The sequence below is a fragment of the Agrobacterium sp. 5Ca39 genome (assembly GCF_055382365.1).
In genome coordinates this window covers 1,217,212-1,442,720 of sequence record NZ_AP026437.1, presented here as the reverse complement: position 1 = coordinate 1,442,720, position 225,509 = coordinate 1,217,212, and the positions used below count along the sequence as shown (strand labels likewise).

216 protein-coding genes and 1 pseudogene (2 of these 217 only partly in view) are annotated in these 225,509 nt (G+C 60.0%); 119 read left to right on the top strand and 98 right to left on the bottom strand.

Annotated elements, in window-relative coordinates; genetic code table 11:
• Both ACZ47E_RS20360 and ACZ47E_RS20355 read left to right on the top strand, forming a co-directional pair.
• A protein-coding gene (locus ACZ47E_RS20360; protein WP_278067590.1) for a GNAT family N-acetyltransferase crosses the window boundary here: on the top strand, positions 1–260 show its 3' end. Its footprint begins 433 nt before the window's first position; only the last 260 of its 693 coding nucleotides appear in the window; its start codon lies beyond the left edge, outside the window; it ends in the stop codon at positions 258–260.
• Positions 247–495 carry a hypothetical protein gene (locus tag ACZ47E_RS20355; protein WP_004445178.1) on the top strand — a complete coding sequence of 83 codons (249 nt, stop codon included), beginning with the start codon at positions 247–249 and terminating at the stop codon, positions 493–495. The genes ACZ47E_RS20360 and ACZ47E_RS20355 overlap by 14 nt, the downstream gene beginning before the upstream one ends.
• Here the strand turns inward: ACZ47E_RS20355 and ACZ47E_RS20350 are convergent.
• The 3 genes from ACZ47E_RS20350 to ACZ47E_RS20340 all read right to left on the bottom strand — a co-directional run bounded on the left by ACZ47E_RS20350 (position 486) and on the right by ACZ47E_RS20340 (position 3,455).
• Positions 486–1,535 carry a nickel/cobalt transporter gene (locus tag ACZ47E_RS20350; protein ID WP_278067589.1) on the bottom strand — a complete coding sequence of 350 codons (1,050 nt, stop codon included), beginning with the start codon at positions 1,533–1,535 and terminating at the stop codon, positions 486–488. The two genes, ACZ47E_RS20355 and ACZ47E_RS20350, sit on opposite strands and share 10 nt — an antisense overlap.
• On the bottom strand, positions 1,529–2,170 hold the full coding sequence (locus tag ACZ47E_RS20345; protein ID WP_004445173.1) for a DUF1007 family protein: 642 nt from the start codon (positions 2,168–2,170) through the stop codon (positions 1,529–1,531). Before ACZ47E_RS20345 ends, ACZ47E_RS20350 begins: the two co-directional genes overlap by 7 nt.
• Before the next feature lie 106 nt (positions 2,171–2,276).
• A complete protein-coding gene (locus tag ACZ47E_RS20340; RefSeq protein WP_278067588.1) occupies positions 2,277–3,455 on the bottom strand; it encodes a hypothetical protein in 1,179 nt (392 codons plus the stop codon).
• A gap of 271 nt (positions 3,456–3,726) precedes the next feature.
• Here ACZ47E_RS20340 and ACZ47E_RS20335 point away from each other — a divergent pair, with 271 nt between their 5' ends.
• From ACZ47E_RS20335 to ACZ47E_RS20325, 3 genes are all read left to right on the top strand, one after another.
• Positions 3,727–4,014 carry a hypothetical protein gene (locus tag ACZ47E_RS20335; RefSeq protein ID WP_004433441.1) on the top strand — a complete coding sequence of 96 codons (288 nt, stop codon included), beginning with the start codon at positions 3,727–3,729 and terminating at the stop codon, positions 4,012–4,014.
• A gap of 517 nt (positions 4,015–4,531) precedes the next feature.
• Positions 4,532–5,179, top strand: coding sequence for an outer membrane protein (locus tag ACZ47E_RS20330; protein WP_072493031.1), 648 nt, complete (start codon positions 4,532–4,534; stop codon positions 5,177–5,179).
• Positions 5,180–5,469: 290 nt separating this feature from the next.
• Positions 5,470–6,651 carry an MFS transporter gene (locus tag ACZ47E_RS20325; RefSeq protein ID WP_278067587.1) on the top strand — a complete coding sequence of 394 codons (1,182 nt, stop codon included), beginning with the start codon at positions 5,470–5,472 and terminating at the stop codon, positions 6,649–6,651.
• 221 nt (positions 6,652–6,872) lie between these two features.
• Here the strand turns inward: ACZ47E_RS20325 and ACZ47E_RS20320 are convergent, their stop codons facing one another.
• The 3 genes from ACZ47E_RS20320 to ACZ47E_RS20310 all read right to left on the bottom strand — a co-directional run bounded on the left by ACZ47E_RS20320 (position 6,873) and on the right by ACZ47E_RS20310 (position 10,373).
• Positions 6,873–7,865 (bottom strand): WD40 repeat domain-containing protein, encoded by a 993-nt coding sequence (locus ACZ47E_RS20320; RefSeq protein ID WP_034496759.1) that lies wholly within the window; start codon positions 7,863–7,865, stop codon positions 6,873–6,875.
• A 481-nt stretch (positions 7,866–8,346) separates the two neighbouring features.
• On the bottom strand, positions 8,347–9,459 hold the full coding sequence (locus tag ACZ47E_RS20315) for a CobW family GTP-binding protein (protein WP_035207166.1): 1,113 nt from the start codon (positions 9,457–9,459) through the stop codon (positions 8,347–8,349).
• 113 nt (positions 9,460–9,572) lie between these two features.
• A complete protein-coding gene (locus ACZ47E_RS20310; RefSeq protein ID WP_035207167.1) occupies positions 9,573–10,373 on the bottom strand; it encodes a creatininase family protein in 801 nt (266 codons plus the stop codon).
• A gap of 79 nt (positions 10,374–10,452) precedes the next feature.
• Between ACZ47E_RS20310 and ACZ47E_RS20305 the strand changes: the two genes are divergently transcribed.
• The 3 genes from ACZ47E_RS20305 to ACZ47E_RS20295 all read left to right on the top strand — a co-directional run bounded on the left by ACZ47E_RS20305 (position 10,453) and on the right by ACZ47E_RS20295 (position 13,478).
• Positions 10,453–10,962: a MarR family winged helix-turn-helix transcriptional regulator gene (locus ACZ47E_RS20305; protein ID WP_004445162.1), complete on the top strand. Its 510-nt coding sequence runs from the start codon at positions 10,453–10,455 to the stop codon at positions 10,960–10,962.
• Positions 10,963–11,096: 134 nt separating this feature from the next.
• A complete protein-coding gene (locus ACZ47E_RS20300) occupies positions 11,097–12,119 on the top strand; it encodes a LacI family DNA-binding transcriptional regulator (protein WP_003505469.1) in 1,023 nt (340 codons plus the stop codon).
• A gap of 396 nt (positions 12,120–12,515) precedes the next feature.
• Complete coding sequence (locus tag ACZ47E_RS20295) at positions 12,516–13,478, top strand: 2-hydroxyacid dehydrogenase (protein ID WP_142182758.1); 963 nt, start codon at positions 12,516–12,518, stop codon at positions 13,476–13,478.
• Between the two features lie 162 nt (positions 13,479–13,640).
• Here ACZ47E_RS20295 and ACZ47E_RS20290 read toward each other — a convergent pair whose 3' ends face one another.
• From ACZ47E_RS20290 to ACZ47E_RS20240, 11 genes are all read right to left on the bottom strand, one after another.
• On the bottom strand, positions 13,641–14,768 hold the full coding sequence (locus tag ACZ47E_RS20290) for a Gfo/Idh/MocA family protein (protein ID WP_125271339.1): 1,128 nt from the start codon (positions 14,766–14,768) through the stop codon (positions 13,641–13,643).
• Positions 14,769–14,920: 152 nt separating this feature from the next.
• Positions 14,921–15,733, bottom strand: a complete 813-nt coding sequence (gene iolB, locus ACZ47E_RS20285) for a 5-deoxy-glucuronate isomerase (RefSeq protein ID WP_278067586.1) — start codon at positions 15,731–15,733, stop codon at positions 14,921–14,923.
• A gap of 205 nt (positions 15,734–15,938) precedes the next feature.
• The gene (gene iolE / locus ACZ47E_RS20280; RefSeq protein ID WP_072493023.1) at positions 15,939–16,847 is read right to left on the bottom strand and encodes a myo-inosose-2 dehydratase; all 909 of its coding nucleotides are present in this window, start codon (positions 16,845–16,847) and stop codon (positions 15,939–15,941) included.
• A gap of 1 nt (position 16,848) precedes the next feature.
• Positions 16,849–18,675, bottom strand: a complete 1,827-nt coding sequence (gene iolD, locus ACZ47E_RS20275) for a 3D-(3,5/4)-trihydroxycyclohexane-1,2-dione acylhydrolase (decyclizing) (RefSeq protein ID WP_278067585.1) — start codon at positions 18,673–18,675, stop codon at positions 16,849–16,851.
• Complete coding sequence (locus ACZ47E_RS20270; protein ID WP_278067584.1) at positions 18,672–20,588, bottom strand: bifunctional 5-dehydro-2-deoxygluconokinase/5-dehydro-2-deoxyphosphogluconate aldolase; 1,917 nt, start codon at positions 20,586–20,588, stop codon at positions 18,672–18,674. Before ACZ47E_RS20270 ends, iolD begins: the two co-directional genes overlap by 4 nt.
• Positions 20,589–20,793: 205 nt before the next feature.
• Complete coding sequence (locus tag ACZ47E_RS20265; RefSeq protein WP_004445154.1) at positions 20,794–21,609, bottom strand: MurR/RpiR family transcriptional regulator; 816 nt, start codon at positions 21,607–21,609, stop codon at positions 20,794–20,796.
• A 273-nt stretch (positions 21,610–21,882) separates the two neighbouring features.
• On the bottom strand, positions 21,883–22,599 hold the full coding sequence (locus ACZ47E_RS20260) for an ABC transporter ATP-binding protein (RefSeq protein ID WP_004445152.1): 717 nt from the start codon (positions 22,597–22,599) through the stop codon (positions 21,883–21,885).
• Positions 22,580–23,344, bottom strand: coding sequence for an ABC transporter ATP-binding protein (locus tag ACZ47E_RS20255; RefSeq protein ID WP_004445150.1), 765 nt, complete (start codon positions 23,342–23,344; stop codon positions 22,580–22,582). Before ACZ47E_RS20255 ends, ACZ47E_RS20260 begins: the two co-directional genes overlap by 20 nt.
• Positions 23,341–24,348 carry a branched-chain amino acid ABC transporter permease gene (locus ACZ47E_RS20250; RefSeq protein ID WP_278067582.1) on the bottom strand — a complete coding sequence of 336 codons (1,008 nt, stop codon included), beginning with the start codon at positions 24,346–24,348 and terminating at the stop codon, positions 23,341–23,343. The genes ACZ47E_RS20255 and ACZ47E_RS20250 overlap by 4 nt, the downstream gene beginning before the upstream one ends.
• 1 nt (position 24,349) lies before the next feature.
• Entirely contained in the window at positions 24,350–25,213 is an 864-nt protein-coding gene (locus tag ACZ47E_RS20245) for a branched-chain amino acid ABC transporter permease (protein ID WP_004445147.1), read from the bottom strand.
• A gap of 90 nt (positions 25,214–25,303) precedes the next feature.
• Entirely contained in the window at positions 25,304–26,476 is a 1,173-nt protein-coding gene (locus tag ACZ47E_RS20240; protein WP_004445145.1) for an ABC transporter substrate-binding protein, read from the bottom strand.
• Positions 26,477–26,816: 340 nt separating this feature from the next.
• Between ACZ47E_RS20240 and ACZ47E_RS20235 the strand changes: the two genes are divergently transcribed.
• Positions 26,817–27,191 (top strand): hypothetical protein, encoded by a 375-nt coding sequence (locus tag ACZ47E_RS20235; protein ID WP_006700227.1) that lies wholly within the window; start codon positions 26,817–26,819, stop codon positions 27,189–27,191.
• Between the two features lie 26 nt (positions 27,192–27,217).
• Here the strand turns inward: ACZ47E_RS20235 and ACZ47E_RS20230 are convergent, their stop codons facing one another.
• The 5 genes from ACZ47E_RS20230 to ACZ47E_RS20210 form a co-directional block, all read right to left on the bottom strand.
• Complete coding sequence (locus ACZ47E_RS20230; RefSeq protein ID WP_278067581.1) at positions 27,218–28,951, bottom strand: M14 family metallopeptidase; 1,734 nt, start codon at positions 28,949–28,951, stop codon at positions 27,218–27,220.
• A gap of 5 nt (positions 28,952–28,956) precedes the next feature.
• Positions 28,957–29,805, bottom strand: a complete 849-nt coding sequence (locus ACZ47E_RS20225) for an ABC transporter permease (RefSeq protein ID WP_113382266.1) — start codon at positions 29,803–29,805, stop codon at positions 28,957–28,959.
• 6 nt (positions 29,806–29,811) lie between these two features.
• Positions 29,812–30,735 (bottom strand): ABC transporter permease, encoded by a 924-nt coding sequence (locus ACZ47E_RS20220; protein WP_172965715.1) that lies wholly within the window; start codon positions 30,733–30,735, stop codon positions 29,812–29,814.
• 76 nt (positions 30,736–30,811) lie between these two features.
• Positions 30,812–32,347: an ABC transporter substrate-binding protein gene (locus ACZ47E_RS20215; protein ID WP_037092269.1), complete on the bottom strand. Its 1,536-nt coding sequence runs from the start codon at positions 32,345–32,347 to the stop codon at positions 30,812–30,814.
• Positions 32,348–32,388: 41 nt separating this feature from the next.
• Positions 32,389–34,209, bottom strand: coding sequence for an ABC transporter ATP-binding protein (locus ACZ47E_RS20210; protein WP_004445135.1), 1,821 nt, complete (start codon positions 34,207–34,209; stop codon positions 32,389–32,391).
• Positions 34,210–34,688: 479 nt separating this feature from the next.
• Between ACZ47E_RS20210 and ACZ47E_RS20205 the strand changes: the two genes are divergently transcribed.
• A complete protein-coding gene (locus tag ACZ47E_RS20205) occupies positions 34,689–34,991 on the top strand; it encodes a putative quinol monooxygenase (protein WP_278067580.1) in 303 nt (100 codons plus the stop codon).
• 63 nt (positions 34,992–35,054) lie between these two features.
• Here the strand turns inward: ACZ47E_RS20205 and ACZ47E_RS20200 are convergent, their stop codons facing one another.
• Positions 35,055–36,956, bottom strand: coding sequence for a bifunctional sugar phosphate isomerase/epimerase/4-hydroxyphenylpyruvate dioxygenase family protein (locus ACZ47E_RS20200; protein WP_107339671.1), 1,902 nt, complete (start codon positions 36,954–36,956; stop codon positions 35,055–35,057).
• 121 nt (positions 36,957–37,077) lie between these two features.
• Between ACZ47E_RS20200 and ACZ47E_RS20195 the strand changes: the two genes are divergently transcribed.
• Complete coding sequence (locus ACZ47E_RS20195) at positions 37,078–37,773, top strand: TetR/AcrR family transcriptional regulator (protein WP_278067579.1); 696 nt, start codon at positions 37,078–37,080, stop codon at positions 37,771–37,773.
• Here the strand turns inward: ACZ47E_RS20195 and aroQ are convergent.
• The 11 genes from aroQ to pcaD form a co-directional block, all read right to left on the bottom strand.
• Positions 37,745–38,188 (bottom strand): type II 3-dehydroquinate dehydratase, encoded by a 444-nt coding sequence (gene aroQ / locus ACZ47E_RS20190; protein ID WP_004445128.1) that lies wholly within the window; start codon positions 38,186–38,188, stop codon positions 37,745–37,747. The genes ACZ47E_RS20195 and aroQ overlap by 29 nt on opposite strands.
• A complete protein-coding gene (locus ACZ47E_RS20185; RefSeq protein WP_278067578.1) occupies positions 38,185–39,054 on the bottom strand; it encodes a shikimate dehydrogenase in 870 nt (289 codons plus the stop codon). The genes aroQ and ACZ47E_RS20185 overlap by 4 nt, the downstream gene beginning before the upstream one ends.
• Positions 39,055–39,257: 203 nt before the next feature.
• Positions 39,258–40,019 (bottom strand): amino acid ABC transporter ATP-binding protein, encoded by a 762-nt coding sequence (locus ACZ47E_RS20180; protein WP_004445125.1) that lies wholly within the window; start codon positions 40,017–40,019, stop codon positions 39,258–39,260.
• Positions 40,020–40,032: 13 nt separating this feature from the next.
• Positions 40,033–40,872 (bottom strand): transporter substrate-binding domain-containing protein, encoded by an 840-nt coding sequence (locus ACZ47E_RS20175; protein WP_004445123.1) that lies wholly within the window; start codon positions 40,870–40,872, stop codon positions 40,033–40,035.
• A gap of 42 nt (positions 40,873–40,914) precedes the next feature.
• On the bottom strand, positions 40,915–41,565 hold the full coding sequence (locus tag ACZ47E_RS20170; RefSeq protein WP_174150086.1) for an amino acid ABC transporter permease: 651 nt from the start codon (positions 41,563–41,565) through the stop codon (positions 40,915–40,917).
• Between the two features lie 12 nt (positions 41,566–41,577).
• Positions 41,578–42,246: an amino acid ABC transporter permease gene (locus ACZ47E_RS20165; RefSeq protein WP_004445120.1), complete on the bottom strand. Its 669-nt coding sequence runs from the start codon at positions 42,244–42,246 to the stop codon at positions 41,578–41,580.
• A 341-nt stretch (positions 42,247–42,587) separates the two neighbouring features.
• Positions 42,588–43,676 (bottom strand): 3-carboxy-cis,cis-muconate cycloisomerase, encoded by a 1,089-nt coding sequence (locus tag ACZ47E_RS20160; protein WP_037092261.1) that lies wholly within the window; start codon positions 43,674–43,676, stop codon positions 42,588–42,590.
• A 68-nt stretch (positions 43,677–43,744) separates the two neighbouring features.
• Positions 43,745–44,365, bottom strand: a complete 621-nt coding sequence (gene pcaG, locus ACZ47E_RS20155) for a protocatechuate 3,4-dioxygenase subunit alpha (RefSeq protein ID WP_278067577.1) — start codon at positions 44,363–44,365, stop codon at positions 43,745–43,747.
• A 2-nt stretch (positions 44,366–44,367) separates the two neighbouring features.
• The gene (gene pcaH / locus ACZ47E_RS20150) at positions 44,368–45,108 is read right to left on the bottom strand and encodes a protocatechuate 3,4-dioxygenase subunit beta (protein ID WP_045531631.1); all 741 of its coding nucleotides are present in this window, start codon (positions 45,106–45,108) and stop codon (positions 44,368–44,370) included.
• Entirely contained in the window at positions 45,105–45,539 is a 435-nt protein-coding gene (gene pcaC, locus ACZ47E_RS20145) for a 4-carboxymuconolactone decarboxylase (RefSeq protein WP_004445114.1), read from the bottom strand. Before pcaC ends, pcaH begins: the two co-directional genes overlap by 4 nt.
• Positions 45,540–45,542: 3 nt before the next feature.
• Complete coding sequence (gene pcaD / locus ACZ47E_RS20140; RefSeq protein ID WP_278067576.1) at positions 45,543–46,340, bottom strand: 3-oxoadipate enol-lactonase; 798 nt, start codon at positions 46,338–46,340, stop codon at positions 45,543–45,545.
• A 93-nt stretch (positions 46,341–46,433) separates the two neighbouring features.
• Here pcaD and pcaQ point away from each other — a divergent pair, with 93 nt between their 5' ends.
• Positions 46,434–47,375: a pca operon transcription factor PcaQ gene (gene pcaQ, locus ACZ47E_RS20135; RefSeq protein WP_072493010.1), complete on the top strand. Its 942-nt coding sequence runs from the start codon at positions 46,434–46,436 to the stop codon at positions 47,373–47,375.
• Positions 47,376–47,573: 198 nt separating this feature from the next.
• Here pcaQ and pobA read toward each other — a convergent pair whose 3' ends face one another.
• A complete protein-coding gene (gene pobA, locus ACZ47E_RS20130; protein WP_278067575.1) occupies positions 47,574–48,746 on the bottom strand; it encodes a 4-hydroxybenzoate 3-monooxygenase in 1,173 nt (390 codons plus the stop codon).
• A gap of 117 nt (positions 48,747–48,863) precedes the next feature.
• On the opposite strand from pobA, the gene ACZ47E_RS20125 reads away from it, so the two are divergent.
• Entirely contained in the window at positions 48,864–49,787 is a 924-nt protein-coding gene (locus ACZ47E_RS20125) for a helix-turn-helix domain-containing protein (RefSeq protein ID WP_278067574.1), read from the top strand.
• On the opposite strand, the gene ACZ47E_RS20120 is transcribed toward ACZ47E_RS20125, so the two are convergent.
• Positions 49,757–50,518 (bottom strand): IclR family transcriptional regulator, encoded by a 762-nt coding sequence (locus ACZ47E_RS20120; RefSeq protein ID WP_077986937.1) that lies wholly within the window; start codon positions 50,516–50,518, stop codon positions 49,757–49,759. The genes ACZ47E_RS20125 and ACZ47E_RS20120 overlap by 31 nt on opposite strands.
• A 138-nt stretch (positions 50,519–50,656) precedes the next feature.
• Between ACZ47E_RS20120 and ACZ47E_RS20115 the strand changes: the two genes are divergently transcribed.
• The 11 genes from ACZ47E_RS20115 to ACZ47E_RS20065 all read left to right on the top strand — a co-directional run bounded on the left by ACZ47E_RS20115 (position 50,657) and on the right by ACZ47E_RS20065 (position 61,449).
• Positions 50,657–51,364, top strand: coding sequence for a 3-oxoacid CoA-transferase subunit A (locus tag ACZ47E_RS20115; RefSeq protein WP_278067573.1), 708 nt, complete (start codon positions 50,657–50,659; stop codon positions 51,362–51,364).
• A complete protein-coding gene (locus ACZ47E_RS20110; RefSeq protein ID WP_006700213.1) occupies positions 51,361–52,056 on the top strand; it encodes a CoA transferase subunit B in 696 nt (231 codons plus the stop codon). The genes ACZ47E_RS20115 and ACZ47E_RS20110 overlap by 4 nt, the downstream gene beginning before the upstream one ends.
• 10 nt (positions 52,057–52,066) lie before the next feature.
• The gene (gene pcaF / locus ACZ47E_RS20105; RefSeq protein WP_278067572.1) at positions 52,067–53,272 is read left to right on the top strand and encodes a 3-oxoadipyl-CoA thiolase; all 1,206 of its coding nucleotides are present in this window, start codon (positions 52,067–52,069) and stop codon (positions 53,270–53,272) included.
• A gap of 431 nt (positions 53,273–53,703) precedes the next feature.
• Complete coding sequence (locus ACZ47E_RS20100; protein ID WP_278067571.1) at positions 53,704–54,732, top strand: LacI family DNA-binding transcriptional regulator; 1,029 nt, start codon at positions 53,704–53,706, stop codon at positions 54,730–54,732.
• A 279-nt stretch (positions 54,733–55,011) separates the two neighbouring features.
• Positions 55,012–55,194, top strand: coding sequence for a hypothetical protein (locus tag ACZ47E_RS20095; RefSeq protein ID WP_155682142.1), 183 nt, complete (start codon positions 55,012–55,014; stop codon positions 55,192–55,194).
• A 152-nt stretch (positions 55,195–55,346) separates the two neighbouring features.
• A complete protein-coding gene (locus ACZ47E_RS20090) occupies positions 55,347–56,255 on the top strand; it encodes a sugar ABC transporter substrate-binding protein (RefSeq protein WP_034496704.1) in 909 nt (302 codons plus the stop codon).
• A gap of 46 nt (positions 56,256–56,301) precedes the next feature.
• Positions 56,302–57,198: a sugar phosphate isomerase/epimerase family protein gene (locus ACZ47E_RS20085; RefSeq protein WP_278067570.1), complete on the top strand. Its 897-nt coding sequence runs from the start codon at positions 56,302–56,304 to the stop codon at positions 57,196–57,198.
• Positions 57,199–57,208: 10 nt separating this feature from the next.
• Positions 57,209–58,219 carry a Gfo/Idh/MocA family protein gene (locus ACZ47E_RS20080; protein ID WP_278067569.1) on the top strand — a complete coding sequence of 337 codons (1,011 nt, stop codon included), beginning with the start codon at positions 57,209–57,211 and terminating at the stop codon, positions 58,217–58,219.
• Positions 58,220–58,227: 8 nt separating this feature from the next.
• The gene (locus ACZ47E_RS20075; protein WP_034496693.1) at positions 58,228–59,013 is read left to right on the top strand and encodes a TIM barrel protein; all 786 of its coding nucleotides are present in this window, start codon (positions 58,228–58,230) and stop codon (positions 59,011–59,013) included.
• A gap of 196 nt (positions 59,014–59,209) precedes the next feature.
• Positions 59,210–60,256, top strand: coding sequence for a LacI family DNA-binding transcriptional regulator (locus tag ACZ47E_RS20070; protein ID WP_004445099.1), 1,047 nt, complete (start codon positions 59,210–59,212; stop codon positions 60,254–60,256).
• 116 nt (positions 60,257–60,372) lie between these two features.
• On the top strand, positions 60,373–61,449 hold the full coding sequence (locus ACZ47E_RS20065) for an Ldh family oxidoreductase (protein WP_006700206.1): 1,077 nt from the start codon (positions 60,373–60,375) through the stop codon (positions 61,447–61,449).
• A gap of 26 nt (positions 61,450–61,475) precedes the next feature.
• Here the strand turns inward: ACZ47E_RS20065 and ACZ47E_RS20060 are convergent, their stop codons facing one another.
• Positions 61,476–63,470 carry a putative bifunctional diguanylate cyclase/phosphodiesterase gene (locus tag ACZ47E_RS20060; protein WP_064263419.1) on the bottom strand — a complete coding sequence of 665 codons (1,995 nt, stop codon included), beginning with the start codon at positions 63,468–63,470 and terminating at the stop codon, positions 61,476–61,478.
• A gap of 314 nt (positions 63,471–63,784) precedes the next feature.
• On the opposite strand from ACZ47E_RS20060, the gene ACZ47E_RS20055 reads away from it, so the two are divergent.
• The 9 genes from ACZ47E_RS20055 (at position 63,785) to ACZ47E_RS20015 (ending at position 76,549) form a co-directional block, all read left to right on the top strand.
• On the top strand, positions 63,785–64,831 hold the full coding sequence (locus ACZ47E_RS20055) for a class I SAM-dependent methyltransferase (RefSeq protein ID WP_006700367.1): 1,047 nt from the start codon (positions 63,785–63,787) through the stop codon (positions 64,829–64,831).
• An 89-nt stretch (positions 64,832–64,920) separates the two neighbouring features.
• On the top strand, positions 64,921–65,745 hold the full coding sequence (locus tag ACZ47E_RS20050; RefSeq protein WP_006700368.1) for a bifunctional allantoicase/(S)-ureidoglycine aminohydrolase: 825 nt from the start codon (positions 64,921–64,923) through the stop codon (positions 65,743–65,745).
• 170 nt (positions 65,746–65,915) lie between these two features.
• Positions 65,916–67,421 (top strand): sensor domain-containing diguanylate cyclase, encoded by a 1,506-nt coding sequence (locus tag ACZ47E_RS20045; protein WP_004445093.1) that lies wholly within the window; start codon positions 65,916–65,918, stop codon positions 67,419–67,421.
• Positions 67,422–67,688: 267 nt separating this feature from the next.
• Positions 67,689–68,879 (top strand): efflux RND transporter periplasmic adaptor subunit, encoded by a 1,191-nt coding sequence (locus tag ACZ47E_RS20040; RefSeq protein WP_464017135.1) that lies wholly within the window; start codon positions 67,689–67,691, stop codon positions 68,877–68,879.
• Between the two features lie 11 nt (positions 68,880–68,890).
• Positions 68,891–72,025 (top strand): efflux RND transporter permease subunit, encoded by a 3,135-nt coding sequence (locus tag ACZ47E_RS20035; RefSeq protein ID WP_278067567.1) that lies wholly within the window; start codon positions 68,891–68,893, stop codon positions 72,023–72,025.
• A 100-nt stretch (positions 72,026–72,125) separates the two neighbouring features.
• On the top strand, positions 72,126–72,749 hold the full coding sequence (locus ACZ47E_RS20030; RefSeq protein WP_077986949.1) for a TetR family transcriptional regulator: 624 nt from the start codon (positions 72,126–72,128) through the stop codon (positions 72,747–72,749).
• A gap of 198 nt (positions 72,750–72,947) precedes the next feature.
• Entirely contained in the window at positions 72,948–74,471 is a 1,524-nt protein-coding gene (locus tag ACZ47E_RS20025) for a sugar ABC transporter ATP-binding protein (protein WP_278067566.1), read from the top strand.
• 50 nt (positions 74,472–74,521) lie between these two features.
• Positions 74,522–75,523 carry an ABC transporter permease gene (locus tag ACZ47E_RS20020; protein ID WP_004445079.1) on the top strand — a complete coding sequence of 334 codons (1,002 nt, stop codon included), beginning with the start codon at positions 74,522–74,524 and terminating at the stop codon, positions 75,521–75,523.
• A gap of 72 nt (positions 75,524–75,595) precedes the next feature.
• On the top strand, positions 75,596–76,549 hold the full coding sequence (locus ACZ47E_RS20015; RefSeq protein WP_004445078.1) for a substrate-binding domain-containing protein: 954 nt from the start codon (positions 75,596–75,598) through the stop codon (positions 76,547–76,549).
• A 246-nt stretch (positions 76,550–76,795) separates the two neighbouring features.
• On the opposite strand, the gene ACZ47E_RS20010 is transcribed toward ACZ47E_RS20015, so the two are convergent.
• A complete protein-coding gene (locus ACZ47E_RS20010) occupies positions 76,796–77,689 on the bottom strand; it encodes a LysR family transcriptional regulator (RefSeq protein ID WP_004445076.1) in 894 nt (297 codons plus the stop codon).
• A gap of 537 nt (positions 77,690–78,226) precedes the next feature.
• Between ACZ47E_RS20010 and odc2 the strand changes: the two genes are divergently transcribed.
• The 8 genes from odc2 (at position 78,227) to ACZ47E_RS19970 (ending at position 86,129) form a co-directional block, all read left to right on the top strand.
• Entirely contained in the window at positions 78,227–79,360 is a 1,134-nt protein-coding gene (gene odc2 / locus ACZ47E_RS20005) for an ornithine/lysine decarboxylase (protein ID WP_004445074.1), read from the top strand.
• 191 nt (positions 79,361–79,551) lie between these two features.
• Positions 79,552–80,121, top strand: coding sequence for a GNAT family N-acetyltransferase (locus ACZ47E_RS20000; protein ID WP_174150076.1), 570 nt, complete (start codon positions 79,552–79,554; stop codon positions 80,119–80,121).
• A gap of 202 nt (positions 80,122–80,323) precedes the next feature.
• Positions 80,324–81,565 carry an MFS transporter gene (locus tag ACZ47E_RS19995; RefSeq protein ID WP_174150075.1) on the top strand — a complete coding sequence of 414 codons (1,242 nt, stop codon included), beginning with the start codon at positions 80,324–80,326 and terminating at the stop codon, positions 81,563–81,565.
• A 94-nt stretch (positions 81,566–81,659) separates the two neighbouring features.
• Complete coding sequence (locus ACZ47E_RS19990; RefSeq protein WP_004445069.1) at positions 81,660–82,061, top strand: MarR family winged helix-turn-helix transcriptional regulator; 402 nt, start codon at positions 81,660–81,662, stop codon at positions 82,059–82,061.
• Positions 82,062–82,148: 87 nt separating this feature from the next.
• Positions 82,149–83,444 carry an MFS transporter gene (locus ACZ47E_RS19985; RefSeq protein WP_034496672.1) on the top strand — a complete coding sequence of 432 codons (1,296 nt, stop codon included), beginning with the start codon at positions 82,149–82,151 and terminating at the stop codon, positions 83,442–83,444.
• 277 nt (positions 83,445–83,721) lie between these two features.
• Positions 83,722–84,420: an OmpW/AlkL family protein gene (locus ACZ47E_RS19980; protein WP_004445064.1), complete on the top strand. Its 699-nt coding sequence runs from the start codon at positions 83,722–83,724 to the stop codon at positions 84,418–84,420.
• A 208-nt stretch (positions 84,421–84,628) separates the two neighbouring features.
• Positions 84,629–85,072: a glyoxalase superfamily protein gene (locus ACZ47E_RS19975; RefSeq protein WP_004445058.1), complete on the top strand. Its 444-nt coding sequence runs from the start codon at positions 84,629–84,631 to the stop codon at positions 85,070–85,072.
• 313 nt (positions 85,073–85,385) lie between these two features.
• Positions 85,386–86,129, top strand: coding sequence for a class I SAM-dependent methyltransferase (locus tag ACZ47E_RS19970; RefSeq protein ID WP_107339594.1), 744 nt, complete (start codon positions 85,386–85,388; stop codon positions 86,127–86,129).
• Positions 86,130–86,188: 59 nt separating this feature from the next.
• On the opposite strand, the gene ACZ47E_RS19965 is transcribed toward ACZ47E_RS19970, so the two are convergent.
• From ACZ47E_RS19965 to ugpB, 4 genes are all read right to left on the bottom strand, one after another.
• On the bottom strand, positions 86,189–87,250 hold the full coding sequence (locus tag ACZ47E_RS19965; protein ID WP_004445053.1) for a sn-glycerol-3-phosphate import ATP-binding protein UgpC: 1,062 nt from the start codon (positions 87,248–87,250) through the stop codon (positions 86,189–86,191).
• Positions 87,250–88,098 carry a sn-glycerol-3-phosphate ABC transporter permease UgpE gene (ugpE, locus tag ACZ47E_RS19960; RefSeq protein ID WP_004445050.1) on the bottom strand — a complete coding sequence of 283 codons (849 nt, stop codon included), beginning with the start codon at positions 88,096–88,098 and terminating at the stop codon, positions 87,250–87,252. Before ugpE ends, ACZ47E_RS19965 begins: the two co-directional genes overlap by 1 nt.
• 10 nt (positions 88,099–88,108) lie before the next feature.
• Positions 88,109–88,990 (bottom strand): sn-glycerol-3-phosphate ABC transporter permease UgpA, encoded by an 882-nt coding sequence (gene ugpA / locus ACZ47E_RS19955; RefSeq protein WP_004445049.1) that lies wholly within the window; start codon positions 88,988–88,990, stop codon positions 88,109–88,111.
• Positions 88,991–89,059: 69 nt separating this feature from the next.
• Positions 89,060–90,370, bottom strand: coding sequence for a sn-glycerol-3-phosphate ABC transporter substrate-binding protein UgpB (gene ugpB / locus ACZ47E_RS19950; RefSeq protein ID WP_174150104.1), 1,311 nt, complete (start codon positions 90,368–90,370; stop codon positions 89,060–89,062).
• Between the two features lie 328 nt (positions 90,371–90,698).
• On the opposite strand from ugpB, the gene ACZ47E_RS19945 reads away from it, so the two are divergent.
• From ACZ47E_RS19945 to ACZ47E_RS19935, 3 genes are all read left to right on the top strand, one after another.
• Positions 90,699–91,814, top strand: coding sequence for a CobW family GTP-binding protein (locus tag ACZ47E_RS19945; protein ID WP_174150074.1), 1,116 nt, complete (start codon positions 90,699–90,701; stop codon positions 91,812–91,814).
• On the top strand, positions 91,811–92,080 hold the full coding sequence (locus ACZ47E_RS19940; protein WP_006700378.1) for a hypothetical protein: 270 nt from the start codon (positions 91,811–91,813) through the stop codon (positions 92,078–92,080). Before ACZ47E_RS19945 ends, ACZ47E_RS19940 begins: the two co-directional genes overlap by 4 nt.
• Positions 92,081–92,177: 97 nt before the next feature.
• Positions 92,178–92,615, top strand: coding sequence for a YqaA family protein (locus tag ACZ47E_RS19935; protein WP_174150073.1), 438 nt, complete (start codon positions 92,178–92,180; stop codon positions 92,613–92,615).
• Positions 92,616–92,772: 157 nt separating this feature from the next.
• Here ACZ47E_RS19935 and zigA read toward each other — a convergent pair whose 3' ends face one another.
• On the bottom strand, positions 92,773–93,978 hold the full coding sequence (gene zigA / locus ACZ47E_RS19930) for a zinc metallochaperone GTPase ZigA (protein WP_034496655.1): 1,206 nt from the start codon (positions 93,976–93,978) through the stop codon (positions 92,773–92,775).
• 339 nt (positions 93,979–94,317) lie between these two features.
• On the opposite strand from zigA, the gene aztA reads away from it, so the two are divergent.
• From aztA to ACZ47E_RS19880, 10 genes are all read left to right on the top strand, one after another.
• Positions 94,318–95,130 (top strand): zinc ABC transporter ATP-binding protein AztA, encoded by an 813-nt coding sequence (gene aztA / locus ACZ47E_RS19925; RefSeq protein ID WP_174150072.1) that lies wholly within the window; start codon positions 94,318–94,320, stop codon positions 95,128–95,130.
• Entirely contained in the window at positions 95,123–95,989 is an 867-nt protein-coding gene (gene aztB, locus ACZ47E_RS19920; protein ID WP_174150071.1) for a zinc ABC transporter permease AztB, read from the top strand. The genes aztA and aztB overlap by 8 nt, the downstream gene beginning before the upstream one ends.
• 27 nt (positions 95,990–96,016) lie before the next feature.
• Positions 96,017–97,042 (top strand): zinc ABC transporter substrate-binding protein AztC, encoded by a 1,026-nt coding sequence (gene aztC, locus ACZ47E_RS19915; protein ID WP_174150070.1) that lies wholly within the window; start codon positions 96,017–96,019, stop codon positions 97,040–97,042.
• A 357-nt stretch (positions 97,043–97,399) separates the two neighbouring features.
• On the top strand, positions 97,400–98,413 hold the full coding sequence (locus ACZ47E_RS19910) for a LacI family DNA-binding transcriptional regulator (RefSeq protein ID WP_006700382.1): 1,014 nt from the start codon (positions 97,400–97,402) through the stop codon (positions 98,411–98,413).
• A gap of 258 nt (positions 98,414–98,671) precedes the next feature.
• On the top strand, positions 98,672–100,030 hold the full coding sequence (locus ACZ47E_RS19905) for an NAD(P)H-dependent oxidoreductase (protein ID WP_006700383.1): 1,359 nt from the start codon (positions 98,672–98,674) through the stop codon (positions 100,028–100,030).
• A gap of 17 nt (positions 100,031–100,047) precedes the next feature.
• Positions 100,048–100,350: a putative quinol monooxygenase gene (locus tag ACZ47E_RS19900; protein WP_034497555.1), complete on the top strand. Its 303-nt coding sequence runs from the start codon at positions 100,048–100,050 to the stop codon at positions 100,348–100,350.
• A 12-nt stretch (positions 100,351–100,362) separates the two neighbouring features.
• The gene (locus tag ACZ47E_RS19895) at positions 100,363–101,265 is read left to right on the top strand and encodes an NAD(P)-dependent oxidoreductase (protein WP_072493415.1); all 903 of its coding nucleotides are present in this window, start codon (positions 100,363–100,365) and stop codon (positions 101,263–101,265) included.
• A gap of 22 nt (positions 101,266–101,287) precedes the next feature.
• A complete protein-coding gene (locus ACZ47E_RS19890; protein WP_035210337.1) occupies positions 101,288–102,283 on the top strand; it encodes a DctP family TRAP transporter solute-binding subunit in 996 nt (331 codons plus the stop codon).
• Between the two features lie 129 nt (positions 102,284–102,412).
• Positions 102,413–102,964 (top strand): TRAP transporter small permease, encoded by a 552-nt coding sequence (locus tag ACZ47E_RS19885; RefSeq protein ID WP_004445019.1) that lies wholly within the window; start codon positions 102,413–102,415, stop codon positions 102,962–102,964.
• A 3-nt stretch (positions 102,965–102,967) separates the two neighbouring features.
• On the top strand, positions 102,968–104,248 hold the full coding sequence (locus tag ACZ47E_RS19880) for a TRAP transporter large permease (RefSeq protein WP_004445017.1): 1,281 nt from the start codon (positions 102,968–102,970) through the stop codon (positions 104,246–104,248).
• A gap of 24 nt (positions 104,249–104,272) precedes the next feature.
• Here the strand turns inward: ACZ47E_RS19880 and ACZ47E_RS19875 are convergent, their stop codons facing one another.
• Positions 104,273–105,169, bottom strand: coding sequence for a LysR substrate-binding domain-containing protein (locus ACZ47E_RS19875; protein ID WP_006700384.1), 897 nt, complete (start codon positions 105,167–105,169; stop codon positions 104,273–104,275).
• 85 nt (positions 105,170–105,254) lie between these two features.
• Entirely contained in the window at positions 105,255–106,451 is a 1,197-nt protein-coding gene (locus ACZ47E_RS19870) for an MFS transporter (protein WP_004445010.1), read from the bottom strand.
• A 124-nt stretch (positions 106,452–106,575) separates the two neighbouring features.
• On the opposite strand from ACZ47E_RS19870, the gene ACZ47E_RS19865 reads away from it, so the two are divergent.
• The gene (locus ACZ47E_RS19865; RefSeq protein ID WP_004445008.1) at positions 106,576–107,430 is read left to right on the top strand and encodes an AraC family transcriptional regulator; all 855 of its coding nucleotides are present in this window, start codon (positions 106,576–106,578) and stop codon (positions 107,428–107,430) included.
• A 58-nt stretch (positions 107,431–107,488) separates the two neighbouring features.
• Here the strand turns inward: ACZ47E_RS19865 and ACZ47E_RS19860 are convergent, their stop codons facing one another.
• A complete protein-coding gene (locus ACZ47E_RS19860) occupies positions 107,489–108,379 on the bottom strand; it encodes a helix-turn-helix domain-containing protein (protein ID WP_034496639.1) in 891 nt (296 codons plus the stop codon).
• Positions 108,380–108,471: 92 nt separating this feature from the next.
• On the opposite strand from ACZ47E_RS19860, the gene ACZ47E_RS19855 reads away from it, so the two are divergent.
• From ACZ47E_RS19855 to ACZ47E_RS19830, 6 genes are all read left to right on the top strand, one after another.
• A complete protein-coding gene (locus ACZ47E_RS19855) occupies positions 108,472–109,743 on the top strand; it encodes an ABC transporter substrate-binding protein (protein WP_125271372.1) in 1,272 nt (423 codons plus the stop codon).
• Between the two features lie 234 nt (positions 109,744–109,977).
• A complete protein-coding gene (locus tag ACZ47E_RS19850) occupies positions 109,978–110,838 on the top strand; it encodes a carbohydrate ABC transporter permease (protein ID WP_112766341.1) in 861 nt (286 codons plus the stop codon).
• Positions 110,835–111,671: a carbohydrate ABC transporter permease gene (locus ACZ47E_RS19845; protein WP_034496635.1), complete on the top strand. Its 837-nt coding sequence runs from the start codon at positions 110,835–110,837 to the stop codon at positions 111,669–111,671. The genes ACZ47E_RS19850 and ACZ47E_RS19845 overlap by 4 nt, the downstream gene beginning before the upstream one ends.
• An 11-nt stretch (positions 111,672–111,682) precedes the next feature.
• On the top strand, positions 111,683–112,768 hold the full coding sequence (locus tag ACZ47E_RS19840) for an ABC transporter ATP-binding protein (protein WP_174150069.1): 1,086 nt from the start codon (positions 111,683–111,685) through the stop codon (positions 112,766–112,768).
• 45 nt (positions 112,769–112,813) lie between these two features.
• Positions 112,814–114,817, top strand: coding sequence for an aldo/keto reductase (locus tag ACZ47E_RS19835; RefSeq protein WP_174150068.1), 2,004 nt, complete (start codon positions 112,814–112,816; stop codon positions 114,815–114,817).
• 318 nt (positions 114,818–115,135) lie between these two features.
• Positions 115,136–116,368, top strand: coding sequence for a M24 family metallopeptidase (locus ACZ47E_RS19830; protein ID WP_278067564.1), 1,233 nt, complete (start codon positions 115,136–115,138; stop codon positions 116,366–116,368).
• Positions 116,369–116,376: 8 nt separating this feature from the next.
• Here the strand turns inward: ACZ47E_RS19830 and ACZ47E_RS19825 are convergent, their stop codons facing one another.
• The 3 genes from ACZ47E_RS19825 to ACZ47E_RS19815 all read right to left on the bottom strand — a co-directional run bounded on the left by ACZ47E_RS19825 (position 116,377) and on the right by ACZ47E_RS19815 (position 118,374).
• Positions 116,377–116,694, bottom strand: coding sequence for a cupin domain-containing protein (locus ACZ47E_RS19825; protein WP_006700391.1), 318 nt, complete (start codon positions 116,692–116,694; stop codon positions 116,377–116,379).
• Positions 116,695–116,731: 37 nt separating this feature from the next.
• Positions 116,732–117,469 carry a FadR/GntR family transcriptional regulator gene (locus ACZ47E_RS19820; protein ID WP_004444990.1) on the bottom strand — a complete coding sequence of 246 codons (738 nt, stop codon included), beginning with the start codon at positions 117,467–117,469 and terminating at the stop codon, positions 116,732–116,734.
• A gap of 107 nt (positions 117,470–117,576) precedes the next feature.
• Positions 117,577–118,374 (bottom strand): NAD-dependent epimerase/dehydratase family protein, encoded by a 798-nt coding sequence (locus tag ACZ47E_RS19815; protein WP_006700392.1) that lies wholly within the window; start codon positions 118,372–118,374, stop codon positions 117,577–117,579.
• A 137-nt stretch (positions 118,375–118,511) separates the two neighbouring features.
• Between ACZ47E_RS19815 and kduI the strand changes: the two genes are divergently transcribed.
• The 8 genes from kduI to ACZ47E_RS19775 all read left to right on the top strand — a co-directional run bounded on the left by kduI (position 118,512) and on the right by ACZ47E_RS19775 (position 126,130).
• Entirely contained in the window at positions 118,512–119,336 is an 825-nt protein-coding gene (gene kduI, locus ACZ47E_RS19810; protein ID WP_174150066.1) for a 5-dehydro-4-deoxy-D-glucuronate isomerase, read from the top strand.
• Complete coding sequence (kduD, locus tag ACZ47E_RS19805) at positions 119,333–120,076, top strand: 2-dehydro-3-deoxy-D-gluconate 5-dehydrogenase KduD (RefSeq protein WP_034496620.1); 744 nt, start codon at positions 119,333–119,335, stop codon at positions 120,074–120,076. The genes kduI and kduD overlap by 4 nt, the downstream gene beginning before the upstream one ends.
• Before the next feature lie 112 nt (positions 120,077–120,188).
• Positions 120,189–121,100: a 5-dehydro-4-deoxyglucarate dehydratase gene (kdgD, locus tag ACZ47E_RS19800; RefSeq protein WP_004444985.1), complete on the top strand. Its 912-nt coding sequence runs from the start codon at positions 120,189–120,191 to the stop codon at positions 121,098–121,100.
• Positions 121,101–121,123: 23 nt separating this feature from the next.
• Entirely contained in the window at positions 121,124–122,260 is a 1,137-nt protein-coding gene (locus tag ACZ47E_RS19795) for a D-galactarolactone cycloisomerase (protein WP_004444983.1), read from the top strand.
• Positions 122,257–123,135: a D-galactarolactone isomerase gene (locus ACZ47E_RS19790; RefSeq protein WP_278067562.1), complete on the top strand. Its 879-nt coding sequence runs from the start codon at positions 122,257–122,259 to the stop codon at positions 123,133–123,135. The genes ACZ47E_RS19795 and ACZ47E_RS19790 overlap by 4 nt, the downstream gene beginning before the upstream one ends.
• Positions 123,136–123,279: 144 nt before the next feature.
• A complete protein-coding gene (locus ACZ47E_RS19785; RefSeq protein WP_004444981.1) occupies positions 123,280–124,257 on the top strand; it encodes a TRAP transporter substrate-binding protein in 978 nt (325 codons plus the stop codon).
• A gap of 70 nt (positions 124,258–124,327) precedes the next feature.
• Positions 124,328–124,849 (top strand): TRAP transporter small permease, encoded by a 522-nt coding sequence (locus ACZ47E_RS19780; RefSeq protein ID WP_022562649.1) that lies wholly within the window; start codon positions 124,328–124,330, stop codon positions 124,847–124,849.
• Positions 124,850–126,130: a TRAP transporter large permease gene (locus ACZ47E_RS19775; RefSeq protein WP_044459266.1), complete on the top strand. Its 1,281-nt coding sequence runs from the start codon at positions 124,850–124,852 to the stop codon at positions 126,128–126,130.
• Between the two features lie 29 nt (positions 126,131–126,159).
• Here the strand turns inward: ACZ47E_RS19775 and ACZ47E_RS19770 are convergent, their stop codons facing one another.
• Positions 126,160–127,086: a helix-turn-helix domain-containing protein gene (locus tag ACZ47E_RS19770; RefSeq protein WP_004444978.1), complete on the bottom strand. Its 927-nt coding sequence runs from the start codon at positions 127,084–127,086 to the stop codon at positions 126,160–126,162.
• Between the two features lie 212 nt (positions 127,087–127,298).
• Here ACZ47E_RS19770 and ACZ47E_RS19765 point away from each other — a divergent pair, with 212 nt between their 5' ends.
• From ACZ47E_RS19765 to ACZ47E_RS19740, 6 genes are all read left to right on the top strand, one after another.
• The gene (locus tag ACZ47E_RS19765; protein ID WP_034496616.1) at positions 127,299–128,180 is read left to right on the top strand and encodes a carbohydrate ABC transporter permease; all 882 of its coding nucleotides are present in this window, start codon (positions 127,299–127,301) and stop codon (positions 128,178–128,180) included.
• Positions 128,181–128,184: 4 nt separating this feature from the next.
• Positions 128,185–129,069: a carbohydrate ABC transporter permease gene (locus ACZ47E_RS19760; RefSeq protein ID WP_278067561.1), complete on the top strand. Its 885-nt coding sequence runs from the start codon at positions 128,185–128,187 to the stop codon at positions 129,067–129,069.
• 2 nt (positions 129,070–129,071) lie between these two features.
• Positions 129,072–130,172, top strand: a complete 1,101-nt coding sequence (locus tag ACZ47E_RS19755) for an ABC transporter ATP-binding protein (RefSeq protein ID WP_004444973.1) — start codon at positions 129,072–129,074, stop codon at positions 130,170–130,172.
• Between the two features lie 43 nt (positions 130,173–130,215).
• Entirely contained in the window at positions 130,216–131,484 is a 1,269-nt protein-coding gene (locus tag ACZ47E_RS19750; protein ID WP_278067560.1) for an ABC transporter substrate-binding protein, read from the top strand.
• A gap of 114 nt (positions 131,485–131,598) precedes the next feature.
• On the top strand, positions 131,599–133,152 hold the full coding sequence (gene pglA, locus ACZ47E_RS19745) for a polygalacturonase PglA (RefSeq protein ID WP_278067559.1): 1,554 nt from the start codon (positions 131,599–131,601) through the stop codon (positions 133,150–133,152).
• A gap of 8 nt (positions 133,153–133,160) precedes the next feature.
• Positions 133,161–134,255: a glycoside hydrolase family 88/105 protein gene (locus ACZ47E_RS19740; protein WP_333900182.1), complete on the top strand. Its 1,095-nt coding sequence runs from the start codon at positions 133,161–133,163 to the stop codon at positions 134,253–134,255.
• A gap of 103 nt (positions 134,256–134,358) precedes the next feature.
• Here the strand turns inward: ACZ47E_RS19740 and ACZ47E_RS19735 are convergent, their stop codons facing one another.
• Positions 134,359–134,595, bottom strand: a complete 237-nt coding sequence (locus tag ACZ47E_RS19735) for an acyl carrier protein (RefSeq protein WP_004444965.1) — start codon at positions 134,593–134,595, stop codon at positions 134,359–134,361.
• Between the two features lie 301 nt (positions 134,596–134,896).
• Between ACZ47E_RS19735 and ACZ47E_RS19730 the strand changes: the two genes are divergently transcribed.
• On the top strand, positions 134,897–135,994 hold the full coding sequence (locus ACZ47E_RS19730) for an acyltransferase family protein (RefSeq protein ID WP_278067557.1): 1,098 nt from the start codon (positions 134,897–134,899) through the stop codon (positions 135,992–135,994).
• Between the two features lie 22 nt (positions 135,995–136,016).
• Here the strand turns inward: ACZ47E_RS19730 and ACZ47E_RS19725 are convergent, their stop codons facing one another.
• From ACZ47E_RS19725 to ACZ47E_RS19665, 13 genes are all read right to left on the bottom strand, one after another.
• Complete coding sequence (locus tag ACZ47E_RS19725; RefSeq protein WP_034496602.1) at positions 136,017–136,259, bottom strand: hypothetical protein; 243 nt, start codon at positions 136,257–136,259, stop codon at positions 136,017–136,019.
• A gap of 95 nt (positions 136,260–136,354) precedes the next feature.
• Positions 136,355–136,642, bottom strand: coding sequence for a hypothetical protein (locus ACZ47E_RS19720; protein WP_278067556.1), 288 nt, complete (start codon positions 136,640–136,642; stop codon positions 136,355–136,357).
• 551 nt (positions 136,643–137,193) lie between these two features.
• Entirely contained in the window at positions 137,194–137,331 is a 138-nt protein-coding gene (locus tag ACZ47E_RS19715; protein WP_278067555.1) for a hypothetical protein, read from the bottom strand.
• A gap of 43 nt (positions 137,332–137,374) precedes the next feature.
• The gene (locus tag ACZ47E_RS19710) at positions 137,375–137,590 is read right to left on the bottom strand and encodes a hypothetical protein (protein WP_004444958.1); all 216 of its coding nucleotides are present in this window, start codon (positions 137,588–137,590) and stop codon (positions 137,375–137,377) included.
• Positions 137,591–137,625: 35 nt separating this feature from the next.
• Positions 137,626–137,862 (bottom strand): 30S ribosomal protein S21, encoded by a 237-nt coding sequence (rpsU, locus tag ACZ47E_RS19705; protein WP_006700627.1) that lies wholly within the window; start codon positions 137,860–137,862, stop codon positions 137,626–137,628.
• Positions 137,863–137,890: 28 nt separating this feature from the next.
• Positions 137,891–138,181, bottom strand: a complete 291-nt coding sequence (locus ACZ47E_RS19700) for a hypothetical protein (RefSeq protein WP_004444954.1) — start codon at positions 138,179–138,181, stop codon at positions 137,891–137,893.
• A gap of 110 nt (positions 138,182–138,291) precedes the next feature.
• Positions 138,292–138,501, bottom strand: coding sequence for a cold-shock protein (locus ACZ47E_RS19695; protein ID WP_003508146.1), 210 nt, complete (start codon positions 138,499–138,501; stop codon positions 138,292–138,294).
• A 261-nt stretch (positions 138,502–138,762) separates the two neighbouring features.
• The gene (locus ACZ47E_RS19690; protein WP_004444952.1) at positions 138,763–138,933 is read right to left on the bottom strand and encodes a hypothetical protein; all 171 of its coding nucleotides are present in this window, start codon (positions 138,931–138,933) and stop codon (positions 138,763–138,765) included.
• A 322-nt stretch (positions 138,934–139,255) separates the two neighbouring features.
• A complete protein-coding gene (locus ACZ47E_RS19685; RefSeq protein ID WP_004444946.1) occupies positions 139,256–140,491 on the bottom strand; it encodes a Gfo/Idh/MocA family protein in 1,236 nt (411 codons plus the stop codon).
• A gap of 19 nt (positions 140,492–140,510) precedes the next feature.
• Positions 140,511–141,332, bottom strand: a complete 822-nt coding sequence (locus tag ACZ47E_RS19680) for a sugar phosphate isomerase/epimerase family protein (RefSeq protein ID WP_004444942.1) — start codon at positions 141,330–141,332, stop codon at positions 140,511–140,513.
• A 23-nt stretch (positions 141,333–141,355) separates the two neighbouring features.
• Entirely contained in the window at positions 141,356–142,519 is a 1,164-nt protein-coding gene (locus ACZ47E_RS19675; RefSeq protein ID WP_278067554.1) for a dihydrodipicolinate synthase family protein, read from the bottom strand.
• Between the two features lie 10 nt (positions 142,520–142,529).
• Entirely contained in the window at positions 142,530–143,672 is a 1,143-nt protein-coding gene (locus tag ACZ47E_RS19670; protein WP_022562634.1) for a Gfo/Idh/MocA family protein, read from the bottom strand.
• A 247-nt stretch (positions 143,673–143,919) separates the two neighbouring features.
• The gene (locus ACZ47E_RS19665) at positions 143,920–144,630 is read right to left on the bottom strand and encodes a TetR/AcrR family transcriptional regulator (protein WP_022562633.1); all 711 of its coding nucleotides are present in this window, start codon (positions 144,628–144,630) and stop codon (positions 143,920–143,922) included.
• A 117-nt stretch (positions 144,631–144,747) separates the two neighbouring features.
• Between ACZ47E_RS19665 and ACZ47E_RS19660 the strand changes: the two genes are divergently transcribed.
• The 4 genes from ACZ47E_RS19660 (at position 144,748) to ACZ47E_RS19645 (ending at position 149,025) form a co-directional block, all read left to right on the top strand.
• A complete protein-coding gene (locus tag ACZ47E_RS19660; protein WP_044459275.1) occupies positions 144,748–146,037 on the top strand; it encodes an ABC transporter substrate-binding protein in 1,290 nt (429 codons plus the stop codon).
• A 6-nt stretch (positions 146,038–146,043) separates the two neighbouring features.
• Positions 146,044–146,997: a carbohydrate ABC transporter permease gene (locus ACZ47E_RS19655; protein ID WP_004444936.1), complete on the top strand. Its 954-nt coding sequence runs from the start codon at positions 146,044–146,046 to the stop codon at positions 146,995–146,997.
• On the top strand, positions 146,990–147,865 hold the full coding sequence (locus tag ACZ47E_RS19650) for a carbohydrate ABC transporter permease (protein WP_004444935.1): 876 nt from the start codon (positions 146,990–146,992) through the stop codon (positions 147,863–147,865). Before ACZ47E_RS19655 ends, ACZ47E_RS19650 begins: the two co-directional genes overlap by 8 nt.
• A gap of 86 nt (positions 147,866–147,951) precedes the next feature.
• Positions 147,952–149,025 carry an ABC transporter ATP-binding protein gene (locus tag ACZ47E_RS19645; protein WP_004444934.1) on the top strand — a complete coding sequence of 358 codons (1,074 nt, stop codon included), beginning with the start codon at positions 147,952–147,954 and terminating at the stop codon, positions 149,023–149,025.
• A gap of 161 nt (positions 149,026–149,186) precedes the next feature.
• On the opposite strand, the gene ACZ47E_RS19640 is transcribed toward ACZ47E_RS19645, so the two are convergent.
• Genes ACZ47E_RS19640 through ACZ47E_RS19625 form a run of 4 tightly spaced genes read right to left on the bottom strand, consistent with a single transcriptional unit; the run spans position 149,187 to position 153,919 of the window.
• A complete protein-coding gene (locus ACZ47E_RS19640) occupies positions 149,187–149,975 on the bottom strand; it encodes a sugar phosphate isomerase/epimerase family protein (RefSeq protein ID WP_278067553.1) in 789 nt (262 codons plus the stop codon).
• A complete protein-coding gene (locus tag ACZ47E_RS19635) occupies positions 149,972–150,988 on the bottom strand; it encodes a hydroxyacid dehydrogenase (RefSeq protein WP_278067552.1) in 1,017 nt (338 codons plus the stop codon). Before ACZ47E_RS19635 ends, ACZ47E_RS19640 begins: the two co-directional genes overlap by 4 nt.
• Complete coding sequence (locus ACZ47E_RS19630; protein WP_064263377.1) at positions 150,985–152,862, bottom strand: DUF2264 domain-containing protein; 1,878 nt, start codon at positions 152,860–152,862, stop codon at positions 150,985–150,987. Before ACZ47E_RS19630 ends, ACZ47E_RS19635 begins: the two co-directional genes overlap by 4 nt.
• Positions 152,855–153,919 (bottom strand): LacI family DNA-binding transcriptional regulator, encoded by a 1,065-nt coding sequence (locus ACZ47E_RS19625; protein WP_278067551.1) that lies wholly within the window; start codon positions 153,917–153,919, stop codon positions 152,855–152,857. The genes ACZ47E_RS19630 and ACZ47E_RS19625 overlap by 8 nt, the downstream gene beginning before the upstream one ends.
• Positions 153,920–154,031: 112 nt before the next feature.
• On the opposite strand from ACZ47E_RS19625, the gene ACZ47E_RS19620 reads away from it, so the two are divergent.
• From ACZ47E_RS19620 to ACZ47E_RS19590, 7 genes are all read left to right on the top strand, one after another.
• Complete coding sequence (locus ACZ47E_RS19620) at positions 154,032–155,324, top strand: ABC transporter substrate-binding protein (RefSeq protein WP_022562627.1); 1,293 nt, start codon at positions 154,032–154,034, stop codon at positions 155,322–155,324.
• Between the two features lie 181 nt (positions 155,325–155,505).
• Positions 155,506–156,435 carry an ArsR/SmtB family transcription factor gene (locus tag ACZ47E_RS19615; protein ID WP_004444928.1) on the top strand — a complete coding sequence of 310 codons (930 nt, stop codon included), beginning with the start codon at positions 155,506–155,508 and terminating at the stop codon, positions 156,433–156,435.
• A gap of 122 nt (positions 156,436–156,557) precedes the next feature.
• Complete coding sequence (arfA, locus tag ACZ47E_RS19610; protein WP_004444926.1) at positions 156,558–158,069, top strand: arabinosylfuranosidase ArfA; 1,512 nt, start codon at positions 156,558–156,560, stop codon at positions 158,067–158,069.
• 7 nt (positions 158,070–158,076) lie between these two features.
• On the top strand, positions 158,077–159,150 hold the full coding sequence (locus ACZ47E_RS19605) for an ABC transporter ATP-binding protein (RefSeq protein WP_006700547.1): 1,074 nt from the start codon (positions 158,077–158,079) through the stop codon (positions 159,148–159,150).
• A 75-nt stretch (positions 159,151–159,225) separates the two neighbouring features.
• Positions 159,226–160,500 (top strand): extracellular solute-binding protein, encoded by a 1,275-nt coding sequence (locus tag ACZ47E_RS19600; RefSeq protein ID WP_022562625.1) that lies wholly within the window; start codon positions 159,226–159,228, stop codon positions 160,498–160,500.
• Positions 160,501–160,566: 66 nt separating this feature from the next.
• A complete protein-coding gene (locus ACZ47E_RS19595) occupies positions 160,567–161,451 on the top strand; it encodes a carbohydrate ABC transporter permease (protein ID WP_464017134.1) in 885 nt (294 codons plus the stop codon).
• A complete protein-coding gene (locus tag ACZ47E_RS19590) occupies positions 161,448–162,275 on the top strand; it encodes a carbohydrate ABC transporter permease (RefSeq protein ID WP_004444918.1) in 828 nt (275 codons plus the stop codon). Before ACZ47E_RS19595 ends, ACZ47E_RS19590 begins: the two co-directional genes overlap by 4 nt.
• 12 nt (positions 162,276–162,287) lie before the next feature.
• Here ACZ47E_RS19590 and ACZ47E_RS19585 read toward each other — a convergent pair whose 3' ends face one another.
• From ACZ47E_RS19585 to ACZ47E_RS19540, 10 genes are all read right to left on the bottom strand, one after another.
• On the bottom strand, positions 162,288–163,022 hold the full coding sequence (locus tag ACZ47E_RS19585; protein ID WP_004444916.1) for an ABC transporter ATP-binding protein: 735 nt from the start codon (positions 163,020–163,022) through the stop codon (positions 162,288–162,290).
• Positions 163,019–163,888, bottom strand: coding sequence for an ABC transporter permease (locus tag ACZ47E_RS19580; RefSeq protein WP_004444914.1), 870 nt, complete (start codon positions 163,886–163,888; stop codon positions 163,019–163,021). Before ACZ47E_RS19580 ends, ACZ47E_RS19585 begins: the two co-directional genes overlap by 4 nt.
• Positions 163,885–164,880 carry an aliphatic sulfonate ABC transporter substrate-binding protein gene (locus ACZ47E_RS19575; RefSeq protein ID WP_034496579.1) on the bottom strand — a complete coding sequence of 332 codons (996 nt, stop codon included), beginning with the start codon at positions 164,878–164,880 and terminating at the stop codon, positions 163,885–163,887. The genes ACZ47E_RS19580 and ACZ47E_RS19575 overlap by 4 nt, the downstream gene beginning before the upstream one ends.
• Before the next feature lie 151 nt (positions 164,881–165,031).
• The gene (locus ACZ47E_RS19570) at positions 165,032–166,357 is read right to left on the bottom strand and encodes an LLM class flavin-dependent oxidoreductase (protein WP_022562620.1); all 1,326 of its coding nucleotides are present in this window, start codon (positions 166,355–166,357) and stop codon (positions 165,032–165,034) included.
• Positions 166,358–166,673: 316 nt separating this feature from the next.
• Positions 166,674–167,795, bottom strand: a complete 1,122-nt coding sequence (locus tag ACZ47E_RS19565) for a sn-glycerol-3-phosphate import ATP-binding protein UgpC (RefSeq protein WP_045531724.1) — start codon at positions 167,793–167,795, stop codon at positions 166,674–166,676.
• A gap of 33 nt (positions 167,796–167,828) precedes the next feature.
• A complete protein-coding gene (locus ACZ47E_RS19560; protein ID WP_004444907.1) occupies positions 167,829–168,713 on the bottom strand; it encodes an ABC transporter permease subunit in 885 nt (294 codons plus the stop codon).
• A gap of 7 nt (positions 168,714–168,720) precedes the next feature.
• Positions 168,721–169,611 carry a carbohydrate ABC transporter permease gene (locus tag ACZ47E_RS19555; protein ID WP_004444905.1) on the bottom strand — a complete coding sequence of 297 codons (891 nt, stop codon included), beginning with the start codon at positions 169,609–169,611 and terminating at the stop codon, positions 168,721–168,723.
• Positions 169,612–169,691: 80 nt separating this feature from the next.
• Positions 169,692–171,035 (bottom strand): extracellular solute-binding protein, encoded by a 1,344-nt coding sequence (locus ACZ47E_RS19550; protein ID WP_278067550.1) that lies wholly within the window; start codon positions 171,033–171,035, stop codon positions 169,692–169,694.
• Positions 171,036–171,296: 261 nt separating this feature from the next.
• The gene (locus ACZ47E_RS19545; protein ID WP_072492946.1) at positions 171,297–171,770 is read right to left on the bottom strand and encodes a VOC family protein; all 474 of its coding nucleotides are present in this window, start codon (positions 171,768–171,770) and stop codon (positions 171,297–171,299) included.
• Positions 171,771–171,900: 130 nt separating this feature from the next.
• Positions 171,901–172,491, bottom strand: coding sequence for a methyltransferase family protein (locus tag ACZ47E_RS19540; RefSeq protein ID WP_278067549.1), 591 nt, complete (start codon positions 172,489–172,491; stop codon positions 171,901–171,903).
• Between the two features lie 264 nt (positions 172,492–172,755).
• Between ACZ47E_RS19540 and ACZ47E_RS19535 the strand changes: the two genes are divergently transcribed.
• The 15 genes from ACZ47E_RS19535 to chrA all read left to right on the top strand — a co-directional run bounded on the left by ACZ47E_RS19535 (position 172,756) and on the right by chrA (position 187,885).
• Positions 172,756–174,537: a methyl-accepting chemotaxis protein gene (locus tag ACZ47E_RS19535; RefSeq protein WP_278067548.1), complete on the top strand. Its 1,782-nt coding sequence runs from the start codon at positions 172,756–172,758 to the stop codon at positions 174,535–174,537.
• A gap of 167 nt (positions 174,538–174,704) precedes the next feature.
• Entirely contained in the window at positions 174,705–175,616 is a 912-nt protein-coding gene (locus ACZ47E_RS19530; RefSeq protein ID WP_045531732.1) for a lytic transglycosylase domain-containing protein, read from the top strand.
• Positions 175,617–175,758: 142 nt separating this feature from the next.
• Positions 175,759–176,172: a hypothetical protein gene (locus ACZ47E_RS19525; RefSeq protein WP_072492944.1), complete on the top strand. Its 414-nt coding sequence runs from the start codon at positions 175,759–175,761 to the stop codon at positions 176,170–176,172.
• 194 nt (positions 176,173–176,366) lie between these two features.
• Positions 176,367–177,350: a 3'-5' exonuclease gene (locus ACZ47E_RS19520; protein ID WP_044459291.1), complete on the top strand. Its 984-nt coding sequence runs from the start codon at positions 176,367–176,369 to the stop codon at positions 177,348–177,350.
• A 167-nt stretch (positions 177,351–177,517) separates the two neighbouring features.
• Positions 177,518–178,270 (top strand): GntR family transcriptional regulator, encoded by a 753-nt coding sequence (locus ACZ47E_RS19515; RefSeq protein WP_006700489.1) that lies wholly within the window; start codon positions 177,518–177,520, stop codon positions 178,268–178,270.
• The gene (locus ACZ47E_RS19510) at positions 178,267–179,052 is read left to right on the top strand and encodes a transporter substrate-binding domain-containing protein (RefSeq protein ID WP_107339627.1); all 786 of its coding nucleotides are present in this window, start codon (positions 178,267–178,269) and stop codon (positions 179,050–179,052) included. The genes ACZ47E_RS19515 and ACZ47E_RS19510 overlap by 4 nt, the downstream gene beginning before the upstream one ends.
• A 69-nt stretch (positions 179,053–179,121) precedes the next feature.
• On the top strand, positions 179,122–179,793 hold the full coding sequence (locus tag ACZ47E_RS19505) for an amino acid ABC transporter permease (protein WP_034496560.1): 672 nt from the start codon (positions 179,122–179,124) through the stop codon (positions 179,791–179,793).
• Entirely contained in the window at positions 179,790–180,449 is a 660-nt protein-coding gene (locus ACZ47E_RS19500) for an amino acid ABC transporter permease (RefSeq protein WP_022562609.1), read from the top strand. The genes ACZ47E_RS19505 and ACZ47E_RS19500 overlap by 4 nt, the downstream gene beginning before the upstream one ends.
• Positions 180,427–181,152 carry an amino acid ABC transporter ATP-binding protein gene (locus tag ACZ47E_RS19495; RefSeq protein ID WP_006700492.1) on the top strand — a complete coding sequence of 242 codons (726 nt, stop codon included), beginning with the start codon at positions 180,427–180,429 and terminating at the stop codon, positions 181,150–181,152. The genes ACZ47E_RS19500 and ACZ47E_RS19495 overlap by 23 nt, the downstream gene beginning before the upstream one ends.
• A gap of 284 nt (positions 181,153–181,436) precedes the next feature.
• The gene (locus tag ACZ47E_RS19490) at positions 181,437–182,522 is read left to right on the top strand and encodes an ABC transporter ATP-binding protein (RefSeq protein WP_278067547.1); all 1,086 of its coding nucleotides are present in this window, start codon (positions 181,437–181,439) and stop codon (positions 182,520–182,522) included.
• Positions 182,523–182,552: 30 nt separating this feature from the next.
• Positions 182,553–183,842, top strand: coding sequence for an ABC transporter substrate-binding protein (locus tag ACZ47E_RS19485; RefSeq protein ID WP_004444880.1), 1,290 nt, complete (start codon positions 182,553–182,555; stop codon positions 183,840–183,842).
• 173 nt (positions 183,843–184,015) lie between these two features.
• Positions 184,016–184,927 (top strand): ABC transporter permease, encoded by a 912-nt coding sequence (locus ACZ47E_RS19480; protein WP_278067546.1) that lies wholly within the window; start codon positions 184,016–184,018, stop codon positions 184,925–184,927.
• Positions 184,928–184,929: 2 nt separating this feature from the next.
• A complete protein-coding gene (locus tag ACZ47E_RS19475; protein WP_137069324.1) occupies positions 184,930–185,748 on the top strand; it encodes an ABC transporter permease in 819 nt (272 codons plus the stop codon).
• An 11-nt stretch (positions 185,749–185,759) separates the two neighbouring features.
• Positions 185,760–186,518 (top strand): aspartate/glutamate racemase family protein, encoded by a 759-nt coding sequence (locus ACZ47E_RS19470; protein WP_278067545.1) that lies wholly within the window; start codon positions 185,760–185,762, stop codon positions 186,516–186,518.
• Between the two features lie 137 nt (positions 186,519–186,655).
• Positions 186,656–187,885, top strand: coding sequence for a chromate efflux transporter (chrA, locus tag ACZ47E_RS19465; protein WP_278067544.1), 1,230 nt, complete (start codon positions 186,656–186,658; stop codon positions 187,883–187,885).
• 5 nt (positions 187,886–187,890) lie between these two features.
• On the opposite strand, the gene ACZ47E_RS19460 is transcribed toward chrA, so the two are convergent.
• Entirely contained in the window at positions 187,891–188,769 is an 879-nt protein-coding gene (locus ACZ47E_RS19460) for a LysR family transcriptional regulator (RefSeq protein WP_006700572.1), read from the bottom strand.
• A 131-nt stretch (positions 188,770–188,900) separates the two neighbouring features.
• On the opposite strand from ACZ47E_RS19460, the gene ampC reads away from it, so the two are divergent.
• The 6 genes from ampC to catB all read left to right on the top strand — a co-directional run bounded on the left by ampC (position 188,901) and on the right by catB (position 198,187).
• The gene (gene ampC / locus ACZ47E_RS19455) at positions 188,901–190,058 is read left to right on the top strand and encodes a class C beta-lactamase (protein ID WP_278067543.1); all 1,158 of its coding nucleotides are present in this window, start codon (positions 188,901–188,903) and stop codon (positions 190,056–190,058) included.
• 244 nt (positions 190,059–190,302) lie between these two features.
• On the top strand, positions 190,303–191,625 hold the full coding sequence (locus ACZ47E_RS19450; protein WP_278067542.1) for a solute carrier family 23 protein: 1,323 nt from the start codon (positions 190,303–190,305) through the stop codon (positions 191,623–191,625).
• A 201-nt stretch (positions 191,626–191,826) separates the two neighbouring features.
• Entirely contained in the window at positions 191,827–194,616 is a 2,790-nt protein-coding gene (locus tag ACZ47E_RS19445) for a bifunctional aconitate hydratase 2/2-methylisocitrate dehydratase (protein WP_112554208.1), read from the top strand.
• A gap of 406 nt (positions 194,617–195,022) precedes the next feature.
• Complete coding sequence (locus ACZ47E_RS19440; protein ID WP_044459298.1) at positions 195,023–196,966, top strand: methyl-accepting chemotaxis protein; 1,944 nt, start codon at positions 195,023–195,025, stop codon at positions 196,964–196,966.
• Between the two features lie 200 nt (positions 196,967–197,166).
• Positions 197,167–197,349, top strand: coding sequence for a hypothetical protein (locus ACZ47E_RS19435; protein ID WP_464017133.1), 183 nt, complete (start codon positions 197,167–197,169; stop codon positions 197,347–197,349).
• A 202-nt stretch (positions 197,350–197,551) separates the two neighbouring features.
• A complete protein-coding gene (gene catB, locus ACZ47E_RS19430) occupies positions 197,552–198,187 on the top strand; it encodes a type B chloramphenicol O-acetyltransferase (protein ID WP_278067541.1) in 636 nt (211 codons plus the stop codon).
• Positions 198,188–198,360: 173 nt separating this feature from the next.
• On the opposite strand, the gene ACZ47E_RS19425 is transcribed toward catB, so the two are convergent.
• Entirely contained in the window at positions 198,361–198,693 is a 333-nt protein-coding gene (locus ACZ47E_RS19425) for a tetratricopeptide repeat protein (RefSeq protein ID WP_034496524.1), read from the bottom strand.
• A 245-nt stretch (positions 198,694–198,938) separates the two neighbouring features.
• Here ACZ47E_RS19425 and ACZ47E_RS19420 point away from each other — a divergent pair, with 245 nt between their 5' ends.
• Positions 198,939–199,925, top strand: coding sequence for a hypothetical protein (locus tag ACZ47E_RS19420; RefSeq protein WP_278067540.1), 987 nt, complete (start codon positions 198,939–198,941; stop codon positions 199,923–199,925).
• 36 nt (positions 199,926–199,961) lie between these two features.
• Here the strand turns inward: ACZ47E_RS19420 and ACZ47E_RS19415 are convergent, their stop codons facing one another.
• The 7 genes from ACZ47E_RS19415 to ACZ47E_RS19385 all read right to left on the bottom strand — a co-directional run bounded on the left by ACZ47E_RS19415 (position 199,962) and on the right by ACZ47E_RS19385 (position 205,189).
• The gene (locus tag ACZ47E_RS19415; protein ID WP_004444852.1) at positions 199,962–200,375 is read right to left on the bottom strand and encodes a hypothetical protein; all 414 of its coding nucleotides are present in this window, start codon (positions 200,373–200,375) and stop codon (positions 199,962–199,964) included.
• A 168-nt stretch (positions 200,376–200,543) separates the two neighbouring features.
• Complete coding sequence (gene csgH / locus ACZ47E_RS19410) at positions 200,544–200,942, bottom strand: curli-like amyloid fiber formation chaperone CsgH (protein ID WP_107339638.1); 399 nt, start codon at positions 200,940–200,942, stop codon at positions 200,544–200,546.
• A gap of 60 nt (positions 200,943–201,002) precedes the next feature.
• Positions 201,003–201,440 carry a curlin gene (locus ACZ47E_RS19405; protein ID WP_004444848.1) on the bottom strand — a complete coding sequence of 146 codons (438 nt, stop codon included), beginning with the start codon at positions 201,438–201,440 and terminating at the stop codon, positions 201,003–201,005.
• Positions 201,441–201,620: 180 nt separating this feature from the next.
• A complete protein-coding gene (locus ACZ47E_RS19400; protein WP_278067539.1) occupies positions 201,621–202,109 on the bottom strand; it encodes a cupin in 489 nt (162 codons plus the stop codon).
• Between the two features lie 181 nt (positions 202,110–202,290).
• On the bottom strand, positions 202,291–204,294 hold the full coding sequence (locus ACZ47E_RS19395; protein WP_278067538.1) for a hypothetical protein: 2,004 nt from the start codon (positions 204,292–204,294) through the stop codon (positions 202,291–202,293).
• Positions 204,295–204,519: 225 nt separating this feature from the next.
• Entirely contained in the window at positions 204,520–204,924 is a 405-nt protein-coding gene (locus tag ACZ47E_RS19390; RefSeq protein WP_004444843.1) for a hypothetical protein, read from the bottom strand.
• A gap of 46 nt (positions 204,925–204,970) precedes the next feature.
• A complete protein-coding gene (locus tag ACZ47E_RS19385; RefSeq protein WP_004444840.1) occupies positions 204,971–205,189 on the bottom strand; it encodes a hypothetical protein in 219 nt (72 codons plus the stop codon).
• 187 nt (positions 205,190–205,376) lie between these two features.
• On the opposite strand from ACZ47E_RS19385, the gene ACZ47E_RS19380 reads away from it, so the two are divergent.
• The 3 genes from ACZ47E_RS19380 to ACZ47E_RS19370 all read left to right on the top strand — a co-directional run bounded on the left by ACZ47E_RS19380 (position 205,377) and on the right by ACZ47E_RS19370 (position 207,517).
• The gene (locus ACZ47E_RS19380; RefSeq protein WP_037092612.1) at positions 205,377–205,718 is read left to right on the top strand and encodes an ArsR/SmtB family transcription factor; all 342 of its coding nucleotides are present in this window, start codon (positions 205,377–205,379) and stop codon (positions 205,716–205,718) included.
• Positions 205,715–206,626 (top strand): SRPBCC family protein, encoded by a 912-nt coding sequence (locus tag ACZ47E_RS19375; protein ID WP_172873535.1) that lies wholly within the window; start codon positions 205,715–205,717, stop codon positions 206,624–206,626. The genes ACZ47E_RS19380 and ACZ47E_RS19375 overlap by 4 nt, the downstream gene beginning before the upstream one ends.
• A gap of 432 nt (positions 206,627–207,058) precedes the next feature.
• Positions 207,059–207,517, top strand: a complete 459-nt coding sequence (locus ACZ47E_RS19370; protein ID WP_107339643.1) for a LysR substrate-binding domain-containing protein — start codon at positions 207,059–207,061, stop codon at positions 207,515–207,517.
• Between the two features lie 361 nt (positions 207,518–207,878).
• On the opposite strand, the gene ACZ47E_RS19365 is transcribed toward ACZ47E_RS19370, so the two are convergent.
• The 4 genes from ACZ47E_RS19365 to ACZ47E_RS19350 form a co-directional block, all read right to left on the bottom strand.
• Positions 207,879–208,598 (bottom strand): IclR family transcriptional regulator, encoded by a 720-nt coding sequence (locus tag ACZ47E_RS19365; protein ID WP_172873534.1) that lies wholly within the window; start codon positions 208,596–208,598, stop codon positions 207,879–207,881.
• A gap of 122 nt (positions 208,599–208,720) precedes the next feature.
• Complete coding sequence (locus tag ACZ47E_RS19360; protein ID WP_107339645.1) at positions 208,721–209,125, bottom strand: PaaI family thioesterase; 405 nt, start codon at positions 209,123–209,125, stop codon at positions 208,721–208,723.
• Positions 209,122–210,426, bottom strand: coding sequence for a CitMHS family transporter (locus ACZ47E_RS19355; protein WP_278067537.1), 1,305 nt, complete (start codon positions 210,424–210,426; stop codon positions 209,122–209,124). Before ACZ47E_RS19355 ends, ACZ47E_RS19360 begins: the two co-directional genes overlap by 4 nt.
• A 96-nt stretch (positions 210,427–210,522) precedes the next feature.
• Positions 210,523–211,455, bottom strand: a complete 933-nt coding sequence (locus ACZ47E_RS19350; RefSeq protein WP_107339647.1) for a hydroxymethylglutaryl-CoA lyase — start codon at positions 211,453–211,455, stop codon at positions 210,523–210,525.
• Positions 211,456–211,782: 327 nt separating this feature from the next.
• Between ACZ47E_RS19350 and ACZ47E_RS19345 the strand changes: the two genes are divergently transcribed.
• From ACZ47E_RS19345 to ACZ47E_RS19320, 6 genes and pseudogenes are all read left to right on the top strand, one after another.
• Positions 211,783–213,027, top strand: a complete 1,245-nt coding sequence (locus ACZ47E_RS19345) for a CaiB/BaiF CoA transferase family protein (protein ID WP_234823708.1) — start codon at positions 211,783–211,785, stop codon at positions 213,025–213,027.
• A gap of 117 nt (positions 213,028–213,144) precedes the next feature.
• Positions 213,145–213,933: an ABC transporter ATP-binding protein gene (locus tag ACZ47E_RS19340; protein WP_107339681.1), complete on the top strand. Its 789-nt coding sequence runs from the start codon at positions 213,145–213,147 to the stop codon at positions 213,931–213,933.
• Positions 213,920–214,762, top strand: a complete 843-nt coding sequence (locus ACZ47E_RS19335; protein WP_107339648.1) for an ABC transporter permease — start codon at positions 213,920–213,922, stop codon at positions 214,760–214,762. Before ACZ47E_RS19340 ends, ACZ47E_RS19335 begins: the two co-directional genes overlap by 14 nt.
• 25 nt (positions 214,763–214,787) lie before the next feature.
• A complete protein-coding gene (locus tag ACZ47E_RS19330; RefSeq protein ID WP_278067536.1) occupies positions 214,788–215,822 on the top strand; it encodes an ABC transporter substrate-binding protein in 1,035 nt (344 codons plus the stop codon).
• A 57-nt stretch (positions 215,823–215,879) separates the two neighbouring features.
• Positions 215,880–216,794 (top strand): SMP-30/gluconolactonase/LRE family protein, encoded by a 915-nt coding sequence (locus ACZ47E_RS19325; RefSeq protein ID WP_107339650.1) that lies wholly within the window; start codon positions 215,880–215,882, stop codon positions 216,792–216,794.
• Positions 216,795–216,806: 12 nt separating this feature from the next.
• Positions 216,807–217,373, top strand: a pseudogene (locus tag ACZ47E_RS19320) (DUF4143 domain-containing protein); the annotation flags it as partial.
• 216 nt (positions 217,374–217,589) lie between these two features.
• Here ACZ47E_RS19320 and ACZ47E_RS19315 read toward each other — a convergent pair.
• A complete protein-coding gene (locus ACZ47E_RS19315) occupies positions 217,590–217,961 on the bottom strand; it encodes a DUF1330 domain-containing protein (protein ID WP_100911129.1) in 372 nt (123 codons plus the stop codon).
• A 110-nt stretch (positions 217,962–218,071) separates the two neighbouring features.
• Positions 218,072–218,929, bottom strand: coding sequence for an SDR family oxidoreductase (locus ACZ47E_RS19310; protein WP_107339651.1), 858 nt, complete (start codon positions 218,927–218,929; stop codon positions 218,072–218,074).
• A 72-nt stretch (positions 218,930–219,001) separates the two neighbouring features.
• Here ACZ47E_RS19310 and ACZ47E_RS19305 point away from each other — a divergent pair, with 72 nt between their 5' ends.
• On the top strand, positions 219,002–220,045 hold the full coding sequence (locus ACZ47E_RS19305) for a LysR substrate-binding domain-containing protein (protein WP_157951552.1): 1,044 nt from the start codon (positions 219,002–219,004) through the stop codon (positions 220,043–220,045).
• 181 nt (positions 220,046–220,226) lie between these two features.
• Here the strand turns inward: ACZ47E_RS19305 and ACZ47E_RS19300 are convergent, their stop codons facing one another.
• The 5 genes in view from ACZ47E_RS19300 to hisD are tightly spaced (at most 58 nt apart) and all read right to left on the bottom strand, a layout consistent with a single transcriptional unit that may run on beyond the window.
• Complete coding sequence (locus ACZ47E_RS19300; RefSeq protein WP_107339653.1) at positions 220,227–221,393, bottom strand: alpha-hydroxy acid oxidase; 1,167 nt, start codon at positions 221,391–221,393, stop codon at positions 220,227–220,229.
• Position 221,394: 1 nt separating this feature from the next.
• On the bottom strand, positions 221,395–222,687 hold the full coding sequence (locus ACZ47E_RS19295; protein ID WP_278067535.1) for a hypothetical protein: 1,293 nt from the start codon (positions 222,685–222,687) through the stop codon (positions 221,395–221,397).
• Positions 222,688–222,709: 22 nt separating this feature from the next.
• Positions 222,710–223,441 carry a histidine utilization repressor gene (gene hutC, locus ACZ47E_RS19290; RefSeq protein WP_107327326.1) on the bottom strand — a complete coding sequence of 244 codons (732 nt, stop codon included), beginning with the start codon at positions 223,439–223,441 and terminating at the stop codon, positions 222,710–222,712.
• A 58-nt stretch (positions 223,442–223,499) separates the two neighbouring features.
• A complete protein-coding gene (locus ACZ47E_RS19285) occupies positions 223,500–224,513 on the bottom strand; it encodes a zinc-dependent alcohol dehydrogenase (protein ID WP_278067534.1) in 1,014 nt (337 codons plus the stop codon).
• A gap of 3 nt (positions 224,514–224,516) precedes the next feature.
• Positions 224,517–225,509 carry the 3' portion of a histidinol dehydrogenase gene (gene hisD, locus ACZ47E_RS19280; protein ID WP_107327328.1) on the bottom strand. Its footprint extends 336 nt past the window's final position, so 993 of the gene's 1,329 nt are visible here — the last part of the coding sequence; the start codon falls outside the window, past its right edge; the stop codon is at positions 224,517–224,519.

Below are 225,509 nucleotides of genomic sequence, written 5' to 3'. Positions count from 1 at the left end.
GGAAATGCCACAACGAAAATGAGCCCTCCAAGACGACGGCGAAGCGTTATGGCTTCACCTTCGAAGGCGTCTTCCGCCAGCATATGATCTCGAAGGGGCAAAATCGCGATACGGCGTGGTTTTCCATGATCGACGGCGAATGGCCACTGATCGGCAGGGCCTTCGAGGCCTGGCTTTCACCGGACAATTTTACAGCTGACGGCACGCAGAAGCGCAAGCTTGAGGATATTCGCGCGGAGCTTGCCCATGCCAACGCCTGAAAAGCCAAAGCCCGAGACGCCAACCGCCAGAAAGGATTGGTCGCCTGCCATTGCCGCGGTGCTCATCATCCTCGGCTTCGGGCTGATATTCTTCATTATGCCTAAAATCATGTTGTGGCTCGGGGATTATTCGCCCTGGCTGGCGGCCGCCTTCGGCACGGTGGCGGTGCTCTGTTTTTTCCTGCTGTTCTGGCTGCGGGCGCGTTACCAGCGACGCCATAACGATCAGAACTGAAGCGACGCCCCGAGCAGCATCAGGCCCATCAGCAAGACGAAGAGCGCACCGGCGATTTCGATCGCGTGGCTGATGCCGGCCGCCCTGCGGCTGCCGGGGCCGGCGAAACGCACGGCCAGACCCTTGGCGGAGACGGCCATGATGGCGAGGACCGAGACCGTGATGGCGGTGCCGAGCGACATCGCAAGGACGGAGAGCACACCGCCAAGATAAAGCCCGTTCAAAAGCGCGAAGCTCATGACGATGATAGCCCCCGAGCAGGGCCTGAGCCCTACAGCGATGATGGCTGACCATGCCTCGTGAAGACTGAAGTTCTTTGCCCTCAGCAGCATCGGATCGGGCGCATGGGATTTGCCGCAGGCGGTGCAGAGGTCGCCCGGGCCGTCATGGGCGTGATCGGCAAAAACCGGTTTGCCCTGAAACCGCAGCCCCGTGCCCATGCCGGTGGTTCTTGCTGCCGGTGCCTCACCCGCCACAGCGAAAACGGTGGCCTGCTCGCGCCGGATGCGCAGCGACCAGAGTTTTCGCACCAGCAGCCATGCGCCAAACAGGGCGACCATGGCGAAACTGGCGATTTCCATCGCCTGTGTCGCTTTCGTCATGGTGATTGAGGTGCCGCGCAGCACCAGCCAGGCCGCGCCGACAAGGCCGATCGCGACAGCGCCCTGAATGAGCGCCGAGACGAAGGAGATGACGATGCCACGTCTCAGCTGCGTTTCATTGGCGATCATGTAGGAGGAGATGACCGCCTTGCCGTGGCCGGGACCGGCCGCATGGAACACGCCATAAGCAAAGGAGAGGCCGATCAGCGAACCGAGCGCCCAGCTGTCCTCGCGCATCGCCTTCAGCGCGCCGGTCAGCGCCCGGTAGAACATCTGCTGGTGCACGTTGATCCACTGCATCAACGGGGCGAAAGGCCCGCCGACGGAAAAGGACGGTTCGGCCGAGCCTATGCCGAGCGGCGATTGCGCATGGGCCGCGCCGGCCACGGCAATGAAGCCGATGACGACGGCAAGCAGGCCGACCCGGCGGCTCAGCATGTGACCTCCAGCCGCGTGGCAAAGAGCTTGGTCATGTCTGTACCGGTGGGATCGTTGAAAAAGGCATCGGTGAGCGTATTCTGGTTCTGGGAGATCACCTCGTCCGGATCAGGGCGCACCACATGCTGCTTGCAGGCCTTCAAATCCTTGCCCTCGGTGGCGATATCGCCGTCCTTGGCGAAATCGATCGCCGTATACATCGTCGGATCCCACGCGCCAAAGCTGAGCCTGCCCTTCACCGCCAGAGGTTTGAGCGGTTTCACGGAAAAGAACATCAGAATCTGCTGGTCCTTGTAATCCACATGAATGGCGTCGGGTTTACCGAACTCCACCGGTTTCCCGTCAGCGGTGATGAAGGTGTAGTAGGAATATTCGGCCAGCGATTCCAGCACGGTATTGCCGATTTCGGCCAGCTCGTCCTTGTCGAGTTTCAGATCGCTGTTCTTGTCGTAATCCATCACAACGCTTGCTGAGAACATCTCGTCGAAACGCCAGATGTTGCGCACTTCCTGGATGGTCCGGTTTGGCCCCTCGACGATTTCCATCCGGGCTTCGGCAAAGATATGCGGATGGGCGGAGGCGGCGACGGGGATGCAGGCGAGGCCGGCCGCGAGAAGCAAAAATCGTCTGTACATTATCCGGTCTGTCCTGCCGTCGAATCTGGAAGGTGTGACTCTAGCAGAAATTGGGACCGAATTTCGACCCGATGCGTCCGAACCTTCGCGCAGGTTGAGACGGAGTTCAGAAGGTGCCGCTGAAACGCGAGGTGACGCTCGAGCCATCATAGGCAAGGTCGGTATCGCGCTCGTCATGCAGCAGGCGGTTGAACTCCACCTCCAGCTTGCTGTTCTTGCCGGTATCGAAAGAGAGGGTGGCGACCAGCCGGCGCTCGCTGGTATCGTAATTGTAATAGATCCAGTCCTTGTGGACCTGCTGCAGCGCGAGGTCCAGGCCGACCTTCTCGGCCAGCCTGCTTTTCACGACGAACTGCCAGCGACGGTGAAATTCGGCGATCGGGTCGTCGGGATCGAACAGGGCGTAATCCTGCGAGAAGCCCACGCCGAAGGCGATGCTGTCCGTGGCCTTCAGCTCGGCTTCCGCCCGGAGATAAGGCCGGGTGCGCTTCACCTTGTCGCTGATCTCGTCTCCGGAAATGGAGGTCAGCCCAGCTTCGGCAAGCACCGCGAGACGGTTCGAGAACCTGTAGCCGTAAGCAAGCGAGCCGCGCAGCGTATGGGCCGGAAACCGCTCATATTTTTCCTGCTGCCCTTCCGGCACGAGAACGCGGTCATAGGCGATCGTGATGCCAGCCTCACCGCCGGCGAGTGGCCGTTCATGTTCCGCCTTCAGCGACAGGAGCGCCTCATTGGCCTCCAGACGCGTGGGGATGAAATAGGCCGGGCGGAATCGCGCCTCGCCTTTCATCAGGCTGGTAAGGCTGGCCGTCAGCTTGTTCTTGCCGCCAAGGGCGAGGATGCCAAGCTGGGAGGAGGCTTCAAGCTTGTGATCCAGTTGCCTGTATCCGATATTTTCTTCCGGCAGGTGCAGGAAAATATCGCCGGCATCGCTGCGGGTGCCGCGCAACTCAAGAGCCCATTCCAGCTTTTCGGAAAAGCGTCTGGTCAAACCCAGCGACGCGATGGTGTTATGCTCATTGGCAAAACGATAACGGGGAAGGCGAACCTCTTCCTGCTCAAGCGAGTAACGCAGTTCCGCCCCTTCAAGCGCGATCTTGCCCGTGAGCCCGAGGCCTGCGCGCAGCGAAATGGCGCTCAAGCGATTGGTGTCGGCGAAATAATTGCTGTCATAGGAGATGCCGGATTTGTAGGTGATAGTGTGCTCATCGGCCTTTTCTCCCGCCCACCCACGGCAGGCGCAGGCAAGCCCGAGAACAAGCGCGATATATCCCCCCAGCCGCATTTGCATCTCCGGTCGCTAATTAAGCAATATCTTATATTTGGATGGTTAATAAAGTTTCCTGCTCGGTTTTACTGCCTCCGCCAATTGTGCCGGCCGATATTGTTTGCAAACGGAGCGAAAGGGCGGAGGCGAGATATGTAGTATTTGATTAAAATCGCCAGTATTAGTGTTAATCGTTTATTGTAATATTAGCCTTTGCTTGAATTAGAATCCTCTAAATATACAGTTCAGTTACGCCAGATGGCGTGATCAAACAAAAGAGGAGAGAGAAATGATTGCAAAGTTCGCTTGTGTAGCCGCTATTCTTACTGTCGCTTCCGTTGGTCAGGCCAATGCGGGCGGTCTTCTGGGTGGCATCCTGTCCGGCAACAGCAACAAGGGCGGCGCCCTTGTCGTGGTTTCGCCGAGCATCGATCTCGGTGTCAGTGGCATCCTGTCCAATAACGGGATTTTGAATGGCAACAAGACCGGCATCCTGAACGGCGTGCTGAATGGCAACAAGACGTCCGTCGATGTCATCGACAACAAGAATGACGGTGGCAAGAAGCGCCGGCACTAAGGAATGAAGAAAGGGATGGCGAAACCATTGTCTTTCGCCATCCCGCTCTGACGGGACAGCTCGAAGATCATCAGGGATTTTCGACGCAGACGATGCGCGAAGCGCATAAGCCGGCGATGCACCTCGAGTTGCGTGTGTTTGACGCATGGTATTTCCGGCAAGAACAAACGGCGCATCGCATGACTGAAGGGGGCCCTCGGGCTCCCTTTTTTTGGAGGACGATCCAGCTGCGTCGTCGCGCTCGCCGATCCTTGAAGTGCCTTAGAAAGATGCGTGCATCCGGTGTATTTATGTTTGGATATTCTAATTTTACTTTAAATGAAATAAGAAGTTATAATGTAGAAATATACAATATACTTTATTATTCTCTCGTTTTGGCGTCATTGTTACTTGTTTTTAACGTTTGGATGCTTCAATTAGAACGTGTCCCCGACTCGTCGTCGTGACCGTGATTTCGGCGGCGGGTATGTTCGAGGCCCGCTTCGTGGCGGGTAGGGCAGTTTTGAAGGAGCAATTTATGTTGAAACAATCATTTCTCGTCTTCGCCGCACTTGGCGTTCTTTCCGGCGCAGCCATTGCTGCTGATGCCGTTAGCGACATTCCGGCGGCGCCTGCTGTCAGCGACGCTGCGCCTGCCTTTTCCTGGGATGGTTTTTATGCCGGTGTTTCCGGTGGCTATGGCTGGAACCGTTTGAAAGCCACGGAAGACGGTGACACCGAAAAGCATAGTTTTGATGGCGGTCGCTTCGCGGGCTTTGCCGGTTACAATGCGGAAGTGGCGCCGTCAGTCGTTCTCGGTGTCGAGGGCGACCTCGGTTACGCCTGGGGCAAAAAGACGATCGAGCTCAGCAAGGTTTCCTCGGGCTTGAACGGTTCGGCACGTCTGCGTGCCGGCTATGCCATCGACCGCGCCCTGATCTACACCGCCGGCGGTTACACCGCCACGAACAGCAAGATCAAGACGCCTTTCGGCAACACGAGCGAGACGCTGAATGGCTGGACGATTGGTGCGGGTATCGATTACGCCTTCACCGACAACATATTCGGCCGTCTCGAATATCGCTACAACGATTTCGGCAAGAAGACCTACACTATCCAGAACCTCTCTGCCGATGGAAAGCTCAGCGACCACGTCGTTAACGTCGGTCTCGGCGTGAAGTTCTGATTGGCGGTTATTCGTACCGGCGGAACGCATCGGGCGACAGTCAAGCAGTATCAATCCATAACCTGCCCGGTGGCGAGAACATCCCCGGGCGGGTGCCCTTAATCGAACGACACTTGCTTTCCGCTGAAGCAGGTCCAGCCGTGGGCGATAGACATCCTGAGTGGAGAGAAGAGGTCTCGTCTTCTTCCAGCGACGAAACGGCATGCAGTGTTGAGCTCAGGCTTGAACAGCGGAGCGTTTTGATGTGATGGTGGGTGCCACCCTCGCTTGCCAGCCTTCAGACGATTCCCATGCAACAAAAAAGCACTTTGCCGGGCGCTTTTGATCGCCAGGCCTATATGATCGCGTTGCTGGTCTTCATTGCCGGCAGCACCAATGCCGCCGTTGTGCCATTTATCGGCTTCTACATCATTCAGGTGCTTGGTCATCCGCCGGCCACCGTCGGATTTTACAGTGTGACGGCGGCGCTGGCTTCGATTGTCGCAAGCCGCGTTTATGGTGAGCGCGTTGATGCCGGGATGCGGGTGAGGCCGCTTTTGTTGCTTTCGGTGTGCGGCGCTCTTGTCGCGGCTGCGGCGGCAAGCTTTGGGCATATGGCGCTGCTGGTGGCCGTAACGGCGACCGGCATGGGGCTTTCCAACGCCGCAAGCACGCTCATTTTCAGTTACGGTCGGTATCATGGCCGGGTGAAGGGGCTGGACACGGCCGCCTATAATGCCTTCCTGCGGACGATGGTGTCGCTGGCATGGATGCTGGTCCCCGCCGCCGCCTATCTGATCTTCGACCTTGCGGGTGCGAAGGCGGTATTCGTGAATGCCATCCTGATGGCCGTCATCTGGGGCGGTCTTGCGCTCCTCGTCGTGCCGTTGAACCAGACAAGCCCGATGGAACGGCGGCCGCAGGGCGAGGGCGACACGCGGCGCAATATGCCGCTGCTTCTCGCCGCCGCGGCCAGTTTCTGCATGTCTTTCGCCCATGCGCTCTGCGCTTCGGCATTGCCGGTGTTTCTGGTGCGTGAAGTGGGGTTGCCGGACTATGCGCCGGGCTTGTCGCTCAGCGTCAAATGCGCCATGGAAGTTCTGCTTATTCTTCTTGCGCCGCGCATCATGCGCCGGATCAGCGCACGGCTGCTTCTGAGCGGCGCGGCGATAACGGCGATAATCGCCTTCAACATCATCGCTTCGGTTACGACCCTGCCCGCAATGCTGGTGGGGGCTGCGATGGAGGGTGCCTATTACGGCCTTTTCGCCGGCACCTGTCTGACCTTCGTGCAGGGCTTTGCCCGTGGACGCACGGCGCGGGCAACGGCGCTTTATATGAACTCGATTTTTCTCGCTGCGCTGTTTGCGGTGCCGCTAATGGGGTTCGTATCGCAATATGCCAGCTTCGGGGCCTCGATCCGGCTCGCCTCGGTCGGTGCGGGCGCGGCTTTGCTGCTCTTGTTCCTCACGCGGCGGCAGGTGGGAGAGTAGCGTATTGCAGGGGGCAGCAATCCTGCACAAAGGCTTGGCGGCGACATTGCGGACGACCCTCGTTCCTGTGCCTGTCACAGGATTCCGGTCGACGCGCGTCTGCGCGACGGGAGGCTCCTTTCAGCCCAGGGACTTGGGCTGGCTGGATTCCTGTGACAAGCACAGGATGAGGGAGCGAGATTGGCCGTGGGATAAGCGGCCGCCTCGCGGGCGGCCAGCCCTCAAGCCGAAATGTCGATAATCCCGCAATCGCCCGCTTCTGAAGCGAAGGCGAGCAGCTTGCCGGTGGCGCTCCAGTCCATGGATGTGATCGCACCCTTGCCGGGACGACGCAGCAGGGCTTCCTTGCCATCTGCGAGGCGCACGCCGAGGATCATGCCGTCGATGAACCCGATGGCGAGCACATCTTCCACGGGGTGGAAGGCGACATTGGTGACCATGATGTTGGCGCGGGTGCCGAGTTCCTCCGGGGCCTTGCCCATCGGACCATCCTTGCCGGAGAAGGGCCAGACGATGGCGGCCGGTGCGCCCGATGAGGCGAGCCATTTGCCCTTTGCCGACCAGGAAACGGATTTGACCTTGGCGGGATAACCCGTCATGCGCATATGGCGGGCCTCCATGCCGCCCTTAGTGGCTTCCATCTTCCAGCCGTGCAGGGCATTTTCCTGCATGGTGGTGACGAGGAACTTGCCGTCGGGCGAGAAGGTGACGCCGGTATGCGCGCCCTTCCATTCGAGATCGACCGGATCGCCTGCTGTGGCGACCCAATGCAATGTCACGCCGTTATACCGGGCAACGGCAATGCGCAGGCCCTTGGGCGCAAACGCGATCGCCTCCACCGTGCGCTCTTCCTTGAATTCCTTGACCGTACCGTCCGGCAGCCGCACGAAGCTGGATTTGCCGACACCATAAGCAACCGCCTTCTGTGGCCCGCCGGCAACGACGCCCACCCATTTGCGCGGCACGTTGGCAATTTCGCTGAGGCTGCCATCATGGCCGATGCGCAGCACACGCCCGTCTTCGCCGCCGGAAAGCAGCGTGGCGCTGTAGGGGTCGCGAATGCAGGTCAAGAGCCCGTCATGCGCCTCAGTCACCTTCTCGCCGCCATCGAGCCGGTGAATGGTGCCGGCGGCGGTGGCAAACAGGGGAATGTCGCCGAGAAAATGGGTCGAGACCACGTGGCCTTCGATATCAAGCGGGGCAACAGTCGGCATGGGGCATCGGTCTTTCGTATCTGTGTCTGATTGGCGGGGCGTCATTCCCGCCGGCTGGCATGGTTCTAGAGCATTTCCGGCAAAAGCGGAACCGCTTTTACGTTCGGACGATTCGCGAAATCAAGGAGATAGAATTCTTTGCGGTAGAGGAATCATCCCTGCACAGCGGTTGAAAATCATTGATGTTCTGCGCTCCGGGCTCACCCCCCTCTGTCCTGCCGGACATCTCCCCCTCAAGGGGGGAGATCGTTCCGTGGCGAGGTTTCGCACCTCGCGACGGTCGAGAATGAAGTGAGAAAAGCGCGTCTTGCCGATCTCCCCCCTTGAGGGGGAGATGTCCGGCAGGACAGAGGGGGGTGAGCCCGGAGCACCGGAGCGTCAATGATTTCAACTGCCGTATACGGTGTCGAAGAACGCGCGTCGGGCGGATGACGAGCGCAGCCGTACCCCGGCTCAGAACCGGGGTGACGGAGGGATAAGATCAAGCCGTGGCGAGGCAGGCGTTAAAACTCTTTTCCAGCTTCTCGCGGTCCAGCTCACGGCCGATGAAGACGAGGCGGCTTTCGCGTTTTTCATCTTCCTTCCACGGGCGCTGGTGATCGCCCTCGATGATCATGTGCACGCCCTGCACCACGTAACGCTCGGCATCGCCCTTGAAGGCAATGATGCCCTTGAGGCGAAGGATATTCGGGCCGTCGGTCTGGGTGACCTTCTGGATCCACGGGAAGAACCGCTCGGGGTTCATCTCGCCGCCGCGCAGCGAAACTGACTGGACCGTCACGTCATGGATCGGGGAGACCGCGCCATGGTGGTGATGATCGTGGCCATGGTCATGATCGTGGTGATGATGCCCGTGGTCATGGTCATGATGATGATGGTCGTGATCGTGATGATGATGATCGCAATCAGGGCCGCAGACGTGGTCGTCATGGCCGTGCTCTAGGAAATGCGGGTCGTTTTCCAGCGCGCGTTCCAGGTTGAAGGCGCCCTGATCGAGAACCCGGGCGAGATCGACGCCGGAACGGGTGGTCTTGTAGATTCGGGCGGAAGGATTGATGGCGCGCACGATATCCTCGATGCGGGCAACTTCCTCCGGCGACACGAGGTCGGTCTTGTTGACGACGACAACATCGGCAAAGGCGATCTGGTCTTCGGCCTCGCGGCTGTCCTTCAGGCGCAGTGGCAGGTGCTTGGCGTCAACGAGGGCGACGACCGCATCAAGCTCGGTCTTGGCGCGCACGTCGTCATCCATGAAGAAAGTCTGGGCGACGGGCACCGGATCGGCAAGGCCCGTCGTCTCAACGATGATACCGTCGAAGCGGCCGGGGCGGCGCATCAGGCCTTCCACGACGCGGATCAGGTCGCCGCGCACCGTGCAGCACACGCAGCCATTGTTCATTTCGTAGATTTCCTCGTCGGATTCGACGATCAGATCGTTATCGATGCCGATCTCGCCGAATTCATTGACGATGACAGCGTATTTCTTGCCGTGGTTCTCGGAGAGAATGCGGTTGAGAAGCGTCGTCTTGCCGGCGCCGAGATAACCCGTCAGGACGGTGACTGGAATGGGCTTGGCTGTTGCTGTTTCGGTCATGGAAAACCCCGCGTGGAGAGAGGCCCGATGGCCTCAGGAAGATGTGTCGTCGTCCATATAGGCGCGACGCTCCGGCAGTTCAAAGAGATTTTGGCCGAATCCGGCCATCTCACTCAAATTTTGTTATGAAATAACGTTATGTCAAAAGCGTGGATATCTTCAAGCAGTTCGACAAGGCCGTTGACGGCGTGGGAAATCAGCCTTTCGCCCTTTTCCGCTGTCGCGGCGGCGGCGTTTCCGGCAACGCCATCGGGGTTGAGGTCGCTCATCAGCCAGCCGAATGCGTGTGGGCCATAGGCGCGCAGGTGTTTGAAGCGGCTGGCGAAATCGCTCTGGCGGGAGGGGAAATTCGCGGCCTTTTCCATTGCCACGCATTCGGGGTGAAGTGCCAGCATGACCGATGTCTCGATATCGCCGCCGTGAATATCAACCGCCTTGTCCTCCGGCTTCACGATGTCTTCCGGCACGCCGAAACGGGTCCAGCTCGTGGCGACCGCCAGCATGCCGAAACGGGCGCGGGCCTCGGTGGCGACGATGGTCATCAGCGGTGAATTGCCGCCATGGGCGTTCAGCATGACGAATTTGCGCACACCTCTTTTATGTTCCAACTCGGCGATGCCGAGCCACCGCTCGATGGCCTCATCGTATCGCAGCGTCTTCGTGCCCGGCACATTCATGTGTTCGATGGAATATCCGACCGGCTCCGCTGGCAGGAAGGAGACGGGCAGATGACCGGGCAAGGCGGCGGCAAGGCGGGCGACGATGCCTTCGGCAATCAGCGTATCGGTCTCGAAGGGCAGGTGGGGGCCATGCTGTTCATGCGCGCCGAGCGGCAGCACGGAAATTGCGCCTGTTGCGTGAAGATGAGGGTCTGTTACGTTTTCGTCGTGATAATGCGTGTATGAGTTTGGCATCTGGCAGTCCGCGCGAGCATTCGGTAAGGATTTCCAGCAACATATATCGGTTCCGCCACAGGGTAAAAGGCACTCGCGTATGAGCAAGGACAAATCCGGGAACAAGGACAAAAGCGCCAAGAAGGATAAGGGCGGCAAGAAGGTCAAGGACGCCAAAAAGAGGGATGAAAACTTCAACCCGGAGGAGTTGGCGCAATCGATAACCCAGGCCGCCCGCTCCATGCGTACCGCGCTCAGCCACAGCCTCGCCGAAAGCGGGCTTTATGCCGGACAGGACGGCGTCATCCTGGCGCTGGCGCAGGAAGGCAGCCTGACGCCGGGGCAAATCGCGCAGAAGCTGGGTGTCAAGGCGCCGACCATGACGCGCACCATTGGCCGCATGGAAGCCCAGGGTTTCGTGGAACGCAGCGGTGACGACGGGGACGGCCGTGTGACGCTGGTGAAGCTGACCGAAGCGGGCCTGAAAAGCGTCGAGCACATCAACGTTTCCATCGCCAATTGTGGCGCGAAAGCTGTCGAAGGCCTTTCGGCCAAGGATATTCGCAACATTGTTAAACTCTTGAAAGCCATAGACGCCAATCTTCAATAATTTTTGCTGAAATTTTTAAAAGAACCATCTGTTTTGCGGTTATTCCTTAAACGGGTTGCGGATTTTGTTTAAATTGTTTAATTGCGATTTAAACGGAGCCATCCGTCACTGACACGCGTTTGGGGAGGAATGCCGTGGCCCAAAAGGTCAAACTGTCTACCATCGCCGAAAGTCTCGGCCTTTCAACCGCCACCATTTCCCTTGCATTGCGCGACAGTCCGCTGGTCGCCGCCGACACGCGTGACAAGATCAAGGAACAGGCGCGGGCGCTGGGCTACATCTACAACCGCCGCGCCGCCAGCCTGCGCACCTCGCGCTCCGGCATTGTTGGTGTCGTGTTCCATGACGTGATGAACCCCTTCTATGGCGAAATCCTGAAAGCCATTGAAAGCGAGCTGGACCGCAGCCGCCAGACCTTCATCCTGTCCAACCATTATGATTCGGTTGAAAAGCAGCGCACCTTCATCGAGACGCTGCTGCAGCTCGGCTCCGACGGCATCATCATGTCGCCGGCCATCGGCACGCCGATCGAGGACATGACGCTCGCCGAAGAAAACGGCATGCCTGCCATTCTGGTGGCCCGTTCCATGGATGGCGTTGATATGCCGACCTATCGCGGCGACGACAGCTACGGCATTTCGCTCGCCACCAACCATCTGATCAGCCTCGGCCACCGCACCATCGCCATGGTCGGCGGCACTGACCAGACTTCCACGGGCCGTGACCGTTACCAGGGTTACGTCAATGCGCTGCGCAAGGCCGGCATCGAGGTCGACCCGAACCTGCGAATTCCCGGCCCGCGCTCCAAGCAGGGTGGTTTCGAGGCGGCGGTGCATTTCCTGTCGCTGCCGCAGAAGCCGACCGCCGCCGTGTGCTGGAACGATCTCGTCGCCATCGGTCTCATGAACGGTATTTCCCGCGCCGGTCTGGTGCCGGGTGTCGATATCTCGGTAACGGGCTACGACGACCTGGAGGAAGCTGCCATCGCCACTCCGGCGCTCACCACCGTTTCCAACGGCCAGGCCGAGGTCGGGCGCCTGGCGGCCCGCGCACTGCTGGACAGGCTGGCGGGCAGCCATGAACCTGACGGCATTCACCTCATCAAGCCGGAAATGCGTATCCGGCAATCGACCGGGCCGGTGCGGCCGCGGGTGTGAGCGTATCGCCCTCGCAGGCCTGGATACGGCAGGTTACGTGCTCCTCGCCGTCTACGGTGTTTCCTTCCTCCGTCATTCCGGCCTTGAGCCGGAATCCGGCCGCCGCGTGTCTACGCGGTGAAAAACAGTCATTCAGCCCAATGACTTGGGCTGGCTGGATGCCGGATCAACTCCGGCATGACAACCTTGCAAGTGCCGCAGCAAAGGCTGCATGATGCTGCCGGGCGCTAAAAAAAATCGGCATGAAACGTCGCTCTGCCCCCATAGCTTCCGCTTATTGGCCTTTTCACGGCAGCCGTTGTTTGAAAAGATCGCGGTCCGATGGAGCAGGATGGCGGGTAGTTTGCCCGCAACCCTCTCCGGCTATTGGAATGTTATCAGGAGGAATATCCGCTTATGTCTGACAAAAAGGCCGTCGTTCTCGTTCCCGGCAAGATCAATCCGCGCGTTCTCGAACGCCTCGAAGGCAAGGTCGAGATTGTCACGGCACCCGCCGGCGCAGAGCCGGTTCTGCCTGACGGCGCGGCGGAGCGCATCAATGCCATTGCCGTTTCCGGCGCCGTCAACGCCAAATGGATCGACGCGCTGCCGAAGCTCGAGATCATCGCCAATTTCGGCGTAGGTTACGATGGCGTTGATGCCAAACACGCCGCCACGCGTGGCATCGTGGTGACGAACACGCCTGATGTGCTCAATGACGAAGTGGCCGATACGACGATTGCTCTGTTGATCAATACCGTGCGACGTCTCTATCAGGCCGAAACCTGGCTACGGGCTGGCAAGTGGGTCGGCGAAGGCCCGTTCGCGCTGTCGCCGTTTTCGCTGCGCGGCCGCAAGGTTGGCCTGTTCGGCATGGGCCGCATCGGCCAGGAAATCGCCAAGCGGCTGGAGCCTTTCAAGGTGGAGATCGGCTATCACACCCGCAGCAAGCGCGACGAACTCTCCTACACCTATTACGCTTCGCTGAAGGAGATGGCTGAGGCCGTCGATACGCTGATCTGCATCGTGCCGGGCACGCCGGAGACGCACAAGGCGATCAATGCCGACATCCTGACCGCGCTCGGGCCGGAGGGCGTTTTCATCAATGTCGGTCGTGGCTCCAGCGTCGATGAGGACGCGCTTCTTGAGGCGCTCAAAAACGGTGCGCTGGGTGCTGCCGGTCTCGACGTGTTTTATGCCGAACCGAAAGTGCCGGAGGCCTTCCTGTCGCTGCCAAACGTTTCCCTGTTGCCGCATGTCGCTTCTGCGTCCATCCCGACGCGCAATGCGATGGCCGATCTGGTGGCCGACAATATTCTCGGCTGGTTCAGGGATGGCAAGGTGCTGACGCCGGTGCCGGAGACGCCGGTTAAGGAGTAAGGTCGGAACCTCCACGCACCGTCACCCCGGACTTGATCCGGGGTCCAGCGCGATCAAGTCTTTGATCGCGAAAGACTCCTCTCACGGCGCAGACGCGTCGTGGCTGGATGCCGGATCAAGTCCGGCATGACGGAGGAGACGTTTTCGCCCGTTGTGGGCGTTCTATTCCACGATCTCCGCGCTTCCCACCCAGCGCCCTTCGGCAAAAGACCGTGCCATGGCGTGAATGCTGCGCTCGATCTTCAGCCCCTCCTCGAAGTCGATGATATGCGCCTTTTTCCCTTCGATCGCCGCGATCAGCTCCCGGCATTCGATGACCTTCAGGTCATTGAAGCCGAGACCGTGGCCGGGGGCGGGGATGAAGCGGTCGTAGGGCTTGTGGTGCGGGGCGGTGAGGATAGTCCTGAAACCTTGCTCTTCCGGGCGTCCATCCGTGGTGTAGAGCTGAAACTCGTTCATCCGTTCCTGATCGAACAGGATCGAGCCGGTGGAGCCATAAATCTGAATGGCGATGCGCCCCTTGCGGCCCCAGGCGGAACGGTTGGCGATGAGCACGGCGGAAATGCCGCCTTCAAGTTTCAGGAGAACGCTCGCGAGATCATGAGTCTCAACCGCGCGTTCGCCGCCGCCGGCAAGCGGACGGGTCTCGTAAGGTTTGACCATGTCGGTAATGGCGCTTTGTGCGTGGCCGAACAGGGCGTAAAGCAGCGATAGCGGGTGCACGGCGAAATCGTCCAGCGCGCCGTAACCGGAAGACGCCTCACTCTTCCAGTAGAAGGGCTGGGTGGCATCGGCCATGAAGTCCTCATCCATTTCGGCACGTACATGATAGACCCTGCCGATCGCACCTTCGTCGATCAGGCGGCGGATGTGGCGGATGACGGGGTTCTGGATGTAGTTGTAACCCATCGCCGCCGCCTTGCCGGACTGGCGGGCCGCATCACGCATCTTCACCGCGTCAGCAAAGGCGGGCGCCATCGGCTTTTCACACCAGACATGCTTGCCGGCCTCAAGCGCGGCAATCGCCATTTCCGGGTGGAAGGCGTTGGGCGTGGTGACGGAGATCACGTCGATCTCGGGATCGGAAAGCAGGTCGCGCCAGTTGCCTGTCGAGCGGGCAAAACCGAACTCTGCGGCTTTCTTCGCGGCAAGCTCGGGGTTGACTTCCGCCAGCGTCACGAGGCGGGGGCGTTCCACATCGCCGAAGACGCTCGTGACGTTATTCCACGCCAGCGCGTGGCATTTGCCCATGTAACCGGTGCCGATAAGGCCCACGCCAAGAGCGGTCATGGTGTTCTCCTCCCGAAATTATTTGAATTAATACAATTCGTTAATTGCGTTTGTTGTGTGCCAAGACAGTCTCAAGACGTGTCTTCGCGCACTCCCTCATCCCTGTGACAGGCACAGGGATGAGGGAGGCGGCGATGTTTGCCCGAAATGCCTTACGGATTATCGCGCTTGAAAATCCAGTCATGATCCGGGTGGTTCTTGAAGCGCCATTTGCGCATCGGCCCCGCCATCACGTTCAGATAATACATCTCGTAACCATAGGGCGCGCCGCAGGGGTGGTGGCCCTTTGGCACCAGCACGACATCCCCATCGGATACCGCCATGGTCTCATCAAGCGAGCCGTCTTCGGTGAAGACGCGCTGGAAACCGAAACCCTGCGCCGGGTCGAGGCGATGATAATAGGTCTCTTCGAGATAGGTCATGTCGGGATAGTTATCCTCGTCATGCCGGTGCGGCGGATAGGAAGACCAGTTGCCCGAGGGTGTGAAGACTTCCGTTACCAGCAGGCTGTCGGCGACGTCGCGTTCTTCCATGGCGATGGGGAAGATGTATCGCGTGTTGGCGCCCTTGCCGCGTTCCGTCAGCTGCACGCCGTCAGGTCCGATCTGCTGTGCCTCGCGGTTGCCTTTTTCGCCGGGAGCAGTGCAGACGCCGATGGTGCAATCCGTTGTGGCCGTCAGCGACCATTCGGAACCGGCCGGAACATAAACGCAATGCGGCGGCTTGCGCTCGAACACATTCATGCGGTCACCGAGTTCACCGAAATCCTTGCCGCCAGCGGAAATCGTCGCCTTGCCTTCGACCAGCACGAGAATGACTTCCGTGTCGCCGGTGCTTTCGGCTGCCGTCTCGCCCGGCTTCAGTCGGTAAAGGCCGAAACCGACATAACCCCAATCCGCGCTTTGGGGCGTGATATCGTGCACCTTGCCGCTTGTCGCGACCGGCTTGCGCAGAAGTGAGGTCATGGTGTCGTTCCTTTTTCGTGTGTAGCACAAACATGTCGTTCGGTAGTTTCGCGCCCTGCCGTCATTCCGGCCTTGAGCCGGAATCCAGCTGACGCGCGTCTGCGCGGCGCGAAGACTTTTTCAGCCCAAGGACTTGGGCTGGCTGGATACCGGCTCAAGGCCGGTATGACGGGTGGGATAGGTCACCCGCCTTCCTTGGCTCAGCTCAAGCGGCCTGAGCCTTGTCCAGCCCCGCTTCGCGCGCAAACGCCTTCAGCGATTTCAGCCCGAGGCTCTGATATTCGAACGGGTTGCGCACGTCAGGATCCTGCTCGGCCTCGATCACCAGCCAGCCGCTATAGCCATGCTCGGCCGCCACTTTCAGCACGGGCGGGAAGTTGACGCCGCCTTCGCTATCGCCCGGCACGGTGAAGACACCGCGGCGAACGCCTTCGAGGAAGGAGAGCCGCTCATTGCGGACCTGATCGGCAATGACCGGGCGCACGTTCTTGGCATGGATATGGCCAACGCGGCCCATGTATTTCTGCGCGACGCGAACGGGGTCGCCGCCGCCGAACAGGCAATGGCCGGTATCGAGCAGCAGATGCGTCTTCGGACCGGTGTGCTGCATCAGAAGGTCGATCTCGTCTTCGCTCTCGACCACCGTGCCCATGTGGTGGTGATAAACGAGGGTGACGCCCTGTTCTGCGGCAAAGGCGGCCAGCGCTTCCACGCCTGCGCCGAATTTCGCCCAGTCATCGGCCGCAAGGCGCGGACGGTCTACCAGCGCCGTGTTGTCCGCGCCGTGGATGGCGTTGGAGGTCTCGCAGACGATGATGACCTTCGAGCCCATGGCCTTCAGAAGGTCAAGCGCCTGCTGCATCGCCTTCTTTTCGGATTCGATATCGTCGGTCAGAAGGTTCAGCGAATGCCAGCCCGAGACGAAGGAGAGGCCGCGCGGCGAAAGCACACCCTTCAGGCCTTCCGGGTCGGTCGGGAATTTGTGACCCTTTTCGATGCCGTCGAAACCGATCTTGGCGGTTTCATCAAGGCATTGTTCCAGGCTGATATGGGCGCCCAGCGTGCGGTCGTCGTCGTTGGACCAGGCGATGGGGTTGGTGCCGTAACGGATCATCTTACTGTCTTTCCTTGACATGGTTTTCATAACGGACGCGGGCCGGGCCGATTTCGGCGCGGACTGAGACTTCAGGCACCGCGACATCCCACCAGTGGCCACCGGCCTGCGGTGTCGGATAGGGGTCGGTATCGATGACGATGACGGTCGTGCGGGTGGAGGCGCGGGCGGCGGCGAGGGCCTCTTCCAGTTCGGTTATGGTCGAAACCTTGCGTGCATCCGCGCCCATCGAGCCGGCATGGGCGACGAAGTCGATGGCGATGGGATTGACGTTGGTATGGGCGTAGAGGTTGTTGAACTCCGCGCCGCCGGTTTCCATCTGCAGACGGTTGATGCAGCCGTAACCCCTGTTGTCGGTAATGACGAGCGTGATCTTCACGCCCATGGCGACCGATGTGGCAAGCTCGGAATTCATCATCATATAGGAGCCATCGCCGACCATGACGATCACGTCCCGGTCCGGTTCCGCCATCTTGATGCCGAGACCGCCGGCGACCTCGTAACCCATGCAGGAGAAGCCGTATTCCATGTGATAGGAAAGCGGCAGCTTGGATTTCCAGAGCTGGTGCAACTCGCCCGGCATGGTGCCGGCCGCGCACATGACGACGGTATCGTCGCGCGACTGGCGCTGGACAGCACCGATGACCTGCATGTCGGTCGGCAGGCTGTTTGCGTGCTCTTCGCCCGGCGCCGCCGTATCGGCATCGGCTTTTTCGAACCATGCTGCCTTGAGGCCGGCATCCGGCGCTGCAAAACGGTGGCTGCCGAGGGCTACGGAGAGCTTTTCAAGCCCGATCTTCGCATCCGCCGTCAGGCTAATCGCATCATGCTTGGCGCTGTCATAGGGCTGGACGTTGAGCGCCAGGATTTTGCGGTTCGGGTTCTTGAATAGCGCCCAGGAGCCGGTGGTGAAATCCTGAAAGCGGGTGCCGACACCAAAGACCAGATCGGCCTTTTCGCTGATGATGTTGGCGCTTTCGGCACCGGTAACGCCAACGGGGCCGAAATTGAGATCGTGATCCCAAGCCAATGCTGATTTACCGGCCTGCGTTTCGACGACGGGGATGGAGTGGGTTTCGGCAAAGCGCTTCAGCGTCTCCGTTGCGCCGGCGAAATGAACGCCGCCGCCAGCAACGATGATGGGGTTCTTCGCGGCCTTCAGCGCCGCGACGGCCTCTTCGAATTCCACCACGTCGGGCTCGGGGCGGCGCTGGCGCCAGACCCGCTTTTCGAAGAAGCTTTCGGGATAATCATAGGCTTCCGCCTGTACATCCTGGCAGAAGGCGAGCGTGACGGGGCCGCAATCGGCAGGGTCCGTCATGGTGCGCATGGCGCGGGGGAGGGCGGTGAGCAACTGTTCCGGGCGCATGATGCGGTCGAAATAGCGGCTGACAGGACGGAAGCAGTCATTCACCGTCATGGTGCCATCGCCGAAATCTTCGAGCTGTTGCAGCACGGGGTCCGGGCCACGATTGGCGAAGACATCGCCGGGGATGAGCAGGACGGGCAGGCGGTTGACATGCGCCAGCGCTGCCGCCGTCACCATATTGGCGGCACCCGGGCCGATGGACGAGGTGACCGCCATGGCGCGGCGGCGGCGCAGCTGCTTGGAATAGGCGATGGCCGCGTGGGCCATGGACTGCTCGTTCTGGCCGCGATAGGTCGGCAGCTCGTCCCTGATGCCGTAAAGCGCTTCGCCGATCCCGGCGACATTGCCATGGCCGAAAATCGCCCACATGCCGGCGATATAGGTTTCGCCATGTTCATTCATCTGCGCTGCCAGGTAACGAACCATGGCCTGCGCAGCCGTCAATCTTACTGTCTTCACGCTGCCTCTCCCTTTTTGGCGCGCGCCTCATCCCAAATACGGCACAGGCTGGTATAGCGCTGCGCCATATCCTTGACCGCTTCCTCGTCGGTCATCTTGCCGGAAAGCCAGCCGCGGGCGGCGTCGGCAAAAATCGTGCGGCCAACGGCGAAACCCTTGACCAGATCGAAACCAGCCGCAAGGCGGAAGCTTTCTTCCAGCTCACTCTGCGGTGCGTCGAGACCGAGAACGACGATGCCCCTCACGTAAGGGTCGTTGCGGTTAACGGCGTCGCAGGCATTCTTCCATGCCGCGGTGGTTTTCATCGGCTCCAGCTTCCACCAGTCCGGGTAAACGCCGATCTCGTAGAAACGCTCGATGATGCGGGCGGCGGTAAGATCGTCGGTCGGGCCGACCTTGGAGGGGATGATCTCCAGCAGCATTTCCAAGCGGTTGCGCCGTGCGGCCTCGAACAGCCGTATCACGGTCTCTTCCTGTGCAGCGCGCATCTCATCCGTGTCATCGGGGTGATAGAAACAAAGTACCTTGACGACATTTTCGAGCGGCCATTCGGCGAGCCCGCCAAAGTCCTTGCCGAGATCGGGTTCCAGTGTCAGCGGACGGGAACCCGGCCATTCCACCGGACGGCCGATCCAGAGGCCGGAGCCGCTGGCGGCAAACAGCGCGTCACGTCCAAGGCGTCCGTCGCAGAGAATGCCATAGCCCGGCTCACCACCGGAAACTTTTTGCGCGGCCTGGAGGCAAAGCTTCTTGAAGGCGCCGATCTGCTCATGCTTGACGCCAAGCTCGTCGGCGATCGCTTCCAGCTGCATGCGATGGTCGAAAGCGAAGACGCGCATGGTCTCCCAATCGCCCTTGCGGTTGGTGGACCAGTGCACCTGCTCCAGCGCCTCGTCCTTGCGCAGCGCCTTGTTGCGAATGCCGGCCTTGAAGAAATATTGCAGCTCTTCCCAGCTTGGATAGGCAGGCGTGCAGCCATGGCGGGAGACGGCGAAAGCGCCGCAGGCATTGGCGTATTTCAGCGTCGTCGGCCAGTCTTCGCCGCGCAGCCAGCCGCGGAACAGCCCGGCCATGAAGCCGTCCCCAGCGCCCAGAACATTGAAGACCTCGATCGCGAAACCTTCGCCCGTCTGCCCGTCATCGAGGCTTGCAGGAATATCGCCGGTGAAGACCGAAGCACCCATCGGGCCGCGCTTGCACACCAGCGTGGCATTCGAAACGTTGCGCACGGCATTCAGTGCGGTCAGCGTATCTGTCGAGCCGCCGGCAATGTGAAATTCTTCTTCCGTGCCGACGATCAGATCGAAGAGATGCAGGGTGGATTGCAGCTTGGCGGTGACCTTCTGCGATTCCACGAAACGGCTCTCGCCATCGCCATGGCCGGCCACACCCCAGAGATTGGGGCGGTAATCGATATCGAGCGCGGTTTTTGCACCATTTTCGCGGGCAAGTTTCAGGGCCTTCAGCACGGCCGCTTCCGTTCTTGGATGCGACAAATGCGTGCCGGTGGCGCAGACGCAGGCCGCCTCGGCAATGAAGGCGGGATCGATATCGTCTTCGCTCAGCGCCATGTCGGCACAGTTTTCGCGGTAGAAAATCAGCGGAAACTGGTTCTGGTCACGAATGCCGAGCAGCACCAGCGCGGTCAGGCGCTCCGGGTCGGTTTTCACGCCGCGCACGTCAACGCCTTCGCGCACCAGCTGTTCGCGGATGAAGCGGCCCATGTGCTCGTCGCCGACGCGGGTGATGACGGCGCTGTTAAGGCCAAGCCGCGCAGCACCGGCTGCGATGTTGGTGGGAGAGCCGCCAATATATTTGGCAAAGGAGGCCATGTCCTCCAGACGGCCACCGACCTGCGACCCATAAAGGTCAACAGACGAGCGCCCGATCGTGATGAGATCAAGTTTTTTCAAAAGGTTCCTCCTTAGCACCGCACGCTGGCGCGGTCTGCCTCATGTGTGTCGAGCGGATCAGGCAACCATGCCGCCAGCTATCGCCATCCCCGCTCCGGTGAGCCTCCTCCGCTCACATGGCCCGTCACGAGAAGGACAGTCGTGGAATGTCCGTTTCATGAATTTGGATCATAAATTCTATTTTTTCCGTTTTCAATAAAAATATTCAGGCCGTCTTGCGTGTTCCCACAGCCACGGCCAGCGTGATGGCGAGACAGAGCGTGGCCGAAAGGGAGCGGAAAGCGCCGAAATCGATCTCTGTAACCGTCAGCAGCGTTGCGCCGGATTTCCTTAGCGGATTGACGGCGGAATCGGACATGGCGACAACCGGAACGCCCTTGGCGCGGGCCGTTTCCGCCAGTTCCAGCGTCTCGGTAGAGTAGGGGGAAAAGGTGATTGCGATCAGCGCGTCGTCGCGGGAAATCGCACTGATATTGCCGAGCCCGCCCACGGCGCTATGCAGAACCGCCGGCACCTTCATCTTCTCGAAGGCATAGGCCAGATAGCTGGCAATGGGGAAGGACCGCCGCAGGCCGACGATATGCACGGTGCGCGCCTTGGCCAGCACGGAAACCGCCTCATCGAGCTGTCGGGTGTCGACCGATTTCAGCAGCATTTCCAGCGACGAGCGGCCGGCTTCCACGAATTCGGCAAGCAGGCCGGACGCGCTTTCATCACCCTTTTCGCGCAGATGATCGAGCCGCGTGGCATAATCCGGCCAGCCGCCGACATAGGAATCGCGGAACAGGCGCTGCATTTCCGAAAATCCGGAAAAACCCATGATCTGGCAGAAACGCATGAAGGCCGAGGGTTGCACGCCGGCGCCTTCAGCCATTTCGGCGACGGTGGAAACGGCGATTCGATCCTGATTGGAGGCGACATAATCGGCACATTGCCGCAATCGTTTCGGCAAACCCTCCGCCACCTGGAGCAGCCGCTCCTCAAAAGCCTTTACGGAGTCTGGCGCCTCGATTGCCGTCATTGTCGTTCCCTGGTGCAGATTGAAATCGTGTGCACTTTAACTGCAATGGAATTTTTATTCCATTGGGTTTTTCGGAGGAAGGGCAGATGAGACGGCGGGGGCTTTGTATGATCGGTCACCCTCCGTCGCTCCGGCCTCAAGCCGGAATCCAGCCGACGCGCGTCGGCGCGGCGCGAAGGGTCTCTTCACCCCAAAGACTTGGGGTGCCTGGATGCTGGCTCAAGGCCGGTATGACGGAGATTATATATGAACGCGCAATGGCGATGCGTTGGCTTAGTGCAGCCCACCCACGCCTAGATGTGTATCGATAATATCCGGGTTCTCCACCAGTTCGCTCGACGGTCCGTCCCAGACGATGCGGCCGCGTTCCATGATGATGGCGTGGTCGGCGAAGTCGATGGCCATCTGGATGCGTTGTTCGACGAGAAGAATGGTCATTTCGCCGGATTGCGCGAGCTTGGAGAAGGCGGCCATCAGCTCTTCGCAGATGACGGGGGCGAGGCCTTCGAGCGGTTCATCGAGCAGCAGCACCCGCGGCTGGCCGAGAATGGTGCGGGCGGTGGACAGCATCTGCTGTTCGCCACCGGAAAGTTGCGAGCCGAGATTGCGGCGGCGCTCCTTGAGGCGCGGAAACAGCGTGTAGGCTTCCTCTATCGCCGATTTCGGTCGCCCCTTGAGGCCCACGAACAGGTTTTCCTCCACCGTCAGCGTCGGAAACACGTCACGGGTCTGTGGCACGTAACCGAGGCCGGCCTTGGCGCGCGCAGCACTTGGCAGGGTGCCAATCTCCTGCCCCCCGATGCGGATATCGCCGGAAAAACGCTTCGTCTGGCCGGCCAGCGTGGCGAAGAGGCTCGTCTTGCCGACGCCGTTGCGGCCGAGCACGGCGAAACGCGAGCCCGATGGCACGGAAAGCGACAGGCCCTCGATGACCCTCGTCGGGCCATAACCGGCCGTGAGGTTGACGATTTCAAGCGGCGCTGCGGGCATCGGCGTAACTTCCCAGATAGGCTTGGCGGACTTCCGCATTGCTGGTGACATCATCAGGCGAACCGTCGAAGATGACGGCGCCGGCGGCCAAAACGACGACGCGCTTGGCAAAACGGAAGACCAGATCCATGTCGTGTTCGATCATCAGGATCGCGAGGTCGGATGGCAGCCGGTCAAGCGCCTGTTCGATACGCGCGGTTTCTGTGGAAGGCACGCCGGCGGCAGGTTCGTCGAGCAAGAGGATTTTCGGGCGAAGCGCCATGGCAAGCGCGATCTCGATCAGCCGCTGCTGGCCATAAGCGATTTCGCGCACCTTTGTTTCGGCGAGAGCCGTGAGGCCAAGCGTGCCGAGAATGTCGCGGGCTTCGCCCATCACCGCAGGCATGGCACGGTAACGGCCGAAAATCCGGCCGGTCTTTCCCTCACGCTGGAGAATGGCGAGCGCCACGTGCTCCTCTGGCGTCATGTCCTGAAACAGCCTGGTAACCTGGAAGGAACGTACGAGCCCGCGTTTCACGCGCTGGCTGGCGCTGAGGCCCGTCACATCCTCGCCGGCGATGCGCACCGTGCCGGCTGACGGCTTAATATTGCCGGTGACGAGATTGACAAAGGTCGTCTTGCCGGCGCCATTGGGGCCGATGAGTACCGTCCGGTCTCCCGGCGACAGCGACAGCGAGACGTTGTTGGTGACGACGAGGCCGCCGAAATTTTTCTGCAGGCCGGAGACTTCGAAAATGGCGCTCATTTGCGACCTCCCCGGAGACGCGCGATGATCTGTTCGCCTGCGCCATAAAGGCCGCGCGGCGCGAAGAGCACGACGGCGATCAGCAGCAGGCCGACAATGGTGAGCCAGTGAAACGGGTTGGCGGCGGAAACCACGTCTTCAAACCACATGAAGGTGACGGTGCCGATCAGCGCGCCGTAAAGGGAACCCGCGCCACCGAGCACCAGCATGACCAGCCCCTCGGCCGATAGCGTGAAGCTGAGGCTGTCCAGGCCGACGACCTGCGTGGAGATGGCGTTAAGCGCACCACCAATGCCGGCGACGATGCCTGAAATAATGAACATCTTCAGGATTGTACCATTGACGGCGCCGCCCATGGCCTGAATGCGGATACTGTCCTGTTTGACGCCGCGGCACAACATGCCGAAGGGTGAATTGACGACCACCTTTAGAGCGAGGAAGACGACAAGCAGCAGGCAGACACCATAGATATAGGCGGTGCGGCCGAAGAGGTCGAATTCGAAGGTGCCGAACAGCGCGTCCGGCGAAACGCCGGCAAGACCGTCGCTGCCGCCGGTCCAGCCTGAAGCCTTGTTCGCCGCCTCGTGGAACAGGTGGATGACGGCGATGGATAGCACAAGCTGTGGAAGCCCGTGGGCACGCAGCAGCACCGCGCCGGAAAGCAGCCCGGCCACGCCGCCCGCAGCCGCGCCGATGGCGGTCATGAGAAGCGGGTCGGTGATTTCGAAATGGGCGGCGGCGATGCCGGCGGCATAAGCGCCGGCGCCGAAGAGGGCGGCATGGCCAAGCGTGGCGACGCCGCAATAACCGGTGACGAGATCGATCGACAGCACCAGAAGCGCAATGGCTATGATGCGTGTCAGAAGTGCCAGATTATCCGGAAACAGGTAATAACCGGCAACAGCGGCGGCGATGATGAGGAGCGGCCCCGCGAGCGCGCGCAGTGGTGAGCGCGCCTTCGGAATGTCTGCCGTTTCAGTCACGTCGTTCATGAGCACCGCCATCTCATTTCGCCCTTCCAAGAAGGCCGCGCGGGAACAGCGTGATGATCACGATGACCGCCAGATAAAAGAAGAATTCGCCATATTCGGGCGCAAGATATCGCCCGGTCGTATCGATGGCGCCGAGCAGCAGACAGGCGATCAACGCGCCGGGAATGGAGCCCGCGCCACCAACGGAAACCACGACCAGAAAGGTGACCATGTAGCGCAGGGCATAATAGGGTTCCACCGGCAGCAGTTCCGCGCCGATGACGCCGCCCATGGCGGCTAGTCCGACGGCGATGGCGAAGCTGACGGCATAGATGATTTCGGTGCGCACGCCGAGGGCTGCGGCCATGGCGGCATTATCGACCGCCGCGCGCAGCTTGATGCCGAAGGCGGTCTTTTCAAAGGTGAACCACAGCGCGCCGGCCACGGCAAGACCGCAGGCAATGGCGAAGATGCGGTGGGTGGCGATGGTGCGGAAGCCAAGATCGGTGGGGCCGGCCAGCTGCTGCGGCAGCGGAATGGTCTTCAGCGTCGGGCCGAAAACGAAGTTCGCGATGCCAATGATGCAGAAGGTGATGCCGATGGTCATCAGCACCTGTGTCAGTTCCGGCGCGCCATAGATGCGGCGATAAAGGAAACGTTCGAGCGGTATGGCGATGACGATGGTGCCGACGATGGCGACGAGGATCGCCGCCGCATAACCGAGACCCAGTCCGTGGGCGGCATAGGAGGCGAGATAACCGCCGATCATGGCGAAAGCGCCGTGCGCCAGATTGACCACACGCATCAGCCCCATCGTGACCGAAAGGCCGATGGATATGATGAACAGGACCATGCCATAGGCAAGCGCATCGATGAGGATGCTGAAGACCGTCTGCATGATGAAGAAACTCCTCCCGGTGCTGCAATGCCCGTCCGGGCCGGAAACGGGCCGCCACTGGCGGCCCGGCAATATTGTCCTGTCTGGCCGTTACTTCGCGGCGGCGAGACCCGGATCGCCCTGTTTTTCGAAGGTCTGGACTTCCTTGTTGTAATAGCTGCCGTCATCGGCCTTGGCTACTTCGCGCAGATAGATGTTCTGCGTGATGTGGCGGCTTTCCGGGTCGATGCTGACCGGGCCGCGTGGGCTTGTCCAGGAAAGGCCCTTGACTGCCTCGACCGCCTTTTCCGCATCCTGCTTGCCGCCAGTGGCCTCGATCATCTTGCTGATGACATACATGCCGTCAAAGGCGCCGACGGAAGGGAAGGAGAGTTCCTTCGGATTGCCGATTGCCTTGGTTGCGGCTTCCACGAAGGTCTTGTTCTCGGGTGAATCATGCGAGATGGCATAATGGAAGGTCGTCTGCATGCCGAGTGCGGCTTCCCCGAGCGCCGGCAGGTCGGATTCCTGCGTCAGATCACCCGGCGCGAAGAGCTTGACGCCTGCGGATTTCAGGCCGTTGTCGTTGAAGGCCTTGACGAAACCGAGCGTGGTCGGGCCCGATGGCAGGAAGGCGAAAACACCCTGTGCGCCGGAATCCTTCACACGTTGCATGATGGGACTGAAATCATTGGTGGAAAGCGGCATGCGGATGGTTTCAACCACTTCGCCGCCGGCAGCGGTGAAGGCCGCCTTGAAAGCATTTTCGGCATCGACGCCCGGGCCATAATCGCTGACCAGTGAGATGACCTTCTTCACGCCGCCGTCAAAGGCCACCTTGGCGATGGGGGTGGAAGTCTGCCAGGTGGTGAACGACGTGCGCACCACATAGGGGCTCTTGGTCACGATGGCCGAGGTGGCGGCATTCATGACCACCATCGGCACGTTGCCCTGCTTCAGCAGGGGTGTGACGGCCATGGCGTCAGGGGTAAAATAGAAGCCGGCAAGATATTGCACGCCTTCCTTCACCACCAGCTCCTGCGCCAGTGCCTTGGATTGCGCCGGATCGGCCTGCGGCACATCGCGATAGACGACCTCGACCGTGTCATTGCCGACCTTGTTACCGTGAAGGGCAAACCAGGCATCGATGCCGGCCTTGAAGTTCTTGCCCTGCAGCGCAAACGGGCCGGAAAACGGGCCGACAACGCCCACCTTGATCGTTTCTGCATAAGCGGCAGAGCTGAAACAGATGGCCGCTATCGCCACGGTGATCCGAAATTTCATGGTTTCCTCCAAATTCGCCTGTGGCTCCCATCCACCGGTCCAGGCTGCCAGATTGATGATTAAGAATATCAAAGTAAAATGAAATAAGGGGGGTAATAAATAACCTGACGGTTATCAATACCGCGTCTTTGACGCCTTGCCCATATCGGATCGGGAAATCAGCCCGGCGCCTGCCCCTTTTTCAGCTCCGCATCGGCCTTGGTCTTCGCGGTCAAACAGTTCGGGGCAAATGTCGCCTGCAACCGCGCGACCGGCCGTCCCGCAACCAGAGCTTTAACCAGTTCTAAGGGGATTTTTCGTAGTCTCCCCAAGCATATTTAGAACGTTATTTGGTGTCTTGATGGGCGAATATCAGAATAAAGCTGTTGAGCTGATGCGCAATCGCGTTGGAGAAAACAGGCTCAACAACCGGATCGAGCGTCGTGAAGCATTTCTGCGCAAGGCGCTGACGCTTTATCATGCCATGGGTGGTGCGATGGAGGATGTGGAAGCGGCCGTCAAGGACGCCGTGTCATCACCTGCACCGACCATCGACGTGGCCGTTGGCGACGTGATGTACAAGCTGGCCGCCATCGGCCATGTGGCCGATCTCGATATTATCCAGGCGGGATATAACAAGCTTGATGCCGCCAACCTGCATATTCTCAGCAAGGGCAAGAAGCTGCTGCAAAAACAGCGCGATCAGAAACTGGCTGCGACAACGCCGGGGAAGTGAACCGCCCGCCCGGGGCGGTTGCCGTATCAGGCCACTTGCGGCGACAGGATTTCCTGCCAGGCATCGTAGGCGGACAGCACCGTTTCCATTTGCGCGGTGTGGCCGGTGATGAAATCCGTGCCATAGATGGTTTCGTCGGGATATTCGGTGATCAGCGTCATCGGCACGGTGTGGCGGTCATCGATGGACGACAGGCACGGAAAGCCGTTGATGATGCGGAAACCGGTTTCGCCGGCGTGGATTTCATAAAGCGCGATCTGGCGGTTATTGTAGTCTAGCAAGCCGGGAATGGCGCCGAGATGGCGGGTTACCTTGTCCAGCAGGGCTTCCGCTCGGCTTTCCCAGTCCGCATGGTGGCGGATGATGAGGAAGAAACCCTTCGGCAGCGTCCACATGGCGAAATTGCGCGGCACATAACCGGATAGTGGTCTGGTCCACTCATGCGAGGGATAACCGTGCAGGTTCACATGCAGGCTGGCGCCGCTCATTTCCTGCGCCTTGAAGCGAATTTCCTTCTCGTTCAGATGCGCAGCCGAATTTTCCGGCGTGCGATATTCGAGGTCATCGCCAAGGGCGGTGTACCGCGCCGCATGATGCATGTGGCGCGGATTATCGACGCGCAGACGCTGATGCAGGGCGTAACCGTCAGGATTTTCCAGCGGCGAGATGGTGAAATGCGCGCCCTTGCGATCAGCGAGTTTGCGGGCGCCGCGGATGGCGCCGACGATGCCCGTCGTCTCGTTGGGGTGCTGGCCGCCGCTGATCATCACCGCGGCATCGCTGCCGGCGACATAACGGGCGGAAAGGACGCGGCCGGAGCGGGAGCGCGCCTGGAATGCCTCGCCGCCGATTTCCTCAAGCAGCCCTGCGAGCTGGCCTGCCGCAACCGGTTCGCGCGCCTCATCGATCGGTTGCTCGCCGCCATCGAGGAAGGCGGTTGTGAGCGGGCGGGTCTCGATGTGAAGGGTGATCTCGCCTTCGCTTTTGACGATTTCCGGTACGATCTGGCCGGGCTTGAGGCCACGGTCACCCAGCGGGCGGCCAGATTTTTTCTGAAAGAACTCCAGCAGCGAGAAATAGAAATCCTCGTGCAGCGCTTCGCGCAGGCTGACGACCTCATCACCAACGGAAAGAGGCAGATCTTCTGCCGGATGGGTAACACGGATGTTCAGTTCCTCGAAATAGGGCTCTTCATCGCCCCAGCCGTGGTTGGCGACGGCACTGATTGCCGCTTCAAAAAGCTGTTCGTAATCCGTCTCCAGTCGCTCGCCCGAGGCATCACCGGCAAGCCGGAACCAGCCGGTTGGCGAGACATTGGTTTCGCCGACGATATCGGTATGAACCCGGTTCGGAGCCAGAACCTTCAGAGTTTCCGTCTTGCCACGGCGGCTCAGCGTCACCTCATAATGGAAACTGCCGTCCTCGCGGGCGATGAAATCCAGCTTCGCATCGCCCACCAGCGCCGCCAGCGGATAGGCCTCCAGCCGGAAACGGTTGGAGGGGGCGTTTTCGTGCACCGGGTAACGCACTTCGATGGCGTCGACGCCATCCAGATTGATCTCTTCCAGAAAGGTGAAGAGAAGCGGCTTGTAGGCGCTGCGGATGCGGGCGCAGATGCCTTTTTTCTTCAGCCTCTCTTCAGTCTCGCGGCGGCTTTTGGCGTCATCGAAGGTCCATGCCTCGAAGGACTGGCCGGGCTCGGCTTTGGCGACAAGCGCGTCCAGTGTGCGTTCGAAGGTCTTGTCGAAAATCTGGCTCATCACGGTTACCTCGAGGTTCTGCCTGTTGGGTCGAGGCTGTCGCGCAGCCAGTCGCCGAGAAGGTTGAGGCCAAGCACGGTCAGAAGAATCGCAAGGCCGGGAAAGACGCTAACCCACCATGCCGTCTGCAGATAGGTACGCCCATCCGCCAGCATGCCGCCCCAGCTCGGAATTGTCGGATCAACGCCGAGACCGAGGAAGGTGAGGCTGCTTTCCAGCAGGATGTTGTTGGCGACGTTGAGCGTCATCAGCACGATGACAGGGCCGATGAGGTTCGGCAGCAGGTGCTGAAGGATGATGCGCCAGTCTTTCACGCCGATGGCGCGGGCGGAAAGGATGAATTCCCGCTCCCTGAGTGTCAGCACCGAGCCGCGCACGAGACGGGCATATTGCACCCATTGCGAGATGATCAGAAGGATGATGGTGTTGGTGAGACTGCCGCCGACAATGGCGATGAAGGTGATGGCGAGCAGGATGAAGGGCATGGCGAGCTGGATATCGGCAAAGCGCATGACCAGCATATCCCAGAAGCCGCGATAATAACCAGCCACAAGGCCAACGGCGACGCCGAAGATGACCGCGCCGATGACCGAGGTGAAACCGACCAGCAGCGAAATCTTGCCGCCGGCGACGACGCGGGCGAGCACATCACGCCCGAGCGGATCGGTGCCCAGGGGATGGGCGGCATTGGCGAAGGGTTTGGCAAGGCGCGCCATCAGATCGATCTTGTCAGCTCCGCCCGGAAACAGCACATCGGAAAAGATGACGGCAAGGCAGATGATTGTCGTCAGCGACGCGCCGAGGACGAATTCGAGATTGGTGAAGCGCGCGAGACGCGAGGTTTTGGCAGCCATCGTCACTTACTCCGTGCGGATGCGCGGATCGACAAGCCCATAGGCGATATCGACCAGAAGGTTGATGCCGACGATCATCAGCGACAGCACGGTGATGACGGCCTGAAGCACGGGATAATCGCGCGCGCCGACCGCGTCGAAGGCGAGCGTGCCGAGGCCCGGCCAGTTGAAGACGCGCTCGATAACGACGATGCCGCCAAGCAGCCCACCAAATTGCAGGCCGAAATAGGTGATGAGCGGAATGGCGCAGTTGCGCAGCGCATGTTTGTAGAGAACCTTGCTTTCACTGAGCCCCTTGGCGCGCGCCACCATGACGTATTGAGAGCGCAGCGTATCAAGCATGGCCGTGCGCACAAGTCGCACATTGGTGGCCGTCAGGATCACACCCATGGTGACCGCGGGCATGATGTAGCTCGCAAAACCGCCCATGCCGCTTGGCGGTAGCCAGCCGAGCGTGATGGAGAACAGCAGCACCAGCATGGTGGCCAGCCAGAAATTCGGGAAGGAAAGGCCGACGAGCGAGAAGATGCGGATCACCTGATCCGCCGTCTTCCCGCGCGATGTTGCGGCCTTGATGCCGAGCGGGATGGACAGCGCAATCGACACCGCCATGGAGATGAAGGCCAAGAGCAGCGTGGCGGGCAGGGCATCGGCAATGAGGCGCGAGACCGGCGTGCTGCCGGTGAAGCTGCGGCCGAAATCGAGCGTCACGAGGCCCTTCAGGAAGCTGAAATATTGCACGAAGAACGGCCGGTCGGTGCCGAGCGCCGCACGGATGCGCGCCAGATCATCTTCCGTCATGCTGCCGCCGCCCTGGAACATGGTGACGGCGGGGTCACCCGTCAGGCGGATGGCGAAAGAAACGAGAAGGGTGATGGCAATGACGACAAAAATCGCCTGCAGCAATCGCTTGATGAGGAAACCGGCCACGTTTTTTACCTTGAAGAGAAACCCGGCCTTGCCCGCATTGCGGCGGGCAAGGTGTGTTGATCAGAAACCAGCCTGATTATTCGACGGTAACGTCGGTCAGCTTCAGGCGATTGTCAGGCGGTGCGACAAAACCCTTGACCCGCTTGTTGATGCCGTAAATGGCATTGGTGTTGTAGAGCGGGATTTCCAGCGCGCGTTCGGCGGTGTAGCTGCCGATTTCCTTGAGAATCTTTTCGCGCTCGGCACGGTCGATCAGCGGACGCTGGGACTCAAGCAGCTTGTCCAGCTTTTCGTCCTTGTCATAGGGGTTCCACTTTTCACCCGAGTGATACATGGAATAGGCGGTGTTATCGTAATCGAAGGTCCAGCCGCCCCATTTCTGCTGGAACATCGCGCCGGTCTTGCCCTGCGGAATGATGTCGTTCAGGAGAACGTTGGTTTCATATGGCTTGATGGTAGCGGTGATGCCAACCATGGAGAGGTAGCTGGAAATGACCTGCGCCACCTCGTTCATCGTCGCGTCATTGCCGCGGATGTCGATCTGCAGCGCCGCACCCGGCTTGACGCCGGCTTCCGCGAGAAGCTTCTTGGCGCCTTCCGGGTCGTAAGGCAGCGGCTTCAGTTCGGGGTCGTAACCGAAGGACAGCGCGCTCTGGAAGCTTGCGATTTCCGATGCCTGGCCGGCAAGGATCGACTTGACGATCGTGCCGCGGTCGACGGCCATGATGATGGCCTTGCGGACCTTCGGATCGGCGGTGATGCCGTCACGGGTGTTGAAACGCAGCGCGTCGACCGTCGGGCCGGGAACGCTGACGATCTGAAGCTTGGAATCGCCTTCGATGACCGGGATCATGCCGATCGGGATGGTGGGCGGAATGACGAGATCGACGCGGCCTGCCTGCAATTCGGCAACGGCGGTCGCCGGCTCTGAAATGAAGCGGTATTCCAGTTCGGAAAGCTTCGGTGCGCCGCCCCAGTAATCCGGGTTGGCTTCAAGCTTGATGTTGGTCTTCGGTGCATAGGATACGAATTTGAACGCGCCGGTGCCGATAGGGTTGAGGTTGAAGTTGTCCTCACCCTTTTCCTGGATATATTTCGGCGGCACGATCATGCCGCCATAACCGGCAAGCTTGGTAAGCAGAACCGGATCCGGCGCCTTCAGCTTCATGTCGACGGTGTAGTCGTCGATGACATCGACGCTTTCGATGGCGACATAGTTGGAGCGCTGCGGGCCCTTGGCACCCTGTTCGCCGAGAAGGCGCTCGAAGGTGAACTTGACGGCGGCGGCGTTAAAGGGCTCGCCATTGTGGAACTTGACGTTCTGGCGCAGCTTGAAGCGGATGCGCTTGCCTTCATCCAGCTCTTCCCAGGATTCGGCGAGGCCGGGCACGACCTTCAGGTCCGGGCCGCGATAGGTGAGGCCATCGAAGATGTTGGTGGCGACAGCGGCCCATTGAACGAGGAAGGTGTCGATCGGATCCCAGCTGCCCGGATCCTGCGGGCTGGAAATGGTCATCTTGCCGGCGGCAAGAGCCGGTGCGGCGGTCAAGGCCGTTGCGGCCATGGCAAGCGCGACGAACGTTGTCGTCATCCCCTTCTTGATTATTGTCATCTACCTGTTCCTCTTCAGATGGTTGTGGTTCTGGTTGTTATTCAGGCGCTCTTCGCGATGAAGTGGCCCGGATTGATTTCCTCATGGGCGAGAATGGCCGGCTCATCGCCGACACGGCGCACGGGATTGGGAATTTCGCCCTCGATCATGGCAATGCGGCGCTCGATGGTCGGATCGGCCACCGGCACGGCCGACAGCAGGCGGCGGGTATAATCATGCGTCGGCGTTTCGAAGACCTGCCGGCGGCTGCCCATTTCCATGATCTGGCCGAGATAAAGCACGGCGACGCGATGGCTCATCTTTTCCACGACAGCCATGTCATGGCTGATGAAGAGATAGGCGAGCCCGCGCTCGGCCTGCAAATCCATGAACAGATTGATGATCTGCGCCTGAATGGAAACATCGAGCGCCGACAGCGCCTCGTCGGCAATGATGAGCTTCGGATCGGAAGCGAGCGCACGGGCAATACAGACACGCTGGCGCTGGCCACCGGAAAACTCGTGCGGATACCGCGCGGCGTGCTCGGAGGAGAGGCCCACACGCTCCAGCAATTCATCCACCCGCCGCTTTACGGCTTTCTGATCATTGATCAAACCATGGGTGTTGATCGGCTCGGCAATCGAAAAACCAACCGTCTTGCGTGGATCGAGCGAGGCGAAGGGGTCCTGGAAGATATATTGCACTTCCTGACGCATGCGGAAGCGTTCCGCCGCCGACATCTGTGCAAAGCTGCGGCCGTTGAAGGTTATTTCGCCCGAGATGGCCGACTGCAACTGCTGGATGGTGCGGCCGATGGTGGATTTCCCCGAGCCGGATTCTCCCACCAGCGCCAGCGTTTCGCCGGCATGAATATCGAAACTGACCTTCTGCACGGCGCTGCACCGGTGCGTTGCCTTGCCGAACAGGTTCTTGCGGATATCGAAGCGCACGAACAGGTCCTTGACCGACAGAAGCGGTTTCTGGTCGTATTTCGCGGTATTTTGCACGCGCTCTTCACCGATCACGACCGGCTGGCCATCCTGCAGCACGGTGAGCGGCAGGCGCTTCGGAAAGGCTTCACCTTCCATGCTGCCAAGGCGCGGAACGGCGGAAAGCAGGGCGCGCGTGTAAGGGTGCTGCGGATTGGCGAAGATATCCTTGACCGGACCTTCCTCGACCTTCTTGCCCTTCCACATGACGACGACGTCATCGGCCATTTCCGCCACCACGCCCATGTCATGGGTGATGAAGACCATGCCCATGCCGAGCTTCTTTTGCAGGTCGCGCATGATGTTGAGGATCTGCGCCTGAATGGTCACGTCGAGCGCCGTCGTCGGTTCGTCGGCAATGAGAAGCTTCGGGCGACAGGCGAGCGCCATGGCAATCATCACACGCTGGCGCATGCCGCCGGAAAGCTGGTGCGGGTATCGCTTCAGAAGCTCGGCGGCATCGGGCAGGCGCACCATTTCGAGAAGCTTCTGTGCTTCTGCCATCGCTGCCTGCTTACCCATCTTCTCATGCAGCACAAGCACTTCGCAGATCTGGTCGCCGATGGTGAAGACGGGGTTGAGCGAGGTCATCGGCTCCTGGAAGATCATGGCGATCTCCTTGCCGCGGATCGAGCGCATCTCTTTCTGAGAGGCCTTCAGCAAGTCCCTGCCTTCAAACAGGATTTTGCCTGTCGGATAGGTCGCGCCCATCATGTCCGCAAGGCGCATGGTGGAGAGCGACGTGACCGATTTTCCCGATCCGGATTCGCCGACGATCGCCACCGTGCGGCCGGGCTCGACGCGAAAGGAAATATCGTCCACGACGCGGCTGTTGCCAAACTCGACGCTCAGGCCTTCGACGGACAGCAGGGCGTTTGCGTTTGCGGCAGTCATGTCAGTGTCTCCGGCGTGGCCTGCGCCGGTGAAGCGGCGCGGTGGTCTGGAAAAAGAAAAGGGCGATGGGCAGGCGAGCTACGCGCAACGCCGGGCGGGAATATCGAAAATGTCGGGTGAGATTGCATCTTCAGGATGCTTTTTCACAGGGAGCCGCGCGACAATCGATGCCCCGCATTAATAGCCGCAGTGCCGCCGCAGCCGTACCGGTCAAATCCATGGCAGCCACCCGACGCGAAACGCCGGATGCCAATTCGACAATGCGCATGAAACCTTATTCTCCCCCGCCCTTGTTTTATGGAAAAAGCTAACAAAACAGAACAATCATGTCCATAGTGTTGAACAATTTTTGTGTACTGCTCTACAAATACGCATATGCACCGATTTTGAGCGCGTGTTCCTGCACAATGCTTCGCAAAGAGGCGTGTACTCCGCCTGTAGCGCCACTAAAAACGCTGAGAAGAACGAAGAGGAATGGTATGCCGTGCATGAACAATAGGGCAGGCGCAGTCAGGCTGAGGGGTTTTCTACGATGCTTGTCCAAGCATGATGTCGATCTGGTCCGGCGCCACCTTCCTGAACATCTTCGTCTGACGAGAGAGGAGCCCGGCTGCATTTCCTTCGAGGTATTCGAGACAGACGATCCCCTGATCTGGCAGGTGGAGGAGCTTTTTGCCGATCGTGCCGCCTTTGATTTTCATCAGCAGCGGACGCGGGCGTCGGTGTGGTTTACGGCGACCTCCGCCATTCCACGCGATTACGAGATAACGACATTGGAATAAATGAGAACAGGCCGCAGCGCCATTCCTGCCGGCTGCGGCCTCGTCGGATTTCGCTGCCGAGACCTATTCCTTCGGCATGCCAACCGGCGGCGCAAGGCGTCGTTGCGCGGCGATGCGGAAGGGGGCGTTCATGGCACCATAACCGCCGTAAGCCCCGCGCCTTTCGATGATTTCGAAGAAGAAACCTTCGCCGAAGGTGCGGCTGTAGATCTGGAAATATTCGCCATTGTCGTCGCGGTCATAAAGGATGCTGGCGGCCCGGAGAGCATCGGAAAATTCCGGCTCCAGACCGAAACGCGCTTCCAGATCGTCGTAATAATTGCGCGAGATCGGCAGGGCGTGGAAGCCACGTGCCTGCATCGCCCTGGCCGTCGCGAAAATATCGTCGGTGGCGAAGGCGATGTGCTGGATGCTGGTGCCGAAACCTTCAGCGAGGAATTTGCCGGCGAAGGTCTTGCGATTGTCGGCGCCGTTCATGGTCAGGCGAAAATGCGGCGAGGGTACGCTTTCAATCGCCTGGCTGCGCACCAGCCCGCCCGGATCGACCACATCGATCATCGGTGTGCGGCGGGTAGAAAACAGCGAGGTGTAGAACAGAAGCCACGTCAGCATTTCATCGTAATGCGTTGTTTGCGCAAGATGATCGATCCTCTTCAGCCCGGCATCGCCAGCTGGTTTATTGTCGCCGACTGTCGCAAACTCATTGTCCCAGATGGAAGCAAGCGCCGGCGAATCGTCGAGGAAATAAATGACACCGTTGCCCACGCCCTGAATGGCCGGGACGGCGACTTCGCCCGTCTTGCGCGGCTCGGCGAAGGTGGGCGCACCCAGCGCTTCAGCACGCGCCAGCGCCGCTTTGGCGTCATCGACCTTCAGGCCGAATGCATAGGCATTGGTGCCGTGGATGGAATAGGACGCCCCGGCGAAACTGTCGCCGCCATCACTGGTATTGATGACGATGCGGATATCGCCCTGGGTGTAGAGGTCGACATCGCGATTGCGGTGATGTGCGGTTTTCTCGAAACCGAGCGTGGCGAGCAGCGCCTCCAGATTGATCTTTTCTTCCGGCGCCGTGGTGAATTCCACGAACTCCACGCCCCGCGTCTCAACCCGGTCCGGCATGGCGGGCACGTCGATTCTGATATCCGGCTCAAGACGGCGCACCTGATCCATCAGGTTGACGAGCGAGCGGTGGCCGTCCTCGGCGAGCAGCCGGGCCGAGCCGCCGCGGAACTGGTCATTGAAGATTTCGAGCGACAGCGGGCCGCTATAACCGGTTGCAGCCACGGCGCGCATGAAATCCACGACAGGCAGATCGCCTTCTCCCGGCATGTTGCGGAAATGGCGGCTCCAGTAGAGCAGGTCCATGTCGATCAGCGGCGCATCGGCCAGCTGGACGATGAAAATCTTGTCGCCGGGAATGGAACGGATGGAATTGGGATCGATCTTGCGCGACAGCGTGTGGAAACTGTCGAGAATGATGCCGACATTGGCGTGGTCGGCACGGCGCACCACTTCCCAGGCATCGCGGTGATCGCTGATGTGACGGCCCCAGGCCAACGCCTCGTAACCCACGCGCACGCCATGTTTTGCGGCAAGTTCGCCCAGCTGATGGAAGTCGGCGGCGGCGCGGTCTATGCCGCCGAGCGAGACCGGCGAGACATTTGAGCAGATCAGCATCAGATCTGTGCCGAGTTCGCCCATGATGTCGAATTTCCGCTGCGCTCTCTCGAAGGCGCGGGCGCGGTGCGGTTCCGGCATGCCCTCGAAATCGCGGAACGGCTGAAACAGGGTGATATCAAGTCCGTGGTCGGCAGCCAGTGCCTTTACCTCGCGCGGGGAGGCGTCATAGGTCAGGAAATCGTTTTCGAAAATCTCCACGCCGGAAAAGCCGGCCTTGGCGATCGCCGCCAGCTTTTCGGGGAATTCGCCACTGATCGATACGGTTGCAATGGATGTGCGCATTGGCATGCCGTGTCCTGCTGTGTCATAGCTCGCCATATTGCCTTCCTTTTCAGCCTTATGTACTGATTGGTTAATAAGCAGGGCGTGACCGCAGGCCGCCGCCCCACCGATGGAATGGATGATGACCAAAACTGCGACTTTGAACGCGACCCGAGAAAGCCGGCAGGCGAAGCGTGATCCGGAAGGAGTTCGCCGCGACATTCTTTCGGTGGCCATGGAAGAGTTTTCGCAAAATGGCCTCTCCGGCGCCCGCATCGATGAAATAGCGGCGCGCACGCGCACGTCCAAGCGCATGATCTATTATTATTTCTCCGACAAGGAGAGCCTTTACCAGCGCGTTCTGGAGGAGGCTTATGCCAAGGTGCGCGGCGGCGAGAGCGATCTGGAGCTCGATGATCTGGAACCGGCTGCGGCGCTCGACAAGCTCTGTCGGTTCACCTTCGATCACCACCGGCGCAATCCCGCTTTCATTCGCATGGTGATGATCGAGAACATCCATCACGGCCGGCACATGCAGTCCTCCGAAACGATCCGCCAGCTCAACCGTCCGGCCATCGATGCGCTGGAAAGCGTGCTGCTGCGAGGCCAGCAGAGCGGCGTCTTCCGCGAGGGCATCGATGCGCTGGAATTGCACTGGCAGATCAGCGCGCTGTCCTTTTTCAACGTCTCGAATGTCACGACGTTCTCGTTCATCTTCGGCGACAGCCTGTTCACCGATGCGGGACAGGAGACATTGTCGCGGCATGTCAGCGACATGGTGCTGCGTTATGTGCTGACGCCCGCCCATATCACGACGAGCGCGAAAGACGGCCGATGAGGTGGCGCAGCGCCACGTCATAACCTTCGATGCCGAGGCCGGCGATCACGCCTTCGGCGCGGGTCGAGACATAGGAGTGGTGCCGGAAGACCTCGCGCTTGTGGATGTTGGAAATGTGGACCTCGATCACCGGCCCCTCAAAGGCATTGAGCGCGTCGAGGATGGCCACCGACGTATGGGTAAAGGCGCCGGGGTTGATGACGATGCCTGCGGATTTGCCGCGGGCTTCGTGAACCCAGTCGATCAGCTCATATTCCCGGTTGCTCTGGGCAAAAAACAGTTCGTGGCCGGCGGTTTCTGCGATCCCGCGGCAACGGGACTCGATATCAGCGAGCGTTTCATAGCCGTAGATTTCCGGCTGGCGCTGGCCGAGCAGGTTGAGGTTCGGGCCGTTGAGGATGGTGAAAAGACTCATGCCACCCCCTCCGCCATGCACAGCTCGGTGAAATGTGCGGTCATGCGCGCAGCGTCCGGCTCGCGGCCGCAGAAGAGGCGGAATGCGCCAACGGCCTGAAACACCGTCATGCCGCCGCCGGGCAGGGTGCGACAGCCCTTTTTCGCCGCCGTCGCCAGCAACTCGGTCACGAGCGGCATGTAGACGATATCGGCCACCCAGTGTCGCTGTTCGATCAGGGCGGCCGAAACCGGCATGCCGGGATGGGCGGGCATGCCCATTGGCGTGGCGTGGATCAGGCCATCGGCAAAGGGCAGGGAAGCGGCCGGGTCGCCAACGGCAAAGGCGCGCCCTTCTCCGAAACGGTCGTTGAGTTCGCTCGCCAGGCGCTCGGCCCGGGGCAAATCGCGATCGAAAATATCGAGTCTCATAATATCGAGCTTCAGGGCGGCATGGGCGACAGCCACGCCGGCGCCGCCTGCGCCGACCAGCAGCGCCCGATCACGCTTTGCATCCGGCAGGCCGCGCACGAAGCTTTCGTAAAAGCCGTACCAGTCGGTGTTATGGCCAATGCGGCGGCCTTCGCGGAAGACGACGGTATTGACCGCTCCAAGCATGCGGGCGTCGTCAGAAAGTTCGTGCAGATGCGCGATGACGGCCTGTTTGAACGGATGGGTGATATTCGTGCCGGCAAAACCGCGCGCCTCCAGCTCATCGAGCAAATCGGGAAGGGCGCTCAGGGGCAATTTGCGTGCGGAGACATCCACCAGCTCATAAGAATAGTCTAGACCATGGGCTGCTCCCTCGCGCATATGCAGCGCGGGTGACTTGGATAGCTGGATATCGGCGCCTATCAGGCCGACCTTGAATGCGGTTTTGTCTGTCATGATCTCGGGTCGTTCATCTGTTCGGCGGCGGGCATCGCCTGCCTTCGGGTTGCTGGCGAGGTGTTGAAACCTCGCCGTCGTCATCCTCGGGCCTGATCCCGGGGATCTGTCATCCGCTGGCTCCATGGATCCCCGGGCCTGTCCCGGGGATGACGCTGTCTCTGCGGGGGAGGTCGCCAAGAGTTCCCCGCGGAGCGCGAACCTCAATGATGGGCGAGAATTTCGCCAAGGAACGTGCGGGTACGCTGGTGCTTGGGATCGCGGAAGAATTCCTCCGGGGGGCCTTCCTCGATGATCTCGCCTTCCGACATGAAGACCACGCGGTCGGCCACCTGCCGGGCGAAACCCATTTCATGCGTCACGCAGATCATCGTCATGCCGTCGCGGGCAAGACCGATCATGGTGTCGAGCACTTCCTTCACCATTTCCGGATCGAGGGCCGAGGTCGGTTCGTCGAACAGCATCGCCTTCGGTTCCATACACAGCGCCCGCGCAATCGCCGCGCGCTGCTGCTGGCCGCCGGAAAGCTGGGCGGGGTACTTGTCGGCCTGGTTGAGAATGCGCACGCGCTCCAGATATTTGCGTGCCGTCGCCTCCGCATCGGCCTTCGACAGGCCTTTCACCCGCATGGGCGCCAGCGTGCAGTTTTCCATGATGGTCTTGTGCGGAAAGAGATTGAAGCTCTGGAACACCATGCCCACTTCGCGCCGAACCGCATCTATGGCACGGCTGGAATCCGAAAGCATGGTTCCCTCCACCGTAATCTTGCCTTCCTGGATTTCCTCCAGATGGTTGATGCAGCGAATGAGGGTGGATTTGCCCGAACCGGACGGGCCGCAAAGAACGATCTTCTCGCCCTTGCGAACCGTCATGTTGACATTTTTAAGCGCGTGGTAGGCTCCATACCACTTTCCGACCCCTTCAAGGGCGATAAGCGGAACCTGTGCGGCGGCGGATTGCGGCATGGAAACCTCCAGATTACTTCACGGTGAAGGGGATGTCGGGAAGGCTGTCCGGGAAGGCCGGCACTTCGCGCTTCATCCATTTGTCGTAAATCTTGGCGAGCTGACCATCCGACTTGATCTTGTCGAGGAAGGCGTTGACGGTTTCGTTCCAGTCCTTCTCGCCCGGGCGGGTGCCGGCGCCGTTATACATGGTCGTCAGTTCGAACTTTGATTCGTACTTGCCCTCGGCGGCCTTGTTCAGCCGGTCGCCGTAGAACATGTTGCCGCCCACGGCTTCGACCTGGCCCGATATCAGCGCCTGAATATTGGCGGCGTCGTCATCGAAGCGCAGGATATTGGCTTTGGAGCCGGCACCGGCAGTAATCGCCGTGTCCATGGCGCTCGACTTCGGCACGCCGACATTGATGCCGGTCAGATCATCGTAACCGGCGATCTTCTTGTCCTTGGGGGCATAGACGGAAAACACGTTGCCGACATAGGGCTTCGAATACTGGATGCTCTTGGCGCGCTCGGCGGTCATGGCCATGGTGGCGAAGAGCACGTCGACCTTGCCGGTCAGCAGCGCCGGGATGCGGTTTGCGACGGCGAGCGGCACGAACTCGGCCTTCACGCCGAGATAGTCCGCGAAGGCCTTGCCGATATCGGCATCGAGACCATCCTGCACGCCGCTGGAATTCACGAAGCCCCAGGGCGAATTGTCACCCTGAATGCCGATGACGACCTTGCCCTTGGCCTTTGCCTCTTCAACGGTCCCGGCGAAAGCATCGCCCGGTGTCACGAAAGGCAGCGCAACCGTTGCCGCGGCGAGCGCGAGCAGGGCGCGACGCGAGAATTTCATGCTGGTGGTTTTCATCTTTTGCTCCTCCTTACAAAGCTGATGAGATGGTTTTGACGTTTAACGGGACGCGGCCTGCAGCCGCTTTTCGACGCCGGCGCCCCACAGGGAGAGCGGCCAGCAGATCAGGAAATAGATGATGCCGACGAGGGCGAAGACGGTGAGCGGGCGGAACGTCTGGTTGGAGACGATCTGTCCGGCGCGGGAGAGCTCGACGAAACCCACGATCGCCGCAAGCGAGGTGCCCTTGATGAGCTGCACGAGGAAACCGATGGTGGCCGGCAGTGAAATCTTGAGCGCCTGCGGCAGGATCACATCCTTCATGCGTGAGATGTAATGCAGGCCAAGCGCATTGGCCGCTTCCGTCTGGCCTTTCGGTACGGCCTGGATGCCGCCGCGCCAGATTTCACCCAGGAAGGCGCTGGCATGCAGCGTGAAGGCGATGGCAACGGCGATCCAGGCATCCACATTGAGGCCGGCCAGCGCCACGCCGTAATAAACGACGAAAAGCTGCATCAGGAGCGGCGTGCCCTGGAAGATGGCGATGTAGGCCGTGCTTGCCCGCTGGATTGCCGGGCTGTCCGCAACGCGGGCGAGCGCCACGCAAAGGCCGAAAATGCCGCCGCCGATAAAGCCGATGATGGTCAGCGCAAGGGTCCATTTCAGACCCTGCAGCAGGAAGAAGAGTTCGTTGGGACCGATGGATGCCATTGTCTTTTCTCCTCACTTGACCGGATAGCTGAAGGAAAGGCGGGAGATGAGCGAGAAGACGGCCATCATCAGCGAGGAAATGACGAGATAAAGCAGCGTGATCGAGAAATAGACCTCGAAGGACCGGAACGTATCCGCCTCGATCTTCTGCGCGACCGAAGTCAGCTCATAAGCGGCGATCGAAGTGCAGACCGACGTCGTCAGCGTCAGCATGATGAACTGGCTGGTGAGTGACGGATAGACCGCGCGCAACGCCGGCTTCAGGATGATATGGCGGAAGATCTGCGCCCGGTGCAGGCCGAGCGCGAGGCCCGCTTCCACCTGGCCCTTGGGGATGGAATCGACCCCGCCTCGAATGATTTCAATGGCGTAGGCGCCACCGTTCAGGGCCAGCGCAATGATGGCGGTGACGGTGGGATTGAGCTTGATGCCGATTTGCGGCAGGGCGAAGAAGATGAAGAATATCTGCACCAGAAACGGCGTATTGCGGATGGCTTCCACAAAGCCGATGACGATGCCGCGCAGCAGCCTGAAACGCGAGCGTCGGGCGACAACCCCGAGAACCCCGATGACGGTGGCAAGCGACATGCCGGCAATGGCAAGGCCGATCGTCGCCAGACAGGCTAAAAGCAGCTCGGGCAGCCGGTCTATGACCGCTGAGAAATCGAGACTGTAAGACATTCTTCCTCCCAACCCCTTCGGGTCCGGACAGGCTTTGTGCCTTGTCCGCATCGCTCTGGAACCGTGCGGCGCCAAAGCCCTCCATTTGTCGATTTTTGCCGCTGCGGGCTTCGAACCCTCGTCGGCGGCGTCTCGTTAATCTTAATGTTTGTACCAGTTAGTTCATTTTTGTGTCAAGCGTCATATCCGGTTAAAAAGCGGCGTCGCCGCTGTTTTTTTGTTTTTTGAAATTCCCGATAAAGTCTTTTTTATCAATGGCTAATGCAAAGGAGCGCAAGCGCTTTCCGCACGTCACCATGTCGCCACCGGCCGCCCGTCTGGCAGTTCCTGGAAACCCTGGTCTATGGAAGATGGCGATCGCCCTGAGGCTCGTTTTCGCCTGCGCCCAACCTGTCTATCTGCCCCGCCAACCGCTCGGCGATCAGCAGCGAGGCTCCCGTTGCCGTCACCATTTGTGGGAGCGACAGCCATTCCAGCATCCAGCCCGCGCCGGACCTTTCCTGTTCGTGCACAAGCGACTGGTGCAACGCCGATATGTGCACGGCATTGAAGCGCGCGAGCGTCACCAGCGTTTCGGCATTGACCGGATTTTGTTTGTGCGGCATGGCCGAGGAACCGCCGCCTCCGGAGAGGCGGATTTCCGTGCCGAGTTCGGCCATGAGCGCGATGTCCTGCCCGAACTTGCCGAGCGTGCCCGTGATCAGCGAAAGCAGACCGGAAAATTCGGCGATGCCGTCGCGCTGGCTTTGCCATTGTGGCCGATCCGCAAGGCCGAGGCGCCTTGCCAGATCGATGCGCACGGCTGCGGCATTGTCACCGAGCTTTTCGAGCGTGCCGGCCGCGCCGCCGAATTGCAGGGCGAAACCGGTCTGCGCGAAGCTCTGGAGCCGCAGCAAATGGCGCTCCAGCGGTGAAATCCAGCTTGCCGCCCGGTCGGCGACGGTGATGCCGATCGCGGCCTGCATGCGCGTGTAGCCCGTCAACGGATTATGGCCGTCGCGGGAGGCGAGATCTCCCAGCGTATCGACGAGACGCCCGAGCCGCATGGCGATGATTTCCGCCGCCAATTTCAGCCGCAGCATCAGGCTGGTATCGATGACATCCTGGCTGGTCGCGCCGAAATGCACCTTGTCCGCTGCCTTGCCGGCGACGGCCGCCCGCATCTGCCGGATGAGTTCGGGAACCACAACGCCATCCTTTGCGACGCCGTGGCGAAGGGCGGTGATGTCGGCGGCAAAGTCCGACAGGCCTGAGACAATCGCTTGTGCCACCTCATCCGCAAGGATGCCAGCCTCCGCCTCCGCCTCCGCCAGCGCCGCTTCGAAACGGATCATGGCGTCGATATCCGCCCTTGCCGAAAACAGCTCGACGATTTCGCTGTCGCCGAAAAGGCCTGAGAGGAAAGGGTGCTCGAAGGGGGAAAGGCTCATCGTCCGTCTCGCTTTCTTTTGCGCATATCGTTGTCGCAAAACCGCTGCACACTTTTGCGCGATATGCGTCAGATATCGAAAAACACGGTTTCGCCTTCGCCCTGCAGACGGATATCGAAACGATAAACGTTGCCTTCTTCCTTTTTGGCGACAAGCGTGGCGATGCGGCTTTTCTGCTCGATGCGGGTAAGAACGGGATCGGCGGCATTGGCCTCCTGTTCTTCCGGGAAATACATACGGGTCTGCAGGCCGATATTGATGCCACGCGCGACGATCCAGAAGGTGATGTGCGGCGCCATCGGCCGACCGTCGCGGAACGGCACCGAGCCGGGCTTGATGGTTTCGAAGACGAATTCGCCCGTATCCATGTCACCGGGCGAGCGGCCCCAGCCGATGAAATTCGGATCGGCCTTGCCGCGCGTTTCGCTCGGGCTGTTGTAATAGCCGTCGGTATCGGCCTGCCATATCTCGATCAGCGCATCCTTGAGCGGCATGCCGGCGCCGTCATAGACCGTGCCGCGCACGCTGATGCGCTCGCCGCGGGCCTTGTCGTTATAAAGCGGGCCGGAACCGAGATCCTTCTCGAACACGCCTTCGATGCCGACGAAATTGGGTGTGCAGCCGATATGCACATAGGGCCCTGCCGTCTGTGAGGCGGTTTCCTTGAAATAGTTGAGCGGCTGAACCATGATCAGTTGCCCTCCATGCGGTTTTCGAAAAGGGTGGAGCGGCGACCGCGCAGCACGATATCGAACTTATAGGCCAGCATGTCCATCGGCAGCGTCGCATTCATGTCCAGCGGCGCGATCAGTCTCCGTATCGCATCCTCGTCCGGAATGGTTTTGACGATCGGACATTTCCAGATCAGCGGATCGCCTTCGAAATACATCTGGGTGATGAGGCGCTGCGCGAAACCGTGACCGAAGATGGAGAAATGGATATGGGCCGGCCGCCAGTCATTGACGCCGTTCGGCCAGGGATAGGCGCCCGGCTGGATGGTCTTGAACCAGTAATAGCCGTTCTCGTCGGTGATCGTGCGGCCGACGCCGCCGAAATTCGGATCGATGGCGGCGAGGTAGCTTTCCTTCTTGTGGCGGTAGCGACCGCCGGCATTGGCCTGCCAGAATTCCACCAGCGCGCCGTCGACGCCGCGACCGCGCTCGTCCAGCACCCGGCCGTGAACGAGAATACGCGGTCCAACAGGCATTTCACCGGGGCGGGCATAGTTGAGGATGAGATCGTTATCCAGCGGATTCAGCATGCCATGGCCAAAAACGGGACCGGTGATCTCGCTCTTGGTTCCTTCAAGCGAAATCAGGGCGCGTTGCGGCGAGCGCAGGATCGAGGTCTTGTAGCCGGGCGCATAGGCCAGCGGGTGAATATCGCGGTTGCGTGCGAAGAAAGGCCCGGTTTCTGGTGGCTGGTTGCTCATTTCGTCTCCTCCCCATCGCCAGTTTTATCAAGGGAACTATCGGCTTTCATGCTGGCCAGGGCAAGCTTGGCAATCTTGAAAGCATGATTGGCGGCAGGCACGCCGGCATAGATCGCCACGTGCATCAGCGCCTCGCGAATATCCGCCTCGGTTGCGCCGGTATTGACGGTGGCGCGCACATGCATGGCAAGTTCTTCGTCCTGGCCCAGCGCCGCAAGAAGGGCGATGGTGACCATCGAGCGCTCGCGTTTCGTCCATTGATTGCCGGACCAGACGGTGCCCCAGGCGCCTTCGGTAATGAGCTGCTGAAAAGGCTGGTCGAAGCCCGTCGTCACGGTCTGGGCGCGGTCCACATGGGCATCTCCCAGCACGGAGCGACGGGTCTTCATGCCCTGTTCGAAACGTTCGTTCTTGTTGTTCTGGTCCGCCATCGGTCAATGCTCCGGCAAGGTCTTGAGAAAAATGCACGCGGCCTGCGCGTAGGCGAGTGGCCGTTCAAGGCAGGGAATGTGGCCGCAGCCGGCGATTGTTACAAAGCGGCTTGCGGGAATGAGGTCCGCCAGCGATTTTACCAGTTCCGGCGGTGTCGAGCCGTCCTGATCGCCCACGATACAAAGGGTCGGCACGGCAATGCGCCCGGCGGCCGCGGTAAAATCCGCATCGCGGATGGCGGCGCAAGTGCCGCTGTAACCGGCTTCCGGCTGTTGCGACAGCATGTTGCGTGCGCCGGCATAGGCGGCATTGTCAGGCGTGCGGAAGGCGGGCGTGAACCAGCGCTCCATGACGGGATCGACCAGCGAGCCGAGGCCATCCGCAGAGATTTTGTCGATGCGGGCGTTCCACATGTCGGCTGTGCCGATCTTGTGAGCGGTATTGCTGAGTACGAATGCGCGGACGAGATCGGGCCGGCGGGCATAAAGCCTCTGGGCAATCAGGCCGCCAACGGACAGGCCCCAGATGACGGCACTTTTCACGCCGAGATGATCGAGCAGCGCGATCAGGTCACCGGCATGGTCGTCGATCGAATAGGGTGGGCAACCGATATCGGAAAGCCCGTGGCCACGCTTGTCGTGCAGCACGTAGGCATAGTCATCGCCAAGCACCTCGATCACCGCATCCCAGATGCGGAAATCCGTACCGAGCGAATTGATGAAGGCGATGACCGGCTTGCCGCTGTCCAATCCCTTGACGCGATAATGGATCACGGTCTCGCCGCAGCGCAGAAAATGCATGATGGCTCCTCCTGCCGGGGATATTGCAAGCGGGTTCCGGTTAAGTAAAATGACATTATCGATGAAAATCATAACCAATGGATTATACGAGCGATGGTCGACCAGCGTATCAAGTTCCGCCACCTGCAGACCTTCGTGGAGGTTGCGCGGCAGAAAAGCGTTATCCGCGCCGCCGAAATCCTGCATGTCAGCCAGCCGGCGGTGACAAAAACGATCCGCGAACTGGAAGAGATTCTGGGTGTCTCGCTATTCGACCGGGAAGGTCGCGGCATTCGCATCAGCCGCTACGGCGAGGTTTTCCTGCGCCACGCCGGCGCGACGATGACGGCGTTGCGACAGGCGGTCGATTCGGTTTCGCAGGAGGCGGCGCGCGCCGGTCCCCCGGTGCGGGTGGGTGCTCTGCCCACGGTTTCGGTCCGCATCATGCCGAAGGCGATGGCCGGTTTTCTGGCGGAAAAGACCGGCAGCCCGGTGAAGATCGTGACGGGCGAAAACGCCGTTCTGCTGGAGCAGCTGCGGGTCGGTGATCTCGATCTCGTCGTCGGCCGTCTCGCGGCGCCGCAGAAGATGGCCGGGTTTTCCTTCGAGCATCTCTATTCGGAAAGGGTGCGCTTCGTGGTGCGGGCTGGCCACCCGCTTCTGTCGCCCGGTGTTTCGGTGTTCGATCACCTGCATGAATATCCGGTGCTGATGCCCACACGGCAGTCCGTCATCGGTCCTGTCGTGGAACAGTTTTTGATCGCCAACGGCGTTCCGGCCCTGCCGATCCGCATCGAAACCGTATCCGACGCCTTCGGTCGCGCCTTTCTGCGCACCAGCGACGCGATCTGGATCATCTCGGAGGGCGTGGTGGCGGCGGATGTGGCCGATGGCATCCTCGAAATTCTGCCGGTCGAGACCGGCGATACCAGCGGCCCGGTGGGACTGACGGTGCGGGCCGATACACAGCCCTCGCTGCCGCTTTCGCTGTTGATGCAGGCCATACGTGAGGCGGCGGGCGAGTTGCTGGATGGGAGGGCGGAGGCTGGTTCTTGAGATGAGGGTGAGGGTCGGAAAAGTCTGAGAACCTGTCCTCCGTCATTCCGGCCTTGAGCCGGAATCCAGCCACGGCGCGTCTGCGCCGTGAAAAGAGTCCTTTTGCGATCAATGACTTGATCGCGCTGGACCCCGGATCAGGTCCGGGGTGACGGGTGTGGAAACGGTAGAGATAAAAGCCGCGTGTCTGGGGCAGCCCTAATACGGAAGCCCCACGTAATTTTCCGCAAGCGCGGTGGAAGCGGCGCGCGATTGGACGAGATAATCCAGTTCCGCCTCCTGAATGCGCTGGCCGAAATCCCCCGTATCGGGAAAACGATGCATCATCGTCGTCATCCACCAGGAGAAGCGCACCGCCTTCCACACGCGGGAAAGCGCCTTCTGCGAATAGGCGTCGACGCCGGCTTCAGACCTGTCGCGATAAAACTCGATCAGCGCCTCGCTCAGATAATGTACGTCGCTGGCGGCAAGGTTCAGGCCCTTGGCACCCGTTGGCGGCACGATATGGGCGGCATCCCCCGCTAAAAACAGCCGTCCGAAACGCATTGGTTCGCTGACAAAGGAACGGAGCGGCGCGATCGATTTTTCAAAGGAGGGGCCGGTCACCATTGCATCCGCATGGTTTTCCGGCAGGCGACGGCGGATTTCATCCCAGAAACGTTCATCGCTCCAGTCTTCAGGCCGGTCCTCGAGCGAACATTGAATGTAATAACGGCTGCGCGTGTGCGAGCGCATGGAGCAGAGCGCAAAACCGCGCGGATGATTGGCGTAGATGAGTTCGTGGTTGACCGGCGGCACTTCGGCCAGAATGCCGAGCCAGCCGAAGGGGTAGACCTTCTCGAATTCCCTGATCGCGCCTTGCGGCACGGATTTTCGGCTCACCCCGTGGAAACCATCGCAGCCGGCAATGAAATCGCAATCGATCCGGTGGGTTACGCCATCTTTCTGATAGGTTACATAAGGGCTTTCGCCATCGAAGTCATGCGGCTCGACATCAGATGCATCGTAGATGGTCGAGAGGCCGGCCGCTTCGCGCACATCCATCAGGTCATGGGTCACTTCCGTTTGACCATAGACCATCACACGCTTGCCGCCGGTCAGATCGAATAGATCGATACGATGGTCGCGACCGTCGAAGGTCAGCGAAAAACCGTCATGCGGCAGACCCTCGCGGCGCAGGCGTTTATCCGCGCCGGCCTTTTCCATGAGCTGTACCGTGCCTTCTTCCAGTACGCCGGCGCGGACGCGGCCGAGAATGTATTCCTTGCTGACCCGGTCGAGAATGACGGTCTCGACACCGGCTTTCGCCAGAAGCTGGCCAAGCAACAGCCCCGATGGACCGGAGCCGATGATGACGACCTGTGTACGCATTGTTTCCTCCCGAACTTGTCTCCGGTCAAGAAATTGACCAAGCGTTGCCGGAAGCTCAATGGACTTTCCGGTCCGTAAATTGCACAATCCGACCATCGGGCCCAGGAGGGGGATGAGATGCGTGTGACTGCCAATGAAGGGCTCTATGGTGAGGAAGCCGCGCAGGGCAGCGATTTTCGCTTCCATTGCGAAACGCTTTTTTCGCGGAGCAGCCTGCATCGCTTTGAAATCGGCCTGCATCGCCATTCTGCTTTTTTGCAAATCTTGTACATTTTTGGCGGCGAGGGTGATGCCTTGCTGGATGGCCGCATCGAGCCGATCCGCCCGCCGGTCGCCATCATCGTGCCACCCGGTTTCGAACACGGCTTCCGTTTTTCCCGCGATATCGGCGGCGTGATCGTCACCATGCTGCAGGGCGCGCTGCCAGCATCGGTGCAGGCGCTTCTGCTGCGGAATTTCTCCCAACCGGTGCTTCTGCCCTTACAGGATTTTGCCGATGGAGAAGGAGTGCGCAGCGGGTTCGAACGGATTTCCGCGGAATATGAGGCCCGTGAGATCGGTCGCGACGCGATGATAGAAGGCCAGCTTGCGACCGTCGTCGCGCTTTTTTCACGGGCGGCGCGGCCGGTTCTGGAAACAAGCGGTGAGGGCCTGGCGGAGCAACGTTTCGAACGGTTGCTGTCACTGATCGCCCGCCATATCCGCGAGCCGCAGAAAGCCGGTTTTTATGCGAGGAAGCTCGGCCTTTCGGAAACGCACCTCAACCGGCTTGTCCGTTCCGTTTCCGGGCTCAGCCTGCAGCGGCTGATTGCCAAGCGCCAGATCGAGATCGCCCAGCAGGAACTGGTCTTCACCGTCTCCAGCGTACAGATGATCGCGGAGGGTCTTGGATTTGCCGATCCCGCTTATTTCAACCGCTTCTTCAGGCGGGAAACCGGCATGACGCCGCGCGCCTGGCGGCTCGCCGAGCAGCGCAAGATGGGCGATACCGGCGCGCGGCAGATGCCGCTTCAGACCAGCATTCTCGCCAGTTCCCGCTGAACGGACAGAAGTGCGGGCAAATATCGCTCCACCAGATCATCCATCGAAGCGACCGAGGCGGCGAGCCCGACATTCAGCGCAGCGACCGTCTGGCCGCGCACGCTTTTCAGCGGCACGGCGATGGAGCGAAGGCCGATTTCGACTTCCTGATCGATCAACGCATAACCGCGATGGCCGGTCACCTCGATTTCGGTGAGCAAGGCCTGAATATCGGTAATGGTTTTTTCCGTGCGGGCGACCAGCCGGGAGGCTTCGAGAATGTCGCGCTGGCGTTCGGGCGGCTGAGCGGAAAGAAGAACACGGCCCATCGAGGTGCAATAGGCGGGCAGGCGCGACCCCGGCATCAGCGCAATGGACATGACCCGCTGCTGGGCGGCGCGGGCCACATAAACGATTTCGGTTTCGTCCAGGATAGAGACGGAGGTGCTCTGGCCGATCTCCTCCGAAAGGCGATCGATGAGCGGCTGGACGATTTTGGGAAGCGGCATGGTGGCGAGGCAGCCGGTTCCGAGCCGCAGCACCTTCGGCGTGACGGTAAAGAATTTGCCGTCATAGGCGGCATAACCAAGCTCCGATAGCGTGAGCAGGCAGCGGCGTGTGGTGGCGCGGTCCAGTCCGGCGATCTCGGCGGCATCGGAGATGGAAAGCCGCGGCCGCTCGGCGCTGAAGGCTTCGATCACGCGCAATCCCTTGGCGAGACCGCCCATCATGTCTCTTTCATTGACGGCCATGGCTCCGCTCCATTTGTGCGATATACGAACAAAAATCATATAACGCACAAAATCCTTGCCGTCGAGGCAATTTCAGCTTTACCTCATGGCCAAGCAGCCCTGCCGGTCCATCCGCTCGGCTGGATGGAGGTTTTGAGAATGGACAAGACAATCAAGAGCGCGGAAGAGGCGCTTGCTGGCATCGGCGATGGTGCGACGATCATGATCGGCGGTTTTGGCGGCTCCGGCGCGCCGATCGAGCTGATCCACGCACTGATCGACAAGGGACCGAAGGACCTTACCGTCATCAACAACAACGCCGGCAATGGCCGCATCGGCATCGCCGCGATGATCGATGCGGGCATGGTCAAGAAGATGATCTGCTCCTTCCCGCGCTCTTCGGATCCGCGCGCCTTCACCGATCGCTATCTGGCCGGCGAAATCGAACTGGAGCTGGTGCCGCAGGGCACGCTTGCCGAGCGCATTCGCGCTGGCGGTTCCGGTATTCCGGCCTTCTACACCCCGACAGGTTTCGGCACGGAACTGGCAGAAGGCAAGGTGATCGGGGAATTCGACGGCCGCTCCTATGTGCAGGAGCGCTGGCTGAAGGCCGATTTTGCCATCGTCAAGGCCGAGCTTGGCGATACGTATGGCAACCTCACCTACAACAAGGCCGGGCGCAATTTTAATCCGCTGATGTGCATGGCCGCGAAAACCACCATTGCGCAGGTCTCGAAGATCGTCGCCGCCGGCGAGATCGATCCGGAGCATGTCGTGACGCCGGGTATTTTCGTGAACGGCGTCGTGGAAATTCCCGATCCGCAACAGGAAGAAGTCCTCATTCGCGCGGGAGTAGCCTACGCATGACCACGACCATCGACACCCGCGAAGACATCAAGCTTTCCAACGCCCAGATCGCATGGCGCGCGGCGCAGGACATCGAGGATGGCGCCTACGTCAATCTCGGCATCGGCTTTCCGGAAATGGTGGCGCGCTATCAGCCACCCGGCCGTCAAGCGATCTTCCATACCGAAAATGGCATCCTGAATTTCGGCGAAGCGCCGCCGGAAGGCGAGGAGGACTGGAACCTCATCAATGCCGGCAAGAAAGCCGTGACGCTGAAACCGGGCGCCGCCTTCTTCCACCATGCCGACAGCTTCGCCATGGTGCGTGGCGGACATCTGGATGTGGCGATTCTCGGGGCCTATCAGGTGGCCCAGAATGGCGATCTCGCCAATTGGCGCGTCGGCTCCAAGGGTGTGCCAGCCGTCGGTGGGGCCATGGATCTTGTTCATGGCGCCAAGCAGGTCTTCGTCATCACCGAACATGTGACCAAGAATGGCGAGCCAAAGCTGGTTGAGAAATGCGCCTTCCCGCTGACCGGCGTCGGCTGCATCACCCGCATCTATACCAGCCACGCGGTGATTGACGTGGTTGATGGCCGCTTCGTGCTGCGTGAAAAACTGCCGGCAATGACGTTTGAAGAGCTACAGGCCATGACCGGCGCGCCGCTTCATGTGGATGGCACGGTTGCTGATCTCGTTGCACCGGAACTTTGAGGAAACACCGATGACCGAAGCCTATATCTGCGATTACATCCGCACGCCCATTGGCCGTTTCGGCGGTGCGCTTTCTTCCGTGAGGGCGGATGACCTCGGCGCGGTGCCGCTGAAGGCGCTGATGGAACGCAATCCTTCCATCGACTGGGAAGCCGTCGAGGATGTGATCTTCGGCTGCGCCAATCAGGCGGGTGAGGATAACCGCAACGTGGCGCGCATGTCGTTGCTGCTCGCCGGCCTGCCGGTGTCGGTAACCGGAACGACCATCAATCGTTTGTGCGGCTCCGGCATGGATGCCGTCATTGCTGCCGCCCGGGCCGTCAAATCGGGCGAGGCGGAGTTGATGATTGCCGGCGGTGTCGAAAGCATGAGCCGAGCGCCCTTCGTTCTGCCCAAGGCGGAGAGCGCTTTTTCGCGCAATGCCGAAATCTACGACACCACCATCGGCTGGCGTTTCGTCAACCCGCTGATGAAGGCGCAATATGGCGTCGATTCCATGCCGGAAACCGGTGACAATGTCGCGGTCGATTATCAGGTCTCGCGCGAGGATCAGGATGCCTTCGCCGTACGCAGTCAGCAGAAGGCGGCGGATGCGCAGGCCAATGGCCGTCTCGACAGGGAGATCGTTTCGGTAACGATCCCCCAGCGCAAGGGCGATCCACTTGTCGTCTCGAAGGACGAACATCCGCGGGCCACAAGCCTCGAAGCACTGGCTAAGCTGAAGCCGGTGAACAAGCGCGAGGGCGCTACGGTAACGGCGGGCAATGCGTCTGGCGTCAATGATGGCGCTGCCGCGCTTATCATCGCGTCAGCCGAGGCTGCGAAGAAATATGGCCTCACTCCCATCGCCCGTATCCTCGGTGGCGCCGCTGCCGGCGTGCCGCCGCGCGTGATGGGCATCGGCCCGGCTCCGGCCTCCGCCAAACTTCTGGCGCGGCTCGGGCTGAAGCAGGAAGAGCTCGATGTGATCGAGCTGAACGAGGCTTTCGCGAGCCAGGGCCTCGCGACGCTGCGCCAGCTCGGCATTGCCGATGACGATGCGCGGGTAAATGCGAATGGCGGTGCCATCGCGCTCGGCCATCCGCTCGGCATGTCCGGTGCTCGGATCGCCGGCACGGCGGCGCTCGAACTTTCCTTGAAGGGCAAGCGGCTGGCGCTCGCCACCATGTGTATCGGCGTCGGGCAGGGTATCGCCGTCGCGCTGGAGCGGGTCTGACGGGATAGCGGCTTCAGTATCGTGATAACGGTGCTAATGCCGCCGTAAACCGGTACGAATGCCCGCTGCCGCATCTTCCTTGGTGTGACAGTGGCCATTCAGGTTACTCGGCAGGTGATTTTTTCGCTCTGACACATCCCAGCCCCCTCATTCCTGTGCTTGTCACAGGAATCCAGCCGATACGCGTCTGCGCGGCAAAACAATCCCTCAGCCCAAAGACTTGGGCTGGCTGAGTCTCTGTGACAAGCACAGAGATGAGGGGAGGAGGCGTGCTGGGCCAAGCAAGCCGGCCCTACGATGCAGGCCCCGGTCGATTATTCCCTGATAAAGTACTCCACGCTCTTATCCCTCTGCACATGTTGGATTCCATCATAATCCGTGACATGTTTTGCGAGATATGACACGAATCTTTCCGTCTACGGGGCACCCGCATGAAACGTCCGACCATTACCGATGTTGCAAAGGCCGCCGGCGTCAGCGTCGCCACGGTCGACCGGGTGCTGAACGGCCGCCTGCCGGTGCGGGAGGAAACCTCGCGGCGTGTGTTCGAGGCCGCGGAGAAGATCGGCTTTCATGCCACCAACATCATTCGTCAGCGTATGCTGGCGGATATGCCGTCCTATGGCCTTGGCATCATTCTGCGCAAGGAGCGGCACGCCTTTTATCAGACCTTTGCCGATGAGCTGGAGCTTGCGGCGCGCAACATCCGGGATCGCCACGTCAATCTGCGCATCGAATTTGCGCAATCCGGTGAGCCGGCGGAGCTTGCGGCGCTGCTTATAGGCATGAAGGGCCGGGTACAGGCGGTGGCCGCTACCGGGCCGGACCACCACGATGTCACGGCCGCCGTCGAGGCATTGAAGATCAAGGGCATTCCGACATTCTCGCTGCTTTCCGATTTTGCCCAGGGCGTGCGGGAAGCTTATCTCGGTGTCAACAGCATGAAGGTGGGACGCACAGCGGCGTGGATGATCTCACGACTGGCGCGCAGCAAGGGCAAGGTGCTTCTGCTGCTTGGCGGTCACCGGTTTCATGGTCATTCGCTGCGCGAAACCGGCTTTCGCAGCTACATGCGTGAATATGCGCCGGAATTTGAGGTTATGGATGCCCTGATCACGCTGGAAACGCGACGCGTAACCTATGAGCTCGTGATGGACTCTATCGCCAAGCACAGGGATCTCGTCGGCATCTATTGCGTGGGCGGCGGCATGGAAGGGGTGATCGAGGCACTTCAACACGAAAAGCGGCAGGAACCCATTGTCTGCCTTGTCAACGAACTGACCCCCGTGTCCCGCCAGGCACTGCTGGAAGGCAGCATCAGCGGCGTGTTCCAGACCCCGCTACGCGAATTGTGCGCCGATCTCATCGCAACAATGGTTCACACTATCGAACATGGCATGGCGGAGACGCCGGGACAGCGTTTCCTTCCTGCCCATCTCTGGGTTCCTGAAAGCCTTTGATGGTTTGATAGATTGCATCATATCGCGCCCGCCCGTTTCTATCATGCTTGATGGTTTTGCCTGCTGCTGACGCGTTGACGTGATGACCGGACTAGGAAATCTTGCCTGCCTGTGGAGCGGACAGGAGGCCGACCTTCACAGCATGAGATTACGTCGGGGTTGCTTGACGCTGCCGATATTCCTTCGCGGCGCGGGGGCAGCTTTTTCCGGAAAGCCGTGACGGCGTCATTCGAGCGGGATGGTGCGACCGGTTCTTTTCAAGGTTTGGAGGGGAAAGAGATGAAAAGACATTTCGCCAATGCAGCCTTCGCGACCATGCGGACGACGGGCGCGCCGGTGCAGTCCGTCGGAGTTTCGATGGCGCTGAAACCTGCCGGAAACGATGCGGCAGACAGGAGGGTCTTCGTGCCCTTCGAGCTGATAACGCCGGCCGATCTCAAAAACCATCAGGCCGGGAACTGAGCCATGGCCGTGCCTGCCGGCTTCTGCGCTCCCCGGGGGAGTGCCGCCGGACGGGCCTGACGCGCCGCAGCCGGGCACGACCGGCCACGGTAAAAACTGGACAATGCAATCAGCAGCGATTTCCGCGGGAGGAAACCTTGAAAAAACTATTGATGGCGACGGCACTCTGTATCTTCGCGACACCGGCTCTGGCCGAGACCCGAATTGCAGTCTCGATGACGTCTTTCGACAATCCGTTTCTGACGATCCTGCTCAACGGCATAAGGGCCGAGGCCGGGCGCGACAAGACCATCGAGCTTCTGGTCGAGGATGCCCAGCTCGATCCTTCAAAGCAGCTGAATCAGGTGCAGAACTTCATTGCCAATGGCGTCGATGCGATCATTGTCAACGCCGTCGATGGTGACGCTACCTCGGCGATAACCAAGGCCGCATCCGCTGCGAAAATTCCGCTTGTCTATGTGAACCATCCGCCGGCTGAGCTGGAAACCGGGCTGCCTGACGGCACGGCATTTGTCGGCTCCAACGAACTTGATTCAGGCACCATGGAAGCCGAAGCCGCCTGCAAGCTGATGGGCGGCAAGGGCAAGGCCGTCATTCTGATGGGCCCTTTGGAAAACCATGCGGCGCTGGTTCGCACCAAGGATGTGGAAACGGTGTTCTCCAAGCCGGACTGCAAGATCGAAATCCTTGAAAAGCAGACGGCGAACTGGAGCCGCACGCAGGCACAGGACCTCGTTTCCTCCTGGCTGACGGCGGGCATACAGTTCGATGCGGTCATCGCCAACAACGATGAAATGGCGATTGGCGCCGTGCAGGCGCTGAAGGCAGCGGGCGTATCCATGAAGGACGTCGTCATTGCCGGCATTGACGCGACACCCGATGGACTTGCCGCGATGCAGGCGGGCGATCTCGATATCACCGTCTACCAGAATGCGACGAAGCAGGGCGAGGTCTCCGTTCAGACGGCGGTGAAGGCCGCTGCCGGTCAAAGCACCGAAAAGACGCTCTGGGTGCCCTTCGAACTCGTCACGCCGGAAAACATGTCCGCCTATGCCAAATGAGCCGGGGCTTCGGCCCCGTCCCTTATCCCACCGACTGGAAACAGCCATGAAACATACGCTCGATCCCCACATGTTCCGGCATCTTTCGCTGGCCGAGACCTGCCTCAAGGTCGCAGAGCTCGGTTACGACTATGTCGAACTTTCACCCCGTCCGGATTTTCTGTCCTGGTGGACGCGACCGAAGGTCTATCCCGAGCGCGTCGCCGAATTCAAAAAGGCCCTGAAGGATCACGGCGTCGGCCTTGCCACGCTGCAGCCCATGTATCGCTGGGCGAGCCCGTATCCGGACGAATGGGAGGTAGCGATCGACAACTGGAAACGCGCCATCGAGATTGCGGTCGAGATGGAGTGCCCGATGTTCGTTTCGGAATTCGGCCGTGGAGGCTCGCCGGAGCGCAGCCTCAACGACCGGTCCGGCCTGCACCGTCCGGAAACCTGCGAAGCGCAGTTCTTCCGCGCCATGGATGTTCTGGTGCCGATCCTCGAGCGGGAGGGGCTGGTGCTGTCGCTGGAGGCGCATCCCGAAGACTGGATCGAGGAAATCGCGCCGGCCATCGACATCATCAAGACCATCAATTCCAAGGCGGTAAAGGCCTCCTTCATCGCGCCTCACACCTTCTTTTACGGTCCGGACATGGTTGCCAACCTGCGCGCGACCGAAGGTCATCTGGTGCATGTGCGCCTTGCCGATACCTATGACCACACCAAATCGTCGCAGCTGCGCTACATCGTCAATCCGCCCGGCGCCAAAGTCAGGGTGCACCAGCACACGGATTTCGGCCAGGGCGAGATCGACTGGGAGATATTCTTCGCCACGCTGGCCGACATGAAATTCGACGGTGTGCTGTCGAACTGCGTCTTTGCCTGGGAAGATCGTGTCGATGAAAGCGCGCGTTTCATGCTCAGCGAAACCCGGCGATATGTCGCCAAATACTGGAAATGAGGTTTTTCAGATGACTGTGAAAATTGGTGTCATCGGCACCGGTGCCATCGGGCGCGATCACGCCCGACGTATCAATGAGGTTCTGGGCGGTGCGAAGGTCGTTGCGCTGAGCGACGTCAACCGCGCCTCGTCCGAAGCGGTCAAAAAAGACATCGCCCCTGATGCCGCCATTTTCGCCACCGGCGAGGAGCTCATCGCATCAGCTGATGTGGATGCCGTGCTTGTCACCTCCTGGGGCGCGACGCATGAGCAATATGTGCTGGCGGCCATAGCCGCCGGCAAACCGTGCTTCTGCGAAAAGCCGCTGGCGACGACGGCAGAGGGCGCGAAGCGGATCGTCGATGCTGAGGTGGCGCTTGGCAAACGGCTGGTGCAGGTGGGTTTCATGCGCCGCTACGACGCCGGTTACGTGGCGCTGAAAAAGACCGTGGACACCATGATCGGCGCCCCGATCATGGTCCATGCCGCCCATCGCAACCCGACCGTTCCGGAGCAGTATGTGACGCCCATGGCAATCCACGACACGATGATCCATGAGATCGACGTGCTGCGCTGGCTGCTCGATGACGACTATGTGTCGGCCCGGGTTCTCTTTCCACGTGCCGCCGCCCGCAGCCATGCAAAGCTGAGGGACCCGCAGATCGTCATTCTGGAAACGGCCAGGGGCACGATCATCGACGTCGAAATCTTCGTGAACTGCCACTACGGTTACGACATACAGTGCCAGGTGGTCGGCGAGGACGGCATTGCGAGCCTGCCGGAGCCGATGGCGATACAGACACGGCTCGGCGCCAAGCTGCAGAACGATATTCTCACCGACTGGAAGGATCGTTTCATCGCGAGCTACGACGTCGAATTGCAGGACTTCATCCATGCGGCGGCGAAGGGAACAGCCTCGGGCCCCAATTCCTGGGACGGCTACGTGGCCGCGATCACCTCCGATGCCTGCGTCGCCGCGCAGGAGACGGACGGGGCAGCCGTCGCAATCAGGCTTCCCACCCGTCCCGCCCTTTATCAGTGAGGTCTTTCATGCGTTTTGCCATCAACCACATCACCGCCCCGGCGCTTTCGCTCGAGGACTTCTTCCAGACCGCGCGCGAACTCGGCCTCACCGAGGTCGAGATCCGCAACGACCTGCCGGATATTGTCGGTACGGTGACACCGGCGCAGGTGAAGGCGGCGGCCGACAAGGCCGGCGTGACGATCATCTCCATCAACGCGCTTTATCCCTTCAACGTCTGGTCGGGCGACCTGCCGCAGCGCGCCGTCGCCATGGCCGATTACGCCGCGGCGAGCGGTGCAAAAGCGCTGGTCATGTGCCCGCTCAATGACGGCAGGGCGGTTTCCTTCGACGACCTCGTGACGGCGCTGAAGGCCATGAAGCCGATCCTTGAGGAGAGGGGCCTTACCGGTCTTGTCGAACCGCTCGGCTTCCCGGTCTCCTCGCTGCGCACCAAGACCGAGGCGGTGAGAGCCATTGATGTGGCCGGCGGCGGCGATGTCTACAGGCTGGTGCACGATACCTTCCACCATCACCTCGCGGGCGAAACGGCGTTTTTCCCCGAACGCACCGGTCTCGTCCACATTTCCGGCGTCACCGACCCCGCCGTCTCCGTCGCCGACATGCTGGATGCCCACCGCGTCCTGGTGGATGGCGCCGACCGGCTGGAGAACATCGCCCAGATCAGGGCGCTGGAGGCCGCCGGTTACAAGGGGCCCTACAGCTTCGAGCCCTTTGCGACGGAAGTTCATGACCTGAAGGACCCGGCCGCTGCCGTGAAAGCCAGCATCGACCACATCGCCGGCGCGCTATGACCGCGCTGCCGCCCGCGGTGAAGCGCGGGCGGCAACCGGACGATCGCCTAAGCCGGAGAAATCAATTCCGCATTTACGGATGATGCTGTAGTCTCCGGTAACGAGAGAGCAGCAGACCGGCGCGGTTATTCTTCAGATCGATTGCGTGAGTCTTTCCGCCAGGGCCGTCCGAAGAAGAGTGGTTGAATTCCCTTTTATGAAAATAGACAGGAAAACGACGCTTAAGGACGTCGCGCGGGAGGCGAATGTTTCGCTGAGCACGGCTTCGCATGCGATCAACGGCACGGCACCGCTCACCACGCAGGTTCGCGAGCGGGTTCTGGAAGCCGCCCGGTCGCTTGGTTATCTCGAAAACCGGCGCCAGAAGGCGACCATCGCCACCTTGCGTGTCGTCCTGCTGGCCATGACCAATGACGCGGCACCGCAGAGCGACCTCAACATGGTCAGCTGGACAATGTTGAACGGCTTCCGCCGCGAATGCGAGCGGCGCGGAATCCGCATCGTTCCCTATGTCAGTGCAACGAGCCGGCTCGACCCCGTGGCGGTTGCCGAAGCCGTCAGGACAGATAATGTGGACGGTGTCGTGGTTCTGAATGACGACAGGCCGCAGCTGGTCGAGGCGCTTTCCGCGCTTGGCAAGCCCGTGGTGCTGATCAATGGCGAAGATCCGGCCATGATCGTCGATACGGTAACGGCGGAGAACCGGTTCGGCGCTCGCCTCGGCATCGAGCATCTGCTGTCGCTTGGGCATCGCAATATTGTGCATGTGACCTGGAAGGGCCGCACGACGATCCGCCGTCGTCATGATGGCTATAACGATGCATTCCTTGCAACGGGCCTTGCCGTTCCGGCCGATATGGTTATCGAGGTCGAGAGCTACGAACCGGAATGGGGGGAGGTGGCTATCCGCCGTCTGCTTGCCGAGCAGCGACCGCTGCGAAACGCCACCGCGATTTTCTGCGCCGCCGACAATCTGGCGCTCGGCTGTCTGAAGGCCTTGGGGGAGGCCGGCATCCGGGTGCCCGAGGATGTTTCGGTGCTGGGTTTCGATGACATCATGCCAGCTGCCTTCAGCACACCGCCTCTCAGCACCATCCAGTTGCCCGCCGACAGGCTGGGCGGGGCGGCGCTATCGCTGCTGGAGCAGCGGCTGGTGGCGGCCGATCCCACCCGGCCGGCGCACCGGCTGGAACTCGGTTGCCGGCTGGTGCTGAGGGGCAGTATCGCCCCGCCGCGCAAATAGGCCGCTTTCCGCCGCCGCCGCGTCGATCGACGTTTTCCACGTGATATTCGATTGCAAAAACCTATCCCATGAATAGCCTGTGCGGCATGGATTCTGGAATCGGGAGGGTTCCCCGCATGTCGCACAGCAATGAAAACGTCCCTGCTCTGGCGAGGCTGGATGAGCTGGATCGGTTCTGCCGCGCCGTTTTCCTCGCTGCCGGTACGGATGACGAGACGGCCGATGCGGCGACCCGCGCCATGATGCATGGTACGCGGCTTGGCGTTGACAGCCACGGTGTGCGCCTGCTCGCTCATTATGTCACCGCACTTGAAGGCGGGCGTCTCAATCCGCGGCCGCAGATCAGCCGCGTTTCCGGCTTCGGCGCGGTGGAGACGGTGGATGCGGACAACGCCCACGGCGCCCGCGCCACCTATGCGGCCATGGAAAACGCCATGGCGCTCGCGGAAAAATTTGGCATCGGCGCGGTGGCGATCAGGAATTCCTCGCATTTCGGACCGGCTGGGGCTTATGCGCTGGAGGCGGCCCGGCAGGGCTATATCGGCCTGGCTTTCTGCAATTCGGACAGTTTCGTGCGCCTGCATGATGGCGCCATGCGCTTTCACGGCACCAACCCGATCGCCGTCGGCGTTCCTGCAGCGGATGACCTGCCGTGGCTGCTGGACATGGCGACCAGCGCGGTGCCCTATAATCGCGTGCTGCTTTACCGTAGCCTCGGGCAGCAATTGCCTGCGGGGGTTGCCTCGGATGGTGACGGCGTCGATACAAGGGATCCGAATGCAGCGGAAATGCTTGCCCCCGTCGGCGGCGAATTCGGCTTCAAGGGTGCGGCGCTGGCGGGAATGGTGGAGATTTTCAGTGCGGTTCTGACCGGCATGAAGCTGAGCTTCGATATCGCCCCGATGGGCGGGCCGGATTTCTCCACGCCGCGCGGGCTTGGTGCCTTCGTTCTGGCGCTGAAACCGGAAGCCTTCCTTGAGCGCGACGCGTTTGACGAGGGCATGAAGCGCTATCTCGAAGTGCTGCGGGGGTCCCCCGTTCGCGAGGATTGCAAGGTCATGGCGCCTGGCGATCGCGAATGGGCGGTGGCGGCGAAGCGGGAAAGGGAAGGGGCGCCGGTCGATCCGGTCACACGCGCGGCCTTTTCGGAAATGGCGGCAAGGTTTTCGGTCAGCCCGCCCGCTTATCACTAAGCTTCCACGATTGTCGCAGCGCCCGCTCAGGCGGGGCGAAGAAGCATGCTGGGGCGCGGATAGGGTGCTTTTGCGGGTCCCAGCCTTTCCGCCACGACCGGACGGCCGATGTAATAGCCCTGCGCGTAATCGATTTCCATCTGGCGCACGAGCCTCAGCTGTTCCTCGGTTTCCACGCCTTCGATCAAAATTTTATGGCCGCGATTGCGAATGAGGCGGATCATGTCCTGCAGCATCGCCCGTCCGCGTGGGGTCTTGCTGTCATGCAGGAAGGAACGATCAATCTTGACGGTATCGAAATCCGTCATGCGCAGCCATGACAGGCCGGCGAAACCCGTTCCGAAATCATCCAGCCAGATTTTGATGCCAAGCGTCTTCAGGTCGTTCAGGCAACGCAGCACATCCGAATGCATTTCCATGTCCAGGCCTTCGGTGATTTCGAAGGCGAGCCTGTTGCCGGCAATACCGGCTTCCACGAGAATGGCCGCGACGGACGTGGCGAACCCAGGGTTCTTCAATTGCATGGGTGACACATTGACGCTGACGACATCAACCCTGTCATCGGCCAATATGTGCTTGCAGACCGTCTTGATGGTCCACAGGCCCAGTTCCATGATCGTGCCGGTACGCTCGGCGATCGGGATGAAGATGCTGGGGGCGACGGAATTGCCATCCAGCAGCCGAAGTCGCATCAGCGCCTCGACGCCTGTCGTTTCATTGGTCGAGATGTTCAAGATCGGCTGGTAGACAAGGGAAACAAGGTTCTCCGCAACTGCGATCTTCAGAAGGGCGGCGATGTTTTCCGTTTCGTCGCTGGTCTGCGGATCGTCGGGATCGAACAGCTTCATGCAATTGCGGCCATTGCCCTTGGCGATGTAAAGCGCGCGATCGGCCTCGTTGATGATCTTCTCCAGCTTGCCGTCCGGATTGGGGCGGGTGAAGGAGGCGCCGATGCTGACAGTGACGATGAAGGTGCCGTCGCGGCGCTGGTCATGTGCGAGGGACAGGCTTTCCACGGTATGGCGGATCGTTTCGGCGAGCTCGCCAACCTGCTGTTTCGACTTGAATGGCGCCAGCACGATGAATTCTTCGCCGCCATAACGGCCGATCGAGGCGCCGTGCTGGATGATTGCATCCTGCAAGGCATTGCCCACGGTCACGAGACACTTGTCGCCTTCCTGGTGGCCATAACGGTCGTTGTATTTCTTGAAGAAATCGACATCGATCAGGAATACGGAAAAACCTTCTTCCTTCTTCATCCAGTTATCCCACAACAGGCGCAGATGGTGATCGATGGCGCGGCGGTTCTGCAGCCCGGTCAGGGAATCGGTGTTGGAAAGACGCAGCAGCGCCTGGCCACGCTCATCCGCCGCCTTCTGCTGGGCCTTCGCTTCCAGCCCGTTGACGAAGACATGGTAGCGTTCCCTGTTCAGGTTCCAGTTCACATAAGACGTGAAGACGAAGCAGGAGATATAGAAGGTGCCGAAAGCGAATTTGTAGAAAGCGTCTTCAGGAAACTGCGTCGCCGCCAGAAAATAGGTGACGAGAATGATGCCCGATGACACCAGCGACAGATGGAATCTGAAAGTGAAAAACAGATTGGCGCCCATCATGAAGATCGCCCCGAAAACCATGTAATAGGACATGTTTTCGATATTGTCGGTCAGCAGCGATGGCAATAGCCAGCCGATATAACCCATGACGAGGGCGGTCGCACAGGTGAGGTCGAGCGCTGCGGTGCTGGCTCCCCGGCGTAGCTGGATTTCCAGTGTCAGCAGCGCTGATACGGCGACCGCGAAACGTGCGACAATGGTGTAAAACGCGACGTCGGGTATCAGAACGATGTCTGAAGCGGCAAACAGAAGATAAATGAAGACAGCCGTCCACAGGCCCCGACGGATAGAACCCCGGCGGCTGCGTTCGCCTTCCTGCTGGTAAAGGGCAAGAAGTTCATCAGAAAACCGGGAGTCCGGCCGCCGATAGTCTTGCTGTCCACTCACCTCTCCCAATGTGTGCTTCATGCACTTTCCCATAGTGTTGCGTATACTTATTAAGTAACTGCTTATTCCACTTTTCCGTGTGCTGTCGCACCCAGTTCGGGTTCCTGTCGATCTCTGCCAAAGCGGATTGAGACCATGGAAAGGAAGAACGCATCATACGTTCGCAACATTAAGTTTCACTAAACCGCCTATCCTCCCAGCCGCCACCCGAGAGTGTGACCAAAAAAATACGCTAATTTACTAATCTATCCCTACACCGCGCAAAAATCGAAATCGAGTGGCCTTCGGTGTCCCAGAAACGTATAGTTAACAATGTGTTAACACTGGAGGCTGAAGTGGTGCGGGTAAAGAAGAAAAATCTGGATGGGGCAAGTCTGATCACCCCGGATACTGTCGCAAAAGAGATTTTTGCACGCAAAACGAAAACGTTCGATGAGCAGTTCGCAGTTGCAAAAGCAGAAATTGCCATCATTCTCGAATTGGCACAGCAGCAGTTCGATAATGGTATTTCAGCACATGACATAATACATCGAACGGCGGGGGCGCTGCATGGGTTGCGAGAAAAACTCCACTCAAGCGTGTGGGCTGAACTGATCCCCATCATACAGAATCACCCCGTGTCGGAGCGTTTTCTGCAGGATCCGTTCACGCGCTGGTCGTTCGACAAGCCGCGGGGTTATTCCGGCGATGCGCAATTGCTGGATTTTATCTATGGCCACGAAAGCGTTGCCGGTCTGGTGAAGAATGCGACGCCGCTGGGGCGTGATCTTTACGACTATACGAAGGACGCCAGTTCTTCCGTGGCGGTGCGCGAGCGACGGGATCTGCTGACGCGCTTTGTCGACGAAGCGGCGGCCCGGCACGGTGAAGATACCGAAATCCTCACCATAGCGTCCGGACATCTGCGCGAGGCGGACGCTTCCGCGGCGCTGAAGGAGGGCAGGCTGCGGCGCTGGGTGGCACTCGATCAGGACCCCTTGAGCGTCGGTTCCGTTGCCCGCGATTTCGCCGGCACCTGCATCGAGGCGATCGACGGCTCGGTGCGCGATATCGTCCTGCGCACGCAGGAGCTCGGCACTTTCGATCTGATATACGCAGCCGGTCTATACGACTACCTGAACGACCGCGTGGCGATCAAACTCACGCGGCGCTGCATGGAGATGCTGAAACCCGGCGGCATGTTCCTTTTCGCCAACTTCTCCGAGGACATCGTTGTGGACGGCTACATGGAAACCTTCATGAACTGGGCGCTGCTGTTGCGCTCGAAGGCGGATATGTGGCGGATCGTCAATGCCAGCGCCGATCCGGACAGCATCGAGGCTGAGGTGTTCTTTGGCGAGAACCACAATATAGTCTACGCGACGATGCGTAAGAAGGCATGACATCCTTCGACCCGTCTTCCTGCCAATAACCATTTGCTTAAACCTCGTCGCGGGCCTAAGAATCCGCGCCGAATGCATTGCAGAATGGAATGGCTGAAATGAAGAGATATTATTCGGATATGGGCGGTCTGCCCGGGCAGACGGAACTCCTGTCGAGCAAGGCTGTATTCAAGACCGCCTATGCTGTCATCCCCAAGACCGTGATGTCCGATATCGTGACAAGCGTGCTGCCCCACTGGACCGGCACGCGTGCCTGGATCATCGCCCGGCCGATGACCGGCTTTTCCGAGACTTTCGCGCAATACATCGTTGAAGTGCAGCCCGGCGGCGGCAGCGACCGTCCGGAGCCGGACGCACGGGCGCAGGCGGCGATCTTCGTCGTCGATGGCGAGATGACCGTGGAATTCGAGGGCGCCCGGCATGAGCTGCGGGAGGGCTCCTTCGCTTTCCTTCCGGCCGGCAGCCGCTGGCAGATCCGTAATTCGGGCAAGGCGCCGGTCAAATTCCACTGGGTGCGGAAGGCGTTTCAGGCCGTGGACGGGCTGGAGCCGCCGCCGGCGATCTTCACGCATGAAGACGAGACCGCCCTTTCGGCAATGCCGGACACCGACGGCAAATGGGCGACGACCCGTTTCATCGATCCTGATGACGTGCGTTACGACATGCATCTCAACATCGTCACCTTCGAGCCGGGCGCAACCATTCCCTTCATGGAAACCCATGTCATGGAACACGGCCTTTATGTTCTCGAAGGCAAGGCCGTGTACCGGCTGAACGAGGACTGGGTGGAGGTGCAGGCCGGCGACTTCATGTGGCTGCGCGCCTATTGCCCGCAGGCGTGTTATGCGGGCGGGCCGGGCCGATTCCGCTATCTGCTCTATAAGGATGTAAACCGACACGTGAAGCTCTGGTAACGGGCCTGCGGTCTGCAAAAAACCATGAATTGTCGCGCAATCCGGCGGTTTGCGCGATAAATGCTTGCTTTGGATCGAATATCCCTAATAAATTCCCGTAGGCGGCGGCTATTGCTGCGCCGCTTCGTTTGGTGATCCGCCTGCACCTATCCTTGAGAAGACTTGCCCGTATGACTGAGACGATCGATGCCAATGTCTTCAATCTTGCGCCCGTGGCGATGTGGATCGAGGATTTCAGCGAGGTAAAGCGCCAGTTCGATATCTGGCGGGCGGAGGGCGTAGAGGATCTCAGGGCGTTTCTTCTGGACGATCTGACAAGGGTGGCGGCCTGTTCGCAGAAGATCCGCGTCATCCAGGTCAACGCCAGGACGCTGGAACTGTTCGAGGCCCACGACCAGAACCATCTCGTCGACAATCTGCACCGCATCTTTCGCGACGACATGCTAGAGAGCCATGTGAACGAGCTTTCCGAACTCTGGGCCGGCAAGACGGAATTCACCAGCAATGCTGTCAATTATTCGATCGGCGGCAAGCGGCTGGACATTCAGTTGCGCGGCGCGGTGATACCCGGCCACGAGGACACGCTCGACCGGCTGCTTCTGACCACCGAGGATGTGACGGAGCGGGAGGAGGCCCGCCGCAAGGAGCTGCTCAACCGCCGTTATGCCGAGGGCATGTTCAAACATTCGCCTGTGTCCCTGTGGGTGGAGGATTTCAGCCGGGTAAGGCGCCTGATCGAGGAGGTCAGGGAGCGCGGCATCATCGATTTCCGGGTCTTCATGGATGTGCATCCGGAATTCGTACGGCAATGCATGAGCGAAATCCGCGTCATCGACGTCAATCGCGCGACGCTCGACCTGTTCTGTGCGCCGGACCGGCAGGTTCTGCTGCAGCGGCTCGGCGATATTTTCCGCGACGAGATGGAAAAGCCGTTCCGCGAACAGCTGATGGAACTCTGGAACGGTAATCTCAGCCATCACCGCGAGGTGGTGAACTACGCGCTGGACGGTTCCGAGCGGCATCTGCTTTTGCATTTTTCGGTTTTTCCCGGGTATGAGCGGGACTGGTCTCTGGTGCAGGTGGCGCTGACGGATATTACCGCGCGCAAGAAAGCCGAAGCCTACCTCGAATATCTCGGCAAGCACGATGTGCTGACCAAGCTGCACAACCGCGCCTTCTATTCCGACGAGCTGAACAGGCTGGAGCGCAGCGCGTTGCGGCCCGTATCGGCGATCGTGATCGATCTCAACGGCCTGAAGGACGCGAATGACAAGCTGGGGCACGATGCCGGCGACGCCCTGTTGCGACGCATGGGCGAGGTGCTGAACGGCGTGGTGACCGCGCCGAACCACGCAGCCCGCATCGGCGGCGACGAATTCGCCATTCTTCTTCCCGGCGCCGACAAGCAGGTGGCCGCCGCCATGGTCGAAACCGTTTATGAGCTGCTGAAGATCAACAACCAGTTCTATTCCAGCGCGCCGCTCAGCCTGTCGTTGGGTGTGGCGACCAGCGAGGCAGGCGAGACGATGGAATCGTTGGTGCGCCGCGCCGATATGAATATGTACGAGCAGAAAAATGCCTATTACGCGGCGCTGCGTAACAGATCTGCCGACAACAACGACAAGACCAATGCCGGCCCCCAGCCCGAAGCCAGTTCGCTGAAGCGTTTGTCCTGAGGGTAAGAAGGGTCATCGACCCATGCTCGCGCAATTATTTCTGATCTTCCGGCCATAAGGCCCAAGGTGGCACCCACGCCGTCGTGGATCCCAGCGCCTTCCGTGTCCCGATGTTCTTGCGAATGCAGGCCGTGTTTCCACGCCGTCTCGCGCGGCTTCACAAGCGCGTGAGGCCGGTTTTGCGCTGCAACAATTCTATTGTCAGAAATTTACATACGTCTTAGTATGTATGTAAATGTGACCTTTTTCATGGATTCGGAGCGCAGAATGGCGAAAAGACTGGGGCAGATCGTGGCGGTGTTGTTGGCGGGCATCGTTGTGGTCGGATGTAGCGACGAGCAGGCGTCTGCCCCCGGCGCGCCGCCGCCTGGTGCAGTCAAGGTCGTGACAGTGAAGCAGGAAGAGTTGCCGATAACCAACGACCTGCCGGGCCGCATTGCACCGACGCGACTTGCCGAAGTGCGCCCGCGTGTCTCCGGCATCATCGTTGAGCGCGTGTTCGAGCAGGGTTCGCTGGTGAAGGAAGGCGATGTCCTCTACCGCATCGATCCCGCCCCGTTCCAGGTGCGCGTCGACAGCGCCGAGGGCACGTTGCGCCGGGCGCAGGCCGCGCAGCTTCAGGCGCGCCAGACGGCCGACAGGCAGCAGCAGCTGCGCCGTTCCAACGTTGGTTCGCAGCAGGAATTCGACAACGCCATTGCCCAGCTGGCGCAGGCCGATGCGGAGGTGGCGGTGGCTGAGGCAGGCCTGGCGGAAGCGAAGCTCAATCTTCAATATGCGGATGTCAAAGCCCCGATCAGCGGCCGGATCGGCCGCGCGCGTATTACGGAAGGCGCGCTCGTCAGCGCGACCGGCTCTGAAAACCTGGCGACGATCCAGCAGCTTGATCCGATCTATGCCGACTTCACCCAGCCGGCGGCCGATCTCATTCGGCTGCGCAAGGCGCTTCAGGACGGCAAGCTGATGACCGGTCCGAATGAAGCTGAAGTCAATCTGCTCTTCGATGACGGCAGCCGTTACCCGCAGGCCGGCCGTCTGCTGTTTTCGGAGGCAGCGGTGGATGAGACCACCGGCCAGGTGACGCTGCGCGGCGAATTTCCCAACCCGAACGGCGATCTGCTGCCGGGCATGTATGTCCGCGTGCAGATCCAGCAGGGCATTCAGAAGGCTGCATTCGCGGTGCCGCAGCAGGCGGTTCAGCGCGATGCCGGCGGTCAGGCGAGCGTGCTTGTCGTCAACGCCGAAGATACGGTCGAGCAGCGGCGCGTCAGCGTCGGCCGTTCCATCGGTGACCGCTGGGTAATTTCGGAAGGGCTGAAGGATGGCGACCGCGTTGTTGCCGAAGGCTTCCAGAAGACCGCCCCGGGAGCCAAGGTGAAGCCTGAACCCTGGTCCGACGAGGCCGATGTCGCCGCTGCCGCAGGCAGCGAGAGCGCGGCTCCGGCCCAGAAGCAATAAGGACCGATTTCATGGCACGTTTTTTCATCGATCGGCCCATTTTTGCCTGGGTCGTCGCCATCTTCGTCATGCTGGCGGGCCTGCTCGCCATTCCCATGCTGCCTATTGCGCAATATCCGAATGTGGCGCCGCCGCAGATTTCGGTCTCCACGACCTATCCCGGCGCTGCGCCGGAAGATATCTACCAGAGCGTCACGCGCCCGATAGAAGAGGAACTGAACGGTGTTCCCGGCCTGATCTATTTCGAGTCGACATCGGAGGCTTCCGGCCGCATTTCGATCAACGTCACGTTTGAACCAGGCACCAATATCGGTGAGGCGCAGGTCGAAGTTCAAAACCGCATCGCACGCGTGGAGCCACGCCTGCCGCAGGCAGTGACGCAGCAGGGCCTGCGCGTGGAACAGGCAGGCACCTCGTTTCTGATGATGGTGGCGCTCACCTCCGTCGACGGCAATACCGATGCCATCGGTCTCGGCGATTATCTCAGCCGCAACGTGCTCGGCGAATTGCGCCGCGTTCCCGGCGTTGGCAGCGCGCAGCTCTTTGCCACCCAGCGCTCCATGCGCATCTGGATGGATCCGGACAAGATGCTGGGCCTCAGCCTGACGTCGAGCGACGTCATCGGCGCCATCCAGGCGCAGAACTCGCAGGTCGCCGCCGGCCGCATCGGTGCATCGCCAAACCCGATTGGCCAGCAGATTTCCGCGACCGTCAACGTGCAGGGTCAGCTTACATCGCCGGAAGAGTTCGGCTCCATCGTGCTGCGCGCCAACCCGGATGGTTCTTCCGTCAGGCTGCGCGATGTCGCGCGTGTGGAGGTGGGCGGCGAAAGCTATAACTTCTCGAGCCGCCTGAACGGCAAGCCGAGTGCCGCCATCGGCGTGCAGCTATCGCCGACCGGCAATGCGCTGCAGACATCGGAGGGCGTACGCGCCACGATGGAGGAGCTGTCGCGCTATTTCCCGCAGGGCATAGAGTATGAAATTCCCTATGACACCAGCCCCTTCGTCAAGATTTCGATCGAGAAGGTCATTCACACGCTGATCGAGGCGATCATCCTCGTCTTCGTGGTGATGTTCGTGTTTCTCCAGAACATCCGCTACACCATCATTCCGACATTGGTGGTGCCCGTGGCGCTGCTCGGCACCTGCGCCATCATGTATGTCTCGGGTTTCTCGATCAACGTTCTGACCATGTTCGCCATGGTTCTCGCCATCGGCATTCTGGTGGATGACGCGATCGTCGTCGTTGAGAATGTCGAGCGCATCATGGCGGAAGAGCATCTGTCGCCGAAGGAGGCGACCCGCAAGGCAATGGGCCAGATTTCCGGCGCGATCATCGGCATCACGCTGGTGCTGACGGCCGTGTTCGTGCCCATGGCCTTCTTCCCCGGCGCCGTCGGCATCATCTACCAGCAGTTCAGCCTGACCATGGTGGTGTCGATCCTGTTCTCCGGCTTCCTGGCCCTGTCGCTGACGCCGGCGCTGTGCGCTTCTTTCCTGAAGCCCATCAAGGCCGGCCATCATGAAAAGAAGGGCTTCTTCGGCTGGTTCAACCGCAACTTCGACAAGGCGTCGCACAAATATTCGTCTTCGGTCGGCGGCATCATCAAGCGCTCCGGCCGCTTCATGGTGATCTATGCGGCGCTGCTGGTCGGTCTCGGCTGGGCCTATATGCAATTGCCGAGCTCGTTCCTGCCGAACGAAGACCAGGGCTACCTGATCGTGGACATCCAGGCGCCTGCGGAAGCCAGCAGCGACCGCACCCTGCAGTCCATCCAGCAGATCGAAAAGATCTTCCTGGAAGAGCCGGCGGTTGAACGCGTCATCGCCGTGTCGGGCTTCTCCTTCTCCGGTTCCGGCCAGAATGCCGGCCTCGCCTTCGCGACGCTGAAGGACTGGAGCGAACGTGGACCGGAGGATTCTGCAGCGGCCATCTCAGCCCGGATCAATGGCAAGCTCTGGGGCCTGCCGGACGCAATGTCCTTCGCGCTGTCGCCGCCGCCCATTCAGGGTCTCGGCAACTCCAGCGGCTTTACCTTCCGCCTGCAGGACAGGTCCGGAGCGGGCCAGACGGCGCTGAGCGCCGCCGGCGCGCAGCTGATGGCCGCGGCGCGGCAGAGCCCCATCCTTGCCGGCCTTCGCATCGAAGGCATGCCGGATGCGGCGCAGGTCAATCTCGTCATCGACCGTGAGAAGGCAAACACATTCGGCGTGACTTTCAGCGATATCAACGCCACCATCTCGGCCAATATGGGTTCGTCCTACGTCAACGACTTCCCCAATGCCGGCCGTATGCAGCGCGTGACGGTGCAGGCCGAACAGGGCCAGCGCATGAAGACCGAGGATCTTCTGAACCTCAACGTCCGCAACGCCAATGGTGGCATGGTGCCGATCAGCTCTTTCGCCTCGGTGGAATGGGTGCGCGGTCCTTCTCAGGTGGTCGGTTATAACGGCTATCCGGCGATCCGTATCGGTGGCCAGGCGGCGCCGGGCTACTCCTCCGGTGATGCCATTGCCGAAATGGAACGTCTGGCGCGCGAATTACCCGGCGGTTTCGGTTTCGAATGGACCGGCCAGTCACTGCAGGAAATCCAGTCGGGTTCGCAGGCACCGGCGCTCATCGGTCTCAGCGTGCTGTTCGTCTTCCTGCTGCTCGCAGCGCTTTACGAAAGCTGGTCAATTCCGCTCTCCGTCATGCTGGTGGTGCCGCTCGGGGTCATCGGCTCGGTGGCGGCGGTGATGCTGCGCGGCATGCCGAACGATGTCTACTTCCTCGTCGGCCTCGTCGCCATCATCGGCCTTTCCGCGAAAAATGCGATCCTCATCATCGAATTCGCCAAGGATTTGCGGGCAGAGGGCAAATCCACCTATGATGCGACGGTGGAGGCGGCGCATCTGCGCTTCAGGCCGATCCTGATGACGTCGCTCGCCTTCTCGCTCGGCGTGCTGCCCATGGCGATCGCCTCCGGCGCGAGCGCCGCGAGCCAGAACGCCATCGGTACCGGTGTTCTCGGCGGCATGATCTCGGCGACGATCCTCGCGATCTTCTTCGTTCCCGTGTTCTTTGTTTTCGTCATGAAGATTTTCGGGGATCGGAAGAAGGAGAACGAGATTGCTGCTGACGCCGTTTCACCGGCGGAATAACATCGAGGGAAAGCCGGGACACCGTCATGTCATGACGCCGCGGCATTGAGGAAAGGCACGGTGCGGAAGCGCCGTGCCGGCAGTGGAAGGAGATAACGGAATGCGCCGTACCAAGGCCGAGGCAGAAGAGACGCGTCAGGCGATCCTTGCCGCTGCCGAGCGGGTGTTCTTCAAGAAGGGCGTTGCCAACAGCTCGCTGGACGAGGTGGCGGCCGCGGCCGGGGTCACACGCGGGGCGATATACTGGCATTTTTCCAGCAAGACCGATCTCTTCATCGGCCTTTACCAATCGGTGGCGCTGCCGGAATCCGACCTGCTCGATTTCGGCGATCCCGACCTCAAGGGTGCGGCGCTGCTCTCCAGGATAGAAGAAGCGGCCTGCAAATGGCTGGCGCTCCTGGCGGGCGACGAACAGCGCCAGCGCATCATGACGATCAGTCTTCGTACCAATTATTCCGATGAGTTCGCGCCCGTGCTTCATGCGCAGGAGGAGCTGGATCGATACCACAAGGAGCGGCTGGAGGCGGCTTTCGAGCGGGCGCAGGCGGAAGGCGCGTTTAACGACAACTGGACCGCGGAATCCGCGCTCGGCGCGCTTTACTGGCTTTTGAAGGGCATGTGCTCCGATTGGCTGCTGTTCGGCAAACGATTCGATCTGGCCAGCGACGGCGCCGAAGCGGTACATCGCCTCATGAAAGGCTTCCAGCGTTCCCCTGCAGAGTGAGGCGTTTTGCGGGCTCCTCGTCCACCGGACGGCCCTCACATTTCAGTGTATTCTAACAGACAAGCGAAATTTGCTTTACGTACCTCAAAACCAACGCTAGCTTCTTCTCCGAGCTTTGGGAGGAGTTCGCTCATGGTCACTTCAAGGACAATCGAAGGGCAGGAGCCGCCCGTTCGCACCGGATGTCGGTGAGGGCGCATGGCTATTGCTGAGGTTACTGCGGAACCGGCACTTGTCCGGACGGTCGGGTTATCGAAATCTTTCGGACCGGTTCAGGTTCTGAAGGACATAGAGATAGACGTGCGGGCCGGTGAGGTGCATGCCATCATCGGTGAGAACGGCGCCGGCAAGTCGACGCTCATGAAACTGCTGGCGGGCAATGAAAAGCCCTCTGGCGGTGAGATCCGTGTCGACGGCGACCCCGTCACGCTGAGCGGGCCGGTGGATGCCGAACATCGCGGCATTGTGCTCGTCCATCAGGAAATATTGCTCGCGCCTGATCTGACGGTGGCGCAGAACATCTACCTTGGCCGCGAACTGCGCAAGGGCCCGGTGGTGGACGATCGTGCCATGCGCGACGGCGCCCGCAGGGCGATCACCGAACTGGGCGGCGTGATAGACCCCGATGCCATCGTCGGCAGCCTGTCTATCGCCCAGCGGCAGTTGGTGCAGATCGCGCGCGTGCTGCTCGTGCCACATCGGCTGGTCATTTTTGACGAACCGACGGCCAGCCTGACGCCTATCGAAACCGAGGCGCTGCTTAACGTCATCCGCGATATTCGCGCGAAAGGCGTGGCCGTGCTCTATATCTCGCACCGCCTGCCGGAAGTGAAGGAAATCGCCGACCGCGTGACCGTGCTGCGCGACGGCCGGCTGGTCGCCTCTCACCCGGCCTCGGAGCTGGAGCCGGCCGATATGGCGCGGCTGATGGTGGGGCGCGATGTGGCGAAACTCTATCCCGACCGGAACGCCGGCGGCGAGCGCGAGCCTGTTCTTGAGGTGGAGCATTTCAACGTTCCCGGTTATGCGCAGGATGCCGGTTTCAGCCTGCGCAAAGGTGAAATCCTCGGTTTTGCCGGGTTGGTGGGGGCGGGCCGGACGGAGCTGATGGAGGGTGTGCTGGGCCTGCGGACCGGGCGTGGGACGGTGCGTCACCTTGGCCGGACGGTGCACTTCGCCAAGGCGGAGGACAGCCTCAGGGCCGGCATCGTTTACCTCAGCGAAGACCGTAAGGGGAAGGGGCTGTTGCTCACCAAGGATCTGCGGGTCAATCTCACGCTTGCGTCGCTAAAAAAATTCAGCCGTCTGTTCCAGATCGACACCGGCCGGGAAACGGCCGCGCTTGATGCTGCAGTGCGCAACTTCGACATTCGCACAGGACGCAAGGACTTGCTGGCGGGCCAGCTTTCCGGCGGCAACCAGCAGAAGCTGCTGCTGGCCAAGATGATGCTGCTCGACCCGTCCATCGTCATCATCGACGAGCCGACCCGCGGCATCGATATCGGCACCAAGGAGCAGATTTACCGCTTTATCGCCGGGCTTGCGGATGAGGGGCGCTCGATCATTGTCGTTTCCTCGGAAATGCCGGAGCTGATCGGCATCTGCGACCGCATTCTGGTGATGCGTTCGGGCAGGATTGTCGGTGAGGTGACGGGGGAGCGCATGACTGAAAACGACATCGTGGCGCTGGCGACGGGTGTTCACACGCAGGAACCCGCCTGAGCGCCCGCGTTCGGGGAAACATGGCCTGACAAAAGAAACTGAGGGGAAATATGACTGAGGCCGCATTTGATAACGGCAAAACGCCGAAGACCTCGAAGGACTGGGACCTGCGCGCCGTCGCGCCTTTCGTGGCGCTGGCACTGCTGCTGGTTCTCGGCACCATCGCCAATCCCAATTTCATCGGCATCGACAATCTGTTGAATGTCATCACCCGCAGCGCCTTCATCGCCATCATCGCGCTGGGCGCAACCTATGTCATCACGTCGGGCGGGCTGGACCTGTCGGTGGGCGCCATGGTTGCTTTCGTGGCCAGCCTGATGATCCTGTTCATGAACAGCGGCGCGATAGCGAGCCCGTTGCTGATGCTTCTTGCGGCAATGGCGCTCGCGCTCGCCATCGGCGCGGCCTGCGGGCTGGTAAACGGGCTCATCACCACCATCGGCCGCATCGAACCCTTCATCGCCACACTCGGCACCATGGGTATCTATCGCGGGCTGACGACCTGGCTGTCGCAGGGCGGCGCGATCACGCTGCGCAACCCGGAAATCCAGACGCTTTATCGCCCGGTCTATTTCGGCAATGTTCTGGGCGTGCCGGTGCCGGTCATCGTCATCTTCGTCACGGCTGCGATAGCCGCCTTCGTGCTTTACCGTACCCGCTACGGGCGGCATCTGACGGCGGTGGGCTCCAGTGAGGATGTTGCGCGTTATTCCGGCATTCCGGTCGCCCGGGTTCGCACCATCGCCTATGTGGTACAGGGGCTCTGCGTCGCCGTTGCGGTGCTGCTTTACGTTCCGCGCCTCGCGTCTACGTCGGCAACGACAGGCATGTTGTGGGAGCTGCAGGCGATTACGGCCGTCGTCGTCGGCGGTACGGCGCTGCGCGGCGGGGTAGGGCGCATCTGGGGCACGATCTGCGGCGCCTTCATTCTGGAGATCGTCGGCAACATCATGATCCTGTCGAACTTCGTCAGCGAATATCTGATCGGCGCCATTCAGGGGGCCATCATCATCATCGCCATGCTGGTGCAGCGCTCGCTCAGCCGCAGGTAAGGTATCACGCCGCGCCATGTGGGGCAGGCGCGGTTGGAGGAGGAACGCCCCGGTCTTGAGAGGAAAGAGACTATGCGTAATAAATTCATCGGCGTGGCCTTTGCCGCGCTGGCAACGGTGCTGGCGGGTTCGGCCCACGCGCAGGACAAAAAGGTCACGATCGGCGTGTCCATTCCGGCGGCCGACCATGGCTGGACGGCGGGCGTGGTCTACCATGCCGAACGTGTGGCGAAGCTTCTGATGAAGGAGCATCCGGGTCTCAACGTCATCGTCAAGACATCGCCGGACGCCGCAAACCAGGCCAATGCGCTGCAGGATCTGGCCGTGCAGGGGCTCGACGCGCTGGTCGTCCTGCCGTCCGATCCCGATCCGCTTGTCAACGCCATCAAGGAGATCAAGGACAAGGGCACCTTCGTCGCGCTCGTCGACCGCGCGCCGAGTGTCAACGACAATTCTATCCGCGATCTCTATGTGGCCGGCAACAACCCGGCGCTCGGCCAGGTGGCCGGCGAATACATCAAGAAGACGACGCCGGATGCCGAAGTCGTGGTCATTCGCGGCCTGCCGATCCCGATCGACCAGCAGCGCCAGGATGGCTTCGACAAGGGTATCGCCGGCTCGAATGTCAAGGTTCTCGACCGCCAGTACGGCAACTGGAACCGCGACGACGCCTTCCGTGTGATGCAGGACTATCTGACCAAGTACAAGAAGATCGACGTGGTCTGGTGTCAGGACGACGATATGGCGATCGGCGTGCTGGAAGCCATCCAGCAGGCCAAACGCACCGATATCCAGTATATCGTCGCAGGCGCCGGGTCCAAGGACATGATCAAGAAGGTCATGGACGGCGACAAGCTTGTGCCGGTCGACGTGCTCTATCCGCCAGCGATGGTGGCGACCGCCATGCAGCTGACGGCCGGGCATTTCTACGATCAGGTGCCGGTCGCGGGTGAGTACATCCTCGATGCGACGCTGATCACCAAGGACAATGCCGAGCAGTTCTACTTCCCGGATTCGCCGTTCTGACGAGCTGGCTTCTGCCATGCGACGCCCGCTGCAAGGCGGGCGTCGATGCTGCTAAAAGTTTTGCCCAGGTTTGGATTTGGCGAGACGGCTGCATCCCCACTCCGTCACCCCGGACTTGATCCGGGGTCCAGGGCGATCAAGTCCTTGATCGCGGGAGAGTCCTTTCACGGCGCAGACGCGCCGTGGCTGGATGCCGGATCAAGTCCGGCATGACGGAAGGGCGCTCGGCGAATGCCGCCCGGCCCCTCACCCGTTCTTCCTGAACCACGCCGAGAGATAATCCACGAAACTGCGCACCTTGGCGGGCAGGTAGCGGCGATGCGGATAGACCGCATAAATGCCGCGGTCCTTGGAAATGTAATCGTCGAACAGCGTCACCAGTTCTCCAGACTGGATATAGGGCCGGGCGATAAAGTCAGGCACCATGGCGATTCCGAGGCCGGCACGCGCCGCGCGCAGGGTCGCCTGTGGGCTGTTGACCTCGATGGGTCCGCTGATGGCGACCGAATTTGAGCCGCCATCCGGCTCCAGATACCGCACCGTATTATGAAAACGCGTATTGGTGTCGATGATGAAGGGAACGCGGGAGAAATCCTGCGGACCATCGAGCGGCCCGTGTTGCGCGACGAAATCCGCCGTCGCCACCGCATAGACCCGGAAATCGGAAAGCTTGCGGGCGATCAGGCCCGAATCCTCCAGCCGGGTGATCCGGATCGCGAGATCGAAGCCTTCTTCGATCAGGTCGACGAATCGGTCTTCCGCGACGATCTCAAGCGACAGTTCCGGATTTTCCTTGGCGAAGTCGATGAGGCTCTGGCCGACCTCCGCGTCGATGAAAGTGCGTGGAACGGAGATCCGCAGTTTTCCTTTCAGATCGGCATTCTTTTCCCGAACAAGGTCGGCGAGATTGTCGATCTCCTTCAGAATGTCGGATGCTGTGCGGTAATAGGTGTGCCCGGCTTCCGTCAGCGAAAACTGCCGCGTGGTTCGGTTTAAGAGAAGCGCTCCGAGATCGTCCTCCAGTTCCCGCACATATTTGGACAGAAGCGCCTTGGAGCGCCCGGTCTTGCGCGCCGCAGCGGAAAACCCCTCCGCTTCGACAACATCGATAAAGGCGCGGATGCGCGTCAGCGTGTCCATGAAAACCCTCCAGTTTGTTCCATATAATTGAACGCTGCATCCTGACTGTTCAACTATAAAATCGCTGCTGAAAAATTCCGCTATATGGTGAAAAAATCCTCTTGATTATGACGGCGAATATTCTTATCTCCCGTGCTGCCCAAAGTCGCACGTGCCCATGTGTGTCCGCCGATTCCTCGATGTGGTGAGGATTTAGGTAAGGTACCTGGAACTAACCCCTCCAGTCGCTATTCCGGCCAACCGGAAAATGCGAGGACATACGAAGCAACGACGGTGCGGGCCTTTCTGGTTCTCTGCCGGCTCTCCATCAGCCGGGGTACTAAAGAGGCACACCATCATTGCCTGAAGTGCGGTCGGGTCATTCCCTCCAATCCATGGCAGACAAAGCCGAATGATGCTCTGGCAGGGCGTCGTTCACATTCGCGCCTTGAGCGTATGCTATCGATTCTGCGCCTCCACCGGCTGATTCGAATGCATATCTCGAGCGTCCTTTGTCCTCCGGATTTTTCCGGAGCCGGTTTAACAGGGAATACATCGATGACGACTGCACGCATTCTCGACTTCATCAAGACCCGACGTCCCGAAGGCCCTTGCCTTGTGGTTGATCTCGACGTCGTGCGCGACAATTTCAACGCGTTCCGGCACTCCCTGCCAAACAGCGCGATCTATTATGCCGTGAAGGCAAACCCGGCTCCCGAAATCCTGAAGCTGCTTGCTTCGCTCGGCTCCAACTTCGATTGCGCCTCCGTGGCTGAAATCCAGATGGCGCTCGATGCGGGTGCGACTTCCGACCGTATCTCCTTCGGCAACACCATCAAGAAGGAACGCGATGTTGCGCGCGCCCATGCGCTCGGCATCGATCTCTTCGCCGTGGACAGCCATGAGGAAGTTGAGAAGGTTGCCCGTGCAGCTCCCGGCGCGCGCGTGTTCTGCCGCGTTCTGACGGATGGCGAAGGTGCGGAATGGCCGCTGTCGCGCAAGTTCGGCTGCGTACCGCAGATGGCTGTCGACGTTCTGGTTTACGCCCATCAGCTCGGTCTTGAGTCCTACGGCGTATCCTTCCATGTCGGTTCGCAGATGATGAACCTTGACGCATGGGATGCGGCACTGGCCGATGCCAAGCGCGTTTTCGCTTCGCTTGCCAAACAGGGCATCCACCTGCAGATGGTCAATATGGGCGGCGGTTTCCCGACAAAGTACCTGCGCGACGTTCCGGCTGCCGAAGAATACGGCCAGGCCATCGACACGGCGCTGCGTAAGCACTTCGGCAACCAGATCCCGAAGACCATCATCGAACCGGGCCGCGGCATGGTCGGCAATGCCGGCGTCATCAAGGCGGAAGTCGTTCTCGTGTCGCGCAAGTCCGACAATGACAACCACCGCTGGGTGTTCCTCGACATCGGCAAGTTCGGCGGTCTCGCCGAGACGATGGATGAGGCGATCCGTTACCCGATCCGCACCGAGCGCGATCAGGACGAGATGGAGCCCTGCGTTCTGGCCGGCCCGACCTGCGACAGCGCCGACGTGCTGTATGAAAAGAACATGTATCCGCTGCCGGTCTCGCTGACCATCGGCGATGAAGTTCTGATCGAAGGCACGGGCGCTTACACGACCACCTATTCGGCGGTCGCGTTCAACGGTTTCGAGCCGCTGAAGGCCTACGTCATCTGATCCGAGCGCCGTCCGCTGAAAGGGCGGCGTCTCGACCAAGCTTCCGTTCCGGCCCTGCCGATTGTGCTGTTGCGCAAATCCCTGCTTGCTGCACCTCTTCCAGCCGAGGAAAGCGTGTCGGCGGGCCGGAACGGCTCCACCAATTTTCATCAAGGGCCGCGTGTGGGCGGTTGTGTGACGGGAGGCCAAGGATGGCCGCTCTTTTGAATTCGGTACGGGCATTTTTCACACCGCAGACATTTCATGTCGATCAGGAAAATCCGGGCGATGTCGTTGCCCGTGAGAACCTGCTGGACCGCGCCATGGGCGCCGGACGCCGCCGCAAGTCTTCCGAAAAGCTGCGCGCCGGCCGCGTTCCCGCCGAAGGCCTGGCGCTCGTCGCCCGCGATGAGGACGGCCATGTCATCGGCACGGTGCGCCTGTGGAACGTCGAAGCCGGTATCTCCCGCGAAGGCCGCGCCGTCGAAGCGCTGCTGCTCGGCCCGCTTGCCGTCGATGCCGCCCATGAGGGCAAGGGCATCGGCTCGGCGCTGATGCGCGCCGCCATTACCGAGGCCACCAGGCGGGGCCATGGCGCTATTCTTCTGGTTGGCGACGCACCCTATTACGAGCGTTTCGGCTTTTTCGCCGACAAGGCCCTGCATCTCATCATGCCCGGCCCGTTCGAGCGTAGCCGTTTCCTGGCGCTGGAGCTGAAAGCTGGCTGGCTTGAAGGCGCTGCCGGCCTGCTGGTGGCAAGCGGCCGCAGGCTCTCTGCCTGACCCCGTCAACCGTTGATTTCGTGCTCCGGCCGGGTGGCCGGGGCCGATCCAGCGAAATTGTATTGCTGCAAAATATTCTTTCATGCGAGGCTGGGGAATCGGATGCGATACCGGTTCGGCGGCGATAGGTCGCAATAGGCTCTTTGGCCATTGTGACAGTTTATGTCTGCTCCGGCGTGATTTCAGCGGCAGGGGATCAGGCATGCAGGCAGCTCTACTCCGAACCAATCGTGATTACCGCCTGTTATTCTCCGCGAGCGCCGTATCCAATCTTGCCGATGGTATTTCGATGGTGGCGATACCATGGCTCTGCACGTTGCTGACCAGCGATCCGCTGCTGATATCCATGATCGCGGTGGCGCAACGGTTGCCATGGCTGCTTTTTGCGCTGCCGGTGGGGGTTTGGACCGATCGAAGCGACCGGCGTTTGCTGATGGTGCGGGCAGACATGGTACGGCTGGCGCTGATGATATGCGCAGTCGCCATGATCTCCGCCACTGCAAACCTGCCATTACCGATGCAATCGGGTTCGTCGGCGATTTTTTCGCTCGCGGTAATAGCGTTCCTATTCGGCTGCGCCGAGGTCGTTCGGGACAATGCGGCGCAGACGATCCTGCCTTCGCTTGTCGCGCCGGGTGATCTTGAACATGCCAATGGCCAGATGTGGAGCGCCGAACAGGTGACCGGCCAGTTCATCGGCCCGCCGCTGGCCGGCCTGTTGATCGCGGCGGGCATTGCCATTCCCTTCGGCCTTGATGCCGGCTTTTACGCGGTCTCGGCGGTGTTGATCTGGCTCATCGTGCTGCCGCCACGCAAACCCTCCGGTCCGGCTTCATTCTGGCCGGCATTGCAGGAAGGCCTTGGCTGGATGTGGCGCAACCCCATGGTGCTGCGGCTCGCTATCATGCTGGGCGCAATCAACGCCGTATTTGTCGGGGGAATGACAGTCCTCGTTCTCTATGCGCAGGAGGTGCTCAATCTCTCCGCGGCCGCCTATGGCGTGCTGTTGACCTGTGGCGCAGCTGGCGGCGTTCTTGGCGGGCTGGTCTCACCCTGGCTTGCCCGGCGGTTGGGGGCGAGGGCAAGCCTCTTTCTGGCGCTTTGCACATTTGCACTGTTCAATCTGGTGCTTGGCCGGTCGGCGTCCTTGCCGCTGGTGGCGGCCGGCCTGTTTTTCGAGGCGGCAGCGGGCATGTTGTGGAATGTGGTCACCGTCAGCTACAGGCAGAGGCTCATTCCAGATGAACTGCTTGGACGCGTCAATTCCGTCTATCGGTTTTTCGGTTGGGGCGCGATGTCGTTCGGCGCCTTTGCCGCTGGGATAATGGTCAGTTTGGCCGAACCGGAGATCGGCCGCACCGCGGCGCTGCATATGCCTTATCTGGTTGGCGCCTCTGTCTGTGCGGTTCTTGCCGCCTATGGCTTCTTCCGACTGCGCTTCTGAACCCTGCCGCATGGCGATCTCCGGCCGTTTTGTCGCATCTTTGCGTTCCATACCCCCTTGCGCCCGGGAATTTGCGGGTATATACCCGAGACAAATGCCAAACGATAGCTGCCACTGCATTCTGTTGCGCAAAGCATCCCGCAAGGTCTCGTCCTATTATGACGAGGCGCTGGCGCCGCTTGGTGTCAACATCGGTCAGTTCAGCCTGCTGCGGAACATCAACCGCGTTGCGCCGGTCTCGCTGACCGACCTGGCTGCAAGGGTGGAACTGGATCGCTCCACCGTTGGCCGCAATGCCAAGGTGCTGGCGCGGATGGGTCTGGTCGCTATTGGTCACGGCGAGGATCAGCGGGAAGCGATGCTGACCGTAACGGAGGAAGGGCACGCGATCCTTAAGGCGGGCGCACCGCTCTGGGATGGGGTGCAGGATGAAATCGAGGCCCGGCTTGGGCCCGAGAAAACAGCACAATTGCAGGAACTGCTCGCAGCCCTGTAGTTTTTTGGGCATATGCGGTTATCTGCCCGCAATGTGGGTATATACCCGTAAAATATCGGCCGCGGCCGCCGGAAAGGGAATTCGAACATGCTCTCCACACGCCTCGCCAGCTGGATGGCCGGCAGAAATCTGCACTATGGCTGGCTCGTCGCCGCGACCACCTTTCTCACCATGCTGGCCACCGCCGGTGCGATGGGATCCGCGGGGGTGATGATCCAGCCGCTGCATCAGGAATTTGGTTGGGATATCGCCGATATTTCTTCGGCCATGGCCGTCAGGCTTGTGCTGTTCGGTCTGCTTGGGCCCTTTGCCGCCGCTTTCATGAACCATTTCGGCATCCGGCAGGTGGTTTCCACCGCGCTTGCCCTGATCATGGGCGGCATTGTCGCCTCGTTTTTCATGACTGAGGTGTGGCAATTGCTGCTGCTCTGGGGCGTGGTGATCGGCGTCGGCACCGGCATGACTGCCCTGGTGCTGGGCGCCACCGTGGCGACACGCTGGTTTTCCAAGCGTCGGGGACTGGTGATCGGCCTGATGACGGCAAGCAACGCCACCGGCCAGCTGGTTTTCCTGCCGCTGCTGGCGGCGCTGACGGAAGCCTATGGCTGGCGAACCGCCTTGACCCTGTCCGTTGCGGTGATTGCCACCGCCATGGTCCTCGTCCTGCTTTTGATGCGTGACCACCCCGCCGACGTCGGTTTGCCGGCCTATGGCGAGACGGTGGTGACAAAGCCGGTCAAGCAGGACCACAATCTCCTCGCAACGCTGGCATCGCCGCTGGTGACGCTGAAAAGCGTCTCGGGCAACCCCGTCTTCTGGGTGCTGTTCGGCACGTTTTTCGTCTGCGGACTTTCGACCAACGGTCTCATCCAGACACACTGGATCTCGATCTGCGGCGATTTCGGCATGGCTGCGGTAACAGCGGCGGGAACGCTGGCGGTGATCGGCATTTTCGACTTCTTCGGCACGATCTTCGCCGGTTGGCTTTCCGACCGGTTCGACAATCGCTTCCTGTTGTTCTGGTTCTACGGTCTGCGCGGTCTGTCCTTGCTTTACCTCTCATTCTCAGGCTTCAGCTTCGTGGAGCTTTCGGTCTTTGCCGTCTTCTACGGGCTGGACTGGGTAGCGACCGTGCCGCCGACGGTGAAGCTTGCCGCGGAAAACTTCGGCCGTGAAAAGGCCGGTCTTGTTTTCGGCTGGGTCTTTGCCGGCCATCAGCTGGGGGCAGCCACCGCCGCCTTTGGCGCCGGTTTCTTCAAGAGCGACTTCGATACCTATATGCCCGCTCTGCAGATTGCCGGTCTGATGTGCATGATTGCCGCCGTCTCGGTTCTGCTGCTGCGAAAGCCGGGCTCCGCGACCCTGACGCCGCAGACGGCGTGATATGCATAGGGGGAGGCCTGCGCATGTGGCCTTCTCCGTATTCCGACTTTCGTAGGCGGGTCGCCGGGCGGCATTGTTGCGTAATTGTCACAATGCTTGCCGGTTCATCGCTTCCATACATGAAGGGCATCCCGGTTTGATCCATCTCAATCGGCCTGCGTCACCCTTCGTCATAGTGGCTCCCAAGCGGTTGCGGCAGGCGAAGATTCGCAAGGCCCGCCGTCATCAGCCGGTTCCGGGGACTTGCCCGGCTGCGGTGCGCTATAGGAGAGATGGAATGACGAATAGAAACAGAAACAACGCCTTGCTTGCCAGTGTTGCGATTGGCGTTGCCGCCATGCTCGGTTCCGCCGATGCGATAGCCGCTGATATGACCCAGGCGGCGCCGGCTCCGACTGCGGAGGAAGCGATTGCGGCGGCAAGCCCGTGGATGCTGCGCGTGCGCGGCCTCGGCGTCATCACCAACGACAGCGGGAGCGTCGACGGTGTGCCAGGGGCTGGCCTGTCCTATTCGGATACGGTAATCCCGGAACTCGACATCAGCTATTTCTTCACCGATAACTTCGCCGCCGAACTCATTCTCGGCACCACCTATGCCAAAATCAATGGCGAGGGCGTGCTGGCCGGCACGCCGGTCGGCAAGACCTGGCTGCTGCCGCCGACACTGACGCTGCAATATCACTTCACCGACTTCGGCGCTTTCAAGCCCTATATCGGCGCGGGCGTGAACTATTCGCTGTTCTACAACCAGACCGAAAAGCCCGGTTTCAGCAATCTCGACGTCAAGAACAAGCTGGGCGCCGCCGTGCAGGTCGGTTTCGACTATATGCTGGATGAGCATTGGGGTGTGAACTTCGACGTGAAGAAGATCTTCCTCAAGACCGACTGGACGGCGGAACTCGGTGGCACGCCGATCAGCGGCAAGGCCAAGCTGGATCCGTGGCTGATTGGCGCGGGTATCACCTATCGTTTCTGACAGTAGATCGATGAAGCGCGGCCTTTGACGGGCGGCGCTTTCTGGGCTATAGGGACGGCCACGGGCAAGAGCCCCGGCCGTCCGCAGGCGCGTTTGCGCCCCTGGTGAAGCTCTTTTATTGATAACGGTCATCCCATGTTTTGCATGTCGTCGATGGCAACGCGGACCCCCTTCGGAACATTCGGCATGCACATGTTGGAGAACCGTTATGAACGTGTCCAAACCGCTTCCCGCACTTGAGGGGCTGAAAGAACAGGCAAAGCGCCTGCGTGCCGCTCTTGAGGATGAGGGGCAGTCAATCACCCATTCAAAGGCGTTGGAACTCATCGCTGCGCAATATGGCTTCCGCGACTGGAATACGCTACATGCCGCTGCGGGAAATCGTCCCGCATTCAATCCCTATCTTCTGGGTTCGAGGGTGGAAGGTTTTTACCTCGGGCAGCCTTTCGTGGCCTCCGTTCTGGGCGTGCAGGCGCTCGGCGGGGATCCCGAACGTTACCGGCTGACCCTGCATCTCGATGATCCCGTGGATGTCGTGACCTTCGAAAGCTTCTCCGCTTTCCGCCAGCGCGTTCATTGCAATGTCGATACCTCCGGCCGCACCCTTGAGAAAACTTCCAATGGCCGGCCGCAGGTGGAACTCGTCTGGTAGGTTGGCGCTCCCTTGATTGGTCGCCGTTCATGGAGGCGAAGCACGGGATTTCAGGCTTTTGAACCCCTTTTCATTTGAAAACTGAAAGGGGGTTCAGTCGAAATTTGCGATGTTTGCTTCACCGCGTCTTTCCACATCACCCCCTTAATACACGTCAGTGCTCGTCCGAGTATATATAATATATATTTTGGTTGTGCTTGTGTGTTATTAATAGCATTTATTGTAGATATATTTGTTTTGCAAAGTAATATCTGTTATTGTATTGAATAGTGGATATATAAATATTATTGTCTGCTTATGTTTGAGGGATTTTATGAGCGATACGCAGTGGCTGGAATGGGGCAGGAAAAACCCATATTACGGCGTGTATTCCGAAGACCGATTTCACACTTCAAATATCGAGGCAACGAAGGGGGAATTCTTCGCAACCGGGGAAGCCAATGTCTCTTGGATGCTGGGTCGTGCGGAACAGTATTGCGGGCCGTTGGGTAAAGGGCGTGTTCTTGAGTTCGGTGCCGGGGTGGCTCGAATGAGCATACCGCTTGCGTCCCGTTTTGAAACCGTAATCGGCGTTGAACTATCTCCAGACATGCGTGCCGAAGCCGTTAAGAATTGCCAGTTATACAATGTCAAAAATGTCGAAATGGTCCCTTCAGACGACGATTTAAGTCACGCTTCGGGCGAATTTGACCTCGTCCTCAGCTATATCGTTCTCCAGCACGTAGATGCCAGGAGGGGAGTGATGCTGATCGACAAGTTGCTGTCTAAGGTCGGCCCCAGCGGTGTCGCCATTCTCCAGGCGAGCGTCAAACGGCCTGAACGCCGCTTGTCAGACCGTCTACGCTATCACCTGCGCCACAATGTGCCAGTGCTGGCGGCAACATACAGATTCCTGCGTGGAAAAGGCTGGAATACACTTTCAATGCGAATGTCGGAATATGATCCTATCGCCATCCTCGCAGCGTTCAGTCGGAACGGAATGAAGGACGTTTTGCTTTCCGAGCATTATCAAGGTGATGTCCTTACCTTTCATTTCACGGCGAGAAAGGGCGGCTAACACGACGGGACGCCATTACTTAGATGCTGGACGTCGCAGTAATGGCATCCCGCAGTGGCTTAAATCCGCTTCCCCGCCGAATCGAACAGATGGAAATCCTTTGCCTGGGCGGCGATTTTCAGCGTTTCGCCGATGCGCAGTTGCGAGCGGCCGTGGACGCGGAAGACGATGGTGGTGCCGTCGGCGAAGGAGCCGTGCACGTAACTTTCCGCACCCACCAGTTCCACGGCGTCCACCTGCACGGTGCCGGTAAATGCAGCGTCGGTGGGGGCCTCACTGGCAAGGGTGATGTCTTCCGGGCGGATGCCGAGCGTGGCAGCACCCTGCGGCAGTGCGGTGCTTTCCATCACCGACCAACCGGAAGAGCCGTTGGCCGTCGCCGTCCCGTGGTTCAGCAGGTTCATCGAGGGCGAGCCGATGAAGGTGGCGACAAAGGTCGTGGCCGGTTTTTCGTAAAGCTCGATCGGCGTGCCCATCTGCTCGATGCGGCCGGCATTCAGCACCACCAGCCGGTCGGCGAGCGTCATGGCTTCCATCTGGTCGTGGGTCACGTAAACGCTTGTCGTGGCGAGAGAGCGCTGCAGGCGGCGGATTTCGACGCGCATCTGCACGCGCAGCTTGGCGTCGAGGTTGGAAAGCGGCTCGTCGAACAGGAATGCCGCGGGCTTGCGCACGATGGCGCGGCCCATGGCCACACGCTGGCGCTGGCCGCCGGAAAGCTGGCGCGGCTTGCGCTCCAGGAATTGCTCGATTTCGAGAGCCTTGGCCGCCTCCGTGATACGCCGCTCGATCTCCTCCTTCGGCGTGTTGCGGTTCTTCAGGCCATAGGCAAGGTTCTGGCGCACCGTCATATGCGGGTAGAGGGCGTAGTTCTGGAACACCATGGCAATGTCGCGGTCTGAGGGTTCCAGATCGTTGACGACGCGGTCGCCGATGACGATCTGGCCGCCGGAAATGCCTTCCAGACCGGCGATCATGCGCAACAAGGTGGATTTTCCGCAGCCGGAGGGACCGACGAGCACGATCATTTCGCCATCGGCGATGTCCATCGATACGCCCTTGATGGCTTCGACATTGCCGCCATAAACCTTGCGGACGTCTTTCAGCGCAATTTTTGCCATTACTTCTCGGTCTCCACCAAACCTTTGACGAACCAGCGCTGCATCAGCACCACAACGATAACAGGGGGGATGATGGCGAGGATCGCCGTCACCATCACATAATTCCAGGGCGTCGAGGCATCGGTAAAATCCACCATGCGCTTGAGGCCGATGATGATCGTGTTCATCTTTGCGTCGTTGGTCACGAGCAGCGGCCAGAGATATTGCGTCCAGCCGTAGATGAAGAGAATCACGAAAAGTGCCGCGATATTGGTTTTCGACAGCGGCAGCAGGATATCGCGCATGAAACGGAACGGACCCGCATTGTCGATGCGCGCCGCTTCCACCATTTCACCGGGAATTGTCAGAAAGAATTGCCGGAAGAGAAAGGTCGCCGTGGCTGAAGCCATCAGCGGCAGGGTGAGCCCCGCATAGGTGTCGATCAGGCCCAGATCGACGATGACCTTGTAGGTGGGCAGGATGCGTACTTCCACCGGCAGCATGAGCGTGATGAAGATCATCCAGAAAAAGCCCATGCGGAAGGGAAAGCGAAAGAAAACGATGGCGAAGGCGGACAGGAACGAGATGATGATCTTGCCGATGGCGATGGCCAGCGCCACGACGAAGCTGTTGAACAGCAGCCGTTCGAGGCTGACGCCGACGACCCTTTCCACGCCGCCAACCATGGCGTCGGTATAGTTTTCTCCGAGATGGCCGCCTGGCAGCAGCGACATGGGCGGCCGGATGATGTCGTTCGACGTCATCGAGGAAGCGATGAAGGTGTAGTAGATCGGAAAGGCCACGATGATGATGCCGAGCACCAGCATCAGATGGGCAATCACGCGTGCGATGGGGCGATTTTCAATCATCAGGACGTCCTCAGCCGTAATGCACGCGCTTCTCGACGAAGCGGAACTGGAAGGCGGTGAGCGCGATGACGATCACCATCAGGATCACGGATTGCGCGGCGGATGAGCCGAGATTGAGGTTCACGAAGCCATCATTATAGACCTTGTAAACCAGCGTTTCCGTCGCCTTTGCGGGGCCGCCGCCGGTCACCGCATGGATGATGCCGAAGGTGTCGAAGAAGGCGTAGACCGTGTTGACGACCAGAAGGAAGAAGGTGGTCGGCGCAAGCAGAGGGAAAACGATGGTCCAGAAGCGCCGCGAACCGCGCGCGCCATCAATGGAGGCGGCCTCCAGCAATGATTTAGGAATTGCCTGCAAGCCCGCGACAAAAAACAGGAAATTGTAGCTGATCTGTTTCCACGCAGCCGCTGCAACGACGAGCAGCATGGCCTGATTGCCGTTGAGCAGCGGGTCCCACATGATGCCGTTGCGACGCAGGATATAAGAGAAGGTTCCCATGGCCGGATTGAACATGAAAAGCCATAACATGCCGGCCACCGCCGGCGCGACGGCATAGGGCATGATCATCATGGTGCGGTAAAAGCCCTTGCCGCGCACCACCCTGTCTGCCGCCGTTGCCAGCAGCAGCGCCAGCCCCATGGAGACAAGCGCGGTGAGGATGCTGAAAACGACGGTGACCTGCAGAGAGTTGAGGTAGCTTTCATCAGAAAGTACCGCGGAAAAATTCGCCAGGCCGACGAAATTGCTGTTCAGCCCGAAGGCATCCTCGCGCATGGTGGACTGATAGAGCGCCTGGCTGGCCGGCCAGAAGAAAAAGATCACCGTGAGGATGATCTGCGGGGCGACCAGCAGATAGGGCAGGATCTTGTTGGGGAATACGACGCTTTGCACGGCGATCTCCTGATGACATGGAAATGCCGCCCGCATCTGTCAGAGGATGCGGGCGGGGCAGGGGATCGTTTAATTGCCGGCGGCCTGTTTGATGGCCGCGTCGCCGCGCTGGACTATCTTGTCGAGTGCTGCCTTCGCATCCTGCTTGCCGGCCAGCATCGCCTCGAACTCCTCGTTCATGATGTCGCGTACCTGCGGCAGGTTCACGAGACGCACACCCTTGGAGTTTTCTGTCGGCGGTTTGCCCATCATCTGCAGCAGCGGCGTTTCACGGCCGGGGTTCTTGTCGTAGAAGCCGGATTTCTTGGTTTCCTCATAGGCCGCGATCGTGACCGGCATATAGCCAGAGACCTGATGCAGGCGAGACTGGATCCTGGTCTGGGAGAGGAAGTGGAAGAATTCCGCTACGCCCTTATATTCGGCATCGCTCTTGCCACCGAAGACCCAGAGGCTGGCGCCGCCCGGGATGGTGTTCTGCGGGCCATGGCCCTCATAATAGGGAAGCTGGCCGATGCCGTAATTCATTCCGGTCTTGATGATATCTCCAAGGCCGCCGGAGGATTCGGTCAGAATACCGCATTCGCCGGACATGAAGAGCTGCTTGGCTTCCGAAGTGCGGCCGCCATAACGGAAGACACCGTCTTTCGCCAGATCGGCAATCGCCTGGAAATGCTCGACAAAGAGCGGCGCATTGACGGCGAGCTTCACATCGGTGCCGCCGAGACCGTTTTCATTGCTGCCATAGGAGACGTTGTTCCACGCGGCGAAGTTTTCGGTCTGGATCCAGGTCAGCCAGGTGGAGGTGAAACCACATTGCGCGGCACCGCTGGTCTTGATCTTCCTGGCGGCATCGAAAACTTCCGGCCAGGTCTTCGGCGGGTTGGCGGCATCGAGGCCGGCCTTCTGGAAGATATCCTTGTTGTAATAGAGGATCGGCGAGGACGAATTATAGGGGAAGGACAGCATGGTGCCGTCAGGCTTGGAATAATAGGCGACGATGCCTGCCAGATATTCATCCTTGTTGAAGGTGTAGCCGCCTTCCTTCAGCACGTCCGCTACCGGTTTGATGGCGCCCGCAGCACCCATCATGACACCGGAGCCGGCATCGAAGACCTGAATGATGGCAGGCGCCTGCTTGGCGCGGAAGGCGGCGATGCCGGCGTTCAGGGTTTCGGGATAGGTGCCCTTGAAGACGGGCATGACCTTGTAGTCTTTCTGGCTGTCGTTGAATTCCTTGGCAAGCGAATCCACGACTTCGTTGTTGGCGCCGGTCATGGCGTGCCACCACTGGATCTCTGTCACAGCATATGCATTCGATGTGACAAAAAACGAAAGCGCGGATGCCGCAGCAAGGCGGTAGCTGAGTTTTTTCAAGGCGATTCCTCCCATTATGAAAACAGTAAAAGATACAGCCCCTTAATTGCAGCCTATCCTCCTCGATATGGCTGCGGGCGATCTTTTCTGTATTAGCATTGCTGATTAAAAGCGAACTCTAACGAAAATGCAATAGAACGTGGAACGATTAAAACGAAAGTGAAGGAAACGGATTTATTATTCCATTTCCTTCGTTCCGCGGTTTTTTCATGCGCTTGGCCACCGGCGCGTGTCTTCGCTGGATTCGCTCCTGTCGAAATCCAATAGTTGCCATTGATATGTTATTACATTACCTATTGTATTGCTGTGAATTTGTGCGGGCGAAGAGGTGGATGTGTTCGGATTGAAGCCGAAAAAGGCGGTTGAGCGCAGGGACGATTCGGCTGGCCTGCCATCTTTGCGAACGGTGCCGGTTACCCTGCTTACCGGCTTTCTCGGTGCAGGCAAGACCACCTTGCTGAACGCGCTTCTGGCTGAGCCGGCCATGCGGGATGCGGCCGTGATCGTCAACGAATTCGGCTCGGTACCCATCGATCACGGTCTGGTGCGGACGGGTTCCGAACGATATTTCAGAACGACGACGGGTTGCATCTGCTGCACCGCCACGAGCGATATCCGCACCTCGCTTTACGAACTGCATCAGGCCATTCTGGAAGGGATAATGCCTGATGTCTCGCGGGTTGTCATCGAAACCACCGGTCTTGCCGATCCTGCGCCGATCATCAACAGCCTCATCGCCGGCGGCACACCGGCGCTGGGCCTGCGGGATCACATCGTCGCCCGGCATTTTCATCTTTCGGGTGTGGTGACGGCTTTCGACGTTGTCTCGGGCCCGACGATGCTCAACAGCTTCATTGAGGGCTGGAAACAGCTTGCCTTTGCCGACCACATCGTTTTGACGAAGACCGATCTGGCCGATGACGCGGCGCTGGACCGCGAAAGCCTCGCCGATCTCAATCCCGCAGCCTCGTTTCATGATCGCAATGCAGCCGATTTCGATCTGATGTCGTTGTTCAACGCATCGGATTATTCGTTGTGTGGCAAGCCGGAGGATGCGCCTGCATGGCTCGCGGCCGACAGGCTGAGCCTTCATGCGGCCCATCAGCACGATGTCAACCGCCACGGCGTTGGGGTCGAGGCCTTCAATCTCACCTTTGACGGGGTTTTTGACCCTCAGGCGATTGTGACTTTTCTCGAGCTCGTCACCAGCAATGTGCATTCCGGTCTTCTGCGGCTCAAGGGAATTTTCGGGGCGACGGATGATCCGGAGCGACCGGTTGTCGCCCACGCGGTGCAGCATCGGCTTTATCCGCTTACCCGCCTGGAGCGCTGGCCGGATCAAGATCGTTCGACACGTATCGTGCTGATCGGCATGGACATGCCGCAAAAGCCCATTCGCGAGCTTTTCGACACATTGGCCGCGCAGGCAAGGCGAAAGGGCAGGGCATGAACAATCCGCTTGCACGCAGTGGCTCCGCGATCATCTCGCACGCCCGTCTTCTGAAGCAATGGTCACGCGATTTGCTGCAACTCAAGCCGGAAGACAGTATTACCGTCAGCGAGCTTTCCTGCGCGCTGCCGGATTGCCCGCCACGGGAAACGGTGATCGTCATCCTCGCCGTTTCCGGTACGACCCGGCAATTATCCATCCACAAGGCGCTTCTCGCGGTGGATCATGACGATATTGTGCGCGCCATTGCCGCGAATTCAGCTTGAGAACCCGCCTCCACGCGGCAGAGCCGCTTGACCGCCGCGGCCCTTATCCGCCACTTCAGGGACAGCGATGGGATTCGCGGATGATGAAGGGCACGGAATGGCCGATCTGGCTGTATATGCGGGTTTGTTTCTGACGGCGTTCATTGCGGCGACCATCCTGCCCATGCAGTCGGAGGCGGCGCTTGCGGGGCTCATTCTTCTGAAATCCCAGCCCGTCTGGCTGCTGGTTGTCGTGGCGAGCGTCGGCAATGTCGCCGGGTCCTTCGCCAACTGGCTGCTTGGCCGTGGCATCGAACGTTTTCGACATGAACGTTGGTTCCCGGTCGGGGAGGCTGCGCTGCAACGGGCGCAGAACTGGTACCGGCGTTACGGCAAATGGTCCCTGCTGCTCAGCTGGGCGCCGATCATCGGGGACCCTCTAACGGTTGCGGCCGGCATCATGAAAGAGCCGCTGCCGGTGTTTCTGCTGCTGGTCACCATCGCCAAGGTGGGGCGATACGTGGTGCTCGCGCTGGTGACGTTGAATTTTTCATGAAGCCTCTCCTCCGTCATGCCGGACTGGATCCGGCATATCCAGCCACGGCGCGTCTGCGCCGTGAAAAGAGTTTTTCGCGATCAAGGACTTGACCGCGCTGGACACAGACCTGATCCGGAGTGACGGTTTGCGACTGCCCCGCATCGGTAGCTACCGCTCAAGCCGCCTGCCGGTCCCAGCTGGCGAAAGGATCGGGCATGTGCCGCCAGGCATCGGGCGTGAAGGCATCCGTGTCTATCAGGCAGGCATCGAGCTGGGCGCGGATGCGGGCTTCATTCATTGGATCGGAACCTATGAAGACGATTTCCTGCCGGCGGTCGCCGAAGACCGGGTCGAGATAGGGCTTCATCATATCAAGGAACTGCTTTTCGCGCGGCCATTGCTCTTTCGGCACGGCGGACCACCAGAGACCCATCTTGCCGGTGCGAACCAGGGCGCCGGCCTGGCTGATCTCTCCCACATAACGCGGCCGCGTCGCCAGCCAGAAAAAACCCTTGGCGCGCACGACCCCCGGCCAGGCGCGATCGATGAAACGCTGGAACAGCACGGGGTCGAAAGGCTTTTTGGCACGATAGACGAAAGAGCGAATGCCATATTCCTCGGTTTCGGGAATGTGGTCCTTGAAACCATGCAATTCCTTGAACCAGAGAGGGTGTTCTTCGGCCCTGGCGAAATCGAAGCGGCCAGTGCCCAGAACCTCCTTCAGCGCCACCTTGCCGAAATCGGCCTCGATGAGTTTTGCATCGGGGTTCAGCCCGATGATGATCTTGCGGGCGGCATCCCGCTCCTCTGGCGTTGCAGTGCCGATCTTGTTGAGCACGACGACATCGGCGAATTCGATCTGCTCCACCAGAAGATCGACGATGGTGCGGTTGTCGCCGTCACCCGCCGTTTCGCCCCGGTCGGCCAGAAAGTCGGATGAACCGTAATCGTTGAGAAGATTGGCGGCGTCCACCACCGTCACCATCGTGTCGAGCCGGGCAACATCGGAAAGGCTGCGACCATTCTCGTCGCGGAAATCGAACGTCGCGGCGACGGGAAGCGGCTCGGCGATGCCGGTCGATTCGATCAGCAGATAGTCGAAACGGTCCTGCTCCGCCAGCGCCCGCACTTCCTTGAGAAGATCGTCACGCAGGGTGCAACAGATGCAGCCATTGGTCATTTCCACCAATTGCTCTTCGGTTCGGGAGAGATTGGCCCCGCCGTCACGAACCAGCGCCGCATCGATATTGATCTCGCTCATGTCGTTGACGATCAAGGCCACGCGCAAACCATCGCGATTGGCGAGAATGTGGTTCAGAAGCGTCGTCTTGCCAGCGCCTAAAAAGCCGGAAAGCACGGTGACGGGTAGTTTTTTCGACATTTGGACCTCGTTCTGTAAACGTGTTTCGAGTGGACCTCGGCGGGCACATCGGGGCATTGGGAAACGACCCGGCGCGCATCGTTACCATATGTAACGTAATAACATTACATATACGGGGCGTGTCAACAGGTGAGCGAGAAATTGCCTTCGGCATGAGCGTGGTGGTTACGCGTCCGGATGAATAATTCGCCGTTTGCCAGCAACGGCCTACCGCCGGAGGGGACAGCGTGCCAGTCCGCCTCCACCAGTAAATGTTATTTCATTACATATTCGTTTGACGAATGTAATAACATTACATATCAAGGGTCATCGAATGACATCCTGCTTCCGGAGGGATCGATGAACGATCCGTGCCTTATCTTCTCAAATCTGACCCTTGGATATGCCGGCCGGGCGGCGGTGCACCATCTCAATGGTAGTATTGCCTGCGGCTCGCTTACCGCCGTTATCGGCGCCAACGGCTCGGGAAAATCCACGTTGATGAAAGGCATTGCCGGCATTTTGAAGCCGCTTGGCGGCGAATGTCGGGTTAGTCCGGCGATCTCCGTCGCCTATCTGCCGCAACAGTCGGAGCTGGACCGGTCCTTTCCCGCTCAAGTACGAGACCTTGTGGCCCTCGGTCTCTGGCCGAGACGCGGCCTGCTCGGACGACACCGTTCCGAAGATCGGACGGCGATCGACCAAGCGCTGAAAGCGGTCGGACTGTCCGGTTTTGAAAGGCGAAATATCGACTCCCTCTCGGGTGGCCAGATGCAGCGTGCCCTTTTTGCCCGGGCCATGCTGCAGGATGCGCAGCTCATTCTGCTCGATGAGCCCTTCAATGCCGTCGATGAGCGGACGGTGACCGACCTGCTGGTGCTGATTAAGGCATGGGTGGCGCAAGGGCGCACCGTTCTGGCCGTACTTCACGATCACCAGCTCGTGCAGCAGCATTTTCCCCAGACGCTTTTCCTGGCGCGAAGCCTGGTCGGGCTTGGTCCAACGGCTGAAGTCCTGCAGGCGGAGAATCTTCGCCAGGCCCGACATTTCCATGAGGCGTGGGAGGCGAATGCGCCTTGGTGCGCGCCGGCTTCCCCTCCGCTCCCTCCGGATCCGGCGGCGCCGCCGCACGCCCACGCCCACTTCCACGCGAATTCGAATAGCCATGGCTGATATCTTCATCGATCCTTTCATCCAGTATGTCTTCATGCAGCGTGCGCTTGCCGGTGCGCTGATCCTCGCGGTCAGCTGCGGCCCCGTCGGGGTTTTTCTGATGCTGCGCCGCATGAGCCTGACGGGCGATGCCATGTCGCACGCCATCCTGCCGGGCGCTGCTGTCGGCTTTCTGTTTTATGGGCTGGACATTCTGCCGATGACGATTGGCGGGCTCGTCGTTGGCCTCGTGGTCGCGCTGGGGGCAGGCGCGGTGTCGCGTTTCACCGTTCAGAAGGAGGACGCCTCTCTCGCCGCGCTTTATCTGATTTCGCTGGCGCTCGGCGTGCTGCTCGTCTCATGGCGTGGCTCCAGCGTCGACCTGATGCACGTTCTGTTCGGCACGGTGCTGGCGCTGAACAATGAGGCGCTCGGACTGATCGGCGGCATCTGTGTCATTACGCTTTCGGTGATGATCACCTTCTGGAGGGCGCTCGTGGCGGAATGCCTCGATCCGCTCTTCCTGCGCTCGGTCAGCAGATGGGGCAGCCCGGTGCATTTCCTCTTCCTCGGCATCGTCGTGCTCAATCTCGTGGGTGGCTTTCAGGCGCTGGGGACGCTGCTTTCAGTCGGGCTGATGATGCTGCCGGCTGCCGCCAGCCGCTTCTGGTCAAACCGCGTCGCGCCCATGTGCTTCATTTCCATCGGCATCGGCATGGTGTCCTGCTTTGCGGGTCTTGTCCTGTCCTATCACGCGTCGCTGCCATCGGGCCCGGCGATCATCCTTTCGGCGGGCGCCGTCTATGTGCTCTCCATCCTCTTCGGCACGCGCGGCGTGCTCATCGATCTTCTCGGTTCCGGCCGCCACCGCACGGCCTGAAAACAGCCTTTGAAACAGGAGAATCCAATGTTCAAAACCTTCCGCTTAGCCACGTGCGCCAGTCTTCTTTCCCTCTCACCGGTTCTGACGGCGCAGGCTTCCGCCGCCGAACTGAAGGTCGTCGCCAGCTTCTCGATCATCGCCGACTTCGCGAAAAATGTCGGTGGGGATCGTGTGGAGATCACCACGCTCGTCGGGCCGGATGGCGATGCCCATGTCTACGAACCGCGCCCTGCCGATGCTGTCGCCGTCAGCAAGGCGGATGTGGTGCTGGTCAACGGCCTGGAATTCGAGGGCTTTTTGAAGCGGCTGATTGAAACGAGCGGCACGAAGGCGCCAGTTGTCGAGCTGACCAAGGGTGTCGAGCCGCTCAAGCTTTCCGACGAGCCCGCGGGCCACGCCCATCCTCAGGCCGAGGAAGAGGAGGCTCACAACCACAAGGCGGAGGAAGCCGGCCACAAGCACGAAACGGCTGACGCCCACGATCACGACCATGGCCATGAAGGACATCACCATCATGGCGAGTACGATCCCCATGCCTGGCAGTCCATCAAGAATGCCCAAATCTACGTGAAGAACATAGCCGGCGCCTTTTGCAAGGCCGACAAACCCGGCTGCGCGACCTATACCGCGAATTCCGACGCCTATGTCGCCAAGCTTGCCACTCTGAACGAGAAGGTGAAGACGGAGATCGCCGCGATCCCGCCGGAGAAGCGCGTCATCATCACCTCGCATGATGCCTTCGGTTATTTCGAGCATGCCTATGGCCTGAATTTCCTCGCGCCGGAGGGCATCTCGACGGAGTCCGAAGCCTCTGCCGCCGATGTCGCCAAGCTGGTGGACCAGGTCAAACACGACAAGGCTTCGGCCATCTTCGTCGAAAACATCACCGACAAGCGGCTGATCGACCAGATCGCCAGCGAAACCGGCCTGAAGGTTGGCGGCACGCTTTATTCCGACGCGCTTTCCACGGCCGATGGCCCGGCCGCGACCTATATCGACATGGTCAACCACAATATCGAGACCATCTCGGCCGCTGTACTCGGACAATAAGACCGCCGTTCAGCCGAAAAGTTTCAGGGTGGCTTCGGCCACCCTGATTTCGCTCGTGTCATTCAGGCCGGGATCACCCTGCTGTCATCGGCGTGATGAAAGGGCCTGACCGAGCCTGAGCTCGAGCTTGCCATCGGTTCTGGCCGTCGACCCCCGTCGACCTTGCGCCCTGGCAGGGACGGACCGGAGCTTTCGAGTTGTCCGATCCGGCCACTATAAAACTCTAATTTGCGGCCGATTGATCGTTTGGCCGTTGATAACCGCATCGAACCGGCTTTTCGTGCGAAGGCCCGTCGATGTAAAGTGCCACCTGTGACGTTCATGGGGGCAAGCACTTTGGCCAAATCTATCAGGACGATGGAGGAGTTTTCGGAGTTTGTCGGCCTTTCCCGCCCGACCGTTTCGAAATACTTCAATGATCCGGCCTCGGTCCGCAAGAAGACGCGGGATGCCATCGAGGATGCGCTGAAGAAATCCGGGTTTCGGCCGAACATTTTCGCCGTCAACCTCAACCGCCGCCGTTCCAACATCATCGGCATCATCATCCCGAGTTCCACCGACCCCTTTTATATGGCGCTCACGAGCCGTATCGAGCTCATCGCCAGCGAAGCCGGGTTTCTGGCCTTCGTGCTTTCATCGGACGGCAAGCCCGAAATCGAAGACCGCGCCATCCGCACCTTCAAGTCGATGAACGTGGCGGGTGCCATCATCGCGCCGCTTGGCGTCAAATCCCATCGCGCTACGCTGGAGCAACTCGCGGCCACTGTCCCGATCGTCTATGTCGATTCGCCGCTCGACGAGACGTCCGCCTTTGTCGGCACCGATAACCGGCAGAGCGTGGGACTGATGGTGGATTATCTCTGCCGGTCGGGAGAACCGCCCTGTTTCTTCGACATGCCGCAGGTCAATACCAATGCCGCCACGCGCCGCACGGCCTATGTAGAGGCCATGCAACAGCTCGGCTTCGAGCCACATGTGATTAACGTCCCGGGCGACATCACATGGGAGTTTGAACGGTTTGCTTTCGAGGAAGCAGGCCGGCTTCTGGAACGGCGCACGCTTCTGCCGTCGCGGACGATCCTGTGCGCCCATGACCGCATCGCCTTCGGCGTCATCGCCGCGGCTTTTCAGAAGGGCATCAGGGTCGGCCACGGCGCCGATTACGATCTGAGGGTCGCTGGCCACGACGATCATCCGCTGGCGCGTTATGCCTGCCCGCCCATCACCACCGTGGCGCAGAACTACAACGAGATCGGCAGGCTGTCGATCGAGCTGCTGTTTCAGAAACTGAACGAGGAGGCAGACGATGCCACCCGAATGCGGGAGCGCATCCTGCTCAGCGCCGATCTGATGCTGCGGAAATCGGCCTGAGGATCGTTAGAAAAACTAAAATAAAAATGTGATTTTCTAAATAGAACTAATATTTGAACGCTCCTACTCTGTTCTCAAGGTTGCTTTGGGAGGCGACCGCGAGAGCCGGCGCACAGGTGTGCCGGGCTTCGGGAGGAACGTCAGATTGCCATGTCTCCGGTGCCGTGAGGGGAGCCTCGCAGCCGCGGTATCGCATGGTTTTCGCCGGGCTGACTGGACATTCTCGCCAGCAATTTCCCCAGCGAAGGATGATGAAACATGAACCTCTATTCTCTTCTGTCAGAACGTGCGGCCGGCGGCAGGCCTGTCCGCGTCGGCCTCATCGGCGCGGGCAAGTTCGGCTCCATGGTGCTGGCGCAGGCGCAGCGCATCGCCGGTTTCCACATGGTCGCCGTTGCGGACCTCAATGTCGGAAAGGCGAAGGAATCGCTGGATCGCGTCGGCTGGCCGAAGGAACGCTACGATGCGAAGAGCTGCGCCGAGGCGCTGAAGAGCGGCAAGACCTATGTGACCGACGACGTGAACGAGCTTTTCGCCTGCGGTGAGATCGAATGCGTCATCGAGGCCACCGGCCATCCGCTGGCCGGTGCCCGCCACGCGTTGGGCGCCATCGACCACAACAAACACGTCGTCATGGTCAATGTCGAAGCCGACGTCATGGTCGGCCCGATCCTTGCCGAAAAGGCCCGCGCCAAGGGCCTGATCTATTCCATGGCTTACGGCGACCAGCCGGCGTTGATCTGCGAGCTTGTCGACTGGGCGCGCGCCACCGGCTTCGAGGTCGTTTCCGCGGGCAAGGGCATGAACTTCGAGCCGCGTTACCGTTATTCGACGCCGGACACGGTCTGGGGTTATTTCGGCTGGACGGACGAGGAAGTGGCCAAGGGCGACTTCAATCCGAAAATGTATAATTCCTTCACCGATGGCACCAAGGCAGCCATCGAAATGGCGGCTGTCGCCAATGGTACGGGGCTGGATTGCCCGGATGACGGTCTGGCTTTCCCGCCCGCCGGCCTGCACGATCTCGCCCGTGTTTTCCGTCCCGCCGCCGATGGCGGCCGCATGGCCCGTTCAGGCCTGGTGGATATCGCCGCAAGCCAGGAACCGGATGGACGCGAGGTGTTCAACAACATCCGTTACGGCGTCTTCGTCACGTTCAAGGCGCACAATGAATATGCCCGCGCCTGCTTCAAGCAATATGGCCTGCTGACCGATCCGTCCGGCTGGTATGCCTCCATGTGGCGTCCGTTCCATATCATCGGACTCGAAACCTCGATCAGCGTGCTCTCTGCCGTATTGCGAAACGAGGCAACCGGCTGCTCGAAGGAGTTCCGCGGCGATGCCGTCGCCACCGCCAAGAAGGACATGCAGCCCGGCGAAATGCTGGACGGTGAGGGCGGTTATGCGGTCTGGGCGAACGCCATTCCAGCGACCCGCAGCCTGGACATGAAAGCGCTGCCGATCGGCCTCGCCCATAACGTCAAGCTGAAGCGCGCCATCAGGAAAGACCAGATCGTCAGCTTCGACGATGTGGAGCTGGTCAACGATCTCGACGTGGTGAAGCTGCGTCAGGACATGGAAAACCGCTTCCGCCCGCAAAAGGACGCTGCGGCGTGACGGGCGGGGATCAGGACATGTCGAAGGGGGCCTTCGTGGTGATAGCGGAATTTCGGGTCAAGCCCGACGCGATGGAGGCCTTTCTCGACGCTGCGCGTGATGACGCCACCCATTCGGTTCGTGATGAACCGGGTTGCCGGCAATTCGACGTGGTGCGGCCGGAAACGGGAAACAATGTGGTGTTCTACGAGGTCTATGACGACAAACAGGCTTTTGACGACCACCTGAAGACACCGCATCTCGACCGCTTCCGCGAGGCGTTTCCGGCGCTTATCGAAGAAGAACTGCCGGTGCGCTTCCTGAACCGGCAATGGCTTTGAAGGATGGAAACGATGGCAGACATCCGCCAGGTCGCCGTTATCGGTACGGGTATCATGGGCGCACCCATGGCGGCGCGCCTGGCAGAGGCCGGGTTTTCCGTCAAGGCCTGGAACCGCAGTGCCGACAAGGCTGCGGTTCTGGCGGAGAAGGGCGTCCAGCCGACCGTAACGGCTGCCGAGGCTGCGGCCGAAGCGGATGTGGTGCTCTGCATGCTGAGTTCCGGGCCGGTCTGCAACGATGTTCTGCTCGGTTCGCCGGGCATCGTTTCAGCCATGAAGCCCGGTGCGGTTCTGCTGGTCATGAGTTCCATTCCCGTTGAAATTGCGATGGAACAGGCTGAAGCCGCCATGGCATGCGGCGTCAGATATGTCGATGCGCCCGTGTCCGGCGGTGAAAAGGGAGCGATCGAAGGAACGCTCGCCATCATGGCCGGGGGTGAACAGCGGGATGTGGATGCGCTGCGGCCGCTCCTCGGTTGTCTTGGCCGCGTCACGCACGTAGGGCCGGTGGGCTGCGGCTCTCTGGCCAAGCTTGCCAATCAGCTGATCGTCGCCTCGACAATCTGCGCCGTTGCCGAAGCTCTCACCCTTGCGGAAGAAGGGGGAGCGGACCCGGCACAGGTGCGCCACGCCCTGCTTGGCGGATTTGCCGATTCCACCGTCTTCCGTCAGCACGGAAAACGCATGGTTGAGGGCGATTTCCGCCCCGGCGGGCCGGCGAAATATCAGGTCAAGGATACGTCCACGGCGCTGGCCTTCGCCAGAAGCCGCGGCCTGACATTACCGGTCAGCGAGGAGGTTGACCGGCTGTTTCGCTCCATGGTCGAGCATGGCGCGGGCGAGCTTGATCACAGCGGTGTGATCCTTGAAATTAAGCGCATGAATGCGTTCGGAGGAACGCTCGAAACTGTTTAAGACACAACAAAGGGAGGAACACATGAAAATTTCAAAACTTTACGGGCTGGCCCTTGCCGCCACCATGCTGGTCGCATCGATTGCACGGGCCGAGACGCTGACGCTGTCGACGCCGGATGCAGACAATTCCGAAATCACGCTTTCCGCCAACAAGTTCGCGGAACTGGTTTCAAAAAAGACCGACGGCAAGCTCAAGATCAAGGTATTCCCCAACGGTACGCTTTATGGCGGCGATCCTTCGGCGGGCGTCAAGCAGCTGGCCGGCGGCTCGCTTGACATGCTCCTGAATTCGACATCGCTCTACGCGACGTTCAACCCGAAATTCACAGCTATCGCCATCCCCTACCAGTTCCGCGATATCGACCAGCTCCGGGTCTATCTCGACAGCGATCTCGGCAAGGAGCTTTCCAGCGATCTGAGCAAGATCGGCATTCTCGGGCTCGATCTCTGGTCACGGCCGCTGCGCCAGATCACCAATTCGAGGGCGCCGATCAAATCCCCAGCCGATTTGAAGGGCATGAAGCTGCGGGTGCCGAACAATCCGCTCTGGGTTGAATTCTTCGGCGCCATGGGGGCCGCCCCGACGCCGATGGCTTTTGCCGAAGTCTATAATGCCCTCCAGCTCAAGGTGGTCGACGGGCAGGAAAATCCGGTCAATGTGCCGGTCAGCGCCAAGCTCTACGAGGTGCAGAAATACCTGACGATCAGCAACCACATCGCCGACGCCTGGGTGCTGGGCATGAATCCTGCCCGTTTTGAAGGTCTTGATGAGAACTTCAAGACCGCGCTCAAGGAGGCTGCCGTGGAAACGGAGGCCTGGAAGGCGCAGAACGACGCTGCCGATATCGACAAGTCACTGGAAACGCTGAAAAAGAACGGCATGGAGGTGAACGCGCTGACCGATGACGAGCGCAAGGCTTTCGTGGCCGTGGCGGCCGGCCTTTCGGCGAAATTCTCCGCTCTGGTGAAGGATCAGGCCTTCTTCGACAAGACGCAGGCGTTCCTCAAGACGAACTGACCTTTCCGCAAACGGACGGCCGGGTTTCGATCCGGCCTTCCCAAATGTCAGGCAGGGTCGTCTTGCCGTGAGGGCAGGGTGGCATTCGTTTTACCGGATATCCGGTTTCAGCAGTGGAAGGGTATTGTCATGAACGATACGAAACCTTCGGTGCTCGGCACCATCGTAAGACTCATCGCCGATGTGGCCGCAGGCGCGGCCTGCGCCGGCATTCTCATCGTCGTGCTCCTCCAGGTCATTGGCCGCCTCATCGGCAGTCCTCTCCCCTGGACCGAGGAAGCGACCCGCTTTCTCTTCATCTGGATGGTGTTTCTGGGCCTCGCCGCCGGCTTCCGCACCGTTGAAAGCGCCCGTGTTGTGGTGTTTCTCGTGCTGTTTCACCGCTTCTTCCGGCGGCTCGCGGTGCCGATCTACGTCGGTTCATCCGTGTTCTTCTTCGGCATGATGGGCTGGACGGGCCTGACCATGGTGCGCCAGCAGGTCATGATGAACGAAACCGCCGCCACGCTTCCCATCCCGATGTGGACTATCGGCATCGTTCTGCCGGTTTCCGCCATCATCGCCGTGCTCGCCATCGTCGAATCGCTGCGCAGCCGCCGGGAGCTCATCGCGCTCCCCGAGCTTGGCCTGCCGGCGGACGAGATCGCACACGCCGACATCTCCATTTCAGCAGGACATTGATCCATGTCGGTCTTTCTTCTCGTCGCCTTTTTCGGTCTCAGCATGCTCGGTGTACCGCTTGCCATTGCGCTGGCGCTCGCCAGCGTCGGCACGCTCTGGCTCTTTACCTCCATGCCGATGGACCTGCTGTCGCAGACGATGTTCTCGTCCATGAACTCCTTCCTGCTCGTCGCCGTGCCGCTGTTCATCCTCGTCGGCACCGTCATGGAGCGGGGGCGTGTTGCGGAGCGCATTTTCGATTTCGCCGAGGCCATGGTGGGCTGGTTGCCCGGCGGCCTCGGTCACGTCAACGTCATCTCTTCGGTGATTTTTTCCGGTGTCTCCGGCTCGTCCGTCGCCGACATCGCCTCTGTCGGCGCCATCGAGATCAAGGCGATGGAGCGGCATGGCTTCCCGAAGGGTTATGCCGTCGGCATGACGCTTTGCACCTCCACGCTCTCCTCGATCATTCCGCCGTCGATCCTGATCGTCATTGCCGGCTCCATCGCCAACGTGTCCATCGGCACATTGCTGATCGCGGGCCTGGTGCCCGGCCTCTTCATCGCCTTCGCCTTCCTGGTCTTCAATCACTTCTATTCCGTGCACTACGGATATAACCCGCCGACCCCCTTCAACTTCCGTCTGGTTGTCATCACCGGACTTCGCGCCATCCTGCCGATGCTCACCCCGCTGATCCTCATCATCGGCATCGCCAGCGGCCTGTTCACGCCGACGGAAGCCGCTGCCATCGCGGTCGTTTATGTCGCGGTGCTCGGCGTCATCGTCTACCGCACGCTGCCGGTGCGCGAACTGCCGGAAATCCTCATCTCGACGGCACGCATTTCCGGAACCATCCTGTTCATCGCCGCCACTTCGCAGCTGGCTGCCTGGGTCTTCACCTTTGACGGCCTGCCGGAACAGGTCGCCGAACTCTTGAAGGCGATGAACCTCGGGCCGATGACGGGCATGCTCGTGATCTTCGTGTTCCTGCTGATCATCGGCATTTTCATGGAAGCGATCCCCGCCATGTTCATCCTCATTCCGGTATTGATGCCGCCGGTCGAAGCGCTCGGTATCGATCCGATCCATTTCCTGATCGTCACTGTCATGACGCTGACGCTCGGGCTGGTGACGCCGCCAGTCGGGGTCTGCCTGTTTGCCGCAGCCCAGGTCGCGAACATGAAGATCGAGGATGTCATCCGCGGTTCGCTGGCGCCGATGACGGTGCTGACGCTTGCCATATTTGCGCTGGTGCTTTTCCCGATCCTGACGCTTGGGCCGATACGGCTGATGGGTCTCTACTGAGCCGAAACAGTACGCCTGAAAAACTCAGACAACGCGACGGTCACGCCACTCGTCGCGTTGTTTTCGCATCCACTCCAGGAAAAGCGTCACCTTTCGCTGCCGCAGGTGAGAATGCGGGCAAACGATCCATTGGGTAACGAGCTTGATGCGCGGTGCGTCGATGACGGGGCAGACAAGCGCTCCGGTACTCAGTTCCCGTTCCATCATCAGCGTGCTTTCCAGCGCGACGCCCAGACCGCCGGCCGCGGCGTCGATGGCCATATGGCTGCGGTCGAACAGCACGCGCCGCCATCTTTTGTCTGAATGCACGCCCGCCATCGGGAACCAGTGCGTCCACTGCGCCTGCGCCTTCACCGAATGAATGAGCCGCAGTTCGAGCAGATCGGCAGCCTGAAGGCTTCCGGTGGCGGCATAGTCCGGTGAGGACACCGGCAGGAATTCCTCTTCCACCAGCCCTTCCACGAAGAGGCCCGGCCAACGACCATCGCCGTGGCGCAGCTCCACATCGACGAGCTCCTGCGAAAAATCGGTCGGCTCGTTGGTGCCGTCCAAGCGCACTTCCAGTTCAGGATGCTCCTCCAGAAAGGAGCCGAGACGCGGCAGAAGCCATTTGTTGGAAATGGTCGGCGTCGCCCGGATCGTCAGTGCCGTGACGGAACGGAAACCGCGAATGCTGTCGGTGGCGTCGGATATCTGCTCGATCTGGGCGGTGATCATCGAAAAATAGCGCTCGCCCGCTTCCGTCAATGTCACCTTGCGGCCCGTCCGCGCCATCAGCGTCGTGCCGAGCTGGCCTTCCAGCAGCTGGATCTGCTGGGAAACGGCCGAAGGTGTCACGCTCAACTCTTCCGCCGCCCGGGAAATGCTGCCCGCCCTTGCCGCAGCGTGGAAAACAAGGATCGATTTTATCGGGATTTGCATGGGTAGGGCTTTGCTCAACGGAATACGGCGGTCACCCGAGTATCACAGGTGACCGCCGTGTTGAAAAGCGTTGAACGCGAGGCTTTTAGCGATGGCTCGGCAGTTTCGGCAGGAAGACCGTCAAAAGGCCGAGCAGCGGCATGTAGGAGCAGATGCGGTAGACGAATTCAATGCCTTCCTTATCCGCATAGACCCCCAGAACCGCAGCCCCGATGCCACCGAAACCGAAGGCGAAACCGAAGAACATGCCGGCGATGAGGCCGACGCGGCCCGGCACAAGCTCCTGCGCGAAAACGACGATGGCCGAGAAAGCGGAAGAGAAGACGAAGCCGATGACGACGACCAGAACGGCTGTCCAGAACAGGTTCGCATAGGGCAGCATCAACGCGAAGGGAATGACGCCGAGGATCGAGAACCAGATGACGACGCGCGAGCCGAAACGGTCACCGATCGGGCCGCCGAAGAACACGCCCAGTGCCGAAGCCCCGAGGAAGAGGAACAGCAGTACCTGCGCGTCCTGCACGCCAAGGCCGAACCTGTCGATGGTGTAGAAGGTGAAGTAGCTCGACAGGCTGGCGAGATAGGCATTCTTGGTGGCGGTCAGAACCACCAGCACCAGAAGCGTCATCATCACGGTTCCGCGTGAGAGCGGCAGGGCGCGGCTGGCCGGAGCCTTGCCGACGGTTGCGCGGCGGTGGCGGGTATACCAGACGCCGACCCAGGACAGCACGCCGAAGCCGAGGAGCGCAATCAGCGAGAACCAGCTGAGGCTCGACTGGCCCAATGGAATGACGATGAAGGCGGCGAGCAGCGGGCCGATGGCCGTGCCGGTATTCCCACCCACCTGGAAGAAGGACTGCGCCAGACCATGGCGGCCGCCGGATGCCAGGCGGGCAACGCGCGAGGCTTCGGGATGGAAGATCGCCGAGCCGATGCCGATGAGGCAGGCGCCAATCACCAGAACCTCGAAACTATGGGCAAAGGCGAGCGTGATGAGGCCGGCGCAGGTGGAGAGCATGGCCACGGGCAGGGAAAACGGCATGGGCCAACGGTCTGTCACCATGCCGACGACCGGCTGCAGCAGCGATGCCGTGACCTGAAAGGCGAAGGTAAGCAGTCCGATCTGTACGAAATCGAGCGCGTAATTGGCTTTCAGCAACGGGTAAAGCGACGTCAGCAGCGATTGCATGATGTCGTTCAGCATATGGCAGAAGCTCGCGGCTGCGATGATTGAAAACGCCGTGCGTTGCGGGTTGAACCCGGTGCTGGTGACGGTGGCCATGAATTATCCTCTCCAGATCCCCGCCGATGAAACGGGAAACATGTCTTTATTTGCTCCCGCTTTTATTCATATTGTGTCTGGCCTGCATTTGTGTTCTGGACGAGTTTCTTTGTGAGTGGGCCAAATGGCAAAAATCAAATCGCGACAGACAGTCGGTGTGACGCTCGAGGAGCATGAGCGCAGCCTGAAACTGATCGACGGCACCAATGAGCCGGTGCTGGCGCTCCATCGCATCTATCCGACGGGGCATCGCACTCCGCCCCATAACCATAGTCGCGTGCAGATATGGTGCGCGCGCCGGGGGGTGGTGCTGGTCAGCACGGCGGATGGGCGCTGGATGATACCGCCGGGTCACGGGCTGCTCATTCCCGCCGGTCTGCAACATGAGGCCGAAGTCATCTCCAATGTCGAGATGCACTCCATCTACGTCCATCCCGATCTCTTCCAGGCAACGTCTCCAAGGGTCGTGGAAATAACAGATCTCGCCTCGAGCCTGATTTCCGAATTGCTGGCCGAGGAACATCAGCCAGCTGCTTTTCACCGGCAGGGTCTCGTGCGCGCACTTTTGCTGGATGAAGTGAACCGCCTGCCGGAACGCCCTTTGGGTTTGCCATTTCCGGACAATCAGCGGCTGGCAGCGCTTTGCCGGGATTTCCTCAACAGGCCCGTGGCGCGGGTGGAGATCGATGACTGGGCGGCGGCCATGGGCATCAGCCGCCGGTCCTTCACGCGTCTGTTTCGCAAGGAACTGGGGGTGAGCTTCGCCACATGGCGTCAGCAGGCCTGCATCTTCGCCTCCCTGCCGCGGCTGGCGGCGGGGGAGGCCGTGACGAACGTGGCGCTGGATGCCGGTTATGAAAACATCCCCGCTTTTACAACGATGTTCCGGCGAATGCTGGGCAGCTCGCCCCGGGCTTATCGCCAGGCGGCGCGGCAACGCAGCGCTGCTTTTCCCGATTTTGAAGAGATGGGTGGCTAGGGTTGGGTGGCTCACTCAACCTCATCCCTGTGACGAGCACACGAATGAGGAGGATACCCTAAGCCGCCGCCGCCCGCATGTCGCGGCGGAAATCGGAAGGCGACATGCCTGATATCTGGCGGAATGCCTTGTTGAATGCGCTGACCGAGCCAAAACCGCTTTCCATGGCGATCTGCAGGATATTGTCCTTGCCCGTCATCAGCATGGCCTGCGCGCGCGAAAGACGGAGCAGGGTCAGATATTTGATCAGCGTCATGCCGGTGGATTTGCGGAACAGGTTCATCGCATACTTCGGGTGAAGCGCGGCGGCGCGGGCGATGTCGGTTGCGTCGATATCGTCGAGGAAATTGGCGGCAATGAAATCGCACATGCGTACCACGCCGATGGAGGGCGCCATGCCCTCATCATTCTCTCTGCGTTTGCCGCTGGCGGCGGAGGATATGACGGCGTATGGCTCGAGGAACATCCGCTCGACCCTGAGCAGCAATTCTTCCACCGCGTGCTGGGCTTTCGCCGGGTCGCCGGAGGTGACATAGCGAAACCAGCGGCCGAAATTTTCGGCGTCTGCCTTGTCCGTCTCAGCACTCACCATCGTCGCACCGCCCATCAGCAGGCTCGAAACGGTAGCGGGCAGGCGCATGCGGAAAAAGTGCACGAGCGGAAGATGCGCGCCGGCGTAAAACGAATCGTCGGAAGAGTGGTCCATCTGGTGCGGCTGGCCACCCCAGAAGATGCACATCTGGCCGGAATTAAGCGTAAGGTCATGATCGCCCATGCGATAATGCACCGATCCCGCCATCACGTAATTCACCTCCACCTGCGCGTGCCAGTGTGGCCTGAGCATGATGGGCGGGTGATTGTGAAAAAGCTGAAGGGTTGTCGGCATGCCTTCGATGCTGCTTGCACCCGGCTGGTAGAAGGCTCTTTCAGCAATCTTACTTTCCGCCAAATCGATGTTCCCTTTTTACGAGACAGATTTCCTGCCGCCGGTAATGTGCCCATGTTCGCTGAAGAACGGCAATTGAAAAAGGGAGGTTTTCAATGTGCTTGAAATTTCTTGGCGCGTCTACGGCCATGCTGCTTCTTGCAGCCCCGGCTTTCGCGCAAACCGAGACCGTCACCATCTGGAGCTGGAATGTCGCGGCTTCCGCGCTGAAATCCACGGTAGAGGGCTTCAACAAGCAGAATCCGGATATCAAGATCGTCGTTGAAGACCTTGGAAACAATCAGGTTTTTGACAAGACGCTGGCCGCCTGCGCCGCCGGGGGCGATGGTCTTCCTGACATCGTCACCATTGAAAATTTCGAAGCGGAACTGTTCTGGAGCCGTTTTCCCGATTGTTTCGCCAATCTGACCGAGCTTGGCTATACGCCGGAGAAACAGGCGCTTTTTCCTGATTTCAAGCGCACGGAACTGGAGGTTGACGGTGTAGCCTATGCGGTTCCGTGGGACTCCGGCCCGGTAGCGGTTTTCTATCGCCGCGACTTCTATGAAAAGGCGGGCGTCGATCCGGCCACCATCAAGAGCTGGGATGATTTCATCGCCGCCGGCGAGAAGGTCATGGCTGCCAATCCCGGAACGGTCATGGCGCAGGCCGACTTCAACGGCGATAGCGAATGGTTCCGCATGATCGCCAATGAGCAGGGATGCGGTTACTTTTCGACCGATGGCCAGAACATTACCATCAACCAGCCCGCCTGTGTCGCGACCCTTGAAAAGGTCAAGGAAATGAAGGACGCCGGCATCATCACGGCGGCGATCTGGGATGAAAAGATCCAGGCCAATACCGCCGGCAAGGCGGCAAGCCAGATGTATGGCGCCTGGTACGAGGGCACGATCCGCTCCGGCTCGCCCGATCTCGCGGGCAAATGGGGCGTCTATCTGATGCCGAGCCTCACGCCTGACGGTCCGCATGCGGCCAATCTCGGCGGGTCTTCGCTGGCGATCAGTTCGACGTCCGAGCACAAGGAAGCCGCATGGAAATACATCGATTACGCGCTGACCACGAATGAGGGCCAGGTGACGATGCTGAAATCCTTCGGCCTCGTTCCCTCGCTGCTGTCAGCCATCGACGATCCCTTCGTGAAGGAGAAGCACCCCTATTGGGGCGGGCAGGCGGTCTGGACCGATATTCTCGCCACGCTGCCGAAGATCGTTCCAAGCCGCGGCACGGCATTCCAGTCCGATGCGGATGCGATCTACAAGGCGACGCAGACGAAATATTTCGCAGGTGGCTATCCCGATGCGAAGGCTGCGCTCGATGATGCGGCAAAGCAGATCGAAACGGCCACGGGGCTGCCTGTCGCGCAGTAAGCCGGCGGCCAGGACCGAGCGGGTGCCACGGGCTTCTTCTCCCCGATGGGGAGAAGGGGGCAACGTTGGTGATAGATCGCGAGCTAACCCCCTCATCCGACCCTTCGGGCCACCTTCTCCCCCTTGGGGAGAAGAAATAGGCCGCACCGCCCTGCAATGGTCTCGCCCTCGAAATCGGGCAGGCCTTCAAGCTTTTCCATTTATCCGGTCCATGCCCGGCATCTGGAGGTCGTCATGCCGTCTAGGAACAGGATCGCTTATGCGTTCCTTGCACCTTATCTCCTGATTTTCGCCACCTTCTGGGTCTGGCCGATCATCAGCTCGTTCATGCTGTCGTTCCAGAATACCCGCATTAACCCGTGGCGGTTTGCACCGTCCATGAACTGGGGGCGGCTCGTCTCCGATCCGGCTTTTTATAACGCGCTCTACAATACGCTGATCATTCTGGTCATTCAGGTGCCGGTCATGATCGCGCTCGCCACCGTCATGGCGGTGCTCCTGAATTCGCCGCTGCTGAAGGCGCGGCCGCTCTATCGTTTTGCCTTCTTCGCGCCTGTCGTTGTCGGTGAGGTGGCCTATGCGGCGGTGTTCCGGCTGATGTTCAGCGCCGATTTTGGCATCATCAACAAGCTCATCACGTCAGTCGGCCTTTCGTCCATCTCGTGGTTCGACAATGCCAATGCGGCCATGGCGCTGGTCATCATCGCGGTGACATGGCGCTGGGCGGGGTATAACGCCATCATCATTCTCGCCGGTCTGCAATCGATCCCCGGCGATGTCTATGAGGCGGCGACGCTGGACAAGGTGAGCAAGCGCCAGCAGTTCTTTCATATCACGCTGCCGCTCCTCAAGCCCATCATCCTGTTCTGCGTTGTCCTGTCGGTCATCGGCACCATGCAGCTCTTTGCCGAACCCTTCCTCATCACCAACAGGGGCGGGCCGGGCGGCGGCACGGAAACGCTGGGACTCTTCCTTTATCGGCAGGGCTTCACCTCGCTCAATTTCGGGTACGCCTCGGCCATCGCCTACACCATGGCGGCGCTCGCCATCGCCATTTCGTTGCTTAATCTCTGGGTCGGGAGGGAGCCGAAATGAGATCGAAATCGAGATCGCTTTTCTGGCAAAAGATCGCGCTGCACGCGGTGCTGACGCCACTTGCCGTCATCTGGCTGTTTCCGCTGTGGATGATGTTCGTGTTCTCGACCATGCCGGATTACGGCATCTTCAGCCCCGATATCGTTCTGGTGCCGTCCACCAACTTCATCGACAATTTCAACAACCTGCAGGCGGATACGAATTTCCTCAGGGCCATGTTCATCTCGATCACCGTCGCCTGCATCTACACCGTCCTTTCGGTCTTCCTGACGTCGATGGCGGGCTGGGCGCTGGCGCGGTACCGTTTTGCGGGACGCGGCGTGGTGATCGCCATCATTCTCGGCACCATCACCCTGCCGTTTGCAGTCGTCGTCATTCCGCAATTCATCATGGTGGCGCGGGAATTCAAGCTCGCCAATACCTGGGTAGCGCTGATCGTGCCGCCGCTCTTCAACTCGCTAGGCGTGCTGTTCATGCGGCAATCCTTCTCGATGATGCCGACGGAGCTTTTCGATGCCGCGCGGGTGGAAGGCGTCAAGGAATGGCAGATTTTCCTGCGCATTGCTTTGCCCTTGGCGCGACCCACCATGGCGGCGCTCTCCATCATTCTCTTCCTGGCCTCGTGGAACAATTACCTCTGGCCGCTTCTCATCAATTCCCGCCCAGGAATGATGACCGCACCCGTGGCGCTTGGCACCCTTATCGGGCTCACCAAGGTGTCATGGGGCGGCATCATGGCCGGCGCGGTGCTGCTGACCGCACCCATTCTCGTGGTTTTCGTGGTCCTGCAGCGTCACTTCATCGCCGGCATTTCAGCCGGGGCAGTCAAGTAAGGGGAGGCCGCATGGCGGAACTTTCGCTCAAAAACGTGGTCAAGCGATACGGTGCGCTGGAGGTGATCCATGGCGCCAACCTTGAGGTGAAAGACGGGGAATTCGTCGTTTTTGTCGGCCCGTCCGGCTGCGGAAAATCCACGCTTCTCAGAATGATCGCGGGGCTGGAGGATATTTCCGGCGGCGATATCGTGATTGGCGGCAAGACGGTCAGTGATGCTGATCCGGCCGATCGTGGCATTGCCATGGTGTTCCAGTCCTATGCACTTTATCCGCATATGACGGTGGCCGAAAACCTCTCCTTCGGCCTCAGGATGAACGGCAACCCAAAGGCCGATACGGAAAAGCGGGTCAACCGCGCCGCCGAAATCCTGCAGATCAATGAACTGATGGATCGCCGGCCGAAACAGCTTTCCGGCGGCCAGCGGCAGCGTGTGGCCATCGGCCGGGCCATTGTGCGCGAGCCGAAGGTCTTCCTGTTCGACGAGCCTCTGTCCAACCTCGATGCGGAACTGCGGGTGCAGATGCGCGTCGAAATTTCGCGCCTGCACAAGCAACTCGGCACCACGATGATCTATGTGACGCATGACCAGACCGAGGCGATGACGCTGGCCGACAAGATCGTGGTCCTGCGGGCGGGCAATATCGAACAGGTGGGTGCGCCGCTCGATCTTTACGATGATCCCGCCAACCGCTTTGTCGCCGGCTTTGTCGGCTCGCCGAAGATGAACTTTCTCGACGCCACTGTCATCGGCGGCGGCGCCGACAGCGTCACGCTCGCCCTCGACAGCGATCCTGCGGTGCGGCTGACTTTGCCGATCAAAGAGCGCGTCAACGAGGGCGCCAGGGTCTCGCTCGGCATCCGGCCGGAGCATTTTGCCGATGCGGGCGGGGGCGATGCCGATCTCACCGTGCATGTCGATGTCGCCGAGCATCTCGGCAATACCAGCTATGTCTATGCCCGAACCGAAGGCGGCGAGCAGCTCATCATCGAGCGGCCGGAATCGCGTGATGTCGGCAATCGCGACCGGCTGACGGTCGGCCTTTCCGCCCGCCGGGCTTTCCTTTTCGACAGCAAGGGCGAACGCCTGCGCTGAACCCTTTCCCAAGCACCCAAGACCGATACGAAAGACGAGGATTTCATGACCACCGAACAACCGATCCGCTGGGGCATCATCGGCCCGGGCACCATCGCCAGAACCTTTGCTGACGGTATCGCCCATTCCCGCACCGGCAGGCTGGAGGCCATCGCCACTCGCAATCCGGACAAGCCCGGCCTTGCCGAAGCTTTTTCCGGCGCGCGCATTGTGAAGGGTTACGATGCGCTGCTTGCCGATCCCGATATCGACGCGGTCTATATCGCCACGCCCCATACGGGCCATGCCGAGTGGGCAATCAAGGCAATCCGGGCGGGCAAAAACGTGCTGGTGGAAAAGCCGATCGCGATTTCCGCTTATGACGCCGACGCCATTTTCCATGAGGCGAAAAAGGGCGGCGTTTTTGCCGGTGAAGCCTATATGTATCGCCTGCATCCGCAGACGGCGAAATTGCTGGAACTGGTGAAAGCCCGCGCGGTCGGCGATATCCGCATCATCCGCTCCAGCTTCGGTTTCAACATGGGCTCGTTCCGGGCCGATCACCGGCTCTTCGCCAATGAAACCGCGGGCGGCGGCATTCTCGATGTCGGCGGTTATCCGGTTTCCATGGTGCGGATGATCGCAGGCGCTGTGGATGGAAAGCCTTTTGCGGAGCCCGAAAAAGTGGCGGGTGCTGCCCATCTCGGCCAGTCGGGCGTTGATGAATGGGCCTCGGCCGTGCTGAAATTCCCAAACGGGATCGTCGCCGAAGTCTCGTGCTCGATCATGGCGGCGCAGGACAATGTGCTGCGCATCATCGGCTCGGACGGCCGGATCGAGGTCAGGGATTTCTGGTTTGCCGCCGGCCACAAGGGCGGCACCGGGCGGATCGATATCATCAGGGGCGACAAGGTGGAAACCATCGAGCTGCCGGAGGATCGCTGGCTTTATTCCTTCGAGGTCGATGCGGCGGGCGAAGCAATTCGCCAGGGTAAAAAGGAATTCGATGCACCCGGCATGGCCTGGGCGGACAGCCTCGGCAACCTGCGCGTCATGGACCAGTGGCGGGCTTCCGTCGGGCTGGAATACAGCGTCGAAAAGGCGACGTCGCGCATCGCCAATATAGCCGGTGGTAAGGTTGTATCCGGAAATACGGTCCCGAAGCGGCAGATACCGGGCCTTGCCAAGCCCGCTTCGGTAGTCGCGCTCGGCTTCGAGTTTTTCCCCAATTTCGCTTCCGCATCCCTGACGCTCGATGCGTTTTACGAGGCGGGCGGCAATCTCTTCGATACGGCCTATGTCTATGGCGGCGGCAAAACGGAGGCGATTTTCGGCGACTGGCACACCAGCCGCAACGTGCCGCGCGAAGAGATCGTGCTGATCGGCAAGGGTGCGCATTCGCCGCTCTGCTATCCCGATATGATCGCCAAACAGCTAGATCATTCGCTGGAGCGTCTGAAGACGGATTATGTCGATGTTTATTTCATGCATCGCGATAATCCCGACGTCCCGGTGGGCGAGTTCGTTGATGCCATGGATGCCGAGGTTCGGCGCGGGCGCATTCGCGGCATTTTCGGTGGCTCGAACTGGACGCGCGAACGCATGGATGAGGCCGCGGCTTACGCGCAGAAGAACGGCAAACAGGCCCCCGGCGCGCTTTCCAACAATTTCTCGCTTGCCGAAATGCTCGATCCCATCTGGGCGGGCTGCGTGGCGGCATCGGATGACGAATGGAAAGAATGGCTCAAATCCCGACAAATCCCCAATTTCGCCTGGTCCAGCCAGGGGCGCGGTTTCTTCACCGAGCGGGCAGGGCGGGACAAGCATGACGATGAGGAAATCGTCCGCGTCTGGTATTCCGACCGCAATTTCGTCCGTCGCGATCGGGCGATCGAGCTTGCGCAGAAACTCGGGCGCCACCCAATCCATATCGCTCTCGCTTATGTCATCGCCCAGCCTTTCCCGGTCATCCCGCTGATCGGGCCGCGCACGATTGCGGAGCTGGAGGATAGTCTTTCGGCGCTCGATATTGCGCTGACGGACGAGCAGGTGAAGTGGCTGGAGGCGTAAGAGTGGATTGAGGCTGAGGATTTATCTGCCGCCTCTTTCGGATAGGTCAAGCCGTTGCGGCATATTTCTTCTCCCCGCCGGGGAGAAGGTGGCCTGAAGGGTCGGATGAGGGGGGAACGTTGCCGGATTTCGGAGAGCGAGCCCCCTCATCCCGCTGCCGCGGACTTCTCCCCGGCGGGGAGAAGAAACAAGGGGCATCCGCTCGCTCACACTGATGAATCTCAGGGTTGAGACATCATCTTCCACCTTCTTTCCTATCCCGGTGACTGCTAAAGCGTAGGTTCACAAACCTGCCGCCAAACAATCACCGGAGTTCCCATGAGCGATATCGACCGAGGCCGCGCCCAGCAGCTGATGCGGGAGGCGGAGATTGATGCGCTGGTACTGTTCCAGCCCGAGGCCTTTCGTTATGCGGTTGGTGCGCCTGCCGGTGTTGCGACCATGTGGGGCAAAGCGGGTTCCGCAATTGCGCTGGTGCCTGCCGATGCCGGGGCAGGGCTGGCCGCCGTCGTCAGTGATCATGCCGCGCCGATCATCAGGAGGGCGGCACCTGATATTGATCTGCGCTGCCATCGCATCTGGATCGATTTGGTCGATCTTTCGGGTGTGGACACCATCGCGCAGGTGGATGATGCCTATCGCCGCAACAATTCAGGTGGGCCGCGGCCGGAGACATTCGATCGTACCGCCTGCTTCGGCCTGCTCTCCGATCTGCTGCGGGAGCGCGGACTGTCCGCGGCGCGCATCGGTGCCGACCTTGAATTCATGCCCGCGGCCGATTTCCTAGCGCTGCGTCAGGCATTGCCCGAGGTGAACTGGGTTGATGGTTCGACGGTGCTGAAACGTCTGAGGGCGGTGAAATCTCAACGCGAGATCAACCTTCTCAGGCAGGCGTCAGCCGCAGCCGAGGCGGGGCTGGTCGAGATGGCAGCCGCCGTCCGACCGGGGGCAGTTCTTGGTCAACTCTCTACCGCCTGGAAATCCGGCGCGCAGGCATATGCCGCGAAATCCGGTTTTTCTTTGAGCGGGCATTGGGACTTCATTTCGGTCGGCCCGGCCTTGTCAGATATGACGGCAGCGGTCGCGCCGGGTGCGCTGATCAAGGCCGATGTGGGCACGCTGGTGGACGGTTATTCTTCGGATGGCGCGCGGACTTTTTCATGGGGGCCGGTTTCGCCTTTGGCGGGCGATATCTTCAAGGCTCTGGAAGCGGCCTTCGCCCGCGGGCTGGACGCGCTCCGCCCGGGCAATACATTCGGTGCAGTGCACGCCGCCATGCTGGCCTCGATGCGCAAGGACGGCTTCGGTGAATATTATCGCGGCCACTTCGGCCACTCCGTTGGTGGCAGCGTGGGTATCGAGGAATGGCCGTTCTTTTCCCACGACAATCCGGAAGTCATCCTTCCCGGCATGGTCGTTGCGCTCGAAGCGCCGTTTTATGGGGAAGGCGTGGGTGCGTTGATGATCGAGGACCAGTTCCTCGTCACCGCGTCTGGCGCAGAGTGCATGAACAGCCTGCCACGCACCCTGCGGGATTTATCTGCGGACTGATCGCCGGATCAGAGGAAATCGTCGCGGCGCGGCGTGAAGCAGTCGATCAGTTCGCCCTCTTCCAGACACAGGCAGCCATGCTCGATATGGCCGGGAATGACGAGGCTATCGCCCTTCTTGAGGTCGTAGGCCTCGCCATCACGGTAAAAGCGGAAGCTGCCGCTGGCGACATAGGTCGATTGTACATGCGGATGGCTGTGCAGCTTGCCTTCCGCGCCGGTCTTGAAACGGAACGATACCACCATCAGTTCGGGCGCTTCGGAAAGCACGGTGCGTTCTACGCCATCGTCGGGCGAAACAGTGGGGAAGGTCGGAAGCTGCTGCATATCTTTCTCCTCAGTCAATGCGGTTCGGGCGGCAATCTCAGCGCGGTGCGCGCAACATCGCGCGGTATCGCATCTGGCTGCTTTTCAGGTGATTGCGCATGGCGCTTCGCGCCGCCTCCTCGTCGCCGTCCTGTATCGCGATCAGTATCGCCTCGTGCTCTCCCACCAGACGGCTGAGATCAGCGGGCGAAAGCACGGTCTCGGAGCCGTTTTCGGCCACGGCGCGGCGGGGAATGACGGTCGGGCCGAGCACCTGCAGAAACTCGCTGAAGCGGGGATTGTTGGTCGCTTCGGCAACGGCCAGATGGAAGGCGAAATCGGCCTCGGCCGTCGGGCTGCCCTTGGCGGCGCTGGCGCGGAAGGCGTCGAAGGCCTCGATGATCTTTTCTTCCTGCGCCGGCGAACGGCGGATCGCAGCAAGGCCCGCGGCATCGCCTTCCACCGCGGTGCGCAGTTCCAGCATTTCGATCAGCGAGGAGACGCGGGCCAGATCGACATTATGGAAAGGCCGCCGTTCGACCGGGGCGGGCTCCAGTACGAAGACACCGGCGCCCTGACGCGGTTCGACGAGACCGTCTGAGCGCAGGGAAGCAATCGCCTCGCGCACAACGGTTCGGCTCACGCCGAATTCCTGCGTCATCTGCGCTTCCGATGGCAGGCGGTCGCCAGTCTTGTAACGGCCCTTGGCGATCTGGCTGCGGAGTTCCTCCGAAACCTTCACCACAAGCGTTTTGGCCTGTGGCGCTGCCGGTTCGGAGGTCGTCGTTCTTGTCATCTTCGTCGCCGTTCTAAAAATATCGGTTGCGTCTACCGTTCCTCGATACGTTATTCGCGGCCCGGCTTGCAATCCCACCGCCTGCCGGGAACGTTCCCTGCCGCATTTCACGTCGCCTTGAAGATCGGGTTGTCGACGAAAACACCGCCCTGAAACCGCACCATGGCATCGCCGGGGTCGGGTTTCGGCGTTGTCTCGGCAATGTGCCGCCGGAAGGCCTCCGCATTGTCTTTGGGTTTCCATCCGAGAAAACCGAGATGCGAATTGTCCCACCAGCCGGCGTCATTGGCAGACGCGCCCCAGACAACGGGGCAGCCGAGGATCGGTGCCCGAAATACCGCTTCGATCAGCGATACGAAATCGTCGTGCGAGAACCAGGTGGACAACATGCGATAATTGGTGGGTTCCGGGGTGCAGGAACCGATGCGCACAAGCGCCGTCTCCTGCCCGAACTTCTCGAAATACATGCGGGCCAGGTTTTCGCCAAAACACTTGGAGACGCCGTAAAGCCCGTCCGGTCGGAAGGGGGCGTCGGGGCCAAGACGCTCCGTCTGGGGATAATAACCGATCGTGTGGTTGGAACTGGCAAAAACGATCCGCGGCTGTCCGTGGGCGCGGGCGGCTTCATAGAGATTATAAAGCCCGATGATGTTGCCTTGAACGATTTGTTCGAACGGCTTTTCCACCGATATGCCGCCAAGGTGGATAATCCCGTCGCAACCGGCGACCATGGCATCCACGGCATTTGCGTCCGCCAGGTCGCACTGCACGCATTCCTCGTTCGGGCCTGCCGGGTCTAGCGGAGCAAGATCGGCGAGGCGCAAGATCTCGGCCACCGGTGCGAGGCGTTCGCGCATGACGCGGCCGAGCTGGCCTGCCGCACCGGTAACAAGAAGCCGTTTCATCGCAATTCTCCATCAGCATTATACGTCATCGACGCAGTCAGATATGGCAGCGCCTCTTGACCTTGTCATACAGATCGTACAAAAAGCGGATAACATATATTATGTGCCATACGCAACAATCATGAAGGATGAGTTTGATGCTGACCGTCGAAACAAGGCAGGCCGTGAACCCGGAATATGCAAAAACGCTGGATACCGAAGGTCTCCGCCGGCATTTCCTCGCCAGCGACATGTTCCGTTCCGGTGAAGTCAGGCTGATCTACACCCATTACGACCGCTTCGTGATGGGCGGCGCCGTGCCTGACGGAAAGCCGCTGACGCTCGACAAGGTGGAGGAAACCAGGACACCTTCCTTCCTCGATCGGCGTGAAATGGGCATCGTCAACATCGGTGAGGCGGGCACGGTCAGCGCCGGCGGCGAAACCTACACGCTGAACCGCGGTGACGTGCTTTATCTCGGTGCCGGCAGCGGCGCGGTGACCTTCGACGGCGCCGGGCGATTCTATATCACCTCGTGCCCGGCGCATCGCAGCCTGCCGGCGAAGCTGGTGACGCTGGCGAACAGCAAGGAGGTCAAGCTTGGTGCAACCGAAACCTCCAACAAGCGCACCATCAACCAGTTCATCCATCCGCTGGTCATGGAAAGCTGCCAGCTGGTGCTGGGATATACGACACTGGAGGACGGCTCGGTCTGGAACACCATTCCCTCGCATATTCATGATCGCCGCATGGAGGCCTATCTCTATTTCGGCATGGATGAAAAGTCGCGCGTGCTGCACCTGATGGGCGAGCCGCAGGAGACCCGCCACCTGTTCATTTCAAATGAAGAAGGCGCGATTTCCCCGCCCTGGTCCATTCATTCCGGTGCGGGCATCGGCTCCTACACCTTCATCTGGGCCATGGCTGGCGACAATGTCGACTATACCGACATGGACTTCATTCAGCCGGGAGACCTGAAATGAGGAACCCCTTTTCGCTTCAGGGGCGCAAGGCGCTCGTCACCGGCGCGAATACGGGGCTCGGCCAGGCGATTGCGGTGGGTCTCGCCGCTGCCGGTGCGGACGTCGTCTGCGCCGCCCGTCGTGCGCCGGATGAAACGCTTGCCATCATCGCGAGTGACGGCGGCAAGGCCAGCGCATTGTCTATCGACTTTGCCGATCCGCTGGCGGCAAAAGACAGTTTTGCCGGTGCCGGTTTCGACATTCTCGTCAACAATGCCGGCATCATCCGCCGTGCCGATTCCGTTGAATTTTCCGAGCTGGACTGGGACGAGGTGATGGACGTCAACCTCAAGGCGCTGTTTTTCACCACGCAGGCCTTTGCAAAGGAGCTGCTGGCGAACGGCCGCCCCGGCAAGGTCGTCAATATCGCCTCGCTCCTGTCGTTCCAGGGGGGCATTCGTGTGCCGTCCTATACGGCTGCAAAACATGGCGTCGCCGGTCTCACCAAACTTCTGGCAAATGAGTGGGCGGCGAAGGGCATCAATGTGAATGCGATTGCGCCGGGCTACATCGAAACAAACAATACAGAGGCGCTGCGCGCGGATGCGGCCCGCAACAGGGCCATTCTCGAGCGCATTCCGGCTGGCCGCTGGGGTCATTCAGACGATATAGCCGGGGCGGCGGTTTTCCTTGCTTCGCCGGCGGCGGATTATGTGCATGGCGCCATTCTCAATGTCGATGGCGGCTGGCTGGCGCGCTGAGCCGCGCCCGCTTGTAAAATTCATCATATAACTTGTATGATGAATTGTTGACAAATATACGGCAAGTCGTTTAGGTGACTTTCAGTCATTGAACTTCAAAGGAATACCAATCATGAACCCTGAACAAATCAAAACGGCTCTCGGCTCCGGCCTTCTGTCTTTCCCGGTCACCCATTTCGATTCCGAGGGCCGTTTCGCTGCCGACAGCTACAGGGCCCATGTCGAATGGCTTGCCGGTTACAAGGCGCCGGTGCTGTTTGCCGCAGGCGGCACCGGCGAGTTCTTTTCGCTGAAGCCGGATGAGATTCCGACGATCGTTTCCGCCGCCAAGGAAGTCGCCGGCGAAACCGCCATCGTTTCCGGCTGCGGTTACGGCACTGAAATTGCGGTTGATATCGCCCGCTCTGTCGAAAAGGTCGGCGCCGATGGCATCCTGCTTCTGCCGCATTACCTCATCGATGCGCCGCAGGAAGGGCTTTACGCCCATATCAAGAAGGTGTGTCAGTCGGTCGGCATCGGTGTCATGGTCTATAACCGTGACAACTCGGTTCTTCAGGCCGATACGCTGGCGCGGCTGTGCGACGAGTGCCCGAACCTTGTCGGCTTCAAGGACGGCACCGGCGATATCGGCCTCGTTCGCCAGATCACCGCCAAGATGGGGGACCGCCTGATGTATCTCGGCGGAATGCCAACCGCGGAACTGTTCGCCGAAGCCTATCTCGGTGCCGGTTTCACGACCTATTCCTCGGCCGTATTCAACTTCGTGCCCGGCCTTGCCAACGAGTTCTACGCGGCGCTGCGCGCCGGCGAGCGTGCCACCTGCGAGCGCATTCTTGTCGATTTCTTCTATCCATTCATGGCGATCCGCAACCGCGCCAAGGGTTATGCCGTCTCCGCCATCAAGGCTGGCGTCCGCCTGCAGGGCTTCGATGCCGGTCCGGTGCGTGCGCCGCTGAAGGACCTGACCAATGAGGAAATCGGCATGCTCGAAGCCCTGATTGGCACGCACAAGCGCAAGGCCTGAGGACGCTTAATGGGAGGGGAGCCATGAAGATCACGGCAGTGCGCACGCATCTGCTCGAACATCGTCTGGACACGCCGTTCGAAAGCGCCTCCATGCGTTTCGACCGGCGGGCCCATGTTCTGGTGGAAATCGAATGCGACGACGGGACCGTCGGCTGGGGCGAATGCCTCGGCCCGGCGCGGCCGAACGCCGCCGTGGTCCAGGCCTATTCCGGCTGGCTCATCGGCCAGGACCCTCGCCAGACCGAAAAGATCTGGGCCGTGCTTTATAATGCCTTGCGCGATCAGGGCCAGCGCGGCCTCAGTCTTACGGCCCTGTCCGGCATCGATATCGCGTTGTGGGACATCAAGGGCAAGCATTACGGTGCTTCCATCTCGATGCTGCTCGGCGGGCGCTGGCGCGAGAGCGTGCGCGCCTATGCCACTGGCAGCTTCAAGCGTGATGGTGTCGACCGCGTTTCAGACAATGCGTCCGAAATGGCGGAGCGCCGCGCTGACGGCTTCCACGCCTGCAAGATCAAGATCGGCTTCGGCATCGAGGAAGACCTCAGGGTCATAGCCGCGGTTCGAGAGGCGATCGGGCCTGACATGCGGCTGATGATCGATGCCAATCACGGTTATACGGTCACCGAAGCCGTCACGCTTGGCAACCGCGCCGCCGACTATGGCATCGACTGGTTCGAGGAGCCGGTGGTTCCCGAACAGCTCGATGCCTATCAGCGTGTACGGGCAGGGCAGCCGATCCCGGTTGCGGGCGGCGAGACCTGGCATGGGCGTCACGGCATGTGGCAGGCGCTTTCCGCCGGTGCCGTGGATATTCTCCAGCCCGATCTCTGCGGCTGCGGCGGTTTTTCAGAAACGCAGAAGATTGCCACGCTTGCCACGCTGCACGGCGTGCGCATCGTGCCGCATGTCTGGGGCACCGGCGTACAGATCGCAGCCGCGCTGCAATTCATGGCGGCGATGACGCCTGATCCGGTGCGGGTCAATCCCATCGAACCGATCATGGAATTTGACCGCACCCATAATCCGTTCCGTCAGGCGGTTCTCAGTGAACCTCTCGAAGCGGTGAACGGTATCGTCGCCATTCCCGATGGTCCCGGTCTCGGCATTGAGATCAACCGGGATGCACTCGTTGAATTCAGGATGCCAGACCCATGAGTGAACTCGTCAGAAAGCTGAGCGGCACCGCGCCGAGACCCGCTTTCCCGAAAGGCGCGGTCGATACGCAGATGCACATGTATCTGCCCGGATATCCCGCCTTGCCGGGTGGCCCCGGCCTTCCGCCGGGCGCCCTGCCGGGACCGGAGGATTATCGTCGCCTCATGCAATGGCTCGGCATAGACCGGGTCATCATCACGCAGGGCAATGCCCATCAGCGAGACAATGGCAATACGCTGGCCTGTGTTGCCGAGATGGGCGAGGCGGCGCGCGCGGTCGTCGTCATCGATGCCACCACGAGCGAAAAGGACATGGAGAAGCTTGCCGCCGCGGGTGCGGTCGGCGCGCGTATCATGGATCTGCCGGGTGGCGCGGTGAACCTTTCCGAACTGGAAGCGGTGGACGAGCGGGCGCATGCGGCCGACTGGATGGTGGCGGTACAGTTCGACGGAAACGGTCTTCTCGACCATCTGCCGCGTCTTCAGAAAATCCGCTCGCGCTGGGTGTTCGATCATCACGGCAAGTTCTTCAAGGGCCTCAAAACCGATGGGCCGGAAATGGCGGCGCTTCTGAAACTCATCGACGGCGGCAATCTGTGGTTCAAATTCGCCGGCGTTTATGAAAGCTCCCGCGAAAGCTGGCCGTACGAGGATGTGGCCGCCTTTTCGCGGGTGATCGCGGCGCATGCGCCGGAACGCATCGTCTGGGGCACCAACTGGCCGCATAATTCTGTACGGGAGACGGCTGCCTATCCTGACGATGCCCGCCTTGCGGAACTGACGCTTGGCTGGCTTCCGGATGAGGCGGCGCGTCATCGGGCGCTGGTCGAAAACCCCGAAGAGCTGTTCAAGCTGCCGCCATTCAAGGCGTCATAGGTCAATCCGGGATGGTTGGGGAAGGGAGGCCCCATCATCCTTTTCACATGAAAGGTCTTTGCATGCCGGCCCGGATGGGCGTGAAAAAATCGGCCCGACAAGCCTTGGAGGGGCTGGGCCGTTTCAACAATGGAGGAGGAAAGCATGAAAAAGATTGCAAGCATGATGTGCGTCGCGATGGGGATCGCGCTGTCCGGTGTTTCCGCCATGGCGCAGGAAATCACCCTGCGTTCGGCCGATATTCATCCGGACGGTTATCCCACGGTCGAAGCCGTGAAATATATGGGCGAGCTTCTGGCCGAGCGGACCAATGGCCGTATCAAGATACAGGTCATGAACAATTCCGTTCTTGGCGGCGAAAAGGACACCATCGAGCAGACCCGCTTCGGCGTCATCGACATGAACCGCGTCAATGCCGCGCCTTTCAACAATCTGGTCAAGGAAACCACCGTTCTTGGTCTGCCTTTCCTGTTCCGCTCGACGGAGCACATGCACAATACGGTCGACGGTCCGATTGGTGATGAGGTTCTGGCTGCCTTCGAACCGCACGGTCTCGTCGGTCTCGCCTTTTACGATTCCGGCGCCCGATCCTTCTACACCACCAAAAAGCCCATCGAAAAACTGGCGGATCTGAAGGGGCTCAAAATCCGCGTGCAGCAGTCGGACCTGTGGATTTCGATGATGCAGGCCTTCGGCGCCAACCCGACGCCGATGCCGATGGGCGAGGTCTATTCCTCACTGGAAACCGGTGTTGTCGATGGTGCCGAAAACAACTGGCCATCCTACGAATCCGCCCGTCATTATGAGGTGGCAAAGAACTATTCTCTGACCGAACATTCTCTGAACCCGGAAATCCTCGTCATTTCGAAGATCTCCTGGGACAAGCTCTCCCCGGAAGACCAGAAGCTGCTGCGCCAGGCGGCCAAGGATTCGGTCGGCAAGATGCGCGAACTGTGGAGCGCCCGCGAAAAGGCATCGGAAGAAAAGGTCCGGGCCGGCGGGGTCAATGTCATCAAGGTCAACAAGGAGGAATTCGCCGCCGCGATGGGTCCGGTCTACGACAAGTTCGTCACCGATCCGAAGATGAAGGACCTTCTGGAACGGGTGAAAGCGGTCAAGTAACGCGTGGGAAACCGGCCTTGGAAACAGGGCCGGTTTTCTTTTGTCGCCGTTGATGCGGGAGGAACAGACAATGCGACACTTCATGCGGGCCATCCGCCCTTTTCTCGGCGCGCTTAGCCACGCGTCGCTTTATATTGCCGGTATCGGCATGATCGCCATGACGCTTATCGTCGGCTGGCAGGTCTTTGCGCGGTACATTCTCAACGATTCACCCAGCTGGTCTGAGCCGCTGTCGCTGCATCTCATGTCGTGGTTCATCATGCTTGGCGCCGCCGTCGGCGTGCGCGAGAGCGTGCATCTGGGGCTCGATATTCTGCGCTACATGATGCCGCCGCGTGTGCAGAAGGGCATGGACCTGACAAGCCTTGCGCTGATCTTCTTCTTCGGTGCCGGCATGGCCTGGTATGGCACCTCGCTTGCCATGGGGACATGGACGGCGACGATCCCTGTTCTCGGCTGGCCGGGCGGGACGGATTTCTTTCCGCTGATCGGCGGCGGTTTCCTTATCGCGCTGTTTGCTGCCGAACGTTTCGTCGATCTTTCCATCGGCGAGGAAATCGCTGCAGACGTGATCGTGCAGGAGGCCGCATAAATGGCTTACACCATTCTCTTCGGGGTATTCACCCTGCTGATGCTGATCGGAACGCCGATCGCGTTCTGTCTCGGCATCGCGTCCTTCGCCACGGTTCTTTATCTCGGCCTGCCGCCCATCGTGGTGTTCCAGCAGATGAATTCCGGCATGAATGTCTTCGCGATGATGGCGATACCGTTCTTCATCTTCGCCGGTGACCTGATGGTGCGCGGCGGCATCGCCCATCGCCTCATCCGCTTCGCGGCAGGCCTCGTGGGGCACCTGCGCGGCGGTCTCGGTCAGGTCAACATCGTGGCTTCGACACTGTTCGGCGGCATTTCCGGCTCGGCCGTGGCCGACGCCTCTGCGGTGGGCGGGCTGATGATACCGCAGATGGCAAAACGCGGTTACGACAGGGATTACGCCGTTAATGTCACCGTCAACGCCGCCATCATTGCGCTGATGATCCCGCCCTCGCACAACATGATCCTCTATTCCATCGCGGCGGGCGGCAATGTCTCTGTGGCCGATCTCTTCACCGCCGGTATCATTCCGGGCCTGTTGCTTGCAGCAGCGCTGATGGTGACGGCCTATATCGTCGCCCGGCGCAAGGGCTATCCGTCCGAGCCTTTCCCCGGTTTCTCGAAGCTGATGTATTATCTGCTGGCGTCTTTCCCCGGCATCCTGCTGATAGGCATCATCTTCGGCGGCGTGCGTTCGGGCATCTTCACCGCGACGGAGAGTTCCTGCATCGCCGTGCTCTATGCCTTCCTCGTCGCCATGCTGGTCTATCGCGAACTCAACTGGGACGGCTTCGTGGATGCGGTGATGGGTGCTGTCCGCACCACGGCCATGGTGCTGCTGGTCATCGGCACGGCGGCGTCCTTCGGCTGGCTGATGGCCTTTCTGCAGGTCCAGACGTTAATGATTGCCGCAATCAGCGCGATTTCGGACAACCCGATCATCGTGCTGCTTGTCATCAACATCATCCTGCTGCTGCTCGGCACCTTCATGGACATGGCGCCGATGGTCATCATTTCCACGCCGGTGCTTCTGCCTGTCGTAAAGGCCTTCGGCATCGACCCCGTGCATTTCGGCGTGGTGATGATCCTGAACGCCGGCATCGGTCTCAATACGCCGCCGGTCGGAACGGTGCTCTTCGTCGGCTGCGCGGTGGGCGGCATATCGATACGGGAGGCAATGCGGACGATCTGGCCGTTCTTCGGCGCCAGCATCGCGGTGCTGCTTGCTGTCACCTATATTCCGTCGCTGTCCCTGTGGTTGCCGTCACTGTTCCGGTAATTCCAGCGCTTTCAAACGAGCAGGCCCCGTTATGCCGGGGCCTTTTCCGTTTCGTCGGCAAGCAGCCTTTGCTGCTCATGCTCGTCAAATGCCATCAGGTTGCCGTGCCGGCTGCGGCGTATCCGGTTCATATGGTCACGCGGGCTTAATCCCAATGTCCGCTTGAACATGCGCGAGAAATAATAGGGGTCGCCATAACCCACCTCCGCCGCCGCTGCCGAGACCGAAAGTCCGGCCTCGAGAAAATGCATGGCGCGTTCCATGCGTTTGAACTCCTGATATTTGCGCGGCGTCCGTCCCACCCGCTTCTGGAATTCCCGCAGGAAATAATCGCGATTATAGGGCGCCGCATCGGTGGCCCGCCCGGCAATGTCGGGGTCCAACGGATTGGCGGAAATCATCGTGATCGCCTTCATCACCGCAAGGTCGAGGCCTTCCGTACCCTCCGGCTGAAAACTCGGGCGGTCGACCCAACCCAGAAACGCGTCATCGATGAAGGCGATCAGAAGCACCATGAAGAGATGATGTTGACCCAGAGTGACGGAGGAAGGAGGCGCGCTCTGCCGGTAGTGGCGCACCAGCGGCTCCAGAAGCGACCAGCGGCTCAGCCGCAGTTTCGGTTTCAGGTCCATCTGCGCGATCAGGTTGTGGCGGCCGTAAATATCGAGCGTGAAATGCTGCGCCACGCCGCGATAGGTCACGGCCTGCTCGTTCCAGCCGACAAAGCGTTGCCCTCGGAAAATAAGCATGGCGTCACCGGGCTCCAGTACCCTTGCTTCGCCATCAACGAGATAGTGCCCGCGCCCCTCCAGGCAGATGATGAGATCGTCCACCGGATTGGATTTGTCGATCTGCCAGGTGCGCGAATGCTCCATTTTGATCGTCGCGCGCGTCAGGTTGAGGTTGAGCGCCGCAGGCGGAACGGATGACAGGATGCCACCTTCGATTTCGTCCATCTTTTTCCTCGTCTTTGTTAATTCACCTTGGCGCTGAAATTTGGTTTTGTCACCGCATAAATTGCTTTTACGCGCCGTATCAATGAGGGAGGAGATCGGTCGCGGCTAGGAAATACGCATTATTGCGCCTGCCGCTGGCCGTTCCGGGAGAATCACTTGTACGAAATTGTATTCTGTCAGTCGCGTTCCGCCGGGACGCGGGGAGGAGCATCATGAAATCTCAGCGCTTCCTGGGGCTGGGATATCTGACGCCTTACATCATCGGGCTTTTGATCTTCACGGCCATTCCGTTTCTTGGCTCGCTCTATCTCAGTTTCACCCGTTACGACCTGATGAGCGATCCCAGCTGGGCAGGACTTGCCAATTACGAGCGGCTGTTCACCCGCGACCGCACCTTCATGAAATCCCTGAACGTCACCCTGTTCTACGTGTTTCTGACGGTGCCGCTGAAGCTTGCCTTTGCGCTGTTCATCGCGGCAATACTCAATTACAAGTTGCAATTCATCAACTTTTTCCGCACCGCCTTTTACGTGCCGTCCATCCTCGGCGGCTCGATCGCGATTGCGGTTCTGTGGCGCTACATCTTCGCCAGCGAAGGCCTTGCCAATATGGCGCTTGCCGCCGTGGGGCTGTCGCCGGTGGACTGGTTCGGAGATCCGGGCAATGCGCTGTTCACCATCACGCTGCTGCGCTGCTGGCAGTTCGGCTCGGCCATGGTGATCTTCCTTGCGGCCCTGCAATCCATCGACAAATCGCTTTACGAAGCGGCCGCCATCGATGGTGCCGGCAAGGTGAGGACCTTCTTCTTCATCACCCTGCCGCTTCTGACGCCGGTGATCTTTTTCAACCTCATCATGCAGATGGTGCAGGCATTCCAGGAGTTCAACGGTCCTTACATCATCACCCAGGGCGGGCCGCTGAAGTCCACCTATCTCCTGCCTCTTTATATCTACGACGAGGCCTTCAAGAAGTTCAACATGGGCTATGCCTCCGCAATCGCCTGGGTGCTCTTCACCATCATCACCGTGCTGACCCTCGTGGCCTTCTGGTCCTCGAAGAAGTGGGTCTATTACGCCGGCGACAAGCGGAACTGATGCCATGACCGATATCGCAACCCTAAACGACATGCAGGCGGCCCGCCGGGCGCGGCTCAGGCTGCTTTCCACCTCGGTCCGCTATGTGCTTCTCTTTGCGGTCGGACTCGTCATGCTCTACCCGCTGATCTGGCTGGTGGGCGCAAGCTTCAAGACCAATTCGGAAATCTTCTCCGGTGCCGGTTTCATCCCGGAAAACCCGACGCTGGATGGCTATATCCGCGGCTGGGAAACCTCGACGCCCTACACCTTCGGCCGGTTCTTCTGGAACTCGTTCCTGATCATCGTGCCGAAGGTCATCGGCACGGCGATTTCCTGCACCATGGCGGCCTATGCCTTCGCCCGCTTCGATTTTCCGCTGAAGAAGATCCTGTTCGGCTCGGTCATCGCCATTCTGCTGCTGCCCAATGTCGTCACCCGCATTCCGCAATATATCCTGTTTCGCGATCTCGGCTGGCTGGACAGTTTCCTGCCGCTCTGGGTGCCCTCGGCTTTCGCCGGTGATGCCTTCTTTGTCTTCATGCTGGTGCAGTTTCTGCGCTCGCTGCCCTCGGACATGGAAGAGGCCGCCCGGGTGGACGGCGCCAACAGCCTGCAGACACTGGTCTACATCGTCGTACCGATGCTGGCGCCGGCGCTGATCTCGGTCTGCCTGTTCCAGTTCATGTGGACGATGAACGACTTTCTCGGTCCGCTGATCTACCTGTCCTCGGTCGACAAATATCCGGTGAGCCTGGCGCTCAAACTCTCCATCGACACCACCGAAGCCTTTGAATGGAACCGCATCCTGGCGATGTCGGTGCTGACGATCGCGCCCGCGCTGATCGTGTTCTTCGCGGCGCAACGGTATTTCATTGAAGGGATCTCGTCTGGCGGGGTCAAGGGCTGAAAATGGCAAGCGTTCAACTTAAAAATCTCGAAAAAGTCTATGGCGGCAGCTTCAAGGCGGTGCACGGCATCAATCTCGACGTCGAGGATGGCGAGTTCATGGTGTTCGTCGGCCCTTCGGGCTGCGCCAAATCCACGACGTTGCGCATGGTGGCGGGGCTGGAGGAAATCACCGGCGGTGAAATCCTGATCGGCGATCAGCGGGTCAACGACCTGCCGCCCGGCAAGCGCTCCATTGCCATGGTGTTCCAGAACTATGCGCTTTATCCGCATATGAAGGTGCGCGGCAATCTCGCCTTCGGCCTGAAGATCGCCGGTGTCGCCAAGCCGGAGATCGAGAAGGCCATCGACAATGTCGCGCGCATCCTGGAGATCGAGCCGCTGCTCGACCGTCTGCCGAAGCAGCTTTCCGGCGGGCAGGCGCAGCGTGTGGCGCTCGGCCGTGCGCTCATCAAGAAACCGGGTGTGTTTTTGTTCGATGAGCCGCTGTCCAATCTCGACGCCAAGCTTCGTGCTTCGATGCGGGTTCGCATTACCGATCTGCACCGCCAGTTGAAAGCGGAAGGCCTGTCATCGACTGTTATCTACGTCACCCATGACCAGACGGAGGCCATGACCATGGGTGACCGCATCTGCGTCATGCAGGCAGGTCGCATCATGCAGGTCGCGACGCCGAAGGAGCTTTACAACCATCCGGCCAATCTCTTCGTCGCCGGCTTCATCGGCACGCCGGAAATGAACCTCGTGGATGTGGCAATCGAGGGTACTGAATTCGTGATCGCCGGTCAGCGCCTGCCGATCGGCGCGCATCTGGAACAGCGACTATCGGCGAGACCCACGGACGCCGTCATCGGCATCCGTCCGCAGCATTTCTCATTGGCGGAGGCGACCGATGGTCCGGCGCTGCAGGCGAAACTCACCAATGCGGAATTCATGGGCCACGAGGTCTATCTGCACGCCGATCTCGGCGGCCAGAAGGTCGTCAGCGTCGTCGGCGCGGCGGAATTCGAGGTGCTCGGCCGCGATGGTCTTCTGCGCCTGAAGCCGGACCCGGAGAAGCTGCATATTTTCGACAAGGCCGATGGGCGCAACGTTTCGCTGTGAGGAGCGGACGGGCGTGCCTGATTTTTCGAGGAGGAGAAGAACAATGAAGATGATGACCAGAATGATGGCGATGCTTGCCGGTGCCGCTTATGTGGCGATGGCGACCGCTCCTGCGGCAGGTGCCGCGGAACTGCGCATGTCATGGTGGGGCGGCGAGAGCCGCCATGTCGCCACCCAGAAAGCGATTGCCGCCTGTGGCGAGAAATACGGCCACACGATCAAGGGCGAGTTCACCGGTTTCGACGGTTATCTCGAAAAGCTCACCACCCAGATGGCGGGCAAGACGGAAGCTGATATCGTTCAGGTCAACTGGCCGTGGCTGCCGCTGTTTTCCAAGAATGGCGAAGGTTTTGCCGATCTGCGCCAGCTGAAGCCGCTCGATCTTTCCCAATGGGCCGAGAGCGATCTGGAGGCGGGGTCGATGAACGGCGTGCTGCAGGGGCTTTCCGTTTCCACCACCGGCCGCGTCTTCTTCTTCAATGCCACGACCTTCGAAAAGGCGGGTATCGAAATTCCGAAGACCTGGGATGAGTTCTTCGCGGCGACGAAGACCATCAAGGAAAAGCTCGGTAAGGACTATTATACCTTCAACGCCGTCAAGGAGACCGCCCAGCTTCTGGTGACGCTGGCCGTTGTGCAGAAAACCGGCAAGGATCTGGTCGATCCCAAGACAAACCGCGTGGCCTGGACGCCGGAGGAACTGGCCGAGGGCATTTCCTTTGTCGGCAAGCTGGTCGAAACCGGATCCATCCGCTCCCAGAAAGAGGAAGCGGCCGATGGCAATGTCAATCTTTATGAAAAGCCGTCCTGGTCTGAAGGCCGCATTGCCGGCTCCTATGAATGGGATTCGACCTATTCAAAATATGCCGATCCCCTGAAGCAGGGGCAGGTTCTGAAACCCGTGCCAATGCTGAAGCTTGCAGACGCGGTGACCGAGGGGGTCTATCGCAAGCCTTCAATGGTGTTCTCGATCTCTAAAAACTCGAAGAACCCGGAAGCAGCGGCGCAGATACTGAACTGCCTGCTGAACGAGCCTGAGGGTATCGACGCACTCGGCACCTCGCGTGGGTTGCCGGCATCCAAGGCTGCGGCTGCACGTCTGGGCGACAAGGGCGAGCCGGAAGTGCGAGCCGCCAATGCCATCGTCATGGCCGCATCCGGGCCGGTGGTATCGCCCTTCAACGAACATCCGGAAATCCGCTCGGCCTTCATCGATACGCTGGAAGAATATGCCTATGGCCAGCTGACGGCGGAGGAGGCGGCCGAGCAGATCGTCGATTCCACTAATGATGTTCTGGCGAAGTTCGATTGACGGCAATCTCCCGCCGCCGCGTCCGTGGCGGCGGGCTCACCGACCGGCTGCCGGAACATGCGAGGCATGTCCGCCAGGGCCTGGCCGGATAGGGACGAAAGACGGGAAATGAACATGAACGAACCCCTTATCATCGCGTCTTCAGCGCGAACGGCAGCGCTTTGCCTCGCCGCACCCGGCGCTCGCCATTTCCTTCCGGCGAGGACAGAGTGGCGTTTGTCGTCGATGGAAGGCGACGAGCGGCGCGGCGAAACTGCGACCGTGGTGACGCTGCTGCATGATCTCTTACAGGATACCTGCTATCTGTTCGAGGCCGAGGGGTTCGCAGCGCTGGAGTTCAGAACCAGCCCTTGCGCCGGGCTTGTTGAGGCTGCGGCGTTCTCCCTGACGCCGGATGTCGCGCTCGATGATGAAGAGGGCGCGCGTGCCAATGCCGAGGCGCTGGAAAGGGCGATGGCTGCTGTGCCGCATGGCGGCACATTGCAGCTTGCGGCCGGTCTCTGGACGTCCTTCCCTGTCCGCCTCAAAAGCAACATGACCTTCCATCTTGCCGAGGGAGCCGTGCTGCGCGCCCCTTCGAGCCGCAAAGGGTGGCCGATCCTGCCGGCACGCGATGATGCGGGCCATATGCTCGGAAGCTGGGAAGGCCTGCCGGAAGCCTGTTTCGCCGCGCCGGTTCACGCCATCGGGACAGATAATCTCATCATCGAGGGCAGGGGCGTTCTCGATGGTTCGGGCGACAGGGGTGACTGGTGGAGCTGGCCAAAAGAAACCCGCGACGGCGCGCGACGGCCGCGCGGCCTGCATCTCGTTTCCTGCCGCAAGATCCAGCTTCTCGGCTTTACGATAAAAAACGCTGCCTCATGGACAATCCATCCGCAGGGCTGCGAAGACTTGATCGCTGCCGGCCTCACCATCAACGCGCCGCATGACAGCCCGAACACTGATGGTTTCAATCCTGAAAGCTGCCGCAACGTCACGATATCGGGCGTTCGTTTTTCGGTCGGAGACGATTGCATCGCCGTAAAGGCAGGAAAGCGCGGCCCGGATGGCGAGGACGATCATCTCGCGGAAACCCGTGGCATTCTTGTGCGCCATTGTCTGATGGAGCGCGGCCATGGCGGGCTGGTGATCGGCTCGGAAATGTCCGGCGGCGTGCATGACGTATCTGTGGAGGATTGCGACATGGTCGGCACGGATCGCGGCCTGCGCCTCAAGACGCGGCGCGGACGGGGCGGCATCGTCAGCAATATCGCCATGCGCCGGGTGCTGCTGGACGGCGTGCAAACCGCGCTTTCCGCCAATGCACATTATCATTGCGATGCTGATGGACATGACGAACGGGTACAGTCGCGGAAGCCGGCGCCGATCGACAAGGGCACGCCATTCATCGATGGAATTACCGTGGAAGACGTCGAAATACGCAATCTCGCCCATGCTGCGGGCGTCTTTCTCGGCCTTCCCGAAGCACCCATCCGCAATGTCGCCATCCGCAATCTCACCATCGTCTCGCGCGATCCATCGGCCATCGCCGCGCCTCCAATCATGGCTGACCGGGTTCGTCCCATGCGCCATGAGGCGATTGTTGTCGAGCAGACACATATAGTCTGCGACGATCCTGCCATGCTGAGCGACGCTTCCATTTCCACCGTTTCAGATCGCGATTGAGAAAATCCATGAAAGCCACTGAATATTTTGAGCAATTCTGCAGTCGTTATAGGCATTACAAGGGCGGCAGCTGGTGTTATGAGGATGGATGCATCTACCGCGGCCTGCAGCAGCTGTCCGAGGCCACCGGAGAGGCGCGCTGGAGCGACCATCTGCACCGGCTCGCCGATGTGCAGATAGCGACCGACGGCGCACTCGCCGGTTACGATCCGCAGGAATATAATATCGACCATATTCTTGCCGGCCGTATCCTCTTTCCCCTTTCGGAAGAAACGGGTGACCCACGGTATCTCGCTGCCGCGGACCATCTGGCGGGGCAGCTACGCAGCCATCCACGCATCGCCTGCGGCAATTACTGGCACAAGAAACGCTATCCGCATCAGGTTTGGCTGGACGGTCTCTATATGGGTCTTCCGTTCCAGATTGAATATGCGCAGGCAACGGGGCGGGGCGAACTGATCGACGACGCGCTGAGGCAGTTTTCAACGGCACTTGCCCTGACGGCGGATACCGGCGGGCTCTATGTTCATGGCTACGATGAAAGCCGCACCCAGCGCTGGGCCGATCCGCAGACCGGCAAATCGCCGGCCGTCTGGGCCCGTGCGGTCGGCTGGCTGGCCATGGCGCTGGTGGATGCGCTCACGATACTGCCGGATGATGGCCGGACAAATGAATTGCGACAGAGCACACGGCGCCTCCTGGCTGAGATCGTCGCACGCCAGACAGGCAGCGGTCTGTGGATGCAGGTTCTCGATAATCCGGATCTGGAGGGCAATTACGAGGAGACATCCGCCTCCGCAATGTTCTCCTATGCGCTGCTGCGTGCGGTCCGTCTTGGGCTGCTGCAGGGAGAGGCGGCGGGCGCGGCTTTGTCCGCAGGTCGTCGCGCGCTTTCGGCTCTGCTGGAGACCCGGCTTCTGGCGGGCGAAGACGGTGTCACTCGTCTTACCGGCATCGTACACGTCGCTGGACTTGGTGGTTTCGAGGGCAATTATCGCGACGGCTCGCCGGAATATTATCTGACCGAGCCAGTGGTTAGCGATGACGCCAAGGGAGTGGGTCCCCTGATGATGGCCTTTGCCGAAAATCTCCTGCTGGTCTGATGTGCCACCACCTCGATGAGCAGGATAGTTAGAGCGGGACTCCCCGAAATTTGCCCGGTTGCGGCGCTATCGGCGGATCAGGCCCGCCTCCGGCGCTTCACCGTCAAGCCGTGCTTTTTTCGATGAAGCGGATGGCGTCGCCGACTGTCAGGATCGTATTTGCGGCGGAATCCGGAATCTCCACCCCGAATTCCTCTTCGATCTCCATGACCACCTGAACTATTTCCAGAGAGTCTGCCCCGAGATCGTCGGCGAAACTGGCATCGTCCACGACGGCGGCAGGGTCTGCGCCAAGCTGGTCCACGATGATTTTTCTGATACGTTCGGCAATTGTGGGCATGAGAAGGCTCCGCGAGAGTGGTTGTCGCCGAACCTGCCCCATGGACATTGCCGGAACTTGTTCTTGCAAAATCACACATTTGCAGGAACAACACGGCTGTGTCACGGGGTCGAAACATCGATGACATCCGGACGTAGCACGCCTTTCTCCGCTGCGAAAGGGTGCCGGCCTCGACCCCATGTCCGGAAAAATTCGCGGCGACTGCAAGATTAAACGGTTTGTGACTGGAAGCGGAGAACCGGGACGCGGTAAAGCTGGTTTCCATTGAACAATTGCCGCTATCTCATTGAGCATCAACGCCATGGCCCCATCATCCCCGGAACGCTTCATCTTGCTTGACGGCATAAGGGGCGTGGCTGCGCTCTTTATCGTCCATCGCCATGCCGAGCAGTTTTTCGGCAGGGATCCGGCCTCGAGCTATCTTGCCGTTGATCTGTTTTTTGCTCTCAGCGGCTTCGTGCTGGCTCACGCCTATGGCGTCAGATTGCGTGACGGGGCTATCACGCCCGGCTTTTTCATGAAGGCGCGCTTCGCCCGGCTTTATCCGCTTTATGTGCTGGCACTGGCGTTGATGGTGGCCTATTTCATCTGCCTTTATATACTGGGTCTGCCGACGCCGATCGACGATCTGCATCGCCTCATCGATCCCGGTGAACTGGCCTTTGCGCTGGTGACGGGGCTTCTCTTTCTGCCGGCGCCTTTCACGTTGACCCTCAATGGCGCGCTGTTTCTCGTCAGCCCGGCGTGGTCGCTTTTCAACGAACTGGTGGTGAACGTGGTCTATGCCCGCTGGGGCGTGCGGGCGACGGTGAAACAGATCGCAGCCGTCATTGTTGCCAGCGCCATTGTACTGGTGGTGGCCGCCGCCGCGTCTGGAAAGCTGCATCTCGGTTTCCGTTGGCATGAAATGTATGCCGGCATGGGTCGGGTATTCTTTTCGTTTTTCGCCGGCGTGCTGGTTTACCGGTTCCGCAACCGTGTGCCGGAGCTGAGGCCCGTCCAAGCCGCGCTGTGTCTGGTGCTCGTCTGTGTCATCCTTGCCGTGCCCGTATCACGCGAAGTCCGGCCCTTCTTCGACCTCGCAATCGTCCTGCTCCTCTGGCCGCTGCTGCTGTTCGTGGCCAGCCGAACGGTGCCGGGCCCCATGGTGAGTGCACTTTCGGGGTTTCTTGGTACGGCGTCTTACGCCGTCTATGTCCTGCATATTCCGCTTCTGGCATGGACGGAGTTTTTGGTCCCGTCCATCACGCAGCAGAATATCGCCCTGCCAGCCGGCGTCCTGTTTCTCATCGGCACGACGTGGATTTCATGGTGGCTGACGGTCCGTTACGATCAGCCCGTTCAGAAATGGGTGAAAAACCGTCTGCGGAAACGCGCAGAAACCCGCCAGCCCGTCTAGTCGAAACAAGCGGGCCTGAAATTCAGTAGTGGGCAAAGATAGGCGCGGTCAGCACAAAGGCGGCCACAAGGCTGATGATCGTCAGTTTCGCCGCTCGCATGCGGCGCATTCTGCGGCCGCTCCAGTCATACGTCATACTCTCTCTCCACGCAGACGCAAACCCGCCGGTATGGAACCCGCTGACGTCGAGGCCTGTCCCGGCCTTCAGCGCGCATGTTCCATCCGTCACCTTCGTGCCGCCTGATCCGCGCACGGAGGTATCCATTTCAGTGTTGCCTGATATACATCATTTGCCAAGCCGTTATTTTCATCGGTGATTTTGAAGGCCTGGTTCCCGTCGTCATGGATGGAAGAGCGCCGTTATCGGTAAAGAGGCGGCAGCCCCTGAATCGCGTAACGTGGCAACGGTTTCCATGATTTACTGCGATCATGTTTATGAACGCCAAAAAGAAAGCGCATTTCCTTCGAAAGCTCGGCAGGGTCGGTCAGCCCGCCCTGAAACAGCTGGATCACCTTTCGGGCGGCATTGTTGTAAAGCATGACCTCCTCGCCCATGGTGTGCCGGTCATAACCGAGGTCTGCCAGCACCGACTGGAGCATCTTGAGGTCCTGTGACGAAATGATGCAATTTTCATATGCGGAAGACATCACGTCCTCCTTTCTATGGGGTTCACCAAAACTGTGGTGTCTCGCGTCGCTGCGGACGTCATGCGACGCCTCTTCCGTGCATCCGAGCGACAGGCCGTGCCATTAAAGCGTCGCGCCTTGGACATTCATGTCGTGTGGGTCCGTATCGTTCCTGCGGGTCAACGACATGAGCAGGACGAGGGCTTCAGCGGCCGTCGTAAAGCAGCGGTAACGCCCTTTTCAGTGATTGGGAGGGTGCGCCCATTAGGCGGAATAGGCAAGTTAATTCCGTCGCAGTCGGCGGCAGTCGTGCATATTTATCTTCGGCTGCTCACGGCAACAAAAAAGGCCGGGGCAATATTGCACCGACCTTCCTCATATCGCTCTCAACACCAGTGCCAGTACATCCGTGGTCAAAAGTCTGAAGCGACTAAAACAACTGCGAACGACGATTTCATTCGCGCTCACCAGCAGTTGCTATGGGAAATATATAGAAGAGCAATATGGCCAAAACAAGTCCGGTCTCCCAGACGAGACATTTATCGTCGTGACCTGCGCGCCGATACCGTGCCCTACTTCTTCTTGCCATCCGCTGTCGTGGCGTTTGCGAGTTTCACCTGCGAACCGGCTGGCGCCGCGGCGGGTGTTTTTGTCTTGTCCTTCTTCGGCTTGCGGATTTCCTTGTTACTGCGCAACTGACCCTTTGCCATGGTGTCGTCCTCCTGCGTTGACCGGGCGATGTAAAAGCGCCCGCTATCTGTTACCGGATCGTTTCTTTGCGGGCACCGGATCGGCGGCGACAACCGCCGCTTCCTGTGCCTCGCGAAGCTGGCGAAGGCGTTCCGTCTTGCGGGCGCGCTGGTCGGCTTCGGCGTTGATGATCTGCTTTGCCGCGCTGTCGGTCAATGATGCTTTGTCCTGAGCGGACAGTTTACCGGGCTTGAAAAAAACTTCTTTCGTGGCGGCCATGGCAGTCTCCTTCGCGGAAGTGCGGTGTAGGGCGTTTACCGGGTACGGGCGGCCTTTTTGGGCGCTGGCAGCAGCCCTTCGCGCTGCATCTTCTTTTTCTCCAGCTTGCGGTGGCGGCGTACGGCTTCGGCTTCTTCGCGAACACGCTTTTCCGACGGCTTTTCATAGGATTCGCGGGCGCGCATCTCGCGGAAAATGCCTTCACGCTGCATTCTCTTTTTCAGGACGCGAAGGGCCTGTTCAACATTGTTGTCTCTAACGAGTACCTGCAAGACTATCTCCTTTAAGCGGCCAATGCCGCTACTTTCTGATTTTGATCGTGTTCAGGTTGATCCAGCTTGATCCGGTTTCGCGTGGCGAGAGGCTTTCGCCTTTGCCTAGCCGCGAGGCCGTCGACATCGATGCGTCTATCTCATCGAGTGCGACGCTGCGCTCAAAATTCTCGTGCTGGAAACGCACCCTGTAACGAACCGTTCCCTGGGCTTCGGGCATGACTGACACGATCCGGCCGGGACCATCGGGCTGTGCATTGCCAAGGACGCCGGACTTCAAAAAGACGGTGTCACCGCAATGATAGGAATTTTTACGCATGAGGACCTCCATGGCCCAAAAACAAAAGGCCGGGCTTTAACCCGACCTCTCACAGTCATCGGCAAGCGCAGCCAGTACATCCGTGGTCTGCGGTGCCAAAATGACGAATATCAAGCTGCCTGAAGGTTGTCGGCAGAGCTCTTTCCGGACCGACGGTCCTGGACGATCTCGTAGCTGATCTTCTGGCCGTCGTTCAGAGAACGCATGCCAGCGCGCTCGACAGCGGAAATGTGGACGAAAACGTCCGTGCCGCCATTGTCAGGCTGAATGAAGCCGAAGCCCTTGGTGGCGTTAAACCACTTTACAGTACCAGTGTTCATAACGATTTCCTTTCGTAGAATCGTTGTGGTTCCCGCGATACCTTGCGGGATAAGATCGATTATTTGAGAGGAAATCCGACGGGGAACAGTCTGTTCCAGAACGACGTCACAAGCAATGGTCGATAAGGCAAATATAAGCTCAATTTTCGATTTTGCAATGACCACCGTGAAGAAACAGGTATTTCGCGACGGTTCGGGGGCTAAGTTACTGTTAATGCGCCGAAATATAATAAATGTATGATATTTCGGCGCAAATGGTCATCAGCCGGCGCCAGGCGTGACGTCCTTGCTGTCGCCATCCGGCAGGCTTCCTGCGCCTGGTGTCTTTTCATGGTCGGTCAGGGAAGGTTTGGCGTGCGGACCTGCAGGAGGAATGTCGCTGACCTTCGAAGCCCTGTTGTCGTCGTTTTTCGTCTTTTGCTCTTGCGTCATGGCGTTCTCCTTCTGACAGGGAAACGCTGACGGCAGGACGAGGTTCCGTAACCGTGCAAGGGCGCGGGCGGGCGTGATCGGTCAGCGGCGGGAGCGCGGCTTCTTCTCTTCCCGATTCATGTCGCGCCCCACCCATTTGAAGAATACGACGAGGCTGACGCCGATGATGATGAGCGGAACGATGGATTGCAAACTGGACATGACTCACTCTTTCTTCCCCCGGCAATCAATTTACCGGTATGGAAGGAGTGCGTAATCTGCGGAATATCGCCCGTTCTTTTTGGTGGTTGCCCGTGGCGGATGGCGCCACGGGCTGAGGCAGCTAGAGGGGCAGGGATTTCACCGGCTGGGCGCCGCCTTCCAGCGCACTTTTCAGTGCCGCCACGCCTGTCAGAACCGACATGGCGCCAGCGCGCGAACCAGCCCGCTGCCGCAGCCGGTCGTTGGAGCCGGGCTTGAAGATCATGTCGCGCATGCGGTTGTCGCCGCCATAATGGCCGCCCGGCTCATGCGGCACCCAGATGTGCTCAACACCGCCGCCGAAGCTCTTCACCAGCAGGATTTCATCGGCTGGCGGCTCCGTCCAGGGCTGCTTTTCATATTGGCGCATCTCGATGCGACCCTTGTGGCCGTTGAAGGCGATGTGGTGACCCTCTATCGGCATGTAGGTGTTGAGTGAATAGGAAACCTGCACGCCGCTGGCATAACGGATCGAAGCGCTCATGGTATCGGGAATGTCGATGTCCTCCCGGAAGACGCAGGCATCACGCATGTATCCGTCAATGCTCGACGGGTCCTCGTAGAGCGCATCGAGGAAAGGATCGGCGCCGAGGTCCATGAAATAATCACACTCATTCTTGTGCGGACAGGTGCGACAGCGCGTTCCGCGGAACGGGCCGTTCTTGCCATAATGCAGCAATTGCCCGAAGCCCTTCACCTCCACCGGATCGGAATCGAGATACCAGTTCAGGAGGTCGAAATGGTGCGTGGCCTTGTGCACGAACAGGCTGCCGGAATGTTCTGTGAAGGCGTGCCACCGGCGGAAATAATCCGCGCCGTGCTGGTTATCGAGATACCAGTGGAAATCCACCGAGGTAACGGTGCCGATGGCGCCTTCATCGATCAGTTCCTTGATGCGGGCGGCGGTGGGAGAGAAGCGATAATTGAAGGAGACATCGACCCGGCGGCCGCTTTTGGCCTCGGCTGCGCGAATCCGGTCAATCTTTTCGGGGGTGGTGGTCATCGGCTTTTCGCTGATGACGTCTGCCCCGCCTTCCAGCGCGCGGATGATGATGTCGTCATGCGTATCGTCGGGCGTGCAGACGATCACCAGCTCCGGGCGCTGCTCTTCCATCATCCGGTCGAAATCGTCGTAAAGCGGGGCGCTCGATCCCATCATGGCGCGGGCGCGCTCGGCGCGCATCAGGTTCAGGTCGCAAATGCCGACCAGTTCGACATAGTCGCTCCAGCCGGCCAGCAATTCGCGGCCCCACATGGTGGTGCCACGATTGCCGGTGCCGACCAGCGCATAGCGTTTGCGTTTCACCCTTTCAGGCATTGTCTCTCTCCCGGATCTATCAACAAACAGTCTTGAAACGCTCGACCACGGTGGCGAGGACCTCGTCCACCGGGCGCGCCTGCCAGCGATGCGAAAAGATTTCCACTTCCTGCGGGCCGTGGAAGCCCGCAGCCTCGATCATGGCGCGAAATGCCTTGAGGTCAATCACACCATCTCCCATCATGCCGCGATCGTTGAGCGGGTCAGTGGTCGGCACCAGCCAGTCGCAGATGTGATGGGCGAGAATTTGGCCATTCCTGCCGGCCCGCGCCACCTGCTCCTCCAGCTCCGGGTCCCACCAGACATGATAGACATCGATGGCCACGCCGGTGCCGGCACCCAGCCGGTCACAGAGGTCGAGCGATTGTTTCAGCGTGTTGATGCAGGCGCGGTCCGCGGCATAGAAAGGATGCAGCGGTTCGATGGCGAGCGGCACGCCGGCAGCCCGCGCATAAGGAAGAAGTTCCGCCATGCCGTCCTCCACCATCTGCCGCGCACCTTTCAGATCGCGCGAACCGGCGGGCAGGCCGCCCACGACAAGCACAAGGCAGTCGGCCTTCATGGCGGCGGCCTCATCGACGGCGCGTTTATTGTCCTCGATGGCGAGACGTCGGCCTTCAGCGTCAGGAGCCGGGAAAAAACCGCCGCGGCAATGACCGGACAGGCGCAGGCCGTTCCGCTCAACGATGCGGGCGGCCTCCGCAAGGCCGATACCGTTCACCTGCTCGCGCCACGGTGAGATGGTGGTGATGCCATGGGCGAGGCAGGCATCCACGATGGCACCGAAATTTGCGCCTTGCCGCACGGTCGCGAAATTGATGGAAAGGCCTTCAAGGCTCATCTTCTATCCTCCCTCGTTCTGCTTCAGCTGATACCCCGGACGGCGAGAAATGCCTTCATCCGGTGCGTCGCCAGGTCAGGTTCAGCCAGCACGTTGGCCTTGTCCGCCAGCCGGAAAAGCTCGGCGAAATGCTGCGTGGAACGGGTGCTTTCCTGGCCGCCGACCATGGTGAAATGATCCTGCAATCCGTTGAGATAGGCGAGGAACACCACGCCGGTCTTGTAGAAGCGGGTGGGCGCCTTGAAGATGTGGCGTGAAAGCGCCACCGTCGGCTCCAGAATATCGAAAAATTCATTGTCAGCACCGCGCTTCAGGCTGGCCAGCGCCTTGGACGCAGCAGGCGCGATGGCATCGAAAATGCCGAGGAGCGCATCCGAATGACCCTGTTCGTCACCGGCGATCAATTCGGCATAATTGAAATCGTCGCCGGTATACATGCGCACGCCAGCGGGCAGGCGGCGGCGCATGGCAATTTCCTTTTCCTTGGAGAGAAGTGAAATTTTGATGCCGTCGATCTTGTCGGCATTTTCCTCGATCATGGCAAGGCAGGTGTCCATGGCGGTCATATGGTCGCCCGAACCCCAGTAGCCCTCGAGCGCCGGGTCGAACATTTCGCCCAGCCAGTGGATCACCACTTTCTGTTCGGCGCGGGAAAGCACCCTGGCGTAGGTCTTGAGGTAATCATCGGGCGAACGGGCGGCGGCGGCGAGCGCGCGGCTGGCCATCAGGATAACGCGCCCGCCTTCTCCCTGAACAAAATCAAGCTGTTCGAGGTAAGAGTGGATAATTTGATTCAGATCGTAACCGCTGCCGTTCAGATGATCGGTGCCCACCCCGCAGGCAATCAGCGCATCCTTGCGGCTGGCGGCTTCCTTCAGCGACCGGGAGATCAGCTCCTGGGCCTGCGGCCATGCCAGCCCCATGCCGCGCTGCGCCGTGTCCATCGCTTCTGCAACCCCGAGGCCGAGGTCCCAAAGGCGATGACGGAAACGCAAGGTCGCATCCCAATCGATCGCGGGGGTCAGCCACGGGTCGTTGTCGGCAAGCGGATCGGCCACCACGTGGGCGGCCGCGAAAGCGACGCGGTTGAAATCGGCGGCACTTCGTTTTTCAACCGAGATCGGCGTGCCGGATAATCTGTAGACCTCGATGCTGCGGTCGTCCTTCGGAAGCTTGAGTTCACTCACGTCAGCCTCCTCAGGAAAGGGCGGGAACGTCGAGCCAGCGGCGTTCCTTCCATGATTTCAGCCCCAGTTCGGCAAGCTGCACGCCCTTCACGCCTTCCATCAGGCCATAGGGCCACGGATCATTGTCGACGAGGTGGCGGATGAACATTTCCCACTGTGCCTTGAAGCCGTTGTCATAAATGACGTTGTCCGGCACCTCCTGCCAGGTCTTGTAGAAGTCGATGGTCTGCGGCTGGTCGGGGTTCCACACCGGTTTCGGTGTGTTGGTGCGGTGCTGGGTGAAGCACTTCGTCAGGCCAGCGACGGCCGAGCCGTGGGTGCCGTCCACCTGGAAGGTGACGAGATCATCACGGCGCACCCGTACCGCCCATGAAGAGTTGATGTGCGCGATAATTCCGCCCTCCAGTTCGAAGGTGGCGTAGGCGGCGTCGTCCGCATCCGCCTTATAGGCTTTGCCCTGTTCATCGAAACGCTCCGGAATGTGCGTCGCTCCGAGGCAGCTCACGGATTTCACCGGTCCGAACAGATTGTCGAGCACATAACGCCAGTGGCAAAGCATATCGAGAATGATGCCGCCGCCATCCTTCAGGCGGTAGTTCCATGAGGGGCGTTGCGCTGGCTGCCAGTCGCCCTCGAAGACCCAGTAACCGAACTCGCCCCGCACGGAGAGAATCTTGCCGAAGAAGCCGCTGTCGCGCAGCATGGCGAGCTTGCGAAGGCCGGGCAGGAACAGCTTGTCCTGCACCACGCCGTGCTTGATGCCCGCACTTTCGGCCAGGCGGGCAATCGCCAGCGCCTCATCCATCGTGTCCGAAATCGGTTTTTCGCAATATACGTTCTTACCGGCCTTGATGGCTTTTTCCAAAAGGCTGCCACGCATCTGTGTCGTGCCAGCGTCGAAGAACAGTGTGTCGTCAGGGTTGGCGAGAGCGGCATCGATATCGGTCGTCCAGCGCGCGACATTATGCTTTTTGGCGATTTCCTCGATCTTCGCGCCGTTGCGGCCGACGAGAATGGGATCAAGCATCACCCTTTCACCGTTCTTCAAAAGCACGCCGCCCTGATCGCGAATGGCGAGAACGGAGCGCACGAGATGCTGGTTGTAACCCATGCGGCCGGTGATGCCGTGCATGATGACGCCGATACGTTTCATGAATTTCCTCCCAAGGCGGCCTTTTCCCGCAAGGCCGCTTCCGTCAAACATGGTAATTTGTAACCATTTGGTTATTTGTGATCGCGAAGAACACGATCTGTCAAGGTGTTTTTTGACAGGAAAATTTGATGAGGTTTGAAGGCTCGCCCTTGCAGTCATTCGCTGCGCCGCAAAAGAAAATGACGCGCTTCGCGGATGCGAATGGCGCGTCATCGCTGTAGTTAAACAGGAATCCGGCTTGGCTCGTTCAGACCCGCCGCACTGCAGCAAGCAACGTGTCGACGATGTGCTGGCCCCATCGCTCCAGCTCGGCAGGGTCTGTCAGGTCGCGCTGGAAGATCGTTGACAGGGTGAACCTGTTTGACAGGTAGAAGGCGCCGAGCGAAGCGATGGTCAGATAAACGTCGATCGGATCGAGGCCGTCACGGAATTCGCCGGCGTCGCTCCCACGCCGCAGCACGTCCTCAAGCTCGGAAATGAAATTTGAGTGCATCGCCGTGATCGTCGGTGATTGCCTGAGATACCGGGCTTTATTGAGGTTTTCCGTGGCGAGGATGCTCAGGAATTCGGGGTGGTCGAGAAAGTAGTGCCAGGTGAAAAGCGCAAGTTCCCGCAAGCCCTCGGACGGGGCCTTACGGGCCAGATCAAGCCGTCTTTCAGTGTGGCGGATATGGCGGTAGGCGTCTTCCAGAACGGCGAGATAAAGCGCATCCTTGTCGCCGAAATAATGGTAGATCATCCTCTTGTTGGTCCCGGCGCGGCGGGCGACGACATCGATTCTGGCTCCCGCCAGCCCTTTGGCGGCCACCTCGCGGCGGGCAGCTTCAAGAATGGCGGCGCGGGTTCTTTCCGGGTTTCGCACCTGGGCCGTGGCCCGTTTGCGCTTTGCCGGCGGCGTTTTCTCCACGGCCGGATCGGGGCCCGGATCGGACGGCTGGTTCTTAGTCGTTTCTTCCATTTCGGCACCCGCTTGACAATGTTTGCGATCGGTGTTCCCATGTAACCAATTAGTTATAAAACGGCAAGTGTCGTTTGCGTTCATCATCAATTGGCAGTCAATAGGGAGGAGTTGCCAATGCCCGTGATGCTTCAGAGGAGAACTGTGCTTTCGGCAGGGCTTGCGGCCCTGTCGCTTGCAACATTGGGGGGTGGTTCGGCGCAGGCGCAGGCCGCGCGCCTTCGCATGTTGTGGTGGGGGTCGCAGGAGCGTGCCGATCGCACCAACAAGGCGATAGCAGCCTACAAGCAGGTGAAGCCCGATCTCGACATTGCCGGGGAATTCGCCGGCTGGAGCGATTATTGGCCCCGCCTTGCAACGCAGGTGGCGGGCCGCAACGCGCCCGATCTGATCCAGATGGATTATCGTTACATCTTCGAATATGGCCGGCGCGGCGCGCTGGCGCCGCTGGATGATTACATCGGCAAGGGCTTGAAGATCGAGGATTTCGGCAAGATGAACATCGATTCCGGCCGGGTCGATGGAAAGCTTTACGGCATCAATCTGGGGGTCAATTCCAGCGCCGTCTTCTTTGACAGGGCGGCCTGGGAAAAATCCGGCGCGACACCGCCGGCCATCGGCCAGACCTGGGAGGAGTTTGCCGAAAATGCCGCCAAGCTCAGCAAGAACAAGCCGAAGCCCGGTTATTACGCCACAGCCGATGCGAGCGGCGTGGAGCCGAGCTTTGAAAACTGGCTGCGCCAGAACGGCAAGTCACTCTACACACAGGATGGCGGCATCGGCTTCGATCCGACCGACGCGACCAAGTGGTTCACGCTCTGGGCGGATCTGCGCAAGAGTGGTGCCTGCGTGCCCGCCGATGTGCAGGCGCTCGACCAGCTCAATATCGAAACCAACCCTTTGACGACGGGCAAAGCGGCAACCGCATTTGCCCATTCCAACCAGTTCGTCGGGTATCAGAAGCTCAACAAGGCCAAACTTGCCATCAGCTCCTATCCGAAGAGCACGAAGGACGGCCCTTCCGGCCACTACCTTAAACCTTCCATGCTCATCAGCGTCGCCAATGGCAGTGCCGGTATCGAACAGGCCGTCGGGTTTATCAATTTCCTCGTCGCCGAGCCGGAAGGCATCGATATTCTCGGCGTGGAGCGCGGCGTTCCGGCGTCGGAATCCATGCGCAACGCGCTGACCCCGAAACTCGATGAAGTCAGCAAGAGCATGGTGGAATATATCGCCGAAATTACACCCGGCGTCGGCGATCTGCCGCCGGCGCCACCTCCGGGTGCGGGGGAATTCGCCTTTGTCCTGAAACGCACGGCGGAAGAAGTCGGCTTCGGCAAGATCACCCCGGAAGAAGGCGGTGACCGCCTCGTCAAGGAATCCGAAACCGTTATCAAACGGAAGTGATGGTTTATGGCCTTTCGATCTGAAACTCTTGTGGGGGAGAGCCGTGGCGCGGCTCTCCCGAAACGGGGCGGCCTGAAGCGGATCTTCGACCGCAACATTCACGCCTACCTGTTTCTCCTGCCCTGGCTGATCGGCTTTTTCGGCCTCACGCTGGGCCCGGCGCTTGCGTCGCTTTATCTGTCCTTCACCAACTACGACCTGTTGCAGTCGCCAGACTGGGTGGGTGCGGCCAATTATGTGCGCATCGCCACGGCCGACCCGAAATTTGCCGCAGCCATGCAGGTCACCTTCACCTATGTGCTGCTGTCGGTGCCGCTGAAGCTGATCTTCGCGCTGCTGGTGGCGCTCGCCTTCAACCGCGGCATCCGCGGCCTGACCCTCTATCGGGCGATTTTCTATCTGCCGTCCTTGTTGGGCTCCAGCGTCGCGATTGCCGTTCTCTGGCGTCAGCTTTTCGCCTCTGACGGTCTCGTCAACATGATACTCTGGCAGGCCTTTGGTTATGAAGGGCCGAGCTGGATTTCCAATCCGGATTATTCGATCTACACGCTGGTCATCCTGTCGGTCTGGCAGTTCGGTTCGCCGATGATCATTTTCCTCGCAGGTCTGAGGCAAATTCCGCAGGACATGTATGAGGCCGCCGAAATCGATGGCGCGAGCAAGGTGCGGCAGTTCTTCCGCATTACGCTGCCGCTTCTGACGCCCGTCATCTTCTTCAACGCCGTGATCCAGACGATCGACGCCTTCAAGGCCTTCACGCCCGCGTTCATCATTTCCGAAGGCACCGGCGGGCCGATCAATTCGACACTGTTCTACACGCTCTATCTTTACCAGGAAGCCTTTGGTTTCTTCCGCATGGGCTATGCCTCGGCGCTTGCCTGGATACTGGTGATCATCATCTCGCTGTTCACGGCCTTCTCGTTCCTCAGCGCAAAATACTGGGTGCATTACGATGACTGACGCTGTTACCGCTCCCCGGCCGGGACAAGGCCCGCAACGCTCGCCGCTGAAATCGGTGATGCTCCACACGGCATTGATCATCGCCTCCTTTGCGATGCTCTATCCGATCCTGTGGATGATTTCAGGCTCCTTCCGGCCGCAGGACGAGTTGTTCGGCTCATCCTCGCTCATTCCCTCGGCGGTGGATGTCGGCGGTTATATCAGAGGCTGGACCGGGCTGCAGGTGAGCTTTGGGCAGTTCTTCTGGAACTCCTTCTTCATCTCGGTGCTGGCCACCATCGGCAACGTGGTCGGCTGCTCGCTCACGGCGTTCGCTTTTGCAAGGCTTCGCTTCGGCGGGCGCAATTTCTGGTTCGCGCTGATGCTCGGCACCTTGATGCTGCCCTATCACGTTGTGCTCATCCCGCAATATATCCTGTTTCTGGAAATGGGCTGGGTGAACACATCGCTGCCGCTGATCGTGCCGAAGTATCTCGCGACGGACGCCTTCTTCATCTTCCTGATGGTGCAGTTCTTCCGCGGTATTCCGCGTGAGCTGGATGAAGCGGCTGTCATGGATGGCTGCTCGCCCTTCCGTATCTACTGGAAGATCATGCTGCCCCTGTCGCTGCCGGTTCTGGCAACGGCCGCCATCTTTTCCTTCATCTGGACCTGGGACGATTTCTTCGGTCCGCTGATCTATCTGAACGACATCAACACCTACACCGTGCAGCTTGGTCTCAGGTCCTTCGTGGATTCCACCGGCAGCTCGGACTGGACCTCGCTTTTCGCCATGTCCAACCTGTCACTGGTGCCGGTCTTCCTGTTTTTCCTGTTCTTCCAGCGGCTGCTGATTGAAGGCATCGCGACGACGGGAATGAAACGCTGAGCGGATCCCGGATCGGGAACGTATTCTAAGACAATCAACACTGTCGCAGCCGTCCCGCATGCGGCGCGACAGTCGGGAGAAACAGCATGGCAAGCAGCATTACGCTCGAAAAAATCGTCAAGCGGTTCGGCGCTTTTCCGGTCATCCACGGCATCGATCTCAAGATCGAGCCGGGCGAATTCACCGTCTTCGTCGGCCCTTCGGGCTGTGGCAAATCCACGCTTCTGCGCATGATCGCCGGGCTTGAGGAAATCTCCGAAGGCGATCTGCGTATCGACGGTGAGAGGGTCAACGAAACCGCTGCCTCCAAGCGCGGCATCGCCATGGTCTTCCAGTCCTACGCGCTCTATCCGCATATGAGCGTCTACAAGAACCTCGCCTTCGGGCTGGAAACCGCTGGCTACAAAAAACCGGAAGTCGAGGCGCGGGTGCAGAAGGCCGCCGATATCCTGCAGATCGGCCCGCTGTTGCAGCGCAAGCCGAAGGCGCTTTCCGGCGGCCAGCGCCAGCGTGTCGCCATCGGCCGCGCCATCGTGCGCGAGCCGAAAATCTTCCTCTTCGACGAACCGCTTTCCAACCTCGATGCGGAACTGCGCGTGCAGATGCGCGTCGAAATTGCCAAGCTGCACCAGACGCTCGGCAGCACCATGATCTATGTGACGCATGACCAGGTGGAAGCCATGACCATGGCTGACAAGATCGTCGTGCTGCGCGACGGCCGCATCATGCAGGTCGGCCGCCCGCTCGATCTTTACAACAATCCCGCAAACCAGTTCGTTGCGGGGTTCATCGGCTCACCGAAGATGAATTTCCTCTCCGCAAAAGTGGCTTCAGGCGACACCTCCAACCGCACTATCGAAGTGGCGGGACAGCGCATCGTGCTTGAAAAACCGGTCACTGCTCAGCAGGGGGAACCGCTCACCTTCGGTGTGCGCCCGGAACATGTGAACCCGCAGGCGCAATCCTCTCTCGGTGAAGCTTCCATCCAGCTTGTGGAACATCTCGGTGGCTCGACGGTGGTTTACACCAGCACCCCCGACGGCCAGCCAGCGACCGTGCTTCTCGATGGCCAACGCCAGATCCGCATCGGAGAAACGATTCCCTTTGCCTTCGATCTGGGCAAGACGCATCTGTTCGGGGCGGATGGACGGCGGATATGAGAACGGGTGGCGAGCTGGCCCACTAGGGCTAACAAAGTCCACCAAGCTTTGCGTTCCTCATCCTCGGGCTTGTCCCGAGGATTTGCGACGTCTTTGTTCCACATGATCAGGTTCCCGGCGCCGGGCCGGGGGTGACGTCGCGTGTGAGGTTAATCGGTGCGCTAATCGGCCACTCGGCGGCCAGCGAGTATCTTGCCTAGTGTCAGCGCGTCTGCCGCAAACTGGCCGATGTCATCACCCCTGACGAATTCCAGCATCGCATAGGCGGGTCTCGTCCATTCGCTCTCAGGCAAAGCCTTGATGCACGCCCGCCAGTAGTCTGCGCGGTTGGCAAGCGGCAGGCGGCTGGCGTCGGCGAGCCAGGCGAAAACATGCAGATGGCAGATGCGTGGGCCGAGCGCGGATATTTCCGCGAGTGCCTCTTCCAGCGGCAGGCCCGGGGCGGGCTGCCAGTAGAAGAACAGGTTGGGCATCGGCAAATCCTGCGCCAGCTGCTGGGCGGAGGGGAGGGCGTCGGTCAGCGAATTCGGGTGATATTCGAGGCCGATCGTCATGCCGTAGTCTTCCGCTCGGTGAGCAATTGTCGCCAGCGCTTCCGTTGCCGCGCGGCGTTCCGCGGGTGTGTAATCGGCGGATGGACGTTTGCGTTGCCCCGGCCAGATACGGATATGCTGTGTGCCGAGCGCCCTTGTGGTTTCGAGCACACTGGTCACATCGTCAGGTGTGAAATCCGGCGCGAAGATATAGGAACCGTAGGACGAGACGGAGAGGCCCGCTTCTGCCGTCCGCGCAGCAACCTGCCGCGCATTTTCGAGGTCGCCCGGCGGGACATGGACATCCGCACCCCATTCGATTGCCCTGATGCCATTGCTGGCCGCAAGCTCTATCACGACCTGTGGCGTCAGGGAGCGGAAGGTGACGGAGCACAGGCCGGGTTCGAAAGGTCTCACGCGATCAGGTCCAGATGTTCGGGCCGCACCTGCTGCTGCAAAGGCACCGCGCAGCAGAAGCGTTCGATTTCGGCAATCGCCATGTCGCCGAGCCTCGCCCGTTCGAGACCGGTGGCGCCGGCAATATGCGGCGTCAGGAAGACGTTCGGCAGGCTGTAAAAGGGTGAGTCCGGCGGCGGCACTTCGGGATCGGTCACGTCGATGACGGCTTCGATGCGTCCGGTTTTCAGTTCGGCCAGAAGCGCGTCTTCATCCACAAGTGCGCCGCGCGCCGTGTTGATCAGGGTTGCGCCGTCCTTCATGCGGGCAAGCGCTGCCGCGCCAATCATGTGCCGCGTCTGCGGCAGGGAGGGCGCATGCAGGGAAATGACATCGCTCGCCGCCATCAGCTCTTCGAGCGAGGCAAGACGGACGCCGAGCTTTTCCGCTTCCGCAGCACCGAGAAGCGGGTCGAAAAGCATGAGATTGAGATCGAAGGGCTGCAATAGACCAATGACGCGACGTCCGATGCGTGACGCGCCGACGATGCCGACCGTGAGGCCGAGATTGCCGATGGCCTGCGCCTGCAATCGCTCGACCGGGGCTCGGTCGCGATGCTCCAGATAAAGACGCCTGAAGCCGAAGGTCCGCTTGCCGGCCAGCAGGATCATCGCCAGAGAAAATTCTGCGACCGGCTGCGCATTCGCCTCTGCGGCGCTGCACACCGTAACGCCCCGATCGAACACCGCTTGCGACAGGAAATATTTTACCGTGCCGGCAGCATGGGAGATGAGCCTGAGGCAGGGCATCAGCGCCAGTTCCTGCGCGCCGATATCCGGACAGCCCCAGCCGGTCAGGAGGATATCCGTCTTCGCCAGCTGCTCTTTCACCGCGGGATCGTGGAAATCGCGGATTGTGCCTGTGTCGAGAATCTCGACCCTCTCTGACAACCTGTCGAGCGCCTGCGATGTCAGCACATGCTCGGTCCGTTCCGGGTCCATGGCTATGCTGAGACGCGGAATCGGGCTCGTCATTGCGGCTCTCCCCTGGCCGCCATGCTGCTGACCGGCACGCCCTCTCTCGCGAAGAGGCGATCAAGCGCCTCCAGGTCGGGAATGGCTGGAACCGAAGCCATTGCTTTCTCGCCTTCCGGGCCGCTCACTCCGGCAAAGACCGCGCAAACCAGAACGCTCTCGCCGGCGGCGATCTGGCCGCGCAATTGCGGCACGGTGGTCTTGGCGTTGATGAGATTTGTATTGGGCAGTGCCTTCAGCGCCACGCCGTGCCGGTCTATGTTCGAACCGAGATCGATGATTGCCGATATGTCAGTGCCACAATCCGTCGTCGCCCGTCCGGCCTCTTCGCTCACGGCGTCGCGGTCGCCATCGTTGCGGTTGATCGCAAAACCACCTTCCGTAACCCAAAGGGAACGGGCAGAGGTGATCCGGTGCAGTCTGATATGCCAGTCGCCAGCCGCAACCAGCGTGGTTTCAACGGCGACATCGGCAAACGGCTTCCATGTCGCCCGCAGGCTTGCTCCCGCCAGCAGAACCTTCTCGTTGGTCTCGCGCACGCGGTAATGCAGTCCGTCCTCGGAAAAGGCCAGCATATTGTCGAAACCGTTGGTCTTGAAGCCACGCTCGTCCACTTCCACGCCGAAGCCGTAGCGGGAGGAATAGGCGAATTTTGCGTATTTTTCCGGCCCGCCGCGCATGGAGAGATTTTCCTGGCCGCTGGAGAGCGCCGTGACGTTGCCTTTCGTCCGCATCATCACCATGCCGGGATGAACAAGCGGCTTAGGGCTTGCGGACGGTTCGGGCAGCCTTTCCTCCGCCTGCCAGAAGGGATGACTTTCCGGCAGGGCAAGCGGCAGGAAAGCCTTGAAAGCCCAATAGGGCGAACCTGCCGAATTATAACTTTCCGACATGGTGAGCTGCGGATAGGCGTAGCCGATGGAGAGCGCGCCATCGCGATCGGCAATCGGCTTTTTGGCCCACCAGCGCAGATGCTGCAGATAAAGGCCCTTGATCTCGCCCCAGGGCAGCGCCTCCTCGTCGGCAAAGGCAAGGCCCGCCCAGAAACCGCCACAGGCAAAACGGTAGGTCATGGAGCGGCCGAAAGCCAGGGTTCCGCCATCCTCATCGAACCAGCTGGCAAAATCGCCAGCGAAAAGCCGTGCGCGCTGCCGGTAACGCTCGGCATAGGCGTCATCAGGCTTGCTGAGTTTCGCGTAAATCAGCCCGTAGAAATGCATGGCGAAGGCAATGTAGTGATCGATGCGGCGATAGTTGCCGTCGCGATACCAGCCGTCGGATATATAGAAATCGTCGAGCTCCTTCTGGAAGGTTTCGGTCAGGCTGCGATCGAATTCGATACCGAGATGATCCAGCGCCATGTCGACCATGATGCGAAAGAACTTCCAGTTATTATCGGCGTAACCGCGCTCACGGGCGGTCAGCAAATAGCGGCGCACATTGTCTTTCTGTGTATCGGACAGTGGTTCCCACAGATGCTGCGGCGCAAGCCGCAGTGCAAAACCGATTGCAGCGAGCTCCACCAGCCGCTGATCCTTCTGGCGGACATCACCCCAGTATTCAGGATGGGAAGGATCGGTGCCGTTGGCTATGCCCCGGGCGAGAAGCGGCCAATGGTCGAAACGATCGCCACTCAGCGCAAGCGGTGCGATGCCCCAGAGCGGTCGGGCAAAGCCTTCCAGATCGGCCGCGGCCCGGTCGAAGTGCGCGGCCGCTCCGCTGAGCGTCACCCTTGCGCCACCCTGCGAGAAATAGGGAAGAAGCGGCGCAAAGCTATCATCCAGCGCCCGCCGGACATCGGCGCGGCTTTTGAGCGGATTGCCGTGCAGCGGATTAAATCGCGCCATATGGGGTCTGCTCATGGTGTCATGCATCGCGTGTCGCCTTTCCCGTCTTTTTCGCCTTGCCGGCTGTCTGTCCTTCCACCAGCTGCACGCCAAGTTGCACCTGACGGGCATTGGCTGAAGGCTCGGTCAGGCGCCGCCGCAGCAGGTCAACCGCTTCGCGCGCAATTTCGCGGCGATCGACCCGGATCGTGCTGAGACGTGGGGTGGAAAGTTCGGCAAAGGGCAGGTCATCGAAACCGATGATGGAAAGATCGTCGGGAACGCCGAGGCCCAGCTCCTGCGCTGCCCCGAGTGCGCCAAGGGCAATTGCGTCATTCATACAGAAAATGCCTGTCAGTTCAGGGTTTTTGGCCAGCAGCTGGCGAACCGCGTCGCCCGCCTGCCCGAAGCCGCTATCTGCCGTCGAAAGCAGGAACTCCTCATAGGTCGTTCCTTTCTCCTCAAGGATCGTATGGCGGAAGCCGCGCATGCGCTCCCTGATGGTGTGGCGATGATGCGGACCAATATAGGCGACCTTGCGATGGCCGAGTTCCAGAAGCCGCCGGGCCGCCAGCGCGCCGCCGTAAAAATTGGACGGCGAAACGCAATCGAGCATCATGGAGGGGTCAGCACTGTTGACAAGAACAGGTTGCAGTACGCCCTGCGTGATGCGGTGGATGATCTCCTCCTCGGGATCGAGCCCGATGGCCAGGAGGCCGTCCACCTCACAGACCCGCTGGATCAGGGAATCGTCGATGTGCTTCTGGTGCAATAGCCTGATGTCGAGTTCGAAACCGTCCGTCTGGGCGAGGCTGCGCAGCACATCGAAAATATCGTGGTAAAAGGCGCCAATATCGCCCGTCGCCCTTTCCGCGGACATGAGCGCGAGGATTGTCTTGCCTTCTAGCTGCACACCCGCCGCCTGATTGGTTGCCGGTCGCAAGGGGTAACCGAGCTCCGCCGCAACTCCCAGAACCTTGGTCTGGATCGACGCGCTGATTCCTTTTTCCCCTGCGAGAACACGCGAGACTGTGCTGATGGAAACCCCGGCGCGCTGGGCGATATCCGACTGGCGCGGACGGCTGATGTCGGGCGTATCGTTCATATCGGCTCCTGCGCTTGCAAAAAAATCTATTATGATGCAAATATTGCAAACAAAGAAAATTTGCAAGAATTTAAGTGATATCAGAAAAATTTGCAAAACGCGGGAGGAGCAGATGCAAATGATTGATAGACGCGGGTTTTTGGTGACGGCGGCGCTGGCGAGCCTGGGTGCTGCGGCGGGCGGTTTTCGCGCGGCTGCGGCTGAAACCCGGCTTCGTTGCGTGTGGTGGGGATCTGCCGATCGCAGCAAGCGCACCAACGATGTGATCGCCCTTTACCAGAAGGCCAATCCGCAGACCGAGATCAGCGGTGAAATGATCGCCGGTTCCGATTACTGGACCAAGCTTGCGACATCGATGGCGGGGCGAAACGTCGCCGATATCTTCCAGCTTGAACCTTCCACCATCGCCGATTATTCGGGTCGAGGCGCCTGCATGGAGCTGGATCAGTTCGTCGGCAAGTCGCTTGATCTTTCCACCTTCGGCAAAAGTGAGATCGATCTCTGCCGTATCGACGGCAAGCTTTACGGCGTCGGCCTCGGGCTCAATTCCTTCTGCATGATGTATGACGCCGACACGCTGAAAGAAGCGGGTGTTTCCGTTCCACAGGATCAGATCACCTGGAAGGCGCTTGCTGAACTGGCGCGCGATTTCAAGAAGAACGGCCCGGCGAAGCGCAACTATTGGGCCGTACCCTATGGCGCGCGTTATCATTATGTCTTCGATGTCTGGCTGCGCCAGCGCGGCAAGCTTCTGTTTCAGGACGGCACCATCGGCTTCAACAAGGAAGATGCCAAGGAATGGTTCGCCTATTGGGAGGACCTGCGCGAGAACAAGCTTTGCGTTTCCGCCGATATCCAGACGCGTGACGACAATACCATCGAATCCAACGCGCTGACGCTTGGCAATTCGGCCATTGGTTTTGCCTATTCCAACCAGCTTGTCGGTTACCAGAAACTCAACAAGCAAACGCTGTCCATCGGCATGCTGCCGGGTGAGGGGCCGGGCAAGCCGACCGGGCATTATTATCGGCCGGGCCTCATCTGGTCCATTTCGTCCACTTCGACCAACGCGGAAGCGGCGGCGAAATTCATCAACTTCTTCGTCAACGATCTGGAAGCAGGCAAGGTACTCGGCGTCGAGCGCGGCGTGCCGCCCGCCAAGGTTGTGCGCGAGGCATTGTTGCCGACGCTCAACGAGACCGAGCGCAAGACGGTGGATTACATTGAGAGCCTGTCGGGCAAGCTCGATCCCTATCCGGAGCCTGCCCCGATCGGCGCCAATGAGTTCGACCGCGGCGTGATGCGCCCCATCGCCGATTCGCTTGCCTTCGGCCGCGCCACCGTGGATGAAGCAGCGCAAAATCTCGTCGACACCGGCACGCGGACCCTGCGCAAGCGCGGCTGACGACGAAAGGGCATCGCCGCGCGGTCTCGCAGCCGCGTGGTGATGTCTTTTTCATGAAGCGATGGCGGTGAATCCCGCTTTCCGCCTTTTGGAAGCGCCTGCACGGCAAACAGCACTGGACAAGTGCATGGCAATTAAGCCAGAAATTCTGATCTGGATCGATAAATCTGAAGATTAGAATATGGCGCCCAATTTCCTTCTCGTTGATGCTGAAAAAGAATTCGATGTGCTGAAAGCGGCCGCATCGCTGATCCGCGTGCAGATATTGAAGCTCTTGCACGAGGCGAGCGGTCTCAATGTGAATGAAATCGCCCAGAGACTGGATCTGCCGCAGTCCACCGTGTCCGCAGGGGTGGCGGTTCTTGAGGAGGCGGGACTGCTGCGCACCGAGACGCGCAAAGCGCGCAAGGGCAGCCAGAAAATCTGCTTTGCCACCTGCGACGAACTCATCGTTTCCTTCCGGAAACCCGAAACCCCGGCGACCTCAAACTATATTGCCGTGGCGATGCCTCTCGGTCTTTACACGCAAAGTTCGGTGACGGCGCCCTGTGGCATCTGCTCGCCGGAGGGCATTATCGGGCTTCTGGATGTGCCCGATACGTTCATGGATCCGGACCGCATGAAGACGGCCTTGTTATGGCTGACATCGGGTTTCGTCGAGTATCAGTTCCCCAATAACGCCAAGATTCAGGGGCGGGAGGTCGAGGAAGTCGAGTTTTCCATGGAGGTCAGTTCCGAGGTTCCCGGAACCCACAGCAACTGGCCGTCGGACATCACCCTGTCCGTCAACGGCAGGGAAATCGGCGTCTGGACGTCGCCCGGCGATTTCGGAGACAAGCGGGGAACGTTCACGCCGGACTGGTGGAAGCTGTCCGGTTCGCAATACGGTATGCTGAAAACATGGCGGATTACCGCCCAGGGAACCTTTGTGGATGGCACCCGGATTTCGGATGTGACGCTCGCGGATATCGATCTGACCAGCCACCGTTCCATCCGTCTGCGCATCGAGGTCAAGGCGGATGCGAAACATCCGGGCGGGCTGAACATATTTGGCCGCGGGTTCGGAAATTACGACCAGGACATCGTTCTGCGCCTGCGAACGGCTGCCTGATCCAGCAAATTTAATAAGTATGATTTTCGCGGTTGACAGGCGCGGATTCCCTCGGCAACTATATTATCAAATGTGGTTTATACCACATTTCACGATATAAATGCGCATGGGAGGAGAGCCTTATGAAAGCGCGGGTTTCAGTCCACCGGGACTTCCGGATTGGGCGTATCGACGATCGTCTTTATTCCGCCTTCATCGAACATATGGGGCGCGCCATATACGGCGGCATCTACGAGCCGGGCCATCCTCAGGCGGATGAAAACGGCTTTCGCAAGGACGTTCTGAAATTCGTGCAGGACCTGAAGATCCCGGCCATCCGTTATCCGGGCGGCAACTTCGTTTCGGCCTATCGCTGGGAAGACGGCATTGGGCCGCGCGACCAGCGTCCCATCCGTCTCGATCTCGCCTGGCGCTCCAAGGAAACCAACCAGATCGGCATCAATGAATTCGCCGACTGGGCGCAGATGGCCGGCATCGAGATGATGCTCGCCGTCAATCTTGGCTCCCGTGGTCTGGACGACGCCCGCAACTTCCTCGAATACGTCAACTTCCCCGGCGGTACGACGCTCAGCGATCTGCGCCGCAGCCATGGCGCCGAAAAACCGCATGGCGTGAAAATGTGGTGCCTTGGCAACGAAATGGACGGTCCCTGGCAGATCGGTCACAAAACGGCGGTGGAGTACGGGCGTCTCGCCAACGAAACCGCCAAGGCCTTCAAGGGTTTCGACCCGACAATAGAAGCAATTGTCTGCGGCAGCTCCAATGACGGCATGCCCACTTATCCCGAATGGGAGCGGGAAGTGCTGGAGGAGTGCTATGAAAATGTGGATCACATCTCGCTGCACAAATATTTCGGCAACAACAGCCGCGACACGCTGAATTATTTCGGCAAGATCGAGGAAACCGGACGCTACATCCAGACGATTGCGGGCGTCATCGATTATGTGAAGGCGAAGAAGCGCGCCAAGAACGACGTCTCCATCTGCTTCGACGAATGGAACGTCTGGTATCACATCCGCGAAGAAGACGGCAAACGCATCAAGAGCTGGGACTGGCCGGAAGCGCCCGCACTTCTCGAAGAGACATACAATTTCGAGGACGCGCTGTTCGTGGCGGGTCTGCTCAACGAGTTCATCCGCCGTTCGGATCGGGTGCGCATCGCCTGCATCGCGCAGCTCGTCAATGTCATCGCCCCCATCCGTGCCGAGAAGAACGGCCCGGCATGGCGTCAGACGATCTATTATCCATACCAGTTCGCTTCGCTTTATGGCCGTGGCGTCGCGCTGAATGTCGCCGTTGATTGTCCGACCTATGACTGCAATGCGGCCGATGACGTCAAATATCTCGATGTCGCCGGTGTCTATGACGAGGCGGAAGGCATGGTGACATTGTTCGTGTTGAACCGGCACTTGACCGAGGCCGCCGACCTCGATGTCAGCCTCACCGGTTTCTCGTCGGCCACGCTCGATCTGCATCTGGCCATGGCGGGATATGATCTGCGTGTCGGTAATGGCCCGGATCAGCCGGATCGTGTCGTGCCGGTGCCGGGCAGCGGTGTCGGCGTCGAAGACGGAGCGCTGAAGGGGTCCGTGCCGGCGCTGTCTTATCATGTGCTGCGCGTGAAGGTTCAGTGAGGCGGCCATGGGTGTCCGTCTCAACAATATCGCCAAGTCCTTCGGCTCCTTCGCGGCGATCCGGGATGTCTCGATGGACATCCCGACCGGCAGCTTCGCGGTCTTCGTCGGGCCTTCCGGCTGCGGCAAATCCACGCTGCTGCGGATGATTGCCGGTCTTGAAGAGACCAGCGGCGGACGCATAGCCATCGACGACCGTGATGTTACGGCCGTCGAGCCGGCGGATCGCGGCGTTGCGATGGTTTTCCAGAACTACGCCCTCTATCCGCATCTGACGGTGTTCGAGAACATGGCGTTCAGCCTGCGTCTTGCCCGCCGGCCGAAGGCGGAGGTGAATGAGAGGGTGGGCGAGGCGGCCCGCATTCTGCAGCTGGAAGATCATCTGCAGAAAAAGCCGTCGCAGCTTTCCGGAGGACAGCGCCAGCGCGTCGCCATCGGCCGCGCCATCGTTCGACAGCCGAAGGTCTTCCTGTTCGATGAGCCGCTTTCGAACCTCGATGCGGAGTTGCGCGTGCAGATGCGGCTGGAGCTGACCCGGCTTCACCGCAAGCTGGGTGCCACAATGATCTATGTCACCCATGATCAGGTGGAGGCCATGACGCTCGCGGACAAGATCTTCGTGTTGAAGGGCGGCGTCGTGCAGCAGGCGGGTGCACCGCTCACCCTCTATGACGATCCTGATAACCGGTTCGTCGCGGGCTTCATCGGCTCACCGGCGATGAACTTCCTGCAGGCGGACGTCGTCGGACAGCACGAAGGCGTCGTGACGCTTTCGCCCGATGGCGGGCATGGACATATCGAGGCGCGGCTCTCGCAACCCGTCTCCGCCGGGCAGCGTGTCGAGATCGGGATCCGGCCCGAGCATCTGATCATAACACAGGACGGTGCCTTGCCGGTCGTCGTCGAGGTCGCGGAAGAGCTGGGCGACGTCTCCTACCTCTATACCCGCACCGGGGCCGGCAGGGAAATCATCGTGCAGCGCCAGGGCTCGCGCGAGAGCCTGGATGGCCGTCCGGTTTCGCTCACCGCCGCGCCCGACCACATCATGGTTTTCGACAGCGACGGCAGAAGGTTGCGATAGGCGCGAGGAGGCGCCTGTCGATGCAGCAGACCATCCCCGATGGGGTGTTTTCAAAGAAAACGGGAGGAGTGAACGATGCGACTGATCAAGACATTGCTTGTTGGCACGGTTCTGGGTTTGACCGCCCTGCCGGCGCTGGCCAGACAGGATATCGTCTGGTGGGACTTCCTGTCCGGCGGTGACGGCGTGCGCATGAAAGCGCTGATCGATGCCTTCAACAAGGAACATCCTGATATTCAGGTGAAGGGAACGACGCTCGAATGGGGCGTGCCCTTCTATACCAAGGTGCGGACCGCTTCTGCCGTCGGCGAAGGACCTGACGTCATGACCTATCACCTGTCCCGTGCGCCGCTGGCGCTGCAGGAGAAGGTGCTGAGCGAGATTACCGACAAGGATCTTGAGGATGCGGGACTGAAGAAGGACGATTTCTTCAGTGCGCCGCTCGATGCGGCCACCCATGACGGCAAGCTTTATGCCGTGCCTTTCGATATTCACGCGCTGGTTCTCTATTACAATGCCGATCTTCTCAAAGGCTCGCCTTATATCGATGCCGAAGGCAAGCTGACCGGTATCAAGACGATAGACGACTTCGAGAAGGCGCTGGCCTGGGCCAAGGAAAAAGGCGTCGAAACGCCGGTCACGTATCAATCCGGCGGAGAAGCCGGTGTCTGGCGCGTCTTTTACACCTTGTTCTCGCAGCAGGGTGGTGAACTCGTCACCAATGGCGAGGTGCTGGCCGGCGACAATGCGGAGAAGGCCGCCAAGGCTATCGATACCATGTCGAAATGGCGCGAAAACGGCTGGGCGCCGGAGCAGGCGGAATATCCCGCTTCCGTCGCGCTCTTCTCCGCCGGAAAATCCGCCTTCCAGCTGAACGGCGTCTGGGAAGTGCCGACCTACAAGGACCTGGAAAAGAACAACAAGCTGGGCTTCAAATGGAGCGCGGTCGAGGTTCCGCCCTTCATGGGTAAACGCGCCACATGGGCGGATTCACACGCTTTTGCCATTCCCAACCAGGGTGACAAGACCGTTTCCGGCGAAAAACGCGCCGCGGTGATGAAGGTAATCGGCTGGATGGAAAAACACGCCATCAGCTGGGCCGATGCCGGCCATATCCCGGCCTATAAATCGATCACCGAGGGCAGCGATTACAAGGCGATGCAGCCGAACGCCACCTATGCGTCACTTGCGGAAGCTGCCGTGTTCGATCCGAAAACGACGATCACGGGTGTCGCTTCGCCTGCCTATGATGCCGCGCTCAACGTCATCGCTCCGGCCATTCAGGGCTTCATGAGCGGCACGGATGCGGTGGAGCAGATCAAGGAAGAGCTGCAGAGCAAGCTGAAGTGACAGGAACCGGCCCTCCGGTCTCTGGCCGGAGGGCGCCTGCAATGCGTGAAGTCCCGGAGACAGTCCATGGCTATGATTGAAAACCGGCGCAAGAAATCGCTGATCGCGCTGTCGATGGTGACGCCGTTCATCGTGGTCTTCGCCACCTTCTTCCTTTATCCGCTGATCGAGATGGTGCGCATGAGTTTCACCGATGCGCCCCTGATCGGTGATGGAAACTGGGTCGGGTTTGCAAACTACGCAAAGCTGCTGAGCGACCGCCTGTTTATCACGTCGCTGAAGAACAACGGTTATTTTGTGCTTCTAACCGTGGTCCCGACGACCGTCATCGCGCTGATGATAGCACTCGCCGTCAGCCGCCTCTCGGGCGTCAGGCAGACGGTTGCGATGAGCCTGTTTTTCTTGCCCTATGTCTTGCCTGTATCGGTCGTCACGGAAATCTGGACGTGGATGCTCGATCTTCAGTTCGGCATTCTTCAGCCGGTAATTTCCCTGTTTGCCGGAAAACCGGTCGCGGTCTTCAAGAATCCCTATTGGGTCATGCCGATGGTCGCTGTCGTCACCATCTGGTGGACCAACGGTTTCAACGTATTGCTATTCATCGCGGGTCTTCGCAACATTCCGGCCGAGCTTTATGAGGCCGCCTCGCTCGATGGCGCAACGACGTGGCATCGCTTCTGGCGCGTGACCTGGCCGCTATTATGGCCCGTGACAGCCCTCGTGCTGACCCTTCAGTTGATCCTGCAACTGAAGATATTCGACCAGATCTATCTCCTGAGCGGCGGCGGCCCTTTCAACTCAAGCTTCGTGCTGCTTCTAAAGGTCTATCGTGAAGCCTTCCAGCTCAACAATGGCGGTTATGCCTCTGCCGTCGCCACCGTGCTGTTCCTGCTGATCGTCATCGTTTCCATTCTCCAGTTCCAGTTGCTGCGCATCCGGAGGAACTCATGAGCCTCACCAGAAGACTAGAAAACATCATCCTGACCGTGCTGACCTTCTCGGCGGCGCTGGTATGGATATTTCCGCTCTACTGGACCTTCGTCACCTCCATTCGCTCGGATGAGAATGTTGCAGGGAACACCTTGCTGATACCCGACGAGTTCCGGCTGAGCGCCTATGTGAACGCCATCTTCAATACGCAGTTGATGAACTGGTATATCAACTCGGTCGGCACGGCGGCGATCGTTACCGTGTCGGTGCTTCTTATCTCGATGTTGTGCGCCTATGCCCTCTCGCAGATACGGTTTCCGGGCCGACGCCTGCTCTATGGCATCGTGCTGGCGAGTTTCATGGTGCCGGCGCAGACGCTTGTCGTCACGCAGTTCATCCTGATGAAAAACCTTAACCTCATCAACACCTGGGCAGGCATCATCCTGCCGCAGTTAATCACGCCCATCGTCATCATCGTCTACAAGCAGTTCTTCGACAGCGTGCCGAAGGAGATGCGCGAGGCTGTGGTTCTGGATGGCGGCGGTGAGTATACGATCCTTTTCAAGGTCTACCTGCCGCTGAACTGGGGCATTACGACCGCCATGGCGATCGTGACATTCATCACGGTCTGGAACGCCTTCTTCTGGCCCTTCCTCGTCGTTACCTCGGAAAACATGATGACGATCCCGGTCGGCATCACCCAGGTCAATGACACATTCGGCGTTGCCTATGCACGGCTGATGGCCATCGCCATGCTTGCCGCGCTGCCGGTCATCATCGCCTACGTCATCTTCCAGCGGCGGGTAACGGAAGCCATCATGATCTCGTCCGGTGTGAAAGGGTGAGGGGGCGGACGATCAGATGACATGCGCCTTGTGCAGGGCTGTCAGCACGTCGTTCTTGAGGGTTGCCAGCCGAGGTGAGCGCCGGTCACGGGGGCGTGGCACGTCCACCTCGATCTCCTCCTGTATGCGACCGTCATGGGCACCCATCATGTAAATTCGGTCGCCGAGATAGAGAGCTTCATCGATATCGTGGGTGACGAGAAGGAATGAGATGCCGCGCTGTTCGACAAGCTTCAGAACAAGGTCCTGAAGCTTCATCCGCGTGAAGGCATCGACCGCGCTGAAGGGTTCATCCAGCAGCAGGATACGCGGTTGCGTATAGAGCGCCCGAGCGATGGCGACACGCTGCGCCATGCCGCCGGAAAGCGCCTTTGGCAGCGCCGCGCCGTGGCCGCTGAGGCCTACGTCGTTGATCAGCCCTTCAACCCGCTGCACGTCGAATTTCTTGCCGGCCGCATAGCCGATATTTTCGGCAACCGTCAGCCAGGGCATCAGGCGGGGTTCCTGAAAGACGAAGGCGATCGGCGGCGTGTCCGTCGCACCGTCTTCTTCCGCCGTGTTGATCGTCACTGCGCCGGCAAATCGCCTGTCCAGACCTGCGGCGATGCGCAGCAGCGTGCTCTTTCCGCAGCCGCTAGGCCCGAGAAGAACCGCCGCTTCGCCATCACCGAGCCCCAGATGAATGTCCTGAAGGACAACGGTATCGCCAAAGGCCTTTTCGCGCACGTCAACCTGAAGCAGGCTCATCGCAACCGCCCTCCTTCCTGCAGGGGATAGGTATCGCGCCACCGCAGGCAGCGTTCCTCGACGATCTTGAACAGGCTGTCGGAAATCTTGCCGAGCACCGCAAGGCAGATGATGGCGATCATCACCAGATCGGGACGGGACAGTTCCCGCCCGTCGGAAAGCATGTAGCCGATCCCTTCGGATGCGGCCAGAAGCTCGGCTGCCACGACGCTCAGCCAGGCGAGGGACAGCCCGTAACGCAGACCGGTGAAAAGATGAGGCAGGGAGGCCGGGATAAAAATTCGCCAGACCAGTACGGGCAGGGGCTGGCGATACATTTCGCCCACTTCCACAAGTTTGCGATCCACATTGCGGATGCCGGAGAACAGGTTGAGATAGACCGGGAAAAACGCGCTCTTGGCGATCAGGACGATTTTAGAGGTTTCGCCGATGCCGAACCAGATCATCAGCAGCGGCACCCAGGCGAGGCTCGGAACCGCGCGCAGGGCCTGAAACGTGGGCTCCAGATAACGCTCGGCGGCAACGACCAGCCCGACCAGCGATCCAACGATGACCGCAAGCACCGAGCCGATGACGAAGCCGACGAAAACGCGGGCGGTGCTTGCCGCGACATTGGTCCAGAGAGGTCCTTCAGCAAGCCGCAGAAACGTATCGTAGAGTTCCGACGGCGGCGGCAGCACATAAGGGCTCACCCAGCCCATGCGAACAAAAAGCTCGAGCAGCAGCAAAGACCCGACCGGCACGATCGCACCGCGCAGGTCGAACCGTGTGAAGAAAGCCCCCACCTTTTGCACAAGCGTCGATCGGGAAGGAGACTGTCTGGATGGCTGTCTCACGCGCTGAAATTCGCGCGGATGGGAATTCATGCGCCCAGCACCTTTTTCGCCGGAGCCGGGTCTATCAATGACGCAAGAACATTGTCGACATTGACGCCCGGACGCAGGACGTCGTCGCCAAGCAGCGGGGTAACGATACGGATCGAATTCAGCAGTTCTTCACCCGGGACGGGGTCGTTCCAGTCACGCTTGTTGATGGTAAGTTCCGTGATCTTGGGGTCGTTGCCCGTGACCTTCGTGACGAAATCGATGAATTCGCCGTTATTCTCGCGGATCCATTTCTGCGTCTGCACCCACACGCCGAGCAGACGCTCTACCGCGCGCGGATGTTTTGCCAGGAACGTCTCCGATACGCTGAAGACACTGCCGTCGCGCCAGCTACGCTCATCGAAAATTGCCCTGTCGCCGGCAAGCTCGGCCTGGGAGGTGTGCGGATCGATACCGACCCAGGCATCCACCTGTCCCTGCTGCAGCGCGTTGAACCCCTCGGGGTGCTGCAGGTTTACAACCTTGAGATCATCGACTGACAGCTTGTGTTGAGCAAGCGCGCGGACAAGGGTGAAATAGGGAGCCGTGCCCTTGGTGACGGCAATGGTCTTGCCCTTGAGATCGGCCACCGTCTTTACCGGCGAATCCGGACGCACCTGAATGATGGACGAACCGCCCCAGCTCGCTACATAGATGACTTTCAGCGGCACGCCATTGGCGCGGGCAAGAAAGGCCGAAAGCGCCGCGGAACCGGCGAAATCGGTCGAGCCGACCTTGAGGAACTCCAGCGAGTTGTTGCTGCCGCGCGATTGTACCCAGGTGATCTTGGTGCCGACATCCTTGAACGCTTCCTCAAGCCAGCCCTTGTTCTTTATCAGCAGCGTATGGGACGAATAAAATCCCCAGTCCAGCTTCAGCTCTGCCGGAAATTCCGGCGTGCTCTGTGCCAGCGCACCGCGAGTTGCAAGCGGCGCGGCAAGCGCGCCAGCAATACCGAGCTTGAGGATATGGCGGCGGGAATGTTCGGCCTTCATTTAATTCACCTATTTTATGGATTTTATATACATAAAGGCTAAAGGCAGGGGTTTTTGTGGTCAATACGCACCTCTGGAACCCCATGCCAAACTTCGAAAGCGGCGTGGAAAATCTCCCTAATCCCGGAGGGATCGGCGCGACATCCCGTTATCAAGCAAAGAAGCGGTTGACCGGGCGGTGCAGTCCGAGATGATCGCGCAATGTCGGACCCTCATAGTCCGTTCGGAACAGTCCGCGCTTTTGCAGTTCCGGCACGACCAGCGTGGTGAAATCGTCAAGGCCGGCGGGCAGGAAGGGGAAGGTGACGTTGAAGCCGTCCGAGCCTTCCTCATGCAGCCATTGTTCCATCTCGTCGGCGATGGTTTTCGGCGTGCCGACGAAGGCGAGCCCCGCATAGCCGCCCAGCCGCTGCGCGAGTTGACGCACGGTCAACCCTTCGCTTCTGGCAAGTTCTATCACTCTTTCGCGGCTGGATTTGCTCGCATTCGTTTCCGGAATGTCGGGCAGCGGGGCGTCGGGATCGAAACCGGACACATCGTGACCCAGCGCGATCGACAGCGATGCTATCGCGCTTTCATAGTGGACGAGGCTGTCGAGCCTGGCGCGCTTGGCTTTTGCCTCCTCGACCGTATCGCCGACAAGAACGAACGCGCCAGGCAGAATGACGATGCCATCACGCGACCGTCCGGCGGCGACCGTCCTGTCCTTTACGTCCTTGTAAAAGGCCTTGCCGGCTGCAAGGGTGGGTGTGGCCGCAAAGACCACCTCAGCGGTTTCGGCGGCGAGCTGGCGTCCGGGTTCGGATGCGCCGGCCTGAACGATGACCGGCCAGCCCTGCACCGGGCGGGCGATATTGAGCGGTCCGCGCACCGAAAATTCGGGGCCCCTGTGGTTCAGCACATGCATTTTTTCAGGGTCGAAGAACAGTCCGCTATCGACATCCCGAATGAAGGCATCATCCGAAAATGAATCCCACAGCCCGGTGACGACGTCATAGAATTCCCGCGCGCGGCCATAGCGCTCGGCGTGGTCGGGTTGATCATCTCGGCCGAAATTCCGGGCGGCGTCCGGGTTCGAGGTTGTGACGATGTTCCAGCCGGCGCGGCCATTGCTGAGGTGATCGAGAGAGGCAAAACGCCGGGCCACGTGATAGGGCTCGTCGAACGTGGTGGACGCGGTGGCGACGAGACCGATGCGCTGGGTGACGGCGGCCAGGGCGGAAAGAAGCGTGAAGGGCTCGAAGGAAGTAACGGTATGGCTGCGGCGCAGTGCCTCCGTGGGCATGTTCAGGACGGCGAGATGATCGGCCATGAAAAATGCGTCGAATTTCGCAGCTTCGAGCTGCTGCGCGAAACGCGCCAGATGGGCGAAATTGAAATTGGCGTCAGGAAAGGCGCCGGGATAACGCCATGCGCCCGTGTGGAGGCTAACGGGCCTCATAAAGGCGCCGAGATGCAGTTTGCGATCATTTGCCATTGGGTTTCACTCTCTTGTCGGTGTTTCGGCGCGGACGGCTCGCTGTCGCATCCGCTGGCGGGCGCAAGCCCGCTTCTTGCTTGCGGCGACGATATCCCCGTCAGGGAGTTGGCGCGGCAAAGACTATTCCGATTATGATTTACAAACCGAAAGATTTTTCCCGGGATCGCGTTTGCGACGATGCAACCGTCGCTGCCGACCGGTTGTCGCGGGCGGTTGATGTGTCTGCAACTTCGTATCGTCGTGACGGGGCCGCGTCGTGTGAAGGTCCGGCAGGCGGCCTGCCACCGGACCTCTCTTTCGGCGCCGTCCGCGTTCAGACTGCCAGAAGCGCCTCGTTGCCCGTGCGGCGGGTCTCAATGGCGCTTTCCGTTTCGATACGCTTGCCGGTAGCCGGATCGAAGAAGTGCAACTGCGCGGCCGGCAGGCCGAGATGGATGCGCTGGCCGGGCTTCACGGCCAGGTCCTCGCCTATGGCAGCGGAGAATGTTTCGCCGGCAATCTCGGCGTGTACGATGCGGCCCGATCCCAGTTCTTCGACGAAATCGACGATGGCCGGCACGCCCTCGCCATCCGCGCTGACGAGGCATTGCTCCGGGCGGATGCCGACCGTTACATCGCGGCCGCGCAGCTCCAGTGCGGTTTCGGGAAAGAGTTTCACCGGCGTGCCGGCCAGCATGACGGCGTGGGATTCCACTTCAACCCGGGTGGTGAACAGGTTCATGGCCGGCGAACCGATGAAGGATGCAACAAAGGTGCTGGCGGGACGATGATAGATATCGAGGGGATGACCGACCTGTTCGACGATGCCCCTGTTCATCACGACCAGCCGGTCGGCCAGCGTCATGGCTTCCACCTGGTCGTGGGTGACGAAGACGGAGGTGGCGGACAGGCGCTGGTGCAGCTTGCGGATTTCGGCGCGCATGGTGACACGCAGCTTGGCGTCGAGATTGGAGAGCGGCTCATCGAACAGGAAGACCTGCGGCTCCCGAATGATTGCGCGGGCCATGGCCACACGCTGGCGCTGGCCGCCGGAAAGCGCAGCCGGCTTGCGTTCCAGATAATCGGAAAGGCCGACAATCTTCGCCGTTTCCTCGATCCGGCGCTGGCGCTCGGCCTTGGCGACGCCAGCGACTTTCAGCGCGTAGCCGATATTGCCGGCGACGGTCATGTGCGGATAGAGCGCGTAGTTCTGAAATACCATGGCGCATCCGCGCTCACGCGGCTCGAGCCTGTTGACCACGCGTCCGCCAATCGCGATCTCGCCGGAGGTGATGTCCTCCAACCCGGCGATCATGCGCAGAAGGGTGGACTTGCCGCAGCCGGAGGGACCGAGGATGACGACGAATTCGCCGGAGCCGAAAGTGAGATCCACGCCATGCAGCGTGGGGGTCTTGCCATAGGATTTGCGGAGCTGGCGGATATCGATCTGAGCCATGATGGGAACCTTGTTGTTAAAAGCCGCGCGCCGTCACTTTTCGGACGAAACGAGACCGCGGACGAACCAGCGTTGCAGGAAGGCGACAACGAGAAGCGGCGGTGTGATGATGATGAGGGAGCCGGCCAGTGTCACGTTCCAGTCCGGCGTGCCGTCTTCGGCGGGCAGAAGGGCGCGCAGCGACATCATCACCGTCTTGTAGGAAGGATCGGTGACCATCAATAACGGCCAGAGATACTGGTTCCAGGCATAAACGAACATGATGGTGGTGAGCGCCGCCATGTTGGTTCGGGAGAGCGGCAAGAGCATTTCCACGAAGAAGCGGATTGGCCCCGATCCGTCCATGCGCGCCGCTTCAGCCAGTTCGTCGGGGATGGTCATGAAGAACTGGCGGTATAGAAAGGTGCCGGTGGCGGTTGCGACCAGCGGCAGGGTGAGGCCGACATAGGAATTCAGGAGGTTCCACTCCACTGAGACCTCAATTCCGAACCATCCGAGGATGGAGCGGAAAGGCTGGAAAATATCCGCGGCTACCGAATAGGTCGGCACCACGCGCACTTCCAGCGGCAGCATGAGGGTGATGAACACCGTCCAGAAGAAGAGGTGCTTCAGCGGCGAGCGGAAGAACACGATGGCAAAGGCGGTAAAGGCCGAAAGGGCCACCTTGCCGATCGTGACCAGCGTGGCCATGATCATGCTGTTGAGAAGGGCGTTGCCGAGATTGGCGCGTTGCCAGGCGGTTTGGGCATTGGTGAGGAATTCGCCCTGTGGCAGAAAGCTGAACGGGATGCTGTTGACCTGAACGACAGACTGGCTAGCGCCGGCGATCACGACGAGCAGGGGACCGATGAGCAGAAGAAAACCGGCAATCATCAGCCCGTAGGTCAGGGCGTCGGCATAGGGGGTGCGCTGGATCATCGTCGCCTCACTTGTAATGGACCTGCCGCTCGACGAAGCGGAACTGGATGAAGGTGAAAATCATGATGAGGCCGATGAGGACGAGGCTCTGTGCCGAGGCGCCGGAATAGTTCAGCCCCTCGAACGCTTCGCTGACGATGCGGTAGACCATCACTTCGGTGGCGCGGTTGGGACCGCCCTCGGTGGTGGAGGCGACGATGCCGAACGTATCCGCGCCGACGAAACCCTCCGTCATCATGATGACGGTCAGGAAGAACAGGGTCGGTGCCAACAGCGGCACCTGAATGTCGATGGCGCGGCGGACGGGCCCGGAGCCATCCATGGCGGCTGCTTCCGTCAGCGCGCGCGGCACGGATTGCAGGCCGGCGAACAGGAAGATGAAGGTGTAACCCGCCCATTTCCAGATGAAGATGACGATGACGAGGATCAGCGCGTGCTCGCCATATTTTGCCGGGTTCCAGAAATCCGGCCACCAGGCGTTGAGCGAGGCGGCAAGCCCGCGTTCCGGCGAGAGGATGAAACGGAAAGCCATGCCCGCCGCAGGCCCGGCGATGGCGTAAGGAAGAATGTAGAGCACCCGGAAGAAGCCGGAGCCGGGAAGGGCGCGATCCACGCAAAGCGCAAGGACAAGGCCGATGAGAATGGTGAAGAACGGACCGGCGACGGCGAAGATCAGGCTGACGAGCACCGATTGCCAGTAAAGCGGATCGAAGAATGTCTCCTTGAAATTGGCGAGCCCGACGAATTCCGCCGCACCGCCGAAGGGCGGTTCAAGTGTGAACGCCCAGTTGATGACCGCTGCCACGGGCCAATAAAAGAACAGAAAGATCAGCAGAAGCTGCGGCAGGGCGAACAGCACGGGCAACCACGTGCTCTTGAAGACGGCGCGCTTTTCCATTGAGTAACCGGCAAAAGTGGAGAACTGGACGGGCTTGCCCGGGAGATCCCGCGGGCAAGCCTCTGGAAAAACGGCGAAGCTTAGTTCAGCTTGGCGCCGGCATAGGTCTTTTCGAAGCGGCGCAGGCCGGCATTGGAGCGCTCGACGGCCTTGTCGAGTTCCCCCTGAACGTCGGCATTCTGCATGAAGATGGCTTCGAGTGCCGTGGAGACTTCCTTGCGGATCTGCGTGAAGTTGCCGAGACGGATGCCGCGCGTATATTCGGAAGGCGGCGTGAAGGTCAGGCTCTCAATTGCCTTTTCGCGACCCTTATAGGGTGCCTTGTCGTAGAAGCCGTTGGCCTTCATGGCGTCGAAGCCGGTCTTGGTGACCGGGATGTAACCGGTGACCGTGGACCACCACTGAACCATCTCCGGCTGGGCGATGAAGTTGAGGAATGCTGCCGCGCCCTTGTATTCCGCTTCCGGACGGCCGGCCATGACCCACAGGGAAGCGCCACCGACGAGCGAGTTCTGCCGCTGCGTGCCCTTCCAGACCGGCAGCATGGCCACGTCCCACTTCACGCCCTCAGGCATGCCCTTGCCCACCGTGCCGTGCCCGGCAATCGAAGACATGAACATCTGGCAGGTCTGCGAGGTGAATGCGGGCAGGATGTCCATGCCGAGCTGCTTCGTCTTGACGACGAATAGCGTCTCGTCCTGCATCTTTTTGAAGAATTTCACATGGTCGACGAACTTGGTCTTGTTGATCGTCAGTTCCGCGTCGAGGCCCTGATAGCCGTTGCCTTTGGTGGCGATCGGCTGGTTATGGATGGCGGAGAACTGTTCCATCAGCATCCAGGTGTCGAAGTTGAAGGCGAGCGGGCATTCGAAGCCGGCGGCTTTCAGCTTCTTCGCGGCCTCTTCAACCTGTTCCCATGTATCGGGCTTGAAGGTGATGCCGGCTTTTTCGAACGCATCGACATTGTAATAGAAGACAGCGGTGGATGAATTGTAGGGGAAGGAGTTCAGCTCGCCCGCAGCCGTTGCATAATAATTGGCAATGCCGGGGAAATAATTGTCCCAGTCGATCTTGTAGCCATTGTCAGCCATCAGCTTTTTCGCGGGAACGAAAGCCTTGGACAGCATCATGTCCAGCGTGCCGGCGTCGTAAATCTGGGTGATCGCCGGCTGCTTCTTGGCGCGGTAAGCGGCGATGGTGTTCTGCAGCGTGGCGTCGTAATCGTTCTGAGACGTGCAGACGATCTCGAATTCAGCCTGGGATTCGTTGAACTTCTTGCAGGTGTCCTGAACGCGTTCGCCAAGATCGCCGGAAAGGCCGTACCAGAATTCGAACTTGGTCTTTTCAGCGTGGGCAGCCGTGGCGCCGAAGGCGGCGGCAATGGCAACGCCGGCCATGAAAGAGGTCAGAGCGGAAGGTTTCATGAGTTGAGCCCCGTTGATGGAATGATGGCCTGATCGGCAGGGACGTCATGTCCTGAGCACGAAGCCACGGGCTCTGCTAACAGTCGTATTTGACGGATAGCTTACATTTTGTTGAACGTTTTATGATGACTTGCGGCGCAGCATCGTTGGCGCGGCGAAATACGATCGCTGGAAGCGCAATGCATGTATTTCTATTTAGACGTCAGTTATTTACGTGGAAAGCGGGCGTTCCGCTACCTGATGCTGAACCGTCTATCTCCATCAACCCCGGCGTGCGGCTTCGATGGCGGCGACGTCGATTTTCTTCATATCCATCATCGCCGTGAAGGCTCGTCTGGCTTCTGCCCCGCCGGCAGCCATGGCATCCATCAGCACGCGCGGCGTGATCTGCCAGGAGATGCCCCATTTGTCCTTGCACCAGCCGCAGGCGCTTTCCTGGCCGCCATTGCCAACGATGGCGTTCCAGTAGCGGTCGGTTTCCTCCTGATCTTCAGTCGATATCTGGAACGAGAAAGCTTCGCTGTGCTTGAATTGCGGCCCACCATTGAGGCCGATGCAGGTTACGCCTGCGACAGTGAACTGCACCATGAGGACGTCCCCCTGCTTGCCGGAGGGATAGTCGCCCGGCGCGTGATACACTTTTATAACCTCGCTATCGGGAAACGTGTCGGCATAAAAACGGGCTGCTGCCTCTGCGTCCTTGTCGTACCAGATACAGATCATGTTCTTTCGCATGGGTATGGTCCTCCGAGGTTGACGGCATCCCCCTTGCCGGCGGGTAACTCATGGGCAGATTGACGGCTCCTCATCCGGCATAAAATGCAGCCGCAGCGAAAACGTTCCGAAAACGCTATGGTGACCAGTGTCAAAGCCAGCGTCTCACCTTGCGGCGATAGGCAACATAGGCCGGGCCAAGTTCCTTTGTCAGCACGCGCTCTTCAATGTTGACCTGCAGCATCACCGCGATGATGAGGACGATGGCGACGGTTAGCTGCAGAACGGAGGTGAACACCAGAACCAATCCCGTAAACAGCACAATCTGCCCGACGAAGACCGGGTTTCTTGACATGCTGAAAGGCCCGGTATCCACGATGGTTCCGAGATGGCCTTCGGCCGCGCCGATGCGCCACGATTTGCCCATGTAATGCTGCGCGTAGAGCGCGAGCGCACTTCCCGCCAGCGCCATAACCACCCCAGCGAAGCGGATGGCTGCGCCGGTATAGTGTCGGTCCAGCAGCCAACCGGCCCCTTGCGGTTCCAGCCAGAGGGTGAAAAGCGGCAGAAGCGCGCCGAGAAGAAACGCGACACGGAAAAGCGTGGCGGGAACGGTTTGCCTTTCGCGACCCTTGGCAAAAAGCCAGACCGGTTCGCCCGTGCGCTTCGCCAGCCGGGCCGTCAGCCATAAGAAACCGCCGATATAGGTCCACACCGCAAGCACTGCCACAAGATCAATCATGTCTCCCCCAAATATATTGCCCAAGCCGGAAGCGGGCTCCCGACTCGGAACAAATGTATCAATGGAACTATTGCATCGTCGTGTCTTCGACTACGGGGACGGGTGTGAAATTTCAAAAAACGAACCAATGAATGGAAATTTCGCTGGAGTACGCACGCGCATCGAACGAAAATAAAATTATCATTAAATATCAATTAATACTGAAATTATAATATGCGTGAATAATTTTGGATAGAAACGTCCCGTTTCATCGGAGAAACGCGCTTGAGTGTTCTTGATCGTGGTGCCAATGCTTTCGCGGTTCTCGCCGCGCTTTCCAAATCCCAGGCCATCATAGAATTCGACCTTTCGGGAAAGATTCTTGCCGCCAATGAGAATTTCTGTCGGGCTCTGGGTTACGAACTTTCGGAAATCCTCGGCAGGCATCACAGCATGTTCGTCGAACCCGCCGTCGTGGCTTCGGCGGATTACAAGGGCTTCTGGGCAAAACTTGCTGCCGGTCAGTTCGATCAGCAGCAGTATAAGCGCATCGGCAAGGGCGGCAGGGAGGTCTGGATCGAGGCTTCCTATAACCCCGTGTTTCGCCGCGGCAAGCCGGTGAAGGTGGTGAAGATCGCTACAGACATCACCGCTCGCAAGCTGAAGGCGGCGGAAGACGCCGGCAAGATCGACGCCCTTTCCCGGGCGCAGGCCATCATCGAATTCTCGCCGAACGGCGAAATCCTGACCGCCAACGAGAATTTTCTGACGGCGCTGGGCTATTCTCTGGCGGAAGTGCAGGGCCGGCATCATTCCATGTTCTGCGAGCCGGCCTATACACAGTCACCGGCCTACAGGCAGTTCTGGGAAAGGCTCGCCGGCGGCGATCTGGTGGCGGATGAATTCATGCGTCTTGGCAAGGGCGGCCGCAAGGTCTTCATCCAGGCTTCGTATAATCCGATTTTCGATCTGAATGGGAAAGTGTTCAAGGTCGTCAAATTCGCGACCGATGTGACTGGCCGTGTCGAGAATGTCGAAAAGCTGGCGCAGTGTCTTACAGACCTTGCCGAAGGCGATCTTGCCCAGAGCATCGACATGCCTTTCATTCCCTCGCTTGAACGGCTGCGCACGGATTTCAACGCGGCTTCGGAAAAGCTCAAGCGGGCCATGACGCGGGTGTCTGAAAATGCCGGCGCCATTTCTTCCGGGTCGAATGAAATACGATCCGCGGCAGATGATCTTGCCAGACGGACGGAGCAGCAGGCGGCTTCGATAGAGGAGACCGCAGCCGCGCTTGAAGAGGTCACCACCGCAGTCAGTGACTCAAGCCGTCGGGCGGAAGAAGCCGGCAGGATCGTTGCCCGTGCCCGCGACCATGCCGAACATTCAGGCCAGGTGGTGCGCGATGCCATAGGCGCCATGGATCAGATTGAAAAATCATCGCGGGAAATCTCGAGCATCATCGGCGTGATCGACGAAATTGCTTTCCAGACCAACCTTCTGGCGCTCAATGCGGGCGTGGAAGCGGCCCGTGCAGGCGAGGCAGGCAAGGGCTTTGCCGTTGTCGCGCAGGAGGTGCGCGAGCTTGCGCAGCGCTCGGCGACGGCCGCAAAGGAAATCAAGAACCTGATCAACGCTTCGGGCAAGCAGGTGGAAAACGGCGTCGGCCTCGTCACCAGGGCGGGTTCGGCGCTGCAGGAAATCGCAGAGCAGGTCCGCGACATCAATACCAATGTGGCGGCGATCGTGGATGCGGCCCGCGAACAGTCCACGGCGCTTGCCGAAATCAATCAGGCGGTCAACAGCGTGGATCAGGCTACCCAGCAGAACGCCGCGATGGTGGAGGAGCAGACGGCCGCAAGCCACAGCCTCGCGCGGGAGGCCGCGGCCCTGTTCGAGCTCCTAGGCCAGTTCCGGTTCGAGGAGACTGCGCGTCATGCGGCCTCTACGCGCAGCGGGTCCGGCCAGCGCGGTGCCGCTGCGCCGCGCCACCCGCTATCCCGCCCGTCGGGCGTGCGTGGCGCATCGAGCGCGGCTGTCGCGCATGAGGAATGGCAGGACTTCTAGACGCATCTCCGGTTCCCTTCCACCCCTGCGGGCCTTGGCATGGGGGGCCTTGAAACGTCTGAAACCGAAATCGATCCATGCAAGTGCGGGGTATAGGCATATCGTCGCGATTGTCGGATAATCGGCGCAGCGCGCCTGAAGATTACGGGGACTTTCGTTTGGCAGGGATGACATCAACAGGCAGGGTCGTGCTCGTTCTCTGCTGGCTGGCGGCGTTTCTGGGGCCGGCGCAGGCCGAAACGCCGGCTGAGGGCAAGGCATCCTGCGCCCATGCCCACGATGTGGCGCCCGAATTGTGCATCAGTCCCCAGAGCTACAACAGGGACCTTTGCCACGCCATCGAGGTTCTCGCCGCGCGGCATGCCGTTCCGCCGGATTATTTCGCCAGGCTGATCTGGCGGGAGAGCCTGTTCCGGGCCGATGCGGTGAGCCCGAAGGGGGCGGAAGGCATTGCCCAGTTCATGCCGGGAACGGCGAGGCTGCGTGGTCTGGACAACAGTTTCAACATCATTGCTGCGCTGGAGGCGTCGTCACGCTATCTGTCGGAGCTGAAGCTGCGCTTCGGCAATTTCGGTCTCGCAGCCGCAGCCTATAATGCCGGCGAGGCGGGGCTGCGCGGTTTTATCGCGACAGGTCGCCTGCCGGTGGAAACGCGCGATTATGTCTTTGCAATCACCGGGTACCCAGTGGAAAGCTGGAAAGACAATCCACCGGATAAGGCCGCGCCGGCGCTGGACGACAGCCGGCCCTTCATCGACGCCTGCCTGCGGCTTGCCGACACACGCACGATCAACGATCCCGTCCTGATATCGTCGGCCGACTGGGCGCCATGGGGTGTGCAGCTTGCCGCCCATTACAATCCGACGGTGGCGAACCGGCTCTTTACCCGTGCCATAGGCCAATTGTCGGGGCCTCTCAATGCCGAGCGCGCACTGATCGTGCGGCAAAGGGGTGGCAATTTCGGTTCGCGCCCGCGTTACGCCGCGCGCATCGGCCGCGAGACCAGAGCCGAAGCCAATGCGCTTTGTGGTGAAATCCGCGGGGCGGGTGTTCCCTGCACCGTATTCCGCAACCGCTAGCGGGGGCCGCGGCTGATCATGACAAGTTGATCGGCCTATAAGCCGCTCCTCCTTTCAGTGTGAGATGATCGCTCCTAGATTTGCGGCCGGCGGCGACCGCAACCCGCGGGCCGGTGGCGTGTGACGAGGGGATGAATTGCACATGAGATTGCTTGAAACCGGAGCGCTGGCAGCGATGCTGACCATGGCCGTGGCGTGCACCAGCACCGGGCAGACGGAAATCACCCGCACTGTGGCCGGTTTTATAGGGCAGCCGCGGGAGGCGGCGATCGCCCGGCTTGGCCGCCCCAACAAGGTCATCATCGAAAAGGGCGCAACCGAATCCTACTGGCTGAAAGTGGATGTCGAGACCTATGCCGGGCTCAGCAACCGGCGCGAATACCGGACCGTCGACGGGCAGGCGCAGGTCTCGCAGACCGAGGGCATGAAAATCAAGCAACATCGCCGCGATTGCATCATCAAGATCACCGCGGACGCGGCTTCCATCATCACCACGAGCGAGATCATCGGCGATCCGGCAAGCTGCGAGACTGTCCTGGGGCGTCCGGCTCCCTGACCGCCGTGGTTGAGATCGCCGCAGATTTACAGATGACGGCGGTTTTTTCCGAAGCCTGAAACCGTGCGCGTCTTTCGTTAACGGATTGGCGCCGCCTTTCTGTGGATGAGAGCGTCTGCTGTTGTTACCGTGAGCCTCTACGCATATGTTGGAGTACTGATTTTCGATTTCCGGGCAAGGCGGACAGGCACCTCATGACCTCCCAGTTGGACTTTTTCGCTTCCGCGGCCGCGCGGCTTCCCGAGACCGAACGGGGGCGAAAAATGCCGGGACGCGGAGCGGTGCAGAGGGTCGCGATGGATGACGAGGGGCTGGCGGGCTATCTCGAATCCACCGGCAATTACCGCGTTCTGCGCAAGCTCATGCCGCGTCAGGTCGTGGAACGGCCAAGGCCGGAATTTTCCCGCCGGGGTGTGATCCTCGACACCGAAACCACGGGTCTGAACCACCGGACGGACGAAATAATCGAGATCGGCGTCATCGCCTTCACGTTCGACGATCAGGGCGCCATTGGCGACGTCACCGGCATTTACGGCGGACTGCGGCAGCCCAACGTCGCCATACCGGCGGAGATCACCCGGCTGACAGGGATCACCGATGACATGGTTGCGGGGCAGGCGATCGACATGGAGCGGCTGGCTTCTCTCGTCGGCGATGCCGATCTGATCATTGCCCACAATGCCGGCTTCGACCGTCCCTTCTGTGAAGCCTTCTCGCCCATATTCAATGAGAAGGCCTGGGCCTGCTCCGTTTCCGAAATCGACTGGCGGGTGCGTGGATTTGAGGGCAACAAGCTGGGTTATCTGATCGGTCAGTCCGGTTATTTCCATGATGGCCATCGCGCGGTTGATGATTGCTTCGCGCTTCTGGAGGTGCTCGAGCAGAACCGGCCCGGCCAGGAAGGCATGACGCCCTTCATGGAGCTTCACGCGGCTAGCCGTAGATCGCGCGTCCGGATCTACGCGGAGAACAGCCCCTTCGATATGAAGGATCACCTCAAAAAGCGGGGGTATCGCTGGTCGGACGGTTCGGACGGCCGGCCGAAATCCTGGTGGGCGGAGCTGCCGGAAGAGATGCTGGCGGAGGAGCTGCATTTTCTGCGCACCGAAATCTATCGCTGGGACGCCGACCCTACGGTCAAATATCTCACGGCTTTCGACCGGTTCAAGGCCGGGTAGGGTTAATCGCCTGCGGGCGTTTTGATCTAGTGATGAAAATCTGTCCTGTTAACAGGCTGCTTCTTTCGTGTGCGCTGGACAGGTTGCTCAAATTTTGAGCTCATGTCATTTTCCCCGCGATTTAAAGTGGGGAATCCGTCTGGCACGGGCTTTGCTTTCTGTCTTGTATGCAAGATTTACATACCAGGCAGGATCGTCAGATAAACATTGAAGAGGCCATCGTATCCGGCATTTTGTCGGCGCGTATCCGGCCGGGCACACGGCTCAGCGAAAACCAGCTCGCAGGTCTTTTCTCCGTATCGCGCACCCGGGTACGCGAGGCGATGATGCGGCTGGAAACCCGGGGAATCGTGCACGTTAGTGCGAGGCGGGGCTGGTTCGTGGTCGAGCCGTCTGCCGAGGAGGCGATGACAATCTATGAAGCGCGCCGGATCATCGAATCCGGGTTAGTGCGCAGTATGCGGACCCTTACCGAAGAAGGGCGCGGCGTCCTCCTGGCGCATCTCCAGGAAGAGAAAGTCGCCATAGCCGCGGGCGACCGGCAGCGACTGACCTGCCTCATGGGCGATTTTCACATCAGGATCGCCGAGCTTTGCGGTAATGCCGTCCTCGTTGAACTGCTGCGCGACCTGACGGCCCGCACGATCCTCATTTCCATGCTTTACCAGTCGGAATTCCATGCGCTGCAGTCGCATCAGGGACATTGCCGGATATTCGAGGCGATGGCAGCCGGCGATTTCGCGAGGGCGGCGGAGCTTTCAATCGAACATCTGGACGAGGTGGAAACCGGCCTCGATCTCACCCGGCGACCTGACCCGCTCGCCGGTCTTCGCCACTCGCTCGCCCTTCCGGAACATAACCGCGGCGATACCGACAAAAAAACCGAGCAACAGAACCAGCACAAGGAGAATGACCCATGATATTCAGACGGACCTTCATCGCCGCCGCCGCCATGGCTGCCGCCTTCGGACTTTCCGCGCCCGCAAAGGCGGACGCCCTTGCCGACATTGCCGCACGCGGCACGCTGCGCGTCGCCGTGCCGCAGGATTTTCCACCCTTTGGCAGTGTCGGGGCCGACATGACCCCGCAGGGTTATGACATCGACGTCGCGAAGTTGATCGCCGACAAGCTGGGCGTGAAGGTGGAGCTGGTGCCGGTCACCAGCGCCAACCGCGTTCCCTATCTGCAGACCAACAAGGTCGATCTGGTGATCTCCAGCCTCGGCAAGAACGCCGAACGCGAGAAGGTCATCGATTTTTCGACCGCCTATGCTCCTTTTTTCAACGGCGTGTTCGGTCCGCAGGACGTTTCCCTCTCCAAAGCCGAGGACCTGAAGGGCAAGACCGTTGCCGTGACGCGCGGTTCGGTCGAAGACCTCGAGCTGACGAAGGTTGCGCCCGCGGACGCCACCATCAAGCGCTATGAGGACAATAATGGCACCATTTCCGCCTTCCTGTCCGGTCAGGCGGAGGTTGTCGCAACCGGCAATGTGGTCGCCGCCGCCATTCTGGCGAAGAACCCGCCGAAGCGGCCGGAAATGAAATTCCTGATCAAGAATTCGCCCTGCTACATCGGCCTCAACAAAAATGAGACGGCTCTGCTGGAAAAGGTCAATGCGACTATCGCCGCGGCCAAGGCGGACGGTTCGCTGAATGCCATCGCCACCAAATGGCTCGGGCAGGATCTGCCGGCCGATCTCTGATCGTCACATATCCCCGTCGTCCCGGTTCCCCGGGACGGCTTTCTCACCACCGGCGCAAGGGGACTTTTCTTGAGCTATCAATTTGATTTCCTGTGGCTCGGCGAATATTGGCCGCAGATTGCCAAGGGTATTGCCATCACCAGCCAGCTGACGCTGGTGGGCGGCGTCATCGGCGTGTCGCTCGGCACCGCCTGCGCCTGGGCCCGTGCGCTTGGCCCCTCCTGGCTAAGGCCCATCGTCGGCGGTTACGTCGAACTCATCCGCAATACGCCTTTCCTCATCCAGCTGTTTTTTATCTTTTTCGGCCTGCCGTCGCTTGGTTTCAAGCTTTCGGAGCTGACCGCCGCCAATCTGGCGATGATCGTCAATCTCGGCGCCTATAGCTGCGAGATCATTCGCGCCGGCATCCAGGCAACACCGAAAGGCCAGTTCGAGGCGGGGGCAAGCCTTGCGATGACGCGCTTCGAAACCTTCCGCCACGTGGTGCTCCGGCCATCGCTGCAGCGCATCTGGCCAGCGCTCACGTCGCAGGTTGTCATCGTCATGCTCGGGTCGGCGGTTGTCTCGCAGATCGCGGTGGAAGACCTGACGTTTGCGGCCAACTTCATCCAGTCGCGCACCTTCCGCGCCTTCGAGGCCTATATTGTTTCGACGGTGATCTACCTGCTGCTCGCGATCCTGCTGCGGCAGGGCATGCTGGCGCTGGGCGGCTTCCTTTTTCCGCGGAGGCTGGCGCGATGATGGAATTCACCTTCTGGGATATTCTGCGCAACCTGTTGCTTGCCACGCGCTGGACGCTGCTGCTGTCGCTGGTTTCCTTCGCTGGCGGAGGCCTGGTCGGCCTCGCGCTTCTGTGGCTGCGCATCAGTCCGCGTCCGGCCTTGAGCCGTCTTGCGCGCATCTATATCGAAGTCTTTCAGGGCACGCCGCTCCTGATGCAGCTTTTCATCGCCTTTTTCGGCCTCGGCCTCTTCGGAATCGATGTTCCAGCATGGCTTGCCGCAGGCGTGGCGCTCATCCTGTGGACTGCTGCGTTTCTGGCGGAAATCTGGCGCGGTTGTGTAGAGTCGATCGCAAAGGGGCAATGGGAAGCCTCGGCAAGCCTTGCCATGGGCCGCCTTCAGCAGATGCGTTACGTCATCCTGCCCCAGGCGATGAAGATCGCCATTCCACCGACAGTCGGTTTTTCCGTCCAGGTCATCAAGGGCACCGCGCTCACCTCCATTATCGGTTTCGTCGAACTGTCCAAGGCCGGCACGATCGTCACCAACGCGACCTTCCAGCCTTTCACGGTATACGGGCTGGTGGCGCTCATCTATTTCGCCCTCTGCTGGCCGCTGTCGAAATCCAGCCAGTTTCTCGAAAGGAAGCTCAATGTCGCTCATCGAAATCACTGAAGTCCACAAGAGCTTTGGCGACAACGAAGTGCTGAAGGGCATCAACCTGGATGTCGAGCCCGGAGAGGTGATCGCGATCATCGGGAAAAGCGGTTCGGGAAAATCGACGCTGCTACGCTGTATCAACGGTCTTGAGACGATCAGCAGCGGCTCCATTCAGGTGGCGGGCGCCCAGCTGCTTGATGACGAGCTGCATCTGAAGGCCCTCAGATTAAAGGTGGGCATGATTTTCCAGCAGTTCAATCTCTTTCCGCATCTGACTGCCGGCGGCAATGTGATGCTATCGCAGATGGTTGTGAAGAAGCTGGCGGCGCCCGAGGCGGAGGCGATGGCGCGCAGGATGCTGGAGCGTGTCGGTCTGGCGCACAAGTTCGACGCTTATCCGGACCAGCTCTCCGGCGGTCAGCAGCAGCGCGTGGCCATCGCCCGCGCGCTTGCCATGCAGCCCATCGCGCTTCTGTGTGATGAAATCACGTCCGCGCTTGACCCGGAACTGGTGTCGGAGGTGCTCGCTGTCGTGCGTGAGCTTGCCAGGGAGGGCATGACACTTTTGATGGTGACGCATGAAATGAAGTTCGCCCGTGACGTCTGCTCGCGCGTCGTCTTCATGCATCAGGGACGGGTACACGAGATCGGCCCGCCGGAAGAAGTTTTCGCTAACCCCCGCACACCGGAACTCAGGCAGTTCCTCGGTGTGCTCTAACATTCCATGGCTGCGCACGCCTGCAGAACGGCGTGCGCAGTGGCCCGTGCGCCGCAGGCTTCGCGCTGCGACTTGCGCGTTCATGCGTCATGTGGACCAGCGACGCGTAATCAATTAGTCGTCAAGATTGCATACAATTTTTCCATCGCATCGAAAACAATCGCTGTAAATTTGGGCACTCTTCCCGCTCGGTGTTTCTTTCCTTCGAAAATATCCTTTTGCATCAATGAGAAAGCCGATTGGCACGCCTCCTGCATGGATAGAAGTGTCGCAGGAGAGTGTTTATGAGCAAAGCCGCCGCAATTGACATCGCTTCCGTATCCAAGATTTACGGCAACACCACCGCCGTCCATGCGATAAGCCTGAAGATACCGCCCGGGAGCTACTGCTGCCTGCTCGGCCCGTCGGGCTGCGGCAAGACCTCGACGCTCAGGATGATCGCTGGTCACGAGAGCATTTCCAGCGGCGATGTCAGGCTTGGCAACACCGTCGTGACCGATCTGCCGCCCGCCCGGCGCGGCACGGCGATGATGTTCCAGTCCTATGCGCTGTTTCCGCATCTCGATCTCGTCGACAATGTCGCCTTCAGCCTCAAGATGAAGGGCGTGGACAGGGAGACCCGGCGCACAAAGGCGCTGGACATGCTGCGCCTGATGCAGCTCGAGCCTTATGCCGGCCGCCGCCCGGCCCAGCTTTCCGGCGGGCAGCAGCAGCGCGTGGCGCTGGCGCGCGCACTCATTACCGATCCCGAGGCGCTGTTGCTGGACGAGCCGCTTTCGGCGCTCGATCCCTTCCTCAAGATCCGCATGCGCGCAGAGCTGAAGAAGCTGCAGACTTCACTCGGCATCACCTTCGTCCACGTCACCCACAGTCAGGAAGAGGCGATGGCACTGGCCGATATCATCGTCGTCATGAATGACGGCCGCATCGAGCAGGCCGCGACCCCGCGTGAGGTTTTCGAGCGACCGGCGACCGCTTTCGTCGCCCGTTTCATGGGCGACCACAATGTCATTTCCGGACGATTCAGGGAAAGGTCCGGCGAGCTGGTGACGCTTGAAGTCGCAGGCGGCGGCACATTTACCGCGACAGGCGCGGCGCCGGATGACGGGGCGGTCGATATCGCCGTTCGCACCGATCGGGTGCGTGTGGGTGAGACCGATCAACCCGGTCTCGGTTTTACGGGCATCGTCTCCAATGTCGAGTATCGCGGCGCCACCGTGAAGATCGCCGTGACCGGCGCCGGCATGGAGGATTTCAACGTCATCCTCAGAGACGCCGCCTTTTTCGAAAACCCGGTCAGGACCGGCGACGCCATACCGCTTTCATGGAATGCGGCCGATGCCATCGTGCTCGGCCGGGTAGAGAAGTGACCCCAAAAATAACCAGAGGAGAACTTTGCAATGACCGATACCACCAGCAGCAAGAAGGGCCTGTCCCGCCGCGGCCTCCTGAAAGCGGGCGCGGCTGCCACGGGTGCGGCGATCGGCTCCGGCCTCATCACCGGCTTCCCGACCATCTGGGCGCAGAACCCCATCACCATCCGCCAGTTCGGCACCGGCGTCTCCAACCTCAACGCCATCGCCGAAAAGTGCAAGGCGGACCTCGGCATCACGCTTGAGATGACGGCGACGGATTCCGACGCCGCTGCCCAGCGCGCTGTCACCCAGCCGAACTCCTACGATATCGCCGATATCGAATACTGGATCCTGAAGAAGGTCTATCCGGCCGGCGTCATCCAGCCGATGGAAATCAAGAAGCTCAAATATTACGACAAGATCGTGCCGCTGTTCAAAAACGGCAAGCTGAAGCCTGACAGCGTGGTCGCGCAGGGCACTGCGCCGCACACGGTCGGTTACGTCGAGAAGCCCGGCGACAAGACATTTGCCAAGGGTGAGACCGATTATTTCACCATGGTTCCGACCATCTACAATGCCGATACGCTCGGCATCCGCCCCGATCTCGTCGGCCGCGATATCACCAGCTGGGCCGATATCATGGACCCCAAGTTCAAGGGCAAGACCTCCATCCTCAACATCCCGTCCATCGGCATCATGGACGCGGCGATGATCATGGAAGCCATGGGCAACATCAAATATGCCGACAAGGGCAACATGACGAAGGCGGAAATCGACAAGACCATCGATTTCCTCATCAAGGCCAAGAAAGACGGCCAGTTCCGCGCCTTCTGGAAGAGCTTCGACGAAAGCGTCAACCTCATGGCCTCGGGCGAAGTCATCATCCAGTCCATGTGGTCACCGGCCGTTGCCGCGGTCCGCTCGAAGGGCATCGCCTGTAAATACCAGCCGCTGAAGGAAGGCTATCGCTCCTGGGGCGGCGGTCTCGGTCTCGCCAAGCATCTGTCCGGTGCGAAGCTCGATGCAGCCTATGAATATATCAACTGGTACACTTCGGGCTGGGTCGGCGCCTACCTCAACCGTCAGGGTTATTACTCCGCCGCCATGGAAACGGCGAAGGAGCACATGACCGCCGACGAGTGGGGTTACTGGGTCGAGGGCAAGGCGGCTCAGGGCGATATCATCGCGCCAGACGGCAAGGTCATGGAAAAGGCCGGTGCCGTGCGCGATGGCGGTTCCTTCGAGGAGCGCATGGGCAAGGTGGCGTGCTGGAACTCTGTCATGGACGAAGACCGCTACATGGTCCGCCGCTGGAACGAATTCATCGCGGCGTGATGCTTTCAGGACGACCGGCGGCAAGTGCCGCCGGTCAATTGCGACAGGCACCCACCTCTCGACGTCATCCTCGGGTCAAGCCGAGGATGACGTCGAGGGTGTGGCGGACCTTCCAACGTGCCCGCTGGCGGCAAAGCCGCCGGCACTTCTGCAAATCCACAGAAAGGCTCCCCATGGTGACGGTCAGACTCATCGGCGTCAGCGACAAGAAGGACAGACCGCCCCGCAGCTTCGCGCTGCCGCAAAAACTCGTTTCCTATGTGCAGGCTGCCCCGCTTTTCCTGATCCTCGGCTTTTTCCTGGCTCTGCCGATCCTCATGATCACCGTCGTCAGCTTCTGGGATTACGATTTCGCCCAGATGTATCCTGATTTCGTAACCTTCAATTACAGCGAGACACTGGGATCGTGGGTCACCTGGCAGACCTATCTAAATACGTTGAAATATGCAGCGATGGTCTGGGCCATCACGCTGTTCTGCGGTTTCTGGGTGGCTTATTTCCTCGCCTTTCACATCCGCACCACCACCATGCAGATGGTGCTGTTCCTTGTCTGCACCGTGCCTTTCCTGACGTCCAACATCATCCGCATGATTTCGTGGATACCCGTTCTGGGGCGAAACGGTCTCGTCAACAGCGCGCTGGTCGGCACCGGCATCATCCCCGAGCCGATCGAATGGCTGCTCTATTCCGATTTTGCCGTGGTGCTGGCCATGGTGCATCTTTATACGCTGTTCATGGTCACGCCGATCTTCAACACGCTGATGCGCATCGACAAATCCTTGATCGAGGCGGCGCGCGACGCTGGTGCGACCGGCTGGCAGACGCTCACCAATGTCATCATCCCGCTCGCAAAACCCGGCATGGCGATCGGCAGCATCTTCGTTGTCACGCTGGTCATGGCCGATTTTTCCACGGTTCAGGTCATGTCGGGCGGCCAGAGCGCCTCGGTGGCGCTGATGATGAAGAACCAGATGTCGCTGCTGCAATATCCGGCCGCTGCCGCCAATGCCGTCATCCTGCTCGTCCTCGTTCTCCTGATGGTCGCGGGCATCCTGCGCATCGTCGATATCCGCAAGGAGCTTTGATTATGCACCGGGAAAAACGCGGCCGCGAATTCTATATCCTCGCTTTCTTTTTCGCCCTCTTCGTGCTGTTTCTTTACGGCCCGTTGTCGGCCATTCTCATCCTCGCCTTCCAGGGGCCGAACGGAGGCCTGACGTTCCCGCTGAACGGCGTCTCGCTGCACTGGTTCGGCAATCTCTTCGAACAGCAGGCAGTCGGCGATTTCGGCGGATCGTTCCGCCGTTCCTTCGCTCTCGGCGTGATGGTCATGGTCGTAACCGTGCTCGTCTCTTTGCTGGCAGGCCTGGCCTTCCGTCGCAAATTCATCGGCGCGACGCCGCTGTTTTATCTGTCGGTCGCCAGCCTGGTGGTGCCTTCCATCATCATATCCCTTGGCATTGGTGTTTTGTTTCAGCAGCTTGGGCTTGAACCTTCATGGTATACATCAGCTTTTGGCGCGCATCTGACCTGGACATTGCCCTTCGGCGTTCTCATCATGCTCGCCGTCTTCAACCGGTTTTCGCCGTCCTATGAGGAAGCGGCGCGCGATCTCGGTGCGTCCTCATGGCAGACCTTCGCCCATGTGGTGCTGCCGATGATCGCGCCGAGCCTGATCGGTGTCGGCCTCTTCGGGTTCACGCTTTCCTACGACGAGTTCGCCCGCACGCTGATGACGTCTGGCACCTACAACACGTTGCCGCTGGAAATCTACGGCATGACCACCAATGTCACGACCCCTGTGCTTTATGCGCTCGGCGCCGTTACCACCCTGTTTTCCTTCCTGGTGATCGCGGCCACGCTCGGCCTGATCGTCACGCTCAATCGACGCCATTCGCGCGGATGAAGAAACCCAAGATGCGCATTCTCGTCATCAATCCCAATACCACGCAGTCCATGACCGCGACCATCGCCGACGCCGCGACACGGGTGGCGGGCCGCGATACGGAAATCCTCGCCGTCACCTCTTCCATGGGGCCTGTCTCCATCGAAGGTTATTACGACGAGGCATTCGCGGTGCCTGGCCTTCTGCTGGAGCTTGCCAAGGCTCCGGCGCTGCGCGTCGACGCGGCGATCATCGCCTGTTTCGATGATACCGGGCTTGATGCGGCCCGGGCTCTTGCAGACATTCCCGTCATCGGCATCTGTGAGGCGGCGGTTTCCGCCACGGCCTTCATCGCGCAGAAATTCACCATCGTCACGACGATGGAACGGTCCCGGCTGCCGCTCGAACATCTCGTCCAGCGCTATGGCATGTCTTCCCGCTGCAATGTCCGCGCCGCCGACATTCCGGTTCTGTCGCTGGAAGAGGCGGGTTCGAATGCACGCGAAAGGCTGCGGGAGGAAATCTCCCTGGCGCTGAGGCAGGATCGTGCCGAGGCGATCGTGCTCGGCTGCGCCGGCATGGCCGACCTGACGGCGGAACTCCGCGCCGAATTCGGCGTCCCTGTCATTGACGGCGTCGCAGCAGCCGTCAAACAGGCGGAAGCACTGGTATCCATGGGGCTCTCCACCGCCAAGCGCGGCGCTTATGCCACGCCGGTCGCCAAGCCCTATCGCGGATTGCTGGACATGTTTCAGCCGGACAGGAGCGGCGGGATGCCGGAGGGCGGCTGAGACGTTTTCCGGTCCGGTTCACGCGGTGCTGATTTCGCAAGGCCCTTCATATCCCTGTCGTAATAGTGTCTGATACCCTCGGCGTTTCAGTGCGGACGATGTGTATGCGCAGCCGTCATACGCTTAGGGAGCTATCGTTGAATTCCTCGACACCCACGATTTCGAACGACACCGCGCGTCACAAAATCGGAACGCCCGGCGAAGTTTTCGCGGCCTTTCTGAAGCTCGGGGTCACGTCCTTTGGCGGCCCCATCGCTCATCTCGGTTATTTTCGCGATGAGCTGGTCGTCCGGCGCAAATGGGTCGATGAAGCCGGTTATGCGGACCTCGTGGCGCTCTGCCAGTTTCTGCCCGGTCCCGCTTCCAGCCAGGTGGGCTTTGCGCTCGGGCTGCTGAGGGCAGGGCCGCTCGGGGCGCTGGCCGCCTGGACGGCGTTTACGCTGCCATCTGCCATTCTTCTCGTCGCTTTCGCAATGGTCGCCGCATCCATCGAAGGCCCCGTCGGCACCGGACTGCTGCATGGACTGAAGATCGTCGCTGTTGCCGTGGTCGCCCAGGCGGTATGGGGAATGGCAAAAAGCCTCTCACCGGATCGTGAGCGCGCGACCATCGCGATGGCCGCCATCGTCTGTGTCGTGTTCATCGCCGGCGCTTTCGGGCAAATCCTGGCGCTTTGCGCCGGAGCGCTCGCCGGGCTCGTCTTCTGCCGCGCCGCCTCGGCGGGGTCGACCAGCCATCTTGCCTTCCGCGTGTCGAAACGCGTGGGATATGTTTCGTTTGCGGCTTTTGCCCTTCTTCTCTTTCTGCTGCCGGTTCTTGCGGCGGGCGCGGCCTGGCAGGGGCTCTCCTTGTTTGACGCCTTCTATCGGGCCGGCGCGCTGGTCTTCGGAGGCGGCCACGTGGTGTTGCCTCTTCTGCAATCCGAAGTCGTCGCCTCGGGCTGGGTCACCAGGGATGCCTTCATTGCCGGCTATGGTGCAACGCAGGCCGTGCCCGGTCCGCTCTTCACTTTTGCTGCTTATCTCGGCGCGGTGGCGGGCCCTCAGCCGAACGGCGTGGCGGGCGCAGCCATCGCTCTCGTCGCCATCTTCCTGCCCGGCATGTTGCTTCTCGTCGGCGCACTTCCTTTCTGGGAAGGTTTTCGCCGGCATCCTCTGGCGCAGGCGGCCATGCGCGGCGCCAATGCCGCGGTGGTCGGCATATTGGGCGCGGCGCTTTATGATCCCGTCTGGACCAGCGCCGTCTTCACCCCCAGGGATTTTGCACTGGCGCTTGCGGGTTTCATCCTACTGACGGTCTGGAAAGCGCCGCCATGGGTCGTCGTTCTTCTTTGCGCGGCCGGCGGCGTGGCGCTCGCCCTCGTGTAAAGGCTTCAGGCAGTGCCGATGCTGTCGAACAGCCAGTCGGAAAAGACCTGCATGGCTGGGGTCGGCGGTTTCGATTGCAGCCGGGTCAACCAATAGCTACCGAGCGATATGGTGACGGGAAAAGGTTGGACGACCGCTCCGGAAGCCAGATGCCGTGAAAACATCGACGGCGGCGCCAGCGCGACACCGAGCCCTTGCAGGGCGGCCTCCATCATCCCGAGCGACGTGTCGAAGACAATGCCGGCATTGACCTGTGCGGCCGGCGTGACGCCCGCCGCCGCAAACCAGCTGCTCCATTCATCGGCGCGGTAACTGCGCAGCAATGTCGCTTCCATCAGGTCGGCCGGCGCTTTCAGCGTTTCCGCCAGTTTCGGCGTGCACAGCGGCGAAAGCGGCGCGTCGAAGAGACGAAACGCATCCGTGCCGTGCCACGAGCCCTGACCGAAACGGATGGCGAAATCCAGCCCCTCTGCCGCCATATCCACCCGGTTGTTGTTGGTGGAAACCCTGACGTCAATAAAGGGGTGGCGCTTCTGAAACGCCTGCAGGCGCGGCAGCAGCCAGCCGACCGCGAAGGTGCCGACAACGCCGAGAAACAGCAGTTCGCGCACCTGCCCGGCCTCGATGCGGTCAAGCGTCGTTGCCATCTGGTCGAAGGAACTGGTCACCGTCGGCAGCAGGGCTTCGCCTTCCGCAGTTATCTTCAGGCCGCGCGGAAGACGCTGAAAAAGCGCGACGCCCAGCCGCTTTTCCAGTCCCTTGACCTGCTGGCTCACAGCCGCCTGCGTCACGCATAGTTCGATCGCCGCGCGGGTAAAGCTCAGATGCCGCGCGGAAGCTTCGAACGCGCGCAAACCGTTCAGGGGAAGAAATTGACGGACCATTCGAGACCTAGATTTTCTTGTGTCTCCTCCGAGATATCATGATTTGTTCGTGCAATGTAGGGCGGCTAAACGTCTTTCGCGCTGGCTGGGGAAACGCCTGATATCCACCTGAGGTTTTGGAGACGCGACAGATGAATTTTCACCGCAGACATATCGTATGGACGGCCATGCTTTCGGCGATCCTCCTCACGCCGGCTCTGGCCGCCGACGAGGCGAGGCTGAAGGCGATAACGGATGCGGCGATCAAGCCCATCATGGAAAAGAACGGCATACCCGGGCTTGCGGTCGGCATCAGCGTCGATGGAAAGAGTTACATCTTCACTTACGGCGCGATGTCAAGAAGCACCGGCCAGCCGGTGACGGCTGAAACGCTGTTCGAACTCGGCTCCATCAGCAAGACATTCACGGCTACCCTTGCGACCTACGCCGAGGCGAACGGGCATTTGTCGCTGTCCGGCAGGGTCAAGGATTATCTTCCGGGCATGAAGGGCACCGCTTTCGGTGACGTTACATTGACGCATCTCGGCACCCACACCGCAGGCGGCTTTCCGCTACAGGTGCCTGACAATGTCAAAACGGAAACGCAGCTGCTGGCTTATCTCAAGAGCTGGAAGCCTTCTTACGGCGCCGGAACGCACAGGACCTACGCCAATCCCAGCATCGGCATGCTCGGCTACATCACGGCAAAGGCGATGGGGCAGGGCTACGACGCCGCCATGCAGGACACGCTCTTTCCTGCGCTCGGCCTGAAGGACACGTTCACGGTCGTTCCCAAGGCGAAGTTGGCCAATTATGCACAGGGCTACACGCGAAACGACGAGCCGGCCCGCCTGACGCCGGGCATTCTCTCTTCGGAAGCCTATGGCGTCAGATCGACGGCGACAGACATGATCCGCTTCGTCAACGCGAATCTGGGGCTTGAAAAGCTGGACGGCAAGATCCGGCAGGCGATCGCAAGCACCCATACCGGTTATTTCGAGGTCGGCGCCATGACGCAGGATCTCATCTGGGAGCAATATGCCCGGCCTGTCGCCTTGAAGACGCTTGTCCAGTCCAATTCCGGCGCTCTTCTCAAGACCGTTCCGGCGCAGGAAATCGCGCCGCCCCTGAAGCCCGGACAGGATGTCTTCGTCAACAAGACGGGTTCCACCAATGGTTTTGGCGCCTATGTCGCCTTCATCCCTCAAAGGAAACTCGGCATCGTCATACTGGCCAACAAAAACTATCCCAATGAGGATCGTGTCACGGCGGCCGTTGAGATTTTGACGACTGTCGACAAGGCGGACTGATATCCGCCCGATGCTTCCTTGCCGTGCCGGCGCGGAGCGCACTCCCGCCGGCGCCAAACGCATTTCGATCCCGCCGCCCGGATGACAGCGAGAACCAATCGCGCTACCGGAGAAAAGATACGCCGGCCACCGATTCGATCTCGACCGACCGCGCTTATCATCAAAAGGCAACTCTTTTTGCGCGGCTGCGATCTGCGACGGAAAAGCCGTCAGTCTCGCGCCGGGCGGTTCGTGGGGGACGACGATGAGCGACACGGGTGGTTATTTTCCTCGCTGGCGATTGAAAACCGAAGGGCGCATCATGCCGGATGAGCGATTGCCCGCCGGGCAGACCGCGGTGCTCGGTTTGCAGCACGTCGTGGCCATGTTCGGCTCCACGGTTCTCGCGCCGCTGATCATGGGCTTCGATCCGAATGTATCGATCCTGTTTTCCGGTATTTCCACGCTGATCTTCTTCATCGCCGTTGGCGGTCGCGTGCCGAGCTATCTTGGTTCATCCTTCGCCTTCATCGGCCCCGTTCTGGTGGCGACCGGGGCGGCGGCGGGCGCGGCAAGCCCGAATATCGCGCTTGCGCTCGGCGGCATCATCGCCGCGGGCGTGCTTTATGCACTGATTGGCGTGATCGTCATGATTGCCGGTCATAACTGGATCGAGCGGCTGATGCCGCCGGTCCTGACGGGGGCCATCGTCGCCGCCATCGGCCTCGTGCTCGCGCCTATCGCGATAGCCAGCGCCTCCGGCTCCGGCCCTGGCAATCCCGATGGCGACCAGCTATCGCGATGGATTGCCATTCTGACGGTCACCTCGGTCGGTGCGATTGCCGTCTATGCGCCCGGAATGGCGCGGCGCTTGCCGATCCTCATCGGCGGCGCGATCGCCTATCTCGCCTATCTCTTGGTGGCGAACGGCCTCGGCCTCGGCAAACCGGTTGATTTTTCAGGTGTCGCCGCCGCATCCTGGTTCGGATTGCCAACCTTCACCACGCCGGTCTTTTCCGCATCGGCAATCGCACTGATAGCTCCGGTCGTCGTCATCCTCGTGGCGGAAAATCTCGGGCACATCAAGGCTATCGGCGCGATGACCGGCAGGAACCTCGATCCCTACCTCGGTCGGGCCTTTATCGGCGACGGCATCGCGACCATCTTCTCCGGCGCCTTTGGCGGAACCGGCATGACCACCTATGCAGAGAACATGGGCGTCATGGCGATAACCCGCATCTTCTCGACGCTCGTTTTCGTTGTCGCGGCTTTGGTGGCCATCCTCCTCGGCTTTTCGCCGAAATTCGGCGCGCTTATACAGACGATACCCGGGCCGGTCATCGGCGGCCTGTCCGTCGTCGTCTTCGGCCTCATCGCGGCAACCGCCGGGCGCATTTGGGTGGAAAACAAGGTCGACTTTTCCGAGCCACGCAACCTCATCACGGTGGGTATCGCCCTTGTTCTGGGGGCAGGAAATTTCAAGCTGAATGTGGGCGGATTCACGCTTGATGGCATCGGCACGGCGACAATCGGCGCCATCGCCTTTTATCATCTGCTCGGCCTCGGCAAGCCGGCGCAGGGACGATAAGGCGGGGAGTGCCGGCGCGGCCTGGCGGCGAAGATGTGGGATGGGCGAAATATCGCGCATCCCCGCGCTTACAGGCATGCGACATCTTGTCAGCGGCCCCCGGTTGGCGTAGTCGAAACCGACAGAAACCCGGGGGCGACCAGCACTACCGTTTGGTGGCGCTGTGTTCGGCTCCATAGACATCATGACGTTGGGATTGCGATGAACCTTTACTTGGATTACCTGGCTGAAATCAAAAGCAGAGAACCACAGGGACTTGCGCCCAAGCCGATCGATGACGGTGCGTTGACCGCCGAAATCATCGAACTGATCAAGGATGCAGGCAGCGAACACCGCGCCGATGCCCTGAAGTTTTTCATTTATAACACGTTGCCGGGAACCACGAGCGCCGCCGGTGTGAAGGCTGCGTTTCTGAAGCAGATCATCCTCGGCGACGTCATTGTCCCCGAGATTACCCCCACCTTCGCGCTGGAACTGCTGTCGCACATGAAGGGCGGCCCGTCGATCAAGGTGCTGCTCGACATCGCGCTCGGCAACGATGCCGCAATCGCCACCAAGGCGGGTGAAGTGCTGAAGACCCAGGTCTTCCTTTACGATGCCGACATGTTCCGCCTGCGGGATGCCTACAAGGCCGGCAACGCGATTGCGCGGGACGTGCTTGAAAGCTACGCCAGGGCCGAGTTCTTCACCAAGCTTCCCGATGTCGAGGACGAGATCAAGGTCGTCACCTTCATCGCCGCCGAAGGCGATATTTCGACCGACCTCCTGTCTCCGGGCAATCAGGCGCATTCGCGCTCCGACCGCCAGCTGCACGGCCAGTGTATGATCTCGCCGGAAGCACAGGCGCAAATCGTCGCGTTGCAGAAGCAGCACCCCGACAAGCGGGTGATGATGATCGCCGAAAAGGGCACGATGGGCGTTGGCTCCTCGCGCATGTCGGGCGTCAATAACGTGGCGCTGTGGACCGGCAAGCAGGCCAGCCCCTACGTGCCGTTCGTCAACTATGCCCCCATCGTTGCGGGCACCAACGGCATTTCGCCGATTTTCGCCACCACCGTCGACGTGACGGGTGGCATCGGCATCAATCTGAAGAACTGGGTGAAGAAGCTCGGCGAAGACGGCAAGCCGATCCTCAACAATGACGGCAACCCCATCCTTGAGCAGAAATATTCGGTCGAGACCGGCACGGTCCTCAAGATCGACGCCAAGAATCGCAAGCTGCGGGACGAAAACGGCACCGAGCTGGTCGATCTCGCTTCGTCCTTCACGCCCCAGAAGATGGAATTCATGAAGGCTGGCAGCTCGTACGCCATCGTCTTCGGCAAGAAGCTCCAGACTTTTGCCGCTGAAACGCTTGGCGTCGAGGCGACCCCTGTCTTTGCACCGAACAAGGAAATTTCGATCGAAGGCCAGGGCCTCACCGCCGTCGAGAAGATCTTCAACCGCAACGCCGTTGGCGTGACGCCTGGCAAGGTCCTGCACGCCGGCTCCGACGTTCGCGTCAAGGTCAACATCGTCGGTTCGCAGGATACGACCGGCCTGATGACCGCGCAGGAACTGGAAGCGATGGCGGCCACCGTCATTTCGCCGCTGGTGGACGGGGCCTATCAGTCCGGCTGCCATACGGCGTCCGTCTGGGACAAGAAGGCTCAGGCCAACACGCCGAAGCTCATGGCCTTCATGCACAATTTCGGCGTCATCACCGGCCGTGATCCGAAGGGCGTCTATCACTCCATGACGGACGTGATCCACAAGGTGCTGAACGACATCACCGTTGATGACCGGGCAATCATCATCGGCGGCGACAGCCACACCCGCATGTCCAAGGGCGTCGCCTTCGGTGCGGACTCCGGCACCGTCGCTTTGGCGCTCGCCACGGGCGAGGCGACCATGCCGATCCCGCAATCGGTCAAGGTCACCTTCAAGGGAACGATGCAGCCCTACATGGACTTCCGCGACGTGGTGCACGCGACGCAGGCGCAGATGCTGCAGCAGCACGGCGACAACGTGTTCCAGGGCCGTATCATCGAAGTCCATCTCGGAACGCTGCTTGCCGACCAGGCTTTCACCTTCACCGACTGGACGGCCGAGATGAAGGCCAAGGCGTCGATCTGCATTTCCGAAGACGAAACGCTGATCGAGTCGCTGGAGATCGCCAAGTCGCGCATCCAGATCATGATCGACAAGGGCATGGACAACGCCGCACAGACGCTTAAAGGCCTGATTGCGAAGGCGGATCAGCGCATTGCGGAAATCCGTTCCGGTGAAGTTCCAGCATTGAAGCCTGACGCGAATGCGAAATATTTCGCTGAAGTCGTCGTCGATCTCGATGTCATCAACGAACCGATGATCGCCGACCCGGACGTCAACAACAACGACGTTTCGAGACGCTACACGCACGATACGATCCGTCCGGTTTCCTATTATGGCGCCACCAAGAAGGTCGATCTCGGCTTCGTCGGCTCGTGCATGGTGCATAAGGGCGACGTGAAGATCGTCGCGCAGATGCTGCGCAACATCGAAAAGACCGAAGGCAAGGTCGAATTCAAGGCGCCGCTCGTCGTTGCCGCGCCGACCTACAACATCATCGACGAGCTGAAGGCGGAAGGGGATTGGGAGATCCTCCAGAAATATTCCGGCTTCGAATTCGATGACATCAACCCGAAGACAACGAACCGGACCGAATACGAAAACATCCTCTATCTGGAACGCCCGGGCTGTAACCTGTGCATGGGCAACCAGGAAAAGGCAGCCAAGGGTGACACGGTTCTGGCAACTTCGACGCGTCTCTTCCAGGGCCGTGTCGTTGAAGACAGTGCCGAAAAGAAGGGTGAATCGCTTCTGGCCTCGACCCCGGTCGTGGTGCTGTCCGCCATTCTCGGCCGTACGCCGAGCATCGAGGAGTATCGTTCCGCCGTCGAGGGCATCGACCTGACGAAGTTCGCTCCGCCGAAGACGACGCCGATCGATTCCCAGTCGGTGCATTATTAATCCGCAATACCGCCTGCATCTGGATGCGGGACGGTGCGGTGAATGAAAGAGGGCGGCGGGGAGATATTCCCGCTGCCCTTTTTGTATTGGCCCTTGTCGCTGGCCCGCCGGGTCTTGAGCATTATCAAGACAATAGCCGTTTGCGGCATGCCGAATTGTCAGCACTTGCATGGCAAGGGTAACACTTCGTTTAGTTGTTTTGTGAAATCTAAAATACGCAGGTTCCAAGGTTTTATCGGTGGAGCCGGTAGAACAAGCGGACCCGTCACGACCTGCCCTGCGGTTCGAAAAAGGCACCCGCTTGTCGCCCTATGAGGAGGGGCAACAGCTACCCGCGATGTTTCATCATATGGTTCCCCCGGCCACCCGTGCGGCGGCAGGAGGAGCGCTTGCCTTGAGGCCGTTCATGTCATTCCTGAAGAATACCAAGATAAAAACGAAGGTCGTTTTTGTCATCTCGCTGATGAGCCTGATGTCGCTTTCCGGCATAAGCTATGTCAGCCTGCAATATAAAAGCACCGATAATGTCTATAGTGATTTCATCGGCCACGAGGCCCTTGCTGCGGTGCTGAACGCCAGAACAAGCGGAAATCTCAATGCGCTCGGCATGCAGATGCTTCGCGCCAGCCTCAACGATCCGGCCAGCAGCGATTTCGAAGCGGCCGTAAAGACCTTCAGGGCAGATCGCAAGCAGCTCGAGGAACGCCAGAACAAGATCATGGAACTCGTGCCGGCCCGCACGGACGCCGCGCGGGACATCCTCAGGGGTGTTGTCGAAGTCGAGGAAATCGGCAATCAGGTCATTTCCCTTATGCAGGCAGGACAGCGGGCCGAAGCCCAGCAGATGGCGCTTAACGTCCTACGGAAAATCACCGAGGTTTCGCCGAAAATCAGTGCGGGTAACGAACAGCTCATCCAGGTCATGAATGAGGGCCGGGAGCGCCTTACCGCAAGCACGAATACGACGATCTGGACGGGTGTTGTCACACTCGCACTCATGTCTCTGGCCGTGATCGCGCTTGGCCTGCTCATCTCGTCCCGCGGCATTACTACGCCGATTGCGCGCCTTCGCGCCCGCATGGAAGCGCTGGCGGCTGGGGATACTGCAAGCGAAATCGTCGGCATGGATCGCAAGGATGAAGTTGGTCAGATGGCCGCCACCGTTCAAGCGTTCCGCGAAAGCGCAGTGGAGCGCCTGCGGCTCGAGGCTGAAACGGACGCGAACCGGTCCATGTCCGAAAAGGATCGGATCGAGCGGGAGAAACAGAAGGCGCAGGAAGCCGCCGACGTTCAGTTTGCGGTCAACAATCTTGCCACCGCGCTTTCGAAGATCGCCGAAGGCGATGTCACTTACCGCATAGCGCAGCCGTTTGTGCCGAGCCTGGACGGTATTCGCGGCGACTTCAACAGGGCCGCGGAACAGCTACAGTCGACGCTCAACCAGGTGGCGCAGAATGCCCGTGGCATCGATTCCGGCGCAAACGAAATCCGCGCAGCGGCCGACGATCTGGCGAAAAGGACGGAGCAGCAGGCTGCGGCGGTAGAGGAAACCGCTGCGGCGCTGGAAGAGATCACCACGACGGTGAAGGATTCGACCAAACGGGCGCAGGAAGCGGGACATCTCGTCAGCCGCGCGAAGATCGGCGCCGAAAGATCCGGAGACGTGGTACAGAAGGCCGTTGCCGCGATGGAACAGATCGCGACATCCGCCAATGAGATTTCCAATATTATCGGCGTTATCGATGAGATTGCCTTCCAGACCAACCTTCTGGCACTGAATGCCGGGGTGGAGGCTGCCCGTGCGGGCGAGGCGGGCAAGGGCTTCGCCGTTGTCGCGCAGGAGGTTCGCGAACTGGCGCAGCGTTCCGCAGGCGCCGCCAAGGAGATCAAGAACCTGATCACGACCTCGAACGGTCAGGTCCAGCAAGGCGTGCAGCTCGTCGGAGAGACCGGCAAGGCGTTAGAACTGATCGTCACGGAAGTGCAGGAAATCAACCGCCACGTGGCGGCGATTGCGGAATCGGCACAGGAACAGTCCTCCGGTCTCCAGCAGATCAATACGGCCGTGAACCAGATGGACCAGGACACCCAGAAGAACGCCGCAATGGTGGAGGAGAGCACCGCGGCGAGCCACGGACTCGCACGCGAGGCGTCGTCGCTCAACCGGCTGATCGCCCAGTTCAAGCTGTCTGAAGCCGGTTACAGCGAGGCTTCCGCGCCCGTGCGAACCGCTTCGTCGGCCGACAGACCGGCGACCTCACCGGCCCGCGCCCTTGGCGGCCGGATCAGGGCGGCGTTCTCCGGCAACGCGGCACTGAATACGACAACGGATAATTGGGAGGAGTTCTGATACCCACCCTGCCTTCACGCCCTCCATGGCGCTGAAAGCACTATTCCAGACAGGGGCACCGGGGTCGGGTTTTTAACCTGAGCCCGGTGTTCTGCTTTTCGGGACGGATCAGCCTGCCACTGCGCCGTGGCTATTCGTTGCCATTCGTCTTCATGCTGGTTAGGTTTGCCGCCATTGGCGCGTGCCTGGGAGGGGAAGACATGATCGCAGCCTATATTGATGAATTCATCATGTTCTGCGTCGGCCTCTGGATGACGCTGGTGGGGTTCGAATATCTGTCCCTGTCGAGAAATCCAGCCCACCGGCCGCCGGTGGCGCGTCACTTCAAGTGGATGGGCCCTATGCTGCTTATGATCGCGCTCATTCTGGCCATTGCTTCCTGATCCTTGAAGGTTGTCGTGTGGCGGCACTTTGCCTTTGGCTCGTTTTGCGGTAACAGGGAGCCATGATCAAAGCATCGAGTACCACCTGCATCTAGCTCCCGCCGCAGCGCGAGGAGCATCGGACGAGAAGCCAGCCGGCTTTTCGCCTGGTGTCGGCTTGCCGCAAGGCAAGCGAAGCGAAGACATGCAGTGAGATTACTCAATGGAAAACTATTTCGAAAGCCCGTTCCGGGGCATCACGCTCGACAAGCAGGTAAAGAACCCAAACCTCCTGGTCGGAAAATACAGCTATTATTCCGGCTATTATCACGGCCACAGCTTTGAAGATTGTGCCCGTTATCTGTTGCCGGATGAGGGCGCGGACAGACTGGTGGTGGGGAGCTTCTGCTCGATAGGTTCGGGCGCAGCCTTCATCATGGCGGGCAATCAGGGCCATCGCAATGAGTGGATCAGCACCTTTCCCTTCTTCTTCATGCCCGAAGTGCCGGAATTCGAGAATGCCGCAAACGGCTATCTGCCGTCCGGTGACACAGTCATCGGCAATGATGTCTGGATAGGCTCGGAAGCTGTCATCATGCCCGGTATTACCATAGGCGACGGCGCCGTGATTGGAACGCGTGCGCTGGTGACGAAAGATGTCGAACCTTACGCTATCGTCGGTGGCAACCCCGCGAAAACGATCCGCAAGCGTTTCGACGACGACTCGATCGAGCTGCTTCTGGAGATGAAGTGGTGGGATTGGCCGGCGGACCGGCTGAAAGCCGCGATTCCACTCATGACCAGCGGCAATGTTGCGGAGCTTTACCGGTTCTGGCGGTCGGATAGCTCCCAGCCGTAAACAAACGGCCGGCCCGTCTCATCGAGGCGGGCCGGGCCTTTCCGAGGGCCGAACATGTGGGTCAGCTTCGCCGTCAGTAAGCGGTATAGTCAGCCCGGCATGAACGACCAAGACAGCTCCGTATCATCCTGCACATCCATCCTGTGGAGACATCACGCAGGGTTTCATAGTGATCAGGCCGCCGAATGAGGTCGGGCGGTTCGTGATCGCAGACGCCGGAGCCGGACTTCCATCTGTCTCCTCGCCTGAATGTCGCCTCGCCTGACGGCGACCGACATCCCTTCGACCCACGCCGTAATGGCGCCGTCATTGTCTCCCAACCGTGCACGGCATTCGCCGAGTTCTGCCCATACCGCCGAATAGTCGGGATCCTGCCGGATAGCCTCCTGCAGGTGATGCGCGGCATTTTCGAACTGCCCCGCTGCCGCCAGAGCCTTCGCGATTGAAAAGCGCAGAAGGGGACTGTCCCTCCCGTCTTCCAGCATCTTCATGAGTTTTGTTATCATCGTTGTCCCGGAGCAATGGTGAAACACCATGTATCGGTACGATCTCAAGCGCAGTTGAGGTCAAGCGGTATTTGGCGCGCTCTTCCTGCATGGGCCCTCATGCGAACGCGTCCGACGACGACGCGCGCCTTCGTCAGGATACGTCGCATCTCTCGCCATCGCCGAGTTGAAATGACCACAGCCTGTGGGTTAAAGCACGGATGTCACTAAAGAATGGACACGATTCCCCAGCATTATGGGTTTGCATGATCCCCGTCGCATTGCCCTCCGTCGAAGCGTTGCTTCTCCTTGCCTTCTTTCTCATCACGACCCTTGTGTGGGGCGTCTGGTCACTATGGCTGTTGGTTCGATACATGGGCGGGCGCTGGAAGCGCCCGATGATCCTGCCTTACGGGCTGGTGACCGCGGTTGCGCTTTTCACGCTTTTTCGGTTCGGTGAATTTTATCTGGAGATGAGCGCTTACGACAGGGATAGAGCAATACGTTATCAGCCGGAACTTCTGGAACCCGCACGTCTGGGCGGGATAGATATGCCCAAGGGTACGAAGCTCGAACTGGCCATTGCCGACAACAAGGAGGCCTTCGATAGGGCCGTGTTTCCGCATCCGGTGCGGATCGCGGATATCGATGCCGTTGAGATCGCCCGTTATATCGCGATGAAAACCAATGAAAATTACGAAACGATCGGTTTCACCCCAGGCGACATGCGGATAACCGGTATTGGCGTGACCACTCAGAGCGACTGGCGTTGTGATGCAACGCAGCCCGTGGAGTTCGATCTCATGGCTGATGGCAGCATCTCTACCTTCAGCAAATGCATTCTCGCCGATGGCAATCTCGTTGACGGTATCAGCCTGCCGAAAGGCACCTCCCTGCGGGCCTCCACCGGCAATGTTTACACCGATGGCTTTGTCGATTCCGACAGATGGGTTCTCGATATACCGTCTGGGCAGACCATTCACATCGATGACTTCGATCTCTCAGAGGTAACGCTTGCCTTGAACGGCGAGCGAAAGCTCCACGAAATCAGCAGAGGCACTCTGTCAAAAGATGCCGCTCTTGGAACGCTTCACCATCCCGCTGGAACCAATATTCGTTATAATCCCCGCCATCTTCGCAATGACTACCCAGACGCATGGCTGATAATTCCGCCTCTGCCCGATCCCGGTGCTCCGCCGGTTCCATCGCCGGATATCGTTCAGAGCAGGGATGGCGAGGTTCTTGCGAATTGAGCCTGCGGCGAAGACCTGCAGGTGTCCCGCCTTGCCCTACCAGCCGTAGCTGAAGGTCAGGCCGCTGCCGTTATTGCCGTCCTGCACGACGTTGGTATCCGTGTTGCGGCCGTACTGAAAAATGCCATAGGCATTGTTGTTGCCGTTCTGCTGCAACGTCGCGGAGTGGCCTACGCCCCGTTGCCGGATAAAGCCGAGATTGCCGCCGCCGTTCTGGGCAATGCCGGCGGCGTTGCCGCGGCCGAGCTGGCGGATGTCGGCATCCTTCAGGCCGCGGTAGAGCGAATAGGCGCGGAGGCCCGTCGAAAGCAGGTCGCCATCGGCGGCATTGCCGGGTGCGAGATCGAAGGAGATGCGACCGCCGGCGTGGGCCGGTGCCGGAGAACCAAGAGGTGCGAGGCCCCCGACGAGCATGGTAACAGTCATGAGTTTCAATATGTTGCGCGTCATTCTGATCTCCATCCGTCAGCGCCTTGCCGATGATCGATAATCGCATTTCGCAACTGAACCTGATCGGAACTGCCCGTTCACACGTCGTTCAGTCGCTTGGCAGGATCCAAAGAAAAGGGCGCCTGAAGCGGCGCCCTTCACGGGGATAATTTACGGGCATGTCTTGGCTTAGTCGCCATCAACCTGCTTTGTGCAGCTGAAGCTCCGGCCATCGATCACCATATCGAGCACCGCCTTATAGCGGGCTCCCTTCGCATCGAGCGTTACCGCGCTGAGCAATTGCGGACGTCCGGCTGCGGCATCAAAGTCGCCGCCCTGATTGATCACCGAATGTCCGCCGCTTCCCGATTTTTCGACGTGAAAGCCGTACGTCCCGCCGGCAGTGACATCGGCTCCGGCAAAGGCCTCCAGCTTCACCATGCCCGCCTGCGACGTTGCCCTGATCTCGCAGACGTTTCCAGCCGTCGACTCCCGTGCGGTCGATATGGCCGCAACGGTGCCGGCGGGAAGCAGTGCCAGCGCAAGGATCGCCGCCAGGCGGCGCTTATGACTGATGCTGTGGGGCATGGCTGGTCTCCCGGATGATCTGATGTTTCGAGCGCGACCGGTTACACGTCGTGCGGCCGGTCAAGGGCAGGCTTGCACGAAGGCGGCGACATTGTCGTTGCCGCCCTGGCTCACATTGGCGCTGCATCCGCGGCCCACCTGGACACCGGCCGCGATGTTGCCGTTGCCGTCCTGCGTGAGGATGGTGGTGTGATTGGAACCGAACTGGCCGATGCCGGCCACGTTGCGGCTGCCATTCTGATAGGTGGAGCCGTAATTGTCGTGCCCCTCCTGGCCGACAGCCGAGAGGTTATGCCGGCCATATTGATGACCGACAATCCGGTTGTAGCCGCCGTTCTGGTACGTGCGGATCCGGTTGCCGTAACCCTCCTGTGCACCGCCGGCAGAATTGGACCAGCCATATTGTTCGATGCGCACATCATTGGCCATGGCGGGTGCCGCGGCAGCGAAGCCGACGAGAGCGACGAGTGCACTTGCAATGAAGGACTTCCGGATCATGACGTGTCTCCTCAGGCGGATGGACCGCGGTTGAACGTCCCTGTTTTAGAACGTTCCACCGGAACGGAGGCTGAAGGCGTCATTCAGTCGTGGTTCATTGGCCGAAGCCAATAGGCGCCGGCATCGCTGAAGCCAGCCTCCACGTTCCTGCGGTATCCTGACGGAACCGGAATCGCCTCTTCAGCGCCATATATCTGTCAGGCCGCCCAAAGCTCCGTGCACAGGATCGGTCTGCGGCTTCGGCAGGGATCTGATCCGCTCAAGCATGTCAGCGCTGGCGGAGGATGTTTGAATATCGGCTTCCTGCCCGGGCGGATAAGCACCCACCACTTGAAAATCCGGGGAGGAGTCCAGTTTCATGTGGCCTGTCCCGGCGGGCAGGATCAGGCAGTCACCGCGGGCAACATCGAGAATTTGCCCCTCAGGCCCGCCGATCTGCAAGGTCGCTTCGCCACGTCCGACGCCCAGAACCTCGTGTGCCCCGCTGTGGTAATGGTGGTAGTCGAAAACGCCGTTGCGCCAGATGCCGCTCCATCCGTTGCGGGAAAATGTCGCTTCGAAATCCGCGGAATGAAAGTCCATGCCGACATTGCGGTAAATGATCACGGGAAAGGTCTGGTTATTGGGGACCTGTCCGCTGGGGCCGAAGGTCAGTTGCTCGGTTTTCATGGCGATGCTCCTCATGACCGTTTCTACCGCGAACAATGCGGACCGAAATCTGGCGGCGCATCTCAGCCGCCCAGGTCATAATCACTCCGGGGAGCGGGCAGTTCCGCAATGTCTTGACGAAAACAGCGGTTGCGGCGGTCTCAAGCCCGGCGAACCGGGCTTGAGACGTTTTCTGGCTGGTTTACTCGGCCGTCGCCTGAATATCGACCTTGTCGAGAAGACCCATCGGATTGTCGGAAGCCGCAACCAGGTCGAAGACCCCGAGGCCATTGACGCCCGTGGATTTGACTGTGACAGTCAGGGTTCCGGGCGTGCTGATGAAGCGCACCAGCGCCTCCACCGCGCCTTGCAGCTTCGGCTGCTCCGCCGCCACCTGCTGCAGCATCACACTCGCCACCAGCGTCAGCGTGCCGCGCACCTGATCCTCGGTCATGTCGTTCTGCAGGGCATAGAGCTTGATCGCCTTGGCCATCAAGCCTTCGTCCTTGACGGTGAGCTTCACCTCACGGCCGGCAAGCCCGAAAAGCGCCGCCTGCGCGCGATTGACGTCGAAGGAGAAGAACTCCTCCGTAAAGCCGCTGACCAGTCCGGCAAGATTGACGCTGCCGAAATCCCTGCTGCTGAGCGAGATGTCGCGGATCACCAGATTGCTGTTCGGCTCGTCCCAGCCTGCGGAAAGGCCATAGGAGAAAGCCAGCGTCTCGAGACCCAGCTTGCGGGCCTCCACGAAAACGTCCTCCGTCGCGTCTGCGGGGATCGGAAGTGTGAGGTCATCCTGCCTGATCTCTATATCGGTCGGAATGCCGTTGAAGGGCTTGGTCAGCCCCATCTCGAAATTCTTGAGCGTGAACCTGATGCGTTCCGGTGTTCCGGCGGGTTCTTCCTCCGGCTCTTTCGGCGCGGCAATATCGACGTTGATGCCGCCGACGCGCACCCGGCCAAGTTCCGGTATCAGGCGATTGAACTGAAAGGTCTCGATCTCGGTTTCATCGAGCGCGATGGTCTGGGAAATACCCTCGATCGTCGAACTCCAGTCGAAACCCTTGAGGCTTGCTTCCGCCACTTCGATCTTGCCGTCGCCGTCACCGATCGACAGACCGTTCAGGCCGAAGTCGAGCTTGCGGCTGTCCATCTGCATGTCGATGCGGTCGATGGCGGCCTTGACCCTTTTGCCGTCCGCTCCCTCTTTTTCATCCGGTGCGTCGGCCTTGAAGCCGATGAGCTGCATGTTGCTCCTGCCGATCATGTCGAGGATGGACACGACCTTGGCAAAAAGCGCCTGGCGTTCCTCCGGCGGAAGCTGGTCGGGATCCTTGGTGACCGTCAGTGCCTTCAGTGTGTCCAGCAGCGGTTCGGATGGCATGCGGGCAGTAAAGCCATCGCTGCGGATCTCGTCATAGCTGAAACGGCCATCGCCATCGGAAAATGAAACCGTCTTGACGGAAAGCGGCCCATAGAGAGGTTTTGCCTCCTTGTCGTCAGGGCCGGCCTTTTCCGTATAGAGCCGGGCGAGATAAGCGACGTCGATGTCCTGACCAGCGATCACGCCGGTCGACACCGCCACATGCTTGTCCTCAATCGCGCCGTCGCTGTCGGGAAGCCGCATCTTGATGTCGTAGCTGCCCTTGTCGATCGAATACCGGGCGATACGGCCACCGGCGATCTCGGAGAGGACCAGGTTGCTGTAAACCGTCTTCTGCTCGGTGGTCGCGACCGACTGGCTCAACGTCAGCTCGGGCGTGGAGATGCGCGTCGCCGCGAAGCGCTCGATGCGGCGGGGCAGGGAGCCGCCGTTTCCTTCCGCCTGTGCGGACTTCTCGAACGCCGCATTCTCGATGCGGGCATGCGCCATGGAAAGCTTGCCGGTGGGCACATCCACATCGATGTTGCTCATGTCCAGCGCGCCGTCCAGAAAGGGCAGCTTCGGACGACCGTCAATGGCGGCAATGCGAAGGTTCTTGCCATCTTCGAGAGGCAGCGTCAGATCGCGAACATGAATTTTCCCGAGGAAATCGACTTCCACGGAACCGGCAGTCGCGCCGGTGCGCGCAACCAGTTCTTTCACCTTCGCCTCGTAGAAGGTCTTGCCGCCGATGACACCTGCGGCCGCAACGGCGATAATTGCCACCGCCGCCCATAGCGCCCTGCGCCGACCCTTGCCGGTATGGCTGTTTTCCTGTTCCACGACGTTGGTCCTCTCTCACAGACTGATCATATTGCGCGCCTTTTAAGCACGCAAAAGTTGCTTAGCAAGAGGTGATCGACGCCTGTGAAGGCCGCGCTACATCCAGACCGTCAACGCCATGCCGGCCACCACAGGTGCGGCGCCAGCGCAAGCGTCGGGCGAAGGGGCAGACGCGGCCTCACCGGCAATCAGCGTTTGGGTGGGCAGGGCTTGGAATCCGCCGCGTCACGCGCCATTGATGATATTGCAGATACCCTCGCGGATCACGTTCTTGTCCGCGATCTGTCCTGCTTGAATGTTGAAGACGGCGTCGATCCGCACAGCCGCACCCTTTTGCCGGGCCACCACCCGCAGCGTCTGAATTCTGCCGCTGCCGCTGGTCTCCTGGTGCGCATCGATGGACGACAGCGCCTTGTTGATCTGGATGCCCGAAAAACCTTCCGCCGCCACGGCCTGGGCGAGCTTCTGAAGCACGGCTGGCGCCTTCGCCTTCGGCAGCTCCTGCCAGGACTTGTAGGAAACAGCCGTCACCATCGGCACGCCGGAGACGGTGAAATTCTTCTCGCAGGAGGCCGCGAAAACAGGGCTCGAGAAGGTGATCAGGCCAAGAGCCGCTATGAGGTATTTCATTTCGAACAATCCAATCGTTGGTGAAGGCTGACGACAATCGGCCGCGTCAGAAGGTTGACCGTTTGCCTCTGTAGGTGGAGGGCGGCGGCAGAGCCTCATGTGCCTGCGCAAGCGTTTCGAGCCATGTGGCCAGCCCTTCGGGAACCTCTTCATTGCCCGCCTCAAGCGCCTCGATCCAGGAGAGTTCGCATTGCAGCGCGGAGGCGATATTGATCGGCGTCCAGCGAATGACCCGCAGGCATTGGTTAAAGCGTTCTGGCGACATGATGATTTGATTTTTCCCCGTCTTTTTTCCCGCCGAAGCTCACCCACCGGGCGGCGGGAGTCAATTGCTTTTTTGCAACTCTCGATGGCTTGTTTCACTTCCCGATCCGGATTTGCCGGATGATAAACTTAGCTAATCGGCTAAGTTTTTACTTGTGCCGCAATGATGGAACATGATAGTTAGCGATATGGCTAAGCATCATCCAGAGCTTTCACTCATCTTCCAGGCCCTTGCCGATCCCACACGGCGGGCAATTCTCGCTCGGCTCGGCAGCGGGCCGGCGCAGGTTACGGCATTGTCCGCTCCCACGGGTCTGCGCTTGCCCACGGTCATGCGCCACCTCGCCGTGCTTGAAGAGGCGGGGCTCATCGCCACCTCCAAGGATGGGCGCGTGCGCACCTGCGCAATAGTACCTGAAGCGCTGGAGCCGGTGAGAACTTGGCTCGATGAGCAACGGGCGATGTGGGAGAGCCGGCTTGACCGGCTGGAGGCATTTGCAGTTCACGCCATGAAGGAGGAGGAACAATGACAACGAAACCCGGTCAACAAAGCGCACACGCTGAACCGGACCGTTTTGCAACGCTCAGTTTCGAACGGGAAATTGCCGTTCCGCTATCGGCTCTGTGGCAGGTCTGGCTGTCACCCGCCGCCCGGGCGGTGTGGGCCTCTCCCTCACCCTCGGTGACAGTGGAATTCCTGGAGGCGGACAGCAGGCTGGGCGGTCGCGAAGTGTCGCTCTGCAAGGTCTCCGGCCAACCGGATATTCGCTGTGAATGCGGCTGGCTGGAGCTTCAGCCAAGCCGCCGCAGCGTGAATTACGAGGTGGTCTCATCCAGCGGCATAACCCAGTCGGCAGCGCTGGTGACTGCCGATTTTCAGGCGGCGGACGAGCGTAGCCGCTTGACCGTAACGGTGCAGCTTTCCTCGCTGGCCGAGGATATGCGCGATGGCTATCAACAGGGTTTCAGCGCCGGTCTCAACAATCTTGCCAGCGTGGCCGGGCGAACCATGGTGCTGGAGCGAGTGATAAAGGTGCCGCGAAACATCGTCTGGAAAGCCTGGATGAACGAAAAGACGCTGCCGCAATGGTGGGGCCCTGAAGGGTTCTCCTGCCGCACGAAGAGGATTGACCTGCGGACCGGCGGTGAATGGGTCTTTGACATGATCGGCCCTGACAGCACAGTCTTCCCGAACCATCATCGTTATGTCGAGGTCCGGCCCGAAGAGAGGATCGCCTATACGCTGCTATGGGGCGAAAACGGGCCGAAACATGCCGATGCCTGGGCCTCCTTCGAAGATCAGGATGGCGCGACGAAAGTTGTGCTGGGCATGGTGTTCAGCACGGAAGCCGAGTTCCAGCAAGCGAAGGGTTTCGGCGCCGTGGAGCTGGGGCAGCAAACGCTGGGTAAACTGGAACGCTTCGCCAAGGCGCTATAGATGCGCCGTTCCGTCAGCTTCATGTGTAGAGGTCTCGATACTGGCTCCTTTCCAGACCGGCATTAATCGTCAAAGCGCGCTCTGCGCGTGCGTGATCGTCTTGCAGGTCCCGCCTAATCTGTGATTTCGGCTCAGCCTACGGAAGCGTAATGCTAGAGCGGGCTTCTGCGGGCAACCTGAAGGCCACTTGGGTCAATAATGGGCGTCAGCCGAATTGGCTTGACCGTACACAAGGGCAGGGCCGTGACTATTTGCGCAGGGCGATTCAGGTGAAGAACATCTGGGTGCCATATGGAGCCTGACCCGGATTATGCGCGGCCTGCGACTAACAAGATTGCTGACTGGGACCGGTGGCCCCGGTAAGGTTTTCCGTAGAAAACAACCCTGCAACCGCGCCTACCCGCTGTTGCCGTCACTTGTTGTGCTGGCAGGATGATCAATACGGCAACAGAGGCCGGCCACAGAGACCTGAAAAGCGCTGTGCTTTTCGAAGAAACATTTGCCTGCTTGTTTGACCAAACGAGCGGAGGCGAAGCGTTATCTCTCAAGGACTATCTCTCGCGTCCGCATGTGCGAGTAAGTGTTGCGCTGCAGGACAACAGCGAGGTTGACGATGCGCTCGCTCGTCTTGGCCACAAACGCCGCATTGCAATCCAGATTCCGCACTGGTCTGTTGCGCCCGACTTCGTCAGGGGAAGCGATCTCATCCTGACGGCAGCAAGACGCAGCATCGAGCTTTTGGGCCAGGGAAGTCTACAATGCGGCGAACTGCCGTTCCAGCTCAACAGCTTTCCATTCGTCCAGGCGTGGCACAGGCGTTGCGAAAAGGATGCGGCGCATCGATGGCTTCGGGAGGCAATCGCTGCCATGGCGTCTAAGGAACCGACGTAGATACTCGGGACAACAGTTGGACGTCTGCTACGACATCCATGCTGAGGCCGAAGCTTTGGGCTTGGCGACGACGATATGATCGGCGTGGTTGGAGTGATCGAACAGCGAACCGTCGCACTTTCACCAGAGATCATCGCATATGGATTTTGCCCCGAGTCTGCATTGGCTGCTTTCGGAGGCACTTGGACAGCACCGCCTAAGCTCATCGAGTTGATCGTTGCTTCGAACATTTGCGAGGCCGCGCCGGTGGCAACCTTCCGCTCCCAAGTCACAGGACATTAAGTGTTTCAGCGTACCCAAAGCGCGAGTCGCTAGTTTGATTGCCATCAAGGGCGCCTGAACTATCCACAGTCGAGGTTATTCATCGGCGCGCTGCGCGAACTAACGGCTCATGTGCGCCGAGCTTGCGGGAGAGTTCCGCGGCAGCTTGCGTCAAGACGCTCAGATGAGAGGATTGGGCCTCTGCCGTAAACCTTTGCATCTGGACGGTAAGACCGATCGCCCCGACCAGCGCATTACCGACGCCGAAGACGGGGACGCCGATCGCTCCGGTATCCGGGTCTCGTTCGCCGAGGGAGATGTAATAGCCCTTCTCCCTGATGTCATCGTAAAACAGCCCGGGCTCCCCCGAAAACGCCACGAGGATCCGGGCGGTGGCGCCCTTATCCAGCGACAGGGCTGCCCCTTCTTCCAGGTAATGCCGGAAGATCCGCTCGGCGTGGTGTCGGTAGAGGCAAATGCGCCGGTTGCCATCCTTGATGTAGAAGGCGGCAGTTTCTTGTGTGCTCTCGACAAGCTCCTTGAGCGTCGGCCGCACATAGTCGGCAAGGTTGAACGCGCGCTGGTACTGATTGCCGAGACGGTAGAGCGACGATCCCAGGCGAAAGCGGCCGTCAGCTTCCCGAAACAGGTAGCCGAACCGTTCGAGCGAAGCGGACAGCCGCAAGATAGTGCTCGGATAAAGCCCGGTTCTTTGAGCAAGCTCGTTCAGCGTCAGTTTCGGGTTTGCATCGTCGAATGCGTCGAGGACGGATAGTGCACGTTCGACGGCCTCCACACGCTGTTCTTTTTGTCCGGCCATGAAACGCCTCGCCCGTTTGTAAGCTTCTCTCGCATCGGAGCTTTTTCCAATGCAGCTCTGCGAATCCATATAGAGCATTTCGATATGGGATGGCATTAGGAGAGACGCTCGTGGAGCCCATATCAGCGGCGAGCGATGATTTTCCACACCCCGTGGGCGCTCGCGACCTGTCGATCCTGGACGAACAATTCCCCCCGCATGAAGACGAGCTGCCGGGTTTCTCGCACAATTGTGCAACTGATTTCGACAGTTTCGCCGATCTTGACCGGTTCAAGAAACTGCATGTCGAACTGCACGGTGGCCTGAGCACGGGTCGGATCGCCCTGTCGGGCCGTCTTGCCCATCGCCCGATCGGCGAGCGTCATCAGCATCCCACCCTGGACATAGCCGGCGCGATTCTTGTGCTTGGCTTCCGCATGAAAGCGGAACCTTCCGCTTTCGTTGGACGTCGTTCGATGGAAGATCGGGCCAACAAGTTTGATGAAGCCATCATCGTCCTCTTCGACCCAGTCGATCTTGGTGCTCATCCACCTATTCCCCGCAGCGGAATAGTGCCAAAGACAAGCGCGCCGCCAAGCATCGCGAACATCAAACCGATTACCCATCCGATCGCAGCCTTCTGGTTCTCACCGTAGTTGATGTCGAGAAGAGCGACGAGGAGATAGGTCGAAGCGACAAGCGGGCTCAACAGATGCAATGGCTGGCCAATCAGCGATGCCCGCGCCATTTCCGCCGAGGAAATCCCGTAGGCGGCCGCCGTCTGCGCAAGGATCGGCAGGACACCGTAATAAAAGGCATCGTTGGTAACCGCATATGTCGCCGGTCCGCTGAGGAGGGCTGTGAATGGCGCGAGATACGGCCCGAAACTGTCCGGTGTGATGTAAAGAAGGCTGTTCGACATGGCGTCGAGCATACCCGTACCATTTAGAATTCCGGTGAAGATGCCGGCGGCAAAGATCAGCGAGACGACGGCCAGAACATTATAGGCGTGTGCGCTCAGGCGTTCCTTCTGGCTGTTGACGTCGGGGTAATTCAACAAGAGCGCCACGGCGGTTGCGATCATGAACAGGATCGGCAGGGGCAGAAAACCCTCGACCAGTGCGATGATCAGGATCACGGTGAGGATGAGGTTGAACGGCAGCATGCGCGGCCGGCGGAACTGCGGCACCTCCCCGAGACCTTCCTCGATTGCGGCGACATCGCTGGCCCGCACGGTTCCGATCCGGCGACGCTCCCGGATACCGAAAATGATCGCGACAAACATAATATACGCGATTCCTAACAGCATGGCTGGGATCAAAGGCACAAATACCTCGCTGACGTCGAGATGCATGGCGCTTGCTGCGCGTGCCGTCGGGCCGCCCCAGGGGAGGATGTTCATCACTCCGATCGACATCAAAAGCAAGGTCGCCATATATTGCAGGCGGATGCCGAGACGCCGGTAAATCGGCAAGAGCGCGGCGGTGCAGATCACGTAAGTGGTGGCACCGTCACCGTCGAGCGCCACCGTCGTGCCCATCACCGCCGTGCCGACGATGATCTTCAGAGGGTCGCCCTTGGCGAGTTTCACGATGAGGCGGATCAACGGATCGAACAAGCCGGCATCTGTCATGATACAGAAGTAGATGATGCCGAAGAACAGCATGGCGGCGGTCGGCGCCAGTTTGACAAGGCCATCGAGCATCATTTTGCCCATATCGGCACCAGCCCCGGCGATCAGGCCGAATACGATCGGCACGATCATCAAAGCAACAAGTGCGGTCATGCGTTTCGTCATGATCAGGATCATGAAGCTCGCGACCATTGCGTAACCGAGGAATATCAGCATGTCGTCTCCCTTCGACCACGTGCAAGCCTGCCTCCCAAGGCATGATGAGCGCGCGGTCGGATCGAAATTTTGTCAAATCAGTAGTGCAGGCATCAATCAGGCGTAGTGGAAACCCTTTGGCAGCCCCGCATCCTGGACATGGCCATAGAGTGCCTCGCCAGGCAGACCGGACAGGATGATCGGGCGCGCCGCAATCAACTTGTCGATGTCGATTCCGGTCTTGAGGCCCATGGCCTCGAGCATGAACACGAGATCTTCCGTCACGATGTTACCGGTGGCGCCCGGTGCATAGGGACATCCGCCCAGGCCTGCCTGGGAGGAATCAAAAGTAGTCACGCCGACCTCGAGCGCCGCTACGACATTGCCGAGACCTTGGCCACGGGTGTTGTGGAAATGCGCGCCGCCGGCCTTTTCGCCAACTTCGCTCTTCAGCCGCTTGAACAGCCGCTTCACCTGCGCCGGATTGCCGTATCCCGTCGTGTCGGACAGGCCGATCGTGTCTGCGCCAGCGTCGGCAAGCATGCCGGCGAGCCTGATGACCCAGTCTTCCGAAATCGCGCCTTCCATCGTGCACCCGAAGGCCGTCGAAATCCCGACCTCGATACCCGGCCTGTAGTCATCCGGTTGCTCGTGACGCAGGCGATTGACGCGCGCAACATCCTTGACCGCTTCCTCGACAGTGCGGTTGATATTGGCCTTGCTATGCGCCTGCGAGGCGGAAACCGGCATGGTGATCTTTCGGGTGCGCGCCGCGAAGGCTGCTTCAGCCCCGCGAAGATTGGGGACGAGGGCCAGGACCGTCAGGTCCGGGATTTCGATCGCCGCCTGGACAAGATCGGCACAGTCGGCCATCTGGGGAAGAAGCTTCGGCGAGACGAAAGATCCGACCTCGATCTCGGACAGACCGGATGCGGCGAGCGCCTTGATCCATGCGATCTTGGTTTGCGTCGGCATGATGCGCTTGATGCTTTGCAACCCATCGCGCGGTCCGACTTCGCTGACGATGACGTCACGGTTCTCCGGTCCCATCGGAATCTCCTCCAACTCCAAAAACAGAATGTGTTTCTACTAGACGGAAATATTAACATCGTCAAACCTTTTGCAGGACGATTATGATCGGTTCATGCACAAAGGCCGCTTACTAAAACGCCGCGAATTCCCGGAACTTATTGGTTTTTCGACAAAATCGCATCTGCGGCTGTCGTCTCCATTTTAGGCGAGATGCTGCAAGTGCTAGCAGACGGCTGGCGCAGAGTTGCAGCGCAACATCTAATTTTCTTGACAATGCCGGAGATTCGTCCAATTCCTAGGTATAACAGAAATAATTTCTATCTAGCAGAAATGGAGGAGGGCGCCTTGAGCCAACCGTTCCGTGACAACAGCAGCCTTCCGCTTGCGGGCATCAAGGTCGTCGAGTTTTCGCACATGATTATGGGGCCGAGCTGCGGCATGATCCTCGCTGACCTTGGCGCCGACGTGGTCAAAATCGAGCCGTATCCCAACGGCGACAATACGCGCCGGCTGAATGGTTCTGGAGCAGGCTTCTTTCCAACGTTCAATCGTAACAAACGCAGCCTCGTGCTTGATCTGAAGTCGAAGGATGGCAAGGACGCCGCCCAGAAGCTCATCGATCAGGCGGATGTTTTGATCGAGAACTTCCGCCCCGGTGCGCTCGACAAGCTCGGCTTCGGCTATGATGCCCAGAGCGCCAGCAATCCCAGGCTGATCTATTGCTCGCTGAAGGGCTTTCTTTCCGGCCCCTACGAACACCGCGCAGCGCTCGATGAAGTCGTTCAGATGATGGGCGGGCTTGCCTACATGACCGGCCCCACGGGGCGCCCGTTGCGCGCTGGCGCTTCCGTCAATGATGTCATGGGGGGCATGTTTGCAGCGATCGCCATCCTTGCCGCCTTGCAGGAACGATCGATGACGGGGAGGGGGCAGCTTGTGCGCAGCGCACTCTTCGAGAACAACGTATTTCTCGTTGCCCAGCACATGCTGCAGATGGCAGTCACCGGAAAGCCCGCTGCACCTCTGCCGGAACGTATCTCGGCCTGGGCCGTCTACGATCTCTTCGACACCGCCGACGGCGAGCAGATCTTCGTCGGTGTCGTCAGCGATACCCAATGGGTGGCATTTTGTACGGCCCTTGGCCTGGAGAAGTTCCTCGACAATCCCGATCTGCAGACGAACGCCGATCGCGTCCTGCATCGTGCCGACTTCATGCCCGACATCAAGGCGATCTTTGCAGCGATGACCCTGAAGGATGCGCTGGCGCGTTGCGAGGAGATCGGACTGCCGTTTGCGCCGATCGCCAAGCCGCAGGACCTGTTCGACGATCCGCATGTCAGCCAGCCGGGCGGGACGGTCGATGTTGTTCTGCCCAATGGAACACCGACCCGAGTTCCGACCTTGCCGATCGATTTCAACGGCGAGCGGCTTGGTCTGCGCTTCGATATCCCGCGTTGTGGTGAACACAGCGTCGAGGTCCTGCGCGAGCTTGGCTACGCCAAGGCCGATATCGACCGCATGGTCGTCGAGGGCAGCGTCGGTTGCGACGGCAATCGCGGCGAGCCGGCACCACTGCGCAAGCTTGCATGACTTTCAAACGTCGCGTTCTGCGCGGCGCGCATCCCGCGTAGGGAGGAAATGATTGGGATTGGAGACCCGATCGAAGATTGGCCGCAGATGACTGCGGCACGCCACTGGGAGGAGCCCATGACAATGCAATCAGCCTCGGCTGTGGAACTGAGAAACGTCGCCGTTAAGTTCGGCGCCTTTACCGCGGTCGCGGAAATGAACCTGACTGTCAAGGATGCCGAGTTCGTCGCGGTCGTCGGACCGACCGGCTGCGGAAAATCCACCATCCTCAACGTCGTCACCGGCTTGTTGAAGGCCGCCAATGGCGATGTCGAGATTTTCGGCGAACGGTTGAAGGGGTTGAACTCCCGTAGCGGATACATGCTGCAGCAGGAGGCAATTCTGCCTTGGAAAACTGCCGAAGATAATGTCGGGCTCGGCCTGGTCTTTCAGGGCGTTGCCAAAGACGAGGCCCGTGCGCGGGCCCGTGAATGGATGGCAAAGGTCGGGCTCAAGGGTTTCGAGAAACGCTATCCGCACCAATTGTCAGGCGGACAACGCAAGCGTATCGCCATGGCGCAGACGCTGATCATGGAGCCGAAGATAGTCCTGATGGACGAGCCGTTTTCGGCACTCGATGTCCATACGCGGCGCCTGATGCACCGTATTCTTCTCGATCTGTGGCAAGCCGACCGTCGCTCGCTGATTTTCATCACCCACGACCTGGAAGAGGCCATCGTGCTTGCGGACCGTGTGGTCGTGATGTCAGCCGGCCCCGGCAGCCGGATCGTCGGCGACGTCGAAATCAACTTGCCGCGCCCGCGCGATGTCTCGCAGCTCGCGACGACGGACGAATTCATGCGGCTGTACCGCCAGATCTGGGACATGCTCGGCAAGGAAGTGGAGAAAAGCTATGTCAATCAGTGATACGACTGCAAGCGTCGACACGCAGCGCGCGGCGGGCGCTTCTGTCCGCCTTCCTTACAGGGCCAAGGTCCACTTCGCCCAGGTCGCGATCCTTGTCGGCTTCCTCGGGCTTTGGGAATCCGGTGTGCGCAGCGCGCTGCTCGACCCGTTCTTTTTTCCGGCGCCAAGTGCGATCGTGCTGCGCGTCTTCGAATGGGTCCAGACGCGGGAATTGTGGACCGACCTTGGCATTACCCTGCTCGAGACTGTGCTTTCCTTTGTGATCGGCATTACCGCGGGCACAGTTCTCGGCGTCTGGCTCGGCCTGTCCAAATTTGCCTCGGATGTTTTCCAGCCCTTCATAAAGGTCTTCAACGCCATTCCCCGCGTGCTGCTTGCGCCGATCTTCGTCATCTGGTTCGGCATCGGGCTCGCCTCGAAAGTGGCGCTCGGCGTGATGATCGTGCTCTTCATCGCCTTCTTCAACACCTATCAGGGCGTGCGTGAAGTAAATCCGGTCGTGCTGGCCAATGCTAGGCTCCTGAAGGCAAGCAAGCTTGCCCTGTTGCGCCACGTCTATCTGCCTTCGGCGACCAGCTTCATCCTGTCTTCCCTGCGCGTTTCTGTCGGTATGGCCGTTCTGGGTGCGGTCGTCGCCGAGTATCTCGGATCGTCCTACGGTCTCGGCAACCGTATTGGCCAGGCCGAAGGTGTCATGGATGCGACAGGTGTATTTGCAGGTCTCGTCATTCTGTCAGTCTTCGTGGTCGTCCTCGACGGCCTGGTTGACCGTCTCGAGAAGCGTCTGCTGGTCTGGAGACCGGCATCGCATCCTGAGCATGAAGCATAATTTCATCTTGAGGAGGAGAACCAAAATGAAATCACGTATTGCAGCCCTCACCGGAACAGCCTGCCTCGCCCTGTCGCTGTTATTCGCGCAGGCGCGCGCCGCCGAACCCGAAAAGAAAGACATTTCCCTTGCAGTCGGATCGGTGATCATGAGCTACATGCCGGTTGGTCTGGCCGATGCAACAGGTGCCTTCAAAAAGGAGGGGCTCAACGTCACCGTCGAAAACTTCAAGGCTGGCGGCTCGAAGGCGCTGCAGGCGCTCATCGGCGGTTCCGTCGATGTGGTCGTGGGTGCCTATGACCACACGATCCAGATGCAGGCCAAGGGCAAGTTCGTCCAATGCGTCGTCCAGTTCAATACGCTTCCCGGCAATTCTCTCGCCGTTCGCGCAGCGCTCGCCGACAAGGTCAATTCGGGGGCCGACCTCAAAGGTCTGAAGATCGGCATCACGACGCCCGGTTCTAGCACCGACATGGCCATTCGCTACTATCTGCAGCGCAATGGTCTGAAACCGACGGATGCGCAGATCATAGCAGTGGGCAGCGGCACGCCTGGCATGGTGGCGCTGGAGCAGGGCAATGTCGATGCGCTTATTTACTGGGATCCGGTTGCGACAATCCTGGAGCAGAAGAAGGCGGTCAAGGTGCTGTTCGATGCCCGCACGCCAGAAGGCAATATGAAAGCGTTCGGTGGCTCGGTCTCGCCCTTCGCCTGCCTCTATGCCACCAAGGACTTCATCGACAAGAACCCTGAGACGATCCAGCGCCTGGTCGACGCCTTCGTCTCCACCTTGCGTTTCATCCATGACAAGCCCTCGGCCGAGATCGTCGACGCACTTCCCGATACCTGGAAACTTCCGAACCAGCGCGATCTGAACATTGCGATCATGGACGCGTCGAAGCAGATGTTCTCGACCGACGGGATGACGATACCCGATAGCTTCAAGATCAATTACGGCATCGTCAGTGCCTATACCGACGAGGTGAAGAATGCCGATATCGACCTGACGCAGACCTACACCAATCGCTTTGCCGAGGAAGCCGCCAAGCGGTTGAAATAAACTTCACCAAACCGCGGCGGGGATAGGCCCGCCGCGGCGCCTCTCCGGAGCATGACGATGTTTCTCTTCAATCCGCCGGTTGCCATCGCATCCGAAATATTTACGACCATGCCGGGCGAATTTCGCAAGACGGGGATCAGGTCCGCCTGGGGAGATGCGAACAAGCAAGGCCACCCCGTAGACTGCTTCATTGAGGGTCCTGCTTTCGACAGCGATGGCAATCTCTACATCGTTGATATCCCGCACGGCCGGATTTTTCGGATTTCGCCCAGGGGCGAGTGGGTGCTGGCTGCCGAATATGACGGCCAGCCGAATGGCCTGAAGTTTCATCAGGACGGCCGGGTCCTGGTTGCGGACTATCGCCGGGGCCTCCTTCAGTTCGATCCGGAAACGGGTAAGGTCACCGAAGTTCTGGCGCATCGCAATTCTGAGGCTTTCAAGGGGCTGAATGATCTGGCGATCGCCTCCAACGGCGATATTTATTTTACCGACCAGGGCCAATCCGGCCTGCATTCACCCACCGGACGCGTGTTTCGATTGTCTCCCTGCGGCCGTCTCGACTGTTTAATGGATAATCTCCCAAGTCCCAATGGCCTTGTACTCAGCCCCGACGAGAAGGTGCTGTTCGTCGCGATGACCCGCGACAATTCCGTCTGGCGCGCACCCTTGATGCGGGATGGATCGGTGTCGAAGGTTGGGCGCTTCTGCCAGATGTTTGGCACCAGTGGTCCCGACGGGCTTGCGATGACTGAGGACGGCAGCCTCTTCGTTGCTCATGCGTCGCTTGGCGCCGTCTTGATGTTTGCACCTAGCGGAGAATGCATCCAGGTCATAGAAAGCTCCGCTGGCAAGACCTGTACCAATATTGCTTTCGGTGGGTACGGCAACAGCGAACTATTTATTACCGAGTCGGCAACCGGTTCTATCCTGCGCGCGGGTACCGAGCACAAGGGTATCGCGCTCCCTCGTTGAGACCAGCCCACTGAGCATTCGGGACAACTCGTGAACTACTCCGGAATCGGCGCCCCCATCGGGATGAGCCACGTCACAACCCAGAAATACGTCGGTATATTCGAGAGCCTATTCCTCGCCCGAACCGTTCAACCTTGGTTTTCCAACAAACTAAAGCGCTTGACCAAAACCCCTAAAATACATTTCCTCGTTTCTGGTCTGCTCGCATCTCTTCGTGACCTGTCTCTCGAGAGAATGCGGGACGACAGAGGGCAGTTCGGAGCGTTGCTTGAGACTTTCGTTTTTGGGGAGATACTCAAACTCGCCAGTGCCGCACATACACGATTTGAGTTTTCGCATTTCCGAGACAAGCAGCAGAATGAAGTCGATATTGTCGTTGAAGACAGGCGAGGGCGGATTGTCGGCATCGAGATAAAAGCCGCAGCATCCGTCACAAATTCCGATTTCTCTGGCTTACGAATTTTGGCCGAAGAATGCGGAGAGCGCTTCGTATCAGGCATGGTCCTTTACGACCACCACAAGGTAATTCCATTTGGAGAACGATTATCGGCGGTTCCAATTTCGGCGTTGTGGCATTAGCGCCTGGGAGTTCTCACTAGGCTCCAGACGCGCGAGCGGTCCTGGAAGTCCGGCGGAAAAATGGGAATTAGGTTCGATTCCCTTCAAGAGCTTTGCGGTTCAGAATGTCTGCGTTTGGACCAAAGCGGTCGTCTCCCATTCCTAACCATCCGGTTTCGGGCGGCGGGAAGGAACCTCCCCGCCGACTAAGCATTGCCGCCTTGGAGGCGCGCGGCATCAAGTAAGCTCGGCAGCTATCGTCAGCGGCTGGAGGACGATATCGGCAAGTGACGATGCGCCGACCTGGAACGCGCGTTGATACTCTTCATCGTCAACCATCGCCTTAAACGCAGCTCTCCCCGGATACTGAACGAGTAATACCGCATCCCACATGCGCGTGTCACCGTCCGTGAGTACTGGTAGACCATTGCCACGAAACAAAATCTTTGCTCCGAAGCGCGCCAGTATCGGTTCAGCCATTTTCAGATATTCGAGATGCCTCTCGCGGCCACCATCGGGATCGAACCTTAGAAGGTTCAACATGACGACGGCTTTGTCATCTTTGGCGTTCAAGAACTCAGCGAACGCAGTGGGTGAAAACGCAACCATTCGATCTTCCTCTAGTCTTGTGTCCGATAGGCCAAGTCATTTGAGACGTTGTGACCCACGGTACTGAATCATCACCGTGCAGTGATGACGATGTTATCGGTGCTTGCTGCTCAGGCGACGTTTTGCAACGATCCCACCTCTTCAACGTCGGTGGAGAGGGCTATTGCCTTTTGAGCGTCGAGCGAGGCGAGGCGACTGACAAGTACACCGCGAATGGCGAAATAAGCATCGCTTCCGAGAGCCAGACGGAGAGGCGCGGGGTTCGCGTAAACGGAGTCAATCATGGCGTTCGCCATTTTGACCGGATCGCCATTGTTCGGCACCAGACCTTCTGCAACGGCGCGACGGAAGTCTCCGACCGGCGTGCCGTCGTAAATTTCCATCGGCCGTCCAGACACCATGCTGCCCCCCATGAAGTTCGTCCGTGCCAGACCCGGTTCGACGATGGTGACTTCGATGCCGAAAGGGGCGACTTCCTGCGCAACGGATTCCATGAAACCTTCGACCGCCCACTTTGTCGCATGGTAGACGCTGAGGTTGGGTATGGCGATCTGGCCACCCATGGATGCGAGCTGGAGAATGCGACCGCCACCCTGATGACGCAGATGAGGGATGACAGCACGAATGACCTGGATGGAACCGATCAGGTTGGTGTCGATCTGGAGGCGAATCTGGTCGTCCGTCAATTCCTCAGCAGCGCCCGACAAGCCGTATCCCGCATTGTTTACGACCACGTCGATGTGTTCGACCTCCTCGAATGCGGAACGAACAACGTTGCGGATCCCATTGATATCGGTGACGTCCAGACTTGCCACCGAAAGCTGGTCACCGTAGCGCGCCTTCAGGTCATCCATCGCTGCGATCTTGCGTACAGTCCCGACGACCCGGTCGCCCCGGGCGAGGATCTGCTCAACCAGAGCGCGACCGAAGCCGGAAGAGGTGCCAGTAATAAACCATGTCTTGGCCATTTGAATTTCTCCGGTAAGGTGGCCTGGCAGCTCTCCGCTGACGCAGGGGCGAAGGATGATCGGTGTACATCGATGCCGTCCGATTGCCTTCGATGGTCACTTATCGCCGCGATCGGGATCGGGTTGAACCCAGAATGCCGCCATGGTAGTGTTGACTGCATGTCAATACCGCCCTTGTCTTCCGATCTACTCCAACTCCTCTGGTTTACTCGCATTGTCGAAGCCGGGTCGTTTTCGGAAGCAGCGCGGCGGTCGAACAGCTCTACCTCCGCGATGTCCAAATCGGTCAGTCGGCTGGAACAGGCGCACGGGGTAAGACTTCTCAACAGGACGACGCACTCTCTATCGACGACGCCCGAAGGGGACCGTCTACTGGCTATCGGCATCAAGCTCCTGAGCGATCTGGAAGAAGCCCGTGACGCCATCGGTGAAGTTAGCCATCAAGGAGCTGTGGGGCGTGTCCGTATCAGCGCACCTCCTTCATTTGCCAAGAGATGCATTCTGCCTCGCCTGCCGGAGTTTCTCCGTGCGAACCCAAGTATTTCGGTAGAGATCGAATTCAGCGCCGATTTCCTCAATATGGCAGTGCGCGGGATCGATATTGCTATCGGAGGTGGAGACGTGTCAGGACTGCCCGGTCACTTCGTTCGCCAACTTTGTACGTTTCCGTGGATCGTGTGCGCGACGCCCGACTACATCAGCGCTCATGGACGGCCGGTCACTCCGTCTGATCTAGCCAGCCACGATCTTATTGGTTTGCGCAATCGGGTAAATGGGCAGGTCGAAAGCTGGCGTTTCCGTAGCCCGTTGGACGGAAAAACGATCCGTCACCAGCCTAAGGCGCGACATGTGTTCGATGATCCAGAAGCTGCGTGGGACATGATCCGCTCTGGAGTTGGTATAGGCTATGCGCCAGCGTGGGTCGGTATAGAGGACTGGAAGCAAAGTGTTGTGACCGAGGTTTTAGGCAATTGGCGTAGCGGTGAAGTCCCGCTCTACGCCGTGAGGATCGACAAACGTCACACGCCTTCACGTGTACACATCGTGCAGGATTTCATCGTCGAACTGACGCGAGCCTCGCACGAAGCGTTCTCTGAATTGGGTGTCAATCGCTAGTCGGGCAAGATTCAAGTCATGGACGAGAGTATCATTCGATCTCCGGATTGATAGATGATGACTGGCCTGAGACGAGTATGTCTTGACAAGCGGCCGGTTGGTGCGGCGAGCGTTGCGATCGGGTGATACGAGCCGTGACAGCCATATTGAGTATCACCCAGTCTGCGCCAGACGGATTCTGCTAAATGAGGGTCATAGAGGTGCCTCGCGCAATAACAACGTCATGACCACGAGCCTTCAATTCATCGATAGAAGCAATCCCCATGAGCGCCAGGCTGACGGAGACTTCCTTTTCGAGAATGGCGATCACGCCCGCGACGCCGTGCTCTCCCGCAGCGGACAGCCCGTAGGCATAGGCGCGGCCAAGCATTACGCCATCGGCTCCGAGACCGATCGCCTTGATGATGTCTGTGCCGCGGCGAATGCCGCCATCCAGCATCAGGCAGAAGTCTGGACCGACGGATGCGCGAATGCCAGTCAGGGAGCGGATCGTGCTGGACGCACCGTCCAGCTGACGCCCCCCGTGGTTTGAAATCACGACGCCGTCGCAGCCGATGCCGCGCGCCTTCACGGCATCGTCGGCCGAAAGTACGCCCTTGACGACCAGCTTGCCCGTCCAACGTTCGCGCAGCCAAGCGAGGTCTTTCCAGGAGAGCGTCTTATCGATGCCGCGTGACAGATTTGTCGCCTGCTCCAGTGCGCCACGGCCGAACTCCGGACGATGTTCAATCGCGCGTACCGAAGGCACCCCACCGAGTGCCATTTCCGCCAACCAGCGCGGGCGAAGGGACAGACGGGCGAAGAGGCCCGGGGTCATTCGCGTCAGCGAACGGAAGCCGTTGCGCACGTCGCGTTCACGGATGCCGGTAATCGCTGTGTCGACAGTGACGAACAGCGTATCAACGCCTGCCTGTTCCGCAGCGACGAGGAGCTCCTCGCAGAGCGTGCGGTCCTCGAGCACATAGAGCTGGAAGTGCAACGGTCCTTTGGTCTGGGCCCGGAGGTCGGTGAGCGACGCAATGGAGAAGGTCGAGAGGCAGAAGGGTATATTGGCCGCATGGGCGGCGCGAACCGCTTTTATCTCGCCATTGCCCGTATAAAGACCAAGAAATCCGACCGGGCCCAGCATGAAGGGTAGAGGGTGGCGCATGCCTAGATAGGAGGCTGAAAGGTCCTGCGGCTTTGGTTCCACCAGTACATTCTGCTTGAGCTCAAAATCGCCGAAGTCCGCGCGGTTGGCTTGCATCGTAACTTCATCGAACGATCCGCCGTCAATGTAGTCGAAGAAGATCTTCGGCAATCGACGGCGTGCGAGTTCGCGATAATCAGAGACATTTACCGGCTTCATCTCAGCCTCGCTCCGGATCAATCGCATCAAAGAAGCGAGACAAGGCATCCTCGCCCTCAACAGGTTCGCTTCCAGCCATGACTGCACTCGACAGGCCAATCAGGGATGATGCCGGATTATGGCTCGTCGCACCCGCACGAAGGTTCATCACCAGTGTTGGACACAGGAAGAGGCCGAGGCGGACCACCCGGCGCCAGTCAGCGGGAAGCATGCCGCGCGCCTTCAGCTCGGCAAGAAGCGGCCTCCACATGACCTCGCCCTTTACGGCAAGAAGTTCGCGGCGGACCTTACTCGGCTCGTAATTGGTGGTGATCAGAAGCATGTCGTCATCGAGCGTGACGCTTGCCGAATAGCGCTCTCCAGCAAGAGCCGGGTCATATAGCCAGAGCGGATGGGCGAGGATGTTGTGAAACGTCGTCTTCACTTCCGCGAGGAGCGTCGGGATATTCTCACCGGCGAAAGCGGGGTCGAAGAAGGAGAGGCGGGTGTCGCTGCCGTCGTCCTCATACCAGACATTGGCGTTATGGGCGTCGCCATGGGCGGTAACCCCCCCGGCATCGGCGAGTTTCGCTGGGTTCAGCCGTTCATGCGCCTCGTCGAAAAGCGCTGCGAAACCGTCGCGATACGCGATGCCGTTAACGCAGAAGCGAAGCCCGGAGAGGGTTTGCCAATCCAGGGTCATGCCCGGCAGTTCGAACGTCTTGCCAACATAGAAATTTGCCAGTCTGCCACCGGGATAGATGCCAGTGAGGGGATCGATCAGGCGCTCATAGAACAATCGATGAACCGGCTCGGCGGCAACTTCCGTGGGCGTGACGCCGTGCAGCGTTTCCAGATACACTTTCAGAACCGCCTCATTCAGCCTGCGCTCGGCTTCCACCGCCTTAGCGCGGGCTGCCGGATCGTCCTTGAGGTCCAGTGCACGCAAGACGTCGGAAAAACGCGGGTCGCTGCGGCGGCGATAGACAAGGATCTGTTCACCAGGGAGCACTGACATGAGCAACGGCTGGTCGACCGGCAGACCGGCGCGGGCAAGAATATCGGCGCGGTAATACTCGCCGCTCATGGCCTCTTCGCCCTCCTCCTGATGGAACTTGAAGAAGAACTGACCTTCGCCGGTTTCGAAGAAGCCATTGAGGGAATTGAGACTGTACTGATCGTGATTGATCGCCACATTCCTTGCTTCGATGCTGAAAAGGTCACGCAGCAAATCGGCAAGCATTTTTTCCGCTCTGCCATCGGCGGCCTTGGCGATTTTTCGGATTTCCGCGGTGCGGCTGGCGGGCTGGTTCATGGCAATTGTTCCGGATGTTGTCTTATTTGCTGCCGTGCAGATAGCGGCTTCCAAGCGAGTAGCGGCTGCCGACATAGGTCAGCGTGTTGACGGTCGCGACGATCGGGCCTGTCCAGGTCTTGCGGTGCAGGACGAGACAGCTGTCGCCAACGCGGATCTGCAACAGGCGCGCATGGGCCTCGCTGGCCGGCAGAGCGCTGATCAGGTGCTCGACTTCGGTGAGCGGCGTTGCGTTCTGGAGATAGTCGTAGGTTGCCGCCGTGGTGAAGTCCTGCTCGACATAGCCTGAAACGAGGCTGGGGTTGACGTAGCGTTCCTCGAGCTGCACCGGCAGATCGTTTTCAAAATGAATGACGACCGAATGGTCCACCGGTCGGCTGGTATCGAACTCAAAGGCAAGCAGGAGTTCGGGTTCCGGCCGGACGATGCGTTCCAGCACGACAACCTCGGCGCGGTGGCGACCGCCACGGGCCCTGATTTCGGTCATGATGTTGCTGATCTCGATCAGCGTTGACTGCGGTTTTGGCGGCGCGACAAATGTGCCCACGCCCTGGATGCGGCGCAGATGCCCTTCCGAGGTGAGCTCCCGAAGTGCGCGGTTGACTGTCATGCGCGAAACGCCGAGCGTAGAAACCAGCTCGTGCTCCGAAGGCAACCGGCTGTTGCGCGCCCATTTGCCGCTGCCAATGTTGCCGAGAACGAAGTCCTTCACCTTCTCGTAGAGGGGCGAGGCGGAATCTGAAAGTGCAGTCATGGTCACTGTCTCCGCCTCCGCGTCGCTGCGCCGGCATTGTTGAAGTGACGTGTCAGACCTATTTCGACACGTCTATTATCGTCTTCAAAGCGCTGCTTTCACCCCGCAGCAACCGGTCATAGGCGGCGGGGACATCATCGAGTGAGGGCAGCACCTCGATAAAGCGGTGAAGAGCCGGCGTGAGCTCCGTTAGCAGCGCCGTTGCCTCCGGCAGTTCGTCGCAAAAGGCGTGGCAACCGATCAGTGAAATTTCGCGCTCGACAAGAATATTGGGATCGAAATCAAGCTTGCCGTGGCTGATGCCGACAAGCGCCAGACCGCCGCCACCGGAAAGCAGGTCTACGGTCCGGGCTATCGCCTGAATGCTGCCGGTGGCGTCAAGCGCATAACGAAGGCGACCACCCGAAAGCGCGGCGTCTATCACAGCCTTGTCGAGTGTCACGATCTTGCCGCCTGTCACGTCACTGACGCGTCGGGCTCGCTCCGCATTCAGGTCGGCGAGCAGAACCGGGCCGTCGTGCAGGCGGGAGAGGATGAGAGCGCTCAGCCCACCGATCGTGCCGCAGCCGATGACGAGCACCGGCTCCCCCCTGGGAACAGCAAGGCGGCGTACCGCGTGCAGCGCCACGGCGAGCGGTTCTGCCATGGCAGCGATATGTGGCGAGAGTTGCGGATCATGGCCGACCAGCAGCTTGGCCGGTACCTGCACCTCATCGGCAAAACCGCCGTCGCATACTTCGCCGACAAAGCCCAGGTTTTCACACACATTGGTGCGGCCACTCGAACAGGCCGGGCAGAGGCCGCACCACATGCGCGAGTCTGATGAAACGACATCGCCGATCGCAAAATCAGTCACACCGTCGCCGATCGCCGTGATGCGCCCGCAGAATTCGTGACCGGCGGTGGACGGACCACGGGAAATCCATTGTCCGGTGCGGTAATTGTGCAGATCGGAACCACAAATCCCCGCTGCCCTGACTTGCAGATTGACGAAGCCTGCCGGCGGCGAAGATGGGGAGGCCATCTCCTCCACACGCAGGTCGTTCGCATCGTAAAGCCGCACCGCCTTCATGGATCAGGCACCCTTTTTCAGATAGGCGTCGCGCACCGGAGAAACCGCGAGCGCATGCGAGGAAAAGCCTTCGTAAAGAGCGAGGTTATGGGAATGTCTGGCGAATTCCGGATAGGCTGGCGGCGTGACATAGCCGATCGAGCTGCGCTTGACGAAGTCGGTCACCGAGAGCGGCCCAAAGGTGCGTGCCCAGCGGCTGGTCGGTAGCACGGCGTTCGGGCCGAGCGAGAAATTGGCAATGCTGACCGGCGTGTGGGTGCCCATCAGAATTTCGGAGGCTTCGGTGATATGTCCGAGATGGATGAACGGTTCTTCCGACAGTAATTCAAGATGTTCCGGCGCATAGGCATTGACGAACGCGTAGCTCTCCTCAATCGAGGACGTCAGGACGATACCGCCGGTCTTGCCGGTGAGAACGGTCTTGGAGAAAGCGACGCGCTGCTCCGACATTTTGGCCCAGTGTTCGGGCAGGGCCGCGATCGCCTCTTCAACGACGCGCCGGCTATGGGTGACGAGATAGGCCGAGGAATCGGGGCCGTGTTCCGCTTCGATCAGCAGGTCAAGCGCGGCGAGGCCGCCATGGACCGTATCGTCAGCGAGGATCATGACTTCCGAAGGACCGGCCGGCAGGCCGGTATCGATGACGCCGGACAGCGAACGCTTGGCGGCGACGACCCATGGGCTTCCCGGACCAACGATCTTGAGCGCCGGCTTCACGGTCTGCGTACCGTAGGCGACGGCGGCCACCGCCTGGGCGCCGCCTACCTTGTAGACGGTATCCACGCCGGCGAGGCGCGCGGCAACCAGTGTGGCCGCATCGACCGAGCCATCGGGCGCCGGCGGTGTGACGATGGCAAGGTTCGGAACGCCGGCAACGACCGCGGGCACAGAGGTCATCATGGTGACAGACGGAAAGGATCCCTTGCCGCGTGGAACATAGAGCGCTACGGACTGGATCGGCGTGAAGCGATCACCCGCAAAGGCACCGGGGCGAAT

Excerpts from the sequence above, each read along its gene's own strand:
- ACZ47E_RS20355 (WP_004445178.1), top strand. The coding sequence starts at position 247 with ATGCCAACGCCTGAAAAGCCAAAGCCCGAGACGCCAACCGCCAGAAAG.
- ACZ47E_RS20350 (WP_278067589.1), bottom strand. The coding sequence starts at position 1,535 with ATGCTGAGCCGCCGGGTCGGCCTGCTTGCCGTCGTCATCGGCTTCATT.
- ACZ47E_RS20345 (WP_004445173.1), bottom strand. The coding sequence starts at position 2,170 with ATGTACAGACGATTTTTGCTTCTCGCGGCCGGCCTCGCCTGCATCCCC.
- ACZ47E_RS20340 (WP_278067588.1), bottom strand. The coding sequence starts at position 3,455 with ATGCGGCTGGGGGGATATATCGCGCTTGTTCTCGGGCTTGCCTGCGCC.
- ACZ47E_RS20335 (WP_004433441.1), top strand. The coding sequence starts at position 3,727 with ATGATTGCAAAGTTCGCTTGTGTAGCCGCTATTCTTACTGTCGCTTCC.
- ACZ47E_RS20330 (WP_072493031.1), top strand. The coding sequence starts at position 4,532 with ATGTTGAAACAATCATTTCTCGTCTTCGCCGCACTTGGCGTTCTTTCC.
- ACZ47E_RS20325 (WP_278067587.1), top strand. The coding sequence starts at position 5,470 with ATGCAACAAAAAAGCACTTTGCCGGGCGCTTTTGATCGCCAGGCCTAT.
- ACZ47E_RS20320 (WP_034496759.1), bottom strand. The coding sequence starts at position 7,865 with ATGCCGACTGTTGCCCCGCTTGATATCGAAGGCCACGTGGTCTCGACC.
- ACZ47E_RS20315 (WP_035207166.1), bottom strand. The coding sequence starts at position 9,459 with ATGACCGAAACAGCAACAGCCAAGCCCATTCCAGTCACCGTCCTGACG.
- ACZ47E_RS20310 (WP_035207167.1), bottom strand. The coding sequence starts at position 10,373 with ATGCCAAACTCATACACGCATTATCACGACGAAAACGTAACAGACCCT.
- ACZ47E_RS20305 (WP_004445162.1), top strand. The coding sequence starts at position 10,453 with ATGAGCAAGGACAAATCCGGGAACAAGGACAAAAGCGCCAAGAAGGAT.
- ACZ47E_RS20295 (WP_142182758.1), top strand. The coding sequence starts at position 12,516 with ATGTCTGACAAAAAGGCCGTCGTTCTCGTTCCCGGCAAGATCAATCCG.
- ACZ47E_RS20290 (WP_125271339.1), bottom strand. The coding sequence starts at position 14,768 with ATGACCGCTCTTGGCGTGGGCCTTATCGGCACCGGTTACATGGGCAAA.
- iolB (WP_278067586.1), bottom strand. The coding sequence starts at position 15,733 with ATGACCTCACTTCTGCGCAAGCCGGTCGCGACAAGCGGCAAGGTGCAC.
- iolE (WP_072493023.1), bottom strand. The coding sequence starts at position 16,847 with ATGATCCGTTACGGCACCAACCCCATCGCCTGGTCCAACGACGACGAC.
- ACZ47E_RS20265 (WP_004445154.1), bottom strand. The coding sequence starts at position 21,609 with ATGACGGCAATCGAGGCGCCAGACTCCGTAAAGGCTTTTGAGGAGCGG.
- ACZ47E_RS20260 (WP_004445152.1), bottom strand. The coding sequence starts at position 22,599 with ATGCCCGCAGCGCCGCTTGAAATCGTCAACCTCACGGCCGGTTATGGC.
- ACZ47E_RS20255 (WP_004445150.1), bottom strand. The coding sequence starts at position 23,344 with ATGAGCGCCATTTTCGAAGTCTCCGGCCTGCAGAAAAATTTCGGCGGC.
- ACZ47E_RS20250 (WP_278067582.1), bottom strand. The coding sequence starts at position 24,348 with ATGGCGGTGCTCATGAACGACGTGACTGAAACGGCAGACATTCCGAAG.
- ACZ47E_RS20245 (WP_004445147.1), bottom strand. The coding sequence starts at position 25,213 with ATGCAGACGGTCTTCAGCATCCTCATCGATGCGCTTGCCTATGGCATG.
- ACZ47E_RS20240 (WP_004445145.1), bottom strand. The coding sequence starts at position 26,476 with ATGAAATTTCGGATCACCGTGGCGATAGCGGCCATCTGTTTCAGCTCT.
- ACZ47E_RS20235 (WP_006700227.1), top strand. The coding sequence starts at position 26,817 with ATGGGCGAATATCAGAATAAAGCTGTTGAGCTGATGCGCAATCGCGTT.
- ACZ47E_RS20230 (WP_278067581.1), bottom strand. The coding sequence starts at position 28,951 with ATGAGCCAGATTTTCGACAAGACCTTCGAACGCACACTGGACGCGCTT.
- ACZ47E_RS20225 (WP_113382266.1), bottom strand. The coding sequence starts at position 29,805 with ATGGCTGCCAAAACCTCGCGTCTCGCGCGCTTCACCAATCTCGAATTC.
- ACZ47E_RS20215 (WP_037092269.1), bottom strand. The coding sequence starts at position 32,347 with ATGACAATAATCAAGAAGGGGATGACGACAACGTTCGTCGCGCTTGCC.
- ACZ47E_RS20210 (WP_004445135.1), bottom strand. The coding sequence starts at position 34,209 with ATGACTGCCGCAAACGCAAACGCCCTGCTGTCCGTCGAAGGCCTGAGC.
- ACZ47E_RS20205 (WP_278067580.1), top strand. The coding sequence starts at position 34,689 with ATGCCGTGCATGAACAATAGGGCAGGCGCAGTCAGGCTGAGGGGTTTT.
- ACZ47E_RS20200 (WP_107339671.1), bottom strand. The coding sequence starts at position 36,956 with ATGCGCACATCCATTGCAACCGTATCGATCAGTGGCGAATTCCCCGAA.
- ACZ47E_RS20195 (WP_278067579.1), top strand. The coding sequence starts at position 37,078 with ATGACCAAAACTGCGACTTTGAACGCGACCCGAGAAAGCCGGCAGGCG.
- aroQ (WP_004445128.1), bottom strand. The coding sequence starts at position 38,188 with ATGAGTCTTTTCACCATCCTCAACGGCCCGAACCTCAACCTGCTCGGC.
- ACZ47E_RS20185 (WP_278067578.1), bottom strand. The coding sequence starts at position 39,054 with ATGACAGACAAAACCGCATTCAAGGTCGGCCTGATAGGCGCCGATATC.
- ACZ47E_RS20180 (WP_004445125.1), bottom strand. The coding sequence starts at position 40,019 with ATGCCGCAATCCGCCGCCGCACAGGTTCCGCTTATCGCCCTTGAAGGG.
- ACZ47E_RS20175 (WP_004445123.1), bottom strand. The coding sequence starts at position 40,872 with ATGAAAACCACCAGCATGAAATTCTCGCGTCGCGCCCTGCTCGCGCTC.
- ACZ47E_RS20170 (WP_174150086.1), bottom strand. The coding sequence starts at position 41,565 with ATGGCATCCATCGGTCCCAACGAACTCTTCTTCCTGCTGCAGGGTCTG.
- ACZ47E_RS20165 (WP_004445120.1), bottom strand. The coding sequence starts at position 42,246 with ATGTCTTACAGTCTCGATTTCTCAGCGGTCATAGACCGGCTGCCCGAG.
- ACZ47E_RS20160 (WP_037092261.1), bottom strand. The coding sequence starts at position 43,676 with ATGAGCCTTTCCCCCTTCGAGCACCCTTTCCTCTCAGGCCTTTTCGGC.
- pcaG (WP_278067577.1), bottom strand. The coding sequence starts at position 44,365 with ATGGTTCAGCCGCTCAACTATTTCAAGGAAACCGCCTCACAGACGGCA.
- pcaH (WP_045531631.1), bottom strand. The coding sequence starts at position 45,108 with ATGAGCAACCAGCCACCAGAAACCGGGCCTTTCTTCGCACGCAACCGC.
- pcaC (WP_004445114.1), bottom strand. The coding sequence starts at position 45,539 with ATGGCGGACCAGAACAACAAGAACGAACGTTTCGAACAGGGCATGAAG.
- pcaD (WP_278067576.1), bottom strand. The coding sequence starts at position 46,340 with ATGCATTTTCTGCGCTGCGGCGAGACCGTGATCCATTATCGCGTCAAG.
- pcaQ (WP_072493010.1), top strand. The coding sequence starts at position 46,434 with ATGGTCGACCAGCGTATCAAGTTCCGCCACCTGCAGACCTTCGTGGAG.
- pobA (WP_278067575.1), bottom strand. The coding sequence starts at position 48,746 with ATGCGTACACAGGTCGTCATCATCGGCTCCGGTCCATCGGGGCTGTTG.
- ACZ47E_RS20125 (WP_278067574.1), top strand. The coding sequence starts at position 48,864 with ATGCGTGTGACTGCCAATGAAGGGCTCTATGGTGAGGAAGCCGCGCAG.
- ACZ47E_RS20120 (WP_077986937.1), bottom strand. The coding sequence starts at position 50,518 with ATGGCCGTCAATGAAAGAGACATGATGGGCGGTCTCGCCAAGGGATTG.
- ACZ47E_RS20115 (WP_278067573.1), top strand. The coding sequence starts at position 50,657 with ATGGACAAGACAATCAAGAGCGCGGAAGAGGCGCTTGCTGGCATCGGC.
- ACZ47E_RS20110 (WP_006700213.1), top strand. The coding sequence starts at position 51,361 with ATGACCACGACCATCGACACCCGCGAAGACATCAAGCTTTCCAACGCC.
- pcaF (WP_278067572.1), top strand. The coding sequence starts at position 52,067 with ATGACCGAAGCCTATATCTGCGATTACATCCGCACGCCCATTGGCCGT.
- ACZ47E_RS20100 (WP_278067571.1), top strand. The coding sequence starts at position 53,704 with ATGAAACGTCCGACCATTACCGATGTTGCAAAGGCCGCCGGCGTCAGC.
- ACZ47E_RS20095 (WP_155682142.1), top strand. The coding sequence starts at position 55,012 with ATGAAAAGACATTTCGCCAATGCAGCCTTCGCGACCATGCGGACGACG.
- ACZ47E_RS20090 (WP_034496704.1), top strand. The coding sequence starts at position 55,347 with ATGGCGACGGCACTCTGTATCTTCGCGACACCGGCTCTGGCCGAGACC.
- ACZ47E_RS20085 (WP_278067570.1), top strand. The coding sequence starts at position 56,302 with ATGAAACATACGCTCGATCCCCACATGTTCCGGCATCTTTCGCTGGCC.
- ACZ47E_RS20080 (WP_278067569.1), top strand. The coding sequence starts at position 57,209 with ATGACTGTGAAAATTGGTGTCATCGGCACCGGTGCCATCGGGCGCGAT.
- ACZ47E_RS20075 (WP_034496693.1), top strand. The coding sequence starts at position 58,228 with ATGCGTTTTGCCATCAACCACATCACCGCCCCGGCGCTTTCGCTCGAG.
- ACZ47E_RS20070 (WP_004445099.1), top strand. The coding sequence starts at position 59,210 with ATGAAAATAGACAGGAAAACGACGCTTAAGGACGTCGCGCGGGAGGCG.
- ACZ47E_RS20065 (WP_006700206.1), top strand. The coding sequence starts at position 60,373 with ATGTCGCACAGCAATGAAAACGTCCCTGCTCTGGCGAGGCTGGATGAG.
- ACZ47E_RS20060 (WP_064263419.1), bottom strand. The coding sequence starts at position 63,470 with ATGAAGCACACATTGGGAGAGGTGAGTGGACAGCAAGACTATCGGCGG.
- ACZ47E_RS20050 (WP_006700368.1), top strand. The coding sequence starts at position 64,921 with ATGGCTGAAATGAAGAGATATTATTCGGATATGGGCGGTCTGCCCGGG.
- ACZ47E_RS20045 (WP_004445093.1), top strand. The coding sequence starts at position 65,916 with ATGACTGAGACGATCGATGCCAATGTCTTCAATCTTGCGCCCGTGGCG.
- ACZ47E_RS20040 (WP_464017135.1), top strand. The coding sequence starts at position 67,689 with ATGGCGAAAAGACTGGGGCAGATCGTGGCGGTGTTGTTGGCGGGCATC.
- ACZ47E_RS20035 (WP_278067567.1), top strand. The coding sequence starts at position 68,891 with ATGGCACGTTTTTTCATCGATCGGCCCATTTTTGCCTGGGTCGTCGCC.
- ACZ47E_RS20030 (WP_077986949.1), top strand. The coding sequence starts at position 72,126 with ATGCGCCGTACCAAGGCCGAGGCAGAAGAGACGCGTCAGGCGATCCTT.
- ACZ47E_RS20025 (WP_278067566.1), top strand. The coding sequence starts at position 72,948 with ATGGCTATTGCTGAGGTTACTGCGGAACCGGCACTTGTCCGGACGGTC.
- ACZ47E_RS20020 (WP_004445079.1), top strand. The coding sequence starts at position 74,522 with ATGACTGAGGCCGCATTTGATAACGGCAAAACGCCGAAGACCTCGAAG.
- ACZ47E_RS20015 (WP_004445078.1), top strand. The coding sequence starts at position 75,596 with ATGCGTAATAAATTCATCGGCGTGGCCTTTGCCGCGCTGGCAACGGTG.
- ACZ47E_RS20010 (WP_004445076.1), bottom strand. The coding sequence starts at position 77,689 with ATGGACACGCTGACGCGCATCCGCGCCTTTATCGATGTTGTCGAAGCG.
- odc2 (WP_004445074.1), top strand. The coding sequence starts at position 78,227 with ATGACGACTGCACGCATTCTCGACTTCATCAAGACCCGACGTCCCGAA.
- ACZ47E_RS20000 (WP_174150076.1), top strand. The coding sequence starts at position 79,552 with ATGGCCGCTCTTTTGAATTCGGTACGGGCATTTTTCACACCGCAGACA.
- ACZ47E_RS19995 (WP_174150075.1), top strand. The coding sequence starts at position 80,324 with ATGCAGGCAGCTCTACTCCGAACCAATCGTGATTACCGCCTGTTATTC.
- ACZ47E_RS19990 (WP_004445069.1), top strand. The coding sequence starts at position 81,660 with ATGCCAAACGATAGCTGCCACTGCATTCTGTTGCGCAAAGCATCCCGC.
- ACZ47E_RS19985 (WP_034496672.1), top strand. The coding sequence starts at position 82,149 with ATGCTCTCCACACGCCTCGCCAGCTGGATGGCCGGCAGAAATCTGCAC.
- ACZ47E_RS19980 (WP_004445064.1), top strand. The coding sequence starts at position 83,722 with ATGACGAATAGAAACAGAAACAACGCCTTGCTTGCCAGTGTTGCGATT.
- ACZ47E_RS19975 (WP_004445058.1), top strand. The coding sequence starts at position 84,629 with ATGAACGTGTCCAAACCGCTTCCCGCACTTGAGGGGCTGAAAGAACAG.
- ACZ47E_RS19970 (WP_107339594.1), top strand. The coding sequence starts at position 85,386 with ATGAGCGATACGCAGTGGCTGGAATGGGGCAGGAAAAACCCATATTAC.
- ACZ47E_RS19965 (WP_004445053.1), bottom strand. The coding sequence starts at position 87,250 with ATGGCAAAAATTGCGCTGAAAGACGTCCGCAAGGTTTATGGCGGCAAT.
- ugpE (WP_004445050.1), bottom strand. The coding sequence starts at position 88,098 with ATGATTGAAAATCGCCCCATCGCACGCGTGATTGCCCATCTGATGCTG.
- ACZ47E_RS19940 (WP_006700378.1), top strand. The coding sequence starts at position 91,811 with ATGAACAATCCGCTTGCACGCAGTGGCTCCGCGATCATCTCGCACGCC.
- ACZ47E_RS19935 (WP_174150073.1), top strand. The coding sequence starts at position 92,178 with ATGGCCGATCTGGCTGTATATGCGGGTTTGTTTCTGACGGCGTTCATT.
- zigA (WP_034496655.1), bottom strand. The coding sequence starts at position 93,978 with ATGTCGAAAAAACTACCCGTCACCGTGCTTTCCGGCTTTTTAGGCGCT.
- aztA (WP_174150072.1), top strand. The coding sequence starts at position 94,318 with ATGAACGATCCGTGCCTTATCTTCTCAAATCTGACCCTTGGATATGCC.
- aztB (WP_174150071.1), top strand. The coding sequence starts at position 95,123 with ATGGCTGATATCTTCATCGATCCTTTCATCCAGTATGTCTTCATGCAG.
- aztC (WP_174150070.1), top strand. The coding sequence starts at position 96,017 with ATGTTCAAAACCTTCCGCTTAGCCACGTGCGCCAGTCTTCTTTCCCTC.
- ACZ47E_RS19910 (WP_006700382.1), top strand. The coding sequence starts at position 97,400 with ATGGAGGAGTTTTCGGAGTTTGTCGGCCTTTCCCGCCCGACCGTTTCG.
- ACZ47E_RS19905 (WP_006700383.1), top strand. The coding sequence starts at position 98,672 with ATGAACCTCTATTCTCTTCTGTCAGAACGTGCGGCCGGCGGCAGGCCT.
- ACZ47E_RS19900 (WP_034497555.1), top strand. The coding sequence starts at position 100,048 with ATGTCGAAGGGGGCCTTCGTGGTGATAGCGGAATTTCGGGTCAAGCCC.
- ACZ47E_RS19895 (WP_072493415.1), top strand. The coding sequence starts at position 100,363 with ATGGCAGACATCCGCCAGGTCGCCGTTATCGGTACGGGTATCATGGGC.
- ACZ47E_RS19890 (WP_035210337.1), top strand. The coding sequence starts at position 101,288 with ATGAAAATTTCAAAACTTTACGGGCTGGCCCTTGCCGCCACCATGCTG.
- ACZ47E_RS19885 (WP_004445019.1), top strand. The coding sequence starts at position 102,413 with ATGAACGATACGAAACCTTCGGTGCTCGGCACCATCGTAAGACTCATC.
- ACZ47E_RS19880 (WP_004445017.1), top strand. The coding sequence starts at position 102,968 with ATGTCGGTCTTTCTTCTCGTCGCCTTTTTCGGTCTCAGCATGCTCGGT.
- ACZ47E_RS19875 (WP_006700384.1), bottom strand. The coding sequence starts at position 105,169 with ATGCAAATCCCGATAAAATCGATCCTTGTTTTCCACGCTGCGGCAAGG.
- ACZ47E_RS19870 (WP_004445010.1), bottom strand. The coding sequence starts at position 106,451 with ATGGCCACCGTCACCAGCACCGGGTTCAACCCGCAACGCACGGCGTTT.
- ACZ47E_RS19865 (WP_004445008.1), top strand. The coding sequence starts at position 106,576 with ATGGCAAAAATCAAATCGCGACAGACAGTCGGTGTGACGCTCGAGGAG.
- ACZ47E_RS19855 (WP_125271372.1), top strand. The coding sequence starts at position 108,472 with ATGTGCTTGAAATTTCTTGGCGCGTCTACGGCCATGCTGCTTCTTGCA.
- ACZ47E_RS19850 (WP_112766341.1), top strand. The coding sequence starts at position 109,978 with ATGCCGTCTAGGAACAGGATCGCTTATGCGTTCCTTGCACCTTATCTC.
- ACZ47E_RS19845 (WP_034496635.1), top strand. The coding sequence starts at position 110,835 with ATGAGATCGAAATCGAGATCGCTTTTCTGGCAAAAGATCGCGCTGCAC.
- ACZ47E_RS19840 (WP_174150069.1), top strand. The coding sequence starts at position 111,683 with ATGGCGGAACTTTCGCTCAAAAACGTGGTCAAGCGATACGGTGCGCTG.
- ACZ47E_RS19835 (WP_174150068.1), top strand. The coding sequence starts at position 112,814 with ATGACCACCGAACAACCGATCCGCTGGGGCATCATCGGCCCGGGCACC.
- ACZ47E_RS19830 (WP_278067564.1), top strand. The coding sequence starts at position 115,136 with ATGAGCGATATCGACCGAGGCCGCGCCCAGCAGCTGATGCGGGAGGCG.
- ACZ47E_RS19825 (WP_006700391.1), bottom strand. The coding sequence starts at position 116,694 with ATGCAGCAGCTTCCGACCTTCCCCACTGTTTCGCCCGACGATGGCGTA.
- ACZ47E_RS19820 (WP_004444990.1), bottom strand. The coding sequence starts at position 117,469 with ATGACAAGAACGACGACCTCCGAACCGGCAGCGCCACAGGCCAAAACG.
- ACZ47E_RS19815 (WP_006700392.1), bottom strand. The coding sequence starts at position 118,374 with ATGAAACGGCTTCTTGTTACCGGTGCGGCAGGCCAGCTCGGCCGCGTC.
- kduI (WP_174150066.1), top strand. The coding sequence starts at position 118,512 with ATGCTGACCGTCGAAACAAGGCAGGCCGTGAACCCGGAATATGCAAAA.
- kduD (WP_034496620.1), top strand. The coding sequence starts at position 119,333 with ATGAGGAACCCCTTTTCGCTTCAGGGGCGCAAGGCGCTCGTCACCGGC.
- kdgD (WP_004444985.1), top strand. The coding sequence starts at position 120,189 with ATGAACCCTGAACAAATCAAAACGGCTCTCGGCTCCGGCCTTCTGTCT.
- ACZ47E_RS19795 (WP_004444983.1), top strand. The coding sequence starts at position 121,124 with ATGAAGATCACGGCAGTGCGCACGCATCTGCTCGAACATCGTCTGGAC.
- ACZ47E_RS19790 (WP_278067562.1), top strand. The coding sequence starts at position 122,257 with ATGAGTGAACTCGTCAGAAAGCTGAGCGGCACCGCGCCGAGACCCGCT.
- ACZ47E_RS19785 (WP_004444981.1), top strand. The coding sequence starts at position 123,280 with ATGAAAAAGATTGCAAGCATGATGTGCGTCGCGATGGGGATCGCGCTG.
- ACZ47E_RS19780 (WP_022562649.1), top strand. The coding sequence starts at position 124,328 with ATGCGACACTTCATGCGGGCCATCCGCCCTTTTCTCGGCGCGCTTAGC.
- ACZ47E_RS19775 (WP_044459266.1), top strand. The coding sequence starts at position 124,850 with ATGGCTTACACCATTCTCTTCGGGGTATTCACCCTGCTGATGCTGATC.
- ACZ47E_RS19770 (WP_004444978.1), bottom strand. The coding sequence starts at position 127,086 with ATGGACGAAATCGAAGGTGGCATCCTGTCATCCGTTCCGCCTGCGGCG.
- ACZ47E_RS19765 (WP_034496616.1), top strand. The coding sequence starts at position 127,299 with ATGAAATCTCAGCGCTTCCTGGGGCTGGGATATCTGACGCCTTACATC.
- ACZ47E_RS19760 (WP_278067561.1), top strand. The coding sequence starts at position 128,185 with ATGACCGATATCGCAACCCTAAACGACATGCAGGCGGCCCGCCGGGCG.
- ACZ47E_RS19755 (WP_004444973.1), top strand. The coding sequence starts at position 129,072 with ATGGCAAGCGTTCAACTTAAAAATCTCGAAAAAGTCTATGGCGGCAGC.
- ACZ47E_RS19750 (WP_278067560.1), top strand. The coding sequence starts at position 130,216 with ATGAAGATGATGACCAGAATGATGGCGATGCTTGCCGGTGCCGCTTAT.
- pglA (WP_278067559.1), top strand. The coding sequence starts at position 131,599 with ATGAACGAACCCCTTATCATCGCGTCTTCAGCGCGAACGGCAGCGCTT.
- ACZ47E_RS19740 (WP_333900182.1), top strand. The coding sequence starts at position 133,161 with ATGAAAGCCACTGAATATTTTGAGCAATTCTGCAGTCGTTATAGGCAT.
- ACZ47E_RS19735 (WP_004444965.1), bottom strand. The coding sequence starts at position 134,595 with ATGCCCACAATTGCCGAACGTATCAGAAAAATCATCGTGGACCAGCTT.
- ACZ47E_RS19730 (WP_278067557.1), top strand. The coding sequence starts at position 134,897 with ATGGCCCCATCATCCCCGGAACGCTTCATCTTGCTTGACGGCATAAGG.
- ACZ47E_RS19725 (WP_034496602.1), bottom strand. The coding sequence starts at position 136,259 with ATGGATACCTCCGTGCGCGGATCAGGCGGCACGAAGGTGACGGATGGA.
- ACZ47E_RS19720 (WP_278067556.1), bottom strand. The coding sequence starts at position 136,642 with ATGTCTTCCGCATATGAAAATTGCATCATTTCGTCACAGGACCTCAAG.
- ACZ47E_RS19715 (WP_278067555.1), bottom strand. The coding sequence starts at position 137,331 with ATGGCAAAGGGTCAGTTGCGCAGTAACAAGGAAATCCGCAAGCCGAAG.
- ACZ47E_RS19710 (WP_004444958.1), bottom strand. The coding sequence starts at position 137,590 with ATGGCCGCCACGAAAGAAGTTTTTTTCAAGCCCGGTAAACTGTCCGCT.
- ACZ47E_RS19700 (WP_004444954.1), bottom strand. The coding sequence starts at position 138,181 with ATGCGTAAAAATTCCTATCATTGCGGTGACACCGTCTTTTTGAAGTCC.
- ACZ47E_RS19695 (WP_003508146.1), bottom strand. The coding sequence starts at position 138,501 with ATGAACACTGGTACTGTAAAGTGGTTTAACGCCACCAAGGGCTTCGGC.
- ACZ47E_RS19690 (WP_004444952.1), bottom strand. The coding sequence starts at position 138,933 with ATGACGCAAGAGCAAAAGACGAAAAACGACGACAACAGGGCTTCGAAG.
- ACZ47E_RS19685 (WP_004444946.1), bottom strand. The coding sequence starts at position 140,491 with ATGCCTGAAAGGGTGAAACGCAAACGCTATGCGCTGGTCGGCACCGGC.
- ACZ47E_RS19680 (WP_004444942.1), bottom strand. The coding sequence starts at position 141,332 with ATGAGCCTTGAAGGCCTTTCCATCAATTTCGCGACCGTGCGGCAAGGC.
- ACZ47E_RS19670 (WP_022562634.1), bottom strand. The coding sequence starts at position 143,672 with ATGAAACGTATCGGCGTCATCATGCACGGCATCACCGGCCGCATGGGT.
- ACZ47E_RS19665 (WP_022562633.1), bottom strand. The coding sequence starts at position 144,630 with ATGGAAGAAACGACTAAGAACCAGCCGTCCGATCCGGGCCCCGATCCG.
- ACZ47E_RS19660 (WP_044459275.1), top strand. The coding sequence starts at position 144,748 with ATGCCCGTGATGCTTCAGAGGAGAACTGTGCTTTCGGCAGGGCTTGCG.
- ACZ47E_RS19655 (WP_004444936.1), top strand. The coding sequence starts at position 146,044 with ATGGCCTTTCGATCTGAAACTCTTGTGGGGGAGAGCCGTGGCGCGGCT.
- ACZ47E_RS19650 (WP_004444935.1), top strand. The coding sequence starts at position 146,990 with ATGACTGACGCTGTTACCGCTCCCCGGCCGGGACAAGGCCCGCAACGC.
- ACZ47E_RS19645 (WP_004444934.1), top strand. The coding sequence starts at position 147,952 with ATGGCAAGCAGCATTACGCTCGAAAAAATCGTCAAGCGGTTCGGCGCT.
- ACZ47E_RS19635 (WP_278067552.1), bottom strand. The coding sequence starts at position 150,988 with ATGACGAGCCCGATTCCGCGTCTCAGCATAGCCATGGACCCGGAACGG.
- ACZ47E_RS19630 (WP_064263377.1), bottom strand. The coding sequence starts at position 152,862 with ATGCATGACACCATGAGCAGACCCCATATGGCGCGATTTAATCCGCTG.
- ACZ47E_RS19625 (WP_278067551.1), bottom strand. The coding sequence starts at position 153,919 with ATGAACGATACGCCCGACATCAGCCGTCCGCGCCAGTCGGATATCGCC.
- ACZ47E_RS19620 (WP_022562627.1), top strand. The coding sequence starts at position 154,032 with ATGCAAATGATTGATAGACGCGGGTTTTTGGTGACGGCGGCGCTGGCG.
- ACZ47E_RS19615 (WP_004444928.1), top strand. The coding sequence starts at position 155,506 with ATGGCGCCCAATTTCCTTCTCGTTGATGCTGAAAAAGAATTCGATGTG.
- arfA (WP_004444926.1), top strand. The coding sequence starts at position 156,558 with ATGAAAGCGCGGGTTTCAGTCCACCGGGACTTCCGGATTGGGCGTATC.
- ACZ47E_RS19605 (WP_006700547.1), top strand. The coding sequence starts at position 158,077 with ATGGGTGTCCGTCTCAACAATATCGCCAAGTCCTTCGGCTCCTTCGCG.
- ACZ47E_RS19600 (WP_022562625.1), top strand. The coding sequence starts at position 159,226 with ATGCGACTGATCAAGACATTGCTTGTTGGCACGGTTCTGGGTTTGACC.
- ACZ47E_RS19595 (WP_464017134.1), top strand. The coding sequence starts at position 160,567 with ATGGCTATGATTGAAAACCGGCGCAAGAAATCGCTGATCGCGCTGTCG.
- ACZ47E_RS19590 (WP_004444918.1), top strand. The coding sequence starts at position 161,448 with ATGAGCCTCACCAGAAGACTAGAAAACATCATCCTGACCGTGCTGACC.
- ACZ47E_RS19585 (WP_004444916.1), bottom strand. The coding sequence starts at position 163,022 with ATGAGCCTGCTTCAGGTTGACGTGCGCGAAAAGGCCTTTGGCGATACC.
- ACZ47E_RS19580 (WP_004444914.1), bottom strand. The coding sequence starts at position 163,888 with ATGAATTCCCATCCGCGCGAATTTCAGCGCGTGAGACAGCCATCCAGA.
- ACZ47E_RS19575 (WP_034496579.1), bottom strand. The coding sequence starts at position 164,880 with ATGAAGGCCGAACATTCCCGCCGCCATATCCTCAAGCTCGGTATTGCT.
- ACZ47E_RS19570 (WP_022562620.1), bottom strand. The coding sequence starts at position 166,357 with ATGGCAAATGATCGCAAACTGCATCTCGGCGCCTTTATGAGGCCCGTT.
- ACZ47E_RS19565 (WP_045531724.1), bottom strand. The coding sequence starts at position 167,795 with ATGGCTCAGATCGATATCCGCCAGCTCCGCAAATCCTATGGCAAGACC.
- ACZ47E_RS19560 (WP_004444907.1), bottom strand. The coding sequence starts at position 168,713 with ATGATCCAGCGCACCCCCTATGCCGACGCCCTGACCTACGGGCTGATG.
- ACZ47E_RS19555 (WP_004444905.1), bottom strand. The coding sequence starts at position 169,611 with ATGGAAAAGCGCGCCGTCTTCAAGAGCACGTGGTTGCCCGTGCTGTTC.
- ACZ47E_RS19550 (WP_278067550.1), bottom strand. The coding sequence starts at position 171,035 with ATGAAACCTTCCGCTCTGACCTCTTTCATGGCCGGCGTTGCCATTGCC.
- ACZ47E_RS19545 (WP_072492946.1), bottom strand. The coding sequence starts at position 171,770 with ATGCGAAAGAACATGATCTGTATCTGGTACGACAAGGACGCAGAGGCA.
- ACZ47E_RS19540 (WP_278067549.1), bottom strand. The coding sequence starts at position 172,491 with ATGATTGATCTTGTGGCAGTGCTTGCGGTGTGGACCTATATCGGCGGT.
- ACZ47E_RS19530 (WP_045531732.1), top strand. The coding sequence starts at position 174,705 with ATGACATCAACAGGCAGGGTCGTGCTCGTTCTCTGCTGGCTGGCGGCG.
- ACZ47E_RS19525 (WP_072492944.1), top strand. The coding sequence starts at position 175,759 with ATGAGATTGCTTGAAACCGGAGCGCTGGCAGCGATGCTGACCATGGCC.
- ACZ47E_RS19520 (WP_044459291.1), top strand. The coding sequence starts at position 176,367 with ATGACCTCCCAGTTGGACTTTTTCGCTTCCGCGGCCGCGCGGCTTCCC.
- ACZ47E_RS19515 (WP_006700489.1), top strand. The coding sequence starts at position 177,518 with ATGCAAGATTTACATACCAGGCAGGATCGTCAGATAAACATTGAAGAG.
- ACZ47E_RS19510 (WP_107339627.1), top strand. The coding sequence starts at position 178,267 with ATGATATTCAGACGGACCTTCATCGCCGCCGCCGCCATGGCTGCCGCC.
- ACZ47E_RS19500 (WP_022562609.1), top strand. The coding sequence starts at position 179,790 with ATGATGGAATTCACCTTCTGGGATATTCTGCGCAACCTGTTGCTTGCC.
- ACZ47E_RS19495 (WP_006700492.1), top strand. The coding sequence starts at position 180,427 with ATGTCGCTCATCGAAATCACTGAAGTCCACAAGAGCTTTGGCGACAAC.
- ACZ47E_RS19490 (WP_278067547.1), top strand. The coding sequence starts at position 181,437 with ATGAGCAAAGCCGCCGCAATTGACATCGCTTCCGTATCCAAGATTTAC.
- ACZ47E_RS19485 (WP_004444880.1), top strand. The coding sequence starts at position 182,553 with ATGACCGATACCACCAGCAGCAAGAAGGGCCTGTCCCGCCGCGGCCTC.
- ACZ47E_RS19480 (WP_278067546.1), top strand. The coding sequence starts at position 184,016 with ATGGTGACGGTCAGACTCATCGGCGTCAGCGACAAGAAGGACAGACCG.
- ACZ47E_RS19475 (WP_137069324.1), top strand. The coding sequence starts at position 184,930 with ATGCACCGGGAAAAACGCGGCCGCGAATTCTATATCCTCGCTTTCTTT.
- ACZ47E_RS19470 (WP_278067545.1), top strand. The coding sequence starts at position 185,760 with ATGCGCATTCTCGTCATCAATCCCAATACCACGCAGTCCATGACCGCG.
- ACZ47E_RS19460 (WP_006700572.1), bottom strand. The coding sequence starts at position 188,769 with ATGGTCCGTCAATTTCTTCCCCTGAACGGTTTGCGCGCGTTCGAAGCT.
- ampC (WP_278067543.1), top strand. The coding sequence starts at position 188,901 with ATGAATTTTCACCGCAGACATATCGTATGGACGGCCATGCTTTCGGCG.
- ACZ47E_RS19450 (WP_278067542.1), top strand. The coding sequence starts at position 190,303 with ATGAGCGACACGGGTGGTTATTTTCCTCGCTGGCGATTGAAAACCGAA.
- ACZ47E_RS19445 (WP_112554208.1), top strand. The coding sequence starts at position 191,827 with ATGAACCTTTACTTGGATTACCTGGCTGAAATCAAAAGCAGAGAACCA.
- ACZ47E_RS19440 (WP_044459298.1), top strand. The coding sequence starts at position 195,023 with ATGTCATTCCTGAAGAATACCAAGATAAAAACGAAGGTCGTTTTTGTC.
- ACZ47E_RS19435 (WP_464017133.1), top strand. The coding sequence starts at position 197,167 with ATGATCGCAGCCTATATTGATGAATTCATCATGTTCTGCGTCGGCCTC.
- catB (WP_278067541.1), top strand. The coding sequence starts at position 197,552 with ATGGAAAACTATTTCGAAAGCCCGTTCCGGGGCATCACGCTCGACAAG.
- ACZ47E_RS19425 (WP_034496524.1), bottom strand. The coding sequence starts at position 198,693 with ATGATAACAAAACTCATGAAGATGCTGGAAGACGGGAGGGACAGTCCC.
- ACZ47E_RS19420 (WP_278067540.1), top strand. The coding sequence starts at position 198,939 with ATGATCCCCGTCGCATTGCCCTCCGTCGAAGCGTTGCTTCTCCTTGCC.
- ACZ47E_RS19415 (WP_004444852.1), bottom strand. The coding sequence starts at position 200,375 with ATGACGCGCAACATATTGAAACTCATGACTGTTACCATGCTCGTCGGG.
- csgH (WP_107339638.1), bottom strand. The coding sequence starts at position 200,942 with ATGCCCCACAGCATCAGTCATAAGCGCCGCCTGGCGGCGATCCTTGCG.
- ACZ47E_RS19405 (WP_004444848.1), bottom strand. The coding sequence starts at position 201,440 with ATGATCCGGAAGTCCTTCATTGCAAGTGCACTCGTCGCTCTCGTCGGC.
- ACZ47E_RS19400 (WP_278067539.1), bottom strand. The coding sequence starts at position 202,109 with ATGAAAACCGAGCAACTGACCTTCGGCCCCAGCGGACAGGTCCCCAAT.
- ACZ47E_RS19390 (WP_004444843.1), bottom strand. The coding sequence starts at position 204,924 with ATGAAATACCTCATAGCGGCTCTTGGCCTGATCACCTTCTCGAGCCCT.
- ACZ47E_RS19385 (WP_004444840.1), bottom strand. The coding sequence starts at position 205,189 with ATGTCGCCAGAACGCTTTAACCAATGCCTGCGGGTCATTCGCTGGACG.
- ACZ47E_RS19380 (WP_037092612.1), top strand. The coding sequence starts at position 205,377 with ATGGCTAAGCATCATCCAGAGCTTTCACTCATCTTCCAGGCCCTTGCC.
- ACZ47E_RS19375 (WP_172873535.1), top strand. The coding sequence starts at position 205,715 with ATGACAACGAAACCCGGTCAACAAAGCGCACACGCTGAACCGGACCGT.
- ACZ47E_RS19370 (WP_107339643.1), top strand. The coding sequence starts at position 207,059 with ATGATCAATACGGCAACAGAGGCCGGCCACAGAGACCTGAAAAGCGCT.
- ACZ47E_RS19365 (WP_172873534.1), bottom strand. The coding sequence starts at position 208,598 with ATGGCCGGACAAAAAGAACAGCGTGTGGAGGCCGTCGAACGTGCACTA.
- ACZ47E_RS19360 (WP_107339645.1), bottom strand. The coding sequence starts at position 209,125 with ATGAGCACCAAGATCGACTGGGTCGAAGAGGACGATGATGGCTTCATC.
- ACZ47E_RS19355 (WP_278067537.1), bottom strand. The coding sequence starts at position 210,426 with ATGCTGATATTCCTCGGTTACGCAATGGTCGCGAGCTTCATGATCCTG.
- ACZ47E_RS19350 (WP_107339647.1), bottom strand. The coding sequence starts at position 211,455 with ATGGGACCGGAGAACCGTGACGTCATCGTCAGCGAAGTCGGACCGCGC.
- ACZ47E_RS19340 (WP_107339681.1), top strand. The coding sequence starts at position 213,145 with ATGACAATGCAATCAGCCTCGGCTGTGGAACTGAGAAACGTCGCCGTT.
- ACZ47E_RS19335 (WP_107339648.1), top strand. The coding sequence starts at position 213,920 with ATGTCAATCAGTGATACGACTGCAAGCGTCGACACGCAGCGCGCGGCG.
- ACZ47E_RS19330 (WP_278067536.1), top strand. The coding sequence starts at position 214,788 with ATGAAATCACGTATTGCAGCCCTCACCGGAACAGCCTGCCTCGCCCTG.
- ACZ47E_RS19325 (WP_107339650.1), top strand. The coding sequence starts at position 215,880 with ATGTTTCTCTTCAATCCGCCGGTTGCCATCGCATCCGAAATATTTACG.
- ACZ47E_RS19315 (WP_100911129.1), bottom strand. The coding sequence starts at position 217,961 with ATGGTTGCGTTTTCACCCACTGCGTTCGCTGAGTTCTTGAACGCCAAA.
- ACZ47E_RS19310 (WP_107339651.1), bottom strand. The coding sequence starts at position 218,929 with ATGGCCAAGACATGGTTTATTACTGGCACCTCTTCCGGCTTCGGTCGC.
- ACZ47E_RS19305 (WP_157951552.1), top strand. The coding sequence starts at position 219,002 with ATGCCGTCCGATTGCCTTCGATGGTCACTTATCGCCGCGATCGGGATC.
- ACZ47E_RS19300 (WP_107339653.1), bottom strand. The coding sequence starts at position 221,393 with ATGAAGCCGGTAAATGTCTCTGATTATCGCGAACTCGCACGCCGTCGA.
- ACZ47E_RS19295 (WP_278067535.1), bottom strand. The coding sequence starts at position 222,687 with ATGAACCAGCCCGCCAGCCGCACCGCGGAAATCCGAAAAATCGCCAAG.
- hutC (WP_107327326.1), bottom strand. The coding sequence starts at position 223,441 with ATGACTGCACTTTCAGATTCCGCCTCGCCCCTCTACGAGAAGGTGAAG.
- ACZ47E_RS19285 (WP_278067534.1), bottom strand. The coding sequence starts at position 224,513 with ATGAAGGCGGTGCGGCTTTACGATGCGAACGACCTGCGTGTGGAGGAG.